Source organism: Streptomyces sp. NBC_01618, from assembly GCF_045209435.1.
In the GTDB taxonomy this organism is placed as follows: Bacteria; Actinomycetota; Actinomycetes; order Streptomycetales; family Streptomycetaceae; genus Streptomyces.
This window is the reverse complement of the sequence record NZ_CP109297.1, coordinates 4918131-5147826: the sequence shown is the minus strand read 5'-3', so window position 1 is coordinate 5147826 and position 229696 is coordinate 4918131. Positions and strand designations below refer to the sequence as shown.

Sequence of the window (229696 nt, the reverse complement as noted above, 5' to 3'; positions counted from 1 at the left end):
GACGCGGCGGTTGACCGTCGACACGATGCGCTCGATGGTCTGCATCAGCTGTTCGTGCGAGCTGAAGCGCATCGGGAGCTGTTCGACCTTGCCGCTGCGCTCGACGAAGATCTGGTCCGGGCCGTTCACCATGATTTCGGTGATGGACGCGTCTTCGAGGAGCGGTTCCAGAATGCCGAGACCGAGGGCCTCGTCGACGACCCGGCGGATCAACTGGGCGCGTTCGACGGTCGAGAGGACCGGCCCCTCGCGGCTGATGATGTGGCTGAGTACGCGCTCCAGCCTCGCTCGCCGGTCTGCGGCGGCGAGCGACGACATCTCCGCCAGGTCGATCTCTTCGAGCAGCTTGGCGCGGTAGGACGCCACCATGTGACTGTCCTCCCGCGCCCCGCCGTTCTTCTCGGGGGCGGTCATGCGTGCCCGCAGACTCATTGCGTAACTCCTCGTTCCGACTAGCTGGTTGAGCCACTCGTCAGGCAGCGGCGCGAGCGCCGCGGGGTCAGGTGCGGGGCATCGTGGAACTGCGTTCGGCCGGACCCCAGATATGTACGCCCGGGATGATGTCGGGCACGTCGACGCGGGCGGTGCAGGTGACCTCGTCCAAGGAGGACGACTCGTCGATGATGCGAGCCCGCTCGGCCGTCCAGTCGCTCATCGCGTCCATGCCCGCCGACCTGTCGCAGCCGCCCCACGACGACATGCTGCCCGAACGCGCTGCCGCGCGGGCGCCGGTCCCCGCCTGGTTGGCGGCGTACGCGGCGAGGCCCGCCTGGATCGCGAGGAGGCCCACCAGGAGCAGCAGGGGGAGGAAGCCCAGGTACTCGATGGCGACCTGGCCGCGGTCGCGGCGGCGGACGGTAGTGGCGGCGGTTACGGTGGCCGTGGCTGTGGCTGTGGCCGTTCGGCCGGGTGCGGGCGGGTGCTTGCTCATCGGTCAGCCTCCAGCGGGAACGCGCCGTTGCCTTCGACGCGGAACGGCCAGTTGAGTACGCCGGGCACCAGGACGGGTACCTGCAGCTTGACCTCGGCCTTGTACATGCCATTCGAGATGCGGCACTTCGGCTGCTGCCTCATCGAGTCCCGCCAGGCCTGCGGCAGGTCCTTCTCCGCCGCGTCCCGGCACGCCTGCCGTCGCAGGCCCTGCGCGACGGCCCCCTCGTGCGCGGCCTGGTCCGCCGCGTTCCCCGCCAGCGAGAAGGTGTAGCCGATCAGCGCGCACTGCCAGAGCGCGACCGCCAGCAGGATGATCAGCGGGGTGACGCCCAGGAACTCGATCGCGGTCTGGCCGCGGTCCCGCCCCCGGCCGAAGAGGCGAACGCGCATCCCACCCCCGCCCCCGCCCGGGGACGGGTCACCGTGGCGCCTTCCCCGTTTCTCCGTGTCTGTCGTCTCGGTAACTGCCATTGGTCAACTTGCCCCCTTGGTCGCCGCCCGGTTCCGGCCGTCGCCGTCGCGTCCGCCGATGCGTGGGCGTCCGATCGAGCCTCGGTCGTTCTTGAACTTTCCGCCGTTCTTCGCGCCGCTCTTCTCGGCCTTCTCCGGAACCTTCACGATGCCGAGCTCGCCCGCAAGGGCCCAGAGGGCCTGTTTGACGGTGCTCTTGGAGTCGAGTTCGTGCAGCCGGCCCGAGTCGACGACGCTCTGGAGTTCCTTGAAGTTCGCGGGAACGGCCGTGTTCGCCGTCCGGGTTCCGGTGATCTTCTCGATCAGCTGCGGCTGGATCTCGGTGTTGCGGATGAACCGGTTGACCACGGTGACCGTCTCCTCCGCCTTGCGGATCTGGAGCCGGTCCCACATACGTACGAGGCGCTTGGCGCCGCGCACCGCGATCACGTCGGGGGTGGTGACCAGCAGCGCCGTGTCGGCCATCTCGATGGCTGCGGCGCTGGCGCCCTGGAGCTGGCTGCCGCAGTCGATGACCACCACCTCGTAGCGCGAGCGCAGCGCGCTGACGATCTGCCGGGCGGACCGGTCGCTGACCTCCTCGCCGCGCTCGCCGTCGCCCGGCGCCAGGAGCAGTGCGAGGCCCGAGCCGTGGCTGAACACGGCGTCGGACAGGACGCGCGGCGAGATGTCGGTGATGGTCGACAGATCGACGATGGAGCGCCGGAACTGCACATCGAGGTACGAGCCGATGTCACCGGCCTGGAGGTCCATGTCGACCAGGGCGACGGTGCGTCCGGACGTCTGGGCCGCCAGGGCGAGTTGTACGGCGGTGACGGTGGCGCCGACGCCGCCCTTCGCACCGCTGACCGTGATGACCGTACCGCCGGGGCCGGTGAAGACATCGGCCCCGGCGCTCAGATGACGACGGACGCCGACGGACCACTGGGCGGCGGACTGGACCCGGTTGACCAGTTCCTCGTAGCTCAGCGGAAGGGTGACGACGCCTCGCGCGCCCGATTCCATCGCGGACGAGAACAGGCCCGGTGTGACGTCGGCGGTGATCAGCACGACCCCGATGGCGGGGAAGCGCAGGGAGACCTCCCGGATCAGTTCCAGGGCCGGCACCGGGCCGATCCGCTCGTGGACCAGCACGACCTCGGGCAGATCGTCGAGCGATTCGCCCGCGAGCCGGGCGAGAGTGTCGATGAGCTGCGTCGAGTCACCGACCGGAGTCGCTGGTTCCGCGTCGGGGAGCTGGCTGAGCAGGGTGGTGACGGATCTGGCCGCGTCGATGTCACCGACGGCCGGGAGGATCCTGGTGGTCATCCGATCCTCACTTGTCCTTGTCGATCGTGTAGGTGCGGTCGCCCGGGCGGATGGTGGCGTCGCTGCCGGAGGCCAGGAGCGCGAGGCGTACGTGCTCCGCGAAGGACTCGGCGTAGGCGATGCGCTGGGTGTCGAGCGTGTTGAGCGCGAAGGTGATCGGGACGGCCTCGGTGCCCATGCTGGATTTGCCGTCGCGGCTCGGCTCCAGGGCGGTGAGCTTGCCGACGTCCAGCACCTTGGCGTTGGAGACGATGACCTTCGACTGGGAGGGGTCGCCGTCGCGCTCACCGGCGAAGGTGGCGTAGATGTTGACCGTGGCGCCGGGCGTGATCTTGCCCGCGACGCCGGTCGCGGCGTCGATCATGATGGCGATCTCCTGCTCCCCGGGCTGCAGTTCGGGGCGCTTCTGCATCATGTCGGACTGGAGCAGCGAGCCCTTGCGCAGTTGGGTGACGGCGATCTTGCCGTTCACCTCGGAGAGATCGGTCACCGCGTTGGTCGAGAGCCAGCGCTTCGGCATCGAGATCTTCTCGAACTGTCCGGAGGACAGGGCGGTATAGGGCGCCACGTCGGATTTCAGCTGATAGGCCGAGACCTCGGGGCCGACCTTGGAGTTGACGTCGCTGATCACCGAGAGCACGCCGGCGAAGGCGCCGAAGGCGCACAGAACCGACAAAAGCAGGAGTATCACGCCGCGGCGCTGGCGGGAGTTCATGGGCCGGACAACCTCGTTCGAATCGGATGCGTGGGGCAGCGGACAGAAGGGCGTCTACGGAGGAAAGCGGAAGCGCTAGGACTGCGGTGGTGCGGGCGCTCCCTGGCTGAGGACACCGGCGGGATGCATTCGGTTCTCGGCCGCGGGCAGCGGGGAGGAGCAGAACCCGCAGCGGTCACCGATGAGCTCCATTCCGCACCAGTGGCAGTTCTCGCGACGTACGGAGGACACCAGTTGGTACAGGACGGAGATGTCTGGAAGATAGGCGGCGAATTCCACCAGTTTTCCGGTTCCCCACCAGGCCGGGGAAGCGGACGGAAGCGGCGCCTCGTGAATGGACTGGACCTGCCAGGCGGGTGCGAGGGTCCGCTTCACCCATTCCGATTGCGACTGCCCCTTGGCGGTCATCAGGTCGGTGGCGAACTCCGGGCCGGTCGGCAGGTCCGCCTTCGGGCCGACCTTGATGAGCTGCGGGTTCGGTCCCGCGACCACGGCGAACTGGGAGCCGGGCACCCAGGACGTGGCGTGCGTCCTGAGGTCGACCGGGACCCGGTCGAACTTGGTGACCGAGTTCAGCAGGGCGCCCGCGTGGATGTAGTGGGACAGCAGCCGGGCGGCGGAGGCGACCACTCCCGGGCTGAAGTCACAGATGGACAACTGGCGCAGCTGCCGGACGAGTACGGCGACGCCCAAGGGGGGGAGGTCCACCTTGAGCAGCGCGATGCGGTCGCTCTCCAGCACGGAGCGTACGGAGTAGAGGCGGCGCTCGTGGGCGGGCGCGATGCCGGTCGGGTAGACGGCGACGACGTACCCGTGCTGTTCGAGCAGCACGTGCATGTCACCGATGGCCATCTCCAGCGCCTGGGCGTCGGGAGCCTGCAGCAGGGCGGCTGTCGGTGTCTGCTGGTCGGTCGGAGGTAGTACCAGATCAGCACTGGTCACTGCTATTGCGGTCGGCACGCTGTTCCCCGTTTCGGCTCCGGCCGAACGCCGGTCATGACGTAGGGCCGCAATCGCTCCTGCTCCGCGGTTCTGCCTCAGCACTTTATCCACGTCTTACCTGGCAGAGAACACTTTTCGGAGGCCAGTACGACAACGCGTGCCAGGCGTCCGGGCAACGCCCCCGTGCTAAATCGGACCAAATCCGAAACGGTTAACTTCTGTACCACTGCGGAGTGTTACGAAATCCACCTTTCGATTACCCGCGGTTGGAATTCATTTCCGCACGTCAGGCCGGATGCGGAACCGGCGGCCCGGCGACCGGGCGAGGGCCGGACCGTCACTGTCCGGACTTCCGGGCCACGTCACCCGCACGGGGCACGCAGGGTCAACAAAACGTCAATCCCTCGGGCACTCAAGGCCGTTCCGGAACGTGCGCGGGGGCTCTCGGGGGGGGTGCCCCTATCTGTTTCGTCAACCCTGTCAGGGTCGGTTCGTGGGAGTTGGTGCTGGTTTTTGGGAACGTCCCGCGAAGCGGGACGTTCCCGGCGGATCGGGTGCCTGATGGGCAGCCCGGTGGCCGGCACGGCGGGGGTGGCCGTGCCGGTGCGCGCGTGATGGGGTCAGGAAGGTAGGGACGGTGGTGCTGTCAGGCCGCGAGGCCGATGTCGCCGGGGGTTCGTGGTTCGTAGAGGGCCCCGGTGCGGATCATCGCGTGGATGACGTTCACACGTTGGCGGGCCAGGCGGAGGATCGCTTGGGTGTGGGTCTTGCCGCGTGCGCGTTGACGGTCGTAGTAGGTGCGGGAGGAGCGGTCGGATTTGCAGCCGATCGCGGCGAACGCGGCCTGGAAGAGGGCGCGTTTGAGGAGCCGGTTGCCGCGGTGGGGTGCGTGCTCGCCACGGATGGAGGTGCCCGAGGACTTGGTGGCGGGGGCGAGTCCGGCGTAGGAGGCGAGGTGTCCTGCGGTGGGGAAGGTGGTGCCGTCGCCGATGGCGACGATCACGGCGGCGGTGGTCCTGACGCCCATGCCGGGCATGGAGGTCAGGAGGTGGAAAAGAGGGAGGGCCTCCAGCAGGGCGGCGATCTCCTGCTCGGCCTGGCGGCGCTGGGTGTGGGCGGCGGCGAGCTGGGCGGCAAGTCCGGGCACGATCAGCGCGCTGGCCTCGGTGCCGGGCACGATGACGGTCTGCTCGGCAAGCGCGTCGAAGATCTCCGCGGTGAGGTGGCGGGCCTTGCGCGAGCCGTGCGCCTTGAGCAGGGCCTCGCAGCGGGTGCGGCCCAGTTTCTTCAGCCTGGCCGGGGAGCCGTGCCGTTCAAGGAGGGCCAGGATGTAGGGGTAGCCCAGCCGGGGGCCGACCACCCGCTCCAGGGTGGGATGGATCTGGGAGAGCAGGCCGCGCAGCCGGTTGGAGGTGCGGTTGACCTCGCCGGCCAGGTCGTTGTCGTAGCCGGTGAGCATGGTCAGCTCGGCCAGCTTCTCGTCGTCGCGGTCCACCACGCGCAGGGTGTGCGGCATGGTCCGGGCGGTGTCGGCGATGACGAAGGCGTCGCGGGCGTCGGTCTTGGCTTCGCCCGGGTAGAGGTCGGCGGCCCGGCGCATCGAGAGTCCCGGCAGGTAAGCGACCCGGCAGCCGGTCGCGCGGGCCACGGTCAGTGGCAGCGCGCCGATGTTGGCGACCTGGTCCACGATCACCAGGACGGTGCCGAACTTGGCCCTGAGCTTGTCGAACAACTCCCGCAGGCGGGCCTCGGTGTTGGGCAGCTTCTTGTCGTGGACGGTCTTGCCCTGCCCGGTCAGGCCGCGGGCGTGGTGGAACTCCTTGCCCAGGTCCAGGCCGAGGAACAGACCTATGCCGGAGATATCGATGACGGTGTCGGCCATGCGCGATGCCCCTCTTCGGTCGTGCCTTTCGCATCCGTCCCGGCCGTCCCTGCGGCACCACACGCCGGCAACCACGTTACGCAGACATCCCGCCCGTGAAGCGGTCCGGCGTTGCACCGGACCAGGCAGTCGTCAGGCCCCTCATCAGCGGTCAAGCGGTGCCCCGAAGCCCGGCGGCAACACCCCCCAGGTCATCGACATCGACAGGGGGCACACAGCCATACCGGACCCGGGGGCCAGGCGCCCCATTTCGGGGCCACAGAAAAGGTAACGGGGGGCGGCGGCCGGTCGGCGACCGGCCGACAGGGAGGGCGGAGAGCGGGCCGGGAGACGCGGTCCGCGCGGTTCTCATTGCCAGAGGTCTTGACAACTTGATTGGTCTGGACCAGCTTATCGGCCAGCGGTGACCACCGTCGTCCGACACCCCCGCCCGGCACCCCCCAACTCCCCCACGGAGGCAGCAAAGTGGAACCTTCCCCCATCAGCGGCCACAGACTCCGCAGGCACCACATCCGGCCGCTCCTCGGCGGCGCCCTGGCCGTCCTCGCGGCCGGCGCACTGACCGCCACCGGCCTCGTCGGCAACGCCCAGGCCGCCGATGTCAACGTCGCCAAGAACGCGGGCTTCGAGTCGGGGCTCGCCAACTGGACCTGTTCCGCCGGCAGCGGCACCACCGTCTCCTCCCCCGTGCACGGCGGCACCGCCGCCCTCAAGGCCACCCCGGCAGGCCAGGACAACACGCAGTGCACCCAGACCGTGGCCGTGAAGCCCGACTCGACGTACACGCTCAGCTCCTGGGTGCAGGGCGGGTACGCGTTCCTCGGCGCGAGCGGCACCGGAACCACCGACGTGTCGACCTGGTCTCCCGGCTCCAGCAGTTGGACCCAGCTCACCACCAGCTTCAGGACCGGTCCGAGCACCACGTCGGTCACGGTGTACACGCACGGCTGGTACGGGCAGGCCGCCTACCTGGTGGACGACGTCTCGGTCAGCGGCCCCGACGGCGGTGGCGGCACCGACCCCGCGCCGGAGATTCCCGCCGCGCCCGCCGGTCTCGCCGTCGGCGCGACCACGTCCTCCTCCGTGGCCCTGTCCTGGAACGCGGTGCCCGGCGCGACTGGTTACACCGTCTACAAGGACGGCGCGAAGGCCACCACGTCCACCGGGACCTCCGCCACGATCACGGGCCTGGCCGCCGACACGGCTTACCAGTTCGCGGTGTCGGCGACCAACGCGGCCGGTGAGTCGGTCAAGTCCGCGACGGTCGGCGGCCGTACGGCCAAGGACGGCGGCGGCAACCCCAACCCGGGCACCTCGGTGCCCAAGCACGCGGTGACCGGGTACTGGCAGAATTTCAACAACGGCGCGACCGTGCAGAAACTCAGCGACGTACCCGCGAACTACGACGTCATCGCGGTCTCCTTCGCCGACGCCACGACGACACCGGGTGCCGTCACCTTCAACCTGGACACGGCGGGCCTGAACGGCTACACCATCGACCAGTTCAAGGCCGACATCGAGGCGAAGCAGGCGGCCGGGAAGAACGTCATCATCTCGGTCGGCGGTGAGAAGGGGTCCGTCTCGGTCAACAGCGACGCATCCGCGACGAACTTCGCCAACTCCGTCTACTCGCTGATCCAGGAGTACGGCTTCAACGGCGTCGACATCGACCTGGAGAACGGCCTCAACTCCACGTACATGACGAAGGCGCTGCGTGCGCTGTCGCAGAGGGCGGGCTCCGGCCTCGTCATCACGATGGCCCCGCAGACCATCGACATGCAGTCCACCGCGGGTGAATACTTCAAGACGGCGCTCGGCATCAAGGACATTTTGACCGTCGTCAACACGCAGTACTACAACAGCGGTTCGATGCTGGGCTGCGACGGCGAGGTCTACTCGCAGGGCTCGGTGGACTTCCTCACCGCGCTCGCCTGCATCCAGCTGGAGGGCGGCCTCGACCCGTCCCAGGTCGGCCTCGGAGTCCCCGCCTCACCCAGCGGTGCGGGCAGCGGCTACGTGGCGCCGTCGGTCGTGAACGCGGCCCTGGAATGCCTGGCCTCGGGCACCAACTGCGGCACCTTCAAGCCCTCGAAGACCTACCCGGGTCTCCGCGGCGCGATGACCTGGTCGACCAACTGGGACGCCAAGTCGGGCAACGCCTGGTCGAACGCGGTGGCCCCGCACGTCCACGGCCTGCCGTAACCCCGTCCGGCACCAGTGACCAGCAGCGCCGCCGCTCCCCCGGCGGCGCTGCTGCACGTGTACGTACGCACGTGTACGTACGAGAGGGGCTGCTAGACCGATCCTCCGCACATGACCGGTTCGGATGAACTGATGGTGTGGTCGGTGTCTGGCGGGGGTGTCGCTCGCTGGGTGGGACATGCCGATATCTCGTTCGCGTCGTTCCCGGGTCCAGCGTCCCCGTATGACGGTGGAGTTGGCCGACTGGAGCGCCTTGGTCGACGCCTGGCTCCGCCACTTCATCGGCGCGTTTGCGCCATGGCGTTTTTGCGCCTTTGGCAGCTCTTGATTCGCCTCATGCCTCAGTCGAGACTCCGAAGGCCCAATCGACAAGGCAGGTGGCGCGGGCGGTGATCCGCACCGCGTTTTCTACATCCCACGGCGGGCGACACTCGTCGTTTCTCGGAAGGATACATTGTGGCAAGACAGAGCAGATTGCTGCGTTTGGCCTTGGCGGCCATGGTCTTACCCTTGCTGGTGCCGCTCGCCGGCGGAACCTCGTTCGCCCAGCCGGTCACGGACAAGCCCGCAGCCGAGCGCAAGGTGGAGCCCGAGCTGCTCGAACAGCTCCAGAAGGAGCAGAAGGCCACCTTCTGGGTCGAGTTCGACCGCGACGCCGACCTGCAGGCGGCGGCGAAGGCCCGGACGAAGACCGAGAAGGCGACGGCCGTCCTGGCGGCGAAGCAGAAGCAGGCCAAGACGTCCCAGGCCAACGCGATGAAGCTGCTGAAGTCGGCGGGAGTCGACCACACCTCCTTCTGGATCAACAACTCCATCCAGGTTGTCGGCGGTCAGAAACTTGTCGAGAAGCTGGCTGCCCTGCCCGAGGTCGCGCAGATCAACTCGGACGAGGAGATCAAGATCGACACGCCGGCCGCGGGCAAGGCCGAGCCCGCGGTCGACGCGGTCGAGTGGAACCTCGACCGGATCGAGGCTCCGAGGGTCTGGAGCGAACTCGGGGTGCGCGGTGAGGGCATCGTGGTCGCCAACATCGACTCCGGCGTCCAGTACGACCACCCGGCCCTCAAGAACCAGTACCGCGGCCTCGACACCGACGGCACGTACGACCACAACTACAACTGGTTCGACCCGACAGGCAGTTGCGGCGTTGCCGCGCCGTGCGACGACAACGGCCACGGCACGCACACCATGGGCACCATGGTCGGCGACGACGGCGGCGCCAACAAGGTCGGCGTCGCGCCGGGTGCCAAGTGGATCGCCGTCAGGGGTTGCTCAATCACCTGCACCGAGGCCTCGCTGCTCGCCTCGGGGCAGTGGATCATCGCGCCCACCGACCTCAACGGTGCCAACCCGCGGCCCGACCTGGCCCCCGATGTGGTGAACAACTCCTGGGGTGGGGACGGCTTCGATCCCTTCTACCAGGAAATTGTGGCCGCCTGGCGGGCCGCCGGCATCTTCCCGGCGTTCTCCAATGGCAACACCGGACCGAGCTGCAACACCAGCGGTTCGCCCGGCAGCTACGTGAGCAGTTACAGCTCCGGCGCGTTCGACATCAACAACGACATTGCGAGCTTCTCCTCCCGGGGCACCGGCGAGAACGGGACGATCAAGCCGAACCTCGCCGCGCCGGGCGTCAACGTGCGTTCCACCTGGCCGGGCGGCGGCTACAACGCGATCTCCGGCACCTCGATGGCCTCCCCGCACACTGCAGCCACGGCCGCACTGATGTGGTCGATGTCCCCCGCCCTCCAGGGCGACGTGGCACAGACCGAAGCGCTCCTCAACCAGACCGCCATCGACGCCAACAACACCACCTGCGGCGGCACCGCGGCCAACAACAACGTCTTCGGTGAGGGCAGGCTCAACGCCTATGCGGCAGTCTCTGCCACACCGCGAGGGCCGACCGGCGCGCTGAGTGGCACAGTCACCGCGGGCGGCGCGCCGGTCGCCGGGGCGAAGTTGAACGTGGACGGCCCGATGGACCGCACCCTCAACACCGCAGCCGACGGCACGTTCGCGCTGCCCAGGCTGCCCGTCGGCGACTACACGCTCACGGTCAACAAGTTCGGCTACTCCACGGGCACCGGTGCGGTCACGATCACGGAGGGGCAGACCACCACCCGGAACTTCACGCTGGAGCAGGCGCCGTCGGTCAAGGTCTCGGGAACGGTCACCTCCAAAGCCGGACCCGCGGCGGGCGCGGCGATCACCGTCAAGAACACCCCCGTCACCGCCACCGCGAACGCCCAGGGCCACTACGAGGTGACCCTGCCGCTCGGCACGTACGACCTGACGGCCTCGCCCCAGATCCGCTGCGCCGCGGCGGGCACCGCGCACGTGGAGGTCACGGCCGACACCACCGCGGACATCACCCTGCCGGACCGCACGGACGCCTTCGGCTACGCCTGCCAGGGCGCCAACAACACCGAGTACGTCGCGGGCACGGACAAGACGACCCTCACCGGCGACACGGCGCTCCTGCCGGTCACCCTGCCCTTCCCGGTCCCGTTGTACAGCGCGACCTACAACTCCGGTTGGATATCCACGAACGGTGCGCTGTCCTTCGCCTCCCCCTCGGCGAGCACCAACACCACCATCCCCCGCGCCAGCGCACCCAACGCGGCGCTCTACCCGTTCTGGGACGACCTGATCGTGAATGGGGGCTCTGCTGCGGGCGTCTACACCGGCGTCATCGGTACCGCCCCGCACCGCTCGTTCGTCGTCGAGTGGCGCAACGTCACCCACAAGTCGGCCCGGTCCGAGGAGTTCTCGTTCTCCGCAGTCATCGGCGAGGACGGCAAGATCTCCTACCACTACAAGGACATCACCGGCACCGGCTTCGAATCGGGCTCCAGAGCCACCATCGGCTTGGAGAACGCCTCGGGCACCGATGCGTTCCAGTATTCCTACGCGACCCCCGGTGTGCTCTCCGACGGCTTCAGCATCGGCTTCCGGACCAGCAAGTCCGGCGTGGTGCGGGGCAAGGTGATCGACGCCAACGACGGTGAGGCCCTCGCGGGAGCAACGGTCACCGTGGGCACGGGTGGCACGGTGGTGACCGGCAGGACCCGAGCGGACGGCTCATACCTGGTCCAGGCGCCGTCCGGTGCAACCTCGATCAGGTTCACCGCCCCGGTCTACCAGCCGTTGGAGCAGGCGGTGACGCTCGATGCGGGCGGTGTCGTGACGACGTCCGAGGCGCTCAAGACCGGCAAGGTGACGGCCGCCACGAAGGCGTACGACATCACCGTCCCCGCCGGCCAGCAGCGTGCCCGCGCCTTCGAGCTGACCAACTCGGGCTTCCCGACGGCGTACACCGTCGTCGAGGACGCCCCGTGGCTGACGGTCAGCCTGACCGGCGGCGATCTGGCCACGGGCGAGAAGGCCACCGGCACACTCTCGGTCGACCCGGCCGGGTACGCGGCGGGCGAGGTGCTCACCACCACCGTGCGGGTGAACTCCGCAAGCGGCCGGGCACCGGTGATGAACATTCCGGTGAAGGTCGTCGTGCCCCGCTACCAGGCAGCACTCCAATCCGGTGCCTCCAGCGCCGCCGTGGACACACTCGGCGACACCTGGCAGCCGGACCAGAAGTACCTGGCGGGCTCCTTCGGCTATGAGGGCACATCAAGCGTCAAGTCCACGACGAAGGACATCGCCGGCACCGACGATCCGAAGCTGTTCCAAGACGCGCGCGAGGGCATGGACGGATACCGCTTCGACAACGTCCCCGACGGCGTCTACACGGTGGAACTGGACTTCGCCGAGGTGTCGAGCAGCAAACCTGGCCAGCGGATCTTCGACGTCCTCGCCGAGGACATCGAGGTACTGCCGTCCCTCGACATCGCCTACCAGGCCGGCTCCTACGCCGCGGTCACCCGGACCTACACGGTCACCGTGACCGACGGTGTGCTCAACGTGCGGTTCCCGGCGACCAGCGGTAAGTCGCTGGTCAACGCCATCCGCGTCACCGAACGGCCCGACAAGGCCTGACAGACCGACCACAAGGGGCCCGTCCCGCCGCCCGGCGGGGCGGGCCCTTCGCTGTCGTTCGCCTTGGTCGACGCCTGGCTCCGCCACTTCATCGGCGCGTTTGCGCCATGGCGTTTTTGCGCCTTTGGCAGCTCTTGATTCGCCTCATGCCTCAGTCGAGACTCCGAAGGCCCAATCGACAAGGCAGGTGGCGCGGGCGGTGATCCGCACCGCGTTTTCTACATCCCACGGCGGGCGACACTCGTCGTTTCTCGGAAGGATACATTGTGGCAAGACAGAGCAGATTGCTGCGTTTGGCCTTGGCGGCCATGGTCTTACCCTTGCTGGTGCCGCTCGCCGGCGGAACCTCGTTCGCCCAGCCGGTCACGGACAAGCCCGCGGCCGAGCGCAAGGTGGAGCCCGCGGCCGAGCGCAAGGTGGAGCCCGAGCTGCTCGAACAGCTCCAGAAGGAGCAGAAGGCCACCTTCTGGGTCGAGTTCGACCGCGACGCCGACCTGCAGGCGGCGGCGAAGGCCCGGACGAAGACCGAGAAGGCGGCGGCCGTCCTGGCGGCGAAGCAGAAGCAGGCCAAGACGTCCCAGGCCAACGCGATGAAGCTGCTGAAGTCGGCGGGAGTCGACCACACCTCCTTCTGGATCAACAACTCCATCCAGGTTGTCGGCGGTCAGGAACTTGTCGAGAAGCTGGCTGCCCTGCCCGAGGTCGCGCAGATCAACTCGGACGAGGCGATCAAGCTCGACACGCCGGCCGCGGGCGAGGCCGAGCCCACGGTCGACGCGGTCGAGTGGAACCTCGACCGGATCGACGCTCCGAGGGTCTGGAACGAACTCGAGGTGCGCGGTGAGGGCATCGTGGTCGCCAACATCGACACCGGCGTCCAGTACGACCACCCGGCCCTCAAGAACCAGTACCGCGGCCTCAATGCCGACGGCACCTACGACCACAATTACAACTGGTTCGACCCGACCCAGGAATGCGACGTTGCCGCGCCGTGCGACACCAGCGGCCACGGCACGCACACCATGGGCACCATGGTCGGCGACGACGGCGGCACCAACAAGGTCGGCGTCGCGCCGGGTGCCAAGTGGATCAGCGTCAAGGCTTGCACATTCAAGCTCTGCAACACCGCCCCGCTGCTCGCCGCGGGGCAGTGGATGATCGCGCCCACGGATCTGAGGGGCGGCAACCCGCGCCCGGATCTGGCGCCCGACGTGGTGAACAACTCCTGGGGTGGGGACGGCTTCAACCCCATGTATCAGGAAATTGTGGCCGCCTGGCGGGCCGCCGGCATCTTCCCGGCGTTTTCCAATGGCAACTCCGGACCGATCTGCAACTCCAGCGGTTATCCCGGTTCGTACGTGAGCAGCTACAGCTCCGGCGCGTTCGACATCAACAACGACATCTGGTTGTACTCCTCCCGGGGCACCGGCGAGAACGGGACGATCAAGCCAAACCTCGCCGCGCCGGGCGTCAACGTGCGTTCCAGCTCGATAGGCGGCGGCTACAACACGAGATCCGGCACCTCGATGGCCTCCCCGCACACTGCAGCCACGGTCGCACTGATGTGGTCGGCGTCCCCCACCATCCAGGGCGACGTGGCACAGACCGAAGCGTTCCTCAACCAGACCGCCATCGACGCCAACAACACCTCCTGCGGCGGCACCGCGGCCAAGAACAACGTCTTCGGTGAGGGCAGGCTCAACGCCTATGCGGCAGTCTCTGCCACACCGCGAGGGCCGACCGGCGCGCTGAGTGGCACGGTCACCTCGGGCGGCGCGCCGGTCGCCGGGGCGAAGTTGAACGTGGACGGCCCGATGGACCGCACCCTCAACACCGCAGCCGACGGCACGTTCGCGCTGCCCAGGCTGCCCGTCGGCGACTACACGCTCACGGTCAACAAGTTCGGCTACTCCACGGGCACCGGTGCGGTCACGATCACGGAGGGGCAGACCACCACCCGGAACTTCACGCTGGAGCAGGCGCCGTCGGTCAAGGTCTCGGGAACGGTCACCTCCAAAGCCGGACCCGCGGCGGGCGCGGCGATCACCGTCAAGAACACCCCCGTCACCGCCACCGCGAACGCCCAGGGCCACTACGAGGTGACCCTGCCGCTCGGCACGTACGACCTGACGGCCTCGCCCCGCATCCGCTGCGCCGCGGCGGGCACCGCGCACGTGGAGGTCACGGCCGAGGCCACCGCGGACATCGCCCTGCCGGACCGCACGGACGCCTTCGGGTACGCCTGCCAGGGCGCCAGCAACACCGAGTACGTCGCGGGCACGGACAAGACGACCCTCACCGGCGACTCGGAGTACCTGCCGGTCACCCTGCCCTTCCCGGTCCCGTTGTACGGCGAGACCTACAACTCCGGTTGGATATCCACGAACGGTGCGCTGTCCTTCGACGCCCCCTCGTCGGCCACCAACGTCAACACCCCCATTCCCCACCCCTACAGACTCAACGCGGCGCTCTACCCGTTCTGGGACGACCTGATCGTGAATGCGAGCTCCGGGGGCGTCTACACCGGCGTCATCGGCACCGCCCCGCACCGCTCGTTCGTCGTCGAGTGGCGCAACGTCACCCAATGGTCGGCCCAGTTCGAGAGGTTCTCGTTCTCCGCAGTCATCGGCGAGGACGGCAAAATCTCCTATCACTACAAGGACATCACCGGCGTCGGCTTCGAATCGGGCTCCAGCGCCACCATCGGCGTGGAGAACGCCACGGGCACCGATGCGTTCCAGTATTCCTACGACACCCCCGGTGTGCTCTCCGACGGCTTCAGCATCGACTTCCGGACCAGCAAGTCCGGCGTGGTGCAGGGCAAGGTGCTCGACGCCAACGACGGTGAGGCCCTCGCGGGAGCGACGGTCGCCGTGGGCACGGGTGACACGGTGGTGACCGGCAGGACCCGAGCGGACGGCTCATACCTGTTCCAGGTGCCGTCCGGTGCAACCTCGATCAGGCTCACCGCCCCGGCCTACCAGCCGTTCGAGCAGGCGGTGACGCTCGACGCGGGCGGTGTCGTGACGACGTCCGAGGCGCTCAAGACCGGCAAGGTGACGGCCGCCACGAAGGCGTACGAGTTCCTGCTCCCCGCCGACGAGCAGCGTACCCGCGCCTTCGAGCTGGCCAACTCGGGCTCCCCGACGGCGTACACCGTGGTCGAGGACGCTCCGTGGCTGTCGGTCAGCCTGACCAGCGGCGACCTGGCCGCGGGTGCGAAGGCCACCGGCACCCTCTCGGTCGACCCGGCCGGGCACGCGGGCGAGGTGCTCACCACCACCGTGCAGGTGAAGTCCGAAAGCGGCCGGACACCGGTGATCAGCATTCCGGTGAAGGTCGTCGTGCCCCAATACCGGGCCGCGGTCGACGCCGGTGCCTCCGGCGTCGCTGTCGACGCACTCGGCGACCCCTGGCAGCCGGACCGGAAGTACCAGGCGGGCTCCTTCGGCTATGAAGGACCATCGAGCGTCAGGTCCACGACGAAGGCCATCGCCGGCACCGACGATCCGAAGCTGTTCCAAGACGCGCGCGAGGGGATGTACGGATACCGCTTCGACAACGTCCCCGACGGCGTCTACACGGTGGAGCTGGACTTCGCCGAGCTGTCGAGCAGTAAGCCCGGCCAGCGGATCTTCGATGTCCTCGCCGAGGACGTCAAGGTACTGCCGTCCCTCGACATCACGCGCGAGGCCGGCTCCTTTGCCGCGGTCACCCGGACCTACACGGTCACCGTGACCGACGGTGTGCTCAACGTGCGGTTCGTGGCGACCAGCGGTAAGTCGCTGGTCAACGCCATCCGCGTCACCGAACGGCCCGACAAGGCCTGACAGACCGACCACAAGGGGCCCGTCCCGCCGCCCGGCGGGGCGGGCCCCTTGCAAAGAGATGTTTGTGTCCCTGGATCACGAGGAGGAGCATCATGCTGTCAGACGTGCTGGGACTGACCCCCGAACAGGCGGACACTTACCGCGCGCTGATCTCGGTAGCCTCCGCCACCCCCGTCGAGCTCGCCGAGTCCGTCGGCTGCGGAGCCGGCCAGGTGATTCGTATCCTCGGCATGCTCGAAGGCCGGGGGCTCACCGTGCGCAGCCACGACGATATCTCCCGGTTCGTGGCCTCCCCACCGGCGGCGGCGTTGCGGGCGCACCTGGTCCAGCGACAGAACGAGCTCAAGTTGGCGGAACTCGAACTCGACTCCCTCGACGAAATCTACCGCGCGGCCGCCCTCGGGCGCGGCGTCGCGGGCGCCGTCGACGTGATCCACGGCACCGAGACCGTCCGCAAGCGCCTCGGTCAAATGCAACTCGGCGCCCGGGAAGAGGTCATGAACTTCGTCAAGGCGCCAGTCATTTCAGCCGGTAGCCTGACCGACAGTGCGGTCATCGCGCGCGGCGTTCGTTACCGGGTGATACTCGAACGCGCGACACTCAACGAGGGAGCCACGTCGTTCGCCGAGGTCGTCCAGGCGCGGGCCGCCGGCGAGGAGGTCCGAATCGCTGAGACGCTGCCACTGAAACTCTTTGTCGTGGACCGCGAGTTCGCCATTGTTCCGCTCCTCGGTCCGGCCAACACCGCAAAGGAGGGAGCCCTGCTCGTGCGCGAGAGTAGCCTGCTCGATGCGCTGATTGCGCTGTTCGAGTCCGAATGGGGGAAACTGGCGCAGTTCGTCAGCTCCGCCGATGCCGTGCAGAACGCGTCCGCAATCGAAGATCTGGATGCACAGATCCTCAGCCTGTCGCTAGCCGGCCTCACCGACCGCGCGATCGCCGCCCAGCTGAACACATCCCTGCGGACGGTGGCGCGCCGGGTCCGGCACCTGATGGATATCGCGAAGGTGCAGACTCGCATGCAGCTGGGCTTCCAAGTGGCACGGCTGGGCTGGCTCGAAGCCGAGCGAGACGGCAGCCGGACCGCATGAGGCCGTGGGCGATGGGATGCGACGCGCATCGGCGGACCAACCGCGGTCTGCCTTCAAGAACGGAGCTAGATCACCAGGCTCAGCAGCGCCGCCACCGCGAACCCCGCGACCGACAGGACCGTCTCCAGGACCGTCCAGGACTTCAGGGTGTCGCGTTCGGAGATGCCGAAGTACTTCGACACCATCCAGAAGCCACCGTCGTTCACGTGCGAGGCGAAGATCGAGCCGGCCGAGATCGCCATGATGATCAGGACGAGGTGCGCCTGCGACATGTCCTGGCCCTCGACCAGCGGGACGACGATGCCGGCCGTGGTGACGATCGCGACCGTCGCCGAGCCCTGCGCGACGCGCAGCACCACGGAGATCAGCCAGGCGAGCAGGATGACCGGCAGGCCGACGTCGTTGAAGGTGTCGGCGAGCGCGTCCGCGATGCCGCTGCCCTTGAGGACGGCACCGAAGATGCCGCCCGCGCCGACGACGAGCAGGATGTTGCCGACCGACTTGAGGGAGGAGGTGGTGCGGTGAAGCGGGTGCGGCAAGTGGATCAGCTGGATCAGCCGAGGACCGCGAGCGCGTCGATCTCGATGAGCAGGCCCTTGGGGAGGCCGACGTAGACCGTCGTACGGGCGGCGGGGGCCGCCTTCAGGTCCTGCTCGCCGAAGTAGGTGTTGTAGATCTCGTTCATCTCGGCGAAGTGGTCGACGTCCGTGAGGTAGACACGCATCATCATCACGTCGTCCCAGCTCGCGCCGCCCTCCTCCAGGATCGCCTTGACGTTGGCGAAGGTCTGGAGGGTCTGCTCGCGCAGCGTCGGACCGGCGGGGGTCGGGGCCTGGCCCGCTACGGCGGGGAGGAAGCCGACCTGGCCGGCGACCTGGAGGATGTTCCCCTTCTTCACCCCGTGCGAGAACTTCGCGGGCGGGGTGGTGTGGGTGCTCGGTGTGAGGGCGATCTTCTCGGTCATGGCTGTTCAGACTTTCTTGGGTGGGTTGGTGCCGGAGTACTCCCGGCTGATGGCGTCGGCGGTGCGGCGCAACAGGGGGAGCAGGGTGAGGAGTTCCTCGGCCGTGACGACGACATTGGGCGCGGAGACCGACATCGCGGCGACGACCCGCCCGTCCGCGCCCCGGATGGGGGCTCCGATGCAGTTGATGGACTCCTCGTGGCCGCCGAGGTCGGTGGCCCAGCTCTGTTCGCGGACGACGGCGAGTTCCTTGAGGAACGCACCCGCGTTCGGGATCGAACGGGACGTGTACATGGGGTAGTCGAGCTTCTCGGCGATGGCGCGCCGCTCGGGCTCGGTGAGGTCGGCGAGGAGCAGTTTCGCGACGGCGGCGACGGTGATCGCGACGGGCTTCCCGATCCGCGAGTACATCCGGACCGGGTAGCGGCTCTCGACCTTGTCGATGTAGAGGACCTCGGACTCCTCGTACACCGCGAGATGCACGGTGTGGCCGCAGCTCTCGTTGAGTTCGACGAGGTGGGGGTGGGCGATCTCGCGTACGTCGAGGTTCTCGACGGCCTCCTGTGCGAGCGCGAAGAGGCGGGCGCCGAGGCGGTAGCGCTGGTCCTGCTGGCGGTAGACGAGCCCGTGTTCGTGGAGCGTACGGAGCAGACGCAGCGCGGTGGACTTGTGCACGCCGAGCCGCTCGGCGACCTGCCCGAGGTCGGCGGGCCCCTGGGCGAGCAGCGGCAGGATGCTCAGCGCCCGGTCGACGGTCTGACTCATGTGTTGCGTACCTCCTGGTCGTCCCCCGTCCACCCGGGGCCGAGACGAAGTCTCCCCCAGGCCCCGTCGTCGAGTGCGGCAAGGGCGTCGGCGTGCGCGCGGGCCGGAGGGGCGGTGAGGTCGCCGGGAACGGTGAGGACGGCGGCGGCCATGAGGTGGCCGTGCCGGACGCGTTCGCGTACGGGGAGGTCGCGGAGGGTGGCGGAGAGGAACCCGGCCGCGAAGGCGTCACCGGCGCCGACGGGGGCGACGACGTCGACGTGGAGGGCGGGGACGGTGGTGACGGTGTCGGCCACTGCGGCGCCCGAGAAGCGGGGCCCCGAGAACACCGTCGCCCCCTCGGCCCCCCGCTTCACGACCAGCATCCCCGGCTCCGGCAGCACCGCACGAATCGCCTGTGCCCCGCGCACCCCCCACGCCTCCTCCGCCTCGTCCTCGCCGACGAAGACGAGGTCGCAGCGGCGCGCCAGGTCCAGGAGCACCTCGGGGGCCGCGTCGGCGTCGCGCCACAGGCCGGGGCGGTGGTTGACGTCGAAGGAGACGAGCGGGCGGCCGGGGCGCGGCGCCGTGAGGTCGCGCAGCAGCGCCAGGCAGTCGGCGGAGAGCGCCGCCGTGATGCCGGACAGGTGCAGGACGCGGCCCGCGAACAGCGCCTCGTACGGGACGTTGTCCGGGGACATCGCGGAGGCCGCGGACCCGGCCCGGTAGTACGCGACCTCGTGCACGTCGGTGGCCCGGTCCGTCGCCGTACGGAAGTAGATCCCGGTGGGCCGCGCCGCATCGCGCCGCACGGCGGAGGTGTCGACCCCGTACCCGGCGATCGTCTCGACGAGGTGGTCCCCGAATCCGTCCGCGCCGACCCGGCCGACCCAGGCCGCCCGGTGCCCAACCGCGGCGAGCGCGCAGGCGACGTTGGACTCGGCGCCGCCGATGCCGCGGCCGAAGGAGGGTACGTCGGCGAGGCGTCCGGGCTGCGACGGCAGGAACGTCACCATGGACTCGCCGAGGCACACGACATCGGCGGCCGTGTCGGCGTCGGCGGTCCTGGCCGGGCTTCCGGACACTTCGGGGCTCCTCGCGGGGGTCGGCGGGTTCGGCGGGTTCAGTGATACGGGACAGCGGTTCGGTGGAGCGGCACCGGCACCGGCTCCGGCACTGGTTCCGGCACCGTTCCGGCACTGGTTCCGGCACCGCACCGACACTGACTCCGCGCCCGTTCCGGCACTGGTTCCGGCACCGCACCGACACTGGCTCCGCGCCCGTTCCGGCACTGGTTCCGGCACCGTTCCGGCACCGCACCGGCTCCGGCTCCGCTCCCGTTCCGGCATTGGTTCCGGCACCGTTCCGGCACCGCACCGGCTCCGGCTCCGCTCCCGTTCCGGCGCCCGGCAAGCTTCGCCGCCCACGGCACTGGGCATTGACCCGGCGTCGGCTCGGATGTTAGACAGCCTCAAGCGATACGCGCAATGGGTGTTGCATATGCTGCAACGACACTTCGAGCGAGGAGGCTCCCTTGGCCGCCGACCGTCCCGTGGCCGAACATGCGGCCGGGCTCACCGACGAGCTGGTCGACCACCGCTTCAAGGCGCTCCCGCCCGACGCGGAGGGCCTGACCGTCGGCGCCCTCGCCGCCGAGCGGCGCAGTCTCTTCACGGGCGGCTTCACCACCCCGGTGCTCGCCCTGTCCGCCGAGTCGGTCGAGCACAACCTCGCCCTCCTGGAGACGTACGCGGAGCGCCACGGGCTCGCCTTCGCGCCGCACGGCAAGACGTCCATGTCCCCGCAGCTCTTCGCCCGCCAGCTGGAGCACGGCGCCTGGGGCATCACCGCCGCCGTGCCGCACCAGGCGCGGGTCTACCGGGCGTACGGGATCCGGCGGATCTTCCTCGCCAACGAGCTCGTCGACGCCGTGGCCCTGCGCTGGCTGGCCGGTGAGCTGGACCGCGACCCGGACTTCCGCTTCATCTGCTACGTCGACTCGGTGCGCGGCGTGGAGCTGATGGACGAGGCGCTGCGGGCGGCGGGCGCCTCCCGCCCGGTCGACGTCGTCGTGGAGCTGGGCGCGGGCGAAGGTGCGCGCACCGGGGCCCGTACCGAGGCCGACTGCGCGGCGGTCGCCGACGCGGTGGCCGCGACCGGGACGCTGCGCCTGGTGGGCGTGGCCGGTTACGAGGGCGAGGTGCCGGAGGCGTCCGGCGAGCGGGTACGGGAGTGGCTGCGCCGCCTCGTGGGGCTGGCCGTCGACTTCGACCGCGCGGGCAGGTTCGCGGCGGCGGTGGCGGCCGGCGAGGAGATCGTGGTCAGCGCGGGCGGCAGCGCGTGGTTCGACGCGGTGGCGGACGTGTTCGCGGACGTCCCGGACCTCTCCGGTGCGGTGCTCAAGCTGCTGCGCTCGGGGGCGTACGTCTCGCACGACGACGGCCACTACCGCCACCTCACTCCGTTCAACCGCGTCCCGGAGGAGGGGGCCCTGCAGCCCGCCTTCCGGCTCTGGGCGCAGGTGGTCTCCCGGCCCTCCCCCGAGCAGGCGTTCCTCAACGCGGGCAAGCGGGACGCGGCGTACGACCTCGACCTCCCGCAGGCCCAGGTCGTCCGGTCCGGCCGCGACGGCACGGTCCGCCCCGCGACGGGTGTCACGGTCAGCGGCCTGTCGGACCAGCACACCTGGGTGCGCACGGAGCCGGGCGCGGAGCTGGAGGTGGGCGACTGGGTGGGGATGGGCCTGTCGCATCCGTGCACGAGCTTCGACAAGTGGCAGCTGATCCCGCTGGTGGCGGCCGACGGCACGGTCACGGACTACATCCGTACGTTCTTCTGATCCCCCTGCCCCGCCCCTTCCCGTGTCCGGGGGCTCTGCCCCGGACCCCCGCTCCTCGATCGCCGGAGGGGCTTGATCTGGAGCCCCTCCATGGACCTAGTCATCCGTAACGCCGACGTCGTCGACGGCACCGGCGCCCCCGCCCGCCGCGCCGACGTGGCCATCGACGACGGCCGGATCGTAGAGATCCACCCCGAACACGCGCCGGGCCCGCGCCCCACCGCCCGCCGCGTCCTCGACGCCGACGGTCCTCGCCCTGCTCGACGACGCCCTCGACGCGGGCGCCGACATCTCCCTCGACACCTACCCGTACACCGTTCCTGGGCAGTGAGCAGGAGTGAGTCCTGTCTCACCGGCACGCCCCGAACGGTCTTGGGCGCACTGGTCCTCCGCTTTCTCGTCCTGGTCGGCGACGCATATCACGTACGCGGTCCGTCCCAGGTGGGCGGAATCCCTACGATCTGGCCATGTGGGTGTGGCCAGAGGCGACGGGGAGGCCCCGAACCATCACACTGGTGATACGGGGGCCCCGACTGCTGACGCCACACCCGGCGTCCCAGATCGCGTCACACACATTACGCACACCCCACCAGGCACACCCACAGACCGGAACACCGTTCACTCAATCGTGCCTATGTTCGCTAAAACAAGGTGTTGGCCCAGCGGTTGTGAACCCCCGGCTGCACGACCCTCGTCGCGATGCTGCCGAGCTGGGCGAGCGAGGGCGGGCCCGAGGCGGTCCTCACCCGGCTCGCGGACGACGCGACGGCGGAACGGATCCGGCACCACCTGGAGGTGCTGGGCTCGGACGGCTGCCACGGCGTGCCGATCGAGTGGGACACGATCGAGATCTCGGGCGTGAGCGAGCCCGCCCTCGCCGGGCATGTCGGCCGCACCGTGGCGGACTCCGCCCGCCTGCGCGGCGAGGCACCCTGGGTGACCGCGCGCCGGCTGCTCGTCGAGGACGGCCACCGGACCCCGACACTGGCAGGCCGAGCGGTACGGGGAGCGGGCCGCGTCCGGGGCCTGTGAGGGTCCAGGGCCTATGAGGTCTCCGTCCCCTCCGCCGCCGCGACACCCGAAGGGCGGCGCGGCGGCGACGGGGTTCACACGCTCACGGCCTGGGCAGGGCACACCCGGGCCGGCTGAGGTCGAACTTGTTGCCGGTGCCGATGCACGGCACGATGCCGTAGGTCTGCTGGGCGTAGTTGATTCCCTGACGCACCGTCACGTTGCCGTTCTCGTCGACCTCGCACGGATTGTTGACCGTGCACCGCTGGCCGTCCTCGTTGCCGGTGTTGTTGACGGCGACGACCTTGCCGGTCGCGTTGTCGATCACCGGGGAGCCGGACGTACCGCCGATGGTCTTGCAGCCGGAGGTGTAGCGGACCGAGTCCTTCCAGGTCCACTCGCCCTCCTGGAGGCGGTAGACGAAACCGTCCACATTGCAGGCGTACGTGCGCTTCCAGTAGCCGGAGACGACCGTGATCGCGGTGCCCTGGACGGGGTGCGCGGTGTTGAGCTCCAGGGCCTTGATGCCGTAACGGCTCTCGATCTGCGCGTAGGTGCTGGTGAGTTGGTACACCGATATGTCGGTGTCGGTCATCGTCCCGTACGCGATCTTGCTCGCCCGCAGGGTGCCGACGCCGCTGCCGGCGGCGTTCAGCAGGGTGAAGCCACGGGTGGACGGCTGGTCGAACACCACCTTGCCCGGTCCCGGGAAGCCCGACTCCATGCAGTGCCCGTTGGAGAGCACGAGCGCGGGGTCGGAGGGCTGGGAGTCGGGCGTACGGATGACGGAACCGGAACAGTTGCTGAGCGCCACGGTTCCGGCGAAGCTGACGGCCTTGGGCTTGATCTGCGCCTCGGGCTTGATCTGTGCCTTGACCGTGCCGGTGGCTGCCGCGTCGTGGCTGGTGGCCGCGGTCGCGGGTGCGATTCCCGCCCCGAGGAGCAGAACGGTGAACAGCGCGCCGACGAGAGGCTTCTTCATGTGGGGGTCCCCTCCAGTGACCTGTGCAGGGTCCAAGTGGCCCCTGCAACCGAAGTTCGTTCGGTTTTGACATGTGCATGTTGGCGCACCGGAGGGGTCCTCACAAGGGGCGGTTTCAAGCCGTCCGGGGCCGCCTTGAACGGCACCCGCCACATTCACCGCGTCCGCCAGGAACCCGATGCCGGTCAGCGGGTCGCCCCGCAGCACCACCAGGTCCGCACACACCCCGACCCCCGGCGCACCGATCTCGCCCTGGAGGTCCAGGAGTTCGGCGGCGGTTCCGGTTGAAGCGCGGATCACGTCGATCGGCTGCACCTCGGCACGGATCCGGAACTCCTCGCTCTCCTGCGCGGCGTGGCGCGGCACCGCGCCGCGCCGGACTTCCAGTGGAGGCTTCTCTCGACGAGAGGTGGGGTGTATCGTTTTTCGATAACATCGAATATCGATAACTGGGGGCTGTCATGACCGAGGACTCGAAGCTGCTCGAACCTCTCTCCACCGTCGTATCGGGCGTCCTGCGCCTGCTGACCGGCCTCCTCGTGGGCTGGTTCATCCTCAGCCTGTTCGACACGGACGTCCATCTGGGCTGGGGCGGTGCGGGCGTCTGCGTCACCGCGGACTCGATCTCCGGCGGGTCCGACGACACCGCCGCCATGTTCGACGCCCGAGCCGGTGTGGAGGTCATGGCGATCCCCCGGTACTGCGCCTCACCAGGCACCACCTACCAGCGGTTCCTCGACGCGTTCGGTTCGCTGCCCTCCTTCGTGCTGCTGATAGGCGGACTGCTCCTGCTCAACAGACTGCTCCGCGGGGCGGCGCGGGACGGGGTCCACCACCGGCTGACCGCACAACGACTGCGGCGGCTCGGCTGGTGGCTGCTGTGCGGCAGCCTCGCTGCCGGCATCATCGAGGCCAACGCCAGGGCGGCGCTGAGCGCGACCCTCACCCACTTGGCCCCGTTCTCCCCCGGTGCCTGGCTCGGCAACTGGACACCCCCGTACCTGGCGATACTCGCCGCGCTCGGACTGCTCACCTTCGCGCGGATCGTGCGGGCCGGCGTCACCATGCGCGAGGACCTCGAAGGAACCGTCTGATGTCTCCCGATGCCGAGGACAGCCACGCCATCGAGGTCCACCTGGACCGCCTCCTCGTCGAACGGGGCATGACACTGGCCGAGTTGGCCTCCCGGGTGGGCGTGACCAATGTCAACCTGTCCATCCTCAAGAACGGCCGCGCCAAGGCCATCCGCTTCACGACCCTCACCCGCATCTGCGAGGTGCTGGAGTGCCAGCCGGGCGATCTTCTCAGCTACCGGCCCACGGACCGATGACGGCGCGCGCCACCGATCGCCGCCCGGATGCGCGGTCAGGCCGCCGTTGCCGGCGCCGGTGACGAACTGCGGGCGGTAGACACCGCTGGAAATCGTCAACTGGCTCAAGTCCGAGCACGGCCTGGGCCACGGGCACGCCAACGCCCTGGTCGCGCACACGCTCGCCGAGGACAAAGGCAAGTAACTGCACGCGCCCGTCAGGGCGGCGGTCGCTCGGCGTCCACGAGGATGTTCTCCCTCCCCCAGGCGCCGAGCGGCCCCAGCGCCTCGTTGAGTCCGACACCCAGCGGGGTCAGCGCATACTCGACGCGCGGCGGCACCTCCGCATGCACCTTCCGGTGCACGATGCCGTCCTCCTCCAGCTCCCGCAGATGTGACGTGAGCACCTTCTCCGTGATCCCGGGCACCATCCTGCGTAACTCACCGAAGCGGCACACCTGTTCGTTGAGCGACCAGAGGATCAGCACCTTCCACTTGCCGCCGATCACATCCATGGCCGCATCGATCCCGCAGACGTACGCCCCCGGCCTCCGTACGGTCCCCATGGTGCACCCCTCCCACCTGCTCGCTCACCTGGCGGTAACCACCCACTTCGAAGTGCGTACTTGATCACTTCCGGGCCTGCGGCAAGCCTAATCGGCATGACTGACAACGCCTTTGAGAAGTCGCCGCTCACTCTCCTCGGGCTCGGTGCCATGGGCACCGCGCTCGCCCGCGCCTGGCTCGCCGCCGGGCATCCGCTCACCGTCTGGAACCGCGGTCCCGGCCGGGCCGAGCCGCTCGCCGCCGCGGGGGCGACCGTGGCCGGGACCGCTGCCGAGGCGGTGGCGGCGAGCCGGCTCGTCGTCGTCTGCCTGCTCGACGACGCCTCGGTCGACGAGACCCTGACCGGCATCGACCTGGCCGGAAAGGATCTGGTCGACCTCACCACGTCCACCCCCGCCCAGGCCCGCGCCCGCGCCACCTGGGCCCGCGAGCGCGGGGCCCGTTTCCTGGACGGCGGGATCATGGCGGTCCCGCCGATGATCGGCACCCCGGGCTCCGGCGCCTACGTCTTCTACAGCGGCTCCCGCGCCCTCTTCGACGCCCACCGCGCCGTCCTGGCCATACCGGCCGGCACCTCCTACGTCGGCGAGGACGCCGGCTTCGCCGCCCTGCACGATGTGGCGCTGCTGAGTGCGATGTACGGGATGTTCGCCGGGGTCGCGCACGCGTTCGCCCTGATCCGCAAGGAGAAAATCGAGCCGACGGCCTTCGCCCCGCTGCTCGCCGACTGGCTCGTCGCCATGACACCCTCCGTGCACGCGACCGCCGCGCAACTGGCCGAAGGCGACTACACACAGGGGGTCGTGTCCAACCTCGCCATGCAGGTCGCGGGCAGTGCCACACTCCTGCGCACGGCCGAGGAACAGGGGGTCAGCAACGAGTTGCTGACGCCGTACCTGTCCCTGCTGGAACGCCTCCTCGCGGACGGGCGGGGCAACGAGAGCACAACGGGGGCGGTGGACCTGCTGGCCCTTCGAGCCACCTGATCACTTACGGCCGGAACATGACATCCGACCGCGAAGCCGGTCACAGCCGACACCGCCCTCCCGGCCTCGGCCTCGACGCCCGTCTCGCCCGCATCGGCTGGACCGGTGAACGCCGGCCGACCGCGGAGGTACTGCACTCCGTGCACCGTGCCCACGCGCTGGGCAACGGCACCCGCGAGGAACGGCAGCTGACGGACGGCGACGAGGTGCTCCGGGTGCTGGCGGCCGACTTCGACATCCGCCTCCCCCGGGGCACGCGACTGCCGGAGTGACAGGAGCGCCGAGGTCATCGGACTTCGTACGGGCGCGGACGCTCATCCAGCATTCCTCGTCCATACGTCCCCCGGTCAGGCCGCGTGCGCTTCGAACCAGAGCGATCCGAGATCACGGCCGGAAGTGAGGCGCACGTCCGCGTCCAGGGCAGCCGCGAGACTTCTCAGCAGTTCGAGTGTCGGCGCTGTCCCGCCCTCTTCGATGCATTCGATGTCGTCCTCGTCCATGCCGGTTCGCAGGGCCAGCTCGGCCACACTGAGCCCGAGTGCGGTTCGGCGGTCATAGAGGGCCTTACCGAAGGCCAGGGCTTCGCGAATGGCGATCCGTTCCGGATCATCCGTCCGGAGGTCCGAGGGGATCCAGCGACTGTGCTGTCCGGCCATCACGCCTTCCTCTCATACATCGCGGTCACCGGTTCATGATGCGCGCTCTCGCAGACTTTCTGGGCACGGACAGCACGATCGATCTGGCCCTGCTCGTGCTGCCGGGTCTTCCGGAACACGGTCAGGAGCACGATCGTGCGTGTCGGAGTGATCCAGTACGTCAGACGAGGAGCGACATCGCGGAGTCGGAGCCGCAGCTCCCGGACCGGCCCCTCCAGATGATCGGCCCAGGGGCCTCCCAGCTCGGGCCCGAGGTCCGCAAGCATCCCGGCCACTTCGTCGACCCTCTTGAAGTCGTGATCACTCAGGCTCTCCAACCACGCCCGCACCTCCGGCTCGATCTCGAAGTCGTAAGGCTTGTTCATACGACGGTCAACCCGACGACGAGGCAATACGTCACGCACCGAACGCCCCCGCTTACGTGGCGCATCTCACCCGGGCGAGTCCGTCACGTCCCCGTTCCGGCCCATTCCAAGCCTGGTCCCGGCCCCCGACCGGCGTTCCCACGGTTCGGAAGCGGTGGGTGCATGGCTATGGAAGACGAAGCGGGGCGCCGGGGTTACCCAAGTGGGGCAACCGGGGGGCAAAGCCCGGGCGGCCCGTGAAACACGGTCGTAAGCTCCCAGACATGCAGGTCATCCAGTCCACGAAGCTCGCCAATGTCTGTTACGAAATCCGGGGCCCCGTGCTTGAGGAGGCGATGCGGCTGGAAGCGGCCGGTCATCGCATCCTCAAGCTGAACACCGGCAACCCTGCCGCGTTCGGGTTCGAGTGCCCGCCCGAGATCCTCGAAGACATACTGCGCAACCTCGCCGGGGCGCACGGCTACGGCGACGCGAAGGGGCTGCTGTCGGCGCGGCGGGCGGTGATGCAGCACTACCAGACCAAGGGCATCGATCTCGACATCGAGGACATCTACCTGGGCAACGGCGTCTCCGAGCTGATCCAGATGTCGATGCAGGCACTGCTCGACGACGGCGACGAGGTCCTCGTACCGGCGCCGGACTATCCGCTGTGGACCGCCTCGGTGTCGCTGGCCGGCGGTACGGCCGTGCACTACCGGTGCGACGAGCAGGCCGACTGGATGCCGGACCTCGCCGACATCGAGCGGAAGATCACCGACCGCACCAAGGCGATCGTGATCATCAACCCGAACAACCCGACGGGCGCCGTCTACGACGACGAGATGCTGCGCGGGCTGACGGAGATCGCCCGGCGCCACAACCTGGTCGTCTGCTCCGACGAGATCTACGACCGGATCCTGTACGACGGAGCGACCCACACCCCGACCGCGACGATCGCGCCGGATCTGATGGTGCTCACCTTCAACGGGCTCTCCAAGAACTACCGCGTGGCCGGATACCGCTCGGGGTGGCTGGCGGTCTGCGGTCCGAAGGCGCACGCCTCCTCGTACATCGAGGGGCTGACGATCCTCGCCAACATGCGGCTCTGCGCCAATATGCCGTCGCAGCACGCCGTGGCCACCGCGCTCGGCGGGCGGCAGTCGATCAACGACCTGGTGCTGCCGGGCGGGCGGATCCTGGAGCAGCGGGACGTCGCGTACGACCTGCTCACGCAGATTCCGGGCGTGACCTGCGTGAAGCCGAAGGGGGCGCTGTATCTCTTCCCGCGGCTCGACCCCAAGGTCTACAAGATCAAGGACGACCGGCAGATGGTTCTCGACCTGCTGCGGGCCGAGAAGATCATGGTCGTGCAGGGTACGGGGTTCAACTGGCCGGAGCCCGATCACTTCCGCATCGTGACGCTGCCCTCGCCCGAGGATCTGATGGACGCCGTCCAGCGGATCGGGAACTTCCTGGACGGATACAGCCAGCCCTGACCATGGCGGCGGCTCATAATATCGGATCGCAGACAACTTTAGACTGATTCCAAGCTAGGATGGTTCCAAGCGACATCAGGAGGCCATCCATGTACGAACCGATCCGCACCAAATCGGTCCACACACCGGCCGACCACGCCGACGACTTCCCACGCCGCTCCCGCGAGGAAGAGCTGGACATCCAGCTCGCCGGACACCTGGCCGCGCTCCTCGCGGTCACCGACGAGCTGGGCCTCGGCGTGGCGGGCGACCGAATCGCCGAGCAGGTGGCCAGGCTGCGCGGTGCGCCGCCCGCCCGGCACACCGGTCGCACCGACACACCCGCGCTCACGCTCCACCGTCGTGCCCACGCCCTCGCGGGCCGCGTGCTGGTGGTCGCCGCGTCCCGCGCCGACACGGCCGTCGCGATTCTCGCGGCCGAGCGCATGGACGCCCACACTGCGGCGATCGCCGCCGCCGCTCCCACCGCCTCGCCGCGACTGGCCGGCGCCCTCTGACGGCCCCGGTCCACGGGCCGTCGAGGCGCGTGGACCGGGCGCCACCCGTCCGGGTCCGGAACGGGTAGTGCGACGGGGCGGCGGTCCGGGCGATGGCCCGGACCGCCGTTCCGGTCGAGCGGGACGGTGCTCGCCGGTTGTTGAGCGGGACGGCGCTCGTCAGTTGCGGACCCGTACCGTCGCCGACGCCGTCGAACCGCTGTGCAGGGCGTCGCCGGCGTAGCCGACCTCGTACGTCACATCCCCCGTGACCCGGGGCAGGTCGTCGATCGTGAACGTGCCGTCGGCCGCGACGGCCGCCGAGGTCAGCGTGCCGGTGCCCTTCTTGTCGGTGCGCTGCACGGAGAGGGTGATCCCGGTGGGGAGGGCGCGGCCGCGGCCGGTCAGGGTGCCGGTGATCGTCAGGCCCGCGCTCTTCGTCGCCTCCGCGGGGGCCTTGAGCTCAAGGGTGGTCGGGGCCTTGGCGACCGCGACGGAGAGGGTGCTGTCCTCGGCCGGGCGGTGGGTGATGTCCCCGGTGAAGGAGACGGTGTAGGTGGCGTCGCCGACCAGCGACGGAACGTCGAGAACGGTGAACGAACCGTCGGCGTCGACCTCGACGGGGGCGAGCCTGCGGTCGCCGTTCGCGTCGTGCCGTACCGCCGACACCCTGACCGGCTTGGCGGGCGCGGGTCCGTCCAGCTCCAACCGACCCCGGATGCCGAGGGGTTCACCGACGACGGGCTCCCCCGGGGTGGTGGAGAGCGCGCCGGAGAAACGGGAGTCGTACTGGGTGGCCGGGGGCTGGATGACGTGCAGCCAGTACTCGCTGCCGTACGCGTTGGTGGTGACGGCGAAGAGGCGCGCCCCGTCCTTCGACCAACCGAGCCCGCGCGGCGCGATCCGGTCCCCGTCGAGCGCGCCCTCGAAGGCGAACTCCAGCGGAGCCGTGGCGTCGGTCGGGTCCGCGGGCTGCACCAGCAGGTCGGGGGTGGACCCGGTCGCGGCGGAACCCCGCGCGATGTACGTGCCGTCGCCGCTGAAGGCGACCGCGGACGCCTTGGCCCCTTCGGGCAGCGGCGGGTACGCGGTCGCCGCGTCGGACAGGTCGGCGGCGTCCAGGAGCCGGGTGCCGTAGGCGGCGTCGGCGACGGCGATCCGCCGACCGTCGGCGGACTGGGCGACGTCCCTCGGGTCGAGCGCGCCCCTGCCCTCACTGTCCGCGAAACGGCGCTCCGGACCGCGCACGAGCGTGTCGCCGCTCGCGTCGAACGTGGTGAGGAACGGGTTCGGCTCCCCCGTGCTGGGGACCTGTGCCATGACCACGCGGTCGGGCGCCTCGGGGCCGCTCGCCAGCCGCAGCCGGCCCGCGGCGCTCCAGCCGGTGTCGACGGACCAGTTGCCGCTCGTGCCGTACAGCCAGGTCCAGTTCGTGTCGCAGCCCGAGTAGTACGGCGTCTCGGTGTGCCACTCCTTGCCGCCGGCGAAGGCGACATCGCGGGGGCAGCCCGCGTCGTACGCGGTGAAGGTGAAGCCGGTGCGCTCCTGTGTCACGGTGTCGAACGCGAGGATCCCCGAGGACTGCGAGACGTAGAGCGTCCCGCTGTCGGTGCTGAGGGCCATCCCGGACGGCGCGGCGCCTGTGGGCAGCGAACCGACCTTCCGCCCCTCGAAGTCGTAGACGTGGACCTGGTTCGCGGTCCGGTCCCTGCGGTCGTCCGTGAGGTAGACCCGCTCGTGCACCGAGTCGACGACCATCGCCGAGTACGACGAGATCGGGAGCTTGGCCACGGTGTCGCCGGCCACGGGGCCGTCGGCAGCGCGGGCGGCGGGTGGGGCGAGGGCGGTGAGTCCCGCGGTGGTGAGTGTCAGCGCGGCCAGCGTCGCCGCGATGCGTCCATGGTGCCGGATCTTGTTCAACTGAGTCCCCCACAAGCTCGGTTGGCCCTCCGGTCGGCTCGGCCGGAGGCGATGTGACGGAGCATCGAAGCGTTGTGGAGGTGTTGCGCGCAAGTAGAGGGCGATGTCCGGACGTTCTTCATAAAAGGGGCGGGAAAGAGCGGCCCCCGGAACCGTGAGGGGATTCCGGGGGCCGTACCGCGGTGGGCCGTTGACCCCACAGGTCAGGGCGGATGTCGAGAGACCCGGCCGCGGGGTGGGCGGGGGCGCACCCCGCGCGGGGTGCGCCCGGGGGCGTCAGCCCAGGCGCTGGACCAGCGCGCGGTACTCGTCCCACAGTTCCTTCGGCGTGTGGTCACCGAAGGTGTTGAGGTGCTCGGGGACCAGCGCCGCCTCCTCGCGCCAGACCTCCTTGTCGACCGTGAGCAGGAAGTCCAGGTCGGCGTCGGAGAGGTCCAGGCCCGTGGTGTCCAGGGCGTCCCTGGCGGGCAGGACGCCGATCGGCGTCTCGACGCCCTCGGCCCTGCCCTCCAGGCGCTCGACGATCCACTTCAGGACGCGGCTGTTCTCGCCGAAGCCCGGCCACACGAACTTGCCCGCGTCGTTCTTGCGGAACCAGTTCACGTAGTAGATCTTCGGGAGCTTCGACTGGTCCTGCTTGGCCGCGCCGACCTTGATCCAGTGGGCCATGTAGTCGCCCATGTTGTAGCCGCAGAACGGCAGCATGGCGAACGGGTCGCGGCGCAGCTCGCCGACCTTGCCCTCGGCGGCGGCGGTCTTCTCGGAGGCGACGTTGGCGCCGAGGAAGACACCGTGCTGCCAGTTGAAGGACTCGGTGACCAGCGGTACGGCCGAGGCCCGGCGGCCACCGAAGAGGATGGCCGAGATCGGCACGCCCTTCGGGTCCTCCCACTCGGGCGCGATGATCGGGCACTGGCCGGCCGGGACGGTGAAGCGGGCGTTCGGGTGGGCGGCCGGCGTCTCGGACGCGGGCGTCCAGTCGTTGCCCTTCCAGTCGGTGAGGTGGGCCGGAGCGGTCTCCGTCATGCCCTCCCACCAGACGTCGCCGTCGTCGGTGAGCGCGACGTTGGTGAAGACGGAGTTGCCCCACATGGTCTTCATGGCGTTGGCGTTGGTGTGCTCGCCGGTGCCGGGCGCGACGCCGAAGAATCCGGCCTCGGGGTTGATCGCGTAGAGGCGGCCGTCCTCACCGAACCGCATCCAGGCGATGTCGTCGCCGATGGTCTCGACGGTCCAGCCGGGGACCGTGGGCTCCAGCATCGCGAGATTGGTCTTGCCGCAGGCGCTCGGGAACGCGGCGGCGATGTACTTCGGGCCCTCGCCCTCGCCCTGCGGCGGCGTGAGCTTGAGGATCAGCATGTGCTCGGCGAGCCAGCCCTCGTCGCGGGCCATGACGGAGGCGATGCGCAGCGCGTAGCACTTCTTGCCGAGCAGGGCGTTGCCGCCGTAGCCGGAGCCGTACGACCAGATCTCGCGGTCCTCGGGGAAGTGCGAGATGTACTTGGTGGTGTTGCACGGCCACGGAACGTCTTCCTGGCCCTCTTCCAGGGGCGCGCCCAGCGTGTGGACGGCCTTGACGAAGAAGCCGTCGGAGCCGAGCTCGTCGAGGACGGCCTGTCCCATGCGGGTCATGGTGCGCATCGAGACGGCCACGTACGCGGAGTCGGTGATCTCGACGCCGATCGCGGAGAGCGGCGAGCCGACGGGGCCCATGCAGAAGGGCACGACGTACATGGTGCGGCCACGCATGGAGCCCCGGAACACGCCCTTCTCACCGGTGAAGACGGCCCGCATCTCGGCGGGGGCCTTCCAGTGGTTCGTCGGACCGGCGTCCTCCTCCTTCTCGGAGCAGATGAACGTGCGGTCCTCGACCCGGGCGACGTCGCTCGGGTCCGACGCGGCGTAGTACGAGTTCGGGCGCTTGGTCTCGTCCAGTTTCGTGAAGGTGCCCCTGGCCACGAGCTCCTCGCACAGGCGCTCGTACTCGGCCTCCGAACCGTCGCACCAGACCACCCGGTCCGGCTCGGTGATGGCTGTGATCTCGTTCACCCAGGAAATGAGCTCCTGGTGGTTGGTGGGGACGGTGAGGGGAGCCGCGATGTCGCGCGCCACGATCGCTCCTTGATGAGGATGTCTGTTTGGTTGGCCCCGTGGGGGCTGCGACCCGGATGCTTCGACCCCACTGGCGCTCATCCGGTGCCGACCGCACTCATTTGATCATCCGACCGATGCGCCCATATGTCCAGGGGGCCGCACACGTGAGCATTGCCACTCCCATCCGTTACCTACGGTTGCGTAGGTACGATGCGGGGATGACTGCTGCCGCCGCCGCGCCCGAGCCGACCGGGCTGGAATCAGCCGAGCCCGACACCGCCCCGGTGAAGCCGCGCCTGCGCGGCTGGCTGCACGCCGGAATGTTTCCTGCCGTGATCGTCGCGGGGATCGCGCTGATCGCGCTGACGGGCAGCGTCCGCGGCCGGATCGCCTGCGGCATCTACGTCCTGACCGCGTGCCTGCTGTTCGGTGTGAGCGCGCTCTATCACCGCGGCACCTGGGGCCCGCGCGGCGAGGCGGTGCTGCGCCGGCTCGACCACGCCAACATCTTCCTGATCATCGCGGGCACCTACACCCCGCTGACCCTGCTCCTGCTCCCCGATTCGACGGGGACGCCGCTCCTGTGGGCGGTCTGGGGGGCGGCGGTCGCGGGCATCGCCTTCCGGGTCTTCTGGGTCGGCGCCCCGCGCTGGCTCTACACGCCGTGCTACCTGGCGATGGGCTGGGCCGCGGTCTTCTTCCTGCCGGACTTCATGCGCACCGGCGGGATCGCGGTGCTGGTGCTCGTCGTCGTCGGCGGGCTGCTGTACAGCGCGGGCGGTGTCATCTACGGCATCAAGCGCCCCAATCCGTCCCCGCGCTGGTTCGGCTTCCACGAGGTCTTCCACTCGCTGACCCTGGCGGCGTTCGTCGTGCACTACGTCGGCATCTCACTGGTGGCGTACAACCACCACTGAGGGCCTTCGCGGGAGCGTACGGACGGGGAGCGACGAAGGGTACGGACATGGCCCGGGCGCCCTTCCATGGCCGACAATGACGACCATGGAAGCAACCTCCCGTCCCCCTTCCGTTTCCGCCCCCGGCGCGCAGCCCCGGCCGGGGCTGCGCGAGCGGAAGAAGCTCCGGACGAGGATCGCGATCCGCCGGGCGACGTACCGGCTGATCTCCGAGCAGGGGTACGAGGCGACGACGATCGAGCAGATCGCGGACGCGGCCGAGGTGTCGCCGAGCACCGTCTTCCGGTACTTCGCGACCAAGGAGGACATCGTCCTCACCGACGAGTACGACCCGGTCATGGAAACCGAGCTGCGCAACCGGCCGGCCGACGAGCCTCCGCTGGTTTCGCTGCGGCTCATCATGACCGAGGCGCTGACGGCGTTCCTCGCGGGCGACGAGGAGGAGCTGCGGCAGCGCACCCGGCTGATGGTGGAGGTCCCCGCCGTCCGGGCGCGGGTGGCGGAGACCATGTCGGACACGGCGAAGGTGCTGGCCCGGACACTCGCGGACCGCAGCGGGCGCAGCCCCGACGATCTGGAGGTCCGGGTGTTCGTCGCGGCGGTGCTGGGGGCGCTGCGCGAGGTGACGCTGTACTGGGGCGAGCACGGTCAGGAGGGCGACCTGATCGCTTTGGTCCACCAGGCACTGGACAGGCTCGAAGGCGGCCTGACTCTGTGACCGGGGCGCCTGCTGCGTAGCCGGGGCTCCGACCACAGCCGTCGCGCGGCTGCGGCAGTCGTCCTCGTACGGCTCCGCTCTCAGTCCTGCGACGGGTCCGGTCCGAGGGCCCGCGCCAGTTCCTCCCGGTCCGTCGTCGGAGCGTCGCAGACGAAGTGCCGGCACACGTACGCCGTCGGCGCCCCGCCCACCATCGGCCGGTCCGCCAGCAGCGGGAACTCCGTCCCCGCCGTCTCCCCCGCCGCCACCACCGCGCCGGGTGCCTGCCCCAGCAGCGCCGTACGGTGCAGTGCGCCGCCGACGGACCCGGCGACCGCGACCTCGCGCGGCCCGTCCAGGAGCGCCTCGGCGACCGCCAGCCCCCAGCCGATGAACCGGGGAACCCGCGGCCCGAGCGCCTTCACCACCCCCAACGCGCCCTCGGCGGCGGCGCGGTGGGCCTGAGAGCCGGTGTGCGCGGCGTACGAGAGCAGCGCACCGGCCGCCGCCGTCCAGCCCGCCGGAGTGGCGCTGTCGGTGGGGTCCTGCGGGCGGCGGATCAGCTGCTCGGCGTCGTCCGCCGTGTCGTACAGCTGCCCGCCCTCGCCGGTGAAGTGCTGGAGCACGATGTCGAGCAGGAAGCCGGCGAAGTCCAGCCAGACCCCCTCGCCGGTGACCGAGGCCAGGGCGAGGAAGCCCTCCGCGACGTCGCCGTAGTCCTCCAGGACCCCGGCGTGCCCGCCGGACCGGCCGTCCTTCGAGGTCCGGTCCAGCCGGGCGACGTCGCCCATGTGGACCCGTACCAGCAGGTCCGCCGCCTCGGTGGCGCGCTCGATCAGGTCGGGCCGGCCGAAGTACGCCCCCGTCTCGGCGAGCGCGGCGATCGCCAGGCCGTTCCAGGCGGCGACCACTTTGTCGTCCCGCCCGGGACGCGGGCGCGGCTCACGGGCGGCCAGCAGCCTGGCCCGGATGCCGGCGACCCGGTCCGCGTCCGCGTCGGTGCCGGTCCGCGCGAGCCGGAGGACCGAGGCGCCCTCCTCGAACGTGCCCTCCTCCGTCACGTCGAAATACGCGGCGGCGAACTCCGCGTCCTGATCGCCGAGGACCTCGCGCAGCTGCTCGGGCGTCCACACGTAGTACGCGCCCTCGACATGCCGTCCGGTGCCGTCCTCGCTGTCGGCGTCGAGCGCGGAGGCGAAGCCGCCCTCCGCCGTACGCAGCTCGCGCACCATGAAGTCGGCGGTCTCCAGGGCGACCCGGCGGGCCTGTTCCGAGCCCGTCGCCCGCCACAGGTGGGCGTACACCCGGCAGAGCAGCGCGTTGTCGTAGAGCATCTTCTCGAAGTGCGGGATCAGGGGTCCGTCGGGCCGGCGCAGTACGTACCGGTGGAAGCCCCCGCCCACCTGGTCGAACAGGCTCGACCGCGCCATGGCCGCGCACAGCCCCTCGGCCATGTCCCGGGCCCCTTCGGACTCCGTCCGGGCCCAGTGCCGGAGCAGGAACTCGACGACCATGCTCGGCGGGAACCGGGTGTCGCCGGCGAACCAGCCGGAGGCGGGGTCGTACTCGCGGGTCAGGCCGAGCAGCGCCTCGGCGAGTTCCGCTTCGCCGGGGAGTCCGGCCTTCGTGTAGTCCAGCTGCCGGCCGGCCAGGTCCCGCACGATCTTCCGCGCCACCTCGGCCACCTCGTCGGGCCGCCCGTCCCAGGCCGCCCGTACGCCCTCCAGCACCTGCTTGAAGGACGGCGACCCGTGGCGCGGTTCGGGCGGGAAGTACGTACCGAAGTAGAACGGCTGACCGTCCGGCGTCATGAAGACCGACATCGGCCAACCGCCCTGGCCGGTCGCCGCCTGGAGGGCCTCCATGTAGACGGCGTCGATGTCGGGCCGCTCCTCGCGGTCCACCTTCACGGACACGAAGTGCTCGTTCATGAAGGCCGCCGTCTCCTCGTCCTCGAAGCTCTCGTGGGCGAGGACGTGGCACCAGTGGCAGGAGCTGTACCCCACGCTCAGGAACACCGGCACGTCACGCCGGCGCGCCTCCTCGAAGGCGGCGGGCTCCCACGGCCACCAGTCAACGGGATTGTCCGCGTGCTGAATGAGGTACGGGGACGTGGCGTGCGCGAGTCGGTTGGGCATGCCCCAATCCTTGCGCACTCGGCGGGGGCATGCCCAGGCGCCACGGGACGCCTCACGGGCGGGTGCGCAGCGGGGTACGTGCCGGGGTACGGGTGCAGGGCCGGGGGCCGGGTCAGCCCGCCCACCGTCCGGAGAGGAAGGTGACGGCGAAGACGGTCATCAGGGGTGCCGCGACGGTGAGATAGGCGGTCTTGACGTGGCGGCGCCGCAGGCTCCAGACGGCGAGGCCGGTCCACAGGGGCCACCACAGGAGGGTCGCGCGCGGGATGGAGGTGTACCAGTAGGACGTGCCCAGGGCCCACAGGGTCAGGGCGATGTACACGGCTTCCGGCCAGCGCCGCTGCCGGATCAGGACGGCGCACAGGCCGATGCCGATCACCATGGTGAGGAGTTCGGCCTGGGACATCAGGGCGTACCCGGTGCTCTGGGAGTGTCCGAAGGCCGCGTGCCAGGTGTTCCGCCAGGCTTCCCAGGGGGCGTGGAAGTCGCGGTACCAGCCGCGTTCCTCCGCGTGTTTCCAGGCCATCCAGTCGCCGGTGTGCGTGTGCAGGTACCAGCTGTAAAGCAGCGGCGGAAGGGCGGGCAGCGCCAGCCAGGGAAGACGGCGCCAGTGGGCGGGGGTGCGGGCGGTGACCAGGAAGTGGACCGCGAGGGCCGCGGCGAGGAAGAGGCCGCTGACCCGGACGGTGGTGGCCAGGGACGTCAGGGCGGCGGCGAGCACCCAGTTGAGGCGCTGGGCGGCCAGCCAGGCGGGCAGGGCCAGGGCGAGGAAGAGCGCTTCGGTGTAGCCGGCGGCCAGGAAGACCGCGCACGGGGAGAGCAGGAAGAAGAGGGCGGCGCGCTGTCCGGCGTTCTCCTGGGGCGGGTGTCCCGCGCTTCCCGCGTTGTTCTGCGGCAGCTGATCCACGTCCCTGGGCGGCAGGTGCAGCCGGGCGATCCGGGCCAGGGCCAGTACGGCGACGCCGCCGGCGACGAAGGAGATCAGCGCACCGGCCGCGGGCCAGCTCGGGACGACGGTGTGGACGGCCCGCAGCAGGTACGGGAAGCCGGGGAAGAAGGCTTCTCTGTTGTCCCAATCGGATATCCAGGGGCCGGACCCGCCCGGGAAGTAGCCGTCCTGGGCTATGTGCAGGTAGTGCCACCAGTCCCAGCGCTGCCACGGTGCGAAGAACGAGGCGGGGGCACGGTTTTGACGGTCGTCGGCGAACAGCCAGCGCATGCAGTACGCGGTGGTCCAGATGCCCACCCGGGTCAGCAGGTACAGCCACAGCACCTCGCGGTCGGCGGGCCCCAGCCGGCGGCAGAGCCGGACGAACCGCCGGCCGAAGGATGTCGTGCCCGGTGACGGCGTGCCGGGAGCGGTCCCGGTCCGGGCGGGCGGGCTTTCACGCGGCCGCTGGGGGGTCGAAAGGGTCACAACAGGATCTCCTGGCCTGGATCGGATGTACGCGCCTGGTGCCCCTCCGGGCGGTGCACGGCCACGGGGCACGGGGCACGGGGCACGGGCCGAGCGGCCCCGGTCGGCGCGGTCCGGGGTGCGGAATACGGGATATCGCGGGATGTCAGGGGGGCGTGCTGGCGCTCCGGGTGGGCGTGGCCAGTGTCTCCGAGGCGGTCCGGCCGGGGGTGGTCGGGGTTCCCGAGGTACTCCGGTCGGGAGACGGGGTGCCCGTCGCCGACGGGCTCGTACGGGGCGGGGAGAGCAGCGGCGAGGGCAGCGGGGCGGAGGGGGTGGTGGCCGGGACGGTGGTGCCCGTGCTGTCGGGCAGGAGCGTCGCCACGGCCGCGCCCGTACCGGAGAGGACCAGGCAGGCGCCGACCGCCAGCACGAGAATCCGGTGCCTGCGCACGCGCTGCCCGCGCGCGGTGATGTACGAGGGCGGAGCGGACCGGGCCCGGGACCGGCCGGTGGCCGCGGCCTCCTTGAGCAGGGACCGCAACGGGTCGTCGGGTTCAGACACTGGGCCCCTCCTCGGTACGCGGATCCTGCAGGCGGTGCGAGAGCGTGGCCCGGCCCCGGGCGAGATGCGTCTTGACGGTGCCGGCCGCCAGACCGGTCTCGGCGGCGATCTGCTCGACCGTCAGATCGCATACGTAGTGCAGGGCCAGCGTGCGGCGCTGCTTGGCCGGCAGATCCCGGAGCGCTTCCACGAGCGCCACCGACTCCGGTCCGGGCGCCTCCGCATGAGGCGGGGCACCGCTGCGCCGCCAGGCATCCGCCGCGCGGCGCCGCCCGCGCCAGCGGCTCACCGCCAGCCGCCAGGCGACCGTACGGATCCATGCCTCGGGCTGCCCGTCACGGTCGAGGTGACGCCGTCGGCTCCATCCCTTGACGAAAGCCTCCTGCACCACGTCCTGCGCCTCGTGCTGGTCACCGAGCATCACGAACAACTGCCCCGTCAGCCGGCCGACCGTCTGCGCATAAAACTCTTCGAACTCCTCGACGGTCAACAAACAGCTCCTGGATCTCCTCGGTCTCACCGGGCATACGCCCGGCACCCCGCGTCCGGACTACACGGACCCCGAGAAACCGGCGTGACGGTCGTCACACGGCCGCGCGGCCCGGCCGGCCCAACGCCCCGAGCCGGCCTTCGCCACCGGCAAGGCGGATTGCCGGCCCACCGGCATGGCGGCTCGGGTACGGGGAAGTCTCACGGTGCAGAGGCTGTCGGGTGACCTCCGATCCAGGGCGTGACCGCCCGATCGGAGGTCACCCGACAGCCTCTGGGGCGAGACGGCACACCCACATCCTCTCTCAGGCCCGGTCGGCCGCCTCGCCCCCCTCGCGCCGTCGCGCCGTACGCAGGACACTGGGCGGCGACATCGGCCGAGGCGGGTTTCTTCGTCGTATCCGGAGGGGGATTCACATGCGGGACAGCCATCGGGCGGAAGCCGAAGGGCTGTTGGTACGCGCCATCGAGGAAGAGGTACTGCGCTCGGGCGGGCGGGCCGACGCCGGTGCGCTGACAGCACGCGGGCGGGCGGAGCTCGATTCCCTGACGGCCGCCGCGGCCGACGAGTACGCCGCGTATCTCCAGGCGCTGGACGCGGCGGAGGCCGGGCAGCAGCCGCTGTCGCAGCGGTTCAGCCGGGAAACTCTCGGAACTCCCCTACTGGTCACGGGAGTTGCCGCGATCGCCGCCTTCGGCGCCGATGTCGCGTTCGGTACGGCGACGGGGCCGGCTCTCGGCGCGGGCGCCGTCGTCGCGGTCGCGGGGGCCACGGCGACGGTCGCCAAGGTCACCGCGTCGCACTGGCCCGCCGCCCACCGCCGCGCGGGCGCGCTCGGCCAGCCCGGCGGCACCGAACAGCTGCGGCTGCAGTGGCTGGCGGCGCTGGAGGTACGGGGCATCCGCCCTTTCATCGACCAGCAGCGGATGCTCACCGCGTCGTCGCGCACACCCGCGAAGAAGGTCCCCGTGCAGTCGCGGACCGCCCCGCAGCTGCGGGGCGGGGACCGCAGCGCCGCGGCCCGCATGCGCGCGGTCCTCGACCAGTCGTTCGGCCATCTGCCCGCCGCCGACGGGCCGTTCGCCGGCCGACGGGCCGAGCTGGCGCAGATCGCGCAGTGGGTGCGCGAGGCCCGCGCGTCGACGGAGACCAAGCCGACCGTCGTCATCCTGCACGGCACGCCCGGCGCGGGACGCACCACGCTCGCGGTGCGGGCGGCACGCAGCCTGAAGGACCAGTTCCGGGGCGCGTGCGTGGTGGACCTGCGCGGCGGTGGGTCCGGGGAGGCGCCGCTGCCGACCCGGGACGCGCTGCTGCATCTGCTGAACCGGCTGGGCGCGCCCCGCGAGCAGCTGCTGTTCCGCGAGAGGGCCTCCGCCGAGCAGCAGGTGCGGCGGCTGAGCGAGCTGTACCACCAGCATCTGACCGGCACGCCCGTGACGATCGTCCTCGACGACGCGGCCGACGCGGCCCAGGTCCGCACGCTGGTCCCCGAGCGCTCCGACAGCCTCGTCCTGGTCACCGCCCGCGAGCCCCTGGAGCTGTCCGCCGGCATTCCGGCCCGGGTCCATCACCTGCCGGTCGGCGCGCTGGACGCGGCGGGCGCGGAGGAGCTGCTGCGCGAGGCGGCCGGGGCGACGAAGGAGGAGCCGTACGACGCCCGGTCGACCGACAGTGTCGTGGAGCTGTGCGGCGGGCTGCCGCTGGCGCTGCGCATAGCGGGCTCCTCGCTCGGCGCACGTACCCGCGGCGTGCTCGCCGCCGATCTCGCCGCGTACGGTCCACTCGCGCCGGTCGAGCGGGCGCTGTGGCTGCGCTACACCGACCAGTCCGAGCAGGCGCGGCGGCTGCTGCGCCGGCTCGCGCTGGCCGGGCGGGCCAGCCTGGGCGCCGCGGCGGCGGCCGCGCTGCTCTGCGCCGACGAACAGGAGGCCGAACGGCTGCTGACGGCCCTGGCCGGGGCCGGGCTCCTGGACCACGTACGGGGCTCGCGCTACCGGCTCCACGACCTCGTAAGGGGCTTCGCCCTGGACCGGCTGCGGGACGAGGAGACGGCGGCGGACCGTACGTCCGCGCAGGAGCGGCTGATCAAGAACTACGCGGAGCTGGCCGGTGCGGTGATCCGTATGGTGGACGGCAAGATGTCCACCCGGGCCGGGCAGTTCGGCTCGCACGGCTTCGGTTCGCTGGACTCGGCGCTGCGCTGGCTGGACGACGAGTCGAGTTTCATCACGTCGGCGCTGCGGCACGCGGAGGGCGTCGACCAGGGGGCCGTGCTGGATCTGCTGGGCGCGCTGTGCGACTACTGCCTGCTGCGCGGCGACCTCTACCGGCTGGGCGAGATCAGCGAGTTGACGCAGGCCGTGGACAAGGGGCTGCTGGAGCGGTCCGTGCAGTGGCGCACCGGCATCGCGGCCCGTCAGCTCGGCGAGCTGGACAAGGCCCGCACCACGCTGTCGTCGGTCGTCGGGCTCTACCGCGAGGCGCAGAACGAGGCGGGTACGGCGCTGGCGCTCTGCTCGCTCGGCATCACCCTGCACCACCAGGGCAATCTGACCGAGGCGTCGGCGCGGCTGCGCGAGGCGATCGCGTTGCAGTCCTCCGAGGAGCAGGCCGAGGACCGGGCCTGGTCGCTGCACGCCCTGGCCGCCGTCGAACGGGACCGGGCCCACCTGGCCGAGGCGCTGACCCTCCTGGACACGGCGCTGGCCCTGCACCGGGAGGGCGAGTCGCTGCACGGCGAGGCGTGGACGCGGTTCCAGCTGGGCCAGACCCTGCTGCGGATGGGCGACGTGGCGCGGGCGAAGGACGCGCTGCGCACGGCCCTGGAGCTGTACAGCCGCACCCGTGACGAGCGCGGCGAGGCGTGGGCGCTGACCCAGCTGGCCCGCGCGCGGCTGCTCGACGGCGACCCGGCCCTGGCTGCCGAGGAGCTCAACCTGGCCCTGGCCCGGCACCGCGACAACGAGGACGCGCGCGGCGAGGCGTGGACGCGGTACTACCTGGGCCAGGCCCTGGAGGAGAACGGCGACACCGACCAGGCCGTGCGGCAGCTGGAGCGGGCCCGCACGATGTTCTCCCGGATGCGGGACGTGTACGGGCTGGCGTGCGCCCGGCACCACTCGGGCCGGGTCACCCGGGACCAGCGGGCCGCGCAGACCGGGAACCTCCGCAACTCCGGCTTCGCCCGTCAGCTCCTGGCCGACGCCCGGGCAGACTTCCGGCGCATCGGGGTCGCCCACGGCGAAGCGTGGACGTGCCTGGAGCTGGCCCTGATCGACGCGGGCAACAACCGCGCCCCGCAGGCGCTGGAGCTGTGCGGCGAGGCGGCGGAGCTGTTCGGCTCCTACGGCGACACGCGGGGCGCGGACTGGGCCCGCTTCCTGCGCTGCACGCTGCTGCCGTACGCGTCGCCGGGCGGCAGCGAGGTGGGCACGGCGGTGGCCCAGCAGGAACTGGCCGACCTGCTCCTGGCGGGCCACCGGGCGCGGGACAGCAAGCTGGAGGACTGCGCCGAGGCGTACCGGGTGGTGCTGAACCGCGGCGTGGACCTGGAGGACGGCTGGCAGGCGTGGCGCCTGGGCTTGACACCGACGCGCCACGCCCGGGAGGTCATGGGCGTACCGGTCCCGCCCGCCACCAGCCCGTCCGGCGCCTGACGAGCGCCGCCCCGGCCGGGGCGGCGCTCGTCAGGCGCACGGGGCGGGGCGGCGCGCGTCAGGCGTACGGTGCGGTCACCGGACGTCCCGGTACCGCCCCGCGCCTACTTCCGCTTCGCGGACCCCGCCGCCACCGGGGCTTCGGACTCCTCCGCCGGGTCCGGGGCCTCGACGAAGTCGACCTTGCCCATGTGCCGGTTCATGGACTTCATCAGCAGCCATACGCCGGCGGCGAGCGCCGCGAAGACGAGGAAGCCGAGGACGCCGGGGGTCACCTTGTTGTCGTCGACCTCCTTGGCGAGAGGGACGAGATGGGTCAGTGCCTGGGTCGCGTACATATCAGGCATTGTCGCGGATGCCCGCGAAGAGGTCGCTCTCGGGGAGGGAGGTATCGACGAGAGACTTCGCCAGCTCGTACTCCTCGGTCGGCCAGACCTCCTTCTGGATGTCCATCGGGACCCGGAACCAGCCGCCGTCGGGATCGATCTGCGTCGCGTGCGCGATCAGCGCCTTGTCGCGGATCTCGAAGAAGTCCGCACACGGAACGTGCGTGGTCAGCGTGCGTTCGTCGCGCTCGAACTCCTTCCAGCGCTCCAGCCACTCGCCGTACGGGGACTCCAGGCCGCGGGCCAGCAGCGCCTCGTGGAGCGCCACCGTGCGCGGCCGGTTGAAGCCCTGGTTGTAGTAGAGCTTCTGCGGCTGCCAGGCCGGGCCGAACTCCGACTCGGGGTACAGCTCGGCGTCCGCCGCGCCGTCGAAGGCGATCATCGTGATCTTGTGGGTCATGATGTGGTCGGGGTGCGGGTACCCGCCGTTCTCGTCGTACGTCGTGACGACCTGCGGCCGGAACGCGCGGATGCTGCGGACGAGGCGGCCGGCGGCCTTCTCCTCGTCCTCCAGGGCGAAGCAGCCCTCCGGCAGCGGCGGCAGCGGGTCGCCCTCGGGCAGACCCGAGTCGACGAAGCCGAGCCACTCCTGGCCGACACCCAGGATCTCCCGGGCCTCGTCCATCTCCTTCTTGCGCACCTCGTGGATGTTCTCCTCGATGTACGCGTCGCCCTGGAGCTTGGGGTTGAGGATGGAGCCGCGCTCGCCGCCCGTGCAGGTCACGACCAGCACGTCCACCCCCTCGGACACATACTTGGCCATGGTGGCCGCGCCCTTGCTCGACTCGTCGTCGGGGTGGGCGTGAACGGCCATCAGTCGTAGCTGCTCAGTCAAGACTCGATCCTCAGTGTTTGGGCGCGTGGGCAGGCTTCTATAGTGACCGAACCGGGGGGCGGAAAATTCCTCGATCCCCGGCACAGGAGGAACGATCATGACGGCGGTGCGCGAAGCGCTCCCGGAGAACCGCTACGGCCGCTCCGCGGACCAGCGCGCGGACCGCAGGCTCAGGATCATCGGCTCGGTGCTGGGCGTCGTCCTGCTCGGGGTGGTCGGCTGGATCGGTTACGACTACATCACCGGGCAGGGGATCAGCGCCGAGGTGATCAAGCGCCAGGTCGTCTCGGACGCGCGCGTCGATGTGCACCTGGAGGTGCGCAAGGACAAGGACGCCAAGGGCTACTGCACCCTCCGAGCGCGGCACGAGGACGGCAGCGAGGTGGCCCGCAAGGACTTCCGCTTCGACGACCGCACCGACCGTGTCGACCGCGTGCTGTCGCTGCGTACGACGTCCAGGGCGACCAGCGTCGAGCTGCTGGGCTGCACCACCGACGGCGGGGCGGCGCGTTAACCGCCGCACGCCGGCGCTTCATCGCTCTTGCCGGTGCTGACCCGCGTAAAACGCAGCCCCGGAGAATACCTTCTCCCCCTTTTCCCGGGGAATTGTTAGGCTCGTGGTTTCGCCCACCCGTGGAGGCACATGCTTACGGGTAGGGCGATGCTTTGTATACCCAGTACCGACGAGGAGCACCCTGTGACCCAGACCAGCGAAAACGTCACCTGGCTCACGCAGGAGGCGTACAACCAGCTCAAGGCCGAGCTGGAGTACCTGTCTGGTCCCGCGCGCACGGAGATCTCCGTAAAGATCGCGGCGGCCCGTGAGGAAGGTGACCTCCGGGAGAATGGCGGCTACCACGCGGCCAAGGAGGAGCAGGGCAAGATGGAGCTGCGCGTGCGCCAGCTCACCCAGCTCCTGGAGCACGCGAAGGTGGGCGAGGCGCCCGCCGACGACGGCGTGGTCGAGCCCGGCATGGTGGTGACGATCGCCTTCGACGGCGACCCGGACGACACCCTGACCTTCCTGCTCGCCTCGCGTGAGTACGCGACCGGGAACATCGAGACGTACTCCCCCCAGTCCCCGCTCGGCACCGGCGTGAACGGCAAGAAGATGGGCGAGGACGCCGAGTACGAACTGCCGAACGGCAAGATGGCCACCGTGAGGATCCTCGCGGCGAAGCCGTACACGGGCTGATCCGGCACCACTGACGTGAGGGAGCCTCCGGCGGGCCGGAGGCTCCCTCACGTGTGCGGCATCTCTCAGACCGCGACCTGCCGGTACTTGCGCACCGCCAGTGTGCGGAAGACCACCAGGATCAGCAGCGACCGGAGCAGCGACGCCCGGACCGGGTGCACCATCGGCCAGGCGTCCGACGGCGACACGCCGACGCCCGGTGAATACATCCGGCGAACACGCGCGCGGTCACCGGGCGGCGCGCCGGCACCGTAACGCGATACATCGCGACACACAAAGGTCAGCTCATCACGAGGTAGCCCGCGTCACGCAGCGCCGCCGAGACCTCCTCGCAGTGCTCCGGCCCCTTCGTCTCCAGTTGCAGCTCCACCTCGACCTCGGTGAGCCCGAGCCGGGGATCGGTCCGCACATGGCCGATGTCGAGCACATTGGCGTCGACGACCGAGAGCACGGCCAGCAGCGTGGCCAGCGCGCCGGGGCGGTCGGTCAGCCGCAGCCGCAGGCTCAGATAGCGGCCGGCCGCGACCATGCCGTGCGTCAGGATGCGCTGCATCAGCAACGGGTCCACGTTGCCGCCCGACAGCAGCGCGACCACCGGCCCGCGCAGCGACTTCGGATCGCTCAGCAACGCCGCGACCGGGCTCACGCCGGCCGGTTCCACCACCAGCTTCGCCCGCTCCAGACAGAGCAGCAGCGCACTGGACAGCTCGTCCTCGGAGACCGTACGGACCTCGTCGACCAGCTCCTTCACCAGGCCGAACGGCACATCACCGGGGCGCCCCACCTTGATGCCGTCCGCCATCGTGTTCAGCGAGCCGATCGACACCGGATGCCCCGCGGCCAGCGACGGCGGATAGCAGGCCGCCCCCGCCGCCTGCACGCCGACGATCCGCACATCGGGCCGGAGCGCCTTCACCGCCACCGCGATGCCCGCGGCGAGACCGCCGCCGCCGATCCCGACGACGATGGTGCGCACCTCGGGGCACTGTTCGAGGATCTCCAGGCCCACCGTGCCCTGTCCCGCGATGATGTCCGGGTGGTCGAAGGGGTGAATGAAGACCGCGCCGGTCTCCTGCGCGTACTCCTGGGCGGCGGCCAGCGTCTCGTCGACGACATGGCCGTGCAGCCGGACCTGCGCCCCGTACTGGCGGGTGGCGGCCACCTTCGGCAGCGGCGCCCCGACGGGCATGAAGACCGTCGACCGTACGCCGAGCAACGCAGACGCGAGTGCGACACCCTGCGCATGGTTTCCGGCGCTCGCGGCCACGACTCCGGCCGCCCGCTCCACCGGGGACAGCCCGGCGATCCGTACGTATGCACCACGCAGTTTGAACGAACCGGTCCGCTGCAGGTTCTCGCACTTGAAGTGGACCGGCGCGCCGACAAGCTCCGTCAGGTGGCGGCTGCCTTCCATGGCGGTCACCCTGGCCACACCGGAGAGCATCTTCTGCGCCCCGAGGACGTCATCGAGAATCAGCGGGGGAAAAGAGCCGGTCGCCGAGAAGTTCATACCGCAAGTCTTGCAGCTCGGCGGGGTGCCGGACGCCTCGTAGGATCCCGGCCCGCCCCGTTGTCCACAGGTTTGTGCAGCGCTGGTACGCGTTGCACGAAGGCCGCGTACTCTGTCCCCCACCCATCCGACACCGCACGAAGAGAGCCCCCGGCCATGCCCCCTCAGGACATGACGACAGCTGCGTCTCCTTCCGGGGGCGCCACCCCCGAATCCACGGGTTCCGACCACGTCCTCGATGCGCTGCAGCACCAGGTCGCGGTATTCGCCCGACGTGCCGAGCAGACCCGCCTCGGCGGTGTCGGCGAGGTGCGCAATTCCATGGACCGTGCCGCCTACCTGCTGCTCAACCGGCTGGACCGGGAAGGTCCGATGGGCGTCAAGGCACTGGCCGCGGGCATGGGAATCGACTCCTCGACCGTGACCCGGCAGGTCGCACCGCTCGTCGACACCGGCCTGGTCAAGCGCACCTCGCACCCGGAGGACGGCCGGGCCGTCGTGCTCCAGCTGTCGCCGCGCGGCCAGGCACGACTGGAGGAGGTCCGCGCCTCCCGCCGCGAACTCATGACGCAGGTGACGGACGAGTGGACGCCCGAGGAGCGCGAGACGTTCTGCACGCTGCTCACCCGGTTCAACACGGCACTGGCCGCCCGGCAGGCCACGCGCCACGCTCCCCGGACCGGATGAGCGCAACAGCGGCAGCCGGCCGCGCCCGCAGCCGCTGAAGGGCTGCCGCGCGCACGCCTCTTGACCAGGAGCCCCCGCAAAGGCTCGGATGAGGACTGTGCGAGAGCGCCAGGCGGGCCGGGAGCGGCGCCGCGCCCAGGAGTTCGAGACCTTCGTGGCGGGCGCGGCCGGCCGACTGCTGCACACGGCGACGCTGCTCACCAGCGAACCCCTGCGGCCGCCCGGCGCGAACCCCCGGGCCCAGCGGATGCTCACGGCCGCGTTGGCACGCACCTACGCACAATGGGAACGGCTGCGCGGCGAGGACCCGTACGACCGCACCCGGCGGGAGCTGGCCGTCCGGTTCGCCCACGAGGTCTGGCGCCACCACCGCCCGCGCGGCGGTCTGCTGGACCGGCTGACCGCGCAGGAACGCCTGGTCCTCGTGCTCCGGCTGTACGAAGGAGTCGCGGAGGAGCAGGCCGCGGCGCTGCTGGGGCTTTCGGTGGACCGGGTCCGGGCGATCTGCAACCGCTCGGTCGCCACGCTGCGCGGCACCCGCCGCCCCACGGCCCGGCGCGGATGGCAACGGCCCCTGGAGACCGCGCCGTGAGCCGCAGCGGGGAGGACGAGGTCCGGCACATGCTGGACGGTCCGCACCCGCAGGTCCCCGCCGGTCTCGCCCAGCGGGCGGCCGAGCGCGGCGCCCGCCTGCTGCGCCGGCGGCGCCTCGCCCACCGGCTGATGCTGCTGCTGACCTGCGCCGCGGTGGTCGCGTTCCTGGTGTGGGCGGTGACGGCCCAGCCGTGGCAGGTGCCGCCCGCCGAGACGACGCCGCCGCTGGAAGGCTGGTGAGGACGGGTTCCGGGCGACCCGTCGAACTATCCTGGAACGGGGCGCCGTGGGAACCGGCCGAGGAGGCTGTGATGACCAGGAAAGTCGCCGACTGCCGCAAGTATCCGAGCGTCACGAACTGCTCACTCACCATCTCGGGCGAGGAAGAGGAAGTCGTACGGGCTGCGGCGGAACACGCGGTCTCCGTCCACGAGCACACCGACAGCCCGGAACTGCGCGAACAGATCCGGGCATCGCTGGACGACGAGAAGACCTGAGCCCGAACCCGGGCCCGAGCCCCAGCCCGAACCCGAGCCCGGGCCCGAGCCCGTGCCTGACGTGGTGCCGCGCGAACGGGGCCGGGCATCGCCGGACGCATCACCAGCCGTATCACCGGACGCATCACCGGACGCATCACCGGACGCATCACCGGACGACGAGCGGACCGGGGCCCGACAGTGAGGCGCGACCCCGACCCGCCGGGCGGGCACTATCCGAGCGCCTGCGTCAGATCCGCGATCAGGTCGTCGACGGACTCGATGCCGACGGAGAGCCGGACGAGGTCGGCCGGCACCTCCAGCGCGGACCCCGCCGCCGAGGCGTGCGTCATGCGGCCCGGATGCTCCACGAGCGACTCGACACCACCCAGCGACTCACCGAGGGTGAACAGCTTCGCCCGGTTGCAGACGTGGACCGCCGCCTCCTCGCCGCCCACGACCCGGAAGGACACCATGCCGCCGAAGGCCTTCATCTGCTTGGCGGCGATCTCGTGGCCCGGGTGCTCGGGCAGCCCCGGGTAGAGGACCTGGGTGACCTTGGGGTGCCGGGTCAGCAGATCGGCGATCTTGGTCGCGTTCTCGCTGTGCCGGTCCATGCGGACCGCGAGGGTCTTGATGCCGCGCAGCACCAGCCAGGCGTCGAACGGTCCGGCGACCGCGCCCATCGCGTTCTGGTGGTACGCCAACTCCTCGGCCAGTTCCGGGTCGTTGACGATCAGCGCACCGCCGACGACATCCGAGTGGCCGCCCATGTACTTGGTGGTGGAGTGCACCACCACATCGGCCCCCAGGGCGAGGGGCTGCTGGAGGTAGGGACTGGCGAAGGTGTTGTCGACGACCAGCCGCACACCCGCCGCGCGGGCCACTGAGGCGATCGCGGCGATGTCGGTGATGCCGAGCAGCGGGTTGGAGGGGGTCTCCACCCAGATCGCCTTGGTACGCGGGGTGATCGCCGCCCGTACCGACGCCACGTCCGAGGTGTCGGCGACGGAGAAGTCCACGCCCCACCGCGAGACGACCTTCGCGAACAGCCGGAACGTGCCGCCGTAGGCGTCGTTCGGGATGACCACGTGGTCGCCGGGGCTGAGCAGCGTACGGAGCAGGCAGTCCTCGGCGGCGAGTCCGGAGGCGAAGGCGAGCCCGCGACGGCCGCCCTCCAGAGCCGCGAGGTTGTCCTCCAGTGCGGTACGGGTCGGGTTGGCGCTGCGGCTGTACTCGTAGCCGCCACGCAGTCCGCCCACACCGTCCTGCTTGTACGTGGACACCTGGTAAATGGGGGGAACAACGGCGCCGGTGAGGGGATCGGCGGTATTTCCCGCGTGGATCGCGAGAGTCTCGAAACTCTGCTGGTCACTCATGGGGCCCGAGCGTAGTTCGTCCCGAGGGCGCCTACCGGGCCACCGGGCCGTCCGGTGACAATGGGGACATGGAGATTCTCTGGTTCCTGCTCGCGCTGTGCATGCTCGCCGCGGTCGTCGGTCCCTTCGTGCTGCGCCGCCGCGGCGGTATCCGACAGGTCCTGCCCGGTTCGCCGGACGCCGCCGACCCGGACACGTACGGCTTCGCCCGCCAGGAGGAACTGGACATCCGGCTGCCGGGGCCCGACCAGGATCTTCTCGATGTGCTCGACGTCGTGCAGCGCTCCCAGGACTGGCGGGCGGCCTCGCAGTTGCTGGCCGGTACGCCCAAGGAGGGCGAGGTGCGCTGGCAGCGGGTGCAGGCGTTCGCCGGTGCCGCCTCGCTGGAGCTGGCGCAGCAGCCCGGTGTGGGTGGTGCGTGGCTGCGCGCGTGGCGGGCCGAGGCGCCGAAGGACGCGGGCGGTGCGGCGGTGCACGCCGAGTTCCTGGTGCAGCAGGCGTGGCGCTCCTCGACCGCGGGGACGGACGACTTCCGGATCATCCTGGAGGAGGCCCGTACGGTCTGCGGCCAGGCGGCACTGCTGGCGCCCGGCGACCCGGTCCCGTACATCGTCGAACTGGCCGTCTCCCGCGGACTCGGCTACTCCCACGAGGAGTTCGACCGGCTCTGGGCGAAGGTGATCGACCGGGCCCCCGCCCACATGGGCGCGCACATCGCCGCGCTGCACTACTGGTGCGAGAAGTGGCACGGCTCCCGCGAGGCGGCCGACCGCTTCGCCACCACGGCCGCCGCCCGCGCCCCGCAGGGCTCCCTGCTGGCCGCGCTGCCGCTCTTCGCGGTGTACGAGCATCTGCCCGAGGTCAATCTCGTGCAGGGCTTCTACCGCAGCGCGGTGGTGACGAAGGCGGTCGAGGGCGCCCTGTTCGCGGTGCACGCGGCCCGTGCGGACGACCCGATGCTCGCCCACGTCCGGCATCTGCTGGTCCTCTTCCTCGTCCGGATGGAACGCTGGTCGGAGGCGATGAACCAGTTCGTCCACATCGACGGCCACGTGGGCGCCCTGCCGTGGACCCAGAGCCCCGACCCGGCCGCCGAGTACACGGTCTACCGGGCGCTGGCGGTCGCCGGCTACGAGGCGAACGGCGGCAGCCCGGCGACACTGCCGCGGTAGCCGCGTACGGAATCCATGACGCCCCCCGTGCGTTGTAGCGGGGGCAGACCGACCCCGGAGGAGCCCCCGCATGTTCCTGCACCGCCGTACCCCGCAGCTCCCCACCCCGGAGGAGGCCCTGAAGGGCCGCCCCACCCCCGAGTTCACCGTCCCGTCCCGCCACACGGTCCTCGGCAACCCTCTGCTGGGCCCGTACCCGGAGGGCCTGGAGGTCGCCGACTTCGCACTGGGCTGTTTCTGGGGCGCCGAGCGTAAATTCTGGCAGACGGACGGCGTCTGGACGACGCTCGTCGGCTACCAGGGCGGCTACACGCAGAACCCCGCGTACGAAGAAGTCTGCTCGGGCCTGACCGGCCACACGGAAGCGGTCCGCGTCGTCTTCGACCCGAAGACCGTCTCGTACGCCGAGCTGCTGAAGCTGTTCTGGGAGTCCCACGACCCGACCCAGGGCTTCCGCCAGGGCAACGACGTGGGCACGCAGTACCGCTCGGCGATCTACACCCACTCCCCCGAGCAGGCAGCAGCCGTGGCAGCCTCCCGCGAGGCCTACCAGAAGGTCCTCACGGGCTCCGGCTACGGCGAGATCACCACGGAGATCCTCCCGGCGGAGGGCCGCACGTTCTGGCCTGCCGAGACATATCACCAGCAGTATCTTGACCGCAACATCAACGGGTACTGCGGGATCGGTGGCACGGGTGTTTCCTGCCCGATCGGTGTCGCTCCGGCCGACGACAAGTGAGTCCTGACCTCGCCCCCGAGCTGCTGGCGAGACTGTGGCGCGAACGTTGGCGGTCGGGTCCGCCCGTCGCCCACACGTTTCGCGACCACCACGGCCGGTATGGCCTGGGACCGAGCCGGCCTCGCGGCCGCGCCACAACACCGAGAGGCCCGCCGAAGCCCTGGGGGTGGCCCGGCCGTGATGCCCTGTTCTCAGCGGCTCTGGGCTTGCGGGGCGGTCGGTGACGACGACGACGGCTGCTGCAGAGGTAGCGGCGAGGCACTGCAGGTCGTGGGTCTGGCGTGTGCGGTGGGTGGGGTGCTCAGGTGTTCGTCGGATGTGAGGGGGCTCGCGGTGCGCGGCGGCGGCGGGGGGTGGCCCGGTTGGGTGGGGGCTGGGGCGGTGGCTGGCCTGGGCCGGGGAGGGGTTGGAAGGGGAGGGTGCCGCGATAGCCGACTGCGAGCGCGAGCTGGTGTCCGGCCAGGCGGCGGGCGTCGTCGAGCGACAGGGAACCGGGGTCGGTGAGGAGCCGGTTGGTCAGGCCGTCGAGGAGGGCCATGGCGATGGTGGCCACGTCGCGGGGGGCGCAGTCGTGGAAGTCGCCGCAGTCCAGGCCGTCTTCGATGGCGGCGACGAGCGGGGCCAGGACGCGGCGGCGCAGTTCGGCGAGGGCGGCGGTGAGTTCGCCCGACCCGGTGGAGCGGATCTCCAGCTCGCTCCACAGGCGGCATTCGAGGACGTCGTCGTGGGTGAGCGGAAGTCCGAAGTCGATGAGGTCGGCGAGGCGTTCGGCCGGCGCTTCGCGGTCGGAGCTCTGTGTCCGGCCTTCCAGTCGGGCTTCGGCGCGGGTGAGCGAGTAGGCGAGCGCGTCGGTCAGCAGCCGGTCGCGGCCGGTGAAGTGGTAGTGCACCAAGGCGGTGGAGACTTTGGCGTGGGCCGCGATGTCGGCGATGCGGACGCCGTCGAACCCGTCCCGGGCGATGAGTTCCACCGCGGCCTGCAGGATGCCGTCGCGGCCACCGGTGACCCCGCCGGGGGCGGCGCTTTTGGCGGTCGGTGCGGTGGTGCCGGTTGCCTTGTTCACGGATTCGATCCTTGCACACCTCTTGCCGCGGCCGACTCCCTGACTTTAAAGTCAGCCCACCTGATGCTGACTTTAAAGTCAGCGATTTGTGCAAGGAGAGCACCATGAGTCGCTACGGCACGATGTTCGGCCCGGACATCACGTTCCACGGAGTCGAGACCTGCACCCTCGACGAGCCGGACACCTACCGGGGTGCCGACGTCGTGATCGTCGGCGCCCCCTTCGACGGAGGCGTGAGCCACCGCCCGGGCACCCGATTCGGCCCGCAGGCGATCCGGTCAACCGACTACCTCGCCCCCGACGCCTCGCGACCGTCGCTGCCGTTGCGCGTGGACGCACTCGCGGATCTTCGCGTCCTGGACGCCGGCGACGTGGAGATGTTCGCGGGCGACATCGAGAGCAGTATCCAGGCGATCGAGAAGGCCGTGCACGCCATCGCCTCCTCCGGTGCGATCCCGCTCGTACTCGGCGGCGACCACACCATCGCGCTGCCGGACATCACCGGCGTCGCCCGCCACCACGGCTTCGGCCGGGTGTCGGTCATCCACTTCGACGCGCACGCGGACACCGCGCACATCGAGTTCGGCCACCTGCACGGGCACGGTCAACCGATGCGCCGCCTGCTGGAGTCCGGAGCCGTGCGCGGCGACCGCTTCCTCCAGATGGGCCTGCGTGGCTACTGGCCCGATGCCGAGACACTGGACTGGATGGCCGACCAGGACATGCGCTCGTACGAGATGAGCGAGATCGTCACACGCGGCCTCGACGTGTGCGTCGAGGAGGCCATGGGCATCGCGCTCGACGAGTGCGACGGCGTGTTCCTGTCCATCGACGTCGACGTGGTCGACCCGGGCATGGCACCGGGCACCGGCACCCCCGAGCCCGGCGGCCTGACGTCCCGACAGCTCCTGGACACCGTCCGGCGTCTGGCGTTCGAACTCCCGGTCGTCGGCATCGACGTAGTCGAGGTGTCGCCGCCGTACGACCACGCGGACATCACCGCCATGCTCGCCAACCGGATCGTGCTCGAAGCCCTGTCCGGGATCGCGGCCCGCCGCCGCGGCGACACCTGGCAGCCGGCCCGCCCGCTGCTCGAAGGACGCGGCACCGCAGCGAAGTGAGCAAGACCCAGTGTTGACTTCCTCCCCCTCGTGAACGAGGGGGATTCCTACGGCTCGCGCCGTGGGGGTTTCTGCTTCGTCGCCGACTGCCCGCCCGGAGAACTCCGTTGAGGTCTTACACCAGCTCCACAGACTGTTACCGCCAGCCCGGCGGCCAGAAGGTTCTTCGCTGCGTTCACGTCCCGGTCGTGGGTCGTTCCGCAGTCGCACGTCCAGGTACGGACGTTCAGCGGCATCTTCTCGGCGAGGGTGCCGCAGGCGGAGCACAGCTTGGACGAGGGGAACCATCGGTCGACGGCGATCACCTCGCGCCCGTACCAGGCGGCCTTGTACTCCAGCATGGAGCGGAACTCGCTCCAGCTCGCGTCCGAGATGGCTCGGGCGAGCGTGTGGTTCTTGACCATGTTGCGCACGGTCAGGTCCTCGATCACGAGCGTTTGGTTTTCACGCACGAGACGAGTGGTCAGCTTGTGGAGCAGGTCACGGCGACGGTCGGCGATCCTCGCGTGGATCTCGGCGACCTTGCGCCGGGCCCTGGCCCGGTTGGCGCCGTCGCCCCTGGCCTTGCGGGACAGTTTCCGCTGAGCTTTGGCGAGTCGGGCGCGGTCTTGGCGTTCGTGCCGGGGGTTGGCGATCTTCTCCCCGGTGGAGAGGGTCAGCAGGTGGTCCAGGCCGGCATCGATTCCGAGCGCGCTGTCGGTGGCGGGGAGGGGCTGGATGGACGGGTCGTCACACAGCAACGAGACGAACCAGCGTCCCGCCGCGTCCTGGGAAACGGTCACCGTGGACGGCCTCGCCCCCTGGGGGAGCGGCCGGGACCACACGATGTCCAGCGGTTCGGTCATCTTCGCCAGGGTCAGCGCCCCGTCACGGAAGCGGAACCCGCTGGTAGTGTACTCCGCCGACTTCCGCGACTTCTTCCGCGACTTGAAGCGCGGGTACTTCGCCCGCTTGCCGAAGAAATTGGTGAACGCGGTCTGCAGGTGCCGCAGCGTCTGCTGGAGCGGCACCGACGAGACCTGGTTGAGGAACGCCAGCTCCTCGGTCTTCTTCCACGCCGTCAGCATCGCCGACGTTGCGTTGTAGTTGACCCGCTCCTGCCGCACCCATGCCTCCGTGCGGGCGGCGAGCGCCAGGTTGTAGACCTTCCGCACGCAACCGAACGTGCGCGACAGCTCGGCTGCCTGCGCATCGGTCGGACAGAAGCGGTACTTGAACGCCCGCTTCACACAGCTCGTGGTCACGCTCACAAACTAGCGGTGCTGCGAGTTAAGATCAAATCTGCGGGTCACAGCACGGCTGTTCGCCCCGGGGGCGAAACTCCGCTCCTTGCCCTGCTCCGCAGGAGTCCGTTTCCTCTCCGCCCTGAAGGGCGGAGTATCCACGGAGGAATCCGATGAACGCGGCGGCCGGAGACGTCGTGCGGCCTCACCCGGCCGCCCCCGGCCCTCGAACCCCGGGCCGCCATGGCTGTACCGCAGACGCGCTCCCTCCTTACCGCCCGCCCGTCTCCCGAGCCTGGAAGGACCGTCCGTGACCACGCCCGAATCCGCCAGAACCACCGACACTGCGCAGCACCCGCCCGCCGCCCACGTAGAGACATACGGCATCGAGCACATCCCCGAAAGCGAGCGCTACGGCAAGCCCCGGGACATGCTCTTCGTCTGGGCCGGCGCCAACGTGAACTTCCTGTCGGTCGTCCTCGGCGGCTCCCTCGTACTGCTGGGCCTCGACCTGTGGCAGAGCCTCGCCGTCATCGTGGCGGGCAACCTCTTCTGGGCGTTCAACGGCATCCTCGCCATTTCCGGCCCGGTGTCCGGAACCCCGTGCAGCGTGCTGACGCGCGCGACCTACGGCATCCGCGGCAACCGGGTCGGTTCGCTGGCCACGAACTGGTCGGTGTGCGTCGCGTATGCGGCGGTCAATCTCGGCTTGGGGGCGCTGGCCGGGTTCGCGCTGCTCGACTACCTCGGCATTACGGTCACGACAGCGGTCGAGGCAGCCGTGGTCGCCGTACTCGCCGGCACGACCTTGCTCGTCAGCGTCTACGGCCACGCCCTCATCCTGCGCCTCAGCCCGCTGTTCACCGCCACACTGACGGCCACGCTGGTGCTTCTGGCCGGCTTCGTCGTCGCCCACGCCGAACCCGGCCATGTCCCCGAAGGGGCACCACACGGCGCCGACCTCGGAGCCGCACTGCTGATCGGTTTCGCGATCATCGCGTCCGTCCCGCTGTCGTGGGGAAGCGGCGCCGACTACGCCCGCTACCTGCCCGCCGACGCGTCCCCACGAGCCGTGGCATGGTGGACGACGCTAGGCGGCTTCGTACCGACCGTCCTGCTCAGCATCGTGGGCGTACTCGCCGGCACTGCCGTCGACATGACCGACCCACAGACCTCACTCAAAGACATTGTGCCCGGCTGGTTCTACCCACTGCTCCTGCTGGCCATCGTCCTCGGCTCCGTCGCCAACAACATCCTCACCACGTACAGTTCCGGCCTCGCACTGCAGGCCGTGGGCGTCCGCATCAGCCAGTGGGCCGCAGTCCTGCTCGACGGCCTCGCCGCCACCGCCATCACCGTCTATGCGCTGTTCATCACCGACTTCCTCGACGCACTCAACGAAATCCTCGAACTCACCGTCGCCGTCCTCGGCCCCGGCCTCGCGATCAGCGTCGCCGACGTCATCCTGCGCCGCAACCACTACCGCGGCCCCGCGCTGCACAACGAGACCCCCACCAGCGCCTACTGGTACCACGGCGGCATCAACGTGGCCGGGCTTGCCGCCCAGCTCCTCGGCACCGGCGCCGCGCTGCTGTGCCTCAACTCGCTGTACGTCGGACCTGTCGCGTCGGCGCTGAACGGAGCGGACGTGTCCGCGCTGCTCGGCCCACTCGTCGGCGGCCTGACGTACACGGTCCTCTTCCACTCCCTCTACTCCCGCCAACTCGACCGGGTCCGCCAAGACCGAGCTGTCGAGTCCGCCCGGTCGACGGCCGCCATCGCTTGAGCGTGATGCCGCAGATCGCGGCAGTACCGTCACGTCGTCTCAAGGAAGGAGTGGAGCTGGTGTCGGGGTAGCGGAAGACGAACCCGGCGGAGCCGTCGAACGACCTGCGTGGCGATGTGCCGTGCGTGCTGTTTCACACCTGCGTACGCGAGGGAGAAAATTCCCGGCCCGGCCGGAGACGGCTGCGCAGCTCTGCGCTGGACACGGCTCGCCCGCGCTCCGGAAGAAGCTGTCGTCGGGGCGGGGCCATCGCGATCCCGCCTACTGGATCAACCGGGACGGATACGTAGCGGAGCAGTTGTGGCTCGATACCCAGGAGGGTCGGAGCGAGCCGTTTGCCGATTCCTGGGTTGAGAGAGGGCTTCTCGAAGACCTGATGAAGGAGAGCGAGACCACCAGAGCCGCTATGACCAAGCTGGCCATGGATGTCTCCCTCGCGGGGCCCACGGAAGTGGCGGATGCTGCGGCATCGGCGATGGATGCCGCACATGCGATGTTGGTCCATCTCAGACTTGGCTGGTGGGGCGGTCTGGGAACGGGTGCGGCCACCGTTGATCATCGTGAGTTGTGTGGACTTACGAAGAGACGGTGGCCGCAGGTCACGGCATAGATCCCGGTCGTTGGCGGGAGGCGTTCGAGGTGGCCATGGGCCGTATCGCGGGCCGATTCGCCCGGGTCGAACCCCGTTTGAGGGCCAGCCGGTTGGTGCTGGGGCTGTTGTCTGACCTGCCGCGCAAGAACTGCTGGACGATCGCGGAGTGGGCCGGGGAGAATACTCCGCACAGTATGCAGCACCTGCCGTGCCGCGCGTCCCGGGACGCTGATGCCGTGCGTGATGACGTGCGCGAGTACGTCGTCGAACATCTCCATGACGAGGCGGCGGTGCTGGTCGTGGACGAGACCGGCGACGTGAAGAAGGGCATCCGCACCGTCGGGGTCCAGCGCCAGTACACCGGCACCGCCGGACGGATCGAGAACTCCCAGGTCGCCGTCTATCTCGTCCATGCGGGCGCCCGCGGGCACGCGGCGGTGGACCGGGAGCTGTACGTCCCACGGTCCTGGACTGCCGACTCTGGGCGATGCGGGGCGGCCGGGCTGGGCGAGGAAACCGTCTTCGCGACCAAGCCGGAACTGGCTCGCGTCCTGATCGAACGGGGACTTTCAACCAGTGAGATCCGCCTTCAGGCCGGTACCGCGCTTGTGGAGGAGTCCATGTGCCGCCACTGCAAACACTCGATCACACGGATCGGCGATTCCGCATGGCCCCGGAGGGTGGTCCGGGGCCGTAGCGGGCTCGGGGGACGGGCTCGGGGAGTGGGTTCAGGGGACGGGCTCAGTGGACGGGCTCAGGGGGCGATTTCCTTCGACACCCGTTCGCCGGAGGCGATGGCGCCGTCGAGGTAGCCGAAGTTGTCCAGGGAGGTGTGCTCACCGGCGAAGTGCACGTTGCCCTCGGGGGCGGGCTGGGCGCCCCAGAGGGTGGTGTACTGGCCGACGCGGGGGCAGGTGTAGGCGCCCTTGGACCAGGGGTTGAGGAACCAGGCGTCGCGGTACGCCTTGCCGTTGTACGCGGCCGTGACACCGGGGAAGATCGGTTCCATCTTGGACAGGAAGGTGCTGACCTGCGCCGCCGGGGCGGTGTCGAAGGCCGCGCCCGTCCAGCCGCCGGTCACCTGGGAGCCGCCGGGGAACTGGCACAGGATGCCCTGGGGCAGCGCCTGACCTGCGGTGTCGTCCCAGACGGTCTGCACGGAGTCGGGGTTGGTGTACGCGGCACCTCCGTACTTCTGCGCGACCCACGGCCGGGTGGTGAACTGCACGTGGAGCTTGGCGTTGGCGCCCAGGTCCAGTTTCTGGATCGCCTGTGTCTTCAGCCCCGAGAAACCGGCGCCGCTCAGGTCGCAGTCGCGCAGTGTCATGAAGGGCAGCGCGAGGACGGCCTTGTCCGCGGTGACGTCGGTGGTGGCCAAGCCGTCACTGAAGGTGCAGGTGACCGTCCCGTCGGGGTTGGACCTGACCGCCACCAGCTTCTTCCCGTACTGCACCGTGCCGGACGGCAGTTGGTTGATCATCCCGGTGACGATCTGGTCGTTGCCGCCGACCACCGAATACTTCTCGTCGCCGCCGGGGAGCGGGGCGATGGAGCCCGGGACGTTCCAGCCCAGCAGGTAGATCAGGTTCAGCGCGGGCTGCCGGCTGGCGTCGAGGCCGTACTCGGAGATCACATTGGACTGCATGAGCTTGGCGAACCGGCTGCCGAGGCCGCCGGGGACGTTGGCGGCCAGCCACTCGTCGACCGTCATCTGGTCCAACTGGCGGCCGCGCGCGGTGTAGTTGCCGTAGGTCTGCGGATAGGGCGCGGCGGCCAGTTCGGCGGCGAACTTCGGCTGCATCACCTTCCAGTCGGCGTTGGCCTCCTTGGTGCTGTAGAGGGCGCCGTCGATCCAGTACTTGTCCCCGTACGGCGACTGGTTGCCGCCGTTGACGGTCATCATCGGCAGACCGAGCGCGCTGACCAGGGCACGGGCGGCGGTGTGGTCGGTGTTGATGAAGGCGCCGCCGTGCTCGACGACATGGCCGGCGTCGAAGAAGTTGCGCAGGCTCCAGCACCGGCCGCCGGCCCGGGTGTTGCCCTCGTAGACCGTGGCGGCGATGCCCTTCCTGCGGTACAGGTCGTGTGCGGTCCGCAGGCCGGCCAGGCCGGCGCCGACGATGACCACCCTGGGTGCGGTGGCGGCGTTGGCCGCCGGGGCCTGGAGAAGCGAGTTGACGCCGAGTCCGCCGGCCGCGGCGACCACGACGCCGCCCGCAGCGCCGCGCAGGAACTGCCGACGGCTCGCGCCCTCGGCCACGGCGGCTGCCCGCCGGCCCTGGATCTCCTCCACCGGCACACCGGTGCGTGCCGCTTCTTCGTGCGCCGAGAACATGGCGCGCAGTTGGGTGCTGAGACGGGTACGGCCCTGGAATCCGGCCATGCCGAAGTCCTTCCTCTGAAAGGGAGCGGTGCCTGGGGAAAGGAGGTAGTGGCGCCCAACGGTTGTGGTGCGCGAGCCCGTTGTGGGATCTCCGTGCCCGGGTGCGGGATGCCCGGAGTGGGAGGTGCCCCCGGAGTGGGAGGTGCCCCCGGAGTGGGAGGTGCCCCCGGGGCGGGAGGTACCCCGGGGCGGGAGGTACCCCGGGGCGCAGGCGGCTTCAGGAGCGGGGACCTCCGTTGGTGAGGCTCCAGGACGCGCCGGCCGCTCCCCCTGCCGACGCGTTCAGGCACCGGCATGCTCAGACGCGGGGAGTTTCCTCCGCCCCGTCGTCGGCCGCGGACCCGTCGGCGGGTGCCGGAGCGTCGCGGTCCTGGACGCGGCGGCGGTACTCCCACAGCAGGACCGATGCGGCCATCACGCCGAGTGCGATGGCGAGTTCCTTGTAGCCGCCGTAGCCGGTGATCGCGAAGCCGGTGGCGCCGACGACCAGGATGACGCCCAGCAGTGCCGTGAGGACCCAGGCCAGCGGCACGAAGAAGTTCGGGAGCCGGATCGGACGCGCCAGGTCGGGCCGGTCCCGGCGGAGCAGGGCGAAGCCGGAGATCGCCAGGATGTGGGTGAGGATGTAGCCCAGGTTACCGGTGACGATGATCGCCAGCGGGGTCTTGAGCACCACCAGCACGACCACGTTGAGCAGCAGTGCGACGGTGAGCGCGCGGGCCGGTACGCCGCGCCGGTTGAGCACGCCGACCTGACGGACCGTGACGCCCTGGCGTCCCATGCTGTACAGCACGCGTGAGCCGTCGGCCAGCCCGGTGATCATGATGAGCAGCAGCGAGGCGATGAGGAAGACGATCATCAGGTCGGCGGCCCCGCCGACCAGGTCGTGGAAGGCCCCGACGTAGAACGCGGTCGGGTCGTCGCCGATGGTCTTCTCCCCGACGTAACCAGAGAGCGCCAGCGGCAGCAGGATGAAGATGCCGAGACAGAACAGCACGCCCGCGCGCAGCGCCCGGGAGGTGTCCCGCACGGTCTCCTTGTACTCGGGGGCGAAGGTCGCGCACACCTCCACGCCGAATGAGGTCCAGGCCATGATGTACAGCCACACCAGGGCCTCGCGGAGTCCGCTCATGCCGTGCAGGTTCCAGTGCAGCCCGGCCGTGCTCCAGTCACCGGAGAGGAACGGTCCCACGATGAAGACGGCGAGCGGGATCAGCAGCACCCCGCCGGTCACGTAGACCACCCACATCGCCGCGTGCAGGCCGTACATCGCCGCCCCGTACAGCAGCGCCATGACGACGAGACCGACCACGATCGGCATGCTCAGCTCCGCCACGCCGAGGTCGAGTGTCCAGTTCTGGCCGGGGAACCACTGCGCCTGCACCAGGGAGCCGATGATTCCCGCGTACACCGACAGCGCGGTGGTCCAGGGAAGCCAGTAGCCGATGCCGGCCAGGGCGCCGACGGCAGGGATCCGGCTGCGCCAGCCCTCGGTGGCGTAGTGCGCGATACCGCCCGACGACTCGGGGAACATCGCGGCCATCTCGGTGTAGATCCAGTTGGTGGCGGTGGCCAGCACCATCGACACCGTCCACAGGGCGATCGCGCCCCATGCGCCGAGCCCTCCGATGGAGGCCCCCAGCGATGCGATCAGCGCCGCCGGCATGGTCAGCGACATCGCGAACCCGTCGTACCAGCGCATCTTCTTGGCAAGGGCAGGTTGCTCGGACATGGGTGTCCCCTTCAGACGGAGAGCGGGGGGGCTTCAGGCGGAGAACGAGAGAGCTTCAGACAGCGCGCGAGGAGCTTCAAAGAGAGCATCGGGCCGCAAGCAGAGGCAGAGCGCGTGGAGCTTCGAGCGAAGAGCGACAACCTATGAGCCACGCACCGTAGAGCTGACGATTTCGCAATGTCAATGGATTGAACCTGCTCATTCAGCAGTGGATCAGCCTTGAGATTGTTGATTCAGACCCATTGACACCCTTCGATTGCCCAACCGATGGTGAGGTGCGTCACTTCCCTCGCGCCCTCCCGGCGCCAGACCAGAAGGGCACCCATGTCTGCCGTGCACCCGTTCTTCATCAACGGCGGCTACGCCGAAAGCACCGGTACCGAGACCTACGACGTCATCAGCCCGGCCACCGGCGCGCACATCGGCACCGTCCCGCTCCCCACCGCCACGGACCTCGACGCCGCCGTGAAGGCCGCCAACGAGGCGCAGGCAGCCTGGGCGAAGGTCAACGTCTGGAAGCGGGCGGAGATCTGCCACCGCGTCGGCGACGCGCTGTCCGCCCGGGTGGAGGAGCTGGCCCGCCTGCAGACGCTGGAGCAGGGCAAGCCGCTCGCCGAGTCGGTCGCCGACATCGAGGAGGCGGCGCAGCTGTTCCATCTGCACGCCGAGGACGCGGTGCGCCTGCACGGCGAGACGATGCCGTCCACCGACAACACCAAGCGGATGTGGACCTTCTACCGGCCGGTCGGCACCTGGGGCATCATCACCCCCTGGAACTTCCCGCTGCTGATGCTCGCCGAGTTCGTCGCCCCCGGCCTGGCGACCGGAAACGCGCACGTCGTCAAGCCGCCGTCGAACACCCCGCTGACCGTGCTGAAGGCCATGGAAGCGATGGCCGAGGCGGGGGTTCCCGCGGGCCTGGTCAACGTCCTGCCCGGCGAGGGCGCGGCCGGGGACATGCTGGTGCGCCATCCCGGCATCGACGCCATCGGTTTCATCGGCTCCTCGGCGACCGGCGCGAAGATCGCGGCCGCCGCCGGTCTCAAGCGCTCCATCATGGAGTGCTCGGGCAACGGCCCGCTGGTGGTGCTCGCCGACGCCGACCTGGACGCGGCGGCCCGTGCCGCGGTGTACGGCGCGTACCTGTGTTCCGGGCAGGTTTGCTGTGCCACGGAGCGGGTGGTCGTCCACGCCGACGCGCACGACGACTTCGTGGCGGCCGTACTCCGTGCCGCCGAGGATGTCGTGCTCGGTGACCCGTTCGACGCGGCGACGAACCTGGGCCCGCTCAACAACGAGGGTGTCGCGGCCAAGATGGACCGGCACATGGCGGACGCGCGGGAGCGCGGCGCGCGGATCCTGCTCGGCGGGCAGCGCCGCGCCGGGCAGCCGACCGACCTCTACTACGAGTTCACCGTGGTGGACGGCGTGCCCGAGGACAGCCTCCTCTCCCGCGAGGAGTCTTTCGGCCCGGTCGTCCCGATCATCACCGGCGGCTCCGACGACGAGCTGCTGCGGATCGCCAACGACGACAAACTCGGCCTCCAGGGCGCGGTGTTCACCCGCAGCATGGCCGCCGCGTACCGGTTCGTCGAGGAGATGGCCGTCGGTCAGGTCGTGGTCAACGACAGCACGTGCTTCTGGGACATCAACATGCCGTTCGGCGGGGCGGGCAGCCGCGGCACCGGCTGGGGCCGCATCGGCGGCAAGCACACCCTGCTCGACATGTCCGACCTGCGTACGGGTGTCATGAGCGTCTGAACGAGCCCGTGACCGGCGCGCCCGCAGGGGCTCCGTACCCTGGACCGACCGGACCCGGTGGCCGCTCCCGGATCAAGGGCGCGGCCGCCGGTCCGGGTCAGTCCCCTGGACGCGACCTCCGGAGCAGCCGTATGTCCCCCGCGAGCCCGCTCGACGACATCGACCGGCGCATCATCGCCATCCTGCAGACCGACGGACGCCGCGCCTACAGTCTGATCGCCTCGGACGTGGGCATCCCGGCCTCCTCCGTCCGCTACCGGGTGCAGCGGCTGCAGGATGCGGGCATCCTGCAGATCGTCGGCATCGCCAACCCGCTGACCATCGGTTTCGACCGCATGGCGATGATCGGCATCCGGGTGCGGCCCGGCATGGCCCAGTTGGTCTGCCGGGCGCTGCGGGAGCTCCCCGAGACCGCGTACGTGATCATGACGGCGGGCCGGTTCGACGTCATGGCCGAGGTGATCTGCCGGGACACCGACCACTTCACCGACCTGATGACGCGGCGCCTCCACCTGATCGACGGCATCGTCACCACGGACTCCTTCTTCGTGCTGGAGGTGCACAAACTCGCGTACGGGTGGGGCGTCGGCGAGGTGGAGACCTCCGTCCTGGACGCCCCAGGACCCCCCGACGAGGCGGGCATCGACCAACGGGCCGACCGCTGACCGCGGTTCCTCGGCGGACGACGGAACGACCGGGCGGCGGCGTCCGGCACATGCCGACCCGGCGTCCGGCGCCGCCGAGACCTCACCGAAGCAACGTCTTCGGCGGACGGTGCGGCTGTCGACGCGGTGTGCATGGGGCGCCGGGCGCGGCCGTCGTGCTCTCACACTACGAAGTGGTCTTCGCTTGTTTTCTCTCGGATGGGACACCCGAGCCGATCTGGGCCGCGCTGCGGTGGTCGACGGCCCAGGTCGCCGGGGCGTCCTCAGCCAGTGCCGGGACGTCGCCCATCAGCTTCAGCGGCTCAGCCTCGTTGTTCGGTGCGCGGCGCGAGAGCGTCTTCGTCCCATCCGTGTCGATCACCGTGCATTGATGCGCGGCCTTGCCGGCATCCGTCCCCGCCCAGAGAGAGGAGACCGCCCGGGGCCGATGCTGTCCCTACGAAGATTCCCGTTGACCGGTGTCCGCCGCGGAGTCGGGCGTGACACTCAGGGGCAGGAGCTGGGGGCGTTTCGCGGTGCGGCCGTCGCCGGAGGACTGACCGCGCAAACGGCGTCCGAGCCAGGGGCCGAGGAATGCGGCCGCCCAGCGCAGTTCGGCTCCTGCGGCTTGCCGGCCCGTGGGGACCCTCTGTGGCGGCAGGGGGAGCATCCAGGCGTCGTCGCTTCCAGGCAGTTGGATGGCTTGGGCGACGGCTGCGGCAATCCGCTCGTGACCGAGGGGGCTGGCGTGGAGTCGGTCCGCACTCCACAGCCGTGGATCGGTGGCGACGGCCTGTCGGCCGGTTTCGGCGACCGCGACCCCGTGACGGGCGGCCGCAGCGCGGATGCGGGTATTGAGGTCGAACACGCGGGACCTGATCGGCCGGGCAAGGGGCACGATCTTCCCTACGTCGGGGAAGGTCACGGTCACCACGTGGGCCCCGGCTGCCGTGAGCGCGGCGAACATCTCTTCCAGGTGCCCGGCCACCTCTGCGGCGTCGAACCGGGGCCGGAGCAGGTCGTTGACCCCGGTGACGACGGTGGCCAGGTCGGGCCGCAGGGCCAGGGCGGGCCCCAGCTGTTCAGTGCGGACCTGGCCGGCGACACGGCCTCGTACGGCAAGGTTGGCGTACCGAAGCCCCGGGTTGACGGCCGCGAGGTGGTCGGCGAGCCGGTCGGCAAAGCCGCGTAGGCCGACGGCGTCGTCCCCGTCGCCGAGCCCTTCGGTCTGGCTGTCGCCCAAGGCGACGTAGCGCAGGTATTCACCGTTCGGCATGAGCCGACTGCCTTTCCCTGAGGACGGCTGCGATCCGCAGGCACCAGTCCTGGTGCTCCTGCTCAAAGGCCAGGCCTCGCAGGCAGGTCAGGTACGGCCCGATCCGCTCGCCCCGGCGGAGGAACTCCTCCTCGTCCGCATCGCCGCGCAGTTGCCGCAGCAGCTTGCCGAGAAGCTCGATCTTGGCCTCGGCCGCGGACGCTCGTCCTTCGAGCTGTTCGATCACCGGCGCCGTGCCGATGCGGTCGGCGACCTGGACCTTGACGAGCAGGTCGTCGCGGATGAACGAGGGCTTCGATACGGCTGCGGCGAAGTTCTCCAACTCGGCGCGACCGGCGTCGGTGACCCGGAACAGACGTTTGTTGGGCCGGGTCTCCTGGACCACCTGCCGACCCGCGACCAGCCCTTCCTTCTCCAGCTTGGTCAGCTCGGCGTACAGCTGCTGCGGCAGGGCGTGCCAGAAGTTCGCGACGCCGATGTCGAACACCTTCGCCAGTTGGTATCCGCTGTACTCGCCGTCCAGCAGCGCCGCCAGCACCGCATGCCGCAACGCCATCGAAGCAGCCCCTTCCTTTTCCTTGTCCGACACTGCATCATACTCAAGAAAATGATTAGTCATACCCTTGAGTATCGGGAGAGGTCATGGAGACTGCTGAACGCTTCCGCGCTGCCGTGGAGAAGGGCCAACTCGCTGAACTGGATGGCCTGTTCACCGACGACATCCGCCTCTACAGCCCCGTGAAGTTCACACCCTTCGAGGGCAAGCCCATGGTGCTGGGACTCTTCGGCGTCCTGTTGCGCACCTTCGAGGACTTCCGCTACATCGGACACTTCGAGGGCACGGCCGAGACCAGTACTGACGGCGAAGAAGCTCCGTCGGCGATCCTGCTCTTCCGGGCCACCATGAACGGCAAGCAGATCCACGGCATCGACCTGCTCCAGTTCGACGGGGCGGGCCGGGTCAAGGAGTTCACCGTGATGGTTCGCCCCCAGTCCGCTGTGCACGCCCTGGGCCAGGCGGTACTTGCGGGCCTGGTCGCCGACGGCCTCGTCCCCAAGGCCGTCGACCGCTAGAGGGGCCACAAGGCGGGACCGGCCGGTGCGACCGGTGCGACCGGTGACGGCCTCGGCCCGGCCGCGGAGCGCGGCCGGGCCGAGGCCGTCACAGAACTGATGGACGGGTCAGATGAGACCCTGCGCCAGCATCGCGTCCGCGACCAGTTCGAAGCCGGCGATGTTGGCGCCGACCACGTAGTTGCCGGGGCTGCCGTAGCGTTCCGCGGTGGTGTAGCAGGAGTCGTGGATGTGCCGCATGATCTCCGCGAGGCGCTGCTCGGTGTGGGCGAACGTCCAGGAGTCGCGGGAGGCGTTCTGCTGCATCTCCAGGGCGCTGGTCGCCACGCCGCCCGCGTTGGCCGCCTTGCCGGGGGCGAAGGCGACGCCCGCCTCCTGGAGGACGCGTACGGCCTCCGGGGTCGTGGGCATGTTCGCGCCCTCGGCGACCGCCTTCACGCCGTTGCGTACGAGGGCCAGGGCGTCGGCCTCGTGCAGTTCGTTCTGGGTGGCGCAGGGCAGGGCCACGTCGACGGGGACGTTCCAGACGCCGGCGCCGGGGACGTACGTGGCGTGCTCACCGCGGCGCTCCGCGTAGTCGGAGACCCGACCGCGGCCGGCCTCCTTGATCTCCTTGAGGAGGGCGAGGTCGATGCCCTTCTCGTCGACGACGTAGCCGTTGGAGTCGGAGCAGGTCACCACGGTCGCGCCGAGCTGCTGGGCCTTCTCGATCGCGTAGATCGCGACATTGCCCGAGCCCGATACGGCGATGCGCTGCCCGTCGAGGGACTCGCCCCGGCTGCGGAGCATCTCGGCGGTGAAGAGCACACAGCCGTACCCGGTCGCCTCGGTGCGCACCAGGGCGCCGCCCCAGCCCAGGCCCTTTCCAGTGAGGACGCCGGACTCGTAACGGTTGGTGATCCGCTTGTACTGGCCGAACAGGTAGCCGATCTCGCGGCCGCCGACGCCGATGTCACCGGCGGGGACGTCGGTGTACTCGCCGAGGTGGCGGTGGAGCTCGGTCATGAACGACTGGCAGAACCGCATGATCTCGGCGTCGGAGCGGCCCTTCGGGTCGAAGTCCGCGCCGCCCTTGCCGCCGCCGATGGGCATGCCGGTGAGGGCGTTCTTGAAGATCTGCTCGAAGCCGAGGAACTTCACGATGCCGAGGTTGACCGAGGGGTGGAAGCGCAGCCCGCCCTTGTACGGTCCGAGCGAGCTGCTGAACTCGACCCGGAAGCCGCGGTTCACGTGGATGTCGCCGGAGTCGTCCGACCACGGCACGCGGAAGATGAGCTGGCGCTCCGGCTCGCAGACCCGCTCGATGATCCGGGCGTCGACGAATTCCGGCCGCTGTTCGAGAACCGGGCCGAGGGTCTCCAGGACCTCCCGTACCGCCTGGTGGAACTCGTTCTCCCCCTGGTTGCGGCGGAGAATCTCCGCGTACAGCGGCTCAATGACACGCATCTGATCAAGACCTTCCGTGAGTGCCCGAAGCGCGCGAAGGTGCCCTCGTCCCGGGGCACCGGCGGTCCCCCTCGCCATTGAGGGCGTCGCCTGGACTCGCGCGCGCTGCGGCTCACGAAAGCGACGTACCGAACCGGTGTGGCATTTCGATTGTCCCAGTGGCTCCGGGAGATCGTCTACGTGTCCGCAAAATGGACAATTTCATGGCTGCCCGTCCGTCCGGCGCCGCATCCACAGCCCCGCTCCGGACACTAGGACGAACACTCCGGAGACGACGCTCAGAGCGATGTTCAGGCCGTTGTCCGCCACGAAGAAGTTCAGGAAGACGTTCGCGGCGATCGCCGCGCACAGCACGATCCAGAGCAGGGCTTTCACGGAAACCTCCAGGGCCGGGGCAGTGTCTTGCGGTGCTTCTTGCAGTGCTTCTTGCAGTGCTTCTTGCAGTGCTTCTTGCGGTGCGTCTTGCGGTGTGTCCATCCTCACGGGCGGTATCCGCCGCCACGAGGGGCCTGGCCCCCGGATCCGTGGTGCAGCCAGCTCCACCACCGTCCCGTTAGGGTTTGCGGGATGGGGACCACCGGAAGAACGGCGGCGCGCGAGCGGGCGGGCGAGCCGGGAAGCAAGCGGTCCGACGCCGGTCCGCGCCCGGCGGAAACGGATACGGCCACGGATGCGGCTGGGGACGCGGCGCGGTGGTGGGTTCCGGGCGTCGCGGTGCTGGTCGTCGTGCCGTTGTACGTCCTGTGGGCGCTGGTGCTGGCCACCGGCGGCGGTGATCTGGCGGCGCAGTTCGCCTGGGCCGCCTTCGCGTCCCGGCATCCCGGGTCCGCGTACAACCTCTCCTGGTACGGCGGGATGCACACCGCCAACTACAGCCTGCTGGCGCCGCCGCTCATGGCGGTGTTCGGGGTGCGGGCCGTCACCGTGGCCGCCGGGCTCGGCGCGTCGTGGGCGCTGGCACGGCTCTGTGTCCGGGCCGGGGTGCGGTGGCCGGCCGCGGTGTCGGTGCTGGGGTCGTTGGCGCTCTGGTGCAACGTCGCGTCCGGGCGCACGACGTTCGCGCTGGGCGTCGCGATCGGGCTGGTCGCGCTGTTGTACGTACGGCACCGGCCGGGCGTCACCGCGGGCTGTACGGCGCTGGCGACGGCGGCGAGTCCGGTGGCGGGACTGTTCCTCGTGGTGGCGGGTGGGGCGTACGGGCTCGACCGGCAGTGGCGGCGGGCGGCGGTGCTCCTCGTGCCGCCGTTCGTGGTGGTCGCCGCGACGACCCTGCTGTTCCCCTTCACCGGCGAACAGCCGATGGCCATGGGGAGGTTGTGGGTGCCGTTGGCCGGCTGCGCGGCCTTGTGGCTCGGGGCGCCGCGCGAGGGCGGCTGGCGGGTGGTCCGGTTCGCGAGCCTGGTGTACGGGGCCGGAGTCGTCCTGACCTTCCTGATCCCCTCGCCCATCGGGACGAACGTGGAGCGGCTGGTGGGGCTGGCCGGCCCGCCCGTGCTCCTCGCGGCGGCACTGGCTGTCCTGGCGGGGTGGGCGCGGGGCGGGTGGCCGCTGCGGGTGCGGGCCGTCCTGCTCGTCGGGATGCTCGCGTACAACACCGGCTGGCTGGTCGACAAGACCGATGACGATCTGCGGGTCTCCACCACCGTGCCCGCCTGGGCGGCCCACACCGACGGCGTGGTCGCCGAACTGCGCAGGCTCGGTGCCGAACGGACCCGGGTGGAGGTCGTACCGGCCCGCAACCACCGGGAGGCGGCCGCGCTCGCGCCGCATGTGAACATGGCGCGCGGCTGGAACCGTCAGCTCGACGTGGAGCGCGGGCGGCTGTTCTACGGGGGAAAGCCGACTCCGGCGGCGTACCGCGCCTGGCTGGACCGGTGGGGCGTGGGTCTCGTGGTGCTGCACAACGGCAGGCCGGACGGGCCGGCCGAGGCGGAGGCGGAGATCGTCCGGCGCGGCACGGACTGGCTGGAGCCGGTGTGGCGCGACGCGGACTGGCGGATCTACCGGGTGCAGGGCGCCGTCCCGCTGGTCTCCGCCCCGGGCGCCGTCGTACGCGGGGACGATGCCTCCGTGGTGGTACGGATGCCCGCCGCCGGGTCGGTGACGGTGCGGATCGCGTACTCGCCCTGGCTGCGGGCCGACGGCGGCGGATGCGTACGGAAGGACGGCGAGTGGACGCGGCTCACGGTGACGCGGGGCGGCGAGTACCGGCTGGATTCGCACTACCGGTTGTGGCCGTTCGGGTCGTGCTGACGCTAAGGGCGGTACGGCGTACGGGGCGGAACCGGGTACGGGGCGGAACCGGGTACGGGGCGGAACCGGGTACGGGGCGGAACCGGGTACGGGGCGGAACCGGGTACGGGGCGGAACCGGGTACGCGCGCCTCGGTGAGTGGTTCCGGGTGTGCGGACCTGACCACGCCGTGACAGGTAATCAGACATGATGCCGTCATGACGACGTCGCGGGGCCACAGGCGTACCCGGAGCGGTTCCCGGTCTGCTTCACCGGGCGGGCCGCCGCCGTCGGGGTACGGGCGCCCCGGACCTGCGGGGCCGTACGCCCGCCCCGCTATCCCGCCCGTTCCCGGGCAGCGCGTCGCGCCCCGTATCCCGCCGCGTGCGGGCGACATGCGCCGATATCTCGCCGTCGCGCTCGACTGCTACCTCTGTCTGGTCACCGCGGGGCTACTGGCCCGGCCGTACGTGGACACGGCCACCGTTCCCGAGGCCGCCGGTCTGCTGATCGGCCCGGCGCTCGCGTTCTCGTTCCTGAATCAGGTGGTCCTGACGGCCGTCGTCGGCGGCGGCGCGGGCAAGCTGATCATGGGGATTCGGGTGATCGGACTGCCCGACGCCGGGCGCCCGGGGCCCCGCCAACTGGTACGGCGCTGGCTGTACGGGCTGTGCCGGGTGCCGTTGCAACCCTGGTACGTACTGCGCTCGTACCTCGCGGGGCCCGGCGTCCTCCCCCTCAGCGCCCTCTGGACCAGCGGACACACCGATCCGGTGGGCCTGCGCCAGGTCCGCCACAGCGACCTCACGGCCCACCGGAACGCCGCCGCCGGCCACCTCTGAGCCGAACGGCCGACGGATGCACAGACAGCTCCGCTGCCTGCGCATCCGTCGGACAGAAGTGGTACTTGAACACCCGCGTACGCCGAAGGCGGCGACACCGCGGATCCGAGGGGATCCGGGTGCCGCCGCCTTCGTGCGGGATTCGGGCTGCGCCGGGGTGGACGCGTGGGGTCGGGTCAGGCCTCGGAGCCCGCCTTCCAGTCGGCCCAGTTCATGTTCCAGCCGTTGAGGCCGTTGTCGGGGGTGATGGTCTTGTCCGGGGAGTTCTTGACGATGACCACGTCGCCGACGATGGAGTTGTTGTAGAACCAGGCGCCCGGCTGGTTGGCGTCGCCCGCGCCCTTCACGTCGGGGAGGCCGACGCAGCCGTGGCTGGTGTTGGCGCTGCCGAAGAGCGACCGCGCGCTCCAGTAGTTGCCGTGGATGAAGGTGCCCGAGGTGGACAGCCGCATGGCGTGCGGCACGTCCTTGATGTCGTACTCACCCTTGCCGTCGGAGTCGGTGAAGCCGACCGTCGCGCCGTTCATCCGGGTCTCCTTGAACTTCTCGGAGATCACCATCTGCCCGTTGTACGTGGGGTTGGCGGAGGAACCGGAAGAGATCGGGATGGTCTTGATCGTCTTGCCGTTCTGGGTGACGGTCATCATCTTCGTGCTCGCGTCGACCGTCGAGACCTGGTTGCGGCCGACCTTGAAGGTGACCGTCTTCTGCTGGACACCGTAGACGCCGTCCGCGCCCTCGACGCCGTCCAGCGCCAGCTTCAGCGTGACGGTGGAGCCGCCCTGCCAGTAGCTCTCGGGGCGCAGGTCGAGGCGCTGCGCGTTGAACCAGTGGCCGACGACCTCCTGGCCGCTGCTCGACGTCACGGTGATGCCGTCCTGGACGGCCTTCTTGTCCGTGATCGGCTTGTTGAAGTTGATCGAGACCGGCATGCCGACGCCGACGGTGGAGCCGTCCTCGGGCGTGAAGTTGCCGATGAAGCTGTTGGCGGGCGACACCGTGGTGAAGGAGGTGTTCTCGTGTGCCTCGCGGCCCTTGGAGTCCTTGGCCGTCGCGCTGATCTTGTACGTGGTCGAGCGCTCCAGCTGGACGTCGGGCTGCCAGCTGCGGCCGTCGGCGGCGAGCGAGCCCTTGACGGGCGCTCCGGCCGACGTGGTCATGGTGACCTCGGACAGCGTGCCCTTGGCCACGGTGACCTTGGCGTCATTGTTGATGCTCGCGTTGGTCGCCCCGTTCTTCGGCGCGATGGATATCTGCGCTTCCGACGCGTTCTGGGCGGCGGCCTTGTCGACCTCGGCCGCCTGCGACTTCTTCGAGCTGTCGGCGCTGCTGCCGCTCGCGTCGCCGCCGCTGCAGGCAGTGAGCACCAGAACTCCGCCGAGCAGTGCGGACGCGGCCATCAGGCCTTTGCGCCGCTTGCTTCCCGTCATCACACGCTTCTCCATACGTTGCCGAATCCCCAAAGTCCCCGAGCGGACCGCCGCCGATCGGCGAGACCCGTCACTGTTCCTAGAACCCATGGAAAGGGTCCTCCGTTCCACATCCAAGAGAGATGTGGGGAACACCACTCATCGACGCATGCCCGGCAGTGGTGGTTCCCGACGTCGGTCACGTATGTGCGACCGGTACGTGCCACGGCCCCGGCCCGCGGAAGGTAGCGGGTCGGGGCCGTGGCACGTACTGCCTGCTAGACCCGCCGCTCCGCACCGCCGCTCACGCCGCTGTGCTCGCCGTCGTCCACCCCATTGTGCGGGATGCCGTCGGCGGCCCCGGCTTCGTGATCTTCGTACGCGTCGTCCTCGTCGTCCGCTTCCTCGTCCGCTTCCTCGTCCGTTTCGTCGTCCTCGTCGAGGTCCCAGGCGTCCGGGTCGGCCGGGTCGTAATCGACGCTCTCGCTGCTCCAGGAAGCCTGGGTGAGTTCGACCCCCGGCACCTCGCCGACCAGGTCGAACGGGTCGACGAGGGAGGCGAGGGCCTCGGCGCCGTCCTCCCGTACGGCGGCCTCGGCCCGCATGCGCTCCTCGGCGGGTTCGCCGCCGGGCTCGCCGTACTCGGCGGAGATGGACTCCAGTGCGGTACCGCTGAGGGCGGCGGGGTCCGTGATCTCCAGCACCATTTCGACCCGAAGTCGAACAAACCGTGATGTCTCAGAAGTGCTCATGTGCCGGAGCGTAAGCTCCCCGTCCTTGCGACTTTCCTGCGACCCGCTGCTGTCACTAGCATCTGCGTACAGGCCTGACTCACGGCTGTGACAAGGGGGAACGATTCCGTGGCCGCTGCTCGTCGCCCGCTCCTGACCGCCACCGCTGCAGGCACGTTGCTGGCCGCCCTGTGGTTCGTACCGTCCGCCAACGCGACGGACGAGTCGGCCGGCACACCGGGCGCGCAGAGCCGACAGGTCACCGCTGCCGTGGACACCTCGGCCGGTCCGAGGCTCGCCGACACCGGGGCCGGGGTCGACACCACCCCGTATCTGATCGGCGGCATGGCGTTCCTGGGCATCGGCGCAGCGTTCGTCAGCTACTCGGTCCGCCGCGCCGGCGCCCTGTCCGTCTGAATTTTCCGCCGATCCCGTCGGCCTTTATCGCAGTCGTGCACATTTGCCAATACATGGGCAGATGTGTGTGCACAACGGTGCAACAGGTTGTCGGGCGTCCCCGTGCGTCCTTCGACGGACCGGACTCGGCTCCGACGCCGTCGAGGCCACTCACCATAGGGGATTCATAGACGGTTCCCGGATCATGTTCCGGCACTGACCGATCGGATCCGTGATGACGAGGGAGGCGGTTATGAGCGACAGGACGCCCCATGATGCTGACGGCCACGACAGCGACGAGCTGCTGGCGGAACTGGAGAAGGAGATCACGTCCTGGCTGGAACAGGGGGGTATGAACCTGATGACCATCCTGAACAACCAGAGCGTGTCCGACGAGGCGACCGCCAAGGACGCCATCAGGGACCTTGTGCAGCAGGACGGCTTCGGCGGGCCCGAGACCGCCGTCAGCACCTCGGGACTTCTCGGCCGACGGGACATCGGCTCCGGCACCCAGTGGAGCAATCTGCTGGCCGCCTACATCGACTCCCTGAGCTGTTCGCTGCTGCCGCACCCCGGCGACGGGGACGCCACGGTGTCGTTCGGCCTCGACGAGGGGCACGCGGGCGGTTGCGGCTGACCGCTTCCCGTCAGCAGACGGCAGGCCGTCGCCGGCCGTCCGGCGTGCCGGGGAAAAGCGGTTCCCCGCGGCTTCGCTCGCGGGCGAAAAGGCGTACCAACGGCATGAAGCGGTAGCGCGGCGGGACCCGGTCGGCGACCTCCAGCAGGCTGGTGCCGGCCAGGCTCTCCAGAGCGTCCTCGGCGTCCTCCTCCGAACAGCCGAGGACGTTCGCCGCCTGCCGTGCGCTGAAGGTGTCGGGGCCGGCGGACGCCAGGACGCCCAGGGCCGTGCGCACGGGCCCGGTCACCCGCTGGTGACCGGGGTACAGGGCCGCGCGGATATCGAGGTCACCCATCCTCAGTTCATCGAGCCTGCGCCCTTCCGGTTCGAGCCGGGCTGTGATCGCCTCGGCCCGCCAATGCGGATGCGCCGCCATCCGGGCCGCCACGATCCGCAGGGCGAGCGGCAGCCGGTCGCACAACTCGACGATGCGGGCGGCCGCTTCGGGCTCGGCCTCGATCCGCTCGGCCCCCACGATGGCGCTCAGCATCCGGCGGCCCTCGTCGGGGCCCATCGGACCGACGGTGATCGGGCGCACTCCCGGCAGTGTGGCGAAGGAGCCCCGGCCGGTGATGAGCGCGCTGCTGCCGCCCGCGCCCGGCAGCAGCGGACGGACCTGGCGGTCGTCGACGGCATTGTCCAGGAGCACCAGCATCCGGCGGTCGGCGAGCAGGCTGCGGTAGAGCTGGCCGCGCTCCTCCGGGGACGCCGGAAGGTGCCGCTCGGCGACACCCATGGCCCGCAGGAACCAGCCGAGCACCTCGGCGGGGGCGCGGGGGCGTCCGGACTGCCCGGACAGGTCGGCGTGGAGCTGGCCGTCCACGAACCTCTGCCGTGACCGGTGCGCGGCATGGACAGCCAGGGCCGACTTGCCGGTACCCGCGGCGCCCGTCACCACGACGTGCCGGGATCCCGCTCCGCGCAGGGCTGCCGCGATGCCGTCCAGCTCCGGACGGCGGCCGGTGAAGTCCGCGACATCGGCGGGCAGCATCGCGGGCACGACGCCGCTCCAGGCGCCGCGGTCCCGCGCCCGCGCCGCCGGAGGGCCGGCCGCTCCGTCCGGCAGGGCGAGGGCCGGACCGATGACCGCCACCTCACGCGCGGCGGGCCTCGGAAGGGTGCCGGTCAGCACCGACTGCTGGATGTCGCGCAGTGCCCGGCCCGGGTCCACGCCCAGTTCGTCACGGAGCACCCGGCGGCCGCGCTCGTACGCCGCGAGCGCCTCCGCCTGTCGGCCGCACCGGTGAAGAGCGGTCATGAGCTGGCCGAGCAGCCGCTCGCGCAGCGGGTTCTCCAGCACGAGCCGCATCAGCTGCGGGACGACCGTGTCGTGGCGCCCCAGGGCCAGTTCGGCTTCGATCCGGCCTTCCCGCGCGGACAGGAGAGCCTCATCCAGAAAGGGGCGTTCCCGCTCCGTCAGATGGGCAGTGACGTTGGAGAGCGCCGACCCGCGCCGCAGCGCGAGCGCCTGCCCGAGGTGGTCGGCGGCTGCGGCGAAGCGCCCCGCCGTCAGGTCCGCGCGACCGCGGCCCGCCAGGCTCTCGAAAGCCGTCCAGTCGAAGAAGGCGTCGCGCGTCTCCAGCCGATAGGCGTGGGCACGGCGCTCCAGGTGGACGCCGGGATGCAGGCGCTTTCTGAGCTGGGAGACATAGGTGTAGATCTGGGCCGTCGCGGTGGCGGGCGGTTCGCACCCCCAGAGCAGGGCCTTGAGCCGGTCGTCGGAGAGCGGCCGGCCCCCGGCGAGCAGCATGGCCGCGAGGACGGTGCGCTGCTTCGCTCCGCCGAGGTTGACCGGCTGCCCGCCGGCCTCGGCCTCGACCGGCCCGAGTACACGGAACACGAACGGGTCGAAGCCGTTCACACCTGGGGGCTTCCGTGCTCGCGGACCGCTCGCCGGGCCCGCTCGCCGCGCGGCACGGCGAGCAACCGGACGAGATTTCGTCCCGCAGGTCCGAGTCCGGCGACGCAGTCGTGCATGGTGCCGCTGTACCCCGGCATGTTCGGCCTCCAGTAGCTGGTTCAGCCCGTGCGGTGGGCCACGAAGTCGCAGAGTGCGTCGAGGACCCTGAGCGCCGGGGTCTGCGGCAGTGCCGTGAGGGCTGTACGGGCCAGTGCCAGGCGGTCGTACATCATGGCTCCGGCCGCGGCGAGCGCGGCGGAGTCCTGCAGGAGTTCCAGCGCCCGGCGGTGCTGCCACGTCCCGGCGGCCGGTCCGGCGGCGACCAGGTCGCGCAGTTCGCCGTCGCCCAGCAGGACGAGAAGGGGCCGCAGCCGCTTTCCGCCGGTGGCCACGAGATGACCGACGAGTTCGGCGACCCGTGGGTCGTCGGTGCGGGCGGTGCGCTCCTGAAGGCGCTGTTCGGTGCACCGCAGACGCTCGGTCAGCCGGTCCCGCAGTGCCGGGTCGTCGGCGGCGAGTGAGGACACGAGCGAACGTCGCTCCGGTGCGCTCAACACGTTCATCCGGGCTCCTGAGGGCATACGGGACAGCGGGGATGTCAGGACTGTCGCACCGGGTTTGTACCGCGGGCAACGGCCCTGACAGGTTCTTGCCGGGTTGGCGGCTCTCCGGCGGTGGCGGCAAAACCAGCGGCCAGACTGCGGGGCAGACCGGGCACCCCCATGCACCGGACCCGGTAACCCCCCGGCCCAGGAGGCACGAAGGCCACACCCGGCCCTCCCGGCAGGCGCGTTGTCGCACCCGCGCGATGGGCCGGCCGGCGCCTGTGGCGCCGTGCCCGAACCTGCCCGGGTGGTTCTCCCGGGGACCGCAGAAAGGGCCCGGTGGGCGTCGCACCCGCCAACCGGACCCTCTGTGCGGGTTGCGGGCCGGCCGAACGCCGGGCCGCAACCCCTTGCGACGGCCTGTCAGCCGTCCATGGCCATCGCAAGGCTCTTGGGACGCATGTCGGTCCAGTTCTCGGTGATGTAGTCGAGGCAGGCCTGCCTGGGCTCCTCGCCGAACACAACGGTCCAGCCGGCCGGCACCTCGGCGAACGCGGGCCACAGCGAGTGCTGGTTCTCCTCGTTGACCAGGACGTAGTAGCTCGCGTTGTCGTCTTCGAACGGGTTGGTCGCCATGTCGGGCTCCTTCGCTTCTGCGGGTTACGGATGGCGGTAGGTGGAATGGTCGGGGCAGACTGTTCAGGCGGTGCTGGAACGGACGGAGGAGGCGAAGCCGGGCAGCCGGTCCACACCCCAGAACTTCTCGTAGCCGTCGATGAAGAACGGCACCCCGAAGACACCGTCCCGGTAGAGCGAGTTGAGGGCTCCCAGGCCGTGCTCGCGGACGGCCGGGTCGTCGCATGCGGTGGACAGGCGCACCGCGTCCAGGCCGAGTCGCTCGGCGATCTCCGCGATGACGGCCGGGTCGGAGATGTCCCGGCCCTCCTCCCACCTGGCCCGGTAGACGAGCGCGATGAACTCCCGGCCGTGGCCGAGTTCGTCGGCCACCAGGTACGCCAGGTGCGCCACCTCCCACCGGGGACGGCGATCGACCGGCCACACCATCTCCAGTCCGCGGTCGCGGGCCAGCCGCCGCACGTCCTGGAGAATGTAGAGGTGCTTCTCCTTCGACATCGCCACGTACGGCAGGTGGATGCCGGCCTGCTCCAGGTGGCCGCTCGCCGTCTCGTCCGGCTCCCAGAAGGGAAGCCAGTCGATGCGTTCCGCGACGTCCCGGTGGTCGGCCATCAGGTCCCGGTAGGCCATCCACGAATAGGGGCTGCGGAACGAGAAGTACCAGCGTGGCCTCCGTCGGGCCATCACCGCCTCCAAACATGCTGAGTGCTGCCGCCGGTCACGGTTCGGGCCGGGCGGAACGGACGGCCGGGACTGCCCGGCGGTCCGGTGGTCAGACAGTGATGCCACCGTCGATCTGCAGGACGGAGCCGGTGATGTACGCGGCCTTGTCCGACACCAGATATGCGACGAGGTCGGCGACCTCCTCGGCCTGGCCCATGCGGCGCAGCGGGATCGTCCGGGTGATGTCCTTGCGGGCCTTTTCGTTCATCGCGGCGACCATGTCGGTGTCGATGAACCCGGGGGCGACGGCGTTGACGCGGACCCCTGACCGGCCGACCTCCTTGGCCAGCGACCGTGAGAAGCCGATGATGCCCGCCTTCGAGGCGGAGTAGTTGCTCTGACTGGCATGGCCGTACACCCCCGCGACGGACGAGATGTTGACGACCGCCCCGGTGCGGCGCTTCATCATCGAGAACACGACCGCGCGGCACAGGTGGTAGACGCCGTCGAGGTTGGTGTCGATGACCTGGTGCCACTGGTCGTCGTCCATCAGCACCAGAGGGTTGTCGCGGGTGATGCCGGCGGCGGTGACCGCCGCGTCGACGGGGCCGAGTGTGTCCTCCGCCTCCTCGACGAAGGAGCGCACGGCGGGGCCGTCGGCGACGTCGACCCGCCGGGCCATGACGCGTACGCCGAGTTCCGCGGCCTCCTTCTCCAACTGCCGGGCCGCCTCGTCGTTGGAGCGGTAGCAGAAGGCGACGTCGAATCCGTCGCGGGCGAGGGCCAGCACGCACGCCCGTCCGATGCCGCGTGATCCTCCGGTGACGAGTGCCACCCGGGGGGTGTTGTCTTGCATGATCTTCGCTCAGCTCGCTTCGGGTCGCAGGACTTCGGCCGGGCGGAAGGCCATGACGATCCGGCCGACGGTCATCACCGTCTCGCCGCCCACCAGGCTCTCGCCCTCGAACATCACGGTGTCGTCCACCCTGCGTTCGACCCGGACGCGATGCTCCAGGACGTCGCCGGGCAGGACGGTGCGGTGGAACTCGACCCCGGTCATGCCGCCGAAGAGCATGACCCGGCCGGCCAGCACGTCGGGGTTGGGCTCCTCCCACGTGGCCAGGACGCCCGCGGACTGGCACCAGGACTCCACGAGCAGCGGCTTCGGGTATCCGAAACCCTCCTCGGGGGTGTCCGGTCCCAGGCCCGCGTACCAGGGCTCGTTGCAGGTGACCGCCTTGAGGGCGGTCAGTTCGCGTCCGGGATCGATGTGCGTGACCCGGTCCACCAGCAGCATGGGGTAGCGGTGCGGCAGCCTGCCGCGGATCTCCGCCTGTCCGCTCATGTCCCCGCTCCGTCCGTGGTACGGCGGTAGCGCAGGCGCACCGACGCCGCGTCGCCCCGGCCGGAGCGGATCTTCGCCCGGCACTGCCACACCATGCCGTCCACCGGCTTCCAGTCGATGTCGGCGGTCAGTTCGTCGCCCGGGTACACGGGCCCGGTGAACCGGGTGGCCTCCACGGCCACGAGCTCCGGGGCGGGCTCCTCGGCGGGTGCCGTGGCGAGCACGCTCAGGTTGACGTACTCGACGAGGCACACGCCGGGGAAGATCGGGAAGCCCGGGTAGTGGCCGGGAAGCACCGCTTCGTCCGCGGCCACCGTGAACCGGGTGGAGGTACGCCCTTCCTTCTCCGGCGGCAGGACCTCGACGGCACCGGAGAGCAGGCCGGCCGCCCGGGGACCGGCCAGGGTCGCAGGCGGGGCCGGGGCGCCCGCACGCGTCACGGCGAGGGCCTCCATCAGACGGCCTGCAGCTTTCCGGCCAGCAGGTCGTAGGCGCTCTGCAGGGTGACGATCTGCCGCAGCTCGGACTCCGGCAGCTTCACCCCGTACTTCTTCTCGAGGACGACCACGACCTCCAGGGCCATGAGGGAGTCGACCTCGAGATCATCGACGAACAGGGCGTCATCGGTGACCTCGGCGACCTCGACGTCCAGTACCTGGGCGACCGTCGAGCGCAGTTCTTCCTTGTCCAGCACGGTGATACCTCTCTCAGCGTTTCGGTCTTCGGTTTCGGCCGCGGGGCAGGCCGGCGGCCGGGCGGTCAGCGCAGCCGGAGCAGGGCGCAGCCGACGGTCCCCGTCCGGTCGACGGAGGTGACGAGGCCGACCTTCCCGGCCACTGCGGGGTTGTCCTCGGCGTGAGCGAGCAGGGCGACGGTCTGGAAGGCGGCGGAGGCGGCGCCGGTGTCGCCGATCAGCCCGACCTGAGTGAGGTCGGCCGCTTCCACATCGGCCAGCAGCTCGCTGACGACCACGGTCTCGGCCTCGCCCTCCGCGCCGGGGGCTCCGGAGCGAGCGACAGCGGCTATCTCCGCGAGGTCGGCACCGGACCGGCGAAGTGCGCCGCGCAGACAGGCCATGAGGCTGCCGGCCACGTCGTCGCCCAGTACGACGCCCAGTTCGACGGCGAGGATCTCGGCCAGGACCGGCTGTCCGGCATCCTCCCCGGCCGCGGGTTCGACGAGGAGTACGGCGCAGCCCTCGCCCAGCGGCGCGGTCCGCGCGCCGTCACCGGAGTGGTGCTCCAGCCAGGCGCGAGCGGTGGAGTACTCCTCGGCGGCGCCGCACAGCACGGTCTGGGCACGGCCTGCGGCCAGCAGCCGGCGGGAGTAGTTGAGAGCGTGCAGCCCTGCCGTCCGGCCGCCCGCGATGGTCGTGTTGGGACCCTTCAGCTGGTACCAGATGGCGCTCTGGCCCGCCGCGCAGTTCATCACGGTGTTCGGGAAACGGGCCGGGTCGACGAAGAACGGCTGGTCGCCGGTGAGCGATTCCCGCGTGAAGTCCATCATGCTCTGGGCGCTGCCGGTGGTGGTGCCCAGAGCCAGCGCGGCGCCCTCGCCGGTGCCGACGGCCCGGCTTCGTTCGGTGTCGTCGAGCAGCGCCCCGACGGCGGTGACGGCCAGCCCGGTGACCCGGTCCATGGACCGGGTGCCCTTCTTGCCGAGCGCCTTACGGACGTCGAAGGCGGGGACCACGCAGGCCTCGTCCCGGGGCCCGGCGGCGCCGGCGTCGTCGAGCACGACGGCGGTGGGGCGTCGCTCACGCACCCCCTCGGCGAACGCGATCCGGCCGATGCCGAACGGCGACACCGCGGACCACGCGGTGATGACAGGGCGCCCGGCGCCCGTTGCGGTGGTACTCATGTCCGCCACGCTTCCCTTCGGTTCACAGGTAACAGACCATTCGGTACTCGGGCCAGCGCAGGGCCGTACTGCCGTCGGCGGCCGTCAGCACCCCGGCCAGCAGCCGGCCCGGGTCCAGCCCATGTGCGGCCAGGGCCGACTCCTCGGCGTGGACCCGGACCCCGGCGTCCATGAGGACGCGCAGGTCGCGGCGGGGGTCGCTGAGGGTGTCCAGGGTGCGGCCGCCGATCCGCAGGGCGGGTACCGGTTCGGCGCGCACTCCGTAGGTGACGGCGCGGCCACGCAGCAGCAGGTCGAGCCCGCCGAGCTGACGGTGCAGCTCCACCGCCAGGTACAGGGTGTCGAAGAACTGTTTCTCCAGCGCCCCGCGGTAGGCCTTCTCCACGATGGCCAGCGTGCGTCGTCCCGGCATGTCGGTTCCCTCGGTGGGTTCGCCGTCCATCAGATGACCCCCACCAGCAGGGTCGTGTCGGCCGCGGCCACGTTGGCGCAGTAGCCGGCCGGTGGCCGCATGACGACCTGCGGCAGGTGGTCCGCCGCGCCCCGGTCGTCGCTGCAGAACCGGCAGCCGTACCAGTGCAGCCGGCCCGGGAACGTCTCCAGCATGTCCTTCACCAGGGCGGCCGTGGACGGATACACACCGTTCCAGTCCGCCAGGTTGCGCGGCTTCTCCTCGCCCAGCGCGTTCTGCGTGAGCAGGGTGGCGTTCCCACAGGTCCACACCTGTACGGCACGGCCCTGTTCCAGCAACGCCTGGACCAGGCGCAGCGCGCTGGTGGTCCGGTCGGATTCGTGCGGTGAGCCCATGAGGGTGACCAGTACGTCGGTGCGCGGGATGGTGCGCGCCATGTCAGTGCCACACCGCCTGTACGCCGGGGCCGGTGATCCAGCCGGCCAGTTCGTCCATGCCCGAGACCTTCGCCCGGGGGCGCAGCGGAACCTGCTCAAGTCCGCGCTGCACAAGGGAGAACCGGTCGACGGCCAGCCGGCCGCCCGCCGCCTCGAAGCGGTCCAGTTCGTCGTCGGTCCCGGGCCGGGCAAGAAGACAACCGTCCTCCACCAGGTACATCAGCACCCGGTACCCGGCCCGGGCCTGTGCCGCGGCGTCCCGCCGGAGGCCGGCGTCCACCGGGGCGCACGGCCCGTGACTTTCGATCAGCAGGATCTGCGGCGTTCCCTCGCTGCCCCAGGCCTCGCTCACGGCCGCCGTGCCGTGCCGTTGAGCGCATCCAGCACGTGCTGGTCGAAGTTCTCCAGACTCCAGTCGCGGCGGTTCCGGATCACCGCGTAGCCGTGCACGATGGTGCCCGTGGCGGTCTTGAGGAGTTTGCCGTCGCGGACGACGTACCAGTTCATCCGGGTGGTGTAGGTGAAGTCCTTGAAAACATCCTCCACCTCGTACGTGGTGTAGAGGTCCTCCTCCATCATCGCCTCGTCGAGGATCCGGATCTCGGATCGCGGCACGACGGGGATCCACCGGCGATCGTCCAGCAGCGTCTTGATGGAGATACCGCGGTCGGCGACGAACCGGTCCTTGCCCTCCTCCATCAGCCGCAGGTAACCGGACATCTGAAGGCGCTCGGTGAAGTGGCAGTACGGGTAGGGGATGTTCCACTTCCAGCCGTAGGCGTTCTTGCCCTCCAGCAGCTCGTCCAGGACGGTGTCCTCGGAGGTGAACGGGGTGAGCGGCCCGGGCTCCAGGTCTGCCCCGAGCCGGTCCACGGCGAAGCGGGCGAGCCCGTCGGGCACCTCACCTGCGGAGTCGAGATAGGTGTCGATCCGCAGTGACACACGCACCTTGGAGGTGACGGCCTTGAGGACCTCCCCGTCACGTTCCACGGACACGGTCACCTTGAAGCCCAGAGTGCCGTCCGCGTCCTTGGTGAACGGGACGACCTCGGCGGTGGCGATGTCGTCCATGTGGAAGGCGTGCAGGATGCGGGTGTCGATCCCGACGATGTCGAGGCCGAGGCCGTGCTCCTCGTACAGGCCACGGGCCGGAAGGGCGGCCTGCCGGAAGTGGTCGAGGACCGCTTCCTCGACCATGTAGTTCACGTGCTTGAAGCCGATCCAGGTGCAGATGTTGGAGCCCTCGTAGCGGGGGCGGACCTGGACGGAAGTCGTCTCGGCGAGGAGCGCCTTGACGGCGGTCTCGGTGACGATGGTCATCGACGGTGCTCCAGAGCTGTATCGGGGACGGGCTCGCGCTGTGGAGCACCGGTTCCAAGGGAGTTGACGAAAGTGACGGTCTCGGAGACGAACCGTTCCGTTTCCTCGACCATCGGGAAGTGCCCGCAGCCGGGGAGGACGAGTGCTCGCGCGTCCGGCAGCGCGGCGGCCAGCGCCATGCTTTCGCCGGGCGGTGCCGCGAAGTCTTTCTCGCCCCCCAGCACCAGGCAGGGCACGGTGATCCGGCCCGTCTGGAACTGCGGGGTACGCAGGTAGAGCTCGAAGAAGCGCATCCAGCCGTACGGGCCCACCCGGTCCCGTACCCGCTCCCCCATCGCTGCCCGCAGGGTGGCGGGGAGCCGGTCGCCGGAGTGGACCCGCAGGCCCTCCTCCATGATCAGGTGGAAGTCGTTGAGGTAGTAGCTGATGGTGTCCCAGTCGAACTCCTCGGCGGTGCGCCGGTAGAACGGTGACACCAGCACCAGGCCGCGGATCCCGAAGCGGGTGAAGGCGTCGCCGCCCCGCCGGCTCTCCCGGTCGACGAGGTCCAGCAGGACGTCGGACGACATGGAGTGCGCCACCACGATCTCCGGGCCACCGGGCACCGCGGCCAGCACCCGCGCCAGGGGACCGATCAGGTCGCCGTCGGTGCCCCAGTCCGGCACTCCGTCGGCGCTCCAGGGCAACCGGGCCGACCACACCTCGTACTCGGGGGGCAGGAGTTCGGCGCTGCGGTCCCAGACGCTGTCGTTCTCGGCCAGCCCGTGGATCAGCAGCAGCCGGGGTCCGCCGAGGCCGGCGGTGCGCCGCCGGACCGTACTGGGGCCGACGCTGTCGGGCGTCTCCATCAGACGGCTCCGGGGCCGGGCGCCAGCAGCACGAGTCCGGCCGAGGCGTCGTCCTCGTCGGTCCCGCAGACCGCGAACACAGGCCCGAAGTCGCCCTCGTCGAACAGGCCGACGGCTGTCGCGCAGTGCAGCACCCCGAGCGCGCCCGAGCCGCGGCCGGAGTGCTCGGGCAGGGCGGCCCGCTCCACTCCCGGCAGCAGGTCGGCGCCGACACCGGCGGGGGGCGCGTCAGGAAGCTGCCACCGGGCCGGGGCCGGCACACCGGAGGCGGCCAGCCGCTCCAGGACGGCACCGACACCGGCCGTGCGGACGTACCGGCCGAGTACGGCGCGGACCCTCGCGCCGCGGGCACGGGCCGCCCCCGCGTCCTCCAGGACGACGGCGGCGCCGCCGTCGACGGCGTGCCGTCCGCCGAGCAGTCGGCGAACGACGTCGTTGTCCGGCTCCACGCCGACGACGAGGACCCGGTCCACGCGGCCGGCCGTGATCATGGTGACGGCCCAGTTGACCGCGTCCAGACCGGAGGTCGCGCCGTTGCACACCATCAGGTTGGGGCCGCGCAGGCCGTAGCGGATGGCCGCCGAGGAGGCGATGACGTTGCTGGACGCGTTCGGCAGGTCCATCGGGCTGGTCGCGGTGACGGTGCCCTCCCGCAAGGTGTCCAGGGCACGGACGACGGTGTCCAGGTTGCCGTAGTTGGAGCTGACGACCACGCCGATGTCCCCGCCGACCGCCATGTCGTCCTCACCGAGGAGACCGGCGTCGGCCAGGGCCGCAGAGGTCAGGCAGTAGCCGAGTTGGGTGGCCCGGTCCTTGTAACGCAGGCCCTTCCTGCCGACCAGGGCGGCCGGTTCGACCGGCCCGGCACCCGGCTCGGGGCCGGCGGCCAGGGCCTTGACACTGTCAGCTCCGGGTATCAGGACCGAGACACCGCTGATGACGACGCTCACGGAGCGGCCTCCACAATGGCGACGGCGTTGATGCCGCCGAATCCGAACGCATTGAGCTGCGCCACATTCATCGACGCGGACGCGGCGTCACCGGTCACGAAGCGGAATTCCGCGGCCTCCTCCACCGGCTGTTCGAGGCCGACGGTGGGCGGGACGCGTCCTTCGTTGAGCGAGGTGACGCCCATGACCAGTCCCATCAGGCCGGAAGCGCCCGAGGTGTGACCGGTCATCGACTTGATCGCCGTCATCAACGGACCGGTCGCGGCGTCTCCCAGCGCATCGGCCATCGCCGTCGCCTCGGCCTCGTCGTTGAGCAGGGTCCCGGTGCCGTGCAGCATCACCAGATCGATGTCCTTCGGTTTGACGCCCGCCATGTCGTACGCCGTGCGCATCGCCTTCGCGATGCCCTCCGGGGAGGGTGCGGTGACGTGGAACGCGTCGCAGTTGACGGCGACGCTGCGCAGCAGAGCGTGCGTCCGCCTGCCGCCGGCGTCCCGGCTGAGCACAACGGCGGCGGCGCCGTCGCCCATGAGGACTCCGGTGCGGTCCCGGTCGAAGGGGCGCACCCGGTCCGGCGGGGCCGGGTGGACACGCTCCAGCAGGCCGTACATGCTCTCGGTGAGCACATCCACGCCCGCGACGATGACCGTGCCGGGCGCGTGGTCCCCTTCCTCCGCCAGCAGGTCCGAGCCGAGCGCCAGGGCGTACAGCGAGGCGGAGCAGGCGTTGGAGAAGGTGTGCGTCACATCGGCGTTGAACCGCTCGCGCAGTGCGGTGCCGAAGTGCAGGCCGGTGTCGTCCAGATCGGTGCCCTCACGCCACCAGAGCTCCAGGGAGCGCAGCTCGCGCAGCCCCGTGCCGATGAGTATCGGTACGCCGGAGAGATCCTCGCCCAGGCCCGCGTCGGCCGCCGCCTGCCCGATCGCGTCGATCAACAGCGCGGTGGCGCGGGCGGGCACGTCCCGGCCCTCGGCCGGGCGGTCGTCCACCTCGTAGGCGTGCTGCGCCCGGAAGCGGGTGCGGTCGAAACCTCGCAGCTCGGCGCGCCCGGTGCGGCCCCGGCACAGGTTGTCGAAGAGTGGCCGCACTCCCCTCCCGGTGCTGGCCACGGCGCCCATCCCGATGATCGGACGGCTCAGCATGTTTCCTCCTCGGGTCGGTCGTACCGGCCGAGGAGGACCACGGCGTTGTTGCCGCCGAACGCCAGGCCGTTGTTCTGGACGACCTTGAGGTCGGCCTCGACGGCCTGGTTCGGCACGCAGTCGACGTCGCACTCCGGGTCAGTGGTGACGTGGTTGATCGTGGGCGGGATGAAGCGGTTGGCGATCGCCAGCGCACAGCCGATGGCGCCCAGGGCGCTGGCCGCGCCCATGCTGTGGCCCAGCATCGACTTCATGGAGACGGTGCGCGGCGGCGTGCCGAACACCTCGCGGATCGCCCCGGCCTCGGTGATGTCGTTGGCCCTGGTCCCCGTCCCGTGGGCGGAGATCAGGTCCACTTCGGCCGGCTTCACGCCCGCGTTGTCCAGGGCGAGTTCCATGCAGCGCGCGACGCTCGCCCGGTTGGGCGCCACCTGGTGATGGGCGTCGCAGTTGAGGCCGTAGCCGAGCACCTCGGCGTAGATGGTGGCGCCGCGTTCCAGGGCCGACTCCAGCCGTTCCAGGACGAGCACCCCGGCGCCCTCACCGGTGAGAATGCCCTTGCGGTCGGCATCGAAGGGCTGGCAGCGCTCCGGCGCGATGGTTCCCAGCCGGTAGAAACCGGTGAACGTCTTGCGGCACATGGCGTCCGCGCCGCCGCAGAACGCGTAGTCCGCCTCGCCGGAGCGCACGGCGTCGAACCCGTAGCCGATGGCGTAGTTGCCGGCGGCGCAGGCGGTCGGGACAGTGACGGCTTCGGCATCGGCCAGTTCGAGCTCCTGGGCGATGGCGACCGAGAGCCGCCCGGCGGGAATCCTCCGGGCCGCCACCGGATCGAACGACCCGGCTCCGCCCTTGAGTTCGGCCTCGACCAGCTGATCGAGGTCGTAGGATTCGCCGTCGGTGGTGCCGATGGAGATCAGGCCCCGTCGGCCGCGCAGTTCGGCGGCGTCCAGCCCTGCGTCCTCCAAGGCCATCCGGGCCGCGGCGGCCGAGAACTGGGCCGCCCTGCCGAGATGTTGCGCGTCCAGGGTACGGATCCAGTCCTGCGGATCGAACTCGACGATCTCGCAGCCGTTCGCGTGGGCAAACCCTTCGGTGTCGAACACCGTGATGGGCCGGGCCCCGCTGCGGCCCTCCCGCAGTCCTGAGAGAAACTCCTTCACCCCCAGCCCGATGCTGGAGACCACTCCGAGTCCCGTCAGGACCACGCGGTGCCGCCCCGTTGTCCCCGGACCGGCGTCGTGCACTGCCGACATGCCTACCTCCCTGTCCACGTCCGACCTACGCGCGCGCCGCCGCAAGGCTCTGCGGCCGGATCACCAGCCGGCCGGCTCCGAAACGACCTCGTACACGCCCGTGAGGTTCACCATCCGCGGCAGTTCGGCCTGGTTGATGACCACGCCGAACTCCTTCTCCAGGGCCGCGAGGATCTCGATCGCGCGAAGCGAGTCGGCGTTGTGGTCCTCTTTGAAAAGGCTGGTTTCCGAGACTTCGTCCTCCTCGATCTCAAGAATGTCGCAGACGATTTCCTTGATGACGACAAGACGCTCTTCACGCGTTTCAGCAGCCACGCCCATACCCCTTTCGCGAATTGCCTCTGCGGCAATTCCAGTAACTTCCATAAGATTTCTAAGACACGACTATCGACTCCGGCAAGACGCATTGCAAAAAGCTGCCAAGTAAGGCTGCAGACTTTCTGCGGGCAGCGGAAACAGCCGGAGTACGGCATGGTTCGGCCCCCTCACCGCTCGACGCCGGCATCGTTCGGCGGCCGCGGCTCGCACAGCCGGCAGGCGACGCGGGGCCGGAACGCGGGACCGCCGCAGCCCGCACGGACGGGGACGCCCGAGGCGGCCCGGCACCGGGCCGGGCAGGGTCCGGATTCAGCGCAGACGGGATGTCAGGTCGGCGACGAGCTCGTCCCTCCGCGGCACCAGGTAGAAGTGGTCGCCCCGCAGCACCCGCAGTTCGAAGCCCTTCGGAGCGACTCCGGACCAGGCGCTCATCTCCTGCGCGGTCACGTTGGGATCGTGGTCCCCGACGTAACCGATGACCGGGCAGCGCACGGGCACAGCGGGCCGGGGGCCTTGCTCGGCGTACCGCCCGACAATGGCGAAGTCGGCCTGGAGCGCAGGCATCACGAGTTTCCGGAGGTCGGGGTCCTCCAGCAGTGCGGCGTCGGTGCCGCCGAGCCTGCGGACCTCGGCGAGGACGGACTCCTCACCGCCCAGATGCGCGATCCGCGGCCGCTGCCCGTGGGGCGGCCGCTGGCAGGAGACGAGGAGCACGCTCGGGCCGAAGCCGTGCTCCCGTTCCAGACGGACCGTCACCTCGTAGGCGAGCGAGGCCCCCATGCTGTGGCCGAAGACGGCCAGCGGTACGTCCAGGTGGGGCAGGACGGCGGCGGTCACCGCGTCGGCCAGTTCCTCCATGGTCTCCAAGCAGGGCTCGGCGATCCGCTCCTGGCGTCCGGGATACCGGGCGACCAGAACCTCGACGTCGTCGCCGAAGGCGTTTCCCCAGGAGTGGTAGAAGCTCGCGGAGCCGCCGGCGTGCGGCAGGCACAGGAGTCGCATGCGCGGCGCGGCAGGCGGGGCGTACCGCCGGAACCACATCTGGCCGCTGCGGGTGTTGTCGCTCAGGGTGTTCATGGCTACCGGTCTTCTTAGACCGACCGGCAAATGGGGGGCGGGAGAAGGAGCGGGGCTGGGTGCGTGCAGCTGCAAGGCGGAGGATTGAGGCAGATGGGGTCTCCCCTGCTCGAGCGAAGCCGAGAGCTTGGGGAAGGAGCGTTGGTGATTGACGACAACGCCGCAGATGCGCGTGCCCGGCCCCGCGACGCCGCCCCCCATCTGCCGGTCGGTCTTAGTCGGGGTACGTCGGTCCAGAGCGGCGGGGCTGTCCACGGCGGTCACCTCGACATCGGGAGCGATCCGGCGGATCAGGCCCGTCAGTACGCGCCCGGGTCCCAGCTCGACCAGCCGCCGGCAACCGAGCCGTCCGGTCAGGGTCCGCACGCTCTCCTCCCAACGCACCGGGGACACCAGCTGCCGCACGGCCAGCTCCGGCCAGTTCCCGTCGCCGGAATGCGGCTCGGCGTCCACGTTGGCAACGACCGCGAGGTGCCCGGGGGCGAACGTCACATCCTGCAGGGTCCGGGCCAGACGCTCGGCCGCGGGCGCCATGAAGGGGCTGTGGAAGGCACCGCCCACCGACAGGCGGATCAGTTTGGCCGCGATGCCCGGAGCCAGTTCCGCCGCCCTCCCGACACCGTCCTCGGAGCCGGAGAGCACGACCTGGCCGGGGGCGTTGACGTTGGCCACCCAGACGTCGAGGCCCTCGGCCCGCACCCCGGCGGCCAGTCTCTCGACCTCCCGGAGTCCGGCCCCGACGAGCACGCCCATGGTGCCCGGGCGGCGTTCCGCGGCGTCACGCATGGCCCGCCCCCGGTCCGCCACCAGGGTGACGGCGTCCGGCAGCGTGAGCACTCCGGCAGCCGCCAGTGCTGCGTACTCCCCCAGGCTGTGCCCCGCGCACGCCACGGCGCCGTCCAGCGCCCCGCTCCGGACGGCCTCCGCGTGGGCCATCACAGCCACCGCGAAGACCGAGAGCTGCGCAAGATCGGTCCGGCGCAGCTCGTCGGTGGGGGTGCGCAGCAGCAGTTCCTCGATGTCCTCGCCGCAGTGCCGGGAGATTTCGTCGACCAGGCTCCATGCGGCTGTGTCCCGCCATGGATCGCCCATGCCTTGGCGTTGCGTCCCCTGCCCGGGGAACACCAGACCGATCGGCGTCGGGTTCAACTGTCCACACCTTCCACGCGACACATGGGCAGAAACGGGGCCCGCACCCGGCGGGGTGAGGTTCGGGTGACGGGACCCCCGCTCGCCGGTTCGCCGCGGGCCCGGGGAGTGAGGTCCCCAACGCTGCGCCGCATACCGGGTCACCGGCGGCACAGAAAAGACAACGGCCGTCGGAGTTCTTGGGGTTCGGAGCGTTCGGACGTCCATTTGACGCGGACGCCGCTCGTGTCGTCCATGTGTATCCGGCGCCACCGACCGGGTGCAACGAGGGCTACAGGAAGCTGCCAGTGCCGGACGGGCCGTTGCGTGGGCACGGCGTGCCGTCGGTGTCGCTCGCCTCCCGCACGGATTCCCGGGCCGGTACGTCCTGCCGTCGCGAACTACGCTGGGCCGGCAGACCGATTCCCCCCTTGCGCAGCCCGGTGGGTGCGTGAGCGGCAGTCTGCCTTCCCTTGGGAAGTAACCCGAGCTCGGCTGCGCGAACCCCCGCCTGGAAGCGGGAACTCGCCCCCAGGAGCGCCATGATCTCCGCGACGTACCGGCGGTAGGTGCGCACCGAGACGGAGAGCTCGCGCGCGGCGGCCTCGTCGGTGATGCCGACCTGCAGGCAGTTCAGAATCTGCCGGGCCGCGTCCGCTCGGACGCGGTCACCGAAGTCGATCCGTTCCTCGACCGGGACCGCGTGGCGCCAGAGCCCGTCGAAGAGGGTGCCCAGTGTGCGGGTCACGGTCGTGGCGCGGATCACCGAGGCCCGCCGTCCGATGACCGACTGCGAGGTCACGAGAGCAGCCGCCCCATCGACGATCATCGCCTGAAGCATCGGTACCCTGGCCACCCGCACCTCGTACGGAAGGCCCTCCAGCATGTGGAGTTGGACCACGCCGTCGTCGAGCATCGCCTGGGTGCACAGGAGTCGAAGTTCGATGTCCTTCCGGCAGGGCGCCAGCTCCCAGTACACGGAGCGGATCGCCTCGACGTGCTCCGAGTCGGCCAGCACGATGTCGATGGTCCGCTCGGCCTCGGACACGAGTCGCAGGGCGACCGATTCCAACTCGCCGCAGTCGGCGGTGACGGTGGTGATCAGGGAGTCCCGCACGACTCGGTCGCGGTGCTTGACGACGGTCGCCTCGATCAGCCGGCGGACCTCCATGAGCGTCTGCTCCAGGTCGTCCGCGGGCTGTTCGTTGCGATGCCCGGCGTCTTTGGCGGGGTCGGGACGGAGCCGTCCGACAGGATAGGGATCGGTCACGACGTCGTGATTCTCTGCAGCAGGGGAGCGTCGGTGCGCTGGGGCAGCAGGCCCATCTCCACGGCTCGGACCCCGGCCTGGAAACGGGAGTTGGCCCCGAGCTCGCGCATGATCTCCGCGACATGACGGCGGTACGTGCGCAGCGACACCTGAAGTTCGCGCGCCGCCACGTCATCGGTGCGGCCCTCACGCAGCCGTTCCAGGATGCGCCGCGCAGACTCCGTCCGCAGCCGCGCGCTCATGCGCTGGTGCTCGGCGAGTGACCGGGCGTTGGCCCACGATCCGGCGAAAAGCAGGTCCAGGGCGCGCGCCGACGCCGTGTCCTTGACGACCGCGGCGTGCCCCGCCCTCTCCGGACAGGCCAGTATGAGGGCGACTCGGCTGTCGACGATCAGCATCCCGCGCAACTCGCCCTCGGCAACCCGAATCTCGCACCGGGTGCCCCGGAAGTCGGCGGCGCTCGGCGTGCCGTTGCTCACCGCCTGCGGCGTGCACAGCAGTCGGACGGTCGGACCGCCCCGGGCGCCGGCCCCGCTCCGCTCGGTACGCTCCCGGGAGGGGGTCGCGTGGGCGGCGAGCGCCTCGAACACGGCAGAGACGTTCCCGTCGGCGAACAGTGACGCGGAGACGGAGTGCCGTGCCAACCCGATAAGACGGGCGGCTGTTTCGCCGACGTCGGCATCTTCTGCACGCATGACAAGGGCTTCGTGTGCCGGCCTGGTCCGGTGGAGAGACATCGTCGATTCGATCAGCGCACGGGCCTGAAGCAACGCGCTTTCCATGCTGTTGTTGCCTTCGGCGGTATTGGCCGGGCAGCGGCCCGGCCGGGCCGCTGCCATACCCCCCGAAACTGTTCCGATCGCGACCGGAATCAGGTGTTCGCCATAAGTTCTAGACGTGGAAGTCTTCATTGCACCGACCATTTCCCCGTAATGTTCAGCGAAAGAAATACTCACCCCCCGTTGAGGATGAAGTCAATGACTTCGACATCAGGAATCACATTCCCTCAACCCCAACCCCCCCAGGGGGATTCACAACGCAATATCTTTTTCTTAACCACCGTGAATTCATTGTCTATTCACCTGCCGGGAAATAAATTCACGACGCGGCGCGCCCGACCGTGAGAGGTCAAGCCACCTGACTCTGAACTCCCGACATTATGGGCTGGTCGCGAACCAAGTCAACGCCGGGCAGCAGACACGACCCCGATAAAGTCCGTTCTCTGTAGTGGACCTCGCCGACCACCCCTCCCGAACCACCGGCCGGGTGTCAGCAAGTTGCAGCACTCCCCTGCAACCCCCCGGGGCCGACCTCCACCCGGACACGGATCACACTCACCCGATGACAGCGAGCAATGTTCGCGGCGTGTCGCTGTCCACTAGCTGTCATCGGTCGCCGGCCGGCCGGGGCGGCCGGGGCGGCCGACCTAACGTCTCGGCATATGACCGTGCCTCAGATCAGCACAGAACAAGCCGCTGAGCTCCCGGGCATCCGGGGCGCAGCGGACGGGGCGACCGTGTGGTGGTGGCGGGGCGCAACGACTGTCCTGACCGCGGACCTGGCCCTCCTGGACGACTCCGAATTGCGGCGTCTGGGACGCATCCGCTCCCCGGCCGGGGCCGCGGAATTCGTCGGCAACCGGGCGTCGGTGCGCCGCATCCTGGCCGGTCTGCTGGGCGCGCCGCCGGAGCGGATCCACCTGGGTCGCAGGCCGTGTCCGGGCTGCGGGGATCCGGAGCACGGCCCGCCGACGATACTGAACCCGCAGGTCATGTGCTGGATCAGCATCTCCCACACCTCAGGCTGCGGCATGCTCGCCGTGGCCGGTGCGCCGGTCGGCGTCGATGTCGAACGGGCACGGGACATCCGCGTGGACGAGCTCGCGCCGACCACCCTCACGCCGTCCGAGGTGAAGCAACTGGACGGGCTCACCGGGGATGCGCTGCGCCAGGCGTTCCTGCGCTGCTGGACCCGTAAGGAGGCCGCACTCAAGGCGGTCGGCGTCGGCATCACGGTTCCGCTGGACCGGGTGGAGACGCATCCAGCCACTGCCGGCACCATCACGGTCGCCGCCGGGGTGCCCGGAACGCCCCAAGCGTGGTCTGTCACCGACCTGCCGATACCGACACCTTGGACAGCCTCCGTGGCCCTCCCCGCCGGGACAGCCGGCCCGGTCCGACTGCGCGCCCACCCCGGAAATTGAACCCGCCCCGGAGAAGTCACTTCGACACGCGTGCCAAAAAGGCGTGCACCGAATCAATTCACCGCCCGGTTCCACCTCGGCATTCTGTTCAATTTTGAACAAGATCGCATAAAGCCTGAATACCCAGGAGTAACAACCTGGCGCTTCTCGCAGTCCGATCCGAGGCTTCCACGCATCGCCCCCGGCGGTCGATTGACCGCCTTCCCGCATGTTGCCGAATCGCCGGGAAACCGTGGACGGGCAGGGAAATCCACCGGAACCACGCGGGCCCGGGGACCGTGACAGCGATTCGCGATGTCTCCCCGGTCGCCTTCCGTCGGACATGGGACCGGCAGGACACTTCCGTCGCAGTGACACGAGTTCCCCATCACCGGCCGCACTCCGGACCGTTTCGTGAACTCACCAATTGTGACTGGAAGTTACAGACGCCAACGCTGTTACCGAACGACTCCGCGCAGCTGTGGCGGCGGTCCGTGAGATGCCCCGGTGACGTACGGGCTCGCGCCGCGCCGTCTCCAGCGCCTCCTGCCGGGCGACGCGCGGCCTCCCCGGTGGTGAGCAGGGCGGTGCGGTCCGCCCGACGCCGGGCCGTTGTGGGCGAGACCTGGAAGCGCTCGGCAGCCCGCCGCCGCGCTCAGCCCTCCTCGACCACGCAGCGGGCCAGGCGCAGGCGACCGGTCTCAGTCAGGGGTGCATCACAGTGAGGCGTGAGGCCTTCCGGTCGCCGGTGAAGATGTCGCAATCCGCACCAGGCCAGAAGGCCCTCACCCATTTCAAGATCACTCAACCGTGAACCCCGTCACCAACCTCCACGGACGGAACACCTAGAGCAGCGGTCCGGTCACCGGCTCGACCGCCGCGACCAGCCCGCCCGCCCGTACGAACGCGTCCGCCGCGGCCAGGTCCGGTGCCAGGAAGCGGTCCGGTCCCGGCCCCTGGACGCCCGCCGCGCGCAGCGCCTGGACGGCGGCCCGCGAGGCGGGCGCGGGGGTGAGGCCCTGGGCGGCGCGCAGTTCGATGGCGCGGGTCGCCGCGTACAACTCGACGGCGATGATCCGGGCGAGGCTGTCGACGGCGGTACGGAGCTTGCGCGCCGCCGACCAGCCCATGGAGACGTGGTCCTCCTGCATCGCGGAGGACGGGATCGAGTCGGCCGAGGCCGGGACCGCGAGCCGCTTCATCTCGCCGACCAGGGCTGCCTGGGTGTACTGGGCGAGCATCAGGCCCGAGTCCACACCGGGGTCCTCGGCGAGGAACGGCGGCAGCCCGTGCGAACGGTTCTTGTCCAGCAGCCGGTCGGTGCGGCGCTCGGTGATCGAGCCGAGGTCGGCGGCGACGATCGCCAGGAAGTCGAGTACGTAGGCGAGGGGGGCGCCGTGGAAGTTGCCGTTGGACTCGACCCGGCCTCCCCCGCTCCCGGCTCCGCCCGAGGAGGTGCCCTCCCGCAGCACGACGGGATTGTCGACGGCGGCGGCGAGTTCGCGGTCCGCGACGGTCGCGGCGTGGTCGAGGGTGTCGCGTCCGGCGCCGTTGACCTGGGGCGCGCAGCGCACGGAGTAGGCGTCCTGCACGCGGGGCGCGGTGTCCTGATGGTGACCCGTGAGACCGGATCCGGCGAGGACCCGCAGCATGTTGTCGGCGCTGACGCCCTGGCCCGGGTGCGGGCGGAGGGCGTGCAGTTCCGGGGCGAGCACCTTGTCCGTGCCGAGCAGCGCCTCCAGGGAGAGGGCGGCGGTGATGTCGGCGCAGGTGTAGAGGTTCCTCAGGTCGGCGAGGGCCAGGAGGAGCATCCCGAGCATGCCGTCGGTGCCGTTGAGGAGGGCGAGGCCCTCCTTCTCGCGCAGTTCGACCGGGGTGATGCCGTGGGCGGCGAGCAGTTCGCCCGCGGGGCGCACGGTGCCGTCGGGGCCCTCCGCGTCGCCCTCGCCGATCAGCGTCAGCGCGCAGTGGGCGAGCGGGGCCAGGTCGCCGGAGCAGCCGAGCGAGCCGTACTCGTGGACGACGGGGGTGATGCCCGCGTTGAGGACGTCGGCCATGGTCCGTGCGACCTCGGGCCGTACACCGGTGTGCCCGGAGGCTGCCGTCTTCAGCCGCAGGAACATCAGCGCGCGGACGACCTCGCGCTCGACCCGCGGGCCCATGCCCGCCGCGTGCGAGCGGACGATGTTGCGCTGGAGCCGGCCGCGGAGGTCCTGGCCGATGTACCGGGCGGCCAGCGCGCCGAAGCCGGTGGAGACGCCGTAGACCGGCTCGGGCCCGGCGGCGAGCGCGTCCACGATCTCGCGGGCGGCGGCGAGCTCGCCCACGGCGGCCGCGGAGAGCTCGACGCGGGCGTTGCCCCGGGCCACGGCGATGACGTCCCGGGCGGTCGTACCGGACGTCCCCACCACGACGGTGTGCGTATCCACATGCAGAAGCCTACGGACGAATCCCGCCATGTCGCCATAGGCCGTACGGCCGGTCCCGCCCCGGTCCGGTCACGCGGTCAGGGGCGGCTGCCGCGCAGGTGACGGCGGTCGTGCGGGGACCTGGGCGGCGCGTCGGCCAGCCGGACCACCTCGCTGTCGCGCCCCGCCACCACCGGCTCCGTGGAGCGGGCCGCCTTCGCCCGGTACTGGGCCGCGTCCGCCAGCCGGAACAGCCGCCGCGCGGACACCACCGGGCCGATCGGATCGCCGGTCGACGCGATCCCGCACGCCACCCCGTCACCGAGCTCCAACTCGGCTGCCCGGTCGCAGAGTTCGGTCGCCACCCGGATCACGTCGTCCGACTCCGGGCCGACCGCGAGCAGACAGAACTCGTCGCCGCCGAGCCGGGCCGCGAGCGCACCGGGCAGCATGGCGCCGCAACGGGACAGCACCGAGCCGAAACGTTCCAGCAGACGGTCGCCGACCGCATGGCCGTGCGTGTCGTTGACCCGCTTCAGACCGTTGAGGTCGCAGACGACCAGGCTGACCACCGCACCGTCCGTCCGGTGCCGCTCCACCGCCTCGTCGAGCCGCACATCGACGGAGCGGCGGTTGGCCAGCCCGGTGAGCGGATCGGTGAAGGCGAGCTTGCGGACCTCCTCGAGCCGTTCGGTCTGGGAGATCCCGGCGGCGACGACCGCGGCCAGCACGGTCGCGAAGTCCGCGTCCTGGCGCCCGAACACCGGCTCTCCCACCGGGCGGGCCACATACAGCTCGCCCCAGGCCCGCCCGTGCAGCACGATCGGCGCGACCACGCAGCAGCCGCGCCCGCGCCGGCGCAGGGCGGCCACCCGCTGCCGGCCGTACCCGCGGCCGTACCCGCGCACCCCGGCGCCCGGCATCCCGTCCACCGGGCCGTCGGCCCTCTCCACCCAGGCGTCCGGTTCGCCGCCGCCGGCCCACCGTTCGTGCAGGAACTCGGTGATCTCCGGGAACTGGTGCACCGGGTACGTCTCCTCCTCGGGGAACTCCTCCTCCCCTTCGGCCCGTTCGCCCGCGTTCACCAGCACGCGCAGCCGCCCGGGCCCGCGCTCCCACACGGAGAGCGCGGCGAAGCTGCCGCCCAACGCCTCGCACGCCCCCAGCGCGGCCGCTCGCCACGACCCCCGCGGGGTGTGTGCCGCCGCCATCGTCTGCGCAAGCGAAACCACGGCCCGCAGGCGCGCATCATCACCACCCATCGCTACAGTTTATGTAGATCTGCAGTGATTTGATCAGTTTGGGATGTCGAGAGTGTTCACTGCGTGTCCCGTTGAACACTCAACGTCATTCGCCGGGCCAGTTCGGCTTCCTCTTCTCATTGAACGCGGCCACGCCCTCGGCCCGGTCGCCGGAGAAGGCCACCGACCGCCAGGCGGCGTCCTCGACTTCGAGACCGGCCCGCAGATCGAGGCCGTGACCGAGCCGCAGCGCCCGCTTGGCGGCCCGCAGTCCCACCGGGGAGTTGGCGGCGATCCGGCCCGCGAGCGCCAGCGCGGCCTCCCGGTCCCGTCCCGCCTCCACCAGTTCGTCGACCAGTCCCGCCTCGTGCGCCTCGGCCGCCGCCACGCGCCGGGCCGTGAAGACCAGCTCGGCGGCGCGCGCCGCACCGATCCGCCGCGGCAGCAACTGCGTACCGCCGCCGCCCGGGATGACGCCGACGGACACCTCGGGCAGGCCCACCACGGCCGTGCGGTCGGCGACGATCAGATCGCAGGACAGGGCCAGCTCGAATCCACCGCCGAGCGCGAAGCCGTGCACGGCCGCGATCGTCGGCATCGGCAGTTCGAGCACGCCGGTGTAGGCGGCGCGGGCGGTGGGGCGCTGGCGCAACAGGTCGGCGTCGGTGAAGGAGTTCCGCTCCTTCAGGTCCGCGCCCACGCAGAAGGCCCGCTCATGGCTCGATGTGAGGACGGTGACCCGTACGCCCGGGTCGGCGGCGAGCGCGGCACAGGCGGCGGCGATCGAGCGGGCCATGTCCGTGGACACCGCGTTCATCGCCTTCGGCCGGTCGAGGACCAGCTCGGTGACGTGTTCCTGCCCTTCGTGGACCCGTACGACGACGAATTCACCGAACCGCTGCTCGGACGTGACGGTCATGACTGCACCCTCCGGTTAACGATCGTTACCGGAGGGATCCTATGGGGCGCCCCGGACAGCGGTCCGGGGCGAGTGGCGAGCGGTGGGTCCCGGGCGGGCTCAGGACGTGCCCCGGCGCGCCAGCAGCCAGGGCTCGACGACGCCGAGGCCGCGCACCGGGCGCTGCCACATCGGCTGCAGCCCGTAGCGGTACGTGGGCATGGACACCGGCTCCACGCCGTCCTGGCGTTCCTTCTCCGCGATCGCGGCCTCCTCCGCCGCCTGCGCCTCGGACGCCGGGGCGTCGCCGGTGCGGATCAGCTCCTGTGCGAACGCGCCGTCCACCAGCACGGCGTCCTTCGGCGCTATCGAGGTCAGCCGGCTGGCCAGGTTCACCGTCGTACCGAAGACATCGCCCATTCGGGTGGTGACCGTGCCGAACGCGATGCCGACGCGCAGCGCGGGCATGGTCTCGTCCTGGGTCATCGCCTCGATCAGGCGCAGCGCGATCTCGGCCGCGGTGCCCGCGTCGTCGGCGGCGAAGAGGACCTCGTCGCCGAGGGTCTTGATGAGCCGGCCGCCGTGGGCGGCGACCAGGTCGGCGCAGGTGGTCTCGAACGCCTCGACCAGTTCGCCGAGCTCCTCCTCCTCCAGCCGCCGGGTCAGCCGGGTGAACCCGACGAGGTCGGCGAAGCCGACGGCGAGGCGCCGGTCGACCATCTCCTCGTCGTCGGCGGCCTGCACGACCCGGCCGGTGGCGGCGGCGAGCTGGCGCCGCCACACGTACACCAGGAACTCCTCCAGCTCCGGGAGGAGCAGCTCGACCAGCGGGTACGTGACCTCGGTGCGGGTCATTCCGGGCTCGGGCGGCTCGGTCAGCCCTTCCAGGAAGGAGTCGATCTGCCACTCCGCCAGCCGGGCGGTGGTCTGCCCGGTGGACCGGGCGACCTGGATCGCCATCGGCTCGCTGAGCAGCCCCGCCTCGACGAGACCGGCGAGCCGGCGCAGCGCCAGCACGTCGGCCTCGGTGAGCGCCCTGGCCTGCCCGATGTCGGCGAAGCCCATGGCCCGCCAGAACCGGGACGCCAGGTCCATCGAGACGCCGGCGGTACGGGCCGCCTGGAACGGTGTGTAGCGGCGGTCGGCACCCAGGATCAGCTGTTCGAGCCGGATCGCGAGGGGATCGTCGGTCGGTTCCGCCGTGTGGTCGACATCGTGATGCGGTGTCGGGTGGCCCGAGGGTTGCGACGGTGGCTCCGCGCCCGCGCCGGAGGTCGTGTCGTCGACGGTCACCAGCCGCCTCCTGCCCGTTCCCTGCGCACTGCCCTGCCGATCTGTCGGTGGATCGCCTCAACGATACGGCAGGTGTGCCGTGGCTCACGTCCCCAGGGCGTCCCGGAATGTTCCCGGGTGAGCCGGGGCATGGACGGTTACGGCTGGTGGGGGGGCCGGGAAGGCACGGTCCCATGCCCTCGCACGTGTCACGTCAGGCCGCCGCCGAGCCCGCGCAGGTGCACGATGTCGCCCGCGGACACGGGTTCCTGGAGACCGTCGTCGGTGGACAGGATCAGGCGGCCGTCGCTGTCGATCGCCACGGCCTCGCCGGTGAGCGTGCGGTTGCCGGGGAGCTGGGCCCGTACCGCCCGGCCCAGGGTCGCGCAGCCAGCCGCGTACGCCTCCTGCAGGCCGCTGGCCGCCGCGTCGCCGTCCGCCGCGCGCCACTGGACGTACCAGTGCTCCAGCGAGCGCAGTACGCCGCGCAGCAGCGTCTCCCGGTCGGTGGAGACCGCACCGGCCAGGGCCAGCGAGCCGGCCGTCGGGACGGGGAGTTCGTCGGCGCGCAGGGAGACATTGAGGCCGATGCCCACGACGACGCCGTCCCCGGCGCGCTCGGCCAGGATGCCGCCCGCCTTGCGTTCCTCGCCCAGTCGGGTCTCCCCTGGACGGAGCTTGTCGGAGTCCCTGGGGATGGTGACCAGCAGATCGTTGGGCCACTTCAGCGCCGTGTCGACGCCCGCCGCGCGCGCCAGGCCCGTGGCCGTCGCGACGCCGGCGAGGAGGGGCAGCCAGCTCCACTGCCGCACGGGGATGTCGCCCGGTGCCAGGAAGACGGAGAAGAACAGGCCGGAACGGGCCGGAGCCGTCCAGGTCCGGTCCAGCCGGCCGCGGCCGGCTGTCTGCTCCTCGGCGATCAGCACGGCGCCCTCGGCGAGCCCCTGCGCAGCTCGCCGGGCGAGGTCGGAGTTGGTGGACCCGGTGGTCTCCACGACGTCGAGCGAGGTCCACAGTCCGCCCGGCCGCAGCAGCCCGCGGCGCAGCGCGGGGACGTTCAGGGGCGGCCGGTCCAGGTCCGACCAGCGGCTGTGAGGCGCATCCGAAGGTGTCATGCAAGCCAGACTAGGTGTGGTAAACGACGCACTGCCGAACCGAATCGACGCCGATACGCTACGGATCAGTAGGTGTTCAGTACCTGATCAGTGGGTGTTCAGCAGCTGATCAGCCGCACAGTCGTCCCCGTGACCAGGCAGGGAGCCGCCACCCGATGTCCGAGCCGGAAGAGATCGACATCCACACCACCGCGGGCAAGATCGCCGACCTGCAGCGCCGCATCGACGAAGCGACGCACGCGGGCTCCGAACGCGCAGTCGAGAAGCAGCATGCGAAAGGCAAGTTGACCGCCCGCGAGCGGATCGACCTGCTGCTCGACCAGGGTTCCTTCGTGGAGCTCGACGAGTTCGCCCGACACCGTTCCACGAGCTTCGGCATCGAGAAGAACCGCCCCTACGGAGACGGCGTCGTCACCGGCTACGGCACGGTCGACGGCCGCCCCGTCTGCGTCTACTCGCAGGACTTCACCATCTTCGGCGGCTCGCTCGGCGAGGTCTACGGTGAGAAGATCGTCAAGGTGATGGACTTCGCGCTGAAGACCGGCTGCCCGGTCATCGGCATCAACGACGGCGGCGGCGCACGCATCCAGGAAGGCGTTGCCGCGCTCGGTCTGTTCGCCGAGATCTTCCGCCGCAACGTGCACGCCTCGGGCGTCGTCCCGCAGATCTCACTGATCGTCGGACCGTGCGCGGGCGGCGCGGTCTACTCCCCCGCGATCACCGACTTCACGGTCATGGTCGACCAGACGTCGCACATGTTCATCACGGGCCCCGACGTCATCAAGACCGTCACGGGTGAGGACGTCGGCTTCGAGCAGCTCGGCGGCGCCCGCACCCACAACACCACGTCCGGCGTGGCGCATCACATGGCGGGCGACGAGAAGGACGCCATCGAGTACGTCAAGTCGCTGCTGTCGTACCTCCCTTCGAACAACCTCTCCGAGGCGCCGGCCTTCCCGGAGGAGGCGGACCTCACCACCACGGACGAGGACCGCGAGCTCGACACCCTCATCCCGGACTCGGCGAACCAGCCGTACGACATGCACACCGCCATCGAGCACGTGCTGGACGACGGCGAATTCCTGGAGACGCAGGCTCTGTTCGCGCCGAACATCCTCACCGGCTTCGGGCGCGTGGAGGGCTATCCGGTCGGCATCGTCGCCAACCAGCCGATGCAGTTCGCGGGCTGCCTGGACATCAACGCGAGCGAGAAGGCGGCCCGGTTCGTCCGCACCTGCGACGCGTTCAACGTACCCGTGCTGACCTTCGTCGACGTTCCCGGCTTCCTGCCCGGCGTCGACCAGGAGTACGGCGGCATCATCCGCCGCGGCGCCAAGCTGATCTACGCCTACGCGGAGGCGACCGTCCCGCTGATCACGGTGATCACCCGCAAGGCGTTCGGCGGCGCGTACGACGTGATGGGCTCCAAGCACCTGGGCGCCGACATCAACGTGGCCTGGCCGACCGCGCAGATCGCCGTCATGGGCGCGCAGGGCGCGGTGAACATCCTGCACCGCCGCGCCATCGCCGCCGCCGAGGACCAGGACGCCACCCGCGCCGCGCTGATCGCCGACTACGAGGACGCGCTGCTCAACCCGTACGTCGCGGCCGAACGCGGCTACGTCGACGCGGTGATCATGCCGTCCGACACCCGCGCGCACATCGTGAAGGGGCTGCGCCAGCTGCGTACGAAGCGGGAATCGCTGCCCCCGAAGAAGCACGGCAACATCCCCCTCTAGAAAGGGTCCTGGCCATGATCAAGGTCGTACGGGGCAACCCGACCCCGGAGGAGCTGGCTGCCGCACTGGCGGTGGTCCGGGCGCGCGCGGCGACGTCCGCGGTGTCGTCGGGCGCACCGTCCCTCACGTCGGCGCTGCCCGGTCAGTGGTCCGACCCGGGGCGCATCGCCCGGCGTGAGCGCCACCTGCCGGGGCCGCGCGCCTGGGCGCGGACGTACTGGCCCGGGTAGTCGCGGGAGGGTTCGCACGCGTTCCTGGAGGTCCTGGTCCGTACGGGCCGGGGCCTTTGGCGCGTACGGGCGCGATTCTGGTCCGTACGCACCAGGGCGCCTGAGTACCCGTACTCAGGCGCGGCCTCACGCCTGAGCAGCAGGATCGGACCCATGCTGTGGTCCGACCCCGAGAACAAGCCGCCGAAGGAACTGCGCGACGTCCAGGACATGATGCGGCGCGCGGGGCTGGTGCTGGCGCTCGCGATGGTGGTCGCGATGTTCGTGCTCGGGACGCGGTGAGTTCGCGCTCGAGGCGCGGTGAGTGGCACCGGAACAGCGGCTGCGCCCCTGCCTGCCACGACGGCCTTCTACGATGGCGCGTATGACTGATCAGCGCCGTCTCGTGCTCGCCTCCGCGTCCCCCGCCCGTCTCGGTCTTCTGCGGCAGGCCGGATTCGCGCCCGAGGTGATCGTCAGCGGGGTGGACGAGGACGCGCTCGACGCCCCGACGCCGGCCGAGCTGGCGCTCGCCCTCGCCGAGGCCAAGGCCGCCGCGGTGGCCGGCCGGCCGGAGGCGGCGGGTGCCCTGGTCATCGGCTGCGACTCGGTGCTCGAACTCGACGGCGAGGCGCTCGGCAAGCCGGCCGACGGCGAGGAGGCCATCGCCCGCTGGAAGTCCATGCGCGGCCGGGCCGGGGTGCTGCGGACCGGCCACAGCGTCATCGACACCGCGACCGGACGCACGGCCTCGGCGACCGCCTCCACGACCGTCCGCTTCGGCGAACCGACGGACGCGGAGGTCGCCGCCTACGTGGCCTCGGGCGAGCCGCTGCACGTCGCGGGCGCCTTCACGCTGGACGGCCGGTCCGCGCCGTTCGTCGACTCCATCGAGGGCGACCACGGCAACGTCATCGGGCTCTCGCTGCCGCTGCTGCGCAGGCTGCTGGGCGAGCTGGGGATCTCCGTCACCGAGCTCTGGGTCTGAGCGGGGGCCGTACGGACCGGTGGGGCCGTACAGACCGGTGGGGCCGTACAGACCGGTGGGGCCGTACAGACCGGTGGGGCCGTACAGACCGGTGGGGCCGTACGGGTCAGATCGGGGCCGGAGCGTTCGGCGCGGCGTCGTCCGCGGACCGGACGGCCTCGGGTCCGGGCCCGGGGCGGGGCCCGTACGCCACCAGCGTCAGCACGATCAGCCCGAGCACCACCATCATGAATCCGAACGCCGCCCAGCCGACCAGTCCCACCGTCAGCGCGCCCAGCACCCCGTGCACCACGGCGCAGGTGATGAGGGCGATGCGGCCGATCCGGCCGGGGGCCCGGTCGCGGACGCCGGTCAGCAGGAGGACCAGCCCGCACAGCAGCAGATACAGGCCGAAGACGCCGCCCATCACCCAGGTACCGCTGGACATGGCGTCGGATTCCAGCCCGGCCAGTGACATCTCCTGGTTCTTGACGACCGTCGCCAGGATGCCGTTGATGAGCACGATGCCCACGGCCTCCACGGACAGCACGATCGCGGCCACGAACGCCACCGGCCTGCGCACCACGGTGCTCACCCCCTGTTACCTGCAGTACGTGCGATAGCGCGGACCCTACTAATCGGTAACGCCCGGGACAAGGGTTCGGGCGCCCTTTACTCCGCCCCGCACCACCGACGCGCCCCGACGCGCCCCGGCGCGCCTTCCCTGCGCCCTGGTGGGCGCGGCTCTCGTGCGTCGGGCAAAGAATCGTTCGCCCGTTAGTGGAGACTCAACAAAGAAACACCCGGCGTGGCTGCTTGCACGAACAGAGACCTGGACCACACCTCGTGGCTACTGTGCGGTCATGGATCCCGGCGTACCGTGGTGCCACAAGGGATTTCGCGACTTGAGCAAGCCTCGAATCACACTCCGTGTGGGCAAGCTCACCATTGGGGACGGGTCGTAGGGCCGTGTCGGTAGTCCCTAAACTCAGCTTGTTTCAAGGAGGGAGCCATCGTGCGCAAGGTGCTCATCGCCAACCGTGGCGAAATTGCTGTCCGTGTTGCTCGGGCATGCCGGGATGCCGGGATCGGGAGCGTGGCCGTCTACGCAGACCCGGACCGCGACGCTCTGCATGTACGCGCGGCCGACGAGGCATTCGCCCTGGGCGGTGACACCCCGGCCGCCAGCTACCTGGACATGGCCAAGGTGCTCCAGGCAGCCAAGGACTCCGGGGCGGACGCGATCCACCCGGGCTACGGCTTCCTGTCGGAGAACGCCGATTTCGCCCAGGCCGTCCTCGACGCGGACCTGACGTGGATCGGCCCGCCGCCGCAGGCGATCCGGGACCTCGGCGACAAGGTCGCCGCCCGGCACATCGCGCAGCGCGCCGGTGCCCCGCTGGTGGCCGGTACGCCCGACCCGGTCGAGGGCTCGGCCGAGGTCGTGGAGTTCGCGAAGCAGCACGGGCTGCCGATCGCGATCAAGGCCGCGTTCGGTGGCGGCGGCCGCGGGCTGAAGGTGGCGCGCACGCTGGAGGAGATCCCGGAGCTGTACGACTCCGCGGTCCGCGAGGCCGTCGCGGCGTTCGGCCGCGGCGAGTGCTTCGTGGAGCGCTACCTCGACAAGCCGCGCCACGTCGAGACGCAGTGCCTGGCCGACCAGCACGGCAACGTCGTCGTCGTCTCCACCCGTGACTGCTCGCTCCAGCGCCGCCACCAGAAGCTGGTGGAGGAGGCCCCCGCGCCGTTCCTGTCCGAGGCGCAGAACGCGGAGCTGTACGCGGCGTCGAAGGCCATCCTCAAGGAGGCCGGTTACGTCGGTGCGGGCACCGTGGAGTTCCTCGTCGGCACGGACGGCACCATTTCGTTCCTGGAGGTCAACACCCGCCTCCAGGTCGAGCACCCGGTCACCGAGGAGGTCACCGGCCTCGACCTGGTCCGCGAGATGTTCCGCATCGCCGACGGCGAGAAGCTCGGCTACGACGACCCGGCCGTGCGCGGGCACTCCTTCGAGTTCCGGATCAACGGCGAGGACCCGGGCCGCGGCTTCCTGCCCGCTCCCGGCTCGGTGACCGTCTTCTCCCCGCCGACCGGCCCCGGTGTCCGGCTCGATGCGGGTGTGGAGTCCGGTTCCGTCATCGGCCCCGCCTGGGACTCGCTGCTGGCGAAGCTCATCGTGACCGGTGCGACGCGTGAGCAGGCGCTGCAGCGGGCGGCGCGCGCGCTGGCCGAGTTCAACGTCGAGGGCATGGCCACCGCCATCCCGTTCCACCGCGCGGTCGTCGCCGACCCGGCGTTCACCAGCGACCCGTTCCGGATCCACACCCGGTGGATCGAGACCGAGTTCGTCAACGACATCAAGCCCTTCACCGCCGCCGCCGACGTGGAGGCGGAGGAGGAGACCGGTCGCGAGACCGTGGTCGTCGAGGTCGGCGGCAAGCGTCTTGAGGTCTCGCTGCCCTCGTCGCTGGGCATGAGCCTGGCCCGTACCGGCCTCGCGGCGGGCGCCAAGCCCAAGCGCCGCGCGGCGAAGAAGACCGGCTCCGCGGTCTCCGGCGACACCCTCGCCTCCCCGATGCAGGGCACCATCGTCAAGATCGCCGTCGAAGAGGGCCAGCAGGTCCAGGAGGGCGACCTCGTCGTCGTCCTGGAGGCCATGAAGATGGAGCAGCCGCTGAACGCGCACCGCGCGGGCACCGTCAAGGGACTGGTCGCCGAGGTCGGCAGCTCGGTCTCCTCCGGCGCCGTGATCTGCGAGATCAAGGACTGATCGAGCGGTACCCGACGTTCCACCGGGGCCCCTGCGGAGTCGCACGACTCCGCAGGGGCCCCGTTCGTCACCCCGCTCGCAGGGCCGCCGCCATCACCACCGGACGAGCGGCGCGAGCGGCACAACGGCTCGGCGCGGGATGCGGAGATCGCCTCCGTATGCGCAATGGCATCCTGGACCCCGGGGCGGAAAAAAGGGAGGACTGCGCAATGTCGATGAGCACGGCACGGACGTCGGCCCGGCCCATGCGCGCCGATGCGCGCCGCAATTACGACCGGCTGCTGGGTGAGGCCCGTACCGCGTTCGCGGAACACGGCACGGACGCGTCCCTGGAGGACATCGCGCGACGTGCGGGCGTGGGGATCGGCACGCTGTACCGGCACTTCCCGAACCGGCACGCGCTGATGAGCGCCGTCTTCCAGGAGGCACTGGCGTCCTTGATCGACCGTTCCCGTGAGCTCGCGGGGGCGGAGCAGCCGTGTGCGGGGCTGGTGGAGTGGCTGGGCGCGATCATCACCCATGCGGGTGAGTACCGCGGGCTCGCCCAGGCGCTCATGTCGACGTCTCGGGACGAGACTTCGGCGCTGTCGCGGTGCAATGTGCCGCTGCGCGAGGCGGGTTCGGTGCTGCTGGCGCGGGCGCAGGCGAGCGGGGCCGTGCGGGCGGATGTGTCCATCGACGACCTGATGCAGCTGACGAACGCGATCGCGCTGGCCGCCGAGCAGTCGCCGGACGACCCGGAGTTGGCGGGGCGGCTACTGATGCTGACCTTGCAGGGGCTGAAGGGGCCGAACGCGGAGAGGGGTTGAGAAATCAAACCCTCCGGCGATCAAGAAGCAGGGGCCTGGGGGCAGCGCCCCCGGTCACGGGAAGCGAAGGGGCGAGGAGAAGAAAACCCCCCGCGCCCCTCACCTGCGCCGTAGATCCGCCACCCTCGCCCGGTCCCCCGGCCCCTGCCCCTGTTCCGCCAGCGCCGCCGCGCTCCGTAGTTGCTGCGGCCCCGGACCTCCGGGGCCACCGCGCGTACGGCGCTGGCCGGGGAGCGGCATGTCGCGGCGGGGCTGGCGGCCCGGCGGGAGGGGCTCCGCCGGGGCGGGGCCGCTGCCCGCGCCGGCCACCGCGATCTGCACGCCCTGGTCCGCCAAGGCCTGGAGTTCGGTGGCGGCGCGGTCGTCGTGGCCGGGCGGTTCGTCCGTCACGAGGCGGGTGATCAGATCCGTCGGCACCGTCTGGAACATGGTGTCGGAGCCGAGCTTGGTGTGGTCCGCCAGGACCACCACCTCCGCCGCCGCCTGCACCAGGGCCCGGTCCACGCTCGCCGAAAGCATGTTGGACGTGGACAGGCCGCGTTCCGCGGTGAGCCCGCTCCCGGAGAGGAACGCGCGCGAGACCCGCAGCCCCTGGAGCGACTGCTCGGCACCGCTGCCCACGAGGGCGTAGTTGGAGCCGCGCAAGGTGCCGCCCGTCATCACCACTTCCACCCGGTTGGCATGGGCCAACGCCTGGGCGACCAGCAGTGAGTTGGTGACGACGGTCAGGCCGGGTACCCGCGCGAGCCGGCGGGCCAGCTCCTGCGTGGTCGTACCGGCACCGACGACGATGGCCTCGCCCTCTTCGACGAGACCCGCGGCCAGGTCGGCGATGGCCGTCTTCTCCGCGGTGGCGAGATGGGATTTCTGCGGAAAGCCGGACTCCCGCGTAAAACCGCCCGGCAAAACCGCACCGCCGTGCCGGCGGTCGAGGAGTCCTTCTGCCTCCAGCGCCCGCACGTCCCGCCGTACGGTCACTTCGGAGGTCTGGACGACGCGGGCGAGCTCACGGAGCGATACCGCCCCGTTGGCGCGCACCATTTCGAGGATCAACTGACGACGTTCTGCAGCGAACACGAAACTGACAGTAACGTGACGCCGGAGCGTTTTCAGCAGATTGCACCGAATAACAGAAGTTGTGCATACAGGGGGCCGCCAAGTGGTATAGGCGGCCCGTTGTTTGTTCCGTACTGATCGGCCGACGACTGCCCGGCGGCCGCCCCGCGCCCGGACAGCCGCCTGAGCTGCCGCGATGCGCCGGGCGCGGGGCGGGGACCGCCGCGGATCGCGGGGTTTCGCGACTGCGGCTACGCCTCGCCCGCGTTCTTCCGGGTGTGCAACTGACGGGCCACTTCCGCGATCGAACCCGACAGGGACGGGTACACCGTGAAGGCGTTTGCGATCTGTTCGACCGTCAGGTTGTTGTCGACCGCGATCGAGATCGGGTGGATGAGTTCGCTCGCCCGCGGCGCGACGACGCAGCCGCCGACCACGATGCCGGTGCCGGGCCGGCAGAGGAGCTTGACGAAGCCGTCGCGGATGCCCTGCATCTTGGCGCGCGGGTTGCGCAGCAGCGGCAGCTTGACGACCCTGGCGTCTATCCTGCCGCCGTCGACGTCGGCCTGGGTGTAGCCGACGGTGGCGATCTCGGGGTCGGTGAAGACGTTCGAGGAGACCGTCTTCAGGTTCAGCGGGGCCACCGCGTCCCCGAGGAAGTGGTACATCGCGATCCGGCCCTGCATGGCGGCGACCGAGGCGAGGGCGAAGATCCCGGTGACGTCACCGGCCGCGTACACGCCGGGGGCGGTGGTGCGGGAGACCTTGTCGGTCCAGATGTGGCCGGACTCCTTGAGCCGGACCCCGGCCTCCTCCAGGCCCATGCCGGCGCTGTTCGGGATCGCGCCGACCGCCATCAGGCAGTGCGAACCGGAGATGACCCGGCCGTCGGCGAGGGTGACCTCGACCCGGTCGCCGACCCGTCCCTCCTTGCCCGCCTTCGGCGAGGAGGGTCCCTCAGTGGTTCCCGGCACAACTTTCGCAGCCAACGCGCGGGAGCGGGCCATGACATTCATGCCGCGGCGGCGGAAGACGTCCTCCAGGACGGCGGCGGCGTCCGGGTCCTCGCCCGGCAGCACCCGGTCGCGGGAGGAGACGAGGGTGACGCGCGAGCCGAGCGCCTGGTAGGCGCCCGCGAACTCGGCACCCGTCACACCGGAGCCGACCACGATGAGCTCCTCGGGAAGCTCGTCGAGGTCGTAGACCTGGGTCCAGTTCAGGATGCGCTCCCCGTCGGGGAGCGCGTCCGGGATCTCCCGGGGGTGGCCACCGGTCGCGATCAGCACGGCGTCGGCGGTGAGCGTCTCCTGCGTGCCGTCGGCGGCGGTCACGACGACCGTGCGGGAGCCGTCGGCGGCCTGGAGGCCGTCGAGGCGGCCGCGGCCGCGCATCACCCGGGCGCCGGCCCGGGTGACGGACGCGGTGATGTCATGGGACTGGGCGAGCGCGAGGCGCTTCACCCGCCGGTTGACCTTGCCGAGGTCCACGCCGACGACCCGGGCCGTCTGCTCGATGTACGGCGTGTCGTCGGCGACGATGATGCCCAACTCCTCGTACGAAGAGTCGAAGGTGGTCATCACCTCTGCCGTCGCGATCAGGGTCTTCGAGGGAACGCAGTCGGTGAGCACGGACGCGCCGCCGAGGCCGTCACAGTCGACGACGGTCACCTCCGCGCCGAGCTGGGCGCCCACCAATGCCGCCTCGTACCCGCCGGGTCCGCCGCCGATGATCACGATCCGGGTCACGAAAAGTCCGCCTCGCGTGTGTCATCCCGCGGCCGTCTGCTGCCCCGGCCGGGGGTCCGGGGGGTCGCCCCGGGGAATGCAGTACGTACTTCATTGTCCCGCACGCGCCAAGGTGCTTCGCCCCGGGGCCCTCCATACGTGGCCCGGGGTTCCCGGGACGGGGTTCCCGGGCCGCGAGCGGTACCCCCCGTACGGTGTCTTCCTCACAGGAATCGACGTTCCGGCCACCGCCTCCCGTACCCTCGACCCATGTCGCTCTACGCCGCGTACGCCGGCAACCTCGACGCGCGGCTGATGACGCGCCGCGCACCGCATTCCCCGCTGCGCGGCACCGGCTGGCTCAACGGCTGGCGGCTGACCTTCGGCGGGGAGCAGATGGGCTGGGAAGGCGCGCTCGCCACGGTGGTGGAGGCCCCCCGTTCCCAGGTTTTCGTGGCGCTGTACGACATCGCACCGATGGACGAGGACTCCATGGATCGGTGGGAGGGCGTCGGCCTCGACATATACCGGCGGATGCGGGTACGGGTGCACACCCTGGACGGCGAGGAGCCGGCCTGGATGTATGTGCTGAACGGGTACGAGGGCGGGCTGCCGTCCGCCCGCTATCTGGGCGAGATCGCGGACGCCGCGGAGTCCGCGGGCGCACCGCACGACTATGTGATGGAACTGCGCAAGCGCCCCTGCTGACCCGGTCGACCAGCGCTTTTGTGTGAATGTACGAGGAAGCGTGTGCAGACTCTATGCATGGGCATCTACGCGCGTAGGGAATCACCGGTTACCCTCATCCGCGTGAACGCATCAGTTATTCCGGACGACATCCAGGGCGACCCGTACGCCGCCGCCGCCGACGCCGCTGCCCGCCTGCGCGAGCTGACCGGCGCCGAGACCCACGACGTCGCCCTCGTGATGGGGTCAGGCTGGGCTCCCGCGGGCGACGCGCTCGGCGCTCCGGAGGCCGAGTTCCCGGTGACCGACCTGCCCGGTTTCCCGGCGCCCGCCGTGCAGGGGCACGGTGGCACGATCCGCTCGTACCGGATCGGCGCGAAGCGTGCCCTGGTCTTCCTCGGCCGCACGCACTTCTACGAGGGCCGCGGCGTCGCCGCCGTCGCGCACGGCGTCCGCACCGCCGTCGCCGCGGGCTGCAAGACCGTCGTGCTGACGAACGGCTGCGGCGGTCTGCGCGAGGGCATGCGCCCCGGGCAGCCGGTCCTGATCAGCGACCACATCAACCTGACCGCGGCGTCCCCCATCGTCGGCGCCAACTTCGTCGACCTGACCGACCTGTACTCGCCGCGGCTGCGCGCGCTGTGCAAGGAGGTCGACGAGACCCTCGAAGAGGGCGTGTACGTGCAGTTCCCCGGCCCGCACTACGAGACGCCGGCCGAGATCAACATGGTCCGTGTGATGGGCGGCGACCTGGTCGGCATGTCCACCGTGCTGGAGGCGATCGCCGCACGGGAGGCGGGGGCCGAGGTGCTCGGCATCTCGCTGGTCACGAACCTGGCGGCGGGGCTGAGCGGGGAGCCGCTCAACCATGAAGAGGTGCTGCAGGCGGGGCGGGATTCGGCGACGCGGATGGGGACGTTGCTGGCCCGGGTGCTCGAGCGGATCTGAGCGGCAGAGCAAGCCCCTCCGGCGGTTAAGGAGCGGGGGTCCGTCCGGAGGCGGCGCCCCCGGACGGACCCCACCACCCCATCCATCCCGCAGAAAGGCGGACACCGTGCAGCAGGAGCTCATCGCGCAGGCCAGGACGTGGCTCGCGGAGGATCCCGACCCCGAGACCCGTGACGAGCTCGCCGCGCTCATCGACGCCGAGGACGTCGACGAACTCGCCGCCCGGTTCGCCGGCACGCTGCAGTTCGGCACGGCCGGGCTCCGCGGTGAGCTGGGGGCGGGGCCGATGCGGATGAACCGCGCCGTCGTGATCCGCGCGGCGGCCGGGCTCGCCGCGTATCTGAAGGCACAGGGGCAGGGCGGCGGGCTCGTCGTGATCGGGTACGACGCCCGTTACAAGTCCGCCGACTTCGCCCGCGACACCGCGGCCGTGATGACCGGCGCGGGCCTGCGCGCGGCGGTGCTCCCCCGCCCGCTGCCCACGCCCGTACTGGCGTACGCGATCCGGCACCTGGGCGCCGTCGCGGGCGTCGAGGTGACGGCCAGTCACAACCCGCCGCGCGACAACGGGTACAAGGTCTACCTCGGTGACGGCTCGCAGATCGTGCCCCCGGCGGACGGCGAGATCGCCGCCGCGATCGCCGCGGTCGGCCCGCTCGACGGCGTGGCCCGCCCCGACGACGGCTGGGAGATCCTCGGCGACGATGTCCTGGCCGCCTACCTGGCCCGTACCGACGCCGTGCTCGCCGCCGGATCGCCGCGCACCGCCCGGGTCGTGTACACCGCGATGCACGGCGTCGGTACGTCCGTGCTCACCGCCGCCTTCGACCGCGCCGGGTTCCCCGCCCCGGTGCTCGTCGCCGAACAGGCCGAGCCCGACCCGGCGTTCCCCACCGTCGCCTTCCCCAATCCGGAAGAGCCAGGCGCGATGGATCTCGCCTTCGCCACCGCGCGCCGTACCGACTGCGACCTCGTCATCGCCAACGACCCGGACGCCGACCGGTGCGCCGTCGCCGTCCCGGACCCTGCCGCCGACGGCGGCTGGCGGATGCTGCGCGGCGACGAGGTCGGGGCGCTGCTCGCCGCACATCTTGTGGACCGGGGCGCGGCCGGTGTCTTCGCCGAGTCGATCGTGTCGTCCTCGCTGCTCGGCCGGATCGCCGAGAAGGCGGGCCTCGGCTACGAGGAGACGCTGACCGGCTTCAAGTGGATCGCCCGCGTGGACGGCCTGCGGTACGGGTACGAGGAGGCGCTCGGTTACTGCGTCGACCCGGACGGCGTACGCGACAAGGACGGCATCACGGCCGCGCTGCTCGTCGCCGAGCTCGCCTCCGTGCTCAAGGAGCGGGGGCGTACGCTCCTGGACCTCCTCGACGACCTCGCGGTCGACCACGGGCTGCACGCCACCGATCAGCTGTCGGTCCGGGTGGAGGACCTCTCCGTCATCGCGGACGCCATGCGCCGGCTGCGCGAGCAGCCCCCGACCGCGCTCGCCGGGCTCCCCGTCACCTCGGCCGAGGACCTCGCGCGGGGCACCGCCCAGCTGCCGCCCACCGACGGGCTGCGCTACCACCTCCGGGGCGCCCGCGTGATCGTCCGCCCGAGCGGCACCGAGCCGAAGCTCAAGTGCTACCTGGAGGTCGTGGTGCCGGTCGCTTCGACGAACGAGCTGCCCGCGGCCCGTGCGCGGGGTGCGGAGCTGCTCGCCGGGATCAAGCGGGACCTGGCGGCGGCGGCCGGTATCTGACCGGTCGCGACGAACGGCTTCACGTACACATCAGGTACGTGAAGCCGGTGCGTGCCAGGGCCGCGGCCACGCCGCGGCCGACGGGGGACGTCCCGACGATCAGGCGGGCGCGGTGTGTTCACACGCTCCGCCGCTGATCGTCGAGGGCCGTCCCCCGCTCCGTTCCGGGTCCACCACGTCGGCTACTTGAGGTTGAGCAGCTGCTCCAGCGGGTCGATCGCGAAGTAGACGAGGAAGAGCGCCGCGGTGATCCAGAGCAGCCAGTGGACTTCGCGGGCCTTGCCCAGGCACGCCTTGATGACCACGTAGGCGAGGAAGCCGGCGCCGATGCCGTTGGTGATGGAGTAGGTGAACGGCATGACGGCGATGGTCAGGAAGGCGGGGATGGCGAGTTCGTACCGGTCCCAGTCGATGTGCTTGACCTGGGTCATCATCAGGAACCCGACCGCGACGAGGGCGGGGGCAGCAGCCTGGAGGGGCACGATGGTGAGAACGGGGGTGAAGAAGAGGGCGAGAGCGAACATGCCGCCCGTGATGAGGTTGGCGAAGCCGGTACGTGCACCTTCACCGACACCTGCGGCGGACTCGATGTAGGTGGTGGCGGACGAGGCGGAGGCGGCGCCGCCGGCGACGGCGGCGACGCCGTCGATGAGCAGGACGCGGCCCAGACCGGGGACCTGGCCGCGCTCGTCGAGGAGTCCGGCTTCGGCGGTGACGCCGACGACGGTGCCCATCGTGTCGAAGAAGTCGGACAGGATGAGGGTGAAGACGAGCAGGACGACGGTCAGCACGCTGACCTGACCGAACGAGCCGAGCAGATCGAAGTTGCCCAGGAGCGCGAAGTCGGGTGCGGCGACGGGGTGGTCGGGCAGCGAGGGCTCGGTCAGACCCCAGGACTTGACGTCGGCGATCCCGTTGATGACGACGGCGACGACGGTCATCACGACGATGCTGATGAGGATGGCGCCCTGCACCTTGCGGGCCAGGAGGACGACCGTCAGCAGCACGCCGAGACAGAAGACGAGCATGGGCCAGCCGGTGAGGGTGCCTGTGCCGATCTGAACGGGCACGGTGGTGTTGGCGGCGTCCGGGATACGGGTGACGAACCCGGCGTCCACAAAGCCGATGAAGGCGATGAACAGGCCGATGCCGACACTGATGGCTTGCTTGAGGGCTTGCGGAATGGCGTGCATGATGGCCTCGCGCAGGCCGGTCAGCACCAGTACGCAGATCAGCAGGCCCTCGAGCACGATGAGGCCCATCGCGTCGTCCCAGGCCATCAGGGGGGCGATCTGGAAGGCGGCGACGGCGTTGAGCCCCAGGCCCGCGGCCAGGGCGAGCGGCAGGTTGCCGCCCACGCCCATGATCACGGTCATCACGGCAGCCACCAGGGCCGTGGCGGTGGCCAGTTGGCCGGCGTCCAGGTGCGCGCCGAACTTGTCCTCGGAACTGCTGAGGATGATCGGGTTGAGTACGAGGACGTACGCCATGGTGAAGAATGTGGCGAATCCGCCGCGTATCTCACGGCCGTACGTCGAACCGCGTTCGCCGATGCGGAAGAACCGGTCGACCGGGTCGCTGGATCTAGTTGTCGGCGCTTCGGCCTGATTTGTCGTGCTGGTGTGCATGACTGCGTCTCCTGGACCTGCAGGTGCGAGGGAAAACATGGGAGTGGCGCCGGAAGCGTGTGTCAGTCGGTTGTGCGAACACACATACGGCGCCTTGCGAGCGGATCATACGCGGCAGAAACGTGATCTCAATCGCTTTGCGGTATCCGTTTGTTGACCTTCCGGTACCACCCCTGTGGCTTCCTCCAAAATCACAGGCGACCTATCCAGCCAAACCGGGATGCGGGCGACAACGGCCATGGAGTTCACCCCGGGTAACTCCCTACTCTCAGCCCGTGCATCCACCGCTCCCCTTCAACGCGCGCGCCGCCCGCATCCTGCGCGAGAAACTCGGGATGGCCCCCGGCCACGTCGCCTACGGCATGCGCGCCTCCTACGGCACGACCCACGTAACCCCCGACCACATCACGGCGTGGGAACGCGGCACCGCGCTGCCCACCACCAACGAACTCACCGCCCTGGCCGGTGCCCTGTGGTGCAACCCCAGCGAACTCATGGGCGCCCCCCGCACCCTGCGGGAACACCGTCTCGCCCGCGGACTGGCCGCCGAGGATGTCGCCCGCGCCACCGGCCTCACCCTCGACGCCTACCACCACATGGAAGAAACCAGCCAATGGACCGGCGACAAACGGCAGTCCGCCAAACTCGGCGCCCTCCTCGACCTCCCCCCACGCGACTTCATCGCCGTCACCGGCCTCGAGGACGAACTCGTCCGCCTCCTCACCGAAGCCGTCTCCACCCGCTGGCAGGCCCACATCCGCGCCATCGCCCGCCTCGTCGGCGTGGAACGCCGCGATCTGCAAGACGCCCTGCGCGACATGCACCACGAGTACCAGACCCTCATGGCCGCCACCCTCAGCCGGGCCGGCGGCACCACCGGCTCCGGCGAAGTCGGGCGACGCTACATCGACGACATCGTCAACCACTTCTGGGCCCGGCTCCCGGAGAACTAGGACCGCGTCCGCGCGGGCCATGCGCCGGGAACGTGGTCGAGCGGGCCCGGGCCACGGCGGAACGCCTGGCGTTCCTGCCCGAAGGGGCCGTCGTGCGGGCGCGCCTCGAAGGCGACGGCGTACGCATGCGGCGCGCCCGCGACATGGCGGCCCGCCTGGTGGACGGCCTGTGACGCGGTCTGCCGGGCGCGCCGCCGGACCGGGGCCGTCCTCGTCATCACCTGCCTCGGCGTGCTGACCGTCCCCTCCGGGCGTCGGCGTCTGGCTGCCGTGTCGCGGGAAGCCCGGACCGCGCCCGCCGACCCGCGGGACAGCGCTGCCTCGCGACCGGGACCACGACCACCCGCGTGCGTACGGCCGGCGTCCGATCGTCGTACGCGCGCACTCCGATCCGTCTCAGCCGGTCTCAGCCGGTCGCGAGCAGCACCACCAGCAGCACCACGCCCGCCACCGCAGGGGCGATCAACTCGTACGCCCAGCGCACCGAACCCGAGGATTCCGAGGACGCCGAAGACTCCGAAGGCTGTGCACCCGTCCCCGTCTTCGCCCGCTCCATCAGCTCGCTCAGGTCCGCCATGGTCTGGTCGGCCGTCGCCATGCGGGACCTGCTGTCGCGGACATCGGCGTGCACGGACGTCCGGCCGTACGGGTCGTCCGCCGACTGCCGGGCCTGTCGCCGGGCGGCCTTCTTCCGCTGCCGCAGCGACACCGGAACCGCCCACAGCTGGTACTTGGTGCCGTCCTCGGTGAGCAGCTCGCTCGAATATCCGGCCCGCAGATCCGCGACCTCGGTCCACGGCACGGTGATCGTCCGGAACGGGTTACGGATCCGGATGCGCCGGTCGTTGGCGTACACGACGGGCCGCAGCGTGAACGCGGCGACCAGCGGCACCACGGTCAGCAGCCCGGCCAGCGCCAGCCACGGGACCCGGCCGTCGCCCCGGACCACGGCGTCACCGCCGATCCAGCAGATGAGGAGAAGCAGCAGGACACCCCCGACGATCCCGGCGGGCGACCGGAAGGCCCGGTCGGCGTAGGTCGGCTCGGCGGGTGGTGTGGGGCTCGTCATGAGCCCGATTCTGCCTGACGCGCGCAAGGGGCGCCGGGGCGGCCGCCCGGGCACTGCGCAACGCTCGGAGGACCCCACCCCCTGTACAGGTCGCTACGCGCGTAGATATGCTCCTCTGGTGACCATGCCCACCACAGCTCCCTCCCCCAGGCTCTCAGCTGCGTCCGAGCAGGGAGGTACCCCCCTCTCCGACGCGACCGCGTCCGACAGTGCGCTGCGCCGCTTCCTGCACGGGCTGCCCGGCGTCGACGCCGTCGGCCTCGAAGCGCGCGCCGCGTCCCTCGGAACCCGCTCGATCAAGACGACGGCCAAGGCGTACGCGATCGACCTGGCCATCTCGATGATCGACCTGACGACGCTGGAAGGCGCGGACACCCCGGGCAAGGTCCGGGCCCTCGCCGCCAAGGCCGTCCATCCCGACCCGACCGACCGCACGACCCCGCACACCGCCGCGGTCTGCGTCTACCCCGACATGGCGGCGACCGCCGTCGCCGCGCTGGCCGGTTCCGGCGTGAAGGTGGCGTCCGTGGCGACGGCCTTCCCGGCCGGCCGCGCCGCGCTCGACGTCAAGCTCGCGGATGTCCGCGACGCAGTGGCCGCCGGGGCCGACGAGATCGACATGGTGATCGACCGGGGCGCCTTCCTCTGTGGCCGCTACCTCAAGGTGTACGAGGAGATCCTGGCCGTGAAGGCCGAGTGCGCGCGGGCGGACGGCACCGACGCCCGGCTGAAGGTGATCTTCGAGACCGGCGAACTCTCCACGTACGACAACATCCGCCGCGCCTCCTGGCTCGGCATGCTGGCGGGCGCGGACTTCATCAAGACGTCGACCGGCAAGGTCGCGACGAACGCCACCCCGGCGAACACCCTGCTGATGCTGGAGGCCGTGCGCGACTTCCGGGCGCAGACCGGCGTACAGATCGGTGTGAAGCCGGCCGGCGGCATCCGCACGTCCAAGGACGCGATCAAGTTCCTGGTGCTGGTGAACGAGACCGCGGGCGAGGACTGGCTTGACAACCACTGGTTCCGCTTCGGCGCCTCCAGCCTGCTGAACGATCTGCTGATGCAGCGCCAGAAGCTCAGCACCGGCCGTTACTCCGGCCCCGATTACGTGACGGTGGACTGATCCCCATGGCATCTGCATTCGAGTACGCACCCGCGCCCGAGTCGCGCGCGGTCGTCGACATCGCTCCCTCGTACGGCCTGTTCATCGACGGTGAGTTCACCGACGCGGCCGACGGCAAGGTCTTCAAGACTCTCTCGCCGAGCACCGAGGAGGTGCTCTCCGAGGTCGCGCAGGCCGGTGCCGCGGACGTCGACCGGGCCGTGCTGGCGGCCCGCAAGGCATTCGAGAAGTGGTCGGCGCTGCCCGGCTCCGAGCGTGCCAAGTACCTCTTCCGGATCGCCCGGATCATCCAGGAGCGCAGCCGCGAGCTCGCCGTTCTCGAAACCCTCGACAACGGCAAGCCGATCAAGGAGACCCGCGACGCGGACCTCCCGCTGGTCGCGGCGCACTTCTTCTACTACGCGGGCTGGGCCGACAAGCTGGACCACGCCGGTTACGGCGCGAACCCGCGCCCCCTCGGCGTCGCGGGCCAGATCATTCCCTGGAACTTCCCGCTGCTGATGCTGGCCTGGAAGATCGCCCCGGCGCTCGCCACCGGCAATACGGTGGTCCTCAAGCCCGCCGAGACGACCCCGCTCTCCGCACTGTTCTTCGCGGACATCTGCCGCCAGGCCGGCCTGCCCAAGGGTGTCGTGAACATCCTCACCGGGTACGGCGACGCGGGCGCCGCCCTCGTCGCGCACGAGGGCGTCGACAAGATCGCCTTCACCGGCTCGACCGCGGTCGGCAAGGCCATCGCCCGCCAGGTCGCGGGCACGGACAAGAAGGTCACCCTCGAACTGGGCGGCAAGGGCGCCAACATCGTCTTCGACGACGCCCCGATCGACCAGGCCGTCGAGGGCATCGTCACCGGCATCTTCTTCAACCAGGGCCAGGTCTGCTGCGCGGGCTCGCGCCTGCTCGTGCAGGAGTCGATCCAGGACGAGCTGCTGGACGCCCTGAAGCGCCGGCTGTCCACGCTCCGGCTCGGCGACCCGCTCGACAAGAACACCGACATCGGCGCGATCAACTCCGCCGAGCAACTCGCCCGGATCACCGCGCTCACCGAGACCGGCGAGGCGGAGGGCGCCGCACGCTGGTCCGCCCCCTGCGAACTCCCCTCTTCCGGCTACTGGTTCGCCCCGACGCTGTTCACGAACGTCACCCAGGCGCACACCATCGCCCGCGACGAGATCTTCGGCCCGGTGCTGTCCGTGCTGTCGTTCCGTACGCCCGACGAGGCGGTCGCCAAGGCCAACAACAGCCAGTACGGCCTCTCGGCCGGCATCTGGACGGAGAAGGGCTCCCGCATCCTCGCGGTGGCGAACAAGCTCCGGGCGGGCGTCGTCTGGGCCAACACGTTCAACAAGTTCGACCCGACCTCGCCCTTCGGCGGCTACAAGGAGTCGGGCTTCGGCCGCGAAGGCGGCCGTCACGGCCTGGAGGCGTACCTCGATGTCCGATAACCGTCTGAGCGTCTTCAAGACCTACAAGCTGTACGTCGGGGGCAAGTTCCCCCGCTCCGAGAGCGGCCGGGTGTACGAGGTGACCGACTCCAAGGCCAGGTGGCTGGCGAACGCCCCGCAGTCCTCCCGCAAGGACGCGCGCGACGCGGTCGTGGCGGCGCGCAAGGCGTTCGGCGGCTGGTCGGGCGCGACCGCGTACAACCGCGGCCAGATCCTCTACCGCGTCGCGGAGATGCTGGAGGGCCGCAAGGACCAGTTCGTCCGCGAAGTGGCCGACGCGGAGGGCCTGTCCAAGTCCAAGGCCGCGGCCGTGGTGGACGCGGCGATCGACCGCTGGGTCTGGTACGCGGGCTGGACCGACAAGATCGGCCAGGTCGTGGGCGGGGCGAACCCGGTCGCGGGCCCGTTCTTCAACCTGTCCACGCCCGAACCGACCGGCGTGGTCGCGGTCCTGGCGCCCCAGGAGTCGTCTTTCCTGGGCCTGGTCTCGGTGATCGCCCCGGTGATCGCGACCGGCAACACGGCGGTCGTCGTCGCTTCGGCGGACGCCCCGCTGCCGGCCCTGTCCCTGGGCGAGGTGCTGGCCACCTCCGACCTGCCGGGCGGCGTGGTGAACATCCTGTCCGGGAGGACGGCGGAGATCGCGGCCCCGCTCGCGTCCCACCAGGACGTGAACGCCATCGACCTCACGGGGGCGGACGCCGCGCTCGCGAAGGAGCTGGAGATCGCGGCGGCGGACAACCTGAAGCGGGTTCACCGCGGCGACGCCGCCTTCGACTGGTCGGCCGATCCGGGCACCCACCGCCTGACGGCCTTCCTGGAGACGAAGACGGTCTGGCACCCGACGGGCGCGCTCGGCGTCTCGGGGTCCTCGTACTGACGCGCCGTACGGACGCGGCCCGCTTCTCCGGATCCCCGGAGGAGCGGGCCGCGTCCGCGTCCGTCTCAGCCGTGCAGCGATTGTGTGACCTGCCCCGCCACCGGCAGGTCCTTCAGCCCGCCGCCGCTGGTCACCGGGTCGGTGACGGTGGCCGTGGAGAGCGGCTTGAAGTCGGCGATCTGCGTCTCCACCGCGTTGTTCAGCGGGTCCGTGCCCGTACCGGCAAGCGGGTCGAGCCGCAGCTGCGTCACCGGTGCGATGCCGTTCCGGAGCGAGTGCCCGAACGCCCCGGTCACCGCGCCGGTGGCCGCCTCACCGGCCTCGCCGAGCCCGGTGTCGCCGAGTTCGGTGTCGGCGCCCGTGGCCGGTACGAGGGGCAGCGACGCCGCCTGGGCCGCCGCACCTCCCGCGCCGAGTGCGGCGCCCACCGCGGTGATGGTCAGACCTGCCCGCAGCAGAGTGCGGCGCCGGGACCTGGAAAGTGCGTGACGTGCCATGGAGTTCCCACCTGATCGAGCCGATCGAGTAATCACTTGAGTGCGTAGAGTAGTTGAGATGTGATGCTCGATACCAACCCGACCTCCGGGGGATCCCCTGCGCGGGTCAATGCCGCACACTCGTGTCCTGTGAATTCCCAACTACTCCCGACCCGCGTCGTGCTGCTCGCGGGCCCCTCCGGCTCCGGCAAGTCCTCCCTCGCCGCCCGCACCGATCTGCCGGTGCTGCGCCTGGACGACTTCTACAAGGAGGGCGACGACCCCACGCTGCCGCTCGTCCCCGGAAGCACGGACATCGACTGGGACTCCGCACAGTCCTGGGACGCCGACGCGGCAGTCGCCGCGATCACGGAGCTGTGCCGCACGGGGCGCACGAGCGTCCCGGTGTACGACATCTCCACGAGCTCCCGCGTCGGCCACGAAGCCTTCCACATCGACCGCACACCATTGTTCGTGGCCGAGGGGATCTTCGCGGCGGACATCGTCGAACGGTGCCAGGAACTGGGCGTACTCGCGGACGCGCTGTGCCTGCGCGGCCGTCCGACGACGACCTTCCGCCGCCGGCTGTTGCGGGATCTGCGCGAGGGCCGCAAGTCGGTGCCGTTCCTGCTGCGGCGGGGGTGGCGGCTGATGCGCGCGGAGCGCCGCATCGTGGCACGGCAGGCGGCACTGGGCGCGCACCCGTGCGGCAAGAAGGAGGCCCTGGGCCGACTGACCGCCGCGGCGGCGGGCCGGTGCCGACGGGCACCGGTGGGGGCGCCGGTTCCGGAGTAGGGACAGGCCCGTGGGGTGAGCCGGTGCCGGCCACTGCCGGGGCCAGTACTGCCGTGACCTGGTGGCCACGGCAGTACTGGCCCCGGTGCGGCTCGGTCCAGGTTCCTCAGAGCCTCACGGCCGGCCGCCCTCTGCCCGCGTTCGATCCGTTCGACCGCCGCCGTCCGATCGGCCCCGGCGACACCAGGGCCAGGACGAGTTACCGGAGGCGCGGACGGCCCCGGCACTCCGGCACGGGGGCCGCGCGGTCCTCGGTGGCGGGGGAAGAGGCAGTCGTACCGTCACCTCGCGGCTGTGCCGCAGTCGAAGGTCTCGGTAGCGGACTTCACGAACGACTCGAAGTAGGCGTCCCGCCGCGGAAGATCCGGGTGACGCTTACGTGCCTCCAAGTACTGCAGCCCTGACTCAGCCGCCAGATAGAGATCGCCTTGAGCACAGGGCAGAACGATCCCTTGCGGATCGACGACATCGGCTTCCCGGCCGTCCGGCGCCTCGCCTTTACTCGTGCCCGGCGCCTTCTTCACGGCGGCGATGAGTAGCGGGTCCCGGGAAGCCGTGTACGTCATGAAGCCGTCCTCGCGGACAATGTCACGTGAGTCGTCGTCCAGGAACAACGTGCACGACCACAGATCAGCGGGCGCCGTCTGGCCCGCTTCGAGCACCTCGGTGTCCACCGGTACCTGGCCGCGGACGGAGAAGCCGTCGAGACCGCACACCCGCTTTTCGGAAACCGGACGGGCCGCCTCGGAGCGGGGCGGCAGGAGCGTTCCAGGCTCCTCGGGCAGGTCGCCGCATGCCGCCCGGGCCGCCACGGCGCGCGCGGCATCGGTGATCAGGGCGGCGAACGCCACAGTGTCGGAGATCGGTTCGCTGGAGTGGCCTCTGAGGTACACCGGCTTGGTCGTCCAGCACTTCTCGGGCAGCAGGACCCATCCCTCGTACTTGTAGACCCCGCCGGTCACCGGTCCGGAGAAGAACGACGCCTCCGACGGGTCCGGCCACCCGTGGTCCGCGAAGGCGAAGTCACCACGGTCCTCCACGACCCGGACGGACAAGATGCCCTTTCCGGAGCCGAGCGCGACGGACGACTTCTCGACCTCGCACGCCGTGTCCCGCAGGTTGTCGGCAAGGCCGTCCCCCTCGGCATCGAGACGACCGGACCCCGGAAGAACCGCATTCGCCTTCGCCGTGGAAACCAGCCCTCCGCACAGCCGGTCCCCCGTCAGCACATTGGTGTTCCGATAGACATGCAGCCCCCCAACCACCAGGACCAGGACGGCCACGACAGCCCAGACCCTCCACGCCGGCCTCGTACGGCCCTCTGCTGTACTCACTTGCTCACTTCCTGGTTCGCAGGGCCGAATACGCTTCCTCAAGGCCGGTGATATAACTCTGCCCCGCCTCACCCTTGGCGTTGTCGGCGGCGTCACTGCCCTTGGCACCCCGAGTGTCGGCCCAGGAATCGATGAGATCATTCGTGCCCGCGATGCCCTCCGCCGTCTTCCTGCTGACTTCGCCGAGCGCGACCTGCTCCTTTTCAGCCATGACGTCCCCGGACCACTCGTACGTGGCGGCGTCCACAGCGCGTTGGGCAACGTCGCCGACAACGGGGATCGTGTTGGCCAGCCCTCCCAGGACGTGATACCCGTAGCGTGCCTGGTCGTTGATCTTCCCGATCTCGGCGTCACGGACGTCGAGCACCATATCCGCGCCGATGGCGTTCATACCGCCGAAGGCCTGACCTACGTGGCGCGACCTGTTGTCCCAGCTGGTCACGTTCTCTGTCAGACTGCTCTCGGGCACGTGCCGACCGGTGTCCAGGTATTCCGCCGCATAGAGACGCTGCCCCTCGTACAGAGCGTCGAAGACCCGTACGGGGTCCCCCTCTGTATCCGTGCCGATGACACCGTCGGACACACCGCGCATCACCCGCAGCAGACTCGCCTTGCTGTTCGTGATCGAGGCGCTGTCGCCCGATCCGGCGATGTCGCCCTGGCCGACCGGGCTGTTCGGCGCGTAGCCGCCCAGAATGGCGTGCGTGTCCGCCGTGTAGTCGTTCAGCGCGCGGCCGAGAGGCGCCTTGAGACCTTCCGGAACGGTGTCGCCCGCGGCTCCCTTGTCCAGCACCGCGATGACCGCCTGCATGACACGGGCCTGGCCCTCGCTGTGGGGTCCGGGCTTGCCCAGAGGCGTGCCGGGCTCCTGCCCCGTCGTTCCGGCCTCCAGCGCGGCCCCCAGGCCGTGCCGGCTGAGGGGGTCCTCCTCCGTGATCACCACGGGGCCGGCCGGGACGAACGTCTGCGGCCACTCCCGCGCCCCGTCGCCGCTGCCCACCAGGTAGTCCAGATGCGACTGCCCCTTGTCCAGCTCCGGGTCGAAGAAGGCGGTGGCCGCGTCGGGGTTCTTGCTCATCACGCCGAGAAGGCTGTCGAGCGCGTCGGCCCGGCCTTCGGTGTGGTTGCCGCCCCACTGCACGAACATGGCGGTGTTCTTCTTCTCGGCGGCGATCATGTCGTCGCCGAGCTGATTCAGGAACTGGTCGTCGAACGGCACGTCGGCGTGGGTCATCATCTCGACGAACGGGCGGTATCCGTACAGCGGGTTGGTCTTCGAGTCGTAGTTCTTGGCCCCGGCCTCCTTGAGCCCTTCCGTGAACTTCCGGTAGAACGCGCCGTCGCCGCTGTTCAGCCAGGTCTGGAACTTCTCGGAGCCCGGTGCCGCGTCCGTCATCGAGCCGGGGACGTGGGTGGCCGTGGCAACCGTGTTGGCCAGTCCGCCCAGCAGCTCCGTGTACTGGGTGTCGGAGGATTTCGCGTGCTGCTCGCGGTCGGACAGGACGTCGCTCAGCCTGACGGTGCCTTCGGGGCCCAGCTTGCCCAGGAAGGACTGGGCAAAGGTCTTGTCGTCGGCGTTGTCCCGCACCGACCGGGCCAGCTCCTCGAGGTCGGCGTCGGAGACCTTCTTGCCGTCGATCAGGCGCTCCGCGATCTCCTCGGAGTTGCGTGCCTCGTACTCCTCGATGTCGCCGAGGGGCTTGCTGTTGAAGCCGTTCATCGTGCCGTCCGTGGCGTCGCTGTCCTGCACCACCGCCTTCAGCGCGATCTCCACCCCGGAGTCCGCGTCCGTCATCGCCGCGACCAGGCGGTCGATCTGCTGCTGCCATGAGCTGACCGCCTCACGTACCGACGTCTGGTAGTCCGGGTCGTGGTGATACGCGGTCCGCGCGCCTTCGCTCAGACTCGCCGTGTCGAAGGTGACCCTGCCGGTGTCCGAGACCGTCATCCCGGCCTCCACGGCTCCGTCCTTCGCCCCCTGCAACTTGCCCTTCAGTTCCGTGAACTGGGAGTGCGCGTCCCGTAGCAGAGAGGCGATCGCCTTCGCCTCGGCCTGGGCGGCCTTGTACTCGTTGAGTGTGACGTCGAACATCGCGTTGGCGGCGGTGGAGCTCAGGCCGAGCCAGCTCTGCCCCATGGTGATGCCGTGGACGTCCCTGTCGTACTGTTCCTCGCGCTTGTGGAACTCACCCGCCATGTCCGTCCACTTGCCTGCGGCAGTGGTCAGACAAGCCAGGTCCGTGCTCATGATCTCGTGGTAGGTGGGCATGCCCTTATCCCCGTTGTCCGGTATGCCTGATGATGTTGCGAGTATGGAGACGGCCCTGCGTCAGCGCGCGTGTGGACTGCGGCTGTCGATGAACACGCGCTCCACGGGCGTCCTGGCCGGTACGGGGAGCACGACCGGTGCCGGAGCATCGCGTGCACACGCCGCGTCGGTCTTCCCGTGCCACAGCCGTCAGTAACCGTCGAACGGCGAGGTCGAGCGGATCTGCCCCTCGGTCGCCAACTCGGTGTTCTGGAAGATCGTATGGGCACCGCGCAGGGCACCCTTCTCCGCGCCGAGTCGGTTCATCAGGTTCTGCACCTGATCGCCCCAGGCCTTGTGCGCGTTCTTCAGGGCGCGTGAAGTGATCCATCCCTGGCCGTCCTTGGCGGCGAGCGCCGTGACTGCGGCCGAGGTCTCCTCCCGCGCCCAGTCACCCGACTTCTTGGTGTCGGGTTCGAGATGCTGCTCTATGGCGTTGGCCGCGGCGCGTTTCTGCGCCGGGGTTGACACCAGATCCTTGCTGCCGGGCACGAAGGGGCCGTACACGGGGGGTGAGGACGGGTCGGCCGGGATGTGGTTGAGCCGCATCGCGGTCGACGCACCGTCCCCTGCGGTCGTCGGTATCTGCTCGCTTGCCTGACTGTTCACTCGTCCCCCATGAGTTCCCTCGAAGGCCCACGCCAGACGTGGTCTCCTCAGACTAACAAGCGCCTTCTTCCGCACAGCGGCGCGGCGATGCGTGAAAGATGGGACGCCGGGGAGGGCCGTCCTCCGATCCTCTCCGATCCTCTGAACGGCCCTCCGTCCGAGGGTCACCCTCGCCGGCCTGTTCGTCCCGATCCCGCGGCCACGTCCGTCGTAGTCGGGTAGCGGTCCCCCACTGCCCGGTCGTCATCCTCGCGCCCGGAACACCGGCCGCGCACACGCCGACGGGGCCGGACAGGACCCCCCGGCCCGTCCGACCCCGCAGCATTCCCCCGTGTTCCGCCGCCTCCCCCGAAGCAGCGGCCCCGTATCCCCCGTGTTCCCCCGTCCCCTCAGGCCACCAGCTCGCCGAAGGACTCCTCCTGGTCACGGCCGAAGCTGAGGACCTCGTCGTCGCGCAGCCGGCGGAGCGACCGCCAGATGCTGGACTTCACCGTGCCGACACTGATGTCGAGGATGGCCGCGATCTCCGGATCGGTGCGGCCCTCGTAGTACCGCAGGACCAGCATCGTGCGCTGGAGTTCGGGCAGCCGCGCCAGCGCCTGCCAGAGCACGGCGCGCAGTTCCGTGCCGCGCATCGCGTCCGTGTCGCCCGCCGTCTCCGGCAGCTCCTCGGTCGGGTACTCGTTGAGCTTGCGCCTGCGCCAGGCGCTGATGTGCAGGTTGGTCATGGTGCGGCGCAGATAGCCGCCGACCGCCGCCTTGTCGCTGATCCGGTCCCATGCCCGGTACGTCGAGAAGAGGGCGCTCTGCAGCAGATCCTCGGCCTCGAACCGGTCACCGGTCAGGTGGTAGGCGGTTGCGTACAGGGAGGCGCGGCGCTCCCGGACGTAGGCCGTGAACGCCGTTTCGGCGTCCTCGGACTGTGCCGGGGCCTTCCGCTCCCCCATGACCTCCCCGTACGCGGATCCCCCGTTGCCCCCCACGGGCGCGTCGACCACCGTCATGTACGACGTGTGCTGACGCCTGGCGGCGCGTTCGCACCCCCGCGCCCCGACGCCGGACTTCTCGGAACTCCGGCCGACATCGTGGAGACGCGTGACAACTGCGCTTGCGGTGGTGCTCTGAATCGCGTTCATCTCGCGCCCCCCATCGGTGGAGTCCGTCCGTTCCTGGTGCCAATGAGCTTGCCGGGGCAGTTTCATGGGGCTGTCCCCCGAGTGTCACAGGCCTGTCACAGAGCCTGCCGTCGGTACGTCGGCGGGGCGCGGGATGTATGAGTCGCCCCCAACTGTCGAACTGGGGCTCCACCATGGGTCAGAATGACCAGCGTGCCTTTCCTGTTGCTGATCGAGGACGACGACGCCATCCGCACGGCCCTCGAACTCTCGCTGTCACGCCAGGGCCACCGTGTGGCCACCGCGGCGACGGGAGAGGACGGCCTGAAGCTGCTGCGTGAGCAGCGGCCCGATCTGATCGTGCTGGATGTGATGCTGCCCGGCATCGACGGTTTCGAGGTGTGCCGGCGCATCCGGCGCACCGACCAGCTGCCGATCATTCTGCTGACCGCGCGCAGCGACGACATCGACGTCGTCGTCGGGCTGGAGTCCGGCGCCGACGACTATGTGGTGAAACCCGTGCAGGGCCGGGTGCTCGACGCCCGTATCCGGGCGGTGCTGCGCCGCGGTGAGCGCGAGTCCACCGACTCCGCGTCCTTCGGGAACGTGGTGATCGACCGTTCCGCGATGACCGTGACCAAGAACGGCGAGGACCTGCAGCTCACACCGACGGAGCTGCGGCTGCTGCTGGAACTGAGCCGCCGGCCGGGCCAGGCCCTGTCGCGGCAGCAGCTGCTGCGGCTGGTCTGGGAGCACGACTACCTCGGCGACTCCCGGCTCGTGGACGCCTGTGTGCAGCGGCTGCGCGCCAAGGTGGAGGACGTACCGTCCTCGCCGACCCTGATCCGTACCGTTCGGGGTGTGGGCTACCGGCTGGATTCGCCTCAGTGAGCGATGCCACCAGGCGGAGCCTGCTCACCGGGCTCCGCTGGACGAGTCTGCGACTGCGTCTCGTCGTCGTGTTCGCGCTGGTGGCGCTGACCGCCGCGGTGTCCGCCTCGGGGATCGCGTACTGGCTGAACCGCGAGGCCGTACTGACGCGTACCCAGGACTCGGCGCTCGGGGACTTCCGCCAGGAGATGCAGAGCCGGGCGGCGTCGTTGCCGCTGCGGCCCACCAAGGACGATCTGCAGAACGCGGCCGCGCAGATGGCGAGCAGTTCCCCCGGTTACAGCGTGCTGCTCGTCGACGAGCGCGCCGCCGGCAAGCCGATCGTCGGCAACTCCGACCTGGACACCTTCACGCTCGACAACGTGCCGCTCTCGCTGCAGAAGGCCGTCAACGAGAAGCAGCCGATCGAGGCGGGCAACAAGTACGAGTACCACCTGTTCTGGCAGCGGGTCAGCATCCGCGGTACGCCGTACCTGGTGGGCGGTACGAAGATCATCGGCGGTGGCCCGACCGGCTACATGCTGAAGTCGCTGGACCAGGAGCGGCAGGATCTGAACTCCCTGGCCTGGTCGCTGGGGATCGCCACCGGGCTCGCCCTGGTCGGCTCGGCGCTGCTCGCGCAGGCCGCGGCGACGACCGTGCTGCGGCCCGTGCAGCGGCTCGGTGACGCCGCCCGCAAGCTCGGCGAGGGCAAGCTCGACACCCGGCTCGTGGTGTCCGGCACCGATGAGCTGGCCGATCTCTCCCGTACGTTCAACAGGGCCGCCAGTTCGCTGGAGAAGAAGGTCGCGGACATGAGCGCGCGGGACGAGGCGAGCCGGCGGTTCGTCGCCGACATGTCACACGAACTGCGCACCCCGCTCACCGCGTTGACCGCCGTCACCGAGGTGCTGGAAGACGAGGCGGACAGCCTCGACCCGATGATCGCGCCCGCGGTGCAGCTGGTGGTGAGCGAGACCCGGCGCCTCAACGACCTGGTGGAGAACCTGATGGAGGTCACCCGCTTCGACGCGGGTACGGCCCGGCTCGTCCTCGACACCGTCGACGTCGCCGACCAGGTCACCGCCTGCATCGACGTCCGCGCCTGGCTGGACGCGGTGGATCTGGACGCCGAGCGCGGCATGATGGTCCGCCTCGACCCGCGCCGGCTGGACGTGATCCTGGCGAACCTGATCGGCAACGCGCTCAAGCACGGCGGTTCGCCGGTACGGGTCGCGGTACGGACCGAGGGCGACGAACTCGTCATCGAGGTCCGTGACCACGGCCCCGGTATCCCCGAGGACGTCCTGCCGCACGTCTTCGACCGGTTCTACAAGGCCAGTGCCTCCCGCCCGCGCTCCGAGGGCAGCGGACTCGGTCTGTCGATCGCCATGGAGAACGCGCACATCCACGGCGGTGACATCACGGCCGCGAACTCGCCGGACGGCGACGGCGCGGTGTTCGTCCTGCGGCTGCCGCGCGATGCCGAGCCGCTCACCGGTTTTGCCGGGGGCGCCGGGAATGCCGGGGATCACGACGCGGGGGTCCGGGACGAGGAGGGCGACGCGACGTGAGGGGCAGCAATCTCCGGGGGCGCCGTTCGGCCGTGGCGCCGGCCATTGCCGTGACCGTGGCCGTGCTGGCCGCGGGCTGCGGGATCAGGACCACCTCCGTACCGGTGGACGCAGGGGCCGCGCCGTCGCAGGTGCCGTGTTCCATGTCCGCGGACGACGTCACGCCCCAGACCCCCCGGGGCGTCCCCATGCAGATCTATCTGGTCTGCTCCTCGCAGCTGGTCGCGGTGGACCGTACGGTCCGGATCGACGAGGCGAAGTCGGACCGGGTCCGGATCGCGCAGGCCCTCCTGGACGAGCTGGAGCAGAAGCCGCCCGCAGATGAGCGGCAGGCCGGGTTCTCCACCACCGTCCCGGCGACCCTGCAGGTCAGCGCGGCCCGCGGCGGCGACCCCGGGGGCACGCTGCGGCTCAGTGAACAGCCGGAGGACCTGCCGGCCGAGGCGCTGGCGCAGATCGTGTGCACGTACGCGGAGAGCGAGACGCTCGCCCCGGACGGCAGGGTGGTGCTGGGCGGGCCGGGGAGCTACCGGCCGCACGGCTATCTGTGCACCACGGAGACGAAGACCCGGCCGAAGACGGTACCGACGCCGGGGTCCGTGACGGGGTCCGTGACGGGTACGGGGACAGGTACGGGGTCCGTGACGGGTACGGGGACGGGTACGGGGTCCGTGACGGGTACGGGGACGGGTACGGGGTCCGTGACGGGTACGGGGACGGGTACGGGGGCCTGACCGGGAGGAGCGCGGCGGGGCCGGCCCTTCCGGCCGGGGCCGGGCTACGTTCCGCCCCGGGCCGGGCCCGCTTCCACCGGGCCGGTCCGGGTCCCATCCCGGGCCTGCTTCCGCTCGGGACCGGGGCGGGTGCCATCCGGCCAGGCGCCATCCCGGGCCCGCTTCCGCCGGGCCCGGCCAGGTTCCGCCCGTCCGGAACCTGGCCGGGCGGCAGGATCGGTTCCGCCCGGCCAGGTTCCGGACGGGCGGAACCGATCCTGCCGCCCGGCGCGTCTTGGGGTGCGTGCGTCAAGGTTCGGGCAGTCAAACTGTCATCCGCTTCCGCGCGGCCGGGGTCCTTCTCCTCCTCGCGCATCTGCTGTTTGTCGGGTGGCTGACTCTGCGACCCCTCGACGTGCCGTGGACGACCGCCTCGAATCTTCATCCGCTCGCCGGCATCAGAGCGGACCTGTCCCTCGGCCCGGCCGAGGCCGCCCGCCGCATCGGTGAGGGGCTGCTGCTGCTCGCCCCGCTGGGCGTCCTGCTGCCGATGGCCGGAGGCCGGCTGTTCGTCTCCCCGTGGGCCTCGCTGGCCCGTACCGTCGCGGCGGGGGCGCTGATCTCGCTGGCGATCGAACTGGCGCAGACCGGCGTTCCGGGACAGGTCGTCGACGTCGACTCACTGCTGCTGAACACCATCGGTGTGGCACTCGCCCACCTGCTGGTCGTACCCCTGTGCCGGGCGCGGCTGCGCCGCGGGAAGCAGCAGCGGATCAGGGTGCTGCCCCACCCCAGGGACGAGGCGCCCCAGGGGTCGACCCCGACGATTCCCAGGGTCGGTATCGCACCGTAGAGCGACGCTTTGCCCCCGTTCGTCGGGCGACCATGGACGCATCGGGAGCACAACGGAGGCTCCCACAGCAACGGTTCGCGAAGGAGCCCACCATGGCCGCACTTGCCCGCCCCCGTGACGGACGCATGATCGGCGGAGTGTGCGCAGCGCTGGCACGGCGCTTCGGCACCTCCGCGGGAACCATGCGCGTCATCTTCCTGGTCTCCTGCCTGCTGCCGGGGCCGCAGTTCCTGCTCTACCTGGCGCTGTGGGTGCTGTTCCCGTCCGAGAAGACGGCGGCGTCCACCGCCTGGTGACCCGCGTACCCAAACACACGCCTGTGGGCGGACACCCGGTCCGGGTGTCCGCCCACAGGCGTGCGTCCGGGTTAGCGGCCCCGGGACGGGGGTCAGCCGCCGAGCGGGAGACCGTTGGCCGTCAGGCCGCTGGTCTGCATGCCGCCCGCAGGCAGGCCGCCGAGCAGGCCCTTGACCGGGGTGGTGGCGTCGCCGACGAGCTTCTGCCGGCCGGCGCCGAGGAACTTGGTGGCCGTGTCCTGGACCGGCAGGGACCGGGTCGCGGTCTCCAGCGCCGAGCCGGCGACCGGCAGGGCGGTGGCCGCGGCGTCGGCCGGCAGCACGGCGGCGGAGGCGGTCCCCGCGGCGGCAGCGGCGAAAGCGGCACCGACAACGGCGACGCCGAGAGTCCTGACAGCAGACTGCTTCATGTGAAATTCATCCTTGGGGAGAGGAATGCGGGGGGTCTGAAACGTAGTCAGCCCACTGCCCGTCCCGCAAACCTGCCGGATACGGGAAACGGCCGGGAATCCGCCGCCCCGGCCGCTTTCCGAACGCGTGCCGATCAGCCCGCGGAAGCGGAAGAAATGCTGGTCGTAGCGGTCTGCTCGAAGAGCCACTCGGACTTCAGCTCGGCGTATCCGGGCTTGATCACGTCATTGATCATCGCCAGACGTTCATCGAAAGGAATGAATGCGGACTTCATCGCATTGACGGTGAACCACTGCATGTCGTCGAGCGTGTATCCGAAGGTCTCGGTCAGCTTCTCGAATTCCTGGCTCATGCTCGTACCGCTCATCAGCCGGTTGTCCGTATTCACGGTGACCCGGAAGTGCAGCCTCCGCAGCAGCCCGATGGGGTGCTCGGCGTAGGAGGCTGCGGCGCCGGTCTGGAGGTTGGAGGTCGGGCACAGCTCCAGCGGGATGCGCTTGTCCCGTACGTAGGAGGCGAGCCGGCCGAGCTTCACGGCGCCGTCCTCGGCGACCTCGATGTCGTCGATGATGCGGACGCCGTGGCCGAGCCGGTCGGCGCCGCACCACTGGAGGGCCTGCCAGATCGACGGCAGGCCGAAGCCCTCGCCCGCGTGGATGGTGAAGTGGTTGTTCTCGCGCTTGAGGTACTCGAACGCGTCGAGGTGCCGGGTGGGCGGGAAGCCCGCCTCCGCGCCCGCGATGTCGAAGCCGACGACGCCCTGGTCGCGGTAGCGGTTGGCGAGTTCGGCGATCTCCAGGGACCGGGCGGCGTGCCGCATCGCGGTGAGGAGTGCGCCCACACGGATGCGGTGGCCGTCCAGGCGGGCCCGGCGCTCGCCCTCCCGGAAGCCCTCGTTGACCGCCTCGACGACCTCTTCGAGGGTCAGCCCGGCTTCCAGGTGCTGCTCGGGGGCGTACCGCACCTCGGCGTAGACGACGCCGTCCGCCGCCAGGTCCTCGGCGCATTCGGCGGCCACCCGGACCAGGGCGTCACGGGTCTGCATGACGGCGCAGGTGTGGGCGAACGTCTCCAGGTAGCGCTCCAGCGATCCGGAGTCGGCGGCCTCGCGGAACCAGATGCCGAGCTTGTCGGGCTCGGTCTCGGGGAGTCCGTCGTATCCGCTCGCGGCGGCGAGATCGACGATCGTTCCCGGGCGCAGGCCGCCGTCGAGGTGGTCGTGGAGAAGGACCTTGGGGGCACGCCGGATCTGATCCTGGCCGGGCACATGGAGGGTCGGGCTCATCATTGGGGCACTCTAGCGCCTACGCGCGTAGATTGTCGCTTGCCGATGCGTAACAGTGACCGCGAATACGGGTGGAGTACACCTCTCCTTCTGACACTGTTCTGTTATGGCACAGCGCGCACTCCCCCTGCCTGCTGCGAGGCTGGGACGGGCCGTCAGGACGGCCGGAGCACCAACTGCGGTCAGCGGCGTGGTTCTGCTGCTCCCGGACGGCGAGGCCGACTCGCACCGCCGCCCCTCCCCCCTCTCGTACGCCCTCCAGCTCCCGCTGGCCCGGACCCTGGCCCGGGCGGGCCGGGAGGACGGGCTCACCGCGCATGTCGTGCGATACCGCTGCCGCGGCTGGAACGCGACCGACGCGCAGTTCGCGGCGGACGCCCGATGGGCGGTGGACGAGGTCGTACGACGCTACGGCGATGTCCCCGTCTGCCTCGCCGGCCACGGCATGGGCGGCCGCGCCGCCCTCCGCGCGGGCGGCCACGCGGCGGTCAGCTCCGTTCTGGCGATGGCCCCTTGGCTGCCCGAGAACGCGACGGGCGAGCCGGAACCGGTGAAGCATCTGCTCGGTCGGCAGGTCCTGCTCGTCCACGGCACGAACGATGCCCGCACCGACCCCGAACTCTCCTTCCGCCTGGCCGAACGCGCCAAGAAGGCCAACCGCGACACCTGCCGCTTCGAGGTCCACTCCGACGGCCACGGCCTGCGCCAGCACCGCGCCGAAGTGGCCGCCCTGGCCACGGACTTCGTCCGCGGCTCACTCTTCGGCCGCGCCTACGCCCGCCCGGTCGCCGACGCACTCGCCGCACCACCGCCCCTGGGACTGCGGATGCCGCTGGCGGCGGGGTTCGGGAAGTCGCTGCGGGGGTGAGGGGGACGGATCCGGCGACCGGGGGCCGCGCGCCGCGTGGCGTGGCCGCACCCGGCCTGTCGCGCAGCGGGTGGCTGGCGACGTGTCCCGTGAGGCCGGGGACCAGGTCGACGTGGCGGCCGAGGGCGAGCGCCGCGGCGATGTGGTGTTCCAGGGCAGCGAACCGGGCCTCCTCCAGGAACGGCCTCTGCGCCGCAGCGAGTTGCTCGGTGACCCCTCCGAGGGCCGGCCCGTGCCACAGTGCGAGGGCGCTGGCGAGGTTGCACTCGGCCGCTGCGTACCGGCCGCTGCGCAGAGCCGCGCGGCCCGCCTCGGCCAGGCCCCGGAAGGTCTCCCGGTCGAGGGTCGCCTCCCCGAGGTCCAGGCGGTAGCCGGTGCCGTGCCGGGTGAGCCCGGCCTCAGGTCCCAGACGCGTGCGCAGCCGCGACACATACGGTAGAGCCGACTGGTGCTGTTGGTGGGCGGGCTCCCACCCCGGAGCAGGGCCGATCAGCCGCTCGTCCGTGACGACCTGGCCCTGCGTGATCACCAGAGCGGCGAAGGTGGTCCGCTGCTTGGCACCGTCGAGAGGGACGCAGCGCCCGTCGCGCTGGGCACTCACGGGACCGAGGATCCTGAACCACTGGTTGGCGGGGCTCGCTGCCACGACGGCGTGTGCCGCTTTGCTGCCGCACGGTGGCCGGCCGATCAGCTGCTCCGCACGGCCACGTAGTCGCACAGCGAGAGCAGCGCACGCCGGGCGGGCTGCTCGGGCAGCGCGTCAAGGGCCGCCCGCGCGAGGTCGAGGCGGCGGTGCAGCGCGGCCTCGCTCTCGGCGAGCGCGGGCGAACGGGCGAAGAGTTCCAGGGCACGGGTTGCGGACGCCTCCGGTACGGGACCGGCGGCGAGGAGTTCACGCAGTTCCGCGTCCTGCGGGTGCTCGCCCGCCAGGGCCAGGAGGACGGGGAGCGTGGTCACACCCGCCAGCAGGTCCGTGCCGCGTTCCTTGCCGCTGGTTCCGGCCGAGGACCGCAGGTCGAGGAGGTCGTCGGCGATCTGGAAGGCGCAACCCAGCTCCTCACCGAACCCGGTCAGCGCGGCCACGTACTGCTCGGGCACGCCGGCCTGGAGGGCGCCGATGCCCAGCGACATCGACAGCAGGGCCGCCGTCTTGCCCGACAGGACCCGGAAGTAGTGGCCGACCTCGTCTTCGCCCTCGGCCGGCCCGGCCAGCTCCAGAAGCTGCCCCTCGACCAGGCGGTCCGCCGTCGCGGCGTGCAGGCGGAACGCCGCGGGGCTGAGGTCGGCGGCCAGCCGGGCGCCCCGGGCGAGCAGCCAGTCACCGCTGAACACGGAGGTCCGGGTGCCGAAGCGGGCGTGGACGCTGGGGACGCCGTGCCGGGTGGGGGCTCGATCCATGACGTCGTCATGGTGGAGGGAGGCGATGTGGACCAGCTCGGCGACAACGGCCGCCTCGGTCACGCCCGCCCACCACGGTTCGCCGAACTCGGCACCGAGCAGTACGAGCAGCGGGCGCAGCCGCTTGCCTCCCGCGCGGGCCAGGTGCCCGGCGGCCTCGGCGATCCGCGGATCGGCGGCGTCACCCGTGGTGGCCAGGAGCAGTTTCTCGGTCTGCTCCAGACCCGCCCGCAGCCGCATGCGCAGTTCGGGTCTGTCGACGGCGAGTTGGTCAAGAAGCCCTGTTTTCCAAGGGGTTGGCGCGTCTTCCGCGGCCACGGGAAATTCTCGCACGCTCATTGGAACCTTTCCGGGACACGGTGGGGCACTGCGCTCTCCATGCATCCGAGCGACGACTCTCCGCCCCCTGGAGGGGAGTACTCAACGGGGCTGGCATCAAGGTGTCATCGGAGCAGAAATCGCCGGTCGGCCAATTGGCGTTTACTTCCTGCCGCAATATCGGTCATCGGCCACCGGATTGCGAACCGGGATCCGCCCTCCGGTGAGGCTCTCCCGCGGATTGCGGGAAACCGCCAGGCACAGGACGGGAGTTCGTGCACGCCTCGCCGCCGCCAAGCCGCGCCCCGCCGGCGCACCCGGGAGAAACTCGCGCGGCGAAACCCCCGCCGTGCGCCCGTCAGGCGCCCCGGTGCCTGGCAGATAGCTGCCAGCCACCAGGGCCGGGCCCGGCAGTCCCGCCTAGACTCGCCCGACGCTGCATCACGGCCTGTTGCGAGGGTCCCGTCGTCCGCCCAAAGGCATGCGGGGCCCTCGCAACAGGCCCTCACGCCGGCTTCGGCGACGCGTCCCGCAGGGAGCCGCCCCCAGACCAGGCGCCGCATCCCCAACCGCCCGGAAAGCCAAGAGTCAGACGTTCGCTAAGGAGTCCCATGTTCGGACGGATCGGACAAGCTGTCGTCCGCCGCCCCTGGTTGACCATCTCGGCCTGGATCATCGCTGCAATCGCGCTGGCCGTGTTCGCTCCCCAGCTGAAGTCAACCAGTGACCAGGCCGAATTCCTGCCCTCGCACTACGAGTCGGTCCAGGCAGAGAAAATCCAGGAGAATGCCTTCCCCCGCAATGAACAGCCTGCGGCCATCGCGGTGTTCCAGCGGTCCGACGGGGCGAGACTGACCAAGGCCGACCAGGACAAGGTCGTCCAGGTCTCCGCCGATCTCCAGCGTCTCGGCATCAACAAGATCAAGCGGGTGGCGACCAGCCCGGACGCGGTTTCCCCGAACCGCGAGATCGCGCTTTCCAGCGTCATCGCGACCACCAAGGACGCCTATGACCCGGGCCTGATGGAGTCGGTGAAGAAGCTCCGCGAAGAGGCTCGGCCGATGCTGAAGGGCACGGATCTGCAGGTCGGCTTCACCGGTTCGGCCGCGAGCGCGCTGGACTCCAAGGAGTCCTCCGGCGACACCGACTCCATGATCATGTCGGCCACCCTGGTCCTCATCGTCCTCCTGCTGCTGATCATCTTCCGCAGCCCGCTGATCGCGGTACTTCCGGTGGTGATCATCGGTCTGGCCTTCATGGTCGCCACCGGCCTGATCTCCACGGCCACCGAACTCGGCGGTCTCCAGGCCGACGACTCCGTGTCCGCGCTCCTGATCGTGGTGCTGTTCGGCGTCGGCACCGACTACATCCTGTTCCTGCTGTTCCGCCACCGCGAACTCCTGCGTCAGGGGCAGGAGCCCAAGCAGGCCATGGTCACCGCGGTCGGCCTGGTCGGCGAGACCGTGGCGTCCGCAGCCGGTGCGGTCATCGTCGCCTTCCTCGCGCTGCTGCTGTCCACCATGGGCATGCTCCGGACCATGGGCCCCTCGCTCGCCATCTCCGTCGCGGTGGCTCTGGCCGCCGGACTCACCCTGACGCCGGCGGTCTTCTCGCTACTGGGGACCAAGGCGTACTGGCCCTCCAAATCCTGGAAGAAGCAGCCGAAGAACGTCCTCGCCGGCCGCGTCGCCACCCTCGCCTCCGGGCGCCCCGGTGTGGTCGCCGTGGTCGCCGGCGGGGTGCTAGCCGTACTCACCCTGGGTGTGCTCGGCTTCCGCGCCGAGTTCGACACCACCAGCTCGCTGCCCGGCAACCTCGAGTCGGTCAAGGCGATGAAGGACATGCAGCGCGGGTTCTCCGCCGGACAGTCCGACCCGACCAACGTCTACCTGCGCAAGGACAGCGGCCCGCAGCTGACCAAGGGGCAACTGGACGCGTTCGGCGCTGCGTTGGGCAAGGTCGACGGGGTCGGCCAGGTCTCCCCCGCCCTGCTCGGGCAGGACGGCAAGGTCGCCCAGTACAACGTGGTCCTGAAGTACAAGCCCTCCAGTAACAAGGCGATCGGGCTGGTCTCCGGACAGCTCCGGGGCACCGCCCACCAGGCCGCACCCGAGGACACCACGGCGGTGGTCGGCGGCACCACGGCGGTGCTGGCCGACATCCAGACCGCGGTGGACCACGACTACAAGGTCGTCTTCCCTGTCGCCGGTATCGCCATCATGCTCATCCTGGGTCTGCTGCTGCGCAGCGTGGTCGCCCCGCTGTACCTGATGGTGTCCGTCGCCCTCGGCTTCGGCGCCACGCTCGGCGCCACGGTCTGGCTGTTCCAGAACAGCCAGGGCAAGGACGGGCTGCTCTTCACGCTGCCGGTGATCGTCTACCTCTTCGTGGTGGCGATCGGCACCGACTACAACATCCTGATGGTGAGCCGGCTGCGCGAGGAGATCGAACGAGGCAGCGCCCCCCGGGAGGCTGCCGCACGGGCTGTTGCCGCCTCGGTGCCGACCATCGGCGCGGCCTCGGTCATCCTGGCCGGAACCTTCGGTGTGCTGATGCTCGCCAAGAACACCATGCTCCAGCAGATGGGCTTCGCGGTCGCCTTCGGCATCCTGCTGTCCGCCTTCGTGATGGCCATGCTTCTGGTGCCGGCGCTGACCACCCTGCTCGGCCGCCGCGCCTGGTGGCCCGGTCACAAGCCCCAACCGGCCACCGACGAACCTGTGGAAGCGCCCGGCAGCCACGACGCCGACCGTCCGCTCGTACGGAACACGTGATCCCACCGAGAGGAGGGCGCCGCCCGGTACCCCCTGCCGAAGCAGGGGCCGGGCGGCGCGCGCATGCATGGAGCTCACTCTGTTCCTGATCATCGCCGCCGTCACGCTCGTCATCACCGTGTCCCTCTTGTCCGTCGGAGCCAGGCGGCTGCTCGGCCTGAGAATCGGCAAGGCACGCGCCGCCTTCGCCAGCCTGGCCGCCCTGGGTGCCAGCGCCCTGATCGGCTCGGCCATGGGCGAGGCCCGCCACACTCCGCTGGTCTCCGTACAGATAGGTCTGACCTTGCTGGCGACGGTGGGTTTCCTCGCCTTGTCCGAGGCCATGGTGCCGTCCGGTTCCCTGTCCGGTATGGTCCGCTGGCCCCGCCAGATACGCGACCGGCTGGCCCGTACCCGCCGCTACGGCCAGCTGAGCCGCATCGCGATGCGGCACGGCCTCGGCGACGCACTGCGCGGCCGGGGCCTGCAGGCCCCCGAGGCGGCACTGGGGCGCGCGCACCTGGCGCGGCGGCTGAGACTTGCCCTGGAGGACGGGGGCGCAACCTTCGTCAAGCTCGGACAGGTGCTCTCCACCCGCTACGACCTGCTGCCACCCGAGTTCGTGGCGGAACTCACCAAGCTCCAGCACCAGGTGACACCCGACCCCTGGGAGGAGGTGAAGCAGGTGCTGACCGCGGAACTCGGCCGTGAACCCGAGACATTCTTCGCCGAGTTCGACCCCGAACCGTTGGCCGCCGGCTCCATCGCCCAGGTCCACCGGGCCAGGCTGGCCACCGGCGAGGAGGTCGCGGTCAAGGTGCAGCGGCCCGGTGCCCAGGAGCTGGTCGACCTCGACCTCGACATCCTGTTCCGGGTCAGCCGCAAGATCGAGGAGCACACCTCCTGGGGTCGGGGCCTCGGCACCGTCGACCTCGCGGAAGGCTTCGCCCTCTCCCTGCACGAGGAACTCGACTTCCGCATCGAGGCCCGCAACATGGCCGCGATACGGGCCGCTGCCGAAACACCCGAGCAGACCTCCCGGATGCGCATGCCCCACGTGCACGAGGAGGTGTCCGGCAAGCGGGTCCTTGTCCTGGAGTGGCTGAACGGGACACCGCTCAACGCGGCCGGCACCGCCATCGAGGAACGTGGCCTGGACCGCGCCGAGCTGGTCCGGCAGCTCATGGAGTGCATACTCGAACAGATCATGATCGGCGGGGTGTTCCACGCCGATCCGCACCCCGGCAACATCATGCTGATGCAGGACGGCGGGCTCGGGCTGCTCGACTTCGGCTCGGTGGGCCGGATCAGCCGGGTGCTGCGGGAGGCGCTGAGCAAGCTGCTGCTCGCCATCGACCGCGGTGACCCGGTCGCGCTCTCGGACGCGCTCCTCGAACTGGTCGACCGGGGTGAGGACACCGACGAGCGGCTCCTGGAGAGGGACCTCGGCCGCTTCATGGCCCGCCATCTCACCCCGGGTACGCGTCCGGACACCGAGATGTTCTCCGACCTGTTCCGGCTCGTGGCCCGGCACGGACTCACGGTGCCGCCGGAGATCGCGGCCACCTTCCGCGCCCTGGCCACCATGGAAGGGGTGATGACGCAGCTGAATCCCGGGGCCGACATCATCGCCGAGGCCCGCACCTTCGCCACGGCGCAGATGGAGCGCAAACTGCGGCCGGAGTCCATCGGCCGCGCCCTCGCCGAGGAGGCCCTGACGCTCGCCCCGGTGCTGCGACGGCTGCCGCGGCGGATCGAGCGGATCACCAGCGATCTGGAGCAGGGCAAGCTCGGCGTCCAGGTCAGGCTGCTCGCCGACGGGAGGGACCGGCACTTCGTGCGCAGCCTCGTGCACGATGTGGTGCTTGCCTTCCTCGGCGGGGTCACCGCACTGGTCGGGGTGCTGCTGCTGGGAATCGGCCAAGGGCCCCGGATCACCAGCTCACTGCCGCTCTATCAACTGATGGGATATCACGTGCTCCTCGTCAGCTGCGCGCTGGTGCTCCGTGTGGTGTTCCACGTCTTCCGGGCACCCAGACACGGGTAGCGCGGGAGGCGGTCCATGACGACGCCCGCGGCCGACCGGCACTCAAGTGCCGGTCGGCCGCGGGCAAAGTCGTCTGCCCGAAGGATGCCCGCCGGGGCACTACCAGGCAGAGCGCAGGGACACCGGCAGGCTGCTGTATCCGTAGAGGAAGTTGGAGAACACCCGCTCGGCGCTGCCGCGGGACTCGATGCCGCCCACCATTTCGCGCAGCGCCACGAGGAGTGCCTTCAGCTCCTCGCGGCCGAGGAAGGCGCCGAGGCAGAAGTGCGGGCCGAAACCGAAGGTCGCGTGTTTGTTGGGGGTGCGGCCCAGGTCGTAGCGTCGCGGGTCGGCGAAGGTGGTCTCGTCGAAGTTGGCTGAGGTGTTCCACAGCGTCACGATGTCCCCCGCCGGGATCAGCCGGCCGCCGATCTCCACGTCCTCCTTGGCCCGGCGGCCGAAGTGCATCGCGGGCGTGGTCCAGCGCAGCACCTCCTCGGTAGCGCTCTCCACGGTGACCTCGCCCGCCTTGAACCGCCGCCACTGCTCGGGGTGTTCGATGAAGGCGAGGATCGTCCCGATCGATGCCATCCTGCTGGACTCGTCACCGCCGATGATGAGGCTGTAGCAGTTGAAGACGATCTCCTCCTCGGTCAGCGGGCGCCCCTCGATCTCGGCGGTGGCGAGGGTGCTGACGACGTCGTCACCGGGCTTCTTGCGGCGGTGGCGGGCCAGGTCGGAGAAGTACAGCAGGATCTCGTTGCGGGCGAGCCACGCGTCCTCGGGGCTGCCGTCGCTGTTGTCCGCGCTCAGCACCTGCTTGTTCCAGTCGAGCAGCTGCTGGCGGTCCTGCGGGGGCACGGCCATCAGGTCGCAGATGGTGCCCATCGGGATGTGCTCGGCGATCGCCTCCGCGTAGTCGAAGCTCTCCTGGTCGAGGACCTGGCCGAGCAGGTCCCGGGTGCGCTTGTTGACCTGCTCCACCACATGGCTGAGGGCGCGCGGCGAGAACGACTTGAGCATCAGGGTGCGGATGGCGCGGTGGCGGCTGCCGTCGGTGACGGCCAGCATCTTGCCGGCCGCCGTGTCGCCGCCCTGGAGCAGGGTGGCGAGCACGTTGCCGCGCTCGGAGGTGAAGCGTGCGTTGTCCTTGTAGACGGCCACCACATCGTCGTAACGGGTGAGCGCCCAGAACGCCGGCCGGCCGCCGGTGGGCCGGTGGTGGTGGACGGGCCGTTCGGTGCGCAACCGCTGCCACAGGTCGTGCAGTTGGTCCGCGGTGTCCGTGACGAAGGTACGGGGGTCGGTGAGGTCCACGGCGTCCAGGTCACCCTGGAAGGCGGGGGCGGTGTCAGTACTTGTGGTCATCTTCGCGGTTCCGGTCTCGTCGACGGTCGGTGCCTGGAGTGTGGGGTGTGTGCCTTGGTTCACGCGCTTCTGGAGGGGCAGCTCACTCCTCGGCGCGCCGCCGGATGCCGTGCAGCCACTCGCGGCGGATCAAGCCGCTGGGCAGCCGGATGAGTGCCCAGTAGCGGGCGAACCGGCGCCGGGCCGCCTCGCTGGTACTGATCACCCTGGTCTCGGTGGTCAGGCGCCCGTCGACGACCCGGAAGTCGAGGGCGACCTTGTAGTGGCCGGGACGGTCGAAGGCGGCGAAGGCCTCGTCCACCGGTGCCACGAGGGTGGCCGGCCCCTTCGGCTCCTCGATGCAGACCACCGCGCCGATCACCACCTCATGCTCGTCACGGTGCAGTTCGGTGAAACCGCCGGCCGTCATGGAGGTGAGGAAGGGTTCCCGGCCCTTGTCCCGTTTGGTTCCGAAGGAGCCGAACATCAGCAGTGCATGGCACAGCGGCAGGTCCCGCCACTTCGTCTCCTCCACTGCGCGCAGCACCCGTTCACGCGGTGCGCGCACGGCCACCTCGTGCTGCTCTCGATGGTCCCAGCGGGGCAGCAGCCGGTCCAAGGCCCTGTCCGCCATGTCAGACCGCCTCTGCGTGGGCCGCGGCGTAGGAGCGCCGGGTGCGCCGCTGGAATCCGCGCGCGAGGAAGGTGAACAGGATCCCGCCGAGCATCCAGTACGGCTCGTACAGGAGCACGCTGAAGCGCTCGTTGCCGGTCAGCGGCTTGTCGCGCTGCCCGATGAGGAAGACCGCCAGATCCACCATGCTGGGCGCCGAGTGGCAGATCATCAGCACGGCACAGGCCCAGCCGCCGCCCAGGACGAACCAGCGGGGGAAGGCCAGGCCCCAGTTCTGCACCAGGGCGAGCGCGCCGATGGCGCCCACCAGGTTCATCGGGATGGCGATCAGGTCGATGATGAACAGCGGCTTGTTGTCGACCAGGGACTGACCGGGCGGCAGCCCCAGGGTGCCGCCCAGGGCCCAGTAGGCGTGGAACCCGGCGAACACGGTCATCCATGCACAGGCGATGAAGCCCGTTCTGCGCTCCCAGGTCTTGGCGGGCGGGGTCCGGTGAGCCCGCCCGGCCACCAGGGCCCCAAAGCGGCTGCGTGCAACGGTCGTGTTCTGCATCAGATTCCTATCGGAGTGAGGAGTGCCGGACGGTCCGGACCGGTCGCCAGTGCGCGATCGGCCCGGACCACCCTCTCAGCCTGTCAGTCCGGATCCGTGGCCCATGGGGCACCCGTAGACGGACTCGCCCTGCGGACCGGTGGCCGGCTCCTCCCCCGGTGCCGCGTGCACATGGCTGCGGGCGTCGTGCAGCTCGGGGAAGAACCACTTGTCCAGGGTGGAGCGGAGGAACTCGGAGCCCGAACTGCCGCCGCTGCCGGGCCGGGTGCCCAGTGCGCGTACGACAAGGAGCCAGTGTTGGTAACGCCATCGGTGGAAGAGCGCGTCGTACTCCAAGAGGTCCTCGGCCGTGTCGCGCAGCTCATCCTCCAGCAGGTCAGGGGCGAACAGCTGCTGGGGGGTGAGCCCGCGGCGCTCCAGGGCCCGGGTGAAGACGTCGTGCAGGCTGGGGTCCTGGAAGCGGAGCTGCAGCCGCTCCCGCTCGGCGGCGGTGGCACCGGGCAGGTTGAGGTAGCGGCGGTCGCGCATGCCGGAGAGCATCTCCAGCTCGCGGAACTGCACCGACTGGAACCCGCTGGACTCACCGAGGACGTCACGGAACTCGTTGAACCCGGCCGGGGTCATGGTGGTGAGCACATCGACGTGGTCGAGAACCAGCGCAACGATCCGCATCACCCGGCGCAGGCCCCGGCGGGCCTGCCCGAACCGCTCATCCGTCAGGGCCTCGCGCACGTCCTCCAGCTCGTGGAGCACGCAGCGGAACCACAGCTCTATGGCCTGGTGAGTGACGATGAAGAGCATCTCGTCGTGGGCCGAGGTGCGCGGGCGCTGAAGCGTCAGCAGGCCGGGGACCTCCAGATACGAGCCGTACGAAAGCGGTTCACAACCTGCCTCGGCCGGTTTCAGGGGCTCGACGACGGCATTGGGCATGAGAGGTCTCCCCTCGGTAAGCGCCGCTCAACGAGCGGTGGCGGTACGGTATTTGCGAACGGCCATGGGCGCGACAACCGCGAGGATGACGACCATCCAGGCCAGGCTGAGCGGCACGGCGTGATCGGTCGGGAAGGAGTGCGCGGTGGTTGCCGCGGGGTTGCCCCACAGTTCGCGGCAGGCGCCGACCACGGAACTGAGCGGGTTCCACTCGGCGGCCACGGACAGCCAGTGCGGGAGCCCGGTGAGCGGGATGAAGGCGTTCGACAGGAACAGCACCGGCATCAGGAGCAGCGAGGGCACCTGCGAGGCGGTCGAGGGGTCGCCGACCGAGAGGCCGATGAGCGCCCCCAGCCAGGCCATGGTGAAGCCGAACAGCAGCAGGATGCCGAACCCGGCGGCGACCTTGGCCGCGTTCTCGTGCGTGCGCCAGCCGATGCCGAGGCCGACGGCCGCCATGGCGACGCAGCCGAGGGCGCGCAGCACGGTGTCGCCCAGGGTGCGGCCGATCAGGACGGCAGCGCCCGACATCGGCAGCGAACGGAAGCGGTCGACAAGCCCGTTGCGCAGGTCGTCCACGGTGCCGACGGCGGTGCCCGGAACGGCGCTCATGACGCCCTGGATGAAGATGCCCGCCATGATGAACTCGGCGTAGCCGCCGTTCGGCACGTCGATGACGCTGCCGAACAGCACGCCGAAAAGCAGCACGAAGACCGTCGGCAGCAGCACCGCGTTGACCAGTTGGCCGGGCTTGCGGCGCAGGTGGCGCAGATGCCGTTCGAAGCAGATCAGTCCGTCGCTCACCGCTGACAGCGGCCGTTCGCCCGCCATGGGCTGTACTGAGGCGCTCATACCGCGCTCCTCTCGTGGGTCCGGTCCTGGTCAGGGGTGCCGGCCGCCGCGGGCGCCCCCGCGCCGTCCTGGGCGCGCCCGGTGAGGCTGAGGAAGACGTCATCGAGGGAGGGGCGGCGGACGGCGAAGTCCGTCACCGGCACCTGGGCGGCCCGCAGCGCGAGGGCGGCCTCGGTGACGTCGTCCAGTCCGCCGGTGATCGGTACGGACAGCTTGCGCCCGTCGTCACCGGTCACCGGCGTCGTGCGCAGCGCCTGGCCGAGGGCGGCGAGGGCGGTGGGATGCCAGGCCGGGTCGGCGAGGCCCACCTCCAGACGTTCGCCGCCGACCGTGCGCTTGAGCTCGTCGGAGGTCCCGTCGGCGATCACCTGGCCCGCGTCGATCACCACGATCCGGTCGGCCAGTGCGTCGGCCTCCTCCAGGTACTGGGTGGTGAGCAGCACGGTGACACCGGCGGCGACCTGCTCGCGGATCATCTCCCACAGGTCGAGCCTGCTCGCCGGGTCGAGCCCGGTGGTCGGCTCATCGAGGAAGATCACGGAGGGCCTGGCCACCAGGCTGACCGCCAGGTCGAGCCGCCGGCGCATACCGCCCGAGTAGGTACCGGCGGGCCGGTCGGCGGCGTCGGTGAGACGGAACCGTTCGAGCAGTTCCCTCGCCCGCTGCCTGGCCTGCCCCCTGCTCATCCGCTGGAGCATGCCGACCATGAGCAGGTTCTCGGTGCCGGTGAGCGTCTCGTCGACGGCCGCGTACTGGCCGGTGAGCCCGATGGATCGTTGCACCTGCCTCCGTTCGCGCTGCACGTCGTAGCCCGCGACCCGGGCGGTGCCCGCGTCGGGTTCGACCAGGGTCGACAGGATGCGTACCGTCGTGGTCTTGCCCGCACCGTTCGGTCCGAGCACGCCGAGCACGGTGCCGGCCGGGACGTGCAGGCTGAGGCCGCGCAGGGCCTCGTGGTCGCCGTAGCGCTTGCGCAGCCCCTCGGCTTGTATCGCCAGGTTCACCTTCTGCTCCTCACTCGCCGCGGAGCCGGTCCGCGACCACACGGCCGATCTGGGAGATCGACTCAGGAAGGGTCATCTCGTCGTGGCTGCAGGCGACTTCATGGATCTCAAGCCGCCCCGTCACATGGGCCTGCCAGGACTGCGCGCGCGGTGCGTCGGCGTCGCGGCCTTCCGTGGCGAGGAAATACAGCACGTCGCCCCGGAACTCGCCGAGCCGCAGAGCGTCGCCGACGGCCTGGTTGTTCGCGGCGACCCTTTCGATCGCCGCCACATGCCGGGCCTCCAGACCGGCCAGGGCGTTCTCGCCACCGCTCAGCAGCTTCGCCACGGCAGCGTGGTCCAGCTCGGTGCCGTCGTCGGGCGCCCGGCCGGTGAGCGAGGCGAGTTCACGCAGGAACTCGTCGCCCTGGAACTCGGCCCGCCTGCGTCCGGTCGGGTAGGCGTCCATCATGGCCAGCAGCGCGACCTCCTCGCCCTGGGCCTGCAGCCTGGTGGCCAACAGATGCGCCACCAGACCGCCGAAGGACCAGCCGAGCAGGTGGTACGGGCCCTCCGGCTGGACCTCGCGGATCCGTGCCAGGTAGTCCTCGGCCATCTCCTGCGGGGTTGCCGGCAGTTCGCCCCGCCCGGTGAGTCCGCGGGCCTGGAGCGCGTAGAGCGGGCGGTCGCGTTCCAGGGCAGGGACGAGACCGGAGTACACCCAGCCGATGCCGAGCCCGGGGTGCACGCAGAACAGCGGCGGCAGGTCGCCGCCGGTGCGCAGCGGCAGCAGTACGTCCAGGGCGTCGTCGAGGGTGTCGGAGCCGAGCCGGGGTTCGAGCCGGGCGACCGTCGGGGCCTCGAAGAGGGTGCGGATCGTGAGGTCCGCGCCGAGGGTCTCGCGGATCCGGCCGGCCAGACGCAGGATCAGCAGGGAGTGTCCGCCCAGTTCGAAGAAGTCGTCGTCGATGCCGACCAGTTCCGCCCCGAGCACCTCGGCGAACAGCCGGCACAGCAGCTCCTCGCGTTCGGTGCGGGGCGCCCGGTACTCCTCGACGGAGCTGAAGCCGGGCTTCGGCAGCGCGGGCACGTCCAACTTGCTGTTGTGGGTCAGCGGCAGCTCCTCCAGCTCGACGAACGCGGCCGGGACCATGTACTCCGGCACCGACTCGGCGACCAGCGTGTGCAGTTCCTCCGCCTCGGGCACAAACTCGCCGGCGAGGTAGGCGACCAGGCGCTGGTCGCCGGGGGTGTCCTCGCGCAGCACCACGGCGGCCCGCCGTACGCCCGGGTGCCGGGCGAGCACGGCCTCCACCTCGCCGGTCTCGATACGGAAACCGCGCAGCTTGACCTGTCCGTCGGCGCGGCCCGCGTACACGAGCTGCCCGTCACGGTTCCAGTACGCCAGGTCCCCGGTGCGGTACATCCGCGTCCCGGCCGGCCCGAACGGGTCGGCGACGAAGCGCTCCCCGGTGAGGGCAGCCCTGTCGAGGTAGCCGCGCGCAAGGCTCCGGCCCGCGATGTACAGCTCGCCCCGCACGCCCGACGGCACCGGGCGCAGCCACGCGTCGAGCACGTACGCCCGGGTGCCCGCGAAGGGGCGTCCGATCGGCACGGCCCCGGCGGGCGGCTCCGCGCCCGGCTCGATGCGGTATTGGGTGCAGTTGACGGTGGCCTCGGTCGGCCCGTACACGTTGACCACGGCGGTGCCGGGGTGGCGAGTACGAAATCCGGCAAGCGCCTGCGACCCCAACGCCTCGCCGCCGAGGAGGAGTTCACCGGAGGGCACGTGCGCCTCGGGGAGGGTGGCGAGCAGCGGCAGGTGGCTCGGGGTGGCCTTGAGGAAGGTGATGTCGGTGGCGGGGTCCGGCGCGTCGTCGACGGCTGCGAGCCGTACGTGGCCGCCGGTGACCAGCGGCGTGTACAGGGCGGTCACGGTCAGGTCGAAGGTGACCGGGGAGTGCAGCAGCGCGGCCCCGGCGGCGCTCGGGTAGGAGGCCGACGCCCAGCTCAGGTAGTCGGTGACGGAGCGGTGTTCGACGACCACACCCTTGGGGCGGCCGGTTGATCCCGAGGTGTAGATGAGGTAGGCGGGGTGCGCCTCCTCCAGCGGGGCGAGCCGGTCCGCGTCGGTGAGGTCGGCGAGTGTGTCGAGGTCGTCGAGGGAGTCGATCTCGTCGAGCAGCAGCCTCGGGGTGCTGTCGGCCGGCAGCCCGGAGGCGGTGCCCGATTCGGTGACGACGAGCACGGGGCCGGCGTCGGACAGCACGAACCGGGTGCGCTCCACCGGGTGGTCCGGGTCGAGTGGCACGTAGGCGGCACCGGACTTCAGCACCGCGAGCAGCGCGACCACCAGATCGGCCGAGCGGGGCAGGCAGATCGCCACCGTCTTCTCGGGCCCGGCGCCGCGGGCGATCAGCCTGCGGGCGAGCCGGTTCGCCCGGGAGTTCAACCCCTCGTAGGTCAGGCTCTCTGCGGCGGTGCTGACGGCCGTACGCTGCGGGGTGCGCCCCACCTGGGCCTCGAACAGCTCGGACAGAGTGCCCGTCGGGGCGCCGGCGTCGCCGCCGTCGCCGTGGGCGAGCAGTTCGCGGCGCTCATCGGCGGTGAGCACGTCGAGGGTGCCCACCGGGGCGTCGGGGCGGTCGGTGGCGGCGGTGAGCAGGGTGGCCAGGCGTCCGGCGAGCCGCTCGGCGGTGCCCGGGTCGAACAGCTCCGTGTTGTACTGCAGCACTCCGTCGATGCCGTCCGGGGTGCCCGCGGCGTCGAAGCGCTCCCCGAGGTGCACGGCCAGGTCGAACTTGGCGACCGTGGAGTCGGCGGGGTACGGGCTGGTGGTGGTGCCATCGAGCTGGAAGTCGGCCTCGGCGTTGTTGTGCACCGAGACGAGCACCTGGAAGAGCGGGTGCCGGGCCAGCGACCGGGCCGGGTTGAGCACCTCCACCAGGCGCTCGAATGGCAGGTCCTGGTGCGCGTACGCGGCGAGGTCGGTCTCCCGTACGCGGGCGACCAGCTCCCGGAAGGTGGGGGTGCCGGAGGTGTCGGTGCGCAGCACCAGGGTGTTGACGAAGAAGCCGACAAGGTCGTCGAGGGCGTCGTCGGTGCGTCCGGCGACCGGGGTGCCGACGGGGATGTCGGTTCCGGCGCCCTCCGCGGTGAGGACGGCGGCGAAGCCCGCTTGGAGCACCATGAACATGCTGGCCCGGGTGTCGTGGGCGAGCCGGGCGAGCCGGGCGTGCAGCCGGGCGTCGAGGGTGAAGCGGACGCCGTCGCCCCGGTTGCCGAGCACGGCCGGACGGGGCCGGTCCAGCGGCAGCTCCAGCTGGTCGGGCAGTCCGGCCAGGGTGCGCTTCCAGTAGGCGATCTGTTGGGCGGCGACGCTGCGCTCGTCCTCCTCGTCGCCCAGGAGGTCGCGCTGCCAGAGCGCGAAGTCCGCGTACTGCACGGGCAGCAGCTCGAAGCGCGGTGCCGATCCCTCCTTGCGTGCCGCGTAGGCGGCGGCGAAGTCGCCGGCCAGCGGTGCCATGGACCAGCCGTCGGTGGCGATGTGGTGCATCACCAGGAGCAGCACGTGCTCCTCGGGCCCGGTGCTGAACAGCGTGGCGCGCAGCGGGAGTTCGCCGGTCAGGTCGAAGCCGCGGGCGGCCTCGGCGGTGAGCCGCTGCTCAAGGGCGTCCTCGGTGACCTCGGCGAAGGTGAACACGCTGCGCCGGCGCTCCAGCGGCAGCACTTCCTGGCGGGGCTCGCCGTCGGTGGCGGGGAACACGGTGCGCAGCGACTCGTGCCGTTCCGACAGGTCGGCGAGCGCGGTGTTGAGGGCCGCCTTGTCGACGGTGCCGTGCAGGCGTATCGCGAGCGGGATGTTGTAGGTCGCGCTCGCGCCCTCCATGCGGTTGAGGAACCACAGCCGCCGCTGGGCGAAGGACAGCGGCACGGTCTCGGGCCGCTCGGCGGCCCGCAGCGGCGGGCGGGCGCCGCCCGCCGCGACGATCCGCTGGGCCAGCTCGGCCGGGGTGGGCGCCTCGAACAGGGCGCGGATGGCGAGTTCCACGCCGAAGTCGGAGCGCACCCGGCTGACCAGGCGGGTGGCGAGCAGCGAGTGCCCGCCGAGCGAGAAGAAGCTGTCCTCCACGCCGACCGCGTCCAGGCCGAGGACGTTGGCGAAGAGCGCGCAGAGCGCCTCCTCCTCCTGGGTCTCGGGAGCCCGGCCGCCACTGGACCCGGCGAGTTCCGGTACCGGCAGGGCCTTGCGGTCGACCTTGCCGTTGGGGGTGAGCGGAAACTCGTCGAGGACGGCGATGGCGGACGGCACCATGAACTCGGGCAGCACGGCGCCGATGTGTGCGCGCAACGCCTCAGGTTCGGGCCGCTGCGTACCAGCGGCGAGCACATAGCCGACGATGCGCTTGTCGCCCGGCTCGTCCTCTCGGACGACGACCACGGCGTGGCCGACGGTCTCGTGCCCGCCGAGCACCGACTCGATCTCGCCCAGCTCGACACGGAAACCGCGGACCTTGACCTGGTTGTCGGCACGGCCGACGAACTCCAGCTGGCCGTCGGGCCGCCACCGGCCGAGGTCGCCGGAGCAGTAGAGGCGGGAGCCGGGCGGGCCGAACGGGTCGGCGACGAACCGCTGGGCGGTGAGCGCGGGCCGTTCGTGGTATCCGCGGGCGAGACCGGGACCGGAGAGGTACATCTCGCCGACGGAGCCGGCGGGCACCGGACGCAGCCAGCGGTCCAGGAGGTACACCCGCGAGTTGACGAAGGGGTGCCCGATGGGCGGGGTGCCACCGACGGCGAGCGGACCGCTCATGGTGGCGCCGACGGTGGTCTCGGTGGGGCCGTAGCCGTTGAGCAGGCGCCGGCCGGGCGCCCAGCGGGCGACCAGTTCCGGGGTGCAGGCGTCACCGGTGGAGACCAGGGTGGCCCCGGCGAGGATGTCCTCTTCGTCCGGGAACGAGGCGAGCGCCACCGGCGGCAGCGTGGCGTGGGTGATCCGGTGGCGGCGGACCAGGGCGGCGAGCGGGTCGCCGGGCAGCAGCTCGTCGGCGGGGGCCAGGACCAGGGCGGCACCGGACAGCAGGCCCATGGAGATGTCCCAGAAGCCCGCGTCGAAGCTCACCGAGGCGAACTGCAGGACCCGGCTGCCGGGTCCTGGCTGGACGGCCGCGGCCTGGGTGGCGACCAGGCTGGCCAGACCGTGGTGCGGGACCACGACGCCCTTCGGGCGGCCGGTGGAACCCGAGGTGTAGATGAGGTACATCGGGTGCGCGGTGGTGAGCGGCGCGCGGCGTTCGGCGTCCGTGACCGCCGAGCCGTCGTACGTCCCCAGTTCCTCGGCGGTGCCGGGGGCGTCCAGGACCAGCCGGGTCACCTCCGGTGCCAGGCCGTCGAGGAGCCCGGCGGTCTGGGTGGTGGTGATCAGCAGTCCCGGCCCGGCGTCCTCCACCATGAAGGAGAGGCGGTCCACCGGGTATTCGGGGTCGAGCGGCAGATAGGCCGCCCCGGCCTTGATGACCGCCCACAGCGCGACGATGAGATCGATGGAGCGGGGCACCGAGACGGCGACGAACTGCTCGGGAGCGACGCCGAGTTCGATCAGCCTGCGGGCAAGCCGGTTGGCCTGCTCGTCCAGTTCGCGGTACGAGACGACGGCGTCGCCGAAGAGCAGCGCCGGCGCGTCGGGCGCCTCGGCCACCTTGGCCTCGAACAGCTCGGGCAGGGTCGCCGGGGTGACGCCGCTGTCACCGGCTCCGTCGTTGTAGTCGCGCAGCAGCCGGTCCCCCTCGGCCGGGGAGAGCAGGTTGAGGCGGCCGACGGTCTGCCCGGGGTCGGCGGCGACGGCGGTGAGCATCCGCACCAGCCGGTCGAGCACGGCACGGGCGGCCGCCTCGTCGAAGAGGTCGGGGGCGTAGCACAGCCGCAGGTGCAGGTCCTCGTCCATGAGCCCGGCGGCCAGGTTGAGCGGGTAGTGCGCGCCGTCCCGGCCATCCACCCCGCTGAACCGCACGCCGCCCACCACGAGTTCCTCCGTGGTCGGGTCGACCGGGTAGTTCTGGTAGACGAGCGTGGTGTCGAACAGCTCCTGGTGCCCGGAGACCTGCTGTACGTCGCTGAGCCGGACGTGCTGGTGGGCGAGGAGTTCGCTCTGCTCGCCCTGGAGCCGGGTCAGCGCCTGCACGAGCGACTCCTCGGGCCGGAACCTGATCCGCACCGGCAGGGTGTTGATGAACAGGCCCACCATGGTGTCGACGCCGGGGATCTCCGGCGGCCGTCCGGAGACGATGGCGCCGAAGACGACGTCGTCGCGGCCGGTGAGCGCCGTGAGCAGCAGCCCCCATGCGCCCTGGACGACCGTGTTGACGGTCAGCGAGTGGCCGCGGGCGAAGCGGAGCAGGCCCTCGGTGATCTCCGCGGGCACCTCGTGCCGCAGCCAGCCCGGCCGCACCAGTTCCCGGCCCCGGTGCACGGGGGCGACCAGGGTCGGCTCGTCGATGTCCTCCAGGGCGCCGGTCCAGGCCTCGCGCGCCGTGTCCGGGTCCTGAGCGGCGAGCCACGTGAGGTAGTCGCGGTACGGGGTGACGGGGCGGAGCACCGACGCGTCGCCCTCGCTGCCGTAGAGGTCGAACAGCTCGCGGACGAGGACCGGCACCGACCAGCCGTCCATCAGGATGTGGTGCTTGGTCAGCATCAGCCGGAAGCGGCCCGGGCCGAGCCGGAAGACGGTGAAGCGCAGCAGCGGCGGCTGGGCCAGGTCGAAGCCGAGGGCCCGGTCCTCGTCGGCGCGCCGGGCGAGTTCGGTCGTGCGCCGGTCCTCGTCGAGGCCGCTCAGGTCGACCTGCGCCCAGGGCACCTTGACCTTGCTGTGCACCAGCTGGAGCGGCCCGGCCGAGCGGTCGTGCCGGAAACCGACGCGCAGGTTCGCATGCCGCTGGAGCAGGATCCGCGCGGCACGGCGCAGGGCCCTGACGTCCAGCGGGCCTTCCAGGTCCAGGAGGAGCTGGTGGACGTAGAGGTCCGGTCCGTCCTCATCGTAGAGGGCCTGGAAGAGCATGCCCTCCTGAAGTGGCGAGAGGGGGAGGATGTCCTCCACCGCAGGCTTGCTCACTTGGCCATCTCCCATTCGTCCGAAAAGTCGTCCTCGTCGTCCCAGTCGTCCGCGTCGAGGGGCTCGACGCTCGCGGTGACGGCGTCGAGTTCGTTCTGGCTGAGGCGGACCAGCGAGAGGTCCGAGGGGGTAAGTCCGCCGATGTCCGAGTGCCCCGCATGGGCTGCGAGAGCCCGCACGGCACGCGAGAAGCAGGCGCTGAGATCGCGTACATCCTGTTCGAGCAGCAGGGTCTGCGGCCAGGTCCAGACGAGCAGCAGCCGCGGCCCGTCCGGATGGTCCTCGGTCATCGCGTTGACGGCGAGGGCGTGGGTCAGCGGAGTCTGCGGGTCGGGCCGGCCGCCGGAGAGGTCGGCGCCGCCGACCATCTCCGCGTCCGCCACCGGCGTCCAGGGCGCGGCCTCGCCGGTGCCCGCCGGGGCGGACCTGCCGAGGTAGTTGAAGCTGATCTGCGGACCGATCAGGTCGCTGAGCACGGCCCGGGTGCCGTGGTTGAGGTAGCGCAGCATGCCGAAGCCGATGCCGCTGTCGGGCAGGGCCCGCAGCTGCTCCTTGATCCGCTTGAGGGCCTCACCGACCTCCGGGCCGCCCTCCTCCAGGCCGGCCAGGCCACGTGTGCCCGGGTCCAGGCGCACCGGATGAATGCTGGTGAACCAGCCCACGGTGCGGGACAGCTCGACCCCCTCGACCAGCTCCTCACGGCCGTGTCCCTCCAGATCGACGAGTACCTCGGTCGCGGCCTCCTCGTCCCGGCCGGCCCGCCAGTCGGCGACGGCCAGGGCGAGCGCGGTGAGCAGTACGTCGTTGACACCCGCGTGGTAGGCAGCGGGCAGGGAGGTCAGCAGCGGGCCCACGTGCTCGGCCGGCTCGGTGGTGGTCAGGTAGCGCATCGTCTCGAAGACGTCCTGCCCCGGGTCCAGCGGACGCTCGCCCAGCAGCTCGTCCGGATACTCCAGCATCTCTTCCCACAGCGGGAGTTCCGCCTCGCGCTGCGGGGTGTGGGCCAGCTCGACCAGGTGCTCTGCCCAGCGCCGCATCGAGGTTCCGACCGGCTGGAGGTCCGGCTGCTTGCCGTTGGCGAGGGACTCGCAGGCTGCGGCGAGGTCGGGGACCAGGATCTGCCAGGAGACGTTGTCGACGACCAGGTGGTGGGCGACAAGCAGCAACCGTCCCGGCTTGCCGGCTCCGGCGTCGAACCACACCGCCTGGAGCATCGTGCCCTCGTCCGGGTTGATCCGGGCCCAGGCCGCCTCGCTCTGACGGGAGGTGAGTGCCCGCAGTGCGGCGGGGTCGCAGCCCGCCGCGTCGACCCGCAGTACCCACTCGGCGGCCTTGACGGTGCCGCGTGCGGGGACGTCGAGGCGCCACTGGCCGGTCTCCCGGATCAGGCGCATGCGCAGGGCGTCGTGGTGGTCGAGCACCGCCTGCAGTGCTTCGGCGAGCAGCTCCTCGGTGAGGTCGGCCGGCGCCTGCAGCAGCGTCGACTGGTTGAACTTGGCGATGGGGCCGCCGCGTTGGCGCAGCCAGTGCACGGTCGGCATGAGCTGGATCTCCCCGATACCGAGGTCGGGCCCCTCGCTGACGACCTGGTCCAGGCTGCCGGCGACGGCGGCGAGCGCGGCGACGGTGCGGCGCTCGAAGACCTGCCTCGGGGTGATGACCAGGCCCGCCTGCCGGGCGCGGCTGACCAGCTGGATGGACATGATGCTGTCGCCGCCGAGGTCGAAGAAGCTGTCGTCGAAACCGACCGAGTCCAGGTTCAGCAGCTCCCGGAACAGGCCGCGCAGCGTCTCCTCGCGGGCGTCGGACGCCTCCCGCCCGTCGCCGCCCGTGGACAGGTCCGGTGCGGGCAGCGCCTTGCGGTCCAGCTTCCCGTTCGGGGTCAGCGGGAATGCGTCGAGTGCTACGACGGCCGCCGGAACCATGTAGTCCGGCAGTTCCTCCGCCACCCGCGCCCGCAGCTCGGCGGGGTCGACCGCGAGGGTTCCGGCCGCAGTCGTCCGAGCGTCGGTTCCCTCACCGGCAGGGGCACTCGGCACCACGTAGGCGACGAGGCGGCGTACGCCCGGCTGGTCCTCACGGACCATCACGGCCGCCTGGCCCACGCCCTCGTGGGCGGCAAGGACCGACTCGATCTCCCCCGGCTCGATCCTGAAGCCCCGGATCTTGACCTGGTCATCGGCCCGGCCCACGTAGTCCAGTTGCCCGTCGCGACGCCACCGCGCCAGGTCGCCGGTGCGGTACATCCGCTCGCCCGCCGCGCCGAACGGGCAGGCCACGAACCGCTCGGCCGTCAGCGCGGCACGGCCCAGGTACCCGCGAGCCAGAGCGGCGCCGGCCACGTACAGCTCGCCGGTCACGCCCGACGGTACCGGGCGCAGCCGCGCGTCCAGCACGAACAGCCGGCCGCCGAGCACCGGACGGCCGATCGGCACCGCCCCGCCCGCGACCAGGGCACCGCTCATCGACGCACAGACCGTGGCCTCCGTGGGCCCGTAGGCGTTGATCAGGCGGCGACCCGCCGACCAGCGGGAGACGACCTCGGCGGACAGCGCCTCACCGGCCGAGACCAGCGTCCCGTCCGGCAGCACGTCGTCGGCAGCCTCCATCGCCGCGAGCACCACCGGCGGCAGGGTCGCATGCGTGACCCCGGCCGACACCAGCGTCCGGGCCAGCAGATCGCCGGGCTGCGTACCCTCCGCGCCCGCGACCACCACGGCCGCCCCGGACAGCAGGCCCATGCACAGTTCCCAGAACGCCGCGTCGAAGCTCGGCGAGGCGAACTGGAGCACGCGGCTGCCCGGCCCCACACCAAGGCGTTCGGTCTGGGTGTGCAGCAGGCTGGCCACGCCCGCGTGCGAGACCACGACGCCCTTCGGGCGCCCCGTGGAACCCGAGGTGTAGATCACGTACGCGGAGTTCGCCGCCGTCGTCGCCGCCTCGGGGGACTGCTCGGCGAAGCGCGCAAGGTCGAGTTCGTCGAGCAGGACGGTTTCGGCGTCCTCGGGCAACCGCTCGCCCGCCGCCCCGGTGGTGGTGAGCACCAGGGCGGGTCGGGCGTCCCCGAGCATGTAGGCGATGCGGTCCTGCGGATACTCCGGGTCCACCGGCAGGTAGGCGCCGCCGGCCTTCCACACCGCGAGCACCGCCACCACCAGGTCCGTCGAGGAGCGCGGAAGCATCAGCGCCACCAGGGACTCCGGACCTACTCCGAGCGCGCCCAGGAAATGCGCCAACTGGTTGGACCGCACGTCCAGTTCGGCTGCCGAGAGGGTCTCGTCACCGCACACGAGCGCAGGCGCCTGCGGATCCGCGGCCACCCGGCGCGCGAACAGTTCGGCGGCGGTCAGCGGCGCGGGTTCCCGCGCGGCATCGCCCTGGTCGGTCAGTACCTGCCGCCGCTCCTGCGCGGTCAGGATGTCGAGTTCGCCGACGGGCGCCCCGGGGTCGGCGGCCGCGGCGGCGAGCAGCCGCAGCAGGCGTTCGACCAGCAGCTCGACCGTGGCGAGGTCGAACAGGTCGCTGCTGTACTCGACCAGGCCGTCGAGGCCGCCGGAGTCCCGCTCGGTGAACTCCAGGCCGAGGTCGAACTTGGCCGCGCCGGTGCCGACCGGGATCGACTCGGCGTACAGACCGGGCAGTTCGGGGGCGACACCGCCGGTGTTCTGGAGGACGAGCATCACCTGGAACAACGGATGCCGCGCCTGCGAACGGTCCGGCGCGAGCGCGTCCACCACCCGCTCGAACGGCACGTCCTGCTGCGCGTACGCCGCCAGGTCCCACTCCCGCACCCGGCCCAGGAGTTCACGGAAACTCGGATCCCCCGACACGTCCGTACGCAACACCAGCGTGTTCACGAAGAACCCGACCAGATCGTCCAGCGCCTCGTCCTGACGCCCGGCGATCGCACCACCCAGCGGAATGTCCTCACCCGCACCCATCCGCGACAGCAGCGCCGCAAGCCCCGCCTGGAGCACCATGAACAACGTGGCACCGGAATCCTTGGCCAACGCCCCAAGGCGCACGCCGAGGCCGACCGGTATCTCGAAGGCGTGGCTACCACCGCGGTGACTGGCGACGGCCGGACGCGGACGGTCGGTCGGCAGCTCCAGCACCTCCGGCGCACCCGCCAGCACACCCCGCCAGAACTCCAGCTGACGCGAGAGCAGACCCTCCGGATCCCCCTCCTCACCCAGCAAATCCCGCTGCCACAACGCATAATCCACGTACTGCACCGGCAACGCCGGCCACCCCGGCACCGCACCCCGCACCCGCGCCTCGTACGCCGCCGCCAGATCCCGCCCCAACGGCACCAACGACCACCCGTCCGCAGCGATGTGATGCACCGTCAACAGCAACACGTGCTCCTCGGCCCCCACCACGAACAACGCCGCACGCACCGGCAACCCACCCGCCAGATCAAACCCCCGACCCGCGTACTCACACAGCAACTCCTCCACACCGCCATCCGCGACCTCCACGACCTCCACCTCAGGCCGGGCCGCATCCGCCTCCAGCACCTCCTGCCACGGCACACCCCCCTCCTCCGGGAACACCGTCCGCAGACTCTCGTGCCGCGCCACCACATCACCCAGCGCCACCGCAAGCGCCTCCCGGTCCACCGCACCCCGCAACCGCAGGGCGAACGGGATGTTGTACGTGGCGCTCGCGCCCTCCAGGCGGTCCAGGAACCACAGCCGCTGCTGCGCGAAGGACAGCGGCACCCGGCCCGGACGGTCGGCGGGCCGCAGCGCCGTGCGCGCCTCGTCCGCCTCGCCGAGCCGCTCGGCGAGCTGCGCCACCGTGGACGCCTCGAAGAGGGTGCGGATGGCGAGCTCCGCGCCCAAGGCCGTACGGATCCGGCTGACCAGGCGGGTGGCGAGCAGCGAGTGCCCGCCGAGGCGGAAGAAGTCGTCGTCGGCGGTGACCCGGTCGACGCCGAGCACCTGGGCGAACAGGCCGCACAGGATCTCCTCACGGGCATCGCGTGGTGCCCGCCCACCGGAGGCGTCCGCGACGTCGGGAGCGGGTAGCGCCCCCCGGTCCAGCTTCCCGTTGGGGGTCAGCGGGAAGCGGTCGAGGGTGACGAAGGCGGCCGGGACCATGTAGTGCGGCAGGTTCTCAGCGGCGTGCGCACGCACCTTCGGCAGTTCGCCCGCCTGCCCGGCCGAGGGAACCACGTAGGCGACGATCCGCTTGTCGCCCGGCTGGTCCTCGCGGACGGTCACGGCGACCTCTGCGAGGGCCGGGTGGCCGGCGAGCACGGACTCGATCTCGCCCAACTCGATCCGGAAACCGCGGACCTTGACCTGGTCGTCGGCCCGGCCCACGAACTCCAGTGTGCCGTCCACCGTCCAGCGGGCCAGGTCGCCGGTGCGGTACATCCGGGCCCCAAAGGCGCCGAACGGGTCGGCGACGAAGCGCTCGGCCGTGAGTGCGGCCCGGTCCAGGTAGCCGCGGGCCAGGCCGCATCCTGCGACGTACATCTCCCCGGCGACACCGGGTGCGGCGGGCCGCAGTCCGGTGTCGAGCACGTAGATCCGCAGGTCCGGGATGGCGCCGCCGATCATGCTCCCGGGTCCGGCCGCGGCGTCCGGCGCATCCAGTTCAAGGTGGCTGACGTGCACCGTGGTCTCGGTGATGCCGTACATGTTGACCAGGACGGGGGCACGGTCGTCATGGCGGGCGTACCAGTCGGCCAGGCGCCACAGGTCGAGCGCCTCGCCGCCGAACACCACGTGCGTCAGACTCAACCTGTCGCCGAGTTCGGGATCTTCACGGTCGGCGCGCATCAACTGGTAGAAGGCCGAAGGGGTCTGGTTGAGTATCGTGACCCGCTCCTCGACGAGCAGCCGCAGGAAGTCCTCCGGGGAGCGGCTGACCTCGTGCGGCACGACGACGAGCCGGCCGCCGTGCAGCAGCGCGCCCCACAGCTCCCAGACCGAGAAGTCGAAGGCGTACGAGTGGAAGAGGGTCCAGACGTCGTTCGGGCCGAAGTGGAACCAGTGCCGGGTGGCGCCGAAGAGCCGGATGACGTTCTGGTGCGGGACCACCACGCCCTTGGGGCGGCCGGTGGAACCCGAGGTGTAGATGACGTACGCGCTCTGGTGCGGATGCACGCGCACGCCCGGGTCGGTGTCCGGCTCGGCGGCGAGCGCGGCCATCGTGTCCGGCTCGTCGAGCAGCAGCCGCTCGGTGTCGCCGAGACCGTCGGGCACTCCCGCGTCGGAGCGCGACACCAGCAGGGCCGGGCGGGAGTCCGCCAGCATGTAGGCGAGCCGGTCCGCGGGATAGGCCGGGTCCAGTGGCACGTAGGCGGCACCGGACTTGAGCACCGCGAGGACGGCGACCACCAGGTCCACGGAGCGGGGCAGCGCGAGCGCCACGAACCGCTCGGGTCCCGCGCCATGCCGCACCAGCAGCCGGGCCAGCCGGTTGGCGCGCGCGTCGAGTTCCGCGTACGTCAGCTGCTCATCCCCGCAGGTGACAGCGACGGCCCTGGCGTTGCGGGCGGCCTGCACGGCGAAGAGGGTGGAGAGGGAGTTCTGGGCGACGGGCGCGGGCCGTTCGCCGCGCTCGTTCCACTCCGTGACGATCCGGTGCAGTTCCTCGTCGTCGAGGATGTCGTAGCGGCCGGTGGGCCGGGTCGGGTCCGCGGCGAAGGCCTCGAAGATCCGCGTCAGGTACTCGCCGACGCGGCGCACCGCCTCGGTCTCGAAGAGGTCGGGGCGGTAGTCGAGGCGCATCCGCAGGCGGCCGTCGGCCACGTCGGCGATGACCCCGAGCGCGTAGTGGGTGGCGTCGGTGGCACGCAGTCCGGTGAGCTTGGTATCGCCGCCGGCGGGCTGGAGTTCGGCGGTGTCGAGGGGGTAGTTCTCGAAGACCGCGATGGTGTCGAAGAGGGTGCCGTGCCCGGCGACGCGCTGCACCTCGGTCAGCCCCAGATGCTGATGGGCCATCAGGTCCACCTGCCGGGATTGGAGCCGCTTCAGGGCCTCGGCGAGCGGCTCGGCGGGGGGCAGTTCGATGCGTACCGGCAGCGTGTTGATGAACAGACCGACCATGGTCTCGATGCCGGGGATCTCCGGGGGGCGGCCGGACACGGTCGCGCCGAAGACGACGTCGTCGCGGCCGGTGAGCTTGCCGAGGAGCAGCGCCCAGGCGCCCTGCAGCAGGGTGTTCAGAGTGAGCCCGTGCTCCCGCGCCTGGGCGCGCAGGCGTTCGGTGAGCTTCGCCGGGAGTTCCACGGTGTGGTGCCGCGGCGGCACCGTGACCGGCGGGGCGTCGGCGGGCGCGAGCAGACTCGGCCCGTCGAGTCCGGCGAGCGCCTCGCTCCAGGCCGCCTCGGCGGCGTCCTTGTCCTGTGCGTTCAGCCAGGCGAGGTACTGGCGGTACGGGGTGACCGTCGGCAGCGCGCTCTCGTCACCGTGGTTCGCGTACAGCTCGAACAGCTCGCGAACGAGGACCGGCATGGACCAGCCGTCCATCAGGATGTGGTGCTTGGTCAGGACCAGGCTGTGCCGCCGCTCGCCGAGCCGGAACAGGGCGCAGCGCAGCAGGGGCGGCCGAGTGAGGTCGAAGCGCTCGGCCCGGTCGGCGGCGACCAGCCGGTCGAGTTCGGCGCTCTGCCGGTCCGGGTCCGTCTCCGCCGACAGGTCCGTCTCCGTCCAGGGCAGCTCCACCGTCTGCGGAACGACCTGCACGGTGCGGCTGAGCCCCTCGTGGCGGAACCCGGCGCGCAGGTTGGGGTGGCGGCGCAGCAGCGCCTCGGCCGCGGCACGCAGGGCAGCCGCGTCGAGCTCCCCCTCCAGGTCGAAGACCAGCTGCACGGTGTAGACATCGGCGGAGTGCTCGTCGTACAGCGCGTGAAAGAGCAGCCCCTCCTGCAGCGGTGTGAGCGGCAGTACGTCGGCGAGTCCCGGCTTCGTCATTACGAGGTTCTCCAGTCGGCTTCCAGCAGGTCGATCTCGGCCTGGGACAGTGAGACGAGGGTCAGGTCCGAGGGGGTGCGCCCGCCGGCTTCGGGCACACAGGCGTGGTCGGCGAGTACGGCCAGGGCGCGGAACCAGGTGTCGGCCAGGTCCGCGACCTCGGCCGCGGTGAGCAGGTCCTTGGCCCACGACCAGGTCGCCACCAGCCGGGGGCCTTCGGGGCCGTCCTCGGTGAGCGCGTTGAGCTCCACTTCGTGGGTGAGTGGCATCCCCGGGTCGCTGCCACCGCCCAACGCGTCGGCCTCGGGGGCCGCGGTCCACGGTTCCCCGGCGCCGTCGGCGGCGGGGAACCTGCCCAGGTAGTTGAAACCGAGCTGCGGCGGGGAGCTGTGTGGCAGCAGCGTGGCGGGCGTGAGGTACCTGAGCATTCCGTAGCCGATGCCTGCGTCGGGCACCGCGCGCAACTGCTCCTTGATCCGCTTGAGCACCTCGCCGACGGCTGCCCCGCCGTTCCAGAACCCGGCGCGGTGTGCGCCGCCCGGGTCGAGGCGCACCGGATGGAGGCTGGTGAACCAGCCGACGGTACGGGACAGATCGGCGCCCGGTACGACGTCCTCCCGTCCGTGCCCCTCCAGGTCGAGCAGCACCGCCGGGTCACCGGCCCGGCCGCGCCGTTCCCGCCAGTCGGCGACGGCCACGGCGAAGGCGGTGAGCAGGACGTCGTTGATCTGGGTGTGGAAGGCGGCGGGCACCTGCGTCAGCAGAGCCGAGGTGTGCTCGGTGGACAGGCTCCGCTCCAGGGTGTTCTCGGTGGCGAAGGTGTCCCGCGTGAGATCCAGGCGCCGGCTCCCGAGTATCGGATCACCGCCGGCCAACTGGTTTTGCCACAGGCCCAGTTCGCCGGAGCGACCGGGCGCCGCCTCGCTCAGTGCCTCGGACCAGGCGCGCAGTGCGGTGGGCACCGCGGGCAGCGCCGGCGCCTCGCCCTTGGCAAGGGCGTCGCAGGCAGCGGCGAGGTCCGGCACCAGGATGCGCCAGGAGACGCCGTCGACGACCAGGTGGTGGACGAGCAGCAGCAGTCGTCCGCTCCGGTCGGATCCGGCGTCGAACCAGATCGCCCGCAGCATCACCCCGGCGTCCGGGTCGAGCAGTCCGGCGTCCGACTCCGCGTTCGCGACGATGGCCGCGCGCAGCACCTTGTCCGAGGCCCCGGGCGGCAGCACGGTCCTGCGGATCAGCCCGGCCGCTGACACGGTGCCCACCTCGGGTACCTCCAGTGCCCAGTCGTCCTCGCGGACGAGGCGGGCACGCAGGGCGTCGTGCCGGTCGAGCAGTGCCTGCACCGCGCCGGTCAGCTGGTCCTGGGTGAGACCGGCCGGGGTGTGCAGCAGCGCGGACTGGTGGAAGCGGCCGACGGGGCCGCCGCGTTCGCGTAGCCAGTGCACGATCGGCGTGGCGGGCACCCGGCCGATGCCGCTGCGCGAGGTGAGCGCCGAGGCGGGTGCTTCCCCGGCCCCCGCCGCCACCCGCGCGAGTCCCGCCGGGGACTTGTGCTCGAAGACCTGTTGGGCGGTGACGGCGAGGCCCGCCTGCCGGGCGCGGCTGACCAGTTGGATGGACATGATGCTGTCGCCGCCGAGGTCGAAGAAGCTGTCCTCGGCGCCGACCGTGCTCAGACCGAGCAGCTCGCCGAAGAGTCCGCAGAGGATCTCCTCGCGCACCCCGTTCGCCGCCCGTCCGCTGGTGGCGGCGGACAGGTCGGGGGCGGGCAACGCCCGGCGGTCCAGCTTTCCGTTGGGGGTCTGCGGGAACGCGGCGAGCACCACGACCGCGGCCGGGACCATGTAGTCGGGCAGCGACTCGCCCACGTGGCCGCGCAGCCGGGACGGGTCCGCCTCGGCCCCGGGGCTCGGGACGACATAGGCCACGAGCTGCTTCACGCCCGGCTGGTCCTCCCGCACCAGGGCCGCGACCTGACCGACCGTCTCGTGCCGTGCCAGTACGGCCTCGACCTCACCCGGTTCGATACGGAAACCGCGGATCTTGACCTGGTCGTCGGCCCGGCCCGCGTACTCCAGTTGCCCATCACGGCGCCACCGCGCCAGGTCGCCGGTGCGGTACATCCGCTCGCCCGCCGCGCCGAACGGGCACGCCACGAACCGCTCGGCGGTCAGCCCCGGGCGCCCGAGGTAACCACGCGCGAGTCCCGCTCCCGCCAGGTACAGCTCACCGAGCACTCCGGGCGGCGTCGGCCGCAGCCCGGCATCGAGGACGTACAGCCGGGTGTTGCCGACGGGCCGGCCGATCGGCGGCGCGGTGCCGGCGGTCACCGTGCCGCTCATGGAGGCGCAGACGGTGGACTCGGTGGGACCATAGGCGTTGATCAGGTCCCGGCCCACCGACCAGCGGTCGGCGACCTCACCGGCGAGTGCCTCACCGGCGGAGACCAGCGTCCCGCCCGGCAGCACGCCGTCCGCGGCCTCCATCGCGGCCAGCACCACCGGTGGCAGCGTCGCGTGCGTGACGCCGTACGTCTTCAGGGTGCCGGCCAGCGGCTCGCCCGGCTGGAGGTCGGCGGCCCCGGCCACCACCACGGCCGCCCCGGACAGCAGGCCCATGCACAGTTCCCAGAACGCCGCGTCGAAGCTCGGCGAGGCGAACTGGAGCACGCGGCTGCCCGGCCCCACACCAAGGCGTTCGGTCTGGGTGTGCAGCAGGCTGGCCACGCCCGCGTGCGAGACCACGACGCCCTTCGGGCGCCCCGTGGAACCCGAGGTGTAGATGACGTAGGCGGGGTGTGCGGCCCGCACCGCGACCGCGGGCGCCCCGACCGGCGGGCCGTCCGTGCCGGGGTCGTCGAGGCCGTAGGTGCCGGGGTCGTCGAGCAGGAGGGCCTCGGTGCCGCCCTCGGGCAGCTGCCGCACCGTCTCGCTGGTGGCCAGCACGAGCGCCGGGTGGGCGTCGTCGAGCATGTACGCGATCCGGTCCGCCGGGTACGCCGGGTCCACCGGCAGGTAGGCGGCGCCCGCCTTCCACACCGCCACCGCGGCGACCACCAGGTCCACGGTGGACCTGGGCAGGGCGAGCGCGACCAGCGACTCCGGACCCACCCCCAACAGCGCCAGGCGGCGGGCCAACCGGCCGGCCCGTGCGTCGAGTTCGGCCGCCGACAGCACCCCGTCGGCCGAGACCACCGCGTCCGCACCCGGATCGGCGGCCACCCGGCGGGCGAACAGCTCCGGCACCGTCAACGGCTCCAGCGCCACGACCGAGTCGTTCCAGCCGGTCAGGACGTTGTGGCGCTCCCGGTCCGCGAGGATGTCGTGCGCACCGACCGGGGCGTCGGGGTCGGCCGCCACCGCCTCCAGGAGCCGGGCCAGGCGGGCGGCGAGGCCCGCGGCGGTATCGGCGTCGAAGAGGTCCGTGGCGTATTCGAGCAGGCCCGCAACCCTTCCGTCGGGGTGCTCGGTCATCTCGAAGGCGAGGTCGAACTTGGCCGCACGGGTGTCGACACGGCTCATCTCGGCGTGCGTTCCGGGGATCCGGAGCTCGGCCGCAGCGTTGTTCTGGAGGACGAGCATCACCTGGAACAACGGATGCCGCGCCTGCGAACGGTCCGGCGCGAGCGCGTCCACCACCCGCTCGAACGGCACGTCCTGCTGCGCGTACGCCGCCAGGTCCCACTCCCGCACCCGGCCCAGGAGTTCACGGAAACTCGGATCCCCCGACACGTCCGTACGCAACACCAGCGTGTTCACGAAGAACCCGACCAGATCGTCCAGCGCCTCGTCCTGACGCCCGGCGATCGCACCACCCAGCGGAATGTCCTCACCCGCACCCATCCGCGACAGCAGCGCCGCAAGCCCCGCCTGGAGCACCATGAACAACGTGGCACCGGAATCCTTGGCCAACGCCCCAAGACGCACGCCGAGGCCGACCGGTATCTCGAAGGCGTGGCTACCACCGCGGTGACTGGCGACGGCCGGACGCGGACGGTCGGTCGGCAGCTCCAGCACCTCCGGCGCACCCGCCAGCACACCCCGCCAGAACTCCAGCTGACGCGAGAGCAGACCCTCCGGATCCCCCTCCTCACCCAGCAAATCCCGCTGCCACAACGCATAATCCACGTACTGCACCGGCAACGCCGGCCACCCCGGCACCGCACCCCGCACCCGCGCCTCGTACGCCGCCGCCAGATCCCGCCCCAACGGCACCAACGACCACCCGTCCGCAGCGATGTGATGCACCGTCAACAGCAACACGTGCTCCTCGGCCCCCACCACGAACAACGCCGCACGCACCGGCAACCCACCCGCCAGATCAAACCCCCGACCCGCGTACTCACACAGCAACTCCTCCACACCGCCATCCGCGACCTCCACGACCTCCACCTCAGGCCGGGCCGCATCCGCCTCCAGCACCTCCTGCCACGGCACACCCCCCTCCTCCGGGAACACCGTCCGCAGACTCTCGTGCCGCGCCACCACATCACCCAGCGCCACCGCAAGCGCCTCCCGGTCCACCGCACCCCGCAACCGCAGGGCGTAGGGCAGGTGGTACGCGGCACCGCCATTGCCCAGGCGGTCCAGGAACCAGAGGCGGCGCTGCGCGGAGGACAGCGGCACCCGCCGCGGACGGACCGCGGGCAGCACGGCCGGGCGGGCCGTGCCGGCCTCGCCGAGCCGCTCCGACAGGGCCGCGACCGTGGGCGCCTCGAAGACCGTACGCACCTGGAGTTCGACCCCGAGGGCGGCCCGGATCCGGCTGACCAGGCGGGTGGCGAGCAGCGAGTGCCCGCCGAGGCGGAAGAAGTCGTCGTCGATGCCCACCGAGGGCACCGCGAGCACATCGGCGAAGAGGCCCGCGAGCTGCTCCTCCTGCGCAGTGCGGGGCGCCCGGCCCGACGCGGTGGCGGCGAAGTCGGGCGCGGGCAGCGCCCGCCGGTCCAGCTTCCCGTTGGGGGTCAGCGGGAAGCGGTCGAGGGTGACGAAGGCGGCCGGGACCATGTAGTGCGGCAGGGAACGTGCGGCCAGGTCGCGCAGTTCGTCGGCGGCAGGGCACTCGACGCCCGGCGCCGGAACCAGGTATGCCACGAGGAGAGGGGAGCCCGGGCGGTCCTCGCGGGCGACCACGGCGGTCTGGGCGAGGGCCGGGTGCTGGGCGAGCACGGACTCGATCTCGCCCAACTCGATCCGGAAACCGCGGATCTTGACCTGGTGGTCGACCCGGCCCAGGTAGTCCAGATCGCCGTCGGGACGCCAGCGGGCCAGGTCACCGGTGCGGTACATCCGCTCCCCCGGCGCGCCGAACGGGTTGGCGACGAAGCGCTCCGCCGTGAGGTCGGGCCGGTTCCAGTAGCCGCGGGACAGTCCCTCGCCGGCGATGTACAGCTCGCCTTCCCCGCTCGGGCTCAGCCGCTCATCGAGGATGTACATGCGGGTGTTCCAGGTCGGGCCGCCGATGCTGGGCAGCACCGACCCGTCCGGGACGGTCACGGCGGTGCACCAGACGGTGGTCTCGGTGGGCCCGTACAGGTTCGTGACCCGGCTGCCGAGGGCACCCATCGTGTCCGCGAGGGACGGCGCCAGGGCCTCACCGCCGACGAGCATCCGCAGCCCGCGCAGGGCCTCGGGCTGCTCGGCCGTCAGGGCCTGCCACAGGGAGGGGGTGGCCTGCACGACCGTGGCACCGCCTGCGGTGGCGAGCGCGGCGAGGCGGACGGGGTCGATGACGGTCTCCCGCGGGGCGAGCAGCAGCCCGGCCCCCGTCATCAGCGGCAGGTAGAACTCCAGCACGGCGATGTCGAAGGCGACGGTGGTGATCCCGAGTACCCGGTCCGCGCCCGTCATGGGGAAGCGGTCCGCCATGCAGGAGAGGAAGTTGAGCACGTTCCGGCGGGTGATCAGGACCCCCTTCGGACGGCCCGTGGAACCGGAGGTGTAGATCACGTACGCGGGGTGCTCGGGCCGCAGGGGGCAGAGGCGTTCCGCGTCCCGGAGGTTGCCGTCCGGCTGGTCGGCCATCTCCTTCTCGGCCGCGGCGAGCAGTTCTTGGTCGAGGTGCAGGATGGCGCGGACGTCCTCGCGGATGTAGCGGACCCGCTCTGCCGGATAGTCGGGGTCCAGCGGCACGTATCCGGCCCCGGACTTGAGTACGGCGAGCAGCGCGACCGGGAGGTCGATGGAGCGCGGCAGGCTGACCGCGACCACGCGCTCCGGCCCGGCGCCATGGGCGACCAACACCCGGGCGAGCCGGTTCGCGCGTGCGTTGAACTCGGCGTAGGTGAGCCACTCGCCGTCGAAGACAACCGCCGTGGCCCGCGGAGTGCGGGCGGCCTGGCCCTCGATCAGCTCCGTCAGGTCTGCGTCCGGCAGTGCGCGCGCAGTTTCGTTTATCATGTCAACCCACCTTGGAATGACGATCGGTTGAGCGGTGGTCCGGTGCTCCGCCGACGGCGGACGGGACCCGGGCCTCGATGCTGCGCAGCTCCGCCGCGAGGATCTGGCCGATCTCGGCCAGGGCCGCCGGCTTCATCAGGTCGTTGTGGCTGCGCTCCAGGTAGTGCGCTTTGATCTCACCCCCCACGTACGGGCGCCAGGTCTCCGGCGTCGGGGAGATGTCGACCTTGTCGAGCGAGGCCACCAGGACCGTCACGTCCCCCGGGAACCGGGAGGGCTCGACCTCGTGGACCAGCGTGCGCCCGTTGGCATACACCCGGCCGATGGCTTCGATGTGGTGCGGTTCGAGGCTGGCGAGGGAGCTGCCGAGCTTGCGCAGGATCCCGATGACCTTGTCGTACGTGAGCGGTTTGCGGCCCAGGTAGCGGGGGTCGTAGCCGACCCAGCGCAGCAGATCGGCGAGGATCTCCTGATCCCCCAGCTCCGCAAGGGTCTGCCCGGGGTAGGTGTCGAGGATGCCCAGCAGGCCGACCTCCTCACCGGCCGCCTGCAGTTCGCAGGCGATGACATGGGCCGCGATACCGCCGGAGGAGTAGCCCAGCAGGTGGTAGGGCCCCTGCGGCTGCACCTTGCGGATCTGCTCGATGTAGTCGGCGGCCATCTCCTTGAAGCTCGACGGCATGGCCTCCACGCCGTCCAGCCCCCGGGCCTGCAGGGCGTACACGGGGACGTCCTGGTCGAGGTGCTTGATGATCCCGGCGTAGGACCAGCCGAGGCCGCCGGCGGGGTGGATGCAGAACACGGCCGGGCGGCTGCCGTGCGGGCGCAGCGGCAGCACCACGTCGAGCGGGTTCTCCTCGCGGACCCCGCCCGCGATCCTTGCCTCAAGCTGGGCCGGTGTGGGTGCCTCGAAGATGCTGCGGATGGTGAGTTCGGCGCCCAGGGTGGCGCGGACCCTGTTGATCAGCCGGCTGACGAGCAGCGAATGGCCCCCCATGGCGAAGAAGTTGTCGTCCATGCCGGTCCGCGGCAGGCCGAGCACCTCGGCGAACAGCTCGCACAGGATCTCCTCGCGCGGGGTGCGCGGCACCCGCCCGGAGGAGGCGGCGCGTTCGGGTGCGGGCAGCGCCCTGTGGTCCAGCTTGCCGTTGGCGGTCACCGGCAGCCCGGGCAGGGGCACGAACGCCGACGGAACCATGTAGTCCGGGAGTTCGGCGGCCAGAGCGCCGCGGAGGGCGTCGATGTCGGGCGCGGAGCCGTCGGCCGAAACCAGGTAGGCGACGATCCGCTTGTCGCCCGCCTGGTCCTCACGGGCGAGTACGGCGGCGGCGCGCACCGCCCGGTGTCGGGCGAGTACGTTCTCGATCTCGCCGAGTTCGATGCGCAGCCCGCGGATCTTGACCTGGTCGTCGGTGCGGCCGAGGTAGACCAGCGCGCCGTCCTCTCCCCAGAGGGCGAGGTCACCAGTGCGGTACATCCGCTCCCCCGGCCCGCCGAACGGGTCGGCGACGAACCGCTCGGCGCTCAGCCCCGGGCGGCCGAGGTAGCCGCGGGCCAGCTGGACACCGGCGAGGTACAGCTCGCCGGGGACGCCCGGGGCGACCGGGCGCAGCGCGGAATCGAGCACATAGGTACGGGTGTTCCACACCGGCCGCCCGATCGGCACGGGACCGGTGGCGGGCGGGCACTCCCCGCAGGTCACGTCGACGGCGGCCTCCGTGGGCCCGTACAGGTTGAACAGGCCGGCCCCCGGCAGGGACAGGTGGAACCGGTCGCGCAGTTCCCCGGGCAGGGCCTCGCCGCTGCACAGGACTCGGCGCAGGCCCGTGCAGCGGACGGCGTCCGGCTCCTGGAGGAAGAACTGGAGCATGGACGGCACGAAGTGTGCCGTGGTGACACCCTGGGTACGGATTACCTCGGCCAGGTACGCGGGGTCCTTGTGGCCCTCGGGCCGGGCGACGACGAGGGTGGCGCCGGTGATCAGCGGCCAGAAGAACTCCCAGACCGACACGTCGAAGCCGGAGGGGGTCTTCTGCAGGACCCGGTCGTCGGCGCCGAGGCCGAAGCGGTCCTGCATCCACAGCAGCCGGTTGACGATGGCCCGGTGCGAGACGACGGCCCCCTTGGGGCGGCCGGTGGAACCCGAGGTGTAGATCACGTACGCGGGGTGGTCGCCGACGGGAGCGGGGCCGGCGACCGGCCCTTCGGGCTGGGCGGCGAGCAGCCCGGTGGTATGCGCGTCGTCCAGGACGAGCGAGGCCACCGGCAGGCCGTCCGGCAGCCGCGTCGCCGTCTCGGCGGTGGTGAGGAGCAGCAGCGGCCGGGCGTCGGTGAGCAGGAACCGGATGCGCTCGGCCGGATAGTCGGGGTCGACGGGCAGGTAGGCGGCGCCCGTCCTGAGCACCGCGAGGAGCCCGATCACCAGCTCCTGCGAGCGCGGCACGGCGAGGGCCACCAGGCTCTCCGGGCCGGCTCCGTGCGTGCGCAGCACATGGGCCAGCCGGTCGGCGCGGGCGTGCAGTTCGCGGTAGGTCAGGGAGCTGCCCTCGAAGCGGAGCGCCTCGGCCTGCGGGGTGCGCCGGGCCTGTTCGTCGAGGAGTGCCGTGAGGGTGGTGTCGGGCACCGGGTGCCCGGTGTCGTTGTGGGTCCGTACGACCAGGTCGCGTTCGGTGGCGGTGGCCAGTTCGAGACGCCCGACGGGGGTGTCGGCGCCGGCCGTGGCGAGCCGGTCCAGGAAGCCGACGAAACGGCGCTGGTGAGCGGCGATCTCGGCATTGGAGTACAGGGCCGGGTTGGCGTCGAAGTCGACCTGGAGGCCTCGGCCGTCGGAGCGCTCGTACACGATGACCGAGAGGTCGTCGGAGGGCCCGATGGAGAGGTTGTGTACAACCGCGGGGCAGTCACCGAAGCTCAGCTGGTAGTCGAACATCATGATGTTGATCTCGGGGCCGGTGAGCCGCCCGCCGCTGCCCAGCAGCCCGCGGTCCCGGGCCAGGTCCTCGTACCGGTAGTTCTGGTGCTTCACCACCGCGCGCAGTTCGGCGGAGACCTGGGACAGCAGCTCGGCCAGGGTGGCGCCCTGCCGGACGGGCACCCGCAGCGGCACCACGTTGGAAACCATGCCGGGGGTGGAGCGGGCGGCGCGGCCCAGGCGGCAGGAGACCGGGACACCGAGCACGACCTCGTCGGCGCCGGTGGAGCGCTGGAGGTAGAGGGCGGCGGCGGTCATCATCGCGGCCGGCCAGGTCACCCCGACCTCGCGGGCGAGGTCCCGCAGGCCCTCCAGGGCCTCGCCGGGAAGGAACTCGGTGCGGCGCACCAGTCCGTGCGCCGTGACCGGCGAGCGGTCGGACAGGCCCACCGGCTCCGGGCAGTCGGCGAGCCGCTGCTGCCAGAACTCCCGGTCGGTGGCGAAGCGTTCACCGGCGCGGTACGTGGTGTCGGCGGCCACCAGGTCGGCGACCGAGCCGAACCCGCTGGCCTCGGGCTCCCGCCCGGCGGCGAAGGCGCTGTACACGTCGGCGGCGCGGCGGGCCAGCATGGCGACGGCGAAGCCGTCCACCGTGACGTGGTGGTAGCGGTAGAACCACAGGTACCGGTCCTCGGCCACCCGCAGCAGCGCGAACCGGAACAACAGGTCCCGTCGCGGGTCGACGGGCTCCTTGAGCAGGCCGCGCATCCAGTGCTCCGCCGCCGCGTCCGGGTCGGCCTCGCCCCGCAGGTCCAGGTGCTCCAGTGTCCAGGAGGGTTCGGGGAGGGCGACCTGCCGCAGGCCCTCGTCGTCCTCGACGACACGCATCCGCAACACCTCGGTCTCCTGCACCAGTCGGCGCAGCGCCCGCTCGAACAGGGTGGTGTCCAGGGCTCCGCGGACCTCAAGGTATTCCGCGGCGTTGAAGACCGAGTTCTCCGGGTCGAGTTGCTGGGCGTACCAAATTCCGGCCTGGGCTGCGGTCAGCGGTATGCCATCTCCACCAAGCACGAGTCTCATCCACCCCTATCAGACAAAGCCAACAATCCCCGACCGGCGGACCCGGGAAGAATTTCCGGTCGACAGTTCCGGGGAGCCGACTGAACCTTCGCATCGCCCCAAATCCCTGACAATGCCCACTGCATCAACCTGCCAACCGGCCCCGGACACGGGGAACGGGCGTTGCAGATAGGTGCCAACGCCCGTTCCCGAGGCCGCCGCCGGACCGCCCGTTCCCGAGGCCGCCGCCGCAACCGATACATCCGTTCAGGCCCCCATCGCCTGGATCAGGCTGGCCAGGCGCATGTCGGTCCAGTTCTCGTTGATGTGGTCGAGGCACTCCTGCCGGCCCGCCTCGCCGTGCCGCACGGTCCAGCCCGCCAAAACCTCCGCGAACGCGGGCCACAGGGAGTGCTGCCCCTCCTCGTTGACGAGCACGTAGTAGCTCGCGCTGTCATCCTCGAACGGGTTGGTCGCCATTTCTTCTCACGCCTTTCTTGTCTTTACTCTCCGCGGTTACCAGGTCACTTCGCGATCTCGGGCCGAGCCGTTTCCACGAAATCCGAAAGCCGGTCGACACCCCAGTACTTCTCGAACCCGATGATGAAGAGGGGGACGCCGAACACACCGTCCCCGTATAGGGAGTTCAAGGCGGCCATGCCCTTCTCCCGGATTTCGGGATGCCGGTGTGCGCCCGCCAGGCTCTGCGGGTCGACGCCGATCTCCTCCCCTACCGAGGCCATGGTCGCGGGCTCGGAGATGTCCTCGCCCAGCTCCCACCGGCGCCGGTAGGTCGCGGCGATGAACTCGCGCCCGGCGCCGTGCTGTTCGGCGGCGAGGTAGGCGAGGTGCGAGACCTCCCAGCGCGGCGCGGGGTCCACCGGCCAGAGGTGCCCGCACCGGCTCGCGCAGCCCGGCGTCGAAACGGCCGACGGCGGCGGCGACCTGGAGCACCCCGAGGGCACCGGAGCCGGCGCCGAGGTGCGCGGGCAGCCGCCGGCGCAGACCCGTACCGTTCGGCTCGCCCGCTCCCCTGCGGTACGCACCGAGTTCGGCGCGCACGGTGGCGGAGCGCTCGGCAGCCGCGGCCTCGGACTCCAGGACGAGAGCGGCCCCGCCGTCCACGACCCTGCCCCCGCCGAGGAGGCGGCGCACCACCTCGGTGACTCCTCAAGTCGCCCTGCCGAACCGGAGCTTCGAAGATCAAAGAACTTTGCAACAGCCCTGTCAGGCAGGCTTCACGGTCGGGCAGACGTCCGGGCGGAGCCGCGACATGGCGTCACCGAGAGCGGCGACCGCGTCGAACAGAGGGCCGGTGAGACTGCGTTCGGGCGCCTCGGGCATGCGTGCGGCGGGACCGGTCAGGGCCAGCGCGGCCACCACCCGCTCGTCGGGGCCGCGTACCGGAGCGGCGTACGTGACGCTCCCCGGCAGCATCCGGTCCGGTCCGTAAGCCCAGCCCCTACGGCGTACGAGGGTGAGCTGGGCAGCGGTGAAGCGGGCGTGGTTCAGGCCGTGGAACACCGCGTCGGGTTCCGCCCAGGCGAGGAGCACCTGGGCGACGGGGCCCGTGGAGGCCGGCCGAGGCATACCGAGGGGCACCTGTCCACACGCGGATCCGGCGGAAGCGGCGACGCAGACCTGCAGGTCGTCCAAGCGGCGGTGGAGCCGGGCGTCAAGGCCCGTCTCCGCATGCAGTTCGGACAGGAACGGTCCGGCGGCACCGGCCAGCCGGTCGTGGCGCACCTGGAGTCCCGCCGAGTCGAGCCGGGGGCCCAGGACGAACCGGCCCTGCGGGTCGCGGGTGAGCAGCCCGAGGCGTTCCAGGGCGAGGGCGAGGCGGTGGATCGTCTGCCTGGTCAGCCCGCTGTACTTCACGAGGTCGCCGAGTGAGGCCGGGCCCTCCTCGACGATCTGCAGGAGGAGGGCGGCCTTGTCGAGTACGCCGATCCCGGTCGGTGTCCGGAGTTGGACCGCCCCGCTCATCGCACCTGCTCCAGCCGCGCGTGGATGTCCTCCAGCAGGGCGTCGCGCTGGTCCGTCAGATAGAAGTGACCGCCCGGCAGCACCTTGAGGTCGAAGCCCTTCGGCGCGACGGCCGACCAGGCGGCGGCCTCCGCACCGGTGATGTCCGGGTCGTCGGCGCCGAGGTAGCCGACGACGGGGCAGCCGAGGGGGGCTCCCCGCCGGGCGGTGTACCTGTCGACGGCCTCGAAGTCGGCACGGATCGCGGGAAGCAGCAGCTCGCGCATGCCCTCGTCTTCGAGCAGTGCGGCGTCGGTGCCGCCGAGTCGCCGCACCTCCTCGACGAGTTCTGCGTCCGCGCCGTACAGGCGGCCGGTGCGCGCCCGCCCCTCGGGGGTGCCCGAGAGCCTCCACGTGCGCGGGGTGAGCAGGTGCGGGGGCTTGCGACAGGAGACCATCAGCAGTGCGAGGGCGGTGCGGTGGTGCGCCTCCAGCCGGAGGGCGACTTCGTATCCGACGGAGGCGCCCATGCTGTGGCCGAAGAGTGCCAGCGGAACGTCGAGGTACGGCCGCAGTTCGGCGGCGAACGCGTCCGCGAGTTCCTCGATCGAGGTCAGTGGGGTTTCCGCGATGCGCTCCTGCCGTCCGGGGTAGCGCGCGGTGAGCACCTCGACGTCCTCGCCGAGGGCCCGCCCCCAGCTGTGGAAGAAGGTGGCGGAGCCGCCCGCGTGCGGCAGGCAGAGCAGCCGCACGCGGGGCGGGGCCGGGCTGGCATACCGGCGCAGCCAGATGCTTGTGGTGGCAGGTGCCATGGCGATGGATCTCCTCGCTGCGTCGGTCGGGTGCCCGGCGCTTCAGTCCAGCGCAGCCGGTGTGTCCACGGAAACGACCTCGGTGTCCGGGACGATCCGACGGATCAGTCCGGCCAGCGTGCGCCCGGGCCCGATCTCGACGAGCCGGCGGCAGCCGAGCGTGCCGACCAGGGTGCGTACGCTCCGCTCCCACAGCACGGGTGAGGTGAGCTGGCGGGCGCTGAGCTCCGGCCAGGCCGCGCCGTCCGTGTGCGGCTCGGCGTCGGCGTTGGCCACCACGGGCAGATGGGCCGGAGCGAAGGCGGAGTCCTTCAGCGCGGCGGCCAGGACATCCGCGGCCGGCGCCATGTAGGGGCTGTGGAAGGCACCGCCGACCTGGACGCGGATCAGCTTGGCGCCGATGGAGGGCGCCTCCTCCTCGATCCGGGCGATGCCATCGAGGGAACCGGAAACCACGGTCTGGCCCGGTGCGTTGACATTGGCCACCCACACCTCAAGGCCGTCCTCGCGCAGCCGCCCGGCCAGCGCGGCCACCTCCTCCCGGGGCGCGGCGACGAGGACGCCCATCGTGCCCTCGCGGGCCTCGGCGGCTCGCCGCATGGCCCGGCCGCGCGCGGCCACCAGCTTGGCGGTGGCGGATACGGTGAGCGCCCCCGCGGCGGTGAGGGCGGCGTACTCGCCGAGGCTGTGCCCGGCGCAGGCGACCGGAGTGCCGCCCAGCGCATCACGGCGCACGGCCTCGGCATGGGCGACGACCGAGACGGTGAACACGGCGAGCTGCGCCAGGTCGGTACGGCGCAGTTGTTCGCCCGGGGTACGCAACAGCAGTTCCGGGAGGTCTTCTCCGACAGCCTCGGAGACTTCCCCCGTGAGTTCCCAGGAAGGGGTTTCCCGCCAGGGCTCACCCATTCTCTCTTTCTGTGTCCCCTGCCCGGGAAACACCAAGCCGATCGGCAGACGCGCCACGACCCCACCTTCCACGTGAATGCACCATGGAGGACGGGGATCCGCACCCAACGAGGGGGCGGATCCCCGCACACCGGGACGACCCATGGAGTGGGGGACTCTCGGGAGCCGCCAGGAAGGAATTCCGCATCTTCGAGCGGCTTCGAATCCCGTTCCTCGGGCCCCATACAACTGGGCATGTTTGCCCGGCGGCAACCGAGGTTTCAGGAAGCTGCCAGGACTCACCCTGATTGGCCGGGCTGATGCGTTCTCAGGTTGCGAGATCGAGCAGCGCGGCTGCGTGACCGGTAGTGGTCGGCTGCGGCGGCGATGTCGGTCCAGCCGGCCTGGCGCATCAGACCGATGGCGAGGTTGCGCAGGGTGGCCATGATGCGGGGCGCGGAAGGGCCTCGCCCGTCCCGTCGTCCGCGACGGACGTGGGCGGCCGGCTCCCGCCGATCCGCTCGGCGGTCCTACCCGTCCCGCTCCCGTGGTTCCGGAGCCCCGGGCCCGGCTCAGTCCGGCAGCAGGTGGCCCCGGCGCGACAGCAGGAAGCGCTTGAAGGCGGCCACCGGTGGGGTGTCCGGGTGGCCGTCCAGCCAGGCGACGCCGATCTCGCGGGCCGCTCTCGGGGCCGTCACCGTGAGTTCGACGACGCCGGGGCGGGCCACGGCGGGCGGCGGCAGCAGGGCCACGCCGAGGCCGGCCGCGACCAGGCCGCGCAGGGTCTCCGCCTCCTCGCCCTCGAAGGCGACACGTGGAGTGAAGCCGGCCTCCGCGCACAGGTCGTCGGTGATCCGCCGCAGGCCGTAACCCGGTTCGAGGGTGACGAACTTTTCGTCGGCGGCCTCCGCCAGGCGGATGCGGCGGCGGGTGGCGAGGCGGTGGTCCTCGGGGACGACCAGGCGCAGCCGCTGTTCGTCGAGGCGGCGGGCTACCAGGTCGGGGGCGTCCGGGACGGGTGAGGTGAGGCAGAGGTCGAGGCCGCCGGACCGGAGGCGTTCGATCATCGCCTCGCCGTAGTTCTGCACGAGCTGGAAGCGGACCCGGGGGTGGTCGGCGCGGAAGGCGCGGATCAGGGCGGGCACGGTCTCGGAGCCCATGGTGTGCAGGAAGCCGAAGGCGACCTTGCCGGTGGCCGGGTCGGCGTCGGCCCGTACCGAGTCGGCGGCCTTCTCGACCTCGGCGAGGGCCCGCTCGGCGGAGCCCAGGAAGGTGCGGCCCGCGGGCGTGAGGGAGACGGTACGGCCCTTGCGGGCGAACAGGGCGACTCCCAGGTCCTGTTCGAGCCTGACCATCGACCGTGAGAGCGTCGACTGCGGGACGCCGAGCTCGTGCGCGGCGCGGGTGACGTGCTCGTGGCGGGCCACCGCCTCGAAGTGGGCCAGCCGCGGGGCGAGGACGGCGCGAATGTCTTCTTCGTAACTACTGGGTGACAGCCGCGGCTGTGACCTGTGTTCATGCACCATGGGATTGATTATCGCCACTTCGTGCATTGGACGCATGAAGCCGGGCGGCCTACTTTCGAACCATGCCTCCTGCCAGTACCGGGGCGTCCACCCTCACCGTGGCCGCCTCGCCCCAGCCGTCCCCCGTCGCCGCCGCTGCCACCACCACCGGCACCACCGCGCCGGACCGTCTCGAACCGGGCCGCCCCGGCTACCGCCGGATGAGCTTCGCTCTCTTCGCCGCAGGTGTCGCGACGTTCGCACTTCTCTACTCCACCCAGGCCCTGCTGCCCGCCGTCTCCGCCTCCCTCGGCGCCACGGCCGGCCAGGCCAGCTGGACGGTCTCCGCGGCGACGGGCGCGCTGGCGCTGTGTGTGCTGCCGATGAGTGCGCTGTCCGAGCGGTTCGGGCGGCGGCAGATGATGACCGCCTCGCTGGCGGTCGCCGTACTGGTCGGGCTGCTCGTGCCGTTCGCGCCCTCGCTCGGCTGGCTGATCGCGCTGCGCGCCGTCCAGGGCGCGGCGCTGGCCGGACTCCCGGCGTCCGCGATGGCGTACCTGGCCGAGGAGGTACGGCCGAAGGCACTGGTCGCCGCGATCGGACTGTTCGTGGCGGGCAACAGCATCGGCGGGATGAGTGGCCGTATCCTCACCGGCTGGATCGCCCAGCTGTGGGGCTGGCGGGCGGCACTCGGCGCGGTCGGGCTGCTGGCCGTGGCCTGCGCGGTCGTCTTCCACTTCATGATCCCCAGGGCCCGGCACTTCACCCCGGGTTCGCTGAACCCGAAGGCCCTCGCGAAGACGGTGGGCGGGCACCTCGCCGACCCGCTGCTGCGCCGGCTGTACGCGATCGGCGCGCTGTTCATGACGGTGTTCGGCGCGGTCTACACGGTGATCGGCTACCGCCTGGTGGAGGCGCCGTTCAACCTCCCGCAGGGTGTCGTCGGGTCGATCTTCCTGGTCTATCTCGTCGGTACGGTCTCCTCCGCCGCGGCCGGCAAGCTGGTCGCCCGCCTCGGCCGACGGGGCGCGCTGTACCTGGCCGTCTCCACGACGGCTGCCGGTCTGCTGCTGTCGCTCGCCGACCAGCTGGCCGCCGTACTCCTCGGCCTGGTCCTGATCACGGCGGGATTCTTCGCCGGGCACGCGGTCGCCTCCTCGTCCGTGAGCCGTACGGCGACGAAGGGCCGGGCCCAGGCGTCGGCGCTGTACCAGTCCGCGTACTACCTGGGCTCCAGCGCGGGCGGCACGCTCGGCGCGGTCGCCTTCCACGCCGGGGGCTGGGCCGGGACCGTGTCGCTGGGGCTGTTCGCGGTCCTCGGCGTCGTCTCGGTCACGCTGTACGGCTCGCGGGCCGCGCGCGCCGAGCGGCGACGGCTCGTGCCGGTGGCATCCGTACAGAACTGAGACACCGGCGTCCGTACAGAACCGAGACACCGGCGTCCGTACAGGACTGAGACATACGGCGTACAACCATCCGCTCCCCGACACGCGTCTAGCAGGCGGAATCACCTCACGGCGCGCGAAGGGGAGTTGGCGTACATGAGAATCGCAGGGAACATACCGGGGCTCGGGTCGCGGCGCGCGCTCGCGCTGTCCATCGCCGGTCTGATGGCGGCGCCCGCCCTCGTCGTGGGCACCGGCGGATCCGCGCAGGCGGCGTCCTGCACGACGTCCACCGGGCCGTACCAGAAGCAGGTCGAGAATTATCTGCACCGGCCGGTCGACGGCAGGCAGTCGGCCGCCGACTGCAAGGCGATCAGGTCGTTCCAGAGCACGTACGGGGTCACCCCCACCATCGGGTACGCGGGTCCGGTCACCTGGCGCACGATGAAGACGCTCACGGCCCAGAAGGCGGCCGGCAAGAACCCCAACAAGGACAAGAAGTGCCCCACGAACAAGGGACGCATCGCATGCGTGGACCTGACCCGGCAGCTGAGCTGGATCCAGGACGGCAGCAAGCTGAAGTTCGGTCCCGTGCCGGTGCGGACCGGGCGGAACGGGTACGAAACCCGGACCGGGGCGAAGAAGATCTACTGGCGGCACATCAACCACGTCTCGTCGATCTACCACGTGTCGATGCCGTACTCCCAGTTCTTCGACGGCGGGCAGGCGTTCCACTCGGTGGGCCTGAAGATGTGGAACCCGCCGGGGTCGCACGGCTGCGTCAACATGCGGCCCGCCGACGCGAAGTCGTACTGGAATCTGCTGAAGAACGGCGACGACGTATACGTGTACGGGCGCAAGCCCGGAACGTGACGGGAACGTGTGCGGCTTCACCACTTCCTGCCCCGCCGTTGTCAGTGGCCTGTTGTAGCTTCCGAAGTGCTGAGTGAGCGGTGTCACAGCGCAACAGGGGTGGAGCGATGAGTGATCTGACAGCGACGGCGGATATCGACACCCGTCTGGAGGGACACCGGGTCGAGCTGACCGGCTACTGCTACCGGATGCTCGGTTCGGCCTTCGAGGCGGAGGACGCGGTCCAGGACACGCTGGTGCGTGCCTGGCGCAACTTCGAGAAGTTCGAGGGGCGTTCCTCGCTGCGGTCCTGGTTGTACCGCATCGCCACCAACGTCTGTCTGGACATGCTGAACGCCGGCAACAAGCGGGCCCGTCCGGTCGATCTGACGGGCCCGACACCGCTCGCCCAGGCGGCGCTCAACCCGCTGCCGGAGAACACCTGGCTGGAGCCGATGCCGGACGGGCGGATCCTGCCGTCGGTCGCGGACCCGGCGGAGGCCGCGGTGGCGCGTGAGTCGGTGCGGCTCGCGTTCGTCGCCGCGTTGCAGCATCTGCCACCCAAGCAGCGGGCGGTACTGATCCTGCGCGAGGTGCTGGCGTGGAAGGCGAGCGAGGTCGCCGAGCTGCTCGACACCTCGGTCGCCTCGGTCAACAGCGCCCTCCAGCGGGCCCGGGCCACGCTGACCGACCACCAGGACGATGCCGCCACCGCCGACGCGGCGGACCCGCTCGACGAGGAGCAGCGGGGGCTCCTGGAACGCTATGTGGCGGCATTCGAGGGCTACGACATGAAGGCCCTGACCGCGCTCCTCCATGAGGACGCCGTCATGACCATGCCGCCGTTCGACCTCTGGCTGCAGGGGCACGACGACATCACGGGCTTCATGACGTCCATCGGCGCGGCCTGCGAGGGCTCCCGACTGGTCGCCACGTCGGCGAACGGCACCCCGGCGTTCGCTCACTACAAGCCGAATCCGGACGGGCCCGGGTTCGTGCCGTGGGCGGTGCAGGTCATCGACATCTCGGACGGCGCGATCACGGGAATGCACTGCTTCCTGGACACCCCGCGCTGGTTCCCGCTGTTCGGCCTCTTTGAGCACTTGGACACCGATGCCGCGTGAGGCCGTACGTGGTGCGGGGGCTGGTGGCGGGGTGGGTGGTGCTGGCGGCTGCCGGCTGGGGGGTCACCCAGTGGATCGGTGAGCCGGCGGCGACGTCAGGGCCGGGCCCCGTCGCACCGCCGGCCTCCGGCGCGGAGCCTGGGCCGCAGCCGGAGTTCGACTGCGAGGAGGCGGTGGCCCGGGCTGCGGAGCGGTCGCAGCCCCGGACGCCGGATCCGTCGGCCACGGGCCTGCCGACGAAACGCGCGCCCGCGGGGCCCGACGGGCAGGCCCGTCTCACCCAGGTGATCTGCGACTCGGTGGTGTTACGCGACTGATCCGGGGATCGGACACCCCGTCAGCCGACCAGTGCCTGCCAGGTCACCGGGCCTGCCTCGCCGTCGGCGACCAGCCGGTTGACTCCCTGGTAGGAGCGCACGGCGGACGTGGTGACCGCGCCGAACGTGCCGTCGACCGCCAGGCCGGCGCTGCCCATTCGGCCCCAGAACCCCCGTTCCCACCCCATGAAGCCGCTGACAGGGCCCACTCCTGCTCACTAAAACTCACTTCAGCTCAGCAAACCGACAGCAGCTCCCAACCCCACCAGGTCGAGCAGCAGTTGGAGTTCGGCCGGTGTCCCGCGCAGCCGCAGTCGTCTGCCGCCCTCCCGGCGCGCGACCAGCGACAGACGGGCGATCGTCTCCACCGCGGCCAGGTCCGGGTGGACGACTCCGCCCACGTCGCAGTCCACCACGGCGGCGTCCGACGTGGCCAGTATCGTCTCCAGGTCCGCGCAGAGGCGTGGCGTACCGGCCCGGGTGACGCGTCCGGAGAGGACGAGTACGGCCGACGGCAGGGGATCCATACCGAAGAGACCGGCGCCGGGTCCGAAACTCATCGCGGATCCTCGTATCGGTCCGTCACCGGAGCCAGCATGCCGAACGGGACCGGCCGCAGTCCACCGGTCCCGTTCCGCGTACGGGGAAACCCCAGGTCAGGCAATACGTTCCCGCACGACCGGGGTGGCGGTGAACTCCGTGCCCGCCGGGGCGATGTCGTACGAGGAGGACAGGGCGTCCCGCGCGGAGTCGAACTTCTCCGGGGTGTCGGTGTGCAGCGTCAGCAACGGCTGTCCCGCCGTGACCGTGTCACCCGGCTTGGCGTGCAGTTCGACGCCCGCGCCCGCCTGCACCGGGTCCTCCTTGCGGGCCCGGCCCGCCCCGAGGCGCCAGGCGGCGACGCCGATGTCGTACGCGTCCAGGCGGGTCAGTACGCCGGTGGCCGGGGCCGTCACGACGTGCTGCTCGCGGGCGACCGGGAGCGGGGCGTCCGGGTCGCCGCCCTGGGCGGAGATCATCCGGCGCCAGACGTCCATCGCGGAGCCGTCGGCGAGGGCCTTCTCCGGGTCGGCGTCCCCCAGCCCGGCCGCGTCCAGCATCTCGCGGGCGAGGGCCAGGGTGAGGTCGACGACGTCCTTCGGGCCGCCGCCGGCCAGCACCTCGACCGACTCGCGCACCTCCAGGGCGTTGCCCGCGGTCAGGCCGAGCGGGGTGGCCATGTCGGTGAGCAGCGCGACCGTCCGCACCCCGCTGTCGGTGCCCAGCGCGACCATGGTGGAGGCCAGTTCGCGGGCGTCGTCGATGGTCTTCATGAAGGCGCCCGAGCCGACCTTGACGTCCAGGACGAGCGCGCCGGTGCCCTCGGCGATCTTCTTGGACATGATCGAGCTGGCGATCAGCGGGATGGCCTCCACGGTGCCGGTGACGTCGCGCAGCGCGTACAGCTTCTTGTCGGCGGGGGCGAGCCCGTCACCGGCTGCGCAGATCACCGCGCCGGTGGTGTCCAGAACGGATCGCATCTCCTCGTTCGAGAGGTGTGCGCGCCAGCCGGGGATGGACTCCAGCTTGTCGAGCGTGCCGCCGGTGTGACCGAGGCCGCGCCCGCTGAGCTGCGGCACGGCGGCGCCGCACGCGGCGACCAGCGGGGCGAGCGGCAGGGTGATCTTGTCGCCGACGCCACCGGTGGAGTGCTTGTCGGTGGTGGGCCGGGAGAGCGACGCGAAGTCCATGCGCTCCCCGGAGGCGATCATCGCGGCGGTCCAGCGGGCGATCTCGGTGCGGTTCATGCCGTTCAGCAGGATCGCCATGGCCAGCGCGGACATCTGCTCGTCGGCGACCTCGCCGCGGGTGTACGCGTCGATGACCCAGTCGATCTGCTCGGGGGTCAGCTCGCCTCGGTCCCGCTTGGTGCGGATGACGGAGATGGCGTCCATGTCCTGGAAGTCCTTCCGGCCGGTACGTGACGTACGCAAGAGTCCCGTATGACTCTACGCGCATAGAGGGTCGAGCGGGGGGTGGCCCTCCCGGCGGACGGGAGGGCCACGGTGGTTCTGCGGCGGATGCCGCCTGCTTCGGATGGTCCGGCTTCGGATGCTACGGCTTCAGGTGGTCCGGTCCGAACGCCTGCGGCAGCATCTCGTCGAGCGTGCGCAGCCCGTCCGGCGTCTGAAGGACCAGCTCCGGCCCGCCGAACTCGTACAGCAACTGCCTGCATCTGCCGCACGGCACCAGGATCTCGCCGGCCCCGTCCACGCAGGTGAAGTGGGTCAGCCGGCCGCCGCCGGTGGCGTGGAGCTGGGAGACCAGGCCGCACTCGGCGCACAGCCCGAGGCCGTACGAGGCGTTCTCGACGTTGCAGCCGGACACCGTACGCCCGTCGTCGACGCGGGCCGCCGCGCCGACCGGGTAGTGCGAGTAGGGGACGTACGCCCGCGTCATGGCGGACCGTGCGGCGCTCCGCAGCGCCTCCCAGTCGACCTCCGGGGCGGCCGTCACTTGCCCTGGCCCTTCCGGTAGCGCATGCCGTCCGCCTTCGGCATCCGCAGCCGCTGTGCGGAGAGCGAGAGGACGAGCAGCGTGACGATGTACGGGGTGGCGCTCACGAACTCGGTGGGCACCGTGTCCGTGGCGAGGTACCAGACCAGCACCGCGGCGGCGATGACCCCGCTGACCACGCCCTGGACGAAGCTCTTGCGGTAGAGCTTCCAGGCCGCGAGCCCGGCCAGCGCGACCACGAGCAGCAGGAGCAGCGCGTGGACGGACTCACCGCCGTTGCGCAGCTGGAGCGCGTCGGCGAAGCCGAACAGGCCGGCGCCCATGGCGAGTCCGCCGGGCCGCCAGTTACCGAAGATCATCGCGGCGAGACCGATGTATCCGCGGCCGCCGGTCTGGCCCTCGTTGTAGATGTGGGAGGTGACGAGCGAGAGGAAGGCGCCGCCGAGGCCGGCCATGCCGCCGGAGACGATCACCGCGATGTACTTGTAGTAGTAGACGTTCACGCCGAGCGACTCGGCGGCGACCGGGTTCTCGCCGCAGGAGCGCAGCCGCAGCCCGAACGAGGTCTTCCACAGCACGAGGAACGTGAGGACGAAGAGGGCGATGGCCAGGATCGTCAGCAGCGACACATGGGTGACCAGGCCGCCGATGACACCGGCCAGGTCGGAGACGAAGAACCAGTGGTGCTGCTCGATGGAGTGCAGCCAGTCCGAGAGCCCCGGGATCGTCACCGAGGTGATGTCGTCGGCCGGCGGGGACTGCTTCGGGCTGCCGCCCGCGGCCGCCGCCTCGCCCGAGTTGAACCAGAGCTTGGCGAAGTAGGTGGTGAAGCCGAGCGCCAGGATGTTGATGGCGATACCGGAGATGATGTGGTCGACGCCGAAGGTGACGGTCGCGACGGCGTGCAGCAGTCCGCCGAGCATGCCGCCGACGACCCCGGCGAGGACGCCGAGCCACGGGTCGGTCTGCCAGCCGGCCCAGGCGCCGAAGAAGGTGCCCAGGATCATCATGCCTTCGAGCCCGATGTTGACCACACCGGCCCGCTCGGCCCAGAGACCGCCGAGACCGGCGAGCCCGATCGGCACGGCCATCGCGAGCGTCGCACTGATCTGTCCCGCCGATGTGATGTCCTCGGCGCCGGTGATCACGCGTACGGCGGACAGCGCGAGCAGCACGCCCGCGATGATCAGCAGTACGACGGGGAAGGAGAGGCGGGTGCGGCCGCCCTTGCCGCCGGAGACCTTGGGGGCCGCGGGGGGCGGGGTGGAAGTCGCCGTGGCGGTCACGCCGACACCTCCTGCTGGTCGGAGTTACGGGCGGCCTGTGCGGCGAGTTCCGCGCCGACCTTGCTCTGCTGGCGCTTGAGTCCGTAGCGGCGGACGACTTCGTAGGCGATGACGACGCACAGGACGATGACGCCCTGGATCACACCGACGATCTCCTTGTCGTACCCCTCGAATTCGAGCTTGCCGGTGCCGCGCTCGAGGAAGCCCCAGAGCAGTGCGCCGAGCGCGATGCCGATGGGGTGGTTGCGGCCGAGCAGGGCGATGGCGATGCCGGTGAAGCCGACGCCGACCGGGAAGTCGCCGCTGTACTCGAAGCTGTCGTTGAGGAGGGTCGGCATACCGACCAGACCGGCCACGGCACCGGAGATCAGCATCGAGGTGACGACCATCTTCTTGACGTCGACACCGCTGGCCTCGGCCGCGGAGCCGGACTGGCCGACGGTGCGCAGGTCGAAGCCGAACCGGGTGCGCGAGAGCGCGAACCAGTAGGCGATGCCCGCGACGACCGCGACGACGATGAAGCCCCAGACGGGTGCCGGGGTGGTCGGGAACTCGAAGAAGTGCGAGGACTCCGGGAGCGGCTTGGTGGAGATCTTCGTGCCGGCCTCGTCGAGGTGGCCGAGGCGGCCCTCCTGGAGCAGATAACCGATGATGGCCGTCGCGATGGCGTTCAGCATGATCGTCGAGACGACCTCGCTGACACCCCGGGTGACCTTGAGGACACCGGCGATACCGGCCCACATCGCGCCGACGATCATCGCGGTGAGGATGATCAGCGGGATCTGCAGGGCGCCGGGCAGGGTCAGCGCACCGCCGACCGCGGCGGCGAAGAAGGCGGCGAGGCGGTACTGGCCGTCGACGCCGATGTTGAAGAGGTTCATCCGGAAGCCGACGGCCACCGCGAGACCCGCGAGGTAGTACGTCGTCGCCTTGTTCAGGATGTAGACCTGGCTGTCCGACTTCATCCCGTAGTCGAACATGATGCCGAAGGCGCTGAACGGCTCCTTGCCGGTGGCGGCCAGCACGAGTGCGGTCACCAGGAAGGCGACCACGATCGCGAGTACGGGGGCCGCGATCCCCAGGAGCAGCCGCTCCTTGTCGATCTTCTTCATCGTTCCTCTCCCCCGTTCCGGGGGTCGGTGTCGGTGCTTTCGCTTCCGCTTTCGGCAGCCGAGTCGTCCGGTGCTGCTGTCTCGTCCGGTGCTTCGAGGTGGCCGGTGGCCGCGCCCGTCATCGCCGAGCCGAGCTCTTCGGGGGTGATGGTCGCCGGGTCGGCGTCCGCGACCAGCCGGCCGCGGTACATGACGCGCAGGGTGTCGGAGAGCCCGATCAGCTCGTCCAGGTCGGCGGAGATCAGCAGCACCGCCAGTCCTTCGCGGCGTGCCTCGCGGATCTGGTCCCAGATCTGCGCCTGGGCGCCGACGTCCACGCCCCGGGTGGGGTGCGCGGCAATCAGGAGCTTCGGCTCGTGGCTCATCTCGCGGCCGACGATCAGCTTCTGCTGGTTGCCGCCGGAGAGGGAGGCGGCGGTGACCTCGATGCCGGGGGTACGGACGTCGTACTCGCGCACGATCCGCTCGGTGTCGGCGCGGGCGGCCTTGAGGTCGAGGAACGCGCCCTTGCTGTTGGGGCGTTCGGTGACGTGGCCGAGGATGCGGTTCTCCCAGAGCGGGGCCTCCAGCAGCAGTCCGTGCCGGTGGCGGTCCTCGGGGATGACGCCCATGCCGTTCTCGCGGCGCTTGCGGGTCGGCGTCCGGGAGATGTCGGCGCCGTCCAGAGTGAGTACGCCTGCGTCGAGGTGGCGCATGCCCATGATGGCGTCGACCAGTTCGGACTGGCCGTTGCCCTCGACGCCCGCGATGCCGAGGACCTCGCCCTTGTGGATGGTGAAGTCGATGCCGTCGAGCACCGAACGCACCACGCCGTCCGGGTCGGTGGCGGTCAGCCGCAGCCCCTCGACGGTCAGCATCGGGATGTCGGTGACGGTCGACTCGCGGGTCTCCGGCGACGGGAGTTCACTGCCGACCATCAGCTCGGCGAGCTGCTTGGTCGTGGTGCGCTTCGGGTCGGCGGTGCCCACCGTCGTACCGCGCCGGATGACGGTGATCTCGTCGGCGACCGACAGGACCTCGCCCAGCTTGTGCGAGATGAAGATGACGGTCAGGCCCTCGGCCTTGAGCTCGCGCAGGTTGTCGAAGAGCGCGTCGACCTCCTGCGGTACGAGGACGGCGGTGGGCTCGTCGAGGATCAGGGTGCGGGCGCCGCGGTAGAGGACCTTGAGGATCTCCACGCGCTGCCGGTCGGCGACCCCGAGGTCCTCGACCATGGCGTCCGGGCGGACACCGAGACCGTAGGCGTCGGAGATCTCCTTGATCTTGGCGCGGGCCCGGTCGCCGATCCCGTACAGCTTCTCGGAGCCGAGGACGACGTTCTCCAGGACGGTGAGGTAATCGGCGAGCATGAAGTGCTGGTGCACCATGCCGATGCCGCGCGCGATGGCGTCACCCGGGTTGTGGAACGAGACCTGCTCGCCGTCCACCGCGATGGTGCCCTCGTCCGGCTTCTGCATGCCGTACAGGATCTTCATCAGAGTGGACTTGCCGGCGCCGTTCTCGCCGACGAGAGCGTGGACGGTGCCGCGGCGCACGGTGATGTCGATGTCGTGGTTGGCCACGACCCCGGGGAACCGCTTGGTGATGCCGCGGAGCTCCACGGCATGAGGACTGCTGGACGCGTTGATGGCGCACTCTCCTTGACAGGAGCGGAGGGCGGAGGCGATGGGGACGGAGGCGGTGGGAGCGAAAAAAGGTACCGCGCCCGGCGGTCGCTACGCGCGTAGCGCCACCGAATCGTTGGCCACCTCATAACAGGTGGCGCACCGTGTGCGTACGGCTACGGTGAGAGCGGGGAAGCCGTACGTGAATCGGGGCCCGCGCGAACAGCCGAAGCGGTTCGCCCGGGCCCCGATCGACGGGCCGGATCAGGTCGTGGTCTTGACCTTGATGGTGCCGTCGACGATCTTCTTCTTCGCCTCGTCGAGCTGGGGCTGGATGTCCTTGAGGTGGTCACCCGTGGTGGTCAGGCCGACGCCGCCCTCGGCCAGCGAGTACGCCTGCGTGCCGGTCAGCGGCTTGCCGTCCTTGACGGACTTGACCAGGTCGTAGACACCGCCGTCGACGTTCTTGACGACGGAGGTCATGATCGTGTCCTTGTACTTCGCCAGCGCCGGGTCGAGGGCCTGGTCGGAGTCGACGCCGATGGACCAGGCGCCCTTCTTGCCCGCGACGGCCTCGATCGAACCGGCACCCGAGCCGCCCGCGGCGGAGAAGATGACGTCCGCGCCCTTGTCGAGCATGCCCTTGGCAGCTTCCTTGCCCTTGTCGGGGCTGCCGAAGCCGGACAGGTCCGAACCGGTGGACAGGTACTGGATCTGCACCTTGGCCTTCGGGTTGGTGTCCAGGACGCCCTGGTGGAAGCCGGCGGCGAACTTCTTGATCAGCGGAAGGTCCACACCGCCGATGAAACCGACCTGGCCGTCCTTCGACTTCAGCGCGGCGGCGACACCGGCGAGGTAGGAGCCCTGCTCCTCGGCGAAGACGATGCTGTCGACGTTCTTCACGTCGGAGACCGAGTCGACCAGGCCAAAGCTGACCTCCGGGTACTTGGGGGCGATCTTGTCGATCGCATCCTTGTACGCGAAGCCGACCCCGATGACCGGGTTGTAGCCGCCCTCGGCGAGCGACTCGAGGCGCTGCGCACGGTCGGCAGGGGCCTCACCGTTCTTGGCGGTGAGCTCCTTCGTCTCGGCGCCGAACTCGGCCTTGGCCTTGTCCAGACCACGCGCGGCGGAGTCGTTGAACGAGTTGTCGCCACGGCCGCCCACGTCGTAGGCCATGCCGATCTTCATCTTGCCCTTGTTAGAGCCGGAGCTCTCGGTGGACGACTCGCCACATGCGGTGGCGGTGAGCGCGAGAGCTGCAGTGACAGCACACGCAGCGGTGATCTTGGATACCCGGCGCAAGGGAAGGCTCCTTCAAACCTGACCGAAGCGCCTCTTCCGGCGCTGGTTTCGCCGAGATCGTAACGCGCGTAGATGTCAGATAAAGCCCCGTACGGAAGCCGTTATCGGATCGTCGCGAACCTGGGGTGACCTCTCTGGCTACGGATGGCTGCCGTGGAGCAGGGCGGAAGCGGTGAAGAGCCCCACTCCCAACGGCGATCACCCCCTCGTCCGCGTCGATTCGCCCCGGTTCAGGTCGAGCCCGCGCGCGTCCGCGGGAGGGGCGGGCCTGCGCACCCGACGCCGCGATCTACGGAACCCATAGCCGCGGCCCGAGCGGCGGGCCACTTCGTTTACACACCGTCAACGCCCGCCGTGCAATTCATCACAATCCATGTCGCACGTGAACGGGAATTTAATTCCACCACCGAACAGGCAGCGGAAGACAGGGAAGGAAGGGCCGGGAATCCGTCAGGTGCCGCCAGAATTTGAGGTTCCTAACCAGATCCTCCGGAACATGGCCCAATGGCCAGGTGCGCGTGTCTATTTACTATTAGATCGCCGGTACGGGACGGTCCACGAATAGGCTCGTCGACCTGGCTCTGCCGACCAGGGCCGGGCCAGTCCGCCCTCAGCCCACCGTGTCAAGCAGAGCGGAAGCGGTGAAGAGCTCCACCCCAACACTGATCGCCTCCTCGTCGGCGTCGAAATCACCACGATGCAGGTCGAGCCGGGCAGTGTCGCCGGGCGTACGGACCCCGAGCCGGGCCATGGCTCCCGGGACGTGTTCCAGGTACCAGGAGAAGTCCTCGCCGCCGAGGCTCTGCTCAGTGTCCTCGATCGCATGCGAACCGCGGCGTGCGGTCATCGCCCTCGCGAGCAGATCGATCATGATGGCGTCGTTCACGACGGGCGGGACGCCGCGAACGTAGTTGATCACCGTCTTGGCGCCGTACATCCCGGCCACCTCGTCGATCGCCGCGTGCACCAGGTCCGGCGCCTCCCGCCAGGCCGCCAGGTCCAGGCAGCGCACGGTGCCGGAGAGCTCGGCGTGCTGCGGGATCACGTTGCAGGCGTGCCCGGCCTCCAGCCGGCCCCAGGTGACGGCGAGCCCGGCCCGTGCGTCGACCCGGCGGGCCAGCAGCGCGGGCACCTCGGTGGCGACCTTGGCAGCGGCGGTGACGAGGTCGGTGGTCAGATGCGGCCGGGCGGTGTGCCCGCCGGGGCCGTCGAGGCTGACCTCCAGCCGGTCGCAGGCCGAGGTGATCGCCCCGGCCCGCAGCCCGATCCGCCCCACGTCCACCTTCGGGTCGCAGTGCACCCCGATGATCCGCCCGACCCCCTCCAGCGCCCCGGACGCGATCGTGTCGGGCGCCCCGCCGGGCAGCACCTCCTCGGCTGGCTGGAAGATCAGCCGCACCGGCCGCGGCAGCAGCCCCTGCCGGTCGAGCTCGGCGAGCACGAGACCGGCGCCGAGGACCGCGGTGGTGTGGATGTCGTGCCCGCAGGCATGCGCGCGGTCGGGGACCGTGGAGCGGTACGGGACGCCGGCCTTGGTGTCCGGGATGGGCAGGGCGTCGATGTCCGCGCGCAGGGCGAGCACGGGCCGCGGGTCGCCTTCGCTCCCGCCCACGTCACAGACGAGTCCGGTCCCCGTGTCCAGCACCCGAGGCGCCAGCCCCGCCTTCTCCAGCCTGGCCTTGATGGCCGCGGTGGTACGGAACTCCTGGTTGCCCAGCTCGGGGTGCATGTGCAAGTCACGCCGGAAGGCGATCAGCTCGGCACGCAAGGCCTCGGGCAGGGTGCCGGACAGCACCTCGTCCCCGGGCAGCTGGGCATCGGAATCGCGGGACATCAACGGGTTCACCTGGTGAAGGGTAAGGCCCTTCCCTCGTCAACTGACCATGAAACAAGAAAAGTTCAGCCACATAGACGAATAAATGACTGGGTCGTAGCGTGTGAGGCGGCAGCGAGGTGGGTAAACTCGCCCATTTTGCTCATCGGCCGCCCACCACCCGCACGACGCCCCGGAGGGGCTCCGTCAGCCGGGCAGCCCCCGGCGCACCGGAACCAGCGCCGCCCCGATGCACAGGGCTCCGGCCGGCAGCAGGTCCAGGCTCATGGCCATCAGTTCGATCCCGGCCAGCACGCTCACGCTTGCGTACGGCCAGACTGTCCGCACATCACCGCGATCCGTTCGACCGGATACTGATCGCACAGGCTCAGACCGAGGGGGATGACCACCCTGACCCGCGACAAGTGGATCCCCTCCTACGACGTGCAGGTCATGCCCGTCTGACGGCTCCGCGCCACACCCGCCGGACTTTCGCCCCCTACGCCTCCGTCACCGCCGTCGCCCGCCAGGGCGCAAGCCGTTGCACGTCACGGGCCGTTTCCGTGACGCCGGCCAGGAAGCTCTGGGCACGGGGGGATGCCGTGTCGCGGAGCCATTCCGGGGCGATGTCGCAGACCGCGACCTTGACGTCCGTGCCCGCCAGGGCCAGGGGCAGGGTGTGGACGACCGTGGAGGGGAAGCTCAGGACCGTGCGGCCGATGGGGCCGCGGCGGGCGATGAGTTCCAGGGGCAGGTCGGGGCGGACGATCTCCAGGCCGGTGGCGGCTTCCAGGGCGTGGAGCTTGTCGGCGGATTCGCGGCGGTGGGCGAAGTAGCGGGTGGCGTGGTGGGTGCGCGCCAGGCCCGCGACGGCCTCCAGGTACTGGGCCGTCTCGACCACGCCCGTCTCGACGAGCGAGGTGCCGACCAGGTCCGCGCCCTTGGTCAGCAGCGGCGGGCCGAACCGGGCCCGGGTCCAGGCGAAGGTGTTGGGCGTGATGGTGACGCCGGGCGGAGCCTCGACCGGCATGGCCGTGAAGACCTCGACCGTACGGGTCGCGGACGGGGTGAAGCGGCTGCGGGCGCGGGCCGTGACCGGGGCCAGGACCAGTTCGCGCGGGCCCGAGCTGCCCTTGCGGTGCCAGCGCACCAGCCGTTCGCCGCGCGCCAGCTGGGCGACGAACTCCATGGTGGCCGTACCGTCGTCGACCACGGTGAGGCGGCGGGCGCGGACCAGGGTGAGCAGCAGTTGGACGTAGCGGGAGAACGGGTCGCCGATGACGACGCGCTCCGCCCTGCGCAGAAGTCCGGTCAGTGAGCGCAGGGTCTTCAGGGGCGCGCCCGCGCCGCCACGCGCTTCCTGCCAGCGGACGTTGACGCCCTCGTCGCGGGCCAGCTCCGCCATCCGGCGCAGCTGACCGCGCGACATCGGGTCGACCGGGGGGAGGACGACGACCGTTATGTCGGTGAAGACGTGGTCGTCGCCTCCCTCTGTGTAGGCCCACTCCAGGACGTTCAGGAGCTGGACCGGGCTCTCGACGAAGGCGAGGTTCACCGGTCGGCCCGTCAGACCGCGACCGGCTCGGCGACCGGGGCCGCCTCGGCGTTCTCGGCGTTCTCGGCGTTCTCGGCGTTCTCGGCGACGACGCCCGCGACCCGGCGGAGCTTCTTCATCGGGCCGAGCTCGGACTCGTACACCTTCTTGATGCCGTCGCCGAGCGAGGCCTCGATGGTGCGGATGTCGCGGACGAGGCGGGTGAGGCCCTGCGGCTCGACGGAGGCGGCCTGGTCGGAGCCCCACATGGCGCGGTCGAGGGTGATGTGGCGCTCGACGAACGCGGCGCCGAGGGCGACGGCGGCGAGGGTCGTCTGGAGGCCGGTCTCATGGCCGCTGTAGCCGATCGGGACGTTGGGGTACTCCTGCTGGAGGGTGTTGATGACCCGCAGGTTCAGCTCCTCGGCCTTGGCCGGGTACGTCGACGTGGCGTGGCAGAGAAGGATGTTGTCCGATCCCAGCACCTCCACCGCGTGGCGGATCTGGCGCGGGGTCGACATGCCGGTGGAGAGGATGACCGTGCGGCCGGTGGCGCGCAGGGCGCGCAGGAGTTCGTCGTCGGTGAGGGAGGCCGAGGCCACCTTGTGCGCGGGGACGTCGAACTTCTCCAGGAAGGCGACGGCCTCGGTGTCCCACGGGGACGCGAACCAGTCGATACCGCGCTCGGCGCAGTGCTCGGAGATCGCCCGGTACTCGGCCTCGCCGAACTCGACGCGGTGACGGTAGTCGATGTACGTCATCCGGCCCCAGGGGGTGTCGCGCTCGATGTCCCACTGGTCGCGCGGGGTGCAGATCTCCGGGGTGCGCTTCTGGAACTTGACGGCGTCGCAGCCGGCTTCGGCCGCCACGTCGATCAGCGCGAGGGCGTTGTCGAGGTCACCGTTGTGGTTGATGCCGATCTCGCCGGTGACGTAGACGGGGTGGCCGGGGCCGGCGGTGCGGGTGCCGAGGGTGCGCAGACGGGAGGTGCTCATGAGTCCTGTTCCTTACTCGGGGGACGTGCGTGTCTTGCGGGATGTACGGGACTTGGGGACTTGGGGGATTCGGTTGGTGCTTGGGGGACTTGAGGGTTGCTCGGGGTTTGGGGGACTTGAGGGTTGCTCGGGGCTTGGGGGCCCCGGGTCACTCGGAGGATCGGGTGGGGGTCGTGGTCGTGAGGGTGGGGCCGAGCAGCCAGGCCGCGATCTCGCGGATGGCGCCGAAGCCGCCGGGGGTCGTCGTGACGGCGCGTGCCGCGGCCCGTACCGAGTCGTGGGCGCTCGCGACCGCCACCGGCCAGCCGGCGAGTGCGAAGCAGGGCAGGTCGTTGACGTCGTTGCCCACGTAGAGGACGCGTTCGGGGGCGATGGACTGTTCGTCGCACCACTGCTTGAGCGCCAGGTCCTTGCGGTCGATGCCGTGCAGGACGGGGATGCGGAGCTTGTGGGCGCGGGCCGCGACGACCGGGTTCTGCTCGCTGGAGAGGATCAGCAGCGGCAGTCCGGCCTTGCGCAGGGCGGCGATGCCCAGGCCGTCGCCGCGGTGGACGGCGACGATCTCGCGTCCGTCGGCGTCGATGAGGACCCGGTCGTCGGTCTGCGTGCCGTCGAAGTCGAGGACGACCGCGTCGATGTCGTCGAGGGTGGGCAGCGGGGAGGGGTCCAGGAGCGGGGCGAGCGCGCGGGCGCGGGCCAGGTCGTGCGGGTCGTCGATCTCCAGGACCCGGGCGGCGTCGGTGCGCACCAGGGCGGTGTGGCCGAAGAAGCGGTGGCGGTGGGTACGGAAGCCGGCCGCGTTCATGGCGTACGCGGTACCGGTCTCCAGCAGGTCCTCGGGGCGGTCCTGGCGCATCTGCCGGACGGACTTGTCGTGGTTGACGCCGTAGTTGCCCTCCTCCAGCGCGCTGCCGTCGCGCCACAGGAAGCCGTGGAAGGGGGCGACCGTGACCGCCGTGTCGGCGCCGTCGCGGGCGACCGCCGCGGCGACGCCGTCGATGTCCTCCCGTACGACGAAGGGGCTGGTGCACTGGACGAGCAGCACCACGTCGGTTGTCCGGTCGTGCATCGCCTCGTACGCGTCCAGGGCGTGCAGCACCGCGTCCTCGCTGCTCGCCCTGTCCCCGGCGATGGCCGCGGGGCGCTGGACGATGTGCACCCGTTCCGGGGCGCCCAGCGTGTCGCCCGCGGCGCGGGCGGCGTCGGCGATGGCCGCGTCGTCGGTGGTCACGACGACGTCCGTGACCTCGCGGGAGGCCAGGCAGGCGCGTACGGCGCGGGCGACCAGCGGTACGCCGCCGACCTGGGCGATGTTCTTGGCGGGGACGCCCTTGGATCCGCCGCGGGCGGGGATCACGGCGAGCACGGTCGGGGTCGGGGTCATCTCTGCTCCTGAAGTGGTGTTCACAGCTCGCCCATCCGTCGGATCACCGGGGCGACCCGCTGGACGCCCTGCCGGTACGCGCCCCGCGCCGCCTCCCGGACCGCGTCGCGCATCGCGCCCCGCACCCCGCCGGTCTCGCGCGGCCGGTCGGCACCCGGCAGCGGGTGGCCGTCGGGCGCCAGGTGGTGGCGGGCGAGGATGCCGGGCAGGTAGCCGGGGGCGGTGGCGGGTGTGTAGTACGGGGCGAGGTCGGGCAGGCGCGCGGCGGCGAGCAGGGCGTCGACGCGGGCGCGCGCGTGGTCGTAGGCCGTGGCGTAGGTGCCGTCGGCCGCGACCCCCTGACCGGCCAGCCACGCGGGGTCGGGCTCCGGGCGGAAGCCGCCGTCCAGGCGGTCCCAGGAGGTGAGCAGGCCGGAGCCGATGAAGTGGTGGTTGCCGAGGGTCTCGCGGACGCCGAGGTCGGTGAGGATCGCGGTCGGAACGCGCCGGTGCAGGGACTCCAGCGCGGCGGTCGAGGAGACCGTGACCAGCAGGTCTGTGCGGTCCAGGACTTCGCCCATGTGCCCGTACACCAGGCGGAAGTTGGGCGGCAGCCCGCCGGGCAGCCGCTCCGCGAGGCGCTGGTACGGGAGTTCCTCGATGTGCGTGGTGTGCTCGCCGGGCTTGGAGCGCAGCTTCAGCAGCACCTCGCGGTCCGGGTGCAGCCGGGCGTGCTCGACGAGCCTGCGCAGCAGGTACGTACGGTCGGCGCGGGAGGCCGGTACGGAGGGCTGGGCGGCGAAGACGACGGTGTCGCGGCCCACCCGCGGGCGGTGCGGTTCGCCGCCGAGGAACGGCAGGGCGGCCTCCGTGACGGCCGAGGCGTCGGCGCCCACTCCCTCGTACACGGCACGGAAACGCTCCGCGTCGTGCCGGGAGTTGGCGAGGACGATGTCCGCGCCGTGCCGCAGCAGCAGCCCGTCGGCGAGCTTCTCGTAGACGACGCCGACATAGCCGGTGACGACGACGGGCCTGGCCGGCAGGCGCAGCGCGGCGAGGCCGTGCAGCATCGCCTGGACGGCTCCCCCGACGAGGGCGAGGACGACGACGTCGTACCCCTCGTCCCGCACCGTGTGCAGGAATTCGACCGCCGTCACCTCGCGCACCCGCTCGGTGTCGATACCGACGTCGCCGACCTCGGCGAGCTGGCGCGGGGTCGGGGTGGCCCGGCCGCGCAGCAGGAGTCCGGTGATCTCGACGTGCTGCGCCGACGTTCCGGACGCACCGGTGGTGAGGCGGCGCGCGGTGAGCGCGCCCCATTTCCACCGGGTGTCGGAGTCTGCGAGTACGGCCACCCGGAGGGCGGTCGTCTTATCGGTACGTGGGGGCACGTCCCAGAACTTAGGAAGCCATTTCGATGCGCGGCCCAACGTGACGGCAACAGCTGGTTAACAGCCCACCGACGATTGGCGAATCGCCTGCACAAAAGCCCCACACGGGGCAAGGGATCGACCGGTTCACCATTTCGACATTCTTCGTTCACCTGCAGTCTCTTCCGGGGCCAAGGCAAATGACGGGCCTCCGCCTAGCGTGTGACGCGTGGTTAAGCTCTCCGTCATCGTGCCGTTCTACAACGTGCAGGCATATGCCCCCGATACCTTGCGAAGTCTGCGGGCCAATGCCCGAAATGATTTCGAATTCATCTTCGTCGACGACTGTTCGACCGACGGGACTCTGGAGATCCTCCAGCGCGCCGAGCGCGAGATCCCCGGTGCCGTCCTGGTCGGACACGAGAAGAACGGGGGCCTGGCCACCGCACGCAACACGGGAATCGATGCGGCGCGCGGCGAGTACCTCACCTTTCTCGACGGCGACGACTGGGTCGTTCCCGGCCACTACGAGCGGCTGCTGGCCGCCATCACGGATCTGGGGTGCGACTTCGTCCGTACGGACCATGTGCAGTTCACGGACCGGACGCGCACCGTCCATCGGGTTCCGCACGGTCTGCGCAACACCGTCATGCGGCCGCGCGACGTAATCCTGCCGTCCGACCGGTCGACGCCCGTGGACTACGCCTACGCCTGGGCCGGTGCGTATCACCGCAGGCTCGTGGAGTCGGGGCTGCTCCGCTTCCGGGACGGGCTGCGCACGGCCGAGGACCGGCCCTGGATCTGGCGCCTGCACCGCGAGGCCGAATCGTTCGCGGTGGTCGGGCTGCCGGGGGTCTTCTACCGGCGCGGGGTGGCGTCGTCGCTCACCCAGATCGGCGACGTGCGCCAGCTCGACTTCATCCGGGCCTTCGACCAGGTCCTCGAAGAGACGGCGCGGGATCCGGAGGCGGACCGGCTGCTGCCGAAGGCGGTGCGCACCTATTGCGCGGTCATGGCGCACCACTTGGGATCCATCGAAAGGTTCGAACCAGCAGTGGCACGGAAATTGCGCTCCATGAGTGCGGCTTCTCTGCGGCGCATGCCCCAGGACATTCTCGCCGATACGCTGAATTCGCTGGGCGACCGCCGTGCGGACCAGCTGCGCCGAGTACGCCGCCGTTCCGTCTCCCGGGAGGTCGCGGCCTGATGTCCGGCATGTACACCGCGCCGGTCGGCCGGTCCACCACCCAGATCTTCTCCGCGTGCACGCAGTACGCCGCCGCCACACTCGTCGCGGCATTGCGCGCGGGCCAGTTCGGTCCGCGCTCGGAGCACCGGCGCATCCTCGTCGTTAGCGACACCTCGCCCTCTCCCGAACTGGGCACACCGCTCCATCGCAGGCCCGGATTCGAGAGACTGGAGTCCGAATTCGACATGGTGCATTCCTGGAACGACTTCATCCGGCCGTTCCACCCGGCGGGCTGGTCGCCCCGGGAACAGGACGCCTCGCTGTGGGAGCGGGCTGTACGCCGGGCATGGAACCTCGGCGACGAACCGGTCGAGATCGCCTGCGAGTCGATCCAGGCCAACCCCTCCCAGGCCCTCGCGGTGATCTTCGGCGACAGCCCGGTGCACATCTACGCCGACGGGCTGATGAGCTACGGGCCGACCCGCAGCAGGCTCGACCAGCGGGTCGGCACCCGCATCCGCCGGCTGCTCCACCTGGACCTGGTGCCGGGCCTGCGGCCGCTGCTGCTCACCGAGTTCGGCGTCGAGCCGGAGATCGTACCGACCGATGTCTTCCTGAAGGTGCTGGACGAGCTCGCCGGATCGGCGGACGTCCCCGGCCCCGACGGCGGCCCCGCCCCGGCCCTGCTGCTCGGCCAGTACCTCTCCACGCTGGGCATTCTCACGCCCCAGCAGGAGGAGGACCTGCACGCGCGGATGCTGCGCGGCGCCGTCGCTCTCGGCCACACCCGGGTCGTCTTCAAGCCGCACCCCAGCGCGCCGGCCCACTGGGCGCGGTCGCTGGAGCAGGAGGCGGAACGGCTCGGCGCGGATCTCACCGTTCTCGACAGCCCCGTCCTCGCCGAGACGCTGTTCGAAACCATGCGCCCCGCCCTGGTCGTCGGCTGCTTCTCCACCGCGCTGCTGACCGCCGCCTCGTTCTACGGGCTCCCGGTCGCCCGCGTCGGCACCGGCTCCCTTCTGGAACGGCTCGCCCCGTACCAGAACAGCAACCGCATCCCGCTGACGATCGTCGACGCACTCCTGCCCGACCTGGAAGACACGTCCGCGGTCACCGGCTGGTCGCTGCCCTCCGCCGAAGAGGTCCGGGGCGAGCCGACCGGCCTGGTGAGCGCGGTCGGCTACGCCATGCAACCGCAGATCCAGGCCGCGCTGCGCCCCGAGGCCGAGCGGTATCTCACCGGGCACCGCGACAACCTCCGGCGCTACTTCAAACGGCGTCGGCTGACCGCGCTGGGGCTGCCCGGAGCCGTACCCGCACAGCTCGCGTTCATCCCGCGCAACGCGACGGTGCGCCGGATCGCCCGCAAGGCCCGCACCCTGAAGCGGGCGGCGGCGGGCTGACCCGCCCTGCCGTCGGACGAGGTGGCCGGCGGGCCGTCCGTGCTCCACCGCCGCGATGACGGCGGATCCTCCGGCCGTCCCCGGCGCGGCAGCAGGCCCGGGCGTCCGCGCAAGCGGCAGCAGGCCCGGCCGTCCGCGCGAGCGGCCCGGGGCGGCCGGTTCCAGATTCCACACGTCCCGGTCCGTTCCGGGAGAGGAGCATCACCGTGGCCGAAGCGCCCACGACAACCCGGTCCGCTGCGGCTGCCGTGATACCCGCCCCGCGCGATCCGCGCTCCGGCGCGGGCGCGGGCCGGATGCGGGCCCTGGACGGACTGCGCATCCTGGCCGCCCTCATGGTCTGCCTGTACCACTTCGCGGGGAAGGACGGCCCGGTCGCTCAGTCCTGGGGGCAGTCGCCGGGCCAGATGTTCCCGACCCTCTCCCAGGCGGCCGTCTACGGCTGTCTCGGGGTGCAGTTCTTCTTCCTCATCAGCGGCTTCGTCATCTGCATGAGCAGCTGGGGGCGGTCGCTGGGCGACTTCTTCCGGTCCAGGGTCGCCCGCCTCTACCCGGCGTACTGGGCCGCGATCATCCTCGTGACGGCGGCCGCGATCGTCCTGCCGGTCGTCGTGAAGCCGCTGCGCTCGGACGAACTGCTGCTCAACCTGACGATGCTGCAGCAGCCCATGGGCGCGGACCGGGTGCTGGGCGTGTGCTGGACACTCTGGGTCGAGCTGCGCTTCTACGTTCTGTTCGCGCTCTTCGTCGTCTGGCGCGGCGTCACCTACCGCAGGGTGGTGGCCTTCTGCTGCCTGTGGACGTTCGCGGGGGTGCTCGCCCGAGTCGCCCAGACCCCGCTGACGGACGAACTGGTCATGCGCGACCACGCGCCGTTCTTCATCGGCGGCCTGGCCCTGTACCTGATCCACCGGTACGGCAGCGACCTGCTGCTGTGGGGAATCGTCGCGATGAGCTTTCTCCTCGGCCAGCGCTACTCCGTCACCGCGCTCTGGCACCCGGGCATGGACGGCGACTTCCATCGCTCCCCGTACGTGATCCAGCTGATCGTCGCCGCCGCCTTCCTCTCGGTCGCCGCGGTGGCGCTGGGGTGGCTGCGCTGGGCGAACTGGCGCTGGCTGACGGTCGCCGGCGCCCTGACCTACCCGTTCTACCTGGTGCACGAACATCTCGGCTGGTTCGCCATCCGGATCCTGCACCGCGGCTGGGGCCTGCCCCCGGTGCCGACACTGCTCGGCGCGATCGGCTCGCTGCTGATCCTCGCCTGGCTGATCCACCGGTACGTGGAGAAGCCGGTCGGCCCTCGCCTGAAACGAGCCATGACCGCCCAGAGCGCCCGGCTGCGCGCGGCATTGCGCATGGGGGCGTGAGCGGAGGCGCGACGGGGTGGCCGTGCCGGCGGGGCGCCGCGCAGGACGCACCCCGGTTCCAGGCCCGGGCCCTGCCCAAGCCGTCCGACGACTGACCCACGGCGTCGGTACGGGCTACGAGAGGCCTCAGCGCACCCCGTACCGTGCCTCGCGGTGCCCTGCCTCCGGCCCCGGTCGGCGCACCGCGCTCACACGCTGCTGAGCGAGAGCTTCGCCGCGAACCCCAGGAACAGCAGACCGGCCGCCGAGGTGGCCCCGGCCGACAGCCGCCTGCGGCGGCGGAACACGGCGGACAGCCGGGTGCCGCCGAATATCAGCATCGACAGATAGAAGAAGCTGGCGATCTGCAGCAGGGTGCCCAGCACCAGGAACGAGAGCGCCGGGTAGGCGTAGCCGGGATCGACGAACTGCACGAAGAACGAGATCAGGAACAGGATCGCCTTCGGGTTGAAGAGGCTGACCACCAGCGCCCGCCGGTACGGCCGCTCCATCGCGGCGGCGGCCTCGGGTCCGGTGCTCTCCTCGGTCAGCTCGGCCACCCGCCGGTGCCGCTCGCGCCACATGGCCACCGCGGCCCGCAGCATGCCGATCGCCAGCCAGGTCAGATAGCCCGCACCCGCGAACTTGACGACGGCGAAGAGCACCGGAGTCGTCCGCAGCAGGGACGAGGCCCCCAGCGCGGACAACGTCATCAGCACGGTGTCCCCGGTCCACACCCCGGCCGCGGCCACATAGCCGGTCCGCACACCGCGCCGGGCGGCGACGGACAGCACGTACAGCGAATTCGGCCCCGGCAGCAGAACGATCAGCACCAGGCCGGCGAGATAGGTCGGAAGGTCCGTGACACCCAGCATGAAACGGAGTGTCGCACGCGGGTACGACACTCCGTCAGGGGGGTGCGGTGAGGACCCTGGGTCAGTCCTCGTCGCCGTCGAGGAGGCGGTCCACGGAGAGCTTCATCTCGACACCGACCACGTCCGGCACGGTGAACGAGGTCCCACGCTTGTGGGGCTCCTTGTTCTTGTACTCACCGCTCCGCGGATCGCTGAACAGCAGCACCTGGTCGTGCTTGCGATCGGCCACGACGTAGACCGGAATGCCCGCCTGGGCGTAGTCCTCGACCTTGGGACCGAGGCCGTCCGACCAATTGGTGGACGTCACCTCCACCACCATGCGGAAGACGTGCGCGGCGTAGCAGTTCTTCATGGCGTGAGCGTCCCGGAAGTCCGCCTCGACAACCGACAGATCAGGAATCGCGTAGTCGTCAGGGCCGGTGGGCAGCCATAGCCCAACGCCCTGGACGAGCCTGAGTCCTACCTTGCGCGCCCGGGCGCCGAACTCCTCGCTGAGCCAGGACAGCGCCAGAGCGTGCGTTCCGTCCGCCGGTGGTGTCACAGTGAGCCTCCCCTGGAGAATCTCCACGCGATGCCCAGGCAGCGAGCGTGCGAGCTGGTCGGCTGCCTCGCCGAGCGTCAGCTCCGGCTGTTCCTGCACGTGCACCTGCTCCTCGTGCTGTATTACGGCCACGGCATCCTCCTTTCGGGGACCACTGTTCATGAGCTTAACCGTGGCCGTGGAGATTCAGCGAGAGATCACCCCCGCGGGTGGACACCACCCGATCAGAACACGTCCGACGGCTCATACGCCCCCCACACCCCCCGCAGCGCGTTGCACACCTCGCCCACCGTCGCCCGCGCCCTGAGGGCCTCCTTCATCGGGTACAGGACGTTGTCCGTGCCCTCGGCGGCCTTCCGCAGCTGTGCCAGCGCCGTGTCCACCGCGCCCTGGTCGCGTTCGGCGCGGAGCTTCGCCAGGCGGGCCGACTGCTGGGCCTCGATCGCGGGGTCGACGCGCAGGGGCTCGTACGGCTCCTCCTCGTCGAGCTGGAAGCGGTTGACGCCGACCACGACACGCTCGGCGCTGTCGGTCTCCAGGGCGATGCGGTACGCGCTGCGCTCGATCTCGTTCTTCTGGAAGCCGCGCTCGATCGCGTTGACCGCGCCGCCCATGTCCTCGACCTTGAGCATCAGCTCCAGGGCGGCGGCCTCGACCTCGTCGGTCATCTTCTCGACGACGTACGAACCCGCGAACGGGTCGACCGTCGCGGTGACGTCCGTCTCGTACGCCAGGACCTGCTGGGTACGGAGCGCGAGGCGGGCGGACTTGTCGGTCGGGAGGGCGATCGCCTCGTCGAAGGAGTTGGTGTGCAGCGACTGCGTACCGCCGAGGACCGCGGCCAGGCCCTGGACGGCGACGCGCACCAGGTTGACCTCGGGCTGCTGGGCGGTGAGCTGGACGCCCGCGGTCTGGGTGTGGAAGCGCAGCATCATCGACTTGGGGTTCTCCGCGCCGAACTCCTCCTTCATCACCCGCGCCCAGATCCGGCGCGCGGCACGGAACTTGGCGACCTCTTCGAGGATCGTCGTGCGGGCGACGAAGAAGAAGGAGAGGCGGGGGGCGAAGTCGTCGACGTCCATGCCCGCGGCGACGGCGGTACGGACGTACTCGATGCCGTCGGCGAGGGTGAACGCGATCTCCTGCGCGGGCGAGGCACCGGCCTCCGCCATGTGGTACCCGGAGATCGAGATGGTGTTCCACTTCGGGATCTCTGCCCGGCAGTACTTGAAGATGTCGGCGATCAGCCGGAGCGAGGGCCCCGGCGGAAAGATGTACGTGCCGCGCGCGATGTACTCCTTGAGCACATCGTTCTGGATGGTGCCGGTGAGCTTCTGGGCCGGGACGCCCTGCTCCTCGCCGACCAGCTGGTAGAGGAGGAGGAGAAGGGCGGCGGGCGCGTTGATCGTCATGGACGTGGAGACCTTGTCCAGCGGAATCCCGTCGAACAGGACCCGCATGTCGTCGATCGAGTCGATCGCGACCCCGACCTTGCCGACCTCCCCGGACGCGATCGCCGCGTCGGAGTCGTGGCCCATCTGGGTGGGCAGGTCGAAGGCGACGGAGAGGCCCATGGTGCCGTTGGCGATGAGCTGCTTGTAGCGGGCGTTGGACTCCGTGGCCGTACCGAACCCCGCGTACTGGCGCATCGTCCACGGCCGGCCGGTGTACATCGTCGGGTAGACACCGCGCGTGAAGGGGTAGGCCCCCGGCTCTCCCAGCTTGTCGTCGGGGTACCACCCGTCAAGTGCGTCCGGCCCGTACACCGGCTCGATGGGCAGTCCCGACTCCGACTCGCGCGTCATCTGCTGTGCCTCCCGCTGAAGCTGCTCGTAAAGCTACTTACTGGTAACCGAGGATTCCCGCGACGGACTGTAGCGGCGGGGCCGAGACCGGTGGAGAGTCACCGGCTGGGACCTTGCTCACAGCCCTTCCCGACGGCCCGCGCCGCCGCTCTCCACCATCATGCGCAGGCTTTGGCAACCGGGCAGAGCGGGAATCCGTCCAATGGGACACCGGAGAAACCCGGAGAAGCAGGGGGCCGAGATGATACGCAGCATCAGCGCAGGCGCGTCACGGGGCAGGGCACCGGACGAGGCACCGGGCGAGGCAGCGGGCAGGTTGCCCGGTGGGGCGGCGGGGAAGGTACGGAGCCGGGCGCGGCACGCGGCCACGGCGGCGCTCGCCGTTCTCGCCGTGACCGCCATGGCCGCCACGACCGCCGGCTGCAAGGCTCAGCCCGCCGACGGCGCACCGTCGGCCCCGTCCGCACCGTCCCGGACCACGGCGACCGACGACGCCAAGCCCGCCGGCCGGTCGCCCTCGCCGGACGCGTCGTCTCCGTCGCCGTCCTCGAAGCCCCCCGCCACGCCCGCACCGAAGCCGGACCCGCAGGGCACGAAGCTGATGGCGACCGGCTCCCAGGGCAAGCAGGTACGGGAGCTGCAGGCCCGGCTGCGGCAGATCGGCCACTTCGACCGCTCCCCCACCGGCTACTACGGCACCCTCACGGCCGCCGCCGTCCGGTCCTTCCAGGGCAAGCGCGGCCTCTCCACCACGGGCAGGACGGACACCGTCACCTGGCAGAAGCTGCTCGGCATGACGCACGAGCCGACGGCCGCGGAGCTGAACCCGCCGACCACCGTGCCCGTCGCCAAGCCGGACAAGCGCTGCATGACGGGCCGGGTGCTCTGCATCAGCAAGAACAGCCGGACGCTGTCATGGATGATCGACGGCCGCGTCGTCTCGTCGATGGACGTCCGCTTCGGCTCCCAGTACACCCCGACCCGCGAGGGCACCTTCTCCGTCTACTGGAAGTCGCGGCACCACGTGTCGACGATCTATCACACGGCCATGCCGTACGCGATGTTCTTCAGCGGCGGCCAGGCGGTGCACTACTCGGCGGACTTCGCGGCCCGCGGCTACAACGGCGCCTCGCACGGCTGCGTCAACGTCCGGGACGAGGGAAAGATCGCCTCGCTCTTCGCGCAGGTGAGGACGGGCGACAAGGTCGTCGTCTACGGATAGGGCGGGGGCCCGGCCGGAGGGAAAAAGGGGCGCGGACGGGACCGGGGGAACGTGTCCCGCCCGCGCCATTGCGCTGAGCCGCAGGTACGGGGGGAACCCCGGCTCTTTGCGCTGCCGATGACCAGTCGGCTCATTCATTACTGCGTCACGGTCTCGAAAAACGTCACACCCGGATGTCGCACCTGGATGTCGCACCCGGTGGACGGCGTGAGGGACCGGCGCGTCCGGCTCTCAGCGGAGATGGCGCGTGGCCGCGCCGACCGCGCCGGCCGCCCGGGCCACCGCCGACGGGACGACCGGGGCCGAGATCGAGGCCGACGGAGAAGGCGACAGCGAAGGCGAAGACAACGGCGGGGTGCTGGTGAACAGAACCGGCGGGAGCGTGCGGGATTTCCCGACCTCGTCCCCGTTCGAATCGCCGTCGTCGCCCTGGTCGTCGGCGTTGCCGTTGTCGCCCTGGTCGTCGGCGTTGCCGTTGTCGTCCTGACTGCCCTGGCCGTTCTGGCCGTTCTGGCCGCTGGCGGCTCTGGCGGCGACCTGGTCGCAGAACCGGTCCAGATTGCGGGCGCCCTCCGCCAGCGCTTCGAGCTTCCGCCGGCTGTCGTCGTCCAGCTTGCCGTCGCGGTAGTCGCGACAGGCCTTGAGCGTGTTGGCGTACCACTCGCCGGAGGTGTCGCCACCGGAACCCTTGGGCGTCCTGCCGTTCTCCGTACCGGCCGAGGCCCCGCTTCCGGCGCCGTCGGACTTCCGGTCGTCCTCGCCGCTCCCGCCCTCGTCGCCCTTGCCTGTTCTGCCGCTGTCCCGGCCGTCCGCGGGGGCGGAGGAGTCCGCCGTGGGCACGGAGGGCTCCGGCTCCGGGGATGCGGGGGGCTGCGGGCTCGCGTCGGTGTTGGACCCCGTGTCGAGCTCGTCGGGCGTCGCCGCGACCGAGACGGACGTGGCCGGTGCGGGGGCGTGCTCGCCGAACGGTCCGGGGAGCATCCCGGTGCCCGCGGCCACGGCGACCCCGCCGAGCGCGCAGCCCGCGAAGGAGGCGGCCAGACCGAAGCGGATGGGCCGACTCCAGCGCAGCGGGCGGGTACGGCGGGGGCCCGCGGCCGAGGTGTCCGACACAGTGCCGCCGGAGGCGGGCCGGATGTGTACGGGGCCGAGTACGCCGGTCCGTGGCGGCTCGACCGGCTCGTCGGCGTACCCCGCCGCCTGTGGGCTCGCCGCCTGTGGGTTCGCCGCCTGTGGGTTCGCCGCTTGTGTCCTCGCGCGCGCGGAGTGCGTGGCGGTGCGGAAGGCGGCCAGCGCCGCGGCCTCGCCCGGCAGTTCGCCGGTGGCCGGGCGGGCGGCCCGTGCCGCGGCGTCCAGCGCTGCCGCGAGCATCTCCGCTTCCGTGCACGAGTGGCCGCCGACGGAATCAACCGGTTCGCGGCTGAGCAATCTCTCCGCCGCGTCCTTGTCAAGCCATTCGTAATGCTCGTCGGCCATCACATGTCCTTCTGCGTCGACAGACGCGAATGCGTCACACCGGCCGGCGCCGCCAGACCGTTGCGGGAGAGGCGCTGGGCGGGCACCGCGCCGAGATCCGCCGTCCGTCCTGCCGCGCTCTCGCGGGGGGCGGCCGGATCCGCGGAATCGCCCGCGGGAGCCTGGTCCATGGCGACACCCGTACCGCCGTCGGGGACCGCGCCGTCCGCGCCGTCCCCGACGCCAAAAGCGCCACCAGCGTTGCCCGCACTGTCCGTGCTGTCCGTGCTGTCCGTGCTTCCGGCACTGTCCACACTTTCGGCGCGCAGCAGCTCCGCCAGCCGCTTCAGTCCCCGGTGCGCCGCGGTGCGTACCGCCCCCGGCCGTTTGCCCAGCGTCTGCGCCGCGCTCTTCGCGTCCAGGCCGACAACCACCCGCAGCACCACGGCCTCGGCCTGGTCCTGCGGCAGTTGGGCGATGAGCGACATCGTGCGGCCGGTGGCCAGGGCCTCCATCGCCTCGTCGGCGGTATCGGAATCGGCGGGCCTGTCCGACAGCTCGGACTCGTCGCCGCCGATCGCGGGGCGCCGACCGCGCATCCGCAGATGGTCCAGGGCACGGTTACGGGCTATCCGCGCCGCCCAGCCACGGAAGCGGTCGGCGTCGCCGCTGAACCGGTCGAGGTCCCGCGCTATCTGCAGCCACGACTCGGACGCCACGTCCTCGGCGTCCGACTCCCCCACCAGCGTCCGTATATAGCCCAGCAGCCGCGGCTGCACCGCGCGGTACACAGTACGGAAGGCGTCTTCGTTCCCGTCCTGCGCCGCGAGCACCGCGGCAGTGAGCTCCGCGTCGTCCCCCAGCACTCCCTAAACCTGCCCTGCTGTCCTGAATCGCAGCTGGTCATCACTGCCGCGCCACCCTGCGCGATTCAGCACGCTACGTCCTTCTCGGTGTTCGCGTCCACGGCTTGTACAAGCTGCAACATTCTCCTGACACGGTGCGGTGTGACAGAAAACGCAGCGACGGCGCTGAGAGGAGTACGGGGTCGTCCTACGGCCCCGCGGAAGACGACCGGGGCCTCTCCTGTGGGGGGTGGCGGCCCCGGTCGTCCTCGTTTCAGCCGCCGGCGGCCTTGTCCTTGCCGCCACCGCTCCCGGACCCGCTTCCTCTCGACGGCTCCGGCCCGCCCCACTTCTCCCCGGGCGCGTCCTTCTCCGCCTTCCCCTTCGCGTCCTGGTTGTCCTGGGCGCTCTTCGACTTCCCCGGTGCCGGCTGCCCGGGAAGCCCGTCGCAGTAGGCCGTCACCGCCGCCTCCGACGCATCACCCGCGGCCTCCTCCAGCCGCACGAAGGCGGCCGCGTCCATGGCCTTCCCGCCGACCCGGTCGCCGAGGTACACCTGGCACAGCGCGGCATCGTCCTGTGCCGGTTCGGGCCGGCCGGAACGACGCCCGTCGCCCGGAGCCTGTGTGGCCCCCGGCTCCGTGCCGTCGCCGTCCGTCCGCAGCGACTCCTCGCCGGAAGAACGCCCACCGGGTGTCGCGGAAGAGGTGTGCGCGGGACGTACGGACTCCGCCCCGTGGGGCTTCCCGCCACCGAAAGGCGCCCGGATCGCCCCCGAACCGGCGGCCACTGCCACCCCGCCGAGCATCACCACGGCCACGAAGCCGCCGAACATCACCTTGAACGAGTGCGCGCCGCACCGCCGTTTCGCCGGACGCCAGTCGTCCCGCCGACGCCGCCACCGCACCACCGCGGCGTGCGCGCCCTCGTCCCGCGCGGCCAGGAAGGCGTCGGTCGCGCGCTTCTCGTAGCCGGGGTCGAGCGCCCCGGTACGCCGCGCTGCCGCGAGCAGGGCGGCAAGTTCAGGTGTCTCCGGCTCTTCGGGCGGCCGCTGCGATTCGTGTCTCATTCTTCATGTCCCAGCGTCCGGCTCACCCTGTTTGTCACAGCGCCTGCCGCGCTGCCCGGATACAACTGCTCCGCCAGCCTCTTGAGCCCGCGGTACGCGGACGTACGGACCGCCCCCGCGCGCTTGCCCAGCACCCGCGCCGTCGCGGCACCGTCCAGGCCGACGACCACCCGCAGCAGTACCGCCTCGGCCTGCTCCCGCGGCAGCCTGCCGATGATCTCCAGCGCCGCACGGGTGGAGAGCGACTCCAGCGCCGCGGCGGCCGTGTCGTGGCCGCCGGGCAGCTGGAGCACGTCCTGTTCGATCAAGGTGACAGTGGGCCGCCGCTTCAGCTTCCTCAAGTGGTCGAGCGCACGGTGCCGGGCAATCACCGCCGTCCAGCCGCGAAACCCTGCTCCGTCGCCGCGGAACCGCCCCAGGTCGCGGGCTATCTCCAGCCAGGCGTCGGAGGCCACATCCTCGGCGTCGTCGCCGACCAGTCCGCGTACGTAGCCGAGGAGGCCGGGCTGCACCATCCGGTACGCGACGGCGAAGGCCTCCTCGTCCCCCTTCTGGGCGCGTACGACGGCGTCGTCGAGCTCGGCGTCGTACGCCTCACCGCGGCGCTGCTCCCCACCCGTTCCCAGCACTTCCCTACTCAACGCCCGATACGGCACCGGTCACCGTGCCCACGTCCTGCCGAGTCAGTTCCCTCATGGTCCCTCTGCGTCCGGATCCATGGAAATGTCACAGGTTCCCCGCAGCCGAGAGCTGTCCGCCAGCAGCCTTCCGCTGCGCGGTCCGCCCGTGCAGCAGGAGATACAGCCGCTGCACCGATTCCTCCGCCCCCGACTCGAAGCGGTTGACGACCTTGCCGAGCGGATTCCAGACCCGCCCGTCGGGCATCCGCACACCCACCGCCTGCCGGAACAACTCCCGTTGCACGGCGTCGAAGTCCACCCACGTCCCACCGGCCCTGCGGACGATCACCTCGCCGGTGTACGCGCCGAGCCCCAGCAGGGTCTGGGCGACCCTGTTCCGTTGCGGCTGATCCCGCCGCAGACCGTCGACGACCAGATCGACGAGCCGGAGGCTGGCGACCGAGTAGTCCAGGGGCAGCCGATTGCGCGCCGTGAGCCGGGCGACGAACTCCGATGTGTAGGAGCGCATCACCGCCGCCTCGGGAAACGTTGTCTGCTCGTCGCCGCCCATGATTCCCCTGCCCTTCGCCGTGTCGGCGATCACCGACACTGACCCAGCGCTCAGGGGCCCGGGAACATCACGCGAAAGGCGCTGTGTTCGTTCTCACGGCCACGAACAGGCCGAATCTCTTCGCCGAGCACAACCTTGCCCCCTGCTCGAAGGTCTACTTCCCTTCCCCCTTCCCTCAGCCGATGGCGATACGAGGATGAGCGCCCGGCCTGATCCAGGCCGTGATCCGGTCCATCGTGGCGCATACATCGCCCCGGCAGCCGATCGCGAGCGCCCGCACCTTTCGGGCAAAACCACTGCACAGGGCGATGCCCTCCGGAGCTCCTGGGGAGCTGAGCGCAGCGACCTCCACTGCCGGAACTACGGACCAGGTCAGCGCACGCCGGCCGGAAGCTCGATCTTCCCGTCGAACGTGCCCTGGTTCGCCTGCTGTACGTCCTGCTCGAACGTGATGTTCTGGCCGCCGTAGGGGATCAGGAAGCCGAACTCGAAGCGGTGGCTCTTGATGCGGTACGTCGTCGCGTCCAGGACCAACACCTCCTGCAGGCCGGACAGGGTGAGCTGCGCGTCGTTCACCGGGATGCCGGCTGTGCGGAGCTGCTCGGCAGTGGGGTCGAACTCCCGCACCGCCTTCTTCACCCACGCACGGTCCCGGACGGCTGTCAGCTTCCGCTTGTCGCTGCCGACGCGGAGTTCGACCGTGCCGTCCACCTCGGTCGCCTTCACCTCGTCACCGGTGGCGGCCCGCGCGTACGCCCGGAACTCCTCGATGGCCGCGACCGGGTCCTCGACCTTGTTCCGCATCTCGGGATCGGAGGCGGGCGCGTCCTGCCACGGTGCGCCACCCTTCTTGAGGTACGCCGTGCCGTCGACGACGTAGATCTCCTCGTTCTCCTTGGCCCCCTTGCTGCTGGTGCTGACGCCCTGCGAGTGCAGCGCCTCCGGCGCCATGCCGCGCCGGACCGTGGCCCGGTAGGAGGCAGCGCTCTCCTGGCCCGACAGCGTCAGCCCTTCCCGCCCCTTCACGGAGAACGTCCACGCGCCCTCCTCCGCCATCGCCTTCTCGGCGAGGTCGAGGAAGTCCTGCGGCGACTCGGGCTCGGCAGCGGCGGAAGGCTTCGACGACTCCTTCGTCTCCGAGCTTCCCGGGCTCTTCGAGCTCTTCGACACAGCCGATTCCGACTGCCCGCCCTCGGCGCCGCAAGCGGCGAGCGAGAGGGACAGAGGGAGAAGCAACACAGCGCACCTGAAACGAATTCGCACGTACCTATTCCTTCGTCATGACCACCGAGCCTGCACGGCGGGCGGACTGTACAGCAGCATTCACCTTGCGATCACGCCCACGGACATCCCTGCCGAATCGACCCGAATACCCGCGGAGGGCTCACCGGGAGGCGTGCGGTCGCCGCCCAACACCTCGCACCACACCGTCTTGGTACCGGGGCCCTGCTCCACGCCCCAGCGCAGAGCCAGTGCATCGAGCAGGGTGAGGCCGCGGCCGGTCTCGTCGTCGCCGGCCGCCCTGCACAGGACGGGCAGGGCCCGGGGGTCGGGGTCGGTGACCTCCAATCGCGTACGGTCCTGGTCGCACAAGGCGCGGACCGTTACGGGGACGCCCTCGCCGAGGTGGCGGATGACGTTGGTGATCAGCTCGGTGGCACACAACTGGAGGTCGTCGCAGGGGCCGTCCAGGTACACGCGCAGAGCGCGGCGCACCTCGGGCACGGCCTCGGGGACGGCGAGAAGCTCCAGGATCAGCGGTTCTCGCATCACGCGACTCCCTTGCGCAGCGCGGCGACCAGAGCGCGTGCGGTGGGCAGATTGCAGTTGCCCAGCGTGACGAGCGGCGGAGTGCGGTAGCGGGCGGCGAAGGTCGGCAGGTCGATGCCGAGGGAGGGCAGCGTGACGCCGTGGGCGGCCAGCGCGGCCCGCAGGTCGTTCACGCAGTCCTGCACATCGGCATCCGTACCCGTGCCGCCTTGGGGGTGGTCGTTCATTGGAGTGTCACACCTTCCAGTGCGCTCTGTGACGAATCACTCACACTCTGACGCGTCACGGCCTACCGTGAAAGAACTTCGGCTCCCGGCCGTGAACTGCGCGTACGCCCTTGCGTGTTGGCATCGGCGCGGGAATCCCCGGGACCCGGGCGGACACGCCGTGAAACGGGCGGCAACGACACCAATGGCGGTGAACGATGGGACAGCGCAAGGACATCGACGGGTCGGCAAGCGTCCCCACCTTCTACGGCAAGGAGTTGCGCTGGAAACGGGAGGAGGCCGGGCTGACCCTCCAGCAGCTGGTGGAGGGCAGCTTCTACGGCCCCAGCCACCTCAGCGAGATCGAACGCGGACAGCGCCGCATGCCGGCCGAACTGGCCGAGCACGTGGACCGGGCGCTGGGTACCGACGGTTTCTTCCAGCGCCGCTGCGAGGACGTACGGAAGGCGAAAAGGCGAGGCCACGCCAGCTACTTCGAGCGCGTGCTGGAGGCGGAGAAGCACGCGGAGACCATCGAGGAGTGGTGCCCGACTCTGATTCCCGGCCTGCTGCAGACGGATGCGTACGCGCGTGCGGTGGTCCGGGCGGCGCACCCGCTGGCGCCCGACGACGAGGTGGAGGAGAAGGTCACCGCCCGGATGGCGCGCGCCAGCCTGTTCGAGGACAACCACAAGACCCCGGAATACTGGGCGATCCTGCCCGAGTCGCTGCTGCGCCAGCCGATGCTGCCACCGGATCAGGCGGCCGAACAGCTGGAGCGCATCGCGGCGCTGGCAACGCGCCGCCGGATCGTTCCACAGATCCTTCCGTGGAACTGCGGGCCGCATCCCCTCATGCTGGGCACGGCCAAGATCATGACCTTCCCCGACGCCCCGCCCCTGGTCTACACGGAGGCGCAGTACAGCGGTGACACCATCGACGATCCGGCCCTCGTGAAGCAGTACCGCAAGGCATACGATCGGCTCAGGGCCGCCGCACTGCCGCCGGAGGCGTCCCTCGCCCTGATCGAGCAAGCGGCTGAGGATGACCGAAATGGCAAGCAACGGGATTGACTTGAGCACCGCCCGCTGGCGCAAGAGCAGCTACAGCAACGGCGACGGCGGGGACTGCGTGGAGGTCGCCGAGGCCTTCCCCGGCGCCGCCCGCTGGCGCAAGAGCAGCCACAGCAACGGCGACGGCGGGAACTGCGTGGAGGTCGCCGACGGCCTCGCGGGCGTCGTCCCCGTCCGCGACTCCAAGCTCTCCCACGGCCCGGTCCTCACGGTCACGGCCCCCGCCTGGACGTCGTTCGTCACGTCCCTCAAGGACACGCCCGGCCGGCGATCTGCGTAAGACCGACCCGAGGGGCTCCAGCCCTGTGCGGAGCCTTTACGCGGAGCCTTTCGGATCACGCCCGGCCGCGGGCCTGGCGTGACACCACCGCGCGCAGGACCCGGCGGCCTTCGGTCGACAGGTCGAGCACCCGGCGCAGGGCCGCACCGCCGCCGACCGTGCCCGTGGTCTCCGCGAGGGTCTCCAGGATCTGGATCTGGCGGCGCAGTTCACCGGTGACCAGTGGGCCGCCACCACCCGGGTCGCCCGTACGGCAGCGCCGCAGCAGGTCCGTGTCGTCGGCGGTCGTGTCACCGCCCGGCGTGTCGAACTGCTGGTGGATCTCCAGCGCGGCGAGCGAGCAGGCGTCCGCCCACTCCCGCAGTCCGGGCGCCGCCCGGTCCACGGGGGCCTCGCCCAGCAGCTTCCGGATCTGCGGCGCCGCCCCGTCCGTATCGGCAGCGGCGTCCAGCGCGGCGCGGACCTCCGCGAGGCGGTCCGGCCATCCGGAGCCGTCCGCGCAGCCGGCCCAGAGCGGGCGCACCGGATCCGGGTCGAAGCCCTCGGCGGGCCGTGGCAGGCAGCGGTCGAGGCAGGCGACCGCGCTCGCGGCGAGCCCCCGTTCGTCGGCGGCGGCGATCAGTTCCAGCAGGCTCATCGGCGTCTCCCGTCGGCCGCGTCCCCGTGCGTGCACGGGGACGCGGCACTTCCAGTTACCGCATTCAGCGCCGGATGGCTCAAAAGCGTCACCCCGGAGGCCGAATAGCATCGCTCAGTGGGCGCGCGCCCCGGTGCTCACTGTGCGCCCAGCGGATACACGCCGAGGGCCGCCCGCTCAGCCCGCCCCGTCGATCCGCGCGGCGAGCGCCCGGAACTGGTCCCAGCTCAGCCCCGGCTTCCGCGGGTCCCACAGCTTCTGGCTGATCGCCCGCAGCGGCATCCGGATGCCCTGCGCCACCTGGGCCTGGGTCTGCGCGTTCGGGAGGTCGCCCCAGACCGCGAACCGGCCGCCGAGGATCTGGCCGGAGTAGCCCGCCGGGACGGGCCGGGTGCCGCGCAGGACGAGCGGGGTCCACTGTTCGTAGATCCGCTTGCCCGTGGGGTAGACGAAGTTGTTGGGCTGGCCGAGTACGTAGTAGAGGAACTCGTCGTTGAGGTTCACCACGCGCCGTCCCTCGCGCAGATACTCCTCCGGCGGCCGGGCACCGTACTCCCTGCCCGTCCAGTACTCGACCTCGATGTCCTTGTCGGCGTGGACGACTCCGTCGCGGAAGAAGCCGTCGTTCCACGCCTTGGGCCGCTTGCCGTGCGGACGCACCACCGCCGCGCGGTCGTTGAGCCAGCCGGTGGCGAGGTCCTTGATGCCGGCCCGCGGTCCGTACTTCTGCTGGGCGGCGCGTTGCAGCTGCGGGTACGAGGCGGCCGGGTCACGGGCCATCAGCGCGAGGTATTCGTCGGCGCCGAGATGCCAGTAGCGGCCGCCGAACAGCTCGGTGAACTCGCCGAGGAGTTCGTCGATGAGCTTCGCCGCCCCCGGGTTGGAGATGTCGAGCGATCCGGGCGAGCGCACACCCGACACGTTGCGCAGCTGGAGGTCGGGGTGGGCCCGCAGGACCGCGCCCAGATGGCCGGGGGAGTCGAGCTCGGGGACGACCTGGATGTGCAGCCGGCCCGCGAGGCCGAGGATCTGCCGCACCTCCGCCTTGGTGAGGTGCTGCGGCGACACCACCTCGGGGTGGGTGTCGGACTGGATCCGGAACGCCTGGTCGTCGGAGAAGTGCAGGCCGAGCTGGTTGAGCTTGAGGTCGGCCATCTCGCGCAGCCGGTCCTCGATCCACGCGACGCTGTAGTACTTGCGCGCGATGTCGAGGTTGAGGCCGCGCTGCGGCCGGTCGGGGCGGTCGCGCACCTCGCCCTCGGGCATGGCGCCATCGGCGCGCACGGACTGTTTCAGGGTGCGGGTTCCGTAGAAGGCACCGGCCTGGTCGGGTCCGCTGATCGTGACCCGCCCGTCGTGGGTCCTGAGGGTGTACGACTCGGGGGTGCCCTTGCCCGGGGTGAGGGCCAGCTCCACGTCACCCGCGCGGGCGGCGACATCACCCCGGTAGTGGATCTTCAGCTCCTGGGCGAGCAGTTGCCCCTCGTCCGCGAGCGACCCGCTGCCGGGCGCGATGACGACCCCGGCGGCCGGGCCGGGCCGCCAGCCGGGGCCGCGGGCGGCGATGTGCTCGCGTACGGCGGGGATGGTGCGGGGCGGGGTGGAGAGCGGGTAGCTGCGGGTCGGCGAGGGGGCGGCCGAGGAGCCCGAGGGGGTGCGGGCCCCCGACTCCCCCGCGGGTCCGTTGTCGGAACTTTCCGGCCAGACGACGACGGCGATCGTCGCGGCGGCCGCCGCGGTGAGGACCGCACCGGCCACAAAAGTGCCGCGTGAGGGCGACATCGGTCAGAAACCTCCGACATGTGGGGGCAGATGGAACAGAGGCGAACAGAGCAGTCATAACCGAAATGAGGGAGTAAGCAGGGCATTCTCCTCGGCTCGCGGTCCCTCAGGCGTTCCGAAACTCTCCCGTCCGGGTGAAGTTCGCGTATCCGACGGACGGCCGTTCCCCGGCCTCGCTAGCTTTGAGGCACATTCACCTCTCCCTTCACCCTGCAACCCTTCTTTCACTCCGCAGCTCTCTTTCCACTCCGCCACTCTCCCTTCACCCTGCATCCGCCTGGCTCACCCGTCCCGTCCCACTCCGGACTCCAGGTTCACCGATGCCGCTGATTCGAGGAGCCCCACGCTGTCCAGGTCCAGCGAGTCCCACGCCGGCCTCCCGAAGCGACTGAGGCAACCGGCCACCCGCACGGCCCTACCCGTCCAGACCTCCGGAGCGGCGCAGGACCGGGCCGCGCTCCCGGGCCTCGACCGCTTCAACACCGCGCCGGCCGCCGAGGCCGAGGCAGCCCTGCTGAAGTGCTCCGGCAGCCGCCGCTGGGCCTGCCGGCTGGCCGCCCACCGCCCGTACCCGGACCTCGACGCGCTGCTGGCCGCCGCCGACGAGGCGGGCTACGACCTGTCCCCCACGGATCTCGCCGAGGCGCTCGCCGCCGAGGTCTCCCCCGGACTGCACCACGCCGCGCCGCGCTCCGCCCATCTCGCGCTGCGGGCCGCGCACGCCGCGTACGAGTGCCGCTTCGGCCATGTCTTCGTGATCTGCCTGGACAGCTTCGAGCCCGCCGAACAGCCGGACCAGGTGCTCGCCGGAATCCGGGCCAGGCTGGGCCACGACCCCGACCAGGAGCGGGTGGTCACCGCGGAGGAGATGCGGCGACTCGCCCGGGGCCGCATCATCGAGCTGATATCGGGTTCATAACGGAACGGGGCCGGTCAGCGGTGTTCACCGGTCCGCTATAGCCCGTCCGTGGCAGTTTGATTGCCACTTTGATCACACCAGAGGCCCCCGCGCGATCGAACCGACAAAGCGTCGCTACGATGGCCAGGGCCGGTGGACCGTACCCGGCCGGGTCAGACCGACAGTCAAGCCGGCCGACCCCAATCCCCGCTCCCGGAGGGTTCTTCCGTGCCGGCTGGAACGCTGTACCGCGGCCGGGAAGGCATGTGGTCCTGGGTGGCTCATCGAGTCACCGGTGTCCTCATTTTCTTCTTCCTGTTCGTACACGTCCTGGACACCGCTCTCGTCCGCGTCTCCCCCGAGGCATACGACGACGTCGTGGCCACGTACAAGACGCCGATCGTCGCGCTCCTCGAATACGGCCTCGTGGCCGCCATTCTCTTCCACGCGCTGAACGGTCTTCGCATCGTCGCCGTGGACTTCTGGGCCAAGGGCCCGCGCTACCAGAAGCAGATGCTCTGGTCCGTCGTGGGCATCTGGATCGTGCTGATGGTCGGGGCTCTGTACCCGGTCCTCGGTCACGCCGTACGCGCAGTCTTCGGGAGCTGAGGCCAATGTCCACCGAGTCCTCCGCCGCGATCGGCTCCGTCGAGGGCGTCTCCCTCTACGACGTCGAGAACCCGGCCCCGGTCATCGAGCCGCCGCGCACGCGGACCGGCAAGACCCCGAAGGGTTCGCGCACCAATTTCGAGATGTACGCCTGGCTCTTCATGCGCCTGTCGGGCATCGTCCTGGTCGTCCTGGTCCTGGGCCACCTGCTGATCCAGCTCGTGCTGGACGGCGGTGTCTCCAAGATCGGCTTCGCCTTCGTGGCGGGCCGCTGGGCCTCGCCGTTCTGGCAGCTCTGGGACCTGGCGATGCTGTGGCTGGCCATGCTGCACGGCGCCAACGGCCTCCGTACGGTCATCAACGACTACGCCGAACGGGACAACACCCGCTTCTGGCTGAAGATGCTGCTGTACACCGCCACGGTGTTCACCGTCCTGCTGGGCACGCTGGTGATCTTCACCTTCGACCCGAACATCCGCTAGGCGCCGGGCCAGAGGGACCAGAGGAAATCATGCAGATCCACAAGTACGACACCGTCATCGTCGGCGCCGGCGGCGCCGGTATGCGCGCGGCCATCGAGTCCACGAAGCGCAGCCGTACCGCCGTGCTCACGAAGCTCTACCCCACCCGCTCCCACACGGGCGCCGCGCAGGGCGGCATGGCCGCCGCGCTCGCCAACGTGGAGGAGGACAACTGGGAGTGGCACACCTTCGACACGATCAAGGGCGGCGACTACCTGGTCGACCAGGACGCCGCCGAGATCCTCGCGAAGGAGGCCATCGACTCCGTTCTCGACCTGGAGAAGATGGGCCTGCCGTTCAACCGCACGCCCGAGGGCAAGATCGACCAGCGCCGCTTCGGCGGCCACAGCCGTAACCACGGCGAGGCCCCGGTCCGCCGGTCCTGCTACGCCTCGGACCGCACCGGCCACATGATCCTCCAGACGCTGTACCAGAACTGCGTCAAGGAGGGCGTGGAGTTCTTCAACGAGTTCTACGTCCTGGACCTCCTGCTCCAGGAGGTCGACGGCGTCAAGAAGTCCGCGGGCGTCGTCGCGTACGAGCTGGCGACCGGCGAGATCCACGTCTTCCAGGCGAAGGCGATCATCTTCGCCTCCGGCGGCACCGGCAAGTTCTTCAAGGTGACGTCGAACGCGCACACCCTGACCGGTGACGGCCAGGCCGCCGCCTGGCGCCGCGGCCTGCCGCTGGAGGACATGGAGTTCTTCCAGTTCCACCCGACGGGCATCTGGCGCATGGGCATCCTGCTGACGGAGGGCGCCCGCGGTGAGGGCGGCATCCTCCGCAACAAGGACGGCGAGCGCTTCATGGAGAAGTACGCGCCCGTCATGAAGGACCTCGCGTCCCGTGACGTCGTGTCCCGCTCCATCTACACGGAGATCCGTGAGGGCCGTGGCTGCGGTCCCGAGGGCGACCACGTCTACCTCGACCTCACGCACCTGCCGCCGGAGCAGCTCGACGCCAAGCTCCCTGACATCACCGAGTTCGCGCGTACGTACCTCGGCATCGAGCCCTACACGGACCCGATCCCGATCCAGCCGACCGCGCACTACGCCATGGGCGGCATCCCGACCAACGTCGATGGCGAGGTGCTGGCCGACAACACCACCGTCGTGCCGGGCCTGTACGCCGCCGGTGAGGTCGCGTGCGTCTCCGTGCACGGTGCCAACCGGCTGGGCACGAACTCGCTGCTCGACATCAACGTCTTCGGACGCCGCTCGGGCATCGGTGCCGCCGAGTACTCCGCGAAGAACGACTTCGTCGAGCTTCCCGAGAACCCGGCGCAGATGGTCGAGGAACAGATCGAGCGGCTGCGCAACTCGACGGGCACCGAGCGGGTCGCCACGATCCGTCAGGAGCTGCAGGAGTGCATGGACGCCAATGTGATGGTGTTCCGCACCGAGCAGACCATCAAGACGGCCGTCGACAAGATCGCCGAGCTGCGCAAGCGCTACCTCGACGTGTCCATCCAGGACAAGGGCAAGCGGTTCAACACGGACCTCCTGGAGGCCGTCGAGCTGGGCAACCTGCTCGACCTGGCCGAGGTCATGGCGACCTCCGCGCTGGCCCGCAAGGAGTCCCGCGGCGGTCACTACCGCGAGGACTACCCGAACCGCGACGACGTCAACTTCATGCGCCACACCATGGCGTACCGCGAGGTCGCGGCCGACGGCACCGAGTCGATCCGGCTCGACTACAAGCCGGTCGTCCAGACCCGCTACCAGCCGATGGAGCGTAAGTACTGATGGCTACCCCGACGATGGAAAAGGCCGGCCAGGCCGAGGCGGGCTTCGCCGACTCCCCGTACATCACGGCCACCTTCCGGATCCGCCGGTTCAACCCCGAGGTCTCCGACGAGGCCCAGTGGCAGGACTTCCAGATCTCGATCGACCCGAAGGAGCGTGTTCTCGACGCCCTTCACAAGATCAAGTGGGAGCTGGACGGCACCCTGACCTTCCGGCGCTCCTGCGCGCACGGCATCTGCGGCTCCGACGCGATGCGGATCAACGGCAAGAACAGGCTCGCCTGCAAGACGCTGATCAAGGACCTGAGCCCGGAGAAGCCGATCACGGTCGAGGCCATCAAGGGCCTCACGGTCCTCAAGGACCTCGTGGTCGACATGGACCCGTTCTTCCAGGCCTACCGCGATGTCATGCCCTTCCTCATCACCAAGGGGAACGAGCCGACCCGCGAGCGTCTGCAGTCCGCCGAGGACCGCGAGCGCTTCGACGACACCACCAAGTGCATCCTGTGCGCCGCGTGCACGTCCTCGTGCCCGGTGTTCTGGAACGACGGCCAGTACTTCGGCCCGGCGGCGATCGTCAACGCGCACCGCTTCATCTTCGACTCGCGCGACGAGGGCGGCGAGCAGCGCCTGGAGATCCTGAACGACCGTGACGGGGTGTGGCGTTGCCGCACCACCTTCAACTGCACGGACGCCTGCCCGCGTGGCATCGAGGTCACGAAGGCGATCCAGGAGGTCAAGCGGGCGCTGATCACGCGCCGCTTCTGACCGCCACTGACGCACCAGTCGCATCCGGGGCCCCGTTTTCCGCACGAACCGTGCGGAAAACGGGGCCTCTTGCTGCGCCGTCCGGGTCTTGACGGTACGGTCATGCGGAACCGGACACCGGTTCGCCGCCCCCGGCGCAACAAGGCCCGGGGCGCGCAGGCTTGATCGAAAGCGGGGAACGTTGAGCGATCCGAATCCGTACGCGGACGACTCATACAAGTGGGGGCCTCCCCAGCAGCCGGGCCATCCGCCCACCGTCGCGGACGGCCGACCGCACGGACAGCCCGGCCCGGGCACTCCCGCCTACGGCTACCCGCAGCAGCCCGATCCGGCGGCCCGGCCCGGATACGGCTATCCCCCGGAGCAGGCGGGGCAGCCGACCATGCCGGGTTACGGCTACCCGCAGCAGCCGGGCCTGCCGCCCGGCGGGGGCGCGCCGATGCTGGCGTTCGGCGACATCACCGTCATGAACGACCAGATCGTGACACCGGCCGGCACGATGCCGCTCAAGGGCGCGGTGTGGACGGCCACGGACCTGTCACGCACCGAGGAGAAGATCCCGACGGTCGCGATCGTGCTCGCGATCGTCTTCGCGCTGCTCTGCCTGGTCGGTCTGCTCTTCCTCCTGATGAAGGAGAAGAAGACGACCGGCTACATCCAGGTCTCGGTGACCAGCGGCGGCAGGCACCACTCGACGATGATCCCGGCGATGGGCCCGGAGACCTTCCAGATGGTGATGGCCCAGATCAACACGGCCCGCTCGATGAGCATCTGAGGGACCGCAGAGATGTCCCGCCTCCGGCACACCGTCACAGTCGTGGCGCTGGACCGCGACCTGCTCCACACGTACGCCGGGCTGGTCTGCGACCTCGTCGAGTCCACCCGGGCCCGGGGCCGTGACATAGTGCTGCCCGACGGGCGGGCCCTGTACGGCCTGAGCCTGGTCAAGGGACACCATCTCGCACCGGGTGCCCGTTACGAGCCCCTCGGCACCGACACCGAGGGGCTGGAGGCGACGGTGATACGGGAGTGGCGGCGCACCGGTGCGCTCGCCATGGAGCAGCTGATGTGGTCACCGGACCTCAGCACGCAGCTGGACGTGCGGCTGCGCACCCCCGAGCGCCCCGTCTCGCTGGAGATCGAGGGGCTGTTGCGGGGCCCGGAGGGGTCGGGTTCGCTGCGCCGCCTGTCGGGGCTGGCGACGCTCGACCTCGCCGCCTGGTGGGCGGCTGCCGCGCTCGTGCCGGGCGCGCCCGCCGTGGCACGAGCTCCGGCGGTGGCGCGGCTGAAACACCGGCTGGGAGTTGCTCAGTTGCACCTGAGGCCGCGGCCGGCCGAGGCGGGCCGGTGGCACGTCGATGTCACGCTGACCCTGCGCGGCCGGTGGCTGCTCCGGCCGGTCGCCGCGTTCGCGCTGCTGCTCGCGGGCATGCCGCTACGGCGCGGCTTCCGGTCGTCGGTGGAGCGGGCGGCCGAGCAGTGGGACGAGGCGCTCGGCCGCGTACGGGCGATGGATCTCGACGAACTCCGGGCGGAGCTGGCCGATTACGTGGTCAAGGGCCCGGAGGACGAGACCGGCGAGGGGCGCAAAACCGGCTGAGCGCCCGGCGCCTCAGTTCCGCCCGGCGCCACCCCGGTCCTCGGCGACCAGCATGATGCGTCGCAGCATGTCGTTGAGCAGCGCACGTTCGCCCTTGTCGAGGGTGCCGAGCAGCCGGTACTCCTCGTGGCCGAGGACGTCCATAGCGCCCAGCCAGGTCGAGCGGCCCTCGTCGGTGAGTTCCACATCGACCCGTCGGCGGTCGGCGGTGGACGGCGTACGGCGGACGAAGCCGCGCCGTTCGAGGGCGTCCAGCCGGCCGGTGACGGAGGCGGGCGCGAGGTCGAGGTCGGCGGCGAGTTCGGAGGGGGCCGCCTTCCCGCCGCGTCCGGCCAGCTTGTGGAGCGTGTCGAACTCCTGGCGGTCCAGCTCGAAGTCGGCCAGGGACTGTTCGCGTACCCGGCGCAGATGGACGGAGAGTTTCTTCATCCGGGTCACCGCACCCTCGATGTCGGGATCGAGGTGGGGAAGGACGGGCTTCCAGCGCTCCACATGTCCGTCGGTCCAGTCGCGTCGCTCCATGGGGAAAGCGTACGCCCGATGACCAAAGACGCTTCGGTACCAAATATTTTGATTGACGAATAATTCGGTACCGAAATAGATTGCGCCGCATGCCACATCCCTTGCGCACGCGCGCCTTCCGCCTGCTCTTCATCGGACGCTCCCTCTCCCTCCTCGGCGACGCCGCCATCCCCACCGCCCTCTCCCTGGCCGTCTACCTGGCCACCGGCTCCACCGGAGCACTCGCCCTGGTCCTGGGCTGCGCGATGATCCCCAAGCTGCTCCTGCTGCCACTGGGCGGCGTGGTGGGCGACCGCTTCAACGCCCGTACGGTCGCGCTCACCACGGACCTCGTACGGTGCGTCACCCAGCTCTTCGTCGGCGCGGAACTGCTCGGCGGCTCCCCCGCGCTCTGGCAGATCGCCCTCGCCGAGGCGATCGGCGGCGCCGCCGGGGCGTTCGCGATGCCGACCGTCTCCCCACTGATCCGCGGCACGGTGACGGAGTCGGGGCTGCTGCGCGCCAACTCCCTGATGGCGGTGGTGAACAGCGCGACGCGGATCGGCGGCCCGGCCCTCGCCGGAGCCCTGATCCTCACGGCGGGACCGGGCTGGGCCTTCGTGCTGGACGGCGCGAGCTTCGCGGTCAGCGCGGCGCTGCTGGCCGCCATGAAGGTCCGTCACGTACCCATCCCCCGGCGCTCCCTGCTCACCGACCTCAAGGAGGGCTGGGGCGAGGTCAGGGGCCGCGACTGGTACTGGACGAGCCTGATCGCCCACGCCGTATGGAACGGGGCGGCGGCCGTCCTGATGACCGTGGGCCCGGCGCTCTTCGTCCACGAGCTGGGCGGCAAGGGCGTCTGGGTCGCCCTCCTCCAGACCGGCGCGGTCGGCCTGCTCCTCGGCTCCCTCCTGGCCGACCGGGCCCGCCCCCGCCGCCCGGTCCTGATCGCCAATCTGGGCCTCGCCACGTACGCCCTCCCGCTCGGCCTCCTCGCCGCCCACGCGCCCGTCGCCGTGACCATCACCGCGTACGGCATCGCCCAGGCCGGCCTCGGCTTCCTCAACCCGGTCTGGGAGACCTCGGTCCAGTCCGCCGTACCCCCGCACGCGCTCGCCCGCGTGACCTCGTACGACTGGCTGCTCTCCCTCGGCGCGATGCCGCTCGGCTACGCCCTGGCCCCGCTCGCCGCCTCGGCCTGGGGCGCCGAAGTCCCCCTGGCCATAGCCGCGGTGGCGGTCGGCGCGGCCTGTCTGGCGACGGCGGCGGTGCCCGGCGTACGGCGCTTCGGCACACCCGGCAAGCAGGCGGAACGGGCCACCGAGGCACTGACTTGAACATGTTCAAAGACGGGTCTACAGTCCATGACAACAGCTTTTGAACGCGTTCAAGGGAGGGTGGGGCATGGACCTCACTGTTGTCGCGTACGTCATCTACCTACTGATCAGCGTCGCGCTCACCGTCTGGGTCGCGCGCACGCTCAGCCGCAACGGCAGGGTGTTCCTCGCCGATGTGCTGCACGGGAACGAAAAGCTCGCCGATGCCGTCAACCACCTGCTGGTGGTCGGCTTCTACCTGGTCAACCTGGGCTTCGTCACCCTCTACCTGAGGAACGACGACGGCGTCACCAATGCCCGCGGGCTCTTCGAGGCGCTCTCGGTGAAGCTCGGCGTGGTCCTGCTCGTCCTCGGCCTGCTGCACCTCGGTAACGTCTACGTGCTCAACAAGATCCGCCGCCGCGGTCTGATGGAGCGTGAGCAGACCCCGCCCGTGCCGCCGCAGGGCTGGACGGGGCCGGGCAACGGTCCGTGGGCCGCACCCGCCGCCAAGGCCTGAGGCCGCCATGACGACCGGAACCGGCGGGCAGCGACTGTCCGTCGAACGGCTCACGGTGCTGTACGACGCGCAGTGCTCGCTCTGCGTCCACCTGCGCCAGTGGCTGCTGAAGCAGCGTCAGCTCGTCCCGCTCGACCTCGTCCCGGCCGCCTCCGAGGAGGCACGCCGCCGCTTCCCCGGGCTCGACCACGCCGGGACGCTGGAGGAGATCACGGTGATCGGCGACGGAGGGCAGATCTACCTCGGGACCGACGCGTGGATCGTCTGCCTCTGGGCGCTGGCCGAACACCGGCCCAGGTCCCACTGGCTGACCACCCCGGCGGGCCGCCCGTTCGCCCGGGCGACCGTGCTCGCCGCCGCGAAGTACCGCTCGCTGACCGCGGCGCCGTGCGGGGACGGGGACGGCGCCTGTACGGTCCCCGGAGCCGGCGACTGACCGGGGCGGATACCCTCGGGGCTGTGGTGAAGGAAGCGAAGGACGTGAAGGAAGTCAAGACTCCCAAGAGCGAGCAGACCCGCACACTCATCCTCGAAACCGCGCTCCGGCTCTTCCAGGAACGCGGCTACGACAAGACGACGATGCGGGCGATCGCCCAGGAGGCCGGCGTCTCCGTCGGGAACGCCTACTACTACTTCACGAACAAGGAACACCTCGTCCAGGGCTTCTACGACCGGCTCGCCGCCGAACACGCAGCGGCAGTGCAGCCGGTCCTGGACGGCGACAAGGACCTCGCGGTGCGGATGCGCGGGGTCCTGCTCACGTGGCTGGACGTGGCGGAGCCGTACCACCGCTTCGCCGCCCAGTTCTTCAAGAACGCCGCCGACCCGGAGAGCCCGCTCAGCCCGTTCTCGGCGGAATCGGTCGCGGCCCGCGAGGCGGCGATCTCCATCCACCGGCGGTGCCTGGCCGGTTCCGACACCAAGACCGACCCCGAACTGGCCGAGCTGCTGCCGCAGTTGATGTGGCTGATACAGATGGGCCTGGTGCTGTACTGGGTGTACGACCGGACCGAGCACACCGAACGCAGCCGCCGCCTGGTCGAGCGCGCCGCCCCGATCGGTGCCCGCGCCATCGCGCTCTCCCGGTTCCGGGTACTGCGGCCGCTGGTGCGGCAGATTCACGAGGTGCTGGAGGAGTTCCTGCCCGGCGCCGCGCAGCGTCCGGCCCGAAAGGCGCCCGACCCGAAGACACCCGACCCGAAGACGCCGGACCCGACGGGCGTCGGGTCCGGCCGGGCAGGCGGGCCGTCAGAGCCGCCTCAGCTCCCACAGCCGCCAGATGCCGGTGCCGTCCGATAGGTACTGCGAACCGGAGACATCGGTCGTGCTGACGACGTAGTCCTTCTTCTGCCACAGCGGCACCAGCGGCACGTCCTCGCCGACGAGCGCCTGGAGCTCCTTGTAGTCCATCGAGGTACGGCTGCGGTCGCTGTACTGGAGCGTGGCGCTGATCAGGGCGTCGATCTTCTTGCTGGAGTAGCCGTTGTGGAGGCTGCTGTCGCGGCCGACCAGCGGCTGGCTGAAGGTGTCGGGGTCCGGGTAGTCGGGGAGCCAGCCGACGGTGTACGCGTCGAACTTGCCGGCCGCGTACTCCTTCTGGAACTTCTTCCACTCGACGGGCTTGGCCGAGACCTTGAACAGTCCGGTCGCCTCCAGCTGGCGGCGCAACTCCTCGGTCTCCTTCTCGTACGTCTCGTCGCCGCCGCGGTAGCCGAAGGTGAAGTGCAGCGGCGTCTGGACGCCGGCCTCCTGCATCAGCTTCTTGGCGCGCGCGGTGTCGGGCTCGGGGTAGGCATCGAAGAACGGTGTGCTGTGCCCGATGTAGCCCTGCGGGATCAGCGAGTAGAGCGGTTCGATCGTGCTCTTGTAGATGTCGGTCACCAGCGGTCCGCGGTCGATGATCGAGGCGATGGCCTGCCGGACCTTCTTGTCGGCGAACGGGGTACCGGCGCGGACGTTGAAGACGAGGTTGCGGATCTCGGCGCTGTCCGCCTCGGTGACGCGCAGGTCGGGATCGCCCGGGTTCAGCTCGGCGAGTGTGGCCGGCGGCAGCTGGCGGTGGGTCACATCGACCTGCCCGGACTTCCAGGCCGCCAGAAGCGCCTCCGACTCCTTGAAGTAGCGCACGGTGACCGGAACGCCGGTCTTCGTCAGCGCGCCCCTGTACAGGGGGTTGGGGACGAACGCGGCGACGGCGCCGGGCCGGTACGACTTCAGGATGTACGGCCCCGAGCCGTCGACGCTGTTCCCGGACCGGAGCTTGTCCGCCGGGTACATCTCGCGGTCGACGATCGAACCGGCTCCCGTGGCGAGCTTCTGCGGGAAGGTCGCGTCACGCTTGGACAGGTTGAAGGTGACGGTCCGGCCGTCGGCCACCACGTTCTTGAGGCTCGGGAACAGGACCCACGGACCGACATCCGTCTTGATCCTGACCATGCGCTCGATGGAGTACTTGACATCGGCGGCGGTGATCTTCCGGCCGTTGGAGAAGGACAGGTCGTCACGCAGCTTGCACTGGTACGTCTGGAGCTTCAGGCCGATGAACCCGCAGCTCTCGGCGGCGTCGAGCTCGGGGACGGTCGCCCCGGACTTGAACGTCAGGAGGGACTGGTACACATTGCTGTACATCGCCCAGGAACCGGCGTCGTACGCACCCGCCGGGTCCAGCGAGGTGACTTCGTCCGTCGTGCCGACCGCGATCGGGTTCTTGTTCACCTCGCCCGAGGGAAGCAGCTGCCAGGCGACCACGCCTGCGATGACCAAAACCGCGAAAATCGCGAGAATCCATGTTCGGATCGACCGCATTGCCGTGCTCTCCCTTACCAGCCCCACCTCGGCGTTGCGCTCATATACGCACATCACCGCATGCTCGCGCTCAGCCAATCACACGATTTTCACATCTGGAAGAGCAAATCAGGGACTCATAGCCTTTTGTTCGGCACTTGAAACCTGGAGTCCATCCAGAGCATCCGTTACCGGCCATCGACGGAGCATCAGGCCTGCCGGGAGGCGAGCTCCACGACGGTGATGTCGGAGGGTGCGCCGACCCGTACCGGCGGGCCCCAGGCACCCGCGCCGCGCGAGACGTAGAGCTGGGTGTCGCCGTAGCGGTCGAGCCCGGCGACCGTGGGATTGGCCAGTTCAGCGACCAAGTTGCCCGGCCAGAGCTGGCCGCCGTGCGTGTGGCCGGAGAGCTGGAGGTCGACGCCGTGGGCGACGGCTTCGTCGATGACGACGGGCTGGTGCGCGAGGAGGACGGCGGCGCGGGCACGGTCCCGGTCACCGAGCGCGCGGTCGAAGTCGGGCCCCTGCCCCTCGCTCTCCCCGGCGACGTCATTGACGCCCGCGAGATCGAATCCCGCGATCTCGACCCGGGCATTCTCCAAGGGATGGAGACCCAATTCCCTTACATGTTCCACCCATTGGGCGGCACCGGAGTAATACTCGTGATTACCGGTGACGAAGAAGCTGCCGTGGCGGGCGCTCAACCGCGCGAGCGGCTCCGCGGCCGGGCCGAGGTCGGCGACGGTTCCGTCGACGAGATCTCCCACGACGGCGACCAGGTCCGGCTGGGTCCGGTTGATCGTGTCGACGATCCGCCGAGTGTGGGCGCTGCCGAGGATCGGGCCGAGATGGATGTCGCTGACGACGGCGATCCGGAAACCGTGCGCGGAACGGGGCAGTTTGGCGAGCGGCACGGTGATCCGCTTGACCCGCGGCCCGCGCAGCACGCCGTACGTGCCGTAGCCGACCGTGCCGAGCCCGGCGACGGCTGCGGCACCCCCGACGGCCCGCGCGACGAACAGCCGGCGCGTGGGGGCGGCGGGACGGTGGTCCGGGGCTTCGGTGACGGCGACGAGGGTGTCGGTGCCAGGGACGGGAGAAGCGGGGACGGCGGGGACGGGAGAAGCAGGGACGGCGGGGACAAGGACGGCGGAGGCGGAGGCGTCACCGCCGACGGCCTCGGCCACGGCCGCCGATTCGGGAGCTTCCGCCGCGGAAGGTCGATGCGCCCCGTATGCCCCATTCGCGCGCCTCGCGAGAGCCCGGCGCAGAATCGGCCGAACCACCTCGCCCACCAGCAGAGCCAGCGTCAGGTACAGCAGCGCGGCCAGCCACAGATAGCCCGGCCAGGCCAGCACCCGCTGGAGCCAGAAGGGCGCACCCGTACGGCCGGAGACCAGGGCGCCGACGCTCAGCAGCGGCAGGAGGTACGCGGCGACCGTACCGGCTCGGCGCAGGGAGCTGCCCTCGGCCGTCGTGTCGCCGACGAAGCGGCGCCACAGATAGCGGTGCACCCCGACGAGCAGGGCGAGCACCACGACCGCCGTCAGCGCGAGACCGGCCACTGCCATGTGCGACTCCTCCGCCCGTCGTGCGTCCTGTCAGGCACGTTCTCGGCGCAGAGCCCTGACGCCACGGAACCCGATCACACCGACGGCCGTCCCCAGGAGAAAGGACGTGATGGCGAGCAGCAGATGCACCCAGAAGTACGCAGTCGGGTCACCCGCGTCGTCGAAGGCGAGTCCGCTGCCGTCCTTCCACAGGTTCTTGACGAAAGTGACCCAGATGAACCAGCTCCACACCCCGAACGCGAGCAGGAACCAGGAGACCGGGCGGCTGAGCTTCATGGTTCCAGTATCCCGCCCGCACTCCGGCGGTCTCGCCCGGGGTGGGCTGTCCCGGCGGCTCGCGCGGCGGGTCAAGCCGTCCGTATCCCCATCCACATCTTCGCCCTGTACGTTTCCGACCGTGCCCGCTCTGAAGAAGATCGCTTTGACGATCACCTCTGCCGCCTTGTTGTCCACTTTTGTCGTCAGCCCGGCGTCGGCGGTCGACAAGGACACCTCCGACAACCAGCCGAAACCACCCGCCCGCATGTCCCAGGTCGGTGGCGAACTGCTGGGCCGGACCGGCACGCAGGTGAAGCTGGGAGCCGGCGCCCCGGTACTGCCCGAGAAGCTCACGGGCAGGTCCTGGATCGTCGCGGACGCGGAGAACGGCCAGGTGCTCGCCGCGCACAACGCGCACTGGCGGCTGCCTCCCGCCTCCACCCTGAAGATGCTCTTCGCGGACACCGTGATGCCGGCGCTGCAGCCGAAGACCCGGACGTACACGGTGCAGGAGGAGGACCTCGCGGACCTCGGCGAGGGCAGCAGCCTGGTCGGCGTCAAGGAGCACCTCAACTACACGGTCCACGACCTGTGGCTCGGAGTGTTCCTGCGTTCGGGCAATGACGCGGTGCACGTGCTGTCCGCGATGTACGGCGGCGTCCCGAAGACCGTCGCCGACATGCAGGCGCACGCGGAGGAGTTGCAGGCGCTCGACACGACGGTGGTGTCGCCCGACGGGTACGACGCCCCCGACCAGGTCTCCAGCGCGTACGACCTGACGCTGTTCGCCCGCAGCGGGCTGCAGAAGGCGGACTTCCGGGAGTACTGCTCGACGGCCGAGGCGCAGTTCCCCGGCTCGGAGAAGAAGAACGGGAAGCGGCAGAGCTTCGCGATCCAGAACACCGACCGGCTGCTCACCGGTGCGGACGGCGTCGACCCGTACAAGGGCATCGCGGGCGTCAAGAACGGCTACACCACCCACGCGGGCAACACCTTCACGGGCGTCGCCGAACGCGACGGCAAGGTGCTGCTCGTCACCGTCATGAACCCCTCGTCCGAAGAGCCGCACGCCGTCTACAAGGAGGCCGCCGACCTCCTCGACTGGGGCTTCGACGCGAGCGGCAAGGTGACCCCGGTGGGCGAGCTGGTGCCGCCGCGGTCCGCCAGTACCGGGACGGACACCGATACGGGGAAGAGCCCGGCGGCGAACGGGAAGAGCGGCGGCAGCCACGGCTCCTCGCCCGCCACCAAGGCCGCCGGCGCGACCGGCGGGGGCGGCGGCATCGGGATCGCCCTGGGGATCGCCGGGAGCGTCCTGGTGCTGCTGGCCGGCGCGGTGTTCCTGGTCAACCGGCGCTGGCCGCTGCCGGACCTGGTGCGTCGCCTCCCTCGTCGCTGACGGCCGCCGCGTCCTTCCCGCTGTCCTCGCTGCTCCGCGTCGCCGTCCAGGCGGCGCAGAACAGCAGCAGCTTCGCGGTGAAGTTGATCCACAGCAGCAGTGCGACCGGCACGCCGAAGGCGCCGTACATGCTCTTCGTCGCGACGCCCCTCATGTAGCCGCCGAGCAGCAGCTTGAGCAGTTCGAAGCCGATCGCGCCGATCACCCCGGCGACCAGCAGCCTGCGCCGCGGGGGCTCGACGCCGGGCAGCAGCGTCAGCAGATAGAGCAGCAGCAGGAAGTCCGCGAGGGCCGCCACGACCAGGGCGGCCACCTGCAGCACCACACCGCCCACGCCGTGGTCCGAGATGCCCAGCAGACCGGCGGTCCGGCCGACGGCGACGGAACCGGCCGAGGAGACGGCGAGCGTCACGAGCGCCGCCCCGCCGAGACCGAGCAGCAGCCCGGCGTCCTTGAGCTTACGGATGACGGGGTTGCCCTGGTCCACGTCGTCCATGCCCCACACGGCGCGCAGACAGCCCCGCAGCGCGCCGATCCAGCCGACACCGGTGAGGAGCAGCAGCGCACCGGCGACCCCCCCGACCGTGCCCGCGTGAGCCACCAGATCGCCGATGCCGAGCTGCTCGGAGATGCCCGGCACCTGCTCGGTGAGCTTGTTCTCGATGGTGTGGAGCCGCTCGGTGGAGAGCAGCGCGGCACCGATCGCCGCGCCGACCGCGATCAACGGGAAGAGCGCCAGGAAGCTGATGAAGGTGATCGCGGCGGCGAGCCTGGCCCCGTGGACCCGCTCGAGCGTCTCGTACGAGCGCCAGGCGTGCGTCGCCATCAGCCGGGAGACGATCGGCCCGATGACAGGGAGGTTTTTCAGCCAGTCCATGACGTACGACTACCCTCCCGGACGCGGAAAACCGGAGGTCCGTCCACCGCCGTACGGGCTGACACTCCCTCAGTAACCCATACCGGTGAGTGTTGTAACAAATCCCTCGAAAGGGTTTTCTCGGGCGATACGGTCACCGTCATGTCTGTCGACACCGTGTCCCTGACCGGCTGGGGCCGTACCGCTCCGACGGCCGCCCTGCGCTTTCGCCCCCGTACCTACGAGGAGGCGGCGGCGACGGTAC

Annotated in this window: 202 protein-coding genes and 10 pseudogenes (2 of these 212 only partly in view); 82 read left to right on the top strand and 130 right to left on the bottom strand. The window is 70.6% G+C overall.

Features of this window, described 5'->3' with window-relative positions; genetic code table 11:
• From OH735_RS24055 to OH735_RS24025, 7 genes are all read right to left on the bottom strand, one after another.
• On the bottom strand, positions 1–432 hold the beginning of the coding sequence (locus tag OH735_RS24055) for a CpaF family protein (RefSeq protein WP_406383598.1). It extends 906 nt beyond the left edge of the window; only the first 432 of its 1338 coding nucleotides appear in the window; the start codon lies at positions 430–432; the stop codon falls past the left edge of the window.
• A 67-nt stretch (positions 433–499) separates the two neighbouring features.
• A complete protein-coding gene (locus OH735_RS24050) occupies positions 500–931 on the bottom strand; it encodes a TadE/TadG family type IV pilus assembly protein (protein ID WP_406383597.1) in 432 nt (143 codons plus the stop codon).
• Positions 928–1323, bottom strand: coding sequence for a TadE family protein (locus OH735_RS24045; RefSeq protein ID WP_406383596.1), 396 nt, complete (start codon positions 1321–1323; stop codon positions 928–930). Before OH735_RS24045 ends, OH735_RS24050 begins: the two co-directional genes overlap by 4 nt.
• An 84-nt stretch (positions 1324–1407) precedes the next feature.
• Complete coding sequence (locus OH735_RS24040; protein ID WP_406383595.1) at positions 1408–2712, bottom strand: CpaE family protein; 1305 nt, start codon at positions 2710–2712, stop codon at positions 1408–1410.
• A 7-nt stretch (positions 2713–2719) separates the two neighbouring features.
• Positions 2720–3427, bottom strand: a complete 708-nt coding sequence (gene cpaB, locus OH735_RS24035) for a Flp pilus assembly protein CpaB (RefSeq protein WP_406383594.1) — start codon at positions 3425–3427, stop codon at positions 2720–2722.
• Between the two features lie 75 nt (positions 3428–3502).
• Positions 3503–4369, bottom strand: coding sequence for a hypothetical protein (locus OH735_RS24030; protein WP_406383592.1), 867 nt, complete (start codon positions 4367–4369; stop codon positions 3503–3505).
• Between the two features lie 646 nt (positions 4370–5015).
• Complete coding sequence (locus OH735_RS24025; RefSeq protein WP_406378948.1) at positions 5016–6251, bottom strand: IS110 family transposase; 1236 nt, start codon at positions 6249–6251, stop codon at positions 5016–5018.
• Between the two features lie 480 nt (positions 6252–6731).
• Between OH735_RS24025 and OH735_RS24020 the strand changes: the two genes are divergently transcribed.
• The 4 genes from OH735_RS24020 to OH735_RS24005 all read left to right on the top strand — a co-directional run bounded on the left by OH735_RS24020 (position 6732) and on the right by OH735_RS24005 (position 17367).
• On the top strand, positions 6732–8453 hold the full coding sequence (locus OH735_RS24020; protein WP_406386705.1) for a chitinase: 1722 nt from the start codon (positions 6732–6734) through the stop codon (positions 8451–8453).
• Between the two features lie 498 nt (positions 8454–8951).
• Positions 8952–12446, top strand: a complete 3495-nt coding sequence (locus OH735_RS24015) for a S8 family serine peptidase (RefSeq protein ID WP_406383591.1) — start codon at positions 8952–8954, stop codon at positions 12444–12446.
• A 308-nt stretch (positions 12447–12754) separates the two neighbouring features.
• On the top strand, positions 12755–16276 hold the full coding sequence (locus tag OH735_RS24010; RefSeq protein WP_406383590.1) for a S8 family serine peptidase: 3522 nt from the start codon (positions 12755–12757) through the stop codon (positions 16274–16276).
• Between the two features lie 92 nt (positions 16277–16368).
• Complete coding sequence (locus tag OH735_RS24005; protein ID WP_406383589.1) at positions 16369–17367, top strand: helix-turn-helix domain-containing protein; 999 nt, start codon at positions 16369–16371, stop codon at positions 17365–17367.
• Positions 17368–17432: 65 nt separating this feature from the next.
• On the opposite strand, the pseudogene OH735_RS24000 reads toward OH735_RS24005, so the two are convergent.
• From OH735_RS24000 to OH735_RS23985, 4 genes and pseudogenes are all read right to left on the bottom strand, one after another.
• A pseudogene (locus OH735_RS24000) lies at positions 17433–17885 on the bottom strand (GntP family permease); the annotation flags it as partial.
• 35 nt (positions 17886–17920) lie between these two features.
• Positions 17921–18331 carry a RidA family protein gene (locus OH735_RS23995; RefSeq protein WP_406383588.1) on the bottom strand — a complete coding sequence of 137 codons (411 nt, stop codon included), beginning with the start codon at positions 18329–18331 and terminating at the stop codon, positions 17921–17923.
• A gap of 6 nt (positions 18332–18337) precedes the next feature.
• A complete protein-coding gene (locus OH735_RS23990) occupies positions 18338–19096 on the bottom strand; it encodes an IclR family transcriptional regulator (RefSeq protein WP_406383586.1) in 759 nt (252 codons plus the stop codon).
• A complete protein-coding gene (locus OH735_RS23985; RefSeq protein WP_406383585.1) occupies positions 19093–20160 on the bottom strand; it encodes a sugar kinase in 1068 nt (355 codons plus the stop codon). Before OH735_RS23985 ends, OH735_RS23990 begins: the two co-directional genes overlap by 4 nt.
• Positions 20161–20609: 449 nt before the next feature.
• Between OH735_RS23985 and OH735_RS23980 the strand changes: the two genes are divergently transcribed.
• Complete coding sequence (locus OH735_RS23980; RefSeq protein ID WP_406383584.1) at positions 20610–21914, top strand: alanine racemase; 1305 nt, start codon at positions 20610–20612, stop codon at positions 21912–21914.
• A 96-nt stretch (positions 21915–22010) separates the two neighbouring features.
• On the opposite strand, the gene OH735_RS23975 is transcribed toward OH735_RS23980, so the two are convergent.
• Positions 22011–22217, bottom strand: a complete 207-nt coding sequence (locus OH735_RS23975; protein ID WP_406383583.1) for a hypothetical protein — start codon at positions 22215–22217, stop codon at positions 22011–22013.
• 369 nt (positions 22218–22586) lie between these two features.
• On the opposite strand from OH735_RS23975, the pseudogene OH735_RS23970 reads away from it, so the two are divergent.
• Positions 22587–22880: pseudogene (locus tag OH735_RS23970) on the top strand (D-aminoacylase); the annotation flags it as partial.
• Between the two features lie 148 nt (positions 22881–23028).
• Here the strand turns inward: OH735_RS23970 and OH735_RS23965 are convergent.
• The gene (locus tag OH735_RS23965) at positions 23029–23907 is read right to left on the bottom strand and encodes a serine protease (RefSeq protein WP_406383582.1); all 879 of its coding nucleotides are present in this window, start codon (positions 23905–23907) and stop codon (positions 23029–23031) included.
• A gap of 135 nt (positions 23908–24042) precedes the next feature.
• Between OH735_RS23965 and OH735_RS23960 the strand changes: the two genes are divergently transcribed.
• The 3 genes from OH735_RS23960 (at position 24043) to OH735_RS23950 (ending at position 25237) form a co-directional block, all read left to right on the top strand.
• Entirely contained in the window at positions 24043–24195 is a 153-nt protein-coding gene (locus OH735_RS23960; RefSeq protein ID WP_406383581.1) for a hypothetical protein, read from the top strand.
• Between the two features lie 173 nt (positions 24196–24368).
• Positions 24369–25001 (top strand): hypothetical protein, encoded by a 633-nt coding sequence (locus OH735_RS23955; protein ID WP_406383580.1) that lies wholly within the window; start codon positions 24369–24371, stop codon positions 24999–25001.
• Positions 25001–25237 carry a helix-turn-helix domain-containing protein gene (locus tag OH735_RS23950; RefSeq protein WP_406383579.1) on the top strand — a complete coding sequence of 79 codons (237 nt, stop codon included), beginning with the start codon at positions 25001–25003 and terminating at the stop codon, positions 25235–25237. The genes OH735_RS23955 and OH735_RS23950 overlap by 1 nt, the downstream gene beginning before the upstream one ends.
• Here the strand turns inward: OH735_RS23950 and OH735_RS23945 are convergent.
• A pseudogene (locus tag OH735_RS23945) lies at positions 25223–25345 on the bottom strand (DUF3626 domain-containing protein); the annotation flags it as partial. The gene OH735_RS23950 and the pseudogene OH735_RS23945 overlap by 15 nt on opposite strands.
• On the opposite strand from OH735_RS23945, the pseudogene OH735_RS23940 reads away from it, so the two are divergent.
• Positions 25323–25421, top strand: a pseudogene (locus OH735_RS23940) (DUF4287 domain-containing protein); the annotation flags it as partial. The pseudogenes OH735_RS23945 and OH735_RS23940 sit on opposite strands and share 23 nt — an antisense overlap.
• 13 nt (positions 25422–25434) lie before the next feature.
• Here the strand turns inward: OH735_RS23940 and OH735_RS23935 are convergent.
• Positions 25435–25782: a winged helix-turn-helix transcriptional regulator gene (locus OH735_RS23935; RefSeq protein WP_406383578.1), complete on the bottom strand. Its 348-nt coding sequence runs from the start codon at positions 25780–25782 to the stop codon at positions 25435–25437.
• Positions 25783–25878: 96 nt separating this feature from the next.
• Here OH735_RS23935 and OH735_RS23930 point away from each other — a divergent pair, with 96 nt between their 5' ends.
• Together OH735_RS23930 and OH735_RS23925 are read left to right on the top strand one after the other, a co-directional pair.
• Positions 25879–26769, top strand: coding sequence for an NAD(P)-dependent oxidoreductase (locus OH735_RS23930; RefSeq protein WP_406383577.1), 891 nt, complete (start codon positions 25879–25881; stop codon positions 26767–26769).
• Between the two features lie 17 nt (positions 26770–26786).
• Positions 26787–27041, top strand: a complete 255-nt coding sequence (locus OH735_RS23925; protein ID WP_406383575.1) for a hypothetical protein — start codon at positions 26787–26789, stop codon at positions 27039–27041.
• 75 nt (positions 27042–27116) lie between these two features.
• Here OH735_RS23925 and OH735_RS23920 read toward each other — a convergent pair whose 3' ends face one another.
• A complete protein-coding gene (locus OH735_RS23920) occupies positions 27117–27425 on the bottom strand; it encodes a helix-turn-helix domain-containing protein (protein ID WP_406383574.1) in 309 nt (102 codons plus the stop codon).
• The gene (locus OH735_RS23915; protein ID WP_406383573.1) at positions 27425–27790 is read right to left on the bottom strand and encodes a type II toxin-antitoxin system RelE/ParE family toxin; all 366 of its coding nucleotides are present in this window, start codon (positions 27788–27790) and stop codon (positions 27425–27427) included. Before OH735_RS23915 ends, OH735_RS23920 begins: the two co-directional genes overlap by 1 nt.
• Before the next feature lie 263 nt (positions 27791–28053).
• Between OH735_RS23915 and OH735_RS23910 the strand changes: the two genes are divergently transcribed.
• Complete coding sequence (locus OH735_RS23910; RefSeq protein WP_406383572.1) at positions 28054–29265, top strand: pyridoxal phosphate-dependent aminotransferase; 1212 nt, start codon at positions 28054–28056, stop codon at positions 29263–29265.
• Between the two features lie 89 nt (positions 29266–29354).
• Entirely contained in the window at positions 29355–29762 is a 408-nt protein-coding gene (locus OH735_RS23905) for a hypothetical protein (protein WP_406383571.1), read from the top strand.
• Positions 29763–29921: 159 nt separating this feature from the next.
• Here OH735_RS23905 and OH735_RS23900 read toward each other — a convergent pair whose 3' ends face one another.
• Entirely contained in the window at positions 29922–31661 is a 1740-nt protein-coding gene (locus OH735_RS23900) for a YncE family protein (RefSeq protein WP_406383570.1), read from the bottom strand.
• 276 nt (positions 31662–31937) lie between these two features.
• Positions 31938–33773 (bottom strand): phosphoenolpyruvate carboxykinase (GTP), encoded by a 1836-nt coding sequence (locus OH735_RS23895; RefSeq protein WP_406383569.1) that lies wholly within the window; start codon positions 33771–33773, stop codon positions 31938–31940.
• Positions 33774–33973: 200 nt separating this feature from the next.
• Here OH735_RS23895 and OH735_RS23890 point away from each other — a divergent pair, with 200 nt between their 5' ends.
• Together OH735_RS23890 and OH735_RS23885 are read left to right on the top strand one after the other, a co-directional pair.
• On the top strand, positions 33974–34672 hold the full coding sequence (locus tag OH735_RS23890; RefSeq protein ID WP_406383568.1) for a hemolysin III family protein: 699 nt from the start codon (positions 33974–33976) through the stop codon (positions 34670–34672).
• An 85-nt stretch (positions 34673–34757) separates the two neighbouring features.
• Positions 34758–35390, top strand: coding sequence for a TetR/AcrR family transcriptional regulator (locus OH735_RS23885; RefSeq protein WP_406383567.1), 633 nt, complete (start codon positions 34758–34760; stop codon positions 35388–35390).
• A gap of 80 nt (positions 35391–35470) precedes the next feature.
• Here the strand turns inward: OH735_RS23885 and OH735_RS23880 are convergent, their stop codons facing one another.
• From OH735_RS23880 to OH735_RS23865, 4 genes are all read right to left on the bottom strand, one after another.
• Entirely contained in the window at positions 35471–37507 is a 2037-nt protein-coding gene (locus OH735_RS23880) for a thioredoxin domain-containing protein (RefSeq protein ID WP_406383566.1), read from the bottom strand.
• A gap of 112 nt (positions 37508–37619) precedes the next feature.
• Positions 37620–38924 carry a mannosyltransferase family protein gene (locus OH735_RS23875; RefSeq protein WP_406383565.1) on the bottom strand — a complete coding sequence of 435 codons (1305 nt, stop codon included), beginning with the start codon at positions 38922–38924 and terminating at the stop codon, positions 37620–37622.
• Between the two features lie 145 nt (positions 38925–39069).
• Positions 39070–39468: a hypothetical protein gene (locus OH735_RS23870; RefSeq protein WP_406383564.1), complete on the bottom strand. Its 399-nt coding sequence runs from the start codon at positions 39466–39468 to the stop codon at positions 39070–39072.
• Positions 39461–39958 (bottom strand): SigE family RNA polymerase sigma factor, encoded by a 498-nt coding sequence (locus tag OH735_RS23865; RefSeq protein ID WP_406383563.1) that lies wholly within the window; start codon positions 39956–39958, stop codon positions 39461–39463. The genes OH735_RS23870 and OH735_RS23865 overlap by 8 nt, the downstream gene beginning before the upstream one ends.
• Before the next feature lie 416 nt (positions 39959–40374).
• Between OH735_RS23865 and OH735_RS23860 the strand changes: the two genes are divergently transcribed.
• The gene (locus OH735_RS23860; protein ID WP_406383562.1) at positions 40375–43617 is read left to right on the top strand and encodes a tetratricopeptide repeat protein; all 3243 of its coding nucleotides are present in this window, start codon (positions 40375–40377) and stop codon (positions 43615–43617) included.
• A 104-nt stretch (positions 43618–43721) separates the two neighbouring features.
• Here OH735_RS23860 and OH735_RS23855 read toward each other — a convergent pair whose 3' ends face one another.
• A complete protein-coding gene (locus OH735_RS23855; protein WP_406383561.1) occupies positions 43722–43955 on the bottom strand; it encodes a hypothetical protein in 234 nt (77 codons plus the stop codon).
• 1 nt (position 43956) lies between these two features.
• Entirely contained in the window at positions 43957–44838 is an 882-nt protein-coding gene (mca, locus tag OH735_RS23850) for a mycothiol conjugate amidase Mca (RefSeq protein WP_266748183.1), read from the bottom strand.
• Positions 44839–44935: 97 nt separating this feature from the next.
• Here mca and OH735_RS23845 point away from each other — a divergent pair, with 97 nt between their 5' ends.
• Both OH735_RS23845 and greA read left to right on the top strand, forming a co-directional pair.
• Positions 44936–45352: a DUF4307 domain-containing protein gene (locus OH735_RS23845; protein WP_406383560.1), complete on the top strand. Its 417-nt coding sequence runs from the start codon at positions 44936–44938 to the stop codon at positions 45350–45352.
• 183 nt (positions 45353–45535) lie between these two features.
• Positions 45536–46033, top strand: a complete 498-nt coding sequence (gene greA, locus OH735_RS23840) for a transcription elongation factor GreA (RefSeq protein ID WP_406383559.1) — start codon at positions 45536–45538, stop codon at positions 46031–46033.
• Positions 46034–46098: 65 nt separating this feature from the next.
• Here greA and OH735_RS23835 read toward each other — a convergent pair.
• Both OH735_RS23835 and ilvA read right to left on the bottom strand, forming a co-directional pair.
• Positions 46099–46224, bottom strand: a pseudogene (locus OH735_RS23835) (ABC transporter permease); the annotation flags it as partial.
• Between the two features lie 89 nt (positions 46225–46313).
• Positions 46314–47543, bottom strand: a complete 1230-nt coding sequence (gene ilvA, locus OH735_RS23830) for a threonine ammonia-lyase (RefSeq protein WP_406383558.1) — start codon at positions 47541–47543, stop codon at positions 46314–46316.
• Positions 47544–47699: 156 nt separating this feature from the next.
• On the opposite strand from ilvA, the gene OH735_RS23825 reads away from it, so the two are divergent.
• The 4 genes from OH735_RS23825 to OH735_RS23810 all read left to right on the top strand — a co-directional run bounded on the left by OH735_RS23825 (position 47700) and on the right by OH735_RS23810 (position 49321).
• Positions 47700–48230: a MarR family winged helix-turn-helix transcriptional regulator gene (locus OH735_RS23825; protein ID WP_406383557.1), complete on the top strand. Its 531-nt coding sequence runs from the start codon at positions 47700–47702 to the stop codon at positions 48228–48230.
• 97 nt (positions 48231–48327) lie between these two features.
• Positions 48328–48822 (top strand): sigma factor-like helix-turn-helix DNA-binding protein, encoded by a 495-nt coding sequence (locus OH735_RS23820; protein ID WP_406386703.1) that lies wholly within the window; start codon positions 48328–48330, stop codon positions 48820–48822.
• Positions 48819–49064, top strand: coding sequence for a hypothetical protein (locus OH735_RS23815; RefSeq protein ID WP_406383556.1), 246 nt, complete (start codon positions 48819–48821; stop codon positions 49062–49064). The genes OH735_RS23820 and OH735_RS23815 overlap by 4 nt, the downstream gene beginning before the upstream one ends.
• A gap of 71 nt (positions 49065–49135) precedes the next feature.
• Positions 49136–49321, top strand: coding sequence for a DUF1059 domain-containing protein (locus OH735_RS23810; RefSeq protein ID WP_266748176.1), 186 nt, complete (start codon positions 49136–49138; stop codon positions 49319–49321).
• Between the two features lie 212 nt (positions 49322–49533).
• On the opposite strand, the gene OH735_RS23805 is transcribed toward OH735_RS23810, so the two are convergent.
• Positions 49534–50679 (bottom strand): cystathionine gamma-synthase, encoded by a 1146-nt coding sequence (locus tag OH735_RS23805; protein ID WP_406383555.1) that lies wholly within the window; start codon positions 50677–50679, stop codon positions 49534–49536.
• 68 nt (positions 50680–50747) lie between these two features.
• On the opposite strand from OH735_RS23805, the gene OH735_RS23800 reads away from it, so the two are divergent.
• Both OH735_RS23800 and msrA read left to right on the top strand, forming a co-directional pair.
• Positions 50748–51851, top strand: coding sequence for a hypothetical protein (locus tag OH735_RS23800; RefSeq protein ID WP_406383554.1), 1104 nt, complete (start codon positions 50748–50750; stop codon positions 51849–51851).
• A 70-nt stretch (positions 51852–51921) separates the two neighbouring features.
• On the top strand, positions 51922–52590 hold the full coding sequence (gene msrA, locus OH735_RS23795) for a peptide-methionine (S)-S-oxide reductase MsrA (protein ID WP_406383553.1): 669 nt from the start codon (positions 51922–51924) through the stop codon (positions 52588–52590).
• Between the two features lie 301 nt (positions 52591–52891).
• Here the strand turns inward: msrA and OH735_RS23790 are convergent, their stop codons facing one another.
• Positions 52892–53653: a TetR/AcrR family transcriptional regulator gene (locus tag OH735_RS23790; protein WP_406383552.1), complete on the bottom strand. Its 762-nt coding sequence runs from the start codon at positions 53651–53653 to the stop codon at positions 52892–52894.
• 104 nt (positions 53654–53757) lie between these two features.
• Between OH735_RS23790 and speB the strand changes: the two genes are divergently transcribed.
• Positions 53758–54774, top strand: coding sequence for an agmatinase (speB, locus tag OH735_RS23785; RefSeq protein ID WP_266356449.1), 1017 nt, complete (start codon positions 53758–53760; stop codon positions 54772–54774).
• Between the two features lie 47 nt (positions 54775–54821).
• On the opposite strand, the gene OH735_RS23780 is transcribed toward speB, so the two are convergent.
• Entirely contained in the window at positions 54822–56024 is a 1203-nt protein-coding gene (locus OH735_RS23780) for an RNA-guided endonuclease InsQ/TnpB family protein (RefSeq protein ID WP_406383551.1), read from the bottom strand.
• A 283-nt stretch (positions 56025–56307) separates the two neighbouring features.
• Between OH735_RS23780 and OH735_RS23775 the strand changes: the two genes are divergently transcribed.
• Complete coding sequence (locus tag OH735_RS23775; protein ID WP_406383550.1) at positions 56308–57783, top strand: purine-cytosine permease family protein; 1476 nt, start codon at positions 56308–56310, stop codon at positions 57781–57783.
• 645 nt (positions 57784–58428) lie between these two features.
• Positions 58429–58944, top strand: a pseudogene (locus tag OH735_RS23770) (IS701 family transposase); the annotation flags it as partial.
• Between the two features lie 185 nt (positions 58945–59129).
• Here the strand turns inward: OH735_RS23770 and OH735_RS23765 are convergent.
• Positions 59130–60758, bottom strand: coding sequence for a flavin monoamine oxidase family protein (locus OH735_RS23765; RefSeq protein ID WP_406383549.1), 1629 nt, complete (start codon positions 60756–60758; stop codon positions 59130–59132).
• A gap of 298 nt (positions 60759–61056) precedes the next feature.
• Positions 61057–62490 carry an APC family permease gene (locus tag OH735_RS23760; RefSeq protein ID WP_406383547.1) on the bottom strand — a complete coding sequence of 478 codons (1434 nt, stop codon included), beginning with the start codon at positions 62488–62490 and terminating at the stop codon, positions 61057–61059.
• Positions 62491–62814: 324 nt separating this feature from the next.
• On the opposite strand from OH735_RS23760, the gene OH735_RS23755 reads away from it, so the two are divergent.
• A complete protein-coding gene (locus tag OH735_RS23755) occupies positions 62815–64251 on the top strand; it encodes an aldehyde dehydrogenase family protein (RefSeq protein WP_406383546.1) in 1437 nt (478 codons plus the stop codon).
• A 131-nt stretch (positions 64252–64382) separates the two neighbouring features.
• Complete coding sequence (locus tag OH735_RS23750) at positions 64383–64916, top strand: Lrp/AsnC family transcriptional regulator (RefSeq protein ID WP_406383545.1); 534 nt, start codon at positions 64383–64385, stop codon at positions 64914–64916.
• 166 nt (positions 64917–65082) lie between these two features.
• On the opposite strand, the pseudogene OH735_RS23745 reads toward OH735_RS23750, so the two are convergent.
• The 3 genes and pseudogenes from OH735_RS23745 to OH735_RS23735 form a co-directional block, all read right to left on the bottom strand.
• Positions 65083–65304: pseudogene (locus OH735_RS23745) on the bottom strand (hypothetical protein); the annotation flags it as partial.
• A 48-nt stretch (positions 65305–65352) separates the two neighbouring features.
• Positions 65353–66171, bottom strand: coding sequence for an SGNH/GDSL hydrolase family protein (locus OH735_RS23740; protein ID WP_406383544.1), 819 nt, complete (start codon positions 66169–66171; stop codon positions 65353–65355).
• Positions 66158–66727, bottom strand: coding sequence for a PadR family transcriptional regulator (locus tag OH735_RS23735; RefSeq protein WP_406386702.1), 570 nt, complete (start codon positions 66725–66727; stop codon positions 66158–66160). Before OH735_RS23735 ends, OH735_RS23740 begins: the two co-directional genes overlap by 14 nt.
• Before the next feature lie 86 nt (positions 66728–66813).
• On the opposite strand from OH735_RS23735, the gene OH735_RS23730 reads away from it, so the two are divergent.
• Positions 66814–67245: a nuclear transport factor 2 family protein gene (locus tag OH735_RS23730; RefSeq protein WP_406383543.1), complete on the top strand. Its 432-nt coding sequence runs from the start codon at positions 66814–66816 to the stop codon at positions 67243–67245.
• Between the two features lie 108 nt (positions 67246–67353).
• Here OH735_RS23730 and gdhA read toward each other — a convergent pair whose 3' ends face one another.
• Positions 67354–68691 carry an NADP-specific glutamate dehydrogenase gene (gene gdhA / locus OH735_RS23725; protein WP_406383542.1) on the bottom strand — a complete coding sequence of 446 codons (1338 nt, stop codon included), beginning with the start codon at positions 68689–68691 and terminating at the stop codon, positions 67354–67356.
• Positions 68692–68892: 201 nt separating this feature from the next.
• Positions 68893–69066, bottom strand: a complete 174-nt coding sequence (locus OH735_RS23720) for a hypothetical protein (protein ID WP_406383540.1) — start codon at positions 69064–69066, stop codon at positions 68893–68895.
• Between the two features lie 192 nt (positions 69067–69258).
• Between OH735_RS23720 and OH735_RS23715 the strand changes: the two genes are divergently transcribed.
• Both OH735_RS23715 and OH735_RS23710 read left to right on the top strand, forming a co-directional pair.
• Complete coding sequence (locus tag OH735_RS23715) at positions 69259–70944, top strand: glycosyltransferase family 87 protein (RefSeq protein WP_406383539.1); 1686 nt, start codon at positions 69259–69261, stop codon at positions 70942–70944.
• Between the two features lie 374 nt (positions 70945–71318).
• Positions 71319–71765 (top strand): RDD family protein, encoded by a 447-nt coding sequence (locus tag OH735_RS23710; RefSeq protein ID WP_406383538.1) that lies wholly within the window; start codon positions 71319–71321, stop codon positions 71763–71765.
• A 176-nt stretch (positions 71766–71941) separates the two neighbouring features.
• Here the strand turns inward: OH735_RS23710 and OH735_RS23705 are convergent, their stop codons facing one another.
• Together OH735_RS23705 and OH735_RS23700 are read right to left on the bottom strand one after the other, a co-directional pair.
• A complete protein-coding gene (locus OH735_RS23705; protein ID WP_406383537.1) occupies positions 71942–73210 on the bottom strand; it encodes an Ig-like domain-containing protein in 1269 nt (422 codons plus the stop codon).
• Between the two features lie 242 nt (positions 73211–73452).
• Entirely contained in the window at positions 73453–73926 is a 474-nt protein-coding gene (locus OH735_RS23700; RefSeq protein ID WP_406383535.1) for a hypothetical protein, read from the bottom strand.
• 108 nt (positions 73927–74034) lie between these two features.
• On the opposite strand from OH735_RS23700, the gene OH735_RS23695 reads away from it, so the two are divergent.
• Positions 74035–74322, top strand: a complete 288-nt coding sequence (locus OH735_RS23695; RefSeq protein ID WP_406383534.1) for a hypothetical protein — start codon at positions 74035–74037, stop codon at positions 74320–74322.
• A gap of 232 nt (positions 74323–74554) precedes the next feature.
• The gene (locus OH735_RS23690) at positions 74555–74938 is read left to right on the top strand and encodes a hypothetical protein (RefSeq protein WP_406383533.1); all 384 of its coding nucleotides are present in this window, start codon (positions 74555–74557) and stop codon (positions 74936–74938) included.
• Between the two features lie 10 nt (positions 74939–74948).
• Here the strand turns inward: OH735_RS23690 and OH735_RS23685 are convergent, their stop codons facing one another.
• The 22 genes from OH735_RS23685 to OH735_RS23580 all read right to left on the bottom strand — a co-directional run bounded on the left by OH735_RS23685 (position 74949) and on the right by OH735_RS23580 (position 92998).
• Positions 74949–76841, bottom strand: a complete 1893-nt coding sequence (locus tag OH735_RS23685; protein ID WP_406383532.1) for a BTAD domain-containing putative transcriptional regulator — start codon at positions 76839–76841, stop codon at positions 74949–74951.
• Positions 76838–76978, bottom strand: a complete 141-nt coding sequence (locus tag OH735_RS23680) for a hypothetical protein (protein ID WP_406383531.1) — start codon at positions 76976–76978, stop codon at positions 76838–76840. Before OH735_RS23680 ends, OH735_RS23685 begins: the two co-directional genes overlap by 4 nt.
• Positions 76979–76999: 21 nt before the next feature.
• Entirely contained in the window at positions 77000–77443 is a 444-nt protein-coding gene (locus OH735_RS23675) for a hypothetical protein (RefSeq protein ID WP_406383530.1), read from the bottom strand.
• Between the two features lie 405 nt (positions 77444–77848).
• The gene (locus OH735_RS23670) at positions 77849–78061 is read right to left on the bottom strand and encodes an MbtH family protein (protein ID WP_406383529.1); all 213 of its coding nucleotides are present in this window, start codon (positions 78059–78061) and stop codon (positions 77849–77851) included.
• 63 nt (positions 78062–78124) lie between these two features.
• Positions 78125–78745 carry a 2-hydroxychromene-2-carboxylate isomerase gene (locus OH735_RS23665; RefSeq protein ID WP_406383528.1) on the bottom strand — a complete coding sequence of 207 codons (621 nt, stop codon included), beginning with the start codon at positions 78743–78745 and terminating at the stop codon, positions 78125–78127.
• Positions 78746–78833: 88 nt separating this feature from the next.
• Positions 78834–79580, bottom strand: a complete 747-nt coding sequence (gene fabG / locus OH735_RS23660) for a 3-oxoacyl-[acyl-carrier-protein] reductase (protein ID WP_406383527.1) — start codon at positions 79578–79580, stop codon at positions 78834–78836.
• A gap of 9 nt (positions 79581–79589) precedes the next feature.
• Positions 79590–80069, bottom strand: a complete 480-nt coding sequence (locus OH735_RS23655) for a 3-hydroxyacyl-ACP dehydratase FabZ family protein (protein WP_406383526.1) — start codon at positions 80067–80069, stop codon at positions 79590–79592.
• Positions 80066–80509 (bottom strand): 3-hydroxyacyl-ACP dehydratase FabZ family protein, encoded by a 444-nt coding sequence (locus OH735_RS23650; protein ID WP_406383525.1) that lies wholly within the window; start codon positions 80507–80509, stop codon positions 80066–80068. The genes OH735_RS23655 and OH735_RS23650 overlap by 4 nt, the downstream gene beginning before the upstream one ends.
• A 14-nt stretch (positions 80510–80523) precedes the next feature.
• On the bottom strand, positions 80524–80763 hold the full coding sequence (locus OH735_RS23645; RefSeq protein ID WP_406383524.1) for an acyl carrier protein: 240 nt from the start codon (positions 80761–80763) through the stop codon (positions 80524–80526).
• A gap of 65 nt (positions 80764–80828) precedes the next feature.
• The gene (locus OH735_RS23640; RefSeq protein ID WP_406383523.1) at positions 80829–81929 is read right to left on the bottom strand and encodes a beta-ketoacyl synthase N-terminal-like domain-containing protein; all 1101 of its coding nucleotides are present in this window, start codon (positions 81927–81929) and stop codon (positions 80829–80831) included.
• A gap of 22 nt (positions 81930–81951) precedes the next feature.
• Complete coding sequence (locus OH735_RS23635) at positions 81952–82341, bottom strand: hypothetical protein (protein WP_406383522.1); 390 nt, start codon at positions 82339–82341, stop codon at positions 81952–81954.
• A gap of 29 nt (positions 82342–82370) precedes the next feature.
• Entirely contained in the window at positions 82371–82778 is a 408-nt protein-coding gene (locus OH735_RS23630) for a hypothetical protein (RefSeq protein ID WP_406383521.1), read from the bottom strand.
• Between the two features lies 1 nt (position 82779).
• Positions 82780–83130: a hypothetical protein gene (locus OH735_RS23625; RefSeq protein ID WP_406383520.1), complete on the bottom strand. Its 351-nt coding sequence runs from the start codon at positions 83128–83130 to the stop codon at positions 82780–82782.
• Positions 83127–84098 carry a hypothetical protein gene (locus tag OH735_RS23620; protein WP_406383519.1) on the bottom strand — a complete coding sequence of 324 codons (972 nt, stop codon included), beginning with the start codon at positions 84096–84098 and terminating at the stop codon, positions 83127–83129. The genes OH735_RS23625 and OH735_RS23620 overlap by 4 nt, the downstream gene beginning before the upstream one ends.
• Positions 84095–84946 carry an alpha/beta fold hydrolase gene (locus OH735_RS23615; protein ID WP_406383518.1) on the bottom strand — a complete coding sequence of 284 codons (852 nt, stop codon included), beginning with the start codon at positions 84944–84946 and terminating at the stop codon, positions 84095–84097. The genes OH735_RS23620 and OH735_RS23615 overlap by 4 nt, the downstream gene beginning before the upstream one ends.
• Positions 84946–85896 carry a beta-ketoacyl synthase N-terminal-like domain-containing protein gene (locus OH735_RS23610; RefSeq protein ID WP_406383517.1) on the bottom strand — a complete coding sequence of 317 codons (951 nt, stop codon included), beginning with the start codon at positions 85894–85896 and terminating at the stop codon, positions 84946–84948. The genes OH735_RS23615 and OH735_RS23610 overlap by 1 nt, the downstream gene beginning before the upstream one ends.
• Positions 85893–87038: a beta-ketoacyl synthase N-terminal-like domain-containing protein gene (locus OH735_RS23605; protein ID WP_406383516.1), complete on the bottom strand. Its 1146-nt coding sequence runs from the start codon at positions 87036–87038 to the stop codon at positions 85893–85895. Before OH735_RS23605 ends, OH735_RS23610 begins: the two co-directional genes overlap by 4 nt.
• Positions 87032–88294, bottom strand: a complete 1263-nt coding sequence (locus OH735_RS23600) for a beta-ketoacyl-[acyl-carrier-protein] synthase family protein (protein WP_406383515.1) — start codon at positions 88292–88294, stop codon at positions 87032–87034. The genes OH735_RS23605 and OH735_RS23600 overlap by 7 nt, the downstream gene beginning before the upstream one ends.
• 60 nt (positions 88295–88354) lie before the next feature.
• A complete protein-coding gene (locus OH735_RS23595; protein WP_406383514.1) occupies positions 88355–88615 on the bottom strand; it encodes an acyl carrier protein in 261 nt (86 codons plus the stop codon).
• 306 nt (positions 88616–88921) lie between these two features.
• Positions 88922–90838, bottom strand: a complete 1917-nt coding sequence (locus tag OH735_RS23590; RefSeq protein ID WP_406383513.1) for a thioesterase domain-containing protein — start codon at positions 90836–90838, stop codon at positions 88922–88924.
• A 271-nt stretch (positions 90839–91109) separates the two neighbouring features.
• Positions 91110–92087, bottom strand: coding sequence for a transcriptional regulator (locus tag OH735_RS23585; RefSeq protein ID WP_406383512.1), 978 nt, complete (start codon positions 92085–92087; stop codon positions 91110–91112).
• Positions 92084–92998, bottom strand: coding sequence for a LuxR family transcriptional regulator (locus OH735_RS23580; protein WP_406383511.1), 915 nt, complete (start codon positions 92996–92998; stop codon positions 92084–92086). Before OH735_RS23580 ends, OH735_RS23585 begins: the two co-directional genes overlap by 4 nt.
• A 530-nt stretch (positions 92999–93528) precedes the next feature.
• On the opposite strand from OH735_RS23580, the gene OH735_RS23575 reads away from it, so the two are divergent.
• On the top strand, positions 93529–94290 hold the full coding sequence (locus OH735_RS23575; protein ID WP_406383510.1) for a 4'-phosphopantetheinyl transferase family protein: 762 nt from the start codon (positions 93529–93531) through the stop codon (positions 94288–94290).
• A gap of 466 nt (positions 94291–94756) precedes the next feature.
• Here the strand turns inward: OH735_RS23575 and OH735_RS23570 are convergent.
• The 6 genes and pseudogenes from OH735_RS23570 to OH735_RS23545 all read right to left on the bottom strand — a co-directional run.
• A pseudogene (locus tag OH735_RS23570) lies at positions 94757–95032 on the bottom strand (hypothetical protein); the annotation flags it as partial.
• A gap of 82 nt (positions 95033–95114) precedes the next feature.
• Positions 95115–96728 carry a histidine ammonia-lyase gene (gene hutH / locus OH735_RS23565; protein ID WP_406383509.1) on the bottom strand — a complete coding sequence of 538 codons (1614 nt, stop codon included), beginning with the start codon at positions 96726–96728 and terminating at the stop codon, positions 95115–95117.
• A 47-nt stretch (positions 96729–96775) separates the two neighbouring features.
• The gene (locus OH735_RS23560; RefSeq protein WP_406383508.1) at positions 96776–97939 is read right to left on the bottom strand and encodes a diguanylate cyclase domain-containing protein; all 1164 of its coding nucleotides are present in this window, start codon (positions 97937–97939) and stop codon (positions 96776–96778) included.
• Between the two features lie 85 nt (positions 97940–98024).
• Positions 98025–98837, bottom strand: a complete 813-nt coding sequence (locus OH735_RS23555) for an enoyl-CoA hydratase/isomerase family protein (RefSeq protein WP_406383507.1) — start codon at positions 98835–98837, stop codon at positions 98025–98027.
• 99 nt (positions 98838–98936) lie between these two features.
• Complete coding sequence (locus tag OH735_RS23550; protein WP_406383505.1) at positions 98937–100109, bottom strand: adenylate/guanylate cyclase domain-containing protein; 1173 nt, start codon at positions 100107–100109, stop codon at positions 98937–98939.
• Between the two features lie 188 nt (positions 100110–100297).
• Complete coding sequence (locus OH735_RS23545) at positions 100298–101203, bottom strand: biotin--[acetyl-CoA-carboxylase] ligase (protein WP_406383504.1); 906 nt, start codon at positions 101201–101203, stop codon at positions 100298–100300.
• Between the two features lie 155 nt (positions 101204–101358).
• Between OH735_RS23545 and OH735_RS23540 the strand changes: the two genes are divergently transcribed.
• From OH735_RS23540 to OH735_RS23525, 4 genes are all read left to right on the top strand, one after another.
• Positions 101359–102942, top strand: a complete 1584-nt coding sequence (locus OH735_RS23540; RefSeq protein WP_406383503.1) for an acyl-CoA carboxylase subunit beta — start codon at positions 101359–101361, stop codon at positions 102940–102942.
• 14 nt (positions 102943–102956) lie between these two features.
• A complete protein-coding gene (locus OH735_RS23535; protein WP_406383502.1) occupies positions 102957–103172 on the top strand; it encodes an acyl-CoA carboxylase epsilon subunit in 216 nt (71 codons plus the stop codon).
• Between the two features lie 153 nt (positions 103173–103325).
• Positions 103326–103454 (top strand): morphogenic membrane protein MmpB, encoded by a 129-nt coding sequence (mmpB, locus tag OH735_RS23530; protein ID WP_406383501.1) that lies wholly within the window; start codon positions 103326–103328, stop codon positions 103452–103454.
• A gap of 73 nt (positions 103455–103527) precedes the next feature.
• On the top strand, positions 103528–104139 hold the full coding sequence (locus OH735_RS23525; protein ID WP_406383500.1) for a nucleoside triphosphate pyrophosphatase: 612 nt from the start codon (positions 103528–103530) through the stop codon (positions 104137–104139).
• Between the two features lie 106 nt (positions 104140–104245).
• Here the strand turns inward: OH735_RS23525 and OH735_RS23520 are convergent, their stop codons facing one another.
• Positions 104246–104713 carry a hypothetical protein gene (locus tag OH735_RS23520; RefSeq protein WP_406383499.1) on the bottom strand — a complete coding sequence of 156 codons (468 nt, stop codon included), beginning with the start codon at positions 104711–104713 and terminating at the stop codon, positions 104246–104248.
• Positions 104714–105133: 420 nt separating this feature from the next.
• On the opposite strand from OH735_RS23520, the gene OH735_RS23515 reads away from it, so the two are divergent.
• Positions 105134–106888, top strand: coding sequence for an acetyl/propionyl/methylcrotonyl-CoA carboxylase subunit alpha (locus tag OH735_RS23515; RefSeq protein ID WP_406383498.1), 1755 nt, complete (start codon positions 105134–105136; stop codon positions 106886–106888).
• 209 nt (positions 106889–107097) lie between these two features.
• On the top strand, positions 107098–107697 hold the full coding sequence (locus tag OH735_RS23510; RefSeq protein WP_406383496.1) for a TetR family transcriptional regulator: 600 nt from the start codon (positions 107098–107100) through the stop codon (positions 107695–107697).
• Positions 107698–107796: 99 nt separating this feature from the next.
• On the opposite strand, the gene OH735_RS23505 is transcribed toward OH735_RS23510, so the two are convergent.
• Both OH735_RS23505 and OH735_RS23500 read right to left on the bottom strand, forming a co-directional pair.
• Positions 107797–108774 (bottom strand): DeoR/GlpR family DNA-binding transcription regulator, encoded by a 978-nt coding sequence (locus OH735_RS23505; RefSeq protein WP_406383495.1) that lies wholly within the window; start codon positions 108772–108774, stop codon positions 107797–107799.
• 230 nt (positions 108775–109004) lie between these two features.
• The gene (locus tag OH735_RS23500) at positions 109005–110498 is read right to left on the bottom strand and encodes an NAD(P)H-quinone dehydrogenase (RefSeq protein ID WP_406383493.1); all 1494 of its coding nucleotides are present in this window, start codon (positions 110496–110498) and stop codon (positions 109005–109007) included.
• 249 nt (positions 110499–110747) lie between these two features.
• Here OH735_RS23500 and OH735_RS23495 point away from each other — a divergent pair, with 249 nt between their 5' ends.
• The 3 genes from OH735_RS23495 (at position 110748) to OH735_RS23485 (ending at position 113859) form a co-directional block, all read left to right on the top strand.
• Entirely contained in the window at positions 110748–111185 is a 438-nt protein-coding gene (locus OH735_RS23495; RefSeq protein ID WP_351082125.1) for a gamma-glutamylcyclotransferase, read from the top strand.
• Between the two features lie 102 nt (positions 111186–111287).
• Positions 111288–112112: a purine-nucleoside phosphorylase gene (locus tag OH735_RS23490; RefSeq protein ID WP_406383491.1), complete on the top strand. Its 825-nt coding sequence runs from the start codon at positions 111288–111290 to the stop codon at positions 112110–112112.
• Positions 112113–112218: 106 nt separating this feature from the next.
• Positions 112219–113859: a phospho-sugar mutase gene (locus tag OH735_RS23485; protein ID WP_406383490.1), complete on the top strand. Its 1641-nt coding sequence runs from the start codon at positions 112219–112221 to the stop codon at positions 113857–113859.
• Positions 113860–114041: 182 nt separating this feature from the next.
• Here OH735_RS23485 and OH735_RS23480 read toward each other — a convergent pair whose 3' ends face one another.
• Positions 114042–115487, bottom strand: coding sequence for an NCS2 family permease (locus tag OH735_RS23480; RefSeq protein WP_406383489.1), 1446 nt, complete (start codon positions 115485–115487; stop codon positions 114042–114044).
• Between the two features lie 275 nt (positions 115488–115762).
• On the opposite strand from OH735_RS23480, the gene OH735_RS23475 reads away from it, so the two are divergent.
• The gene (locus OH735_RS23475) at positions 115763–116440 is read left to right on the top strand and encodes a helix-turn-helix transcriptional regulator (protein WP_406383488.1); all 678 of its coding nucleotides are present in this window, start codon (positions 115763–115765) and stop codon (positions 116438–116440) included.
• Between the two features lie 32 nt (positions 116441–116472).
• A complete protein-coding gene (locus OH735_RS23470; protein WP_406383487.1) occupies positions 116473–116613 on the top strand; it encodes a hypothetical protein in 141 nt (46 codons plus the stop codon).
• Positions 116614–116846: 233 nt separating this feature from the next.
• On the opposite strand, the gene OH735_RS23465 is transcribed toward OH735_RS23470, so the two are convergent.
• Complete coding sequence (locus OH735_RS23465) at positions 116847–117509, bottom strand: PH domain-containing protein (protein WP_406383485.1); 663 nt, start codon at positions 117507–117509, stop codon at positions 116847–116849.
• A 124-nt stretch (positions 117510–117633) separates the two neighbouring features.
• On the opposite strand from OH735_RS23465, the gene deoC reads away from it, so the two are divergent.
• From deoC to OH735_RS23450, 3 genes are read left to right on the top strand one after another with little or no spacing between them, the layout of a single operon-like run.
• Positions 117634–118635, top strand: coding sequence for a deoxyribose-phosphate aldolase (gene deoC, locus OH735_RS23460; protein ID WP_406386700.1), 1002 nt, complete (start codon positions 117634–117636; stop codon positions 118633–118635).
• Positions 118636–118640: 5 nt separating this feature from the next.
• Entirely contained in the window at positions 118641–120080 is a 1440-nt protein-coding gene (locus tag OH735_RS23455) for an aldehyde dehydrogenase family protein (protein WP_406383484.1), read from the top strand.
• Positions 120070–120960: an aldehyde dehydrogenase family protein gene (locus tag OH735_RS23450; RefSeq protein WP_406383483.1), complete on the top strand. Its 891-nt coding sequence runs from the start codon at positions 120070–120072 to the stop codon at positions 120958–120960. Before OH735_RS23455 ends, OH735_RS23450 begins: the two co-directional genes overlap by 11 nt.
• 65 nt (positions 120961–121025) lie before the next feature.
• Here OH735_RS23450 and OH735_RS23445 read toward each other — a convergent pair whose 3' ends face one another.
• On the bottom strand, positions 121026–121457 hold the full coding sequence (locus OH735_RS23445) for a hypothetical protein (RefSeq protein ID WP_406383482.1): 432 nt from the start codon (positions 121455–121457) through the stop codon (positions 121026–121028).
• A gap of 63 nt (positions 121458–121520) precedes the next feature.
• Between OH735_RS23445 and OH735_RS23440 the strand changes: the two genes are divergently transcribed.
• Positions 121521–122231, top strand: coding sequence for a uridine kinase (locus OH735_RS23440; protein WP_406383481.1), 711 nt, complete (start codon positions 121521–121523; stop codon positions 122229–122231).
• A 281-nt stretch (positions 122232–122512) separates the two neighbouring features.
• On the opposite strand, the gene OH735_RS23435 is transcribed toward OH735_RS23440, so the two are convergent.
• From OH735_RS23435 to OH735_RS23420, 4 genes are all read right to left on the bottom strand, one after another.
• Positions 122513–123565: a hypothetical protein gene (locus OH735_RS23435; protein WP_406383480.1), complete on the bottom strand. Its 1053-nt coding sequence runs from the start codon at positions 123563–123565 to the stop codon at positions 122513–122515.
• Between the two features lie 4 nt (positions 123566–123569).
• Positions 123570–125834, bottom strand: coding sequence for a hypothetical protein (locus OH735_RS23430; protein ID WP_406383479.1), 2265 nt, complete (start codon positions 125832–125834; stop codon positions 123570–123572).
• A gap of 189 nt (positions 125835–126023) precedes the next feature.
• On the bottom strand, positions 126024–126482 hold the full coding sequence (locus OH735_RS23425) for a hypothetical protein (protein ID WP_406383478.1): 459 nt from the start codon (positions 126480–126482) through the stop codon (positions 126024–126026).
• A 389-nt stretch (positions 126483–126871) separates the two neighbouring features.
• Complete coding sequence (locus OH735_RS23420; protein ID WP_406383477.1) at positions 126872–127618, bottom strand: SigE family RNA polymerase sigma factor; 747 nt, start codon at positions 127616–127618, stop codon at positions 126872–126874.
• 192 nt (positions 127619–127810) lie between these two features.
• Here OH735_RS23420 and afsQ1 point away from each other — a divergent pair, with 192 nt between their 5' ends.
• The 5 genes from afsQ1 to OH735_RS23395 all read left to right on the top strand — a co-directional run bounded on the left by afsQ1 (position 127811) and on the right by OH735_RS23395 (position 131903).
• Positions 127811–128488 (top strand): two-component system response regulator AfsQ1, encoded by a 678-nt coding sequence (gene afsQ1 / locus OH735_RS23415; protein ID WP_176729344.1) that lies wholly within the window; start codon positions 127811–127813, stop codon positions 128486–128488.
• A complete protein-coding gene (locus tag OH735_RS23410; protein ID WP_406383476.1) occupies positions 128485–130041 on the top strand; it encodes an ATP-binding protein in 1557 nt (518 codons plus the stop codon). Before afsQ1 ends, OH735_RS23410 begins: the two co-directional genes overlap by 4 nt.
• Positions 130038–130775 (top strand): hypothetical protein, encoded by a 738-nt coding sequence (locus tag OH735_RS23405; RefSeq protein WP_406383475.1) that lies wholly within the window; start codon positions 130038–130040, stop codon positions 130773–130775. The genes OH735_RS23410 and OH735_RS23405 overlap by 4 nt, the downstream gene beginning before the upstream one ends.
• A gap of 283 nt (positions 130776–131058) precedes the next feature.
• Positions 131059–131607, top strand: coding sequence for a VanZ family protein (locus OH735_RS23400; protein ID WP_406383474.1), 549 nt, complete (start codon positions 131059–131061; stop codon positions 131605–131607).
• 92 nt (positions 131608–131699) lie between these two features.
• Positions 131700–131903 carry a PspC domain-containing protein gene (locus tag OH735_RS23395; protein ID WP_406383473.1) on the top strand — a complete coding sequence of 68 codons (204 nt, stop codon included), beginning with the start codon at positions 131700–131702 and terminating at the stop codon, positions 131901–131903.
• Between the two features lie 92 nt (positions 131904–131995).
• On the opposite strand, the gene OH735_RS23390 is transcribed toward OH735_RS23395, so the two are convergent.
• Positions 131996–132313, bottom strand: coding sequence for a hypothetical protein (locus OH735_RS23390; protein ID WP_406383472.1), 318 nt, complete (start codon positions 132311–132313; stop codon positions 131996–131998).
• A 134-nt stretch (positions 132314–132447) separates the two neighbouring features.
• Complete coding sequence (locus OH735_RS23385) at positions 132448–133602, bottom strand: adenosine deaminase (protein ID WP_406383471.1); 1155 nt, start codon at positions 133600–133602, stop codon at positions 132448–132450.
• Between the two features lie 187 nt (positions 133603–133789).
• Between OH735_RS23385 and OH735_RS23380 the strand changes: the two genes are divergently transcribed.
• Positions 133790–134467 carry an alpha/beta hydrolase family protein gene (locus tag OH735_RS23380; RefSeq protein ID WP_406383470.1) on the top strand — a complete coding sequence of 226 codons (678 nt, stop codon included), beginning with the start codon at positions 133790–133792 and terminating at the stop codon, positions 134465–134467.
• A gap of 115 nt (positions 134468–134582) precedes the next feature.
• Here OH735_RS23380 and OH735_RS23375 read toward each other — a convergent pair.
• Positions 134583–134897: pseudogene (locus OH735_RS23375) on the bottom strand (BTAD domain-containing putative transcriptional regulator); the annotation flags it as partial.
• 257 nt (positions 134898–135154) lie between these two features.
• On the bottom strand, positions 135155–136198 hold the full coding sequence (locus tag OH735_RS23370; RefSeq protein ID WP_406383469.1) for a polyprenyl synthetase family protein: 1044 nt from the start codon (positions 136196–136198) through the stop codon (positions 135155–135157).
• A gap of 596 nt (positions 136199–136794) precedes the next feature.
• Here OH735_RS23370 and OH735_RS23365 point away from each other — a divergent pair.
• Together OH735_RS23365 and OH735_RS23360 are read left to right on the top strand one after the other, a co-directional pair.
• A complete protein-coding gene (locus tag OH735_RS23365) occupies positions 136795–138957 on the top strand; it encodes an MMPL family transporter (RefSeq protein ID WP_406383468.1) in 2163 nt (720 codons plus the stop codon).
• 67 nt (positions 138958–139024) lie between these two features.
• Positions 139025–140983 carry an ABC1 kinase family protein gene (locus OH735_RS23360; RefSeq protein ID WP_406383466.1) on the top strand — a complete coding sequence of 653 codons (1959 nt, stop codon included), beginning with the start codon at positions 139025–139027 and terminating at the stop codon, positions 140981–140983.
• Positions 140984–141082: 99 nt separating this feature from the next.
• On the opposite strand, the gene OH735_RS23355 is transcribed toward OH735_RS23360, so the two are convergent.
• From OH735_RS23355 to OH735_RS23275, 17 genes are all read right to left on the bottom strand, one after another.
• A complete protein-coding gene (locus OH735_RS23355; protein ID WP_406383465.1) occupies positions 141083–142330 on the bottom strand; it encodes a cytochrome P450 in 1248 nt (415 codons plus the stop codon).
• A gap of 82 nt (positions 142331–142412) precedes the next feature.
• Complete coding sequence (locus tag OH735_RS23350) at positions 142413–142943, bottom strand: hypothetical protein (protein ID WP_406383464.1); 531 nt, start codon at positions 142941–142943, stop codon at positions 142413–142415.
• Between the two features lies 1 nt (position 142944).
• Entirely contained in the window at positions 142945–143496 is a 552-nt protein-coding gene (locus tag OH735_RS23345) for a DUF3995 domain-containing protein (RefSeq protein WP_406383463.1), read from the bottom strand.
• Between the two features lie 75 nt (positions 143497–143571).
• Positions 143572–144426: a tryptophan 2,3-dioxygenase family protein gene (locus OH735_RS23340; protein ID WP_406383462.1), complete on the bottom strand. Its 855-nt coding sequence runs from the start codon at positions 144424–144426 to the stop codon at positions 143572–143574.
• A 27-nt stretch (positions 144427–144453) separates the two neighbouring features.
• Positions 144454–145278, bottom strand: a complete 825-nt coding sequence (locus tag OH735_RS23335) for an ABC transporter permease (protein ID WP_406383461.1) — start codon at positions 145276–145278, stop codon at positions 144454–144456.
• Entirely contained in the window at positions 145275–146282 is a 1008-nt protein-coding gene (locus OH735_RS23330; protein ID WP_406383460.1) for an ATP-binding cassette domain-containing protein, read from the bottom strand. Before OH735_RS23330 ends, OH735_RS23335 begins: the two co-directional genes overlap by 4 nt.
• Before the next feature lie 10 nt (positions 146283–146292).
• Positions 146293–153369, bottom strand: coding sequence for an amino acid adenylation domain-containing protein (locus OH735_RS23325; RefSeq protein WP_406383459.1), 7077 nt, complete (start codon positions 153367–153369; stop codon positions 146293–146295).
• A complete protein-coding gene (locus OH735_RS23320) occupies positions 153366–161300 on the bottom strand; it encodes an amino acid adenylation domain-containing protein (protein WP_406383458.1) in 7935 nt (2644 codons plus the stop codon). The genes OH735_RS23325 and OH735_RS23320 overlap by 4 nt, the downstream gene beginning before the upstream one ends.
• A complete protein-coding gene (locus OH735_RS23315) occupies positions 161300–167698 on the bottom strand; it encodes an amino acid adenylation domain-containing protein (protein ID WP_406383457.1) in 6399 nt (2132 codons plus the stop codon). Before OH735_RS23315 ends, OH735_RS23320 begins: the two co-directional genes overlap by 1 nt.
• Position 167699: 1 nt before the next feature.
• Entirely contained in the window at positions 167700–171680 is a 3981-nt protein-coding gene (locus OH735_RS23310; protein ID WP_406383456.1) for an amino acid adenylation domain-containing protein, read from the bottom strand.
• Between the two features lie 255 nt (positions 171681–171935).
• Positions 171936–172148 carry an MbtH family protein gene (locus OH735_RS23305; protein WP_406383455.1) on the bottom strand — a complete coding sequence of 71 codons (213 nt, stop codon included), beginning with the start codon at positions 172146–172148 and terminating at the stop codon, positions 171936–171938.
• Positions 172149–172192: 44 nt separating this feature from the next.
• Positions 172193–172549 carry a DsbA family protein gene (locus OH735_RS23300; RefSeq protein ID WP_406383454.1) on the bottom strand — a complete coding sequence of 119 codons (357 nt, stop codon included), beginning with the start codon at positions 172547–172549 and terminating at the stop codon, positions 172193–172195.
• A 346-nt stretch (positions 172550–172895) separates the two neighbouring features.
• Positions 172896–173654 (bottom strand): IclR family transcriptional regulator, encoded by a 759-nt coding sequence (locus OH735_RS23295; protein WP_406383453.1) that lies wholly within the window; start codon positions 173652–173654, stop codon positions 172896–172898.
• The gene (locus tag OH735_RS23290; protein WP_406383452.1) at positions 173651–174445 is read right to left on the bottom strand and encodes a thioesterase II family protein; all 795 of its coding nucleotides are present in this window, start codon (positions 174443–174445) and stop codon (positions 173651–173653) included. The genes OH735_RS23295 and OH735_RS23290 overlap by 4 nt, the downstream gene beginning before the upstream one ends.
• Before the next feature lie 42 nt (positions 174446–174487).
• Positions 174488–175387, bottom strand: a complete 900-nt coding sequence (locus OH735_RS23285; protein ID WP_406386698.1) for an ACP S-malonyltransferase — start codon at positions 175385–175387, stop codon at positions 174488–174490.
• A gap of 245 nt (positions 175388–175632) precedes the next feature.
• On the bottom strand, positions 175633–175779 hold the full coding sequence (locus OH735_RS23280) for a hypothetical protein (protein ID WP_406383451.1): 147 nt from the start codon (positions 175777–175779) through the stop codon (positions 175633–175635).
• A gap of 126 nt (positions 175780–175905) precedes the next feature.
• Positions 175906–176859 carry a LysR family transcriptional regulator gene (locus OH735_RS23275; protein ID WP_406383450.1) on the bottom strand — a complete coding sequence of 318 codons (954 nt, stop codon included), beginning with the start codon at positions 176857–176859 and terminating at the stop codon, positions 175906–175908.
• 62 nt (positions 176860–176921) lie between these two features.
• Here OH735_RS23275 and OH735_RS23270 point away from each other — a divergent pair, with 62 nt between their 5' ends.
• The 4 genes from OH735_RS23270 to OH735_RS23255 all read left to right on the top strand — a co-directional run bounded on the left by OH735_RS23270 (position 176922) and on the right by OH735_RS23255 (position 180516).
• Positions 176922–178244, top strand: coding sequence for an MFS transporter (locus tag OH735_RS23270; protein ID WP_406383449.1), 1323 nt, complete (start codon positions 176922–176924; stop codon positions 178242–178244).
• 135 nt (positions 178245–178379) lie between these two features.
• Positions 178380–179096 carry a L,D-transpeptidase family protein gene (locus tag OH735_RS23265; protein WP_406383448.1) on the top strand — a complete coding sequence of 239 codons (717 nt, stop codon included), beginning with the start codon at positions 178380–178382 and terminating at the stop codon, positions 179094–179096.
• Between the two features lie 107 nt (positions 179097–179203).
• Positions 179204–180199: a sigma-70 family RNA polymerase sigma factor gene (locus OH735_RS23260; RefSeq protein ID WP_406383446.1), complete on the top strand. Its 996-nt coding sequence runs from the start codon at positions 179204–179206 to the stop codon at positions 180197–180199.
• Positions 180196–180516, top strand: a complete 321-nt coding sequence (locus OH735_RS23255) for a hypothetical protein (protein WP_406383445.1) — start codon at positions 180196–180198, stop codon at positions 180514–180516. The genes OH735_RS23260 and OH735_RS23255 overlap by 4 nt, the downstream gene beginning before the upstream one ends.
• A 20-nt stretch (positions 180517–180536) precedes the next feature.
• Here the strand turns inward: OH735_RS23255 and OH735_RS23250 are convergent.
• The 14 genes and pseudogenes from OH735_RS23250 to OH735_RS23185 form a co-directional block, all read right to left on the bottom strand.
• Positions 180537–180668 (bottom strand): annotated as a pseudogene (locus tag OH735_RS23250) (peptidoglycan-binding protein); the annotation flags it as partial.
• A gap of 78 nt (positions 180669–180746) precedes the next feature.
• A complete protein-coding gene (locus tag OH735_RS23245) occupies positions 180747–181076 on the bottom strand; it encodes an STAS domain-containing protein (RefSeq protein ID WP_406383444.1) in 330 nt (109 codons plus the stop codon).
• 96 nt (positions 181077–181172) lie between these two features.
• Entirely contained in the window at positions 181173–182450 is a 1278-nt protein-coding gene (locus tag OH735_RS23240) for a thymidine phosphorylase (RefSeq protein WP_406383443.1), read from the bottom strand.
• Between the two features lie 160 nt (positions 182451–182610).
• Positions 182611–183012 (bottom strand): cytidine deaminase, encoded by a 402-nt coding sequence (locus tag OH735_RS23235; protein WP_406383442.1) that lies wholly within the window; start codon positions 183010–183012, stop codon positions 182611–182613.
• A complete protein-coding gene (locus OH735_RS23230; protein WP_406383441.1) occupies positions 183009–184298 on the bottom strand; it encodes an ABC transporter permease in 1290 nt (429 codons plus the stop codon). The genes OH735_RS23235 and OH735_RS23230 overlap by 4 nt, the downstream gene beginning before the upstream one ends.
• Positions 184295–185410 carry an ABC transporter permease gene (locus OH735_RS23225; RefSeq protein WP_406383440.1) on the bottom strand — a complete coding sequence of 372 codons (1116 nt, stop codon included), beginning with the start codon at positions 185408–185410 and terminating at the stop codon, positions 184295–184297. Before OH735_RS23225 ends, OH735_RS23230 begins: the two co-directional genes overlap by 4 nt.
• The gene (locus OH735_RS23220) at positions 185407–187011 is read right to left on the bottom strand and encodes an ABC transporter ATP-binding protein (protein ID WP_406383439.1); all 1605 of its coding nucleotides are present in this window, start codon (positions 187009–187011) and stop codon (positions 185407–185409) included. The genes OH735_RS23225 and OH735_RS23220 overlap by 4 nt, the downstream gene beginning before the upstream one ends.
• A gap of 267 nt (positions 187012–187278) precedes the next feature.
• Positions 187279–188319 (bottom strand): BMP family protein, encoded by a 1041-nt coding sequence (locus OH735_RS23215; RefSeq protein WP_406383438.1) that lies wholly within the window; start codon positions 188317–188319, stop codon positions 187279–187281.
• A 610-nt stretch (positions 188320–188929) separates the two neighbouring features.
• Positions 188930–190153, bottom strand: coding sequence for an amidohydrolase (locus OH735_RS23210; RefSeq protein WP_406386697.1), 1224 nt, complete (start codon positions 190151–190153; stop codon positions 188930–188932).
• A gap of 186 nt (positions 190154–190339) precedes the next feature.
• Positions 190340–190480, bottom strand: a complete 141-nt coding sequence (locus tag OH735_RS23205) for a hypothetical protein (RefSeq protein ID WP_406383437.1) — start codon at positions 190478–190480, stop codon at positions 190340–190342.
• A gap of 151 nt (positions 190481–190631) precedes the next feature.
• Entirely contained in the window at positions 190632–191687 is a 1056-nt protein-coding gene (locus OH735_RS23200; RefSeq protein WP_266748105.1) for a hypothetical protein, read from the bottom strand.
• An 11-nt stretch (positions 191688–191698) separates the two neighbouring features.
• Positions 191699–192661: an N-acetylneuraminate synthase family protein gene (locus OH735_RS23195; protein ID WP_406383436.1), complete on the bottom strand. Its 963-nt coding sequence runs from the start codon at positions 192659–192661 to the stop codon at positions 191699–191701.
• 148 nt (positions 192662–192809) lie between these two features.
• The gene (locus tag OH735_RS23190; RefSeq protein WP_406383434.1) at positions 192810–194045 is read right to left on the bottom strand and encodes a cytidylyltransferase domain-containing protein; all 1236 of its coding nucleotides are present in this window, start codon (positions 194043–194045) and stop codon (positions 192810–192812) included.
• A gap of 20 nt (positions 194046–194065) precedes the next feature.
• Positions 194066–195415 (bottom strand): DUF6716 putative glycosyltransferase, encoded by a 1350-nt coding sequence (locus tag OH735_RS23185; RefSeq protein WP_406383432.1) that lies wholly within the window; start codon positions 195413–195415, stop codon positions 194066–194068.
• Between the two features lie 208 nt (positions 195416–195623).
• On the opposite strand from OH735_RS23185, the gene OH735_RS23180 reads away from it, so the two are divergent.
• The 3 genes from OH735_RS23180 to OH735_RS23170 all read left to right on the top strand — a co-directional run bounded on the left by OH735_RS23180 (position 195624) and on the right by OH735_RS23170 (position 199356).
• A complete protein-coding gene (locus OH735_RS23180; protein ID WP_406383431.1) occupies positions 195624–196601 on the top strand; it encodes a glycosyltransferase family 2 protein in 978 nt (325 codons plus the stop codon).
• Positions 196601–197986, top strand: a complete 1386-nt coding sequence (locus OH735_RS23175; protein WP_406383430.1) for a polysialyltransferase family glycosyltransferase — start codon at positions 196601–196603, stop codon at positions 197984–197986. The genes OH735_RS23180 and OH735_RS23175 overlap by 1 nt, the downstream gene beginning before the upstream one ends.
• Before the next feature lie 206 nt (positions 197987–198192).
• Complete coding sequence (locus OH735_RS23170) at positions 198193–199356, top strand: acyltransferase family protein (RefSeq protein WP_406383429.1); 1164 nt, start codon at positions 198193–198195, stop codon at positions 199354–199356.
• Between the two features lie 188 nt (positions 199357–199544).
• Here the strand turns inward: OH735_RS23170 and leuE are convergent, their stop codons facing one another.
• The 3 genes from leuE to OH735_RS23155 form a co-directional block, all read right to left on the bottom strand.
• Positions 199545–200210 (bottom strand): leucine efflux protein LeuE, encoded by a 666-nt coding sequence (leuE, locus tag OH735_RS23165; protein ID WP_406383428.1) that lies wholly within the window; start codon positions 200208–200210, stop codon positions 199545–199547.
• A gap of 61 nt (positions 200211–200271) precedes the next feature.
• A complete protein-coding gene (locus OH735_RS23160; RefSeq protein ID WP_406383427.1) occupies positions 200272–200883 on the bottom strand; it encodes a Uma2 family endonuclease in 612 nt (203 codons plus the stop codon).
• A 92-nt stretch (positions 200884–200975) separates the two neighbouring features.
• Entirely contained in the window at positions 200976–202556 is a 1581-nt protein-coding gene (locus tag OH735_RS23155) for a methylmalonyl-CoA mutase (protein WP_406383426.1), read from the bottom strand.
• Between the two features lie 241 nt (positions 202557–202797).
• On the opposite strand from OH735_RS23155, the gene OH735_RS23150 reads away from it, so the two are divergent.
• Positions 202798–203778: a L,D-transpeptidase family protein gene (locus tag OH735_RS23150; RefSeq protein ID WP_406383424.1), complete on the top strand. Its 981-nt coding sequence runs from the start codon at positions 202798–202800 to the stop codon at positions 203776–203778.
• Between the two features lie 231 nt (positions 203779–204009).
• Here OH735_RS23150 and OH735_RS23145 read toward each other — a convergent pair whose 3' ends face one another.
• The 8 genes from OH735_RS23145 to OH735_RS23110 all read right to left on the bottom strand — a co-directional run bounded on the left by OH735_RS23145 (position 204010) and on the right by OH735_RS23110 (position 210335).
• Positions 204010–205254, bottom strand: coding sequence for a hypothetical protein (locus OH735_RS23145; protein WP_406383423.1), 1245 nt, complete (start codon positions 205252–205254; stop codon positions 204010–204012).
• Entirely contained in the window at positions 205254–206099 is an 846-nt protein-coding gene (locus OH735_RS23140; protein WP_406383422.1) for an RNA polymerase sigma factor, read from the bottom strand. The genes OH735_RS23145 and OH735_RS23140 overlap by 1 nt, the downstream gene beginning before the upstream one ends.
• A 253-nt stretch (positions 206100–206352) precedes the next feature.
• Positions 206353–207147: a hypothetical protein gene (locus OH735_RS23135; RefSeq protein WP_406383421.1), complete on the bottom strand. Its 795-nt coding sequence runs from the start codon at positions 207145–207147 to the stop codon at positions 206353–206355.
• Positions 207144–207773 (bottom strand): RNA polymerase sigma factor, encoded by a 630-nt coding sequence (locus OH735_RS23130; RefSeq protein WP_406386696.1) that lies wholly within the window; start codon positions 207771–207773, stop codon positions 207144–207146. The genes OH735_RS23135 and OH735_RS23130 overlap by 4 nt, the downstream gene beginning before the upstream one ends.
• Positions 207774–207873: 100 nt before the next feature.
• Positions 207874–208338, bottom strand: a complete 465-nt coding sequence (locus tag OH735_RS23125) for a hypothetical protein (protein WP_406386694.1) — start codon at positions 208336–208338, stop codon at positions 207874–207876.
• Between the two features lie 372 nt (positions 208339–208710).
• Complete coding sequence (locus OH735_RS23120) at positions 208711–209577, bottom strand: hypothetical protein (protein ID WP_406383420.1); 867 nt, start codon at positions 209575–209577, stop codon at positions 208711–208713.
• Between the two features lie 84 nt (positions 209578–209661).
• On the bottom strand, positions 209662–210108 hold the full coding sequence (locus OH735_RS23115) for an ATP-binding protein (RefSeq protein ID WP_406383419.1): 447 nt from the start codon (positions 210106–210108) through the stop codon (positions 209662–209664).
• The gene (locus tag OH735_RS23110) at positions 210108–210335 is read right to left on the bottom strand and encodes a hypothetical protein (RefSeq protein WP_406383417.1); all 228 of its coding nucleotides are present in this window, start codon (positions 210333–210335) and stop codon (positions 210108–210110) included. The genes OH735_RS23115 and OH735_RS23110 overlap by 1 nt, the downstream gene beginning before the upstream one ends.
• Positions 210336–210532: 197 nt before the next feature.
• Here OH735_RS23110 and OH735_RS23105 point away from each other — a divergent pair, with 197 nt between their 5' ends.
• Positions 210533–211387 carry a helix-turn-helix domain-containing protein gene (locus tag OH735_RS23105; RefSeq protein WP_406383416.1) on the top strand — a complete coding sequence of 285 codons (855 nt, stop codon included), beginning with the start codon at positions 210533–210535 and terminating at the stop codon, positions 211385–211387.
• Entirely contained in the window at positions 211368–211667 is a 300-nt protein-coding gene (locus tag OH735_RS23100; protein ID WP_406383415.1) for a DUF397 domain-containing protein, read from the top strand. The genes OH735_RS23105 and OH735_RS23100 overlap by 20 nt, the downstream gene beginning before the upstream one ends.
• A 55-nt stretch (positions 211668–211722) precedes the next feature.
• On the opposite strand, the gene OH735_RS23095 is transcribed toward OH735_RS23100, so the two are convergent.
• Positions 211723–212304, bottom strand: coding sequence for a hypothetical protein (locus tag OH735_RS23095; protein ID WP_406383414.1), 582 nt, complete (start codon positions 212302–212304; stop codon positions 211723–211725).
• Between the two features lie 177 nt (positions 212305–212481).
• The gene (locus tag OH735_RS23090) at positions 212482–214086 is read right to left on the bottom strand and encodes a beta-N-acetylhexosaminidase (protein ID WP_406383412.1); all 1605 of its coding nucleotides are present in this window, start codon (positions 214084–214086) and stop codon (positions 212482–212484) included.
• Positions 214087–214474: 388 nt separating this feature from the next.
• Between OH735_RS23090 and OH735_RS23085 the strand changes: the two genes are divergently transcribed.
• From OH735_RS23085 to OH735_RS23055, 7 genes are all read left to right on the top strand, one after another.
• Positions 214475–215005 (top strand): 2-oxo-4-hydroxy-4-carboxy-5-ureidoimidazoline decarboxylase, encoded by a 531-nt coding sequence (locus tag OH735_RS23085; protein ID WP_406386693.1) that lies wholly within the window; start codon positions 214475–214477, stop codon positions 215003–215005.
• A gap of 207 nt (positions 215006–215212) precedes the next feature.
• On the top strand, positions 215213–215593 hold the full coding sequence (gene sdhC, locus OH735_RS23080) for a succinate dehydrogenase, cytochrome b556 subunit (RefSeq protein WP_266913134.1): 381 nt from the start codon (positions 215213–215215) through the stop codon (positions 215591–215593).
• A gap of 5 nt (positions 215594–215598) precedes the next feature.
• Entirely contained in the window at positions 215599–216075 is a 477-nt protein-coding gene (locus OH735_RS23075; RefSeq protein WP_406383411.1) for a succinate dehydrogenase hydrophobic membrane anchor subunit, read from the top strand.
• 29 nt (positions 216076–216104) lie between these two features.
• Entirely contained in the window at positions 216105–217859 is a 1755-nt protein-coding gene (sdhA, locus tag OH735_RS23070; protein ID WP_406383410.1) for a succinate dehydrogenase flavoprotein subunit, read from the top strand.
• On the top strand, positions 217859–218626 hold the full coding sequence (locus OH735_RS23065; protein ID WP_406383409.1) for a succinate dehydrogenase iron-sulfur subunit: 768 nt from the start codon (positions 217859–217861) through the stop codon (positions 218624–218626). The genes sdhA and OH735_RS23065 overlap by 1 nt, the downstream gene beginning before the upstream one ends.
• Before the next feature lie 181 nt (positions 218627–218807).
• On the top strand, positions 218808–219401 hold the full coding sequence (locus tag OH735_RS23060; protein WP_406383408.1) for a hypothetical protein: 594 nt from the start codon (positions 218808–218810) through the stop codon (positions 219399–219401).
• Between the two features lie 12 nt (positions 219402–219413).
• Entirely contained in the window at positions 219414–220226 is an 813-nt protein-coding gene (locus OH735_RS23055) for a hypothetical protein (RefSeq protein ID WP_406383407.1), read from the top strand.
• Between the two features lie 12 nt (positions 220227–220238).
• Here OH735_RS23055 and OH735_RS23050 read toward each other — a convergent pair whose 3' ends face one another.
• Positions 220239–220748 carry a MarR family winged helix-turn-helix transcriptional regulator gene (locus OH735_RS23050; RefSeq protein ID WP_406383406.1) on the bottom strand — a complete coding sequence of 170 codons (510 nt, stop codon included), beginning with the start codon at positions 220746–220748 and terminating at the stop codon, positions 220239–220241.
• Positions 220749–220837: 89 nt separating this feature from the next.
• On the opposite strand from OH735_RS23050, the gene OH735_RS23045 reads away from it, so the two are divergent.
• The 4 genes from OH735_RS23045 (at position 220838) to OH735_RS23030 (ending at position 223862) form a co-directional block, all read left to right on the top strand.
• Positions 220838–222064 carry an MFS transporter gene (locus OH735_RS23045; RefSeq protein ID WP_406383404.1) on the top strand — a complete coding sequence of 409 codons (1227 nt, stop codon included), beginning with the start codon at positions 220838–220840 and terminating at the stop codon, positions 222062–222064.
• Positions 222065–222131: 67 nt separating this feature from the next.
• Positions 222132–222563: a hypothetical protein gene (locus OH735_RS23040; RefSeq protein ID WP_406383403.1), complete on the top strand. Its 432-nt coding sequence runs from the start codon at positions 222132–222134 to the stop codon at positions 222561–222563.
• A 7-nt stretch (positions 222564–222570) separates the two neighbouring features.
• The gene (locus tag OH735_RS23035; protein ID WP_406383401.1) at positions 222571–222999 is read left to right on the top strand and encodes a thiol-disulfide oxidoreductase DCC family protein; all 429 of its coding nucleotides are present in this window, start codon (positions 222571–222573) and stop codon (positions 222997–222999) included.
• Between the two features lie 23 nt (positions 223000–223022).
• Positions 223023–223862 carry a TetR family transcriptional regulator gene (locus OH735_RS23030; RefSeq protein WP_406383400.1) on the top strand — a complete coding sequence of 280 codons (840 nt, stop codon included), beginning with the start codon at positions 223023–223025 and terminating at the stop codon, positions 223860–223862.
• Here OH735_RS23030 and OH735_RS23025 read toward each other — a convergent pair.
• From OH735_RS23025 to OH735_RS23015, 3 genes are all read right to left on the bottom strand, one after another.
• Positions 223812–225368 (bottom strand): ABC transporter substrate-binding protein, encoded by a 1557-nt coding sequence (locus tag OH735_RS23025; RefSeq protein ID WP_406386692.1) that lies wholly within the window; start codon positions 225366–225368, stop codon positions 223812–223814. The genes OH735_RS23030 and OH735_RS23025 overlap by 51 nt on opposite strands.
• A 188-nt stretch (positions 225369–225556) precedes the next feature.
• A complete protein-coding gene (locus OH735_RS23020) occupies positions 225557–226918 on the bottom strand; it encodes a metallophosphoesterase (protein ID WP_406383399.1) in 1362 nt (453 codons plus the stop codon).
• Positions 226919–226948: 30 nt separating this feature from the next.
• Positions 226949–227194 (bottom strand): SCO4848 family membrane protein, encoded by a 246-nt coding sequence (locus tag OH735_RS23015; protein WP_384452198.1) that lies wholly within the window; start codon positions 227192–227194, stop codon positions 226949–226951.
• On the opposite strand from OH735_RS23015, the gene OH735_RS23010 reads away from it, so the two are divergent.
• Positions 227193–228575 carry a D-alanyl-D-alanine carboxypeptidase family protein gene (locus tag OH735_RS23010; RefSeq protein ID WP_406383398.1) on the top strand — a complete coding sequence of 461 codons (1383 nt, stop codon included), beginning with the start codon at positions 227193–227195 and terminating at the stop codon, positions 228573–228575. The two genes, OH735_RS23015 and OH735_RS23010, sit on opposite strands and share 2 nt — an antisense overlap.
• Here OH735_RS23010 and OH735_RS23005 read toward each other — a convergent pair.
• Positions 228523–229452: a YihY/virulence factor BrkB family protein gene (locus tag OH735_RS23005; protein ID WP_406383397.1), complete on the bottom strand. Its 930-nt coding sequence runs from the start codon at positions 229450–229452 to the stop codon at positions 228523–228525. The two genes, OH735_RS23010 and OH735_RS23005, sit on opposite strands and share 53 nt — an antisense overlap.
• 141 nt (positions 229453–229593) lie before the next feature.
• Between OH735_RS23005 and OH735_RS23000 the strand changes: the two genes are divergently transcribed.
• Positions 229594–229696, top strand: partial view of an FAD-binding protein gene (locus OH735_RS23000; protein ID WP_406383396.1) — the start only. Its footprint extends 1247 nt past the window's final position; only the first 103 of its 1350 coding nucleotides appear in the window; it begins with the start codon at positions 229594–229596; the stop codon falls past the right edge of the window.

Excerpts from the sequence above, each read along its gene's own strand:
- OH735_RS24050 (WP_406383597.1), bottom strand. The coding sequence starts at position 931 with ATGAGCAAGCACCCGCCCGCACCCGGCCGAACGGCCACAGCCACAGCC.
- OH735_RS24045 (WP_406383596.1), bottom strand. The coding sequence starts at position 1,323 with ATGCGCGTTCGCCTCTTCGGCCGGGGGCGGGACCGCGGCCAGACCGCG.
- OH735_RS24040 (WP_406383595.1), bottom strand. The coding sequence starts at position 2,712 with ATGACCACCAGGATCCTCCCGGCCGTCGGTGACATCGACGCGGCCAGA.
- cpaB (WP_406383594.1), bottom strand. The coding sequence starts at position 3,427 with ATGAACTCCCGCCAGCGCCGCGGCGTGATACTCCTGCTTTTGTCGGTT.
- OH735_RS24025 (WP_406378948.1), bottom strand. The coding sequence starts at position 6,251 with ATGGCCGACACCGTCATCGATATCTCCGGCATAGGTCTGTTCCTCGGC.
- OH735_RS24015 (WP_406383591.1), top strand. The coding sequence starts at position 8,952 with ATGGTCTTACCCTTGCTGGTGCCGCTCGCCGGCGGAACCTCGTTCGCC.
- OH735_RS24010 (WP_406383590.1), top strand. The coding sequence starts at position 12,755 with ATGGTCTTACCCTTGCTGGTGCCGCTCGCCGGCGGAACCTCGTTCGCC.
- OH735_RS24005 (WP_406383589.1), top strand. The coding sequence starts at position 16,369 with ATGCTGTCAGACGTGCTGGGACTGACCCCCGAACAGGCGGACACTTAC.
- OH735_RS23995 (WP_406383588.1), bottom strand. The coding sequence starts at position 18,331 with ATGACCGAGAAGATCGCCCTCACACCGAGCACCCACACCACCCCGCCC.
- OH735_RS23990 (WP_406383586.1), bottom strand. The coding sequence starts at position 19,096 with ATGAGTCAGACCGTCGACCGGGCGCTGAGCATCCTGCCGCTGCTCGCC.
- OH735_RS23965 (WP_406383582.1), bottom strand. The coding sequence starts at position 23,907 with ATGAAGAAGCCTCTCGTCGGCGCGCTGTTCACCGTTCTGCTCCTCGGG.
- OH735_RS23955 (WP_406383580.1), top strand. The coding sequence starts at position 24,369 with ATGACCGAGGACTCGAAGCTGCTCGAACCTCTCTCCACCGTCGTATCG.
- OH735_RS23950 (WP_406383579.1), top strand. The coding sequence starts at position 25,001 with ATGTCTCCCGATGCCGAGGACAGCCACGCCATCGAGGTCCACCTGGAC.
- OH735_RS23935 (WP_406383578.1), bottom strand. The coding sequence starts at position 25,782 with ATGGGGACCGTACGGAGGCCGGGGGCGTACGTCTGCGGGATCGATGCG.
- OH735_RS23930 (WP_406383577.1), top strand. The coding sequence starts at position 25,879 with ATGACTGACAACGCCTTTGAGAAGTCGCCGCTCACTCTCCTCGGGCTC.
- OH735_RS23925 (WP_406383575.1), top strand. The coding sequence starts at position 26,787 with ATGACATCCGACCGCGAAGCCGGTCACAGCCGACACCGCCCTCCCGGC.
- OH735_RS23920 (WP_406383574.1), bottom strand. The coding sequence starts at position 27,425 with ATGGCCGGACAGCACAGTCGCTGGATCCCCTCGGACCTCCGGACGGAT.
- OH735_RS23915 (WP_406383573.1), bottom strand. The coding sequence starts at position 27,790 with ATGAACAAGCCTTACGACTTCGAGATCGAGCCGGAGGTGCGGGCGTGG.
- OH735_RS23910 (WP_406383572.1), top strand. The coding sequence starts at position 28,054 with ATGCAGGTCATCCAGTCCACGAAGCTCGCCAATGTCTGTTACGAAATC.
- OH735_RS23905 (WP_406383571.1), top strand. The coding sequence starts at position 29,355 with ATGTACGAACCGATCCGCACCAAATCGGTCCACACACCGGCCGACCAC.
- OH735_RS23890 (WP_406383568.1), top strand. The coding sequence starts at position 33,974 with ATGACTGCTGCCGCCGCCGCGCCCGAGCCGACCGGGCTGGAATCAGCC.
- OH735_RS23885 (WP_406383567.1), top strand. The coding sequence starts at position 34,758 with ATGGAAGCAACCTCCCGTCCCCCTTCCGTTTCCGCCCCCGGCGCGCAG.
- OH735_RS23880 (WP_406383566.1), bottom strand. The coding sequence starts at position 37,507 with ATGCCCAACCGACTCGCGCACGCCACGTCCCCGTACCTCATTCAGCAC.
- OH735_RS23860 (WP_406383562.1), top strand. The coding sequence starts at position 40,375 with ATGCGGGACAGCCATCGGGCGGAAGCCGAAGGGCTGTTGGTACGCGCC.
- OH735_RS23855 (WP_406383561.1), bottom strand. The coding sequence starts at position 43,955 with ATGTACGCGACCCAGGCACTGACCCATCTCGTCCCTCTCGCCAAGGAG.
- OH735_RS23845 (WP_406383560.1), top strand. The coding sequence starts at position 44,936 with ATGACGGCGGTGCGCGAAGCGCTCCCGGAGAACCGCTACGGCCGCTCC.
- ilvA (WP_406383558.1), bottom strand. The coding sequence starts at position 47,543 with ATGAACTTCTCGGCGACCGGCTCTTTTCCCCCGCTGATTCTCGATGAC.
- OH735_RS23825 (WP_406383557.1), top strand. The coding sequence starts at position 47,700 with ATGCCCCCTCAGGACATGACGACAGCTGCGTCTCCTTCCGGGGGCGCC.
- OH735_RS23810 (WP_266748176.1), top strand. The coding sequence starts at position 49,136 with ATGACCAGGAAAGTCGCCGACTGCCGCAAGTATCCGAGCGTCACGAAC.
- OH735_RS23805 (WP_406383555.1), bottom strand. The coding sequence starts at position 50,679 with ATGAGTGACCAGCAGAGTTTCGAGACTCTCGCGATCCACGCGGGAAAT.
- OH735_RS23800 (WP_406383554.1), top strand. The coding sequence starts at position 50,748 with ATGGAGATTCTCTGGTTCCTGCTCGCGCTGTGCATGCTCGCCGCGGTC.
- msrA (WP_406383553.1), top strand. The coding sequence starts at position 51,922 with ATGTTCCTGCACCGCCGTACCCCGCAGCTCCCCACCCCGGAGGAGGCC.
- speB (WP_266356449.1), top strand. The coding sequence starts at position 53,758 with ATGAGTCGCTACGGCACGATGTTCGGCCCGGACATCACGTTCCACGGA.
- OH735_RS23765 (WP_406383549.1), bottom strand. The coding sequence starts at position 60,758 with ATGGCCGGATTCCAGGGCCGTACCCGTCTCAGCACCCAACTGCGCGCC.
- OH735_RS23760 (WP_406383547.1), bottom strand. The coding sequence starts at position 62,490 with ATGTCCGAGCAACCTGCCCTTGCCAAGAAGATGCGCTGGTACGACGGG.
- OH735_RS23755 (WP_406383546.1), top strand. The coding sequence starts at position 62,815 with ATGTCTGCCGTGCACCCGTTCTTCATCAACGGCGGCTACGCCGAAAGC.
- OH735_RS23750 (WP_406383545.1), top strand. The coding sequence starts at position 64,383 with ATGTCCCCCGCGAGCCCGCTCGACGACATCGACCGGCGCATCATCGCC.
- OH735_RS23740 (WP_406383544.1), bottom strand. The coding sequence starts at position 66,171 with ATGCCGAACGGTGAATACCTGCGCTACGTCGCCTTGGGCGACAGCCAG.
- OH735_RS23735 (WP_406386702.1), bottom strand. The coding sequence starts at position 66,727 with ATGGCGTTGCGGCATGCGGTGCTGGCGGCGCTGCTGGACGGCGAGTAC.
- OH735_RS23730 (WP_406383543.1), top strand. The coding sequence starts at position 66,814 with ATGGAGACTGCTGAACGCTTCCGCGCTGCCGTGGAGAAGGGCCAACTC.
- gdhA (WP_406383542.1), bottom strand. The coding sequence starts at position 68,691 with ATGCGTGTCATTGAGCCGCTGTACGCGGAGATTCTCCGCCGCAACCAG.
- OH735_RS23715 (WP_406383539.1), top strand. The coding sequence starts at position 69,259 with ATGGGGACCACCGGAAGAACGGCGGCGCGCGAGCGGGCGGGCGAGCCG.
- OH735_RS23710 (WP_406383538.1), top strand. The coding sequence starts at position 71,319 with ATGCGCCGATATCTCGCCGTCGCGCTCGACTGCTACCTCTGTCTGGTC.
- OH735_RS23705 (WP_406383537.1), bottom strand. The coding sequence starts at position 73,210 with ATGGAGAAGCGTGTGATGACGGGAAGCAAGCGGCGCAAAGGCCTGATG.
- OH735_RS23700 (WP_406383535.1), bottom strand. The coding sequence starts at position 73,926 with ATGAGCACTTCTGAGACATCACGGTTTGTTCGACTTCGGGTCGAAATG.
- OH735_RS23690 (WP_406383533.1), top strand. The coding sequence starts at position 74,555 with ATGAGCGACAGGACGCCCCATGATGCTGACGGCCACGACAGCGACGAG.
- OH735_RS23680 (WP_406383531.1), bottom strand. The coding sequence starts at position 76,978 with ATGCCGGGGTACAGCGGCACCATGCACGACTGCGTCGCCGGACTCGGA.
- OH735_RS23675 (WP_406383530.1), bottom strand. The coding sequence starts at position 77,443 with ATGAACGTGTTGAGCGCACCGGAGCGACGTTCGCTCGTGTCCTCACTC.
- OH735_RS23670 (WP_406383529.1), bottom strand. The coding sequence starts at position 78,061 with ATGGCGACCAACCCGTTCGAAGACGACAACGCGAGCTACTACGTCCTG.
- OH735_RS23665 (WP_406383528.1), bottom strand. The coding sequence starts at position 78,745 with ATGGCCCGACGGAGGCCACGCTGGTACTTCTCGTTCCGCAGCCCCTAT.
- fabG (WP_406383527.1), bottom strand. The coding sequence starts at position 79,580 with ATGCAAGACAACACCCCCCGGGTGGCACTCGTCACCGGAGGATCACGC.
- OH735_RS23655 (WP_406383526.1), bottom strand. The coding sequence starts at position 80,069 with ATGAGCGGACAGGCGGAGATCCGCGGCAGGCTGCCGCACCGCTACCCC.
- OH735_RS23640 (WP_406383523.1), bottom strand. The coding sequence starts at position 81,929 with ATGAGTACCACCGCAACGGGCGCCGGGCGCCCTGTCATCACCGCGTGG.
- OH735_RS23635 (WP_406383522.1), bottom strand. The coding sequence starts at position 82,341 with ATGCCGGGACGACGCACGCTGGCCATCGTGGAGAAGGCCTACCGCGGG.
- OH735_RS23630 (WP_406383521.1), bottom strand. The coding sequence starts at position 82,778 with ATGGCGCGCACCATCCCGCGCACCGACGTACTGGTCACCCTCATGGGC.
- OH735_RS23620 (WP_406383519.1), bottom strand. The coding sequence starts at position 84,098 with ATGACCATCGTCACCGAGACCGCCGTCAAGGCGCTCCTCGCCGAGACG.
- OH735_RS23615 (WP_406383518.1), bottom strand. The coding sequence starts at position 84,946 with ATGGAGACGCCCGACAGCGTCGGCCCCAGTACGGTCCGGCGGCGCACC.
- OH735_RS23605 (WP_406383516.1), bottom strand. The coding sequence starts at position 87,038 with ATGCTGAGCCGTCCGATCATCGGGATGGGCGCCGTGGCCAGCACCGGG.
- OH735_RS23600 (WP_406383515.1), bottom strand. The coding sequence starts at position 88,294 with ATGTCGGCAGTGCACGACGCCGGTCCGGGGACAACGGGGCGGCACCGC.
- OH735_RS23595 (WP_406383514.1), bottom strand. The coding sequence starts at position 88,615 with ATGGGCGTGGCTGCTGAAACGCGTGAAGAGCGTCTTGTCGTCATCAAG.
- OH735_RS23580 (WP_406383511.1), bottom strand. The coding sequence starts at position 92,998 with ATGAAGACTTCCACGTCTAGAACTTATGGCGAACACCTGATTCCGGTC.
- OH735_RS23575 (WP_406383510.1), top strand. The coding sequence starts at position 93,529 with ATGACCGTGCCTCAGATCAGCACAGAACAAGCCGCTGAGCTCCCGGGC.
- hutH (WP_406383509.1), bottom strand. The coding sequence starts at position 96,728 with ATGGCGGGATTCGTCCGTAGGCTTCTGCATGTGGATACGCACACCGTC.
- OH735_RS23560 (WP_406383508.1), bottom strand. The coding sequence starts at position 97,939 with ATGGGTGGTGATGATGCGCGCCTGCGGGCCGTGGTTTCGCTTGCGCAG.
- OH735_RS23555 (WP_406383507.1), bottom strand. The coding sequence starts at position 98,837 with ATGACCGTCACGTCCGAGCAGCGGTTCGGTGAATTCGTCGTCGTACGG.
- OH735_RS23545 (WP_406383504.1), bottom strand. The coding sequence starts at position 101,203 with ATGACACCTTCGGATGCGCCTCACAGCCGCTGGTCGGACCTGGACCGG.
- OH735_RS23540 (WP_406383503.1), top strand. The coding sequence starts at position 101,359 with ATGTCCGAGCCGGAAGAGATCGACATCCACACCACCGCGGGCAAGATC.
- OH735_RS23535 (WP_406383502.1), top strand. The coding sequence starts at position 102,957 with ATGATCAAGGTCGTACGGGGCAACCCGACCCCGGAGGAGCTGGCTGCC.
- mmpB (WP_406383501.1), top strand. The coding sequence starts at position 103,326 with ATGCTGTGGTCCGACCCCGAGAACAAGCCGCCGAAGGAACTGCGCGAC.
- OH735_RS23525 (WP_406383500.1), top strand. The coding sequence starts at position 103,528 with ATGGCGCGTATGACTGATCAGCGCCGTCTCGTGCTCGCCTCCGCGTCC.
- OH735_RS23510 (WP_406383496.1), top strand. The coding sequence starts at position 107,098 with ATGTCGATGAGCACGGCACGGACGTCGGCCCGGCCCATGCGCGCCGAT.
- OH735_RS23495 (WP_351082125.1), top strand. The coding sequence starts at position 110,748 with ATGTCGCTCTACGCCGCGTACGCCGGCAACCTCGACGCGCGGCTGATG.
- OH735_RS23480 (WP_406383489.1), bottom strand. The coding sequence starts at position 115,487 with ATGCACACCAGCACGACAAATCAGGCCGAAGCGCCGACAACTAGATCC.
- OH735_RS23465 (WP_406383485.1), bottom strand. The coding sequence starts at position 117,509 with ATGACGAGCCCCACACCACCCGCCGAGCCGACCTACGCCGACCGGGCC.
- deoC (WP_406386700.1), top strand. The coding sequence starts at position 117,634 with ATGCCCACCACAGCTCCCTCCCCCAGGCTCTCAGCTGCGTCCGAGCAG.
- OH735_RS23455 (WP_406383484.1), top strand. The coding sequence starts at position 118,641 with ATGGCATCTGCATTCGAGTACGCACCCGCGCCCGAGTCGCGCGCGGTC.
- OH735_RS23450 (WP_406383483.1), top strand. The coding sequence starts at position 120,070 with ATGTCCGATAACCGTCTGAGCGTCTTCAAGACCTACAAGCTGTACGTC.
- OH735_RS23445 (WP_406383482.1), bottom strand. The coding sequence starts at position 121,457 with ATGGCACGTCACGCACTTTCCAGGTCCCGGCGCCGCACTCTGCTGCGG.
- OH735_RS23440 (WP_406383481.1), top strand. The coding sequence starts at position 121,521 with ATGCTCGATACCAACCCGACCTCCGGGGGATCCCCTGCGCGGGTCAAT.
- OH735_RS23430 (WP_406383479.1), bottom strand. The coding sequence starts at position 125,834 with ATGCCCACCTACCACGAGATCATGAGCACGGACCTGGCTTGTCTGACC.
- OH735_RS23420 (WP_406383477.1), bottom strand. The coding sequence starts at position 127,618 with ATGAACGCGATTCAGAGCACCACCGCAAGCGCAGTTGTCACGCGTCTC.
- OH735_RS23395 (WP_406383473.1), top strand. The coding sequence starts at position 131,700 with ATGGCCGCACTTGCCCGCCCCCGTGACGGACGCATGATCGGCGGAGTG.
- OH735_RS23390 (WP_406383472.1), bottom strand. The coding sequence starts at position 132,313 with ATGAAGCAGTCTGCTGTCAGGACTCTCGGCGTCGCCGTTGTCGGTGCC.
- OH735_RS23385 (WP_406383471.1), bottom strand. The coding sequence starts at position 133,602 with ATGATGAGCCCGACCCTCCATGTGCCCGGCCAGGATCAGATCCGGCGT.
- OH735_RS23365 (WP_406383468.1), top strand. The coding sequence starts at position 136,795 with ATGTTCGGACGGATCGGACAAGCTGTCGTCCGCCGCCCCTGGTTGACC.
- OH735_RS23360 (WP_406383466.1), top strand. The coding sequence starts at position 139,025 with ATGGAGCTCACTCTGTTCCTGATCATCGCCGCCGTCACGCTCGTCATC.
- OH735_RS23355 (WP_406383465.1), bottom strand. The coding sequence starts at position 142,330 with ATGACCACAAGTACTGACACCGCCCCCGCCTTCCAGGGTGACCTGGAC.
- OH735_RS23350 (WP_406383464.1), bottom strand. The coding sequence starts at position 142,943 with ATGGCGGACAGGGCCTTGGACCGGCTGCTGCCCCGCTGGGACCATCGA.
- OH735_RS23345 (WP_406383463.1), bottom strand. The coding sequence starts at position 143,496 with ATGCAGAACACGACCGTTGCACGCAGCCGCTTTGGGGCCCTGGTGGCC.
- OH735_RS23340 (WP_406383462.1), bottom strand. The coding sequence starts at position 144,426 with ATGCCCAATGCCGTCGTCGAGCCCCTGAAACCGGCCGAGGCAGGTTGT.
- OH735_RS23335 (WP_406383461.1), bottom strand. The coding sequence starts at position 145,278 with ATGAGCGCCTCAGTACAGCCCATGGCGGGCGAACGGCCGCTGTCAGCG.
- OH735_RS23320 (WP_406383458.1), bottom strand. The coding sequence starts at position 161,300 with ATGACGAAGCCGGGACTCGCCGACGTACTGCCGCTCACACCGCTGCAG.
- OH735_RS23315 (WP_406383457.1), bottom strand. The coding sequence starts at position 167,698 with ATGATAAACGAAACTGCGCGCGCACTGCCGGACGCAGACCTGACGGAG.
- OH735_RS23305 (WP_406383455.1), bottom strand. The coding sequence starts at position 172,148 with ATGGCGACCAACCCGTTCGAGGATGACAGCGCGAGCTACTACGTGCTC.
- OH735_RS23295 (WP_406383453.1), bottom strand. The coding sequence starts at position 173,654 with ATGAGCGGGGCGGTCCAACTCCGGACACCGACCGGGATCGGCGTACTC.
- OH735_RS23290 (WP_406383452.1), bottom strand. The coding sequence starts at position 174,445 with ATGGCACCTGCCACCACAAGCATCTGGCTGCGCCGGTATGCCAGCCCG.
- OH735_RS23280 (WP_406383451.1), bottom strand. The coding sequence starts at position 175,779 with ATGGCCACCCTGCGCAACCTCGCCATCGGTCTGATGCGCCAGGCCGGC.
- OH735_RS23275 (WP_406383450.1), bottom strand. The coding sequence starts at position 176,859 with ATGGTGCATGAACACAGGTCACAGCCGCGGCTGTCACCCAGTAGTTAC.
- OH735_RS23270 (WP_406383449.1), top strand. The coding sequence starts at position 176,922 with ATGCCTCCTGCCAGTACCGGGGCGTCCACCCTCACCGTGGCCGCCTCG.
- OH735_RS23265 (WP_406383448.1), top strand. The coding sequence starts at position 178,380 with ATGAGAATCGCAGGGAACATACCGGGGCTCGGGTCGCGGCGCGCGCTC.
- OH735_RS23260 (WP_406383446.1), top strand. The coding sequence starts at position 179,204 with ATGAGTGATCTGACAGCGACGGCGGATATCGACACCCGTCTGGAGGGA.
- OH735_RS23245 (WP_406383444.1), bottom strand. The coding sequence starts at position 181,076 with ATGAGTTTCGGACCCGGCGCCGGTCTCTTCGGTATGGATCCCCTGCCG.
- OH735_RS23240 (WP_406383443.1), bottom strand. The coding sequence starts at position 182,450 with ATGGACGCCATCTCCGTCATCCGCACCAAGCGGGACCGAGGCGAGCTG.
- OH735_RS23225 (WP_406383440.1), bottom strand. The coding sequence starts at position 185,410 with ATGAAGAAGATCGACAAGGAGCGGCTGCTCCTGGGGATCGCGGCCCCC.
- OH735_RS23210 (WP_406386697.1), bottom strand. The coding sequence starts at position 190,153 with ATGTCCCGCGATTCCGATGCCCAGCTGCCCGGGGACGAGGTGCTGTCC.
- OH735_RS23195 (WP_406383436.1), bottom strand. The coding sequence starts at position 192,661 with ATGAGCACCTCCCGTCTGCGCACCCTCGGCACCCGCACCGCCGGCCCC.
- OH735_RS23190 (WP_406383434.1), bottom strand. The coding sequence starts at position 194,045 with ATGACCCCGACCCCGACCGTGCTCGCCGTGATCCCCGCCCGCGGCGGA.
- OH735_RS23175 (WP_406383430.1), top strand. The coding sequence starts at position 196,601 with ATGTCCGGCATGTACACCGCGCCGGTCGGCCGGTCCACCACCCAGATC.
- leuE (WP_406383428.1), bottom strand. The coding sequence starts at position 200,210 with ATGCTGGGTGTCACGGACCTTCCGACCTATCTCGCCGGCCTGGTGCTG.
- OH735_RS23155 (WP_406383426.1), bottom strand. The coding sequence starts at position 202,556 with ATGACGCGCGAGTCGGAGTCGGGACTGCCCATCGAGCCGGTGTACGGG.
- OH735_RS23150 (WP_406383424.1), top strand. The coding sequence starts at position 202,798 with ATGATACGCAGCATCAGCGCAGGCGCGTCACGGGGCAGGGCACCGGAC.
- OH735_RS23145 (WP_406383423.1), bottom strand. The coding sequence starts at position 205,254 with ATGGCCGACGAGCATTACGAATGGCTTGACAAGGACGCGGCGGAGAGA.
- OH735_RS23135 (WP_406383421.1), bottom strand. The coding sequence starts at position 207,147 with ATGAGACACGAATCGCAGCGGCCGCCCGAAGAGCCGGAGACACCTGAA.
- OH735_RS23125 (WP_406386694.1), bottom strand. The coding sequence starts at position 208,338 with ATGGGCGGCGACGAGCAGACAACGTTTCCCGAGGCGGCGGTGATGCGC.
- OH735_RS23115 (WP_406383419.1), bottom strand. The coding sequence starts at position 210,108 with ATGCGAGAACCGCTGATCCTGGAGCTTCTCGCCGTCCCCGAGGCCGTG.
- OH735_RS23110 (WP_406383417.1), bottom strand. The coding sequence starts at position 210,335 with ATGAACGACCACCCCCAAGGCGGCACGGGTACGGATGCCGATGTGCAG.
- OH735_RS23105 (WP_406383416.1), top strand. The coding sequence starts at position 210,533 with ATGGGACAGCGCAAGGACATCGACGGGTCGGCAAGCGTCCCCACCTTC.
- OH735_RS23100 (WP_406383415.1), top strand. The coding sequence starts at position 211,368 with ATGGCAAGCAACGGGATTGACTTGAGCACCGCCCGCTGGCGCAAGAGC.
- OH735_RS23095 (WP_406383414.1), bottom strand. The coding sequence starts at position 212,304 with ATGAGCCTGCTGGAACTGATCGCCGCCGCCGACGAACGGGGGCTCGCC.
- OH735_RS23090 (WP_406383412.1), bottom strand. The coding sequence starts at position 214,086 with ATGTCGCCCTCACGCGGCACTTTTGTGGCCGGTGCGGTCCTCACCGCG.
- OH735_RS23075 (WP_406383411.1), top strand. The coding sequence starts at position 215,599 with ATGTCCACCGAGTCCTCCGCCGCGATCGGCTCCGTCGAGGGCGTCTCC.
- sdhA (WP_406383410.1), top strand. The coding sequence starts at position 216,105 with ATGCAGATCCACAAGTACGACACCGTCATCGTCGGCGCCGGCGGCGCC.
- OH735_RS23065 (WP_406383409.1), top strand. The coding sequence starts at position 217,859 with ATGGCTACCCCGACGATGGAAAAGGCCGGCCAGGCCGAGGCGGGCTTC.
- OH735_RS23055 (WP_406383407.1), top strand. The coding sequence starts at position 219,414 with ATGTCCCGCCTCCGGCACACCGTCACAGTCGTGGCGCTGGACCGCGAC.
- OH735_RS23050 (WP_406383406.1), bottom strand. The coding sequence starts at position 220,748 with ATGGAGCGACGCGACTGGACCGACGGACATGTGGAGCGCTGGAAGCCC.
- OH735_RS23045 (WP_406383404.1), top strand. The coding sequence starts at position 220,838 with ATGCCACATCCCTTGCGCACGCGCGCCTTCCGCCTGCTCTTCATCGGA.
- OH735_RS23040 (WP_406383403.1), top strand. The coding sequence starts at position 222,132 with ATGGACCTCACTGTTGTCGCGTACGTCATCTACCTACTGATCAGCGTC.
- OH735_RS23035 (WP_406383401.1), top strand. The coding sequence starts at position 222,571 with ATGACGACCGGAACCGGCGGGCAGCGACTGTCCGTCGAACGGCTCACG.
- OH735_RS23025 (WP_406386692.1), bottom strand. The coding sequence starts at position 225,368 with ATGCGGTCGATCCGAACATGGATTCTCGCGATTTTCGCGGTTTTGGTC.
- OH735_RS23020 (WP_406383399.1), bottom strand. The coding sequence starts at position 226,918 with ATGGCAGTGGCCGGTCTCGCGCTGACGGCGGTCGTGGTGCTCGCCCTG.
- OH735_RS23010 (WP_406383398.1), top strand. The coding sequence starts at position 227,193 with ATGGTTCCAGTATCCCGCCCGCACTCCGGCGGTCTCGCCCGGGGTGGG.
- OH735_RS23015 (WP_384452198.1), bottom strand. The coding sequence starts at position 227,194 with ATGAAGCTCAGCCGCCCGGTCTCCTGGTTCCTGCTCGCGTTCGGGGTG.
- OH735_RS23005 (WP_406383397.1), bottom strand. The coding sequence starts at position 229,452 with ATGGACTGGCTGAAAAACCTCCCTGTCATCGGGCCGATCGTCTCCCGG.